This window comes from Wolbachia endosymbiont (group B) of Apotomis betuletana, assembly GCF_947250475.1.
GTDB lineage: Bacteria > Pseudomonadota > Alphaproteobacteria > Rickettsiales > Anaplasmataceae > Wolbachia.
This window is the reverse complement of sequence record NZ_OX366320.1, coordinates 1095312-1325997: the sequence shown is the minus strand read 5'-3', so window position 1 is coordinate 1325997 and position 230686 is coordinate 1095312. Positions and strand designations below refer to the sequence as shown.

The window sequence follows — 230686 nt, the reverse complement described above, 5'->3', positions numbered from 1 at the left end:
TTGATTCCGGCAATAATTCCCTGCCCGGCTGCTTCTTCATATCCAGTGGTACCATTAATTTGACCAGCAAAATATAGTCCTTTAACTTTCTTAGTTTCGAGAGTATGAAATAGCTCTCGTGGATCGATATAATCGTATTCAACTGCATATCCAGGTCTTAATATTTCTGCATTTTCAAGCCCTTTTATACTCGTTATCATTTCATGCTGCACTTCGATGGGCAATGAATTTGAAATTCCATTTGGATATATAGTGTTATCATCAATCCCTTCTGGTTCTAGAAATATTTGGTGATTATTTTTTTCTGCAAATTTTTTAACTTTAGTTTCAATTGATGGGCAGTATCTTGGTGCAATAACGTTATCTAAATATGAAGAAGCTGATCTGTGAAGATTCTCTCGAATTACTTTGTGTGTATGTTCATTAGTATGAGTAATAAAACATGAAACCTGAGGCTGGTTAATTTTCTCTGTAAGATAAGAAAATGGTGTAGGTGGATTGTCACCCACTTGTTCTTGTAATACCGACCAGTTTATAGTGCCACGATCAAGCCTCGGTGGAGTTCCGGTACGTAATCTGCCCAGTTTAAAATCATACTTCTTTAGCGTGTTTGCAAGCTCTATTGCAGGTTTATCCCCCATTCTTCCAGAAGGAGTTGTTTGCTCTCCTATATGAATCACACTACGTAAAAAAGTCCCTGTAGTCAAAACAACTCTGCTTGTCAGTATACGTTCACCTGAGTCTGTTATTACAGCTTTTATATAAGATTCTCCATTGCTATCACTTTCGATAAGAAAATCGTCAACTGACTCTTCTTTTACTGTCAAGTTGTTATAATTTAGAATAATTTCCTGTATTGCTTTTTTGTATAATTTTCGGTCTGCCTGTGCACGTGGGCCCCATACCGCTGCGCCTCTGCTGCCATTTAAAACGACCGAGTGTATGCTTGCTCGGTCGATAGCTCTCCCCATTATTCCATCAAGGGCGTCTACTTCTCTAACTACAACACCCTTTGCAACTCCTCCAATTGCTGGATTACAAGACATCTCTCCTATAGTTGAAATTTTGTGAGTTATAAGTAGTGTGTTTGCACCAAGGCGAGCTGCAGCTGTAGCTGCTTCACACCCGGCATGACCGCCACCTACTACCACTACATCGTACTTATGCATCTTCTTGAGTAATTCCTACTCTATAATATTCCAACTATCAGTGATTGATGTCAAATTTTACAGATTACAACATTGCACACTAACTTAGCTCAAACTGCCGTCTCTCTCGCAGAAAAAACTTTTTCAACTTTGGGAAAGATGATACTTTTATTAACTTCTTCTTCCGGAAAGGTAATACATTCATCTACTTCTTCTTCCTGAGATATTTTGACATATGTAGAATCTGTAATCGAAATTGCACTTACTGCAGATTTAATTGCTGTTTCATCTACACAATGCACTATAGCTACAGTTGCAAAAAGCCCTAAAATCGGTGCTATCAGCCCTATCATTCCACTTATTAATGTAAATCCTATTTTTGGATTAGGAAAAATAGCAGCTATGCTTCCAGCAAGTGTAACTCCAATTGCAGCGCTTGTAGATATCATCAAACTCAAAAAATTTGCTACTTTTCCATGATCCTCCTCAATAGGATCTCTTTTGCAAAACTTATATAGCAAACATCCTACGTGAAAAATCGCAATCAATGCTGGAGCTATACAACCAGCAATTCCACCTATGGCTAAAGGTGATGAAGTGTCAAAACTTAACCACCAAGCTAATACTCCTAGTGCTGACACTATACTATAAGCTAACAAACAAATATACATACAATCCCTCTCACTAATTAATAGGCATCATTTTTACTCTAAATCGCAAACTTCCCCTCCGCCATCTAAATACTAAAGCAACAAGGAATGCTAACGGACGTGCAAAAATATCTAATGTTTATATTTATGTAAAGTGGAAATTTTTAGTGGGGCGAGCGACCAGGATTGAACTGGCGACATTCAGTACCACAAACTGACGCTCTACCAACTGAGCTACGCCCGCCAAGGTATAAAATTTCTAACACACAAGCATAAATAGTCAATTAATTATTTAAGCTACCTACTTTTGCATAGAGTTTTAAGTTTAGCGAATAAACATTTTCATTTATGCTTTTAGCATTATAGTTAATCGTATTGAAATCGTGATATGTTTAAAAGTATTTTCACATTTAGTTTTTTTACAGCTATTTCAAGAATTTTAGGGCTAATAAGAGATGTATTGATTGCTACAGTTATTGGTGCAACTTCTCTTGCAGATATATTCTTTTCCTCGTTTCGCTTTGCTAATTTATTTCGATCGTTTTTTGCAGAGGGAGCATTTACTACCTCATTCATACCATTATACTCTGCAGAGTCATATGATAATAAAAAGGCATTTAATTTCGCAAGTAGTGTAATATCCATTACGTTTATTATTCTAGTAATTTTTTGCCTTATCACACAAACCTTCTTCCCTTACATGATCAAAATCTTCACTCCTGGATTTGACCAAAATAAATTTACCTTTACTGTAACTTTGTCGAAAATTATGATGCCCTACATAATCTTCGTGTCAATCGCATCACTTATTGGTGGAATGTTGCAAGTAAAACAGCATTTTGCTTCAACAGCTATTTCACCAATCATTTTGAACCTCTGTTTAATCATCAGTTTGTTTTTACCTTACATTGAAACACCGGCTCATAACCTTTCTATAGCTGTCCTGATTGGAGGGATTTTGCAGCTACTTTTAATAATATTTAGTGCATACAAATTAAAGGCTTTCTTTTCTTTTAGTTTAGAATTAAGTAACGAAGTAAAATTATTTTTTAAACGTGTGATACCTGCAATTATCAACAATTGTGTAATACAAATAAGTGTATGGATTGACACAATCATGGCGAGTTTTATACCAAATGCAGTTTCTTATATATATTATGCCGATAGACTAAATCAACTACCGCAAGGAGTAATTGGCACTGCAATTGGTACAGTACTTCTTCCTCTGATTTCAAAACGAATAAATGATACTGAGAATATAGTCAAAATACAGAACAAGGCCCTTAATATAGGGTTAATATTAATTATGCCAATAACTGCTGCTTTTATCATTATTCCTGACATAATTTTACTTACGCTTTTTTCTTACGGCCGATTTGATTATTATGCAGTGCAGCAAACTGTTCCTACATTAGTAGCATTTTCTCTTTCTTTACCCGCATTTATTATAAATAAAGTATTGCTACCCACATTCTTTGCTAGGGGAAAGCTAAAAATACCAACTATGTTCTCATTAACGTGCCTTGGAATTAATGTAATACTAAATCTCATATTAATGAACAAATACCAACATATAGGAATTGCTATTGCTACTTCCATTTCCACTTGGATAAATTCTATTTTATTGATTAATTATTTAACAATAAATAAGATGTATAAGATTAGCCAAGCATTATTACTAAATATTGTAAAAATTCTCACTGCAACATTGGTTATGTCAATAGTTCTTTATCTCTCTAATTACTTATCAGCAGGGTTGTTTTTCGATAGAGGGCTAGCTCGTATTGTTTATTTAGTAACTTTAATAGCTTTGAGTGTTATTATTTATTCTAGCACTCTTTACCTAATTTTTAGAGGAAATTTGAATAATTTGAAATATGTATAAATTACACCCTTTGTATTGCTATATGTCATTTCAGCTACTATTCCAATATCCACTCCTTTCATCCCATAACCTATTCCTGTCATCCCAGCACCTATTCCTGTCATCCCAGCACCTATTCCTGTCATCCCAGTGCTTGACACTGGGATCCAGAAATTTTGTTGATTATATAATCTGGAAAACCTTATTTAAGTCACGCTGGATCACAGTGTCACACACACAACTGTATGAGTGTTGTGGTTTGAGAGCAATTTCCACTGGGAACCCAGTGCTCATCAGACCAGCTTCTCATGTAAAAATGCTGTGTTTTAACATAAGAATAGCTACTTTTTTGCTAATTAACTTAATGTCTAATCAAATTTCCTGGATCCCAGACTGGGATGACAAGAAGAGAAGGGATGCTGGAATGAGAGGTCTATTATGAAACTTTCTTTATACGCCATATCATCAATCTTGTTTCTATTAATTCTCATGCACGTTGCTGCAACTTTTAAGGATTGGAGTGGCTACAGAGAATATATCGTAAAAGAGTTAGAGAAGACGTATGATGCTAAAGTACATGTTGGAGGAAAAATTGAAGTTTCGCTCATTACTCCAAAACTTACTATTTACAATGTATATGTACAATATAACAAAAACAAGGAACAAAAATTATCAGATTTAATTAGTGCAAAAAAAATTGAAATAAGGCCATCGTTGTTTTCATTTTCATTGCAACCAAAGTCAATCTCATTTTTGGGCATGAAAAGCAACAAAGAAAATTTACTTAATATTATAAATACGAAAGCCAATGATAATATAGTTGATATATTAATAAAGGACAGCCAAATAAGTTTTAACGCCGATACTATTAACATCAAGGAAGTTGCTATAAAAAAAAATAAGCAGTTTTTTGGTGAAGTACAGATTGGTGACAACAATTACGATTTTTCTGGAAAGGTTAATGTCACAAAAAATAATGTACACATTAGTGTTGATTCAAATTTTGCAAATTTGCTATTTAAAGGTAATAGAAATCAACAGGGTAATTTAATACTGACAATCAATAACAGTTCCGGTTCTGTGAGCAATTTAGCAAAAATCATTAATCTTAGCTTCCTTTCTTATGTGATTCCCAGCGAAAATATTGAGATATCATCCAATATCAATCTCAATGAAAGCGAGTTTACGGCAACTGATTTAAAAATTGAGTCCAAAAGCATGCAAGGCACTGGTATAATACAAAATGATAGAAAAAGTGATCATACTAATATCAATATTAGTTTTAGTAAAGTCGACCTAAAAAACGGCTCACACAAAACAACAGATATGAAGGGTCTTTTAGAATCTTTTAGAGAGGTTGTGCCAAAGAACCTGAGCTTGGATTTTAATATGGAAGCTTCAAATATTCAATATCAAAACAGGATATTGGACAAATTTCATGCTACGCTAAAATTTGCTAATGGCGAAATAAACGTTGATACTCTTCTTCAATTTCCTGGAACCAATAATATATCTCGCTTATCAGGAAGAGTTTCAAACAATGGCAACTTGTCTGAATTTAATGGTGATATATTGATAAAGGGTGAGTCGTTCATCTCACATATTTTACCTTCTATCAAGATGCAAGAAAGAGAGAAAAGTCAATTTACAGCAAGTTCTAAACTATATTTAGCACCTAGAATATTATCTCTTTCAGATATCAGATTGCTAAATAACAAAGAATCTTGGCAAGGATCAATTAAGGTAAATCACACAAAAAAACACAATATGATCGATAGCAAATTTAGCATACATAACATTAATATAGATAAATATGATTATTCATTATTCAGCAAAGTGCAATGGCTGAAAAATCTTAAATATGATGTAAATATAAGAACTAGTGTTAAAGATTCTATATTCAATGGCACAAAAATTGAAGATTTGGATTTTTCATTAAAAATACAAGAGAACAAGCTAGTTGCAGATAAAATAAAGTTATTCGGAGAAGATTTCGACATTACCGGTAGTGTAAAAATATTAGTGGATCAAAAATACACTAAGCCTTTATTAGACGTAAACCTTACAGGTAATAAATTTAATGGAAATATCTTTAAATTACCAAAACTATTAGAGGTAAAAAGAAACTCAAGAAATGAAATAAATCAAATTCAATGGTCAACAAAGCAGCTTAATTTTTTAGATGAGAAAGGAGATTTTGATGCAAACGTGGAAATCAAAACTACAGAATTTAAAATTGGGCAAAACGTCTTAAAAGATTTTAACTTGGATACAGTGATAAGAAACAACACTATCACTATCAAACAGATAAGTTACATACTAGAACATGGACAAATGTTTTTTCAGGGTTATCTAAAAGCAGGCTCAATTCACACAAAATTTTCTATTGCAAATTTGGACACCAAGGAAGTTATAGGAGTTAATAACATAAATGGCAAGATAAGCTTAAGTGGTGAAATCAAAACTCAAGGGACAAGCTTTGATGATTGGGCTAGTAACTTATCAGGAAATGTAAACTTTCAAGCACAGAAAATAGAGTTTACAAATGTGGATTTTAATTCATTCATCACTAAGTTGTTAAGCAGTAAGAATAAACCTGAAATTTCCAAGCTTGCTTACGTTGATATATATAATGGCAGTACGCTTTTTGAAAATATTAATGGAAAAGTAAGTATTAACAGTGGTGTATGTTCAACTAGTTCACAGTTTAGTATCGATCAAGCATCAGGTTCTATCTCTTCTAATTTAATCTTATCTAATTTCTCCTTAATTTCTATATTCAGACTCTTTTTCATACTACCAAATCATAATAGTCCTCTTTATATCGAGGCACACTTAGATGGCCCTATTTGGTGCCCTAAGATGAGTTTTGATGTAGACCAAATTTACAACACCTTAGTTAGCAAGAAAAATAGTTAACTCATTTAGATGTAGGATTTAAGGGACCATCTATCTTTAAGTTAGACCTTAGTAAAAGATGTTCTACTCTCACCAATGATAAGACTGATTGATTGTTTGTACATTCTCAATGCTTGCGTCGCTGCAGCTTGTGCTTGGACTCTCTGTCTCTCCAAGCAATAACTGTGTTATCTCCGTGTAGCCTTCACAAACAGACAAATGCAAAGGAGTAAAACCAGAATTGTCCACTGCATTAACATTTGCTCCGTTTTTAAGCAATAATTTCATTTCCTCTAAGCGGTTTCCGCAAGCAGCATAATGTAAGGGAGTAGCGTCATTATGATCTACTGCATTAACACTCGCTCCGTTTTTAAGCAATAATTTCATTTCCTCTAAGCGGTTTCCGCAAGCAGCATAATGTAAGGGAGTAGCGCCCTTATGATCTGCTGCATTAACATTCGCTTTGCATGTCGATAACAATTCTATATGAGGAAGAGTAAATCGAGAATTACTTACTGAATTTCCTTGTTCTTGATACATAAAATACCCCCAGTTTATTACAGCTTAGTATAAATATCTACACTATATAAATATCAATTCAACTTATCACCACCGGGTAACGGTGGCAAGCCAAAAGCTTCTCTTTTTTCATTGAGCGTCATGAAGCTTGCGTTTTGCACGTATTTCCACATCTTTTGTCTTTTCTCCATTAGAATTTCTATCGCGTCTTTATCATATGACAAACATAAATCTTTACCAAACTTGGGCACTAGCCAAGAATTTAAGTGACAAATAATATTTTCTAGCGTTGGTAAAATCGTCTGTTCCCAAAGGGAAAGACGTGCTTCGATCAAATTGCTATAAGTATTATCACCTGGTATGCCAAGCAACTGCGGCGGAACGCCAAAAGCTAGCGCAATATCACGAGCTGAGCTATGTTTTGACTCAATAAAATCCATATCCCTCGGTGATAAGCTCATTTCCTTCCACTCTAAACCTCCTTCAAGCAATATAGGTCTTCCAGCGTTGACAGGACCTGAGTAATGATCATTTATCTGTCCTTTTAAGCGTTGGTACTGCTCTTGACTTAAGTTTCCACCACTTCCATCCTTTTCTGATTTTACAACTATTGCACCACTTGGTCTTGCTCCATTTTGCAGCATTGCCTGATTCCAAGCACCAGCCTGATTATGCTGATCTATACTATATGCAGCTGCCTCAATTGGTGAAAGTCCATACCAATCATTCAAAGGGTTAAAGGTTTTAAGATGCAGTACTGTTGAACGCCCAGTCAATTTATCAACTTTAAAGTCATAACTGTTGTTATTTACGGTATAACGATAGGCATAAGGAACGTTACTTCTCCCCGGAATAATTTCAACCCTATCAGGGCGCAGAAGATAAAGCTCTGTTGGTTTATTCTGCGCCTCAATCATCAATACATAAGAATTGCCATTAACTAATCGATAAGTCACAATCCCTTCAATAAATTCCGATTTTGATGTCATTGGATTAGGAGAATAAAGTAACTTCAGTAATGGATGCGCTTTTAGTTGTGATTTTCCCTGGTCAGTAAGCTGGCAGAGAGTAAAAGGTACCGAAGATGAAGCACTTGCGATCATATTAATTGCTCGAAAGGCAATAACATTTTTTATGTAACCTTCCTCAGCAAAACTTACATAATCACGCCTACTCCAACTTGGTTCCATCATTAGTTGCAAAGCAGAGTATTCACTGCTTTTCTTTCTTTGAAAAATGTTAAAATTCATATGTGCCTCCTGAAAATTTTGTTAAAAATTTGAAATTGTAGTTGAATTATATCAATTGGTGTTACAAGAATGATGTCATCCCAGTGCTTGACACTGGGATCCAAGAATTTAATTGTAGATAGCGCACTTAACTGGTGAGCATAGCTGTTTTATACCAGAACGAACACCTTTGACTAGATTGTATGAAAAGCTGGATCCCAGTGTCAGCTACTCGGATGACAAACATGGACTACTTCAACTACACCATCGTTAAAGAAACCAGAAAAGCTGTTATCAAAGCTGAAGCTCTCTTTGGTATTCCTCAACTTTTGGATTGTTAATTTTGCTATTGCAGCTACTCATTGCATAAACATTAAGACAAATGTTTGTCACTATTCCAACAAGCATACACATTCCTGTAATCATTGCAGCTACAGTAAAAGCTGTGCCTAAGGTTCCACTTGTAAATATAGCTGCTATTAACGTTGGAACAAATAGACAGAATGAAGGTTTGATTACGTAACTATAAATCTTTTCAATTCTATCGAAATTTTTCCATGGTCCAGCAAGATCTTTCAATGGACCAGTAAGATTTCTTGCCATTTTAACCTGGGTTTCTAAGTTTTGCTTAAAGTAATCACTAAAACTAGTACTTGGAGAATCGTTATCAAGAATTGGAAGAGAAAAAGAAAAACCTACCTTCTTCATCTTCTGGACTTTAAATTCTCCTTTCATGTACTTAAAATTCCTAACATTCAATATGGATCCATCAATATACCTAAGGTTAAATTGCATGTTAGGATTCAATACATGATTTAAAGTGCTTGCCTTCCTATCTATTAAAGCTTCAAATTTTTCTTTATTCTGATCATAATAGTCAAAAAAATCCTCTAACTCTTTTGATAGCTTTTCTAGATCTATTTTTATGCCATATCTTCTCAATTCGGTCAGAAAGGTAAAAAAGTTTTGTAAATAATCCTTGGTATTACTAAAGCTTAAATAGAATGACCTACCATGATCAATTTTTGCCCAGAGTTTTTCTTTTACTTTTTTACCCTTTGCATTTTCATACTCCTCTTCTATTACACCAAAATTTTCTGATTGTGTAATGTCAACTTCTCCAAGCAATATTTGAGCAGCCAGTATTTTCTCAAAACTTTTGCATCTTGGTAATTTTTGCCTTTTTCCTGAAGATCCATTAATGTTGTAAATTTGTCCAAAAACTTTGATCTCAGATAAAGCTTATCCTGGTATTTCTCTTTCTCAATGTGCTCTTTAAATTGATCATTACGATTAGCAAATCTTTCCTTTGGCAAATCGTTATTTGTTACCAATTCAACAATTGGAGCTCTGTCATATAAAAACAGCTTATATAAACCACCAGCAACATATTCCCTGATAAAATCAGCAATATTGAGGTCATCATGACATATATTGCTTTCTACTTGCTGCCATAATTGATCAATAAGATTGTTTATTACAAAATCTGGCAAATAAGGATTTTGCAATTTTGTAGCTTTTCTTGATCCTTTGTAAAAAGATTCTTTGAATTGTGCTAACTTAGACTGTTCTTCCTCTTTTGTAAGCGTATGATTTAGAACAGACTTAATCATGAAAGGTGCCTTATCACCTTCATTGTTACTATACTCATGCTCTGCTTGAAATCCTGAGCTGCAGCCTGCTTCTTTCTCTCCTACTTTCTTGAACTCGCTTATAGGCTGAATTGTTCTATCATGGAAATGTTTTTCCAGAGTTTCTATATTTTCCTTTTTATTTTTCTTAGATTGTTCTTTTACTACTTCTAAATCTTCCTTTTCCTTTTTAATCAAGTCTTTTACGAATTGATCCCATTGTTCTTGATTAAACTGACTCAATTCATTTTGATTTTCTTGTGTTGTACCTAACATAAAATTCCCCTACAAAATTAACCAAAATATTTTAATTTAACATGAATATTAAGTATTTATTAAAAATATTAGCGTATCTAGCAATATATGTCAAATTCTTTATTATTAGGTGATAACTTTCCTTTTTTGTTACAAAAGCCCTATATAGCTTTATACGGAAAGCCTTAAAAGCTTACCAAAAGCCTAAATTTGCTTGAAAAGCAAGTAAGTATTATAAAATTAAATAAAAGAAATTGAATATGACAGAATGGCTAATCTCTAACCAATTTACTGATTATAACCATGCTATAAAATTCATGGAAGCAAAAATTCAACAAATTTACAATAATTTATCTGACGAGCTAGTATGGCTGCTCCAGCACCCTCCACTTTATACTGCAGGAATCGGTGCAACAGATGATGACATTATTGAAAAATTGTTTCCTGTCTATAAAACAGGCAGGGGCGGTAAATATACATATCACGGTCCAGGGCAGCGTATTATATACTTAATGCTAAATCTTAAAAAAAGAAACAAATGTGACATAAAACTATATATCAGAGACCTAAGTAATTGGATCATAAATGTTTTAAAACACTTTAATATACTTGGGGAATTTAAGGAAGATAGAATAGGCATTTGGGTGAACAACAACGGAGTAGAAGAAAAAATAGCAGCTTTTGGCATTCGCTTGAGAAAATGGGTAACTTATCATGGCATAGCACTTAATGTCTCTCCAAACCTTTCCCACTATAAGGGTATTATTCCTTGTGGACTAAAAGATTACGGCGTTACATCAATGGAAAAACTAGGAGTAAAAGTTTCTCTTTGCGAATTAGATGATATATTAAAGCAAGAGTTTCATAAGATATTTTAATGTATTCCTTTATTCTTTATTTTCTATGCCTTTTACTCACTAATCCTGCACACACAATCAATCAAGTTGATATTATTGCTCCTTCTTCGAAAGGAAAAGAATCAGATCTGCCTACTATAAGAGAATACGTAAAAACTTTGGGTTTTAATCCTCACATTTCGGAGAAAATATACAGTAATGACAACCCATTTTATTCTAACTCTGATGAGTTTAGAGCGAATGATTTGGTTAATGCGCTCACTGATGATAGCAAAATAATTTGGTGTATCAGAGGAGGAGAAGGGGCTTCTCGGCTAATTCCCTATCTAGAAAAGTTACCCAATGATAAAAAAGAAAGAATTGCTCAAAACAAAAAAATTCTTATAGGCTATAGTGATATCACTGCTTTACATATTTATCTGCAAGTTAAATATGATTGGCAAACTCTTCACGGCACCATGTTAGAAATGATAGTAAATAACTCTGTTGCTGAAAGCTCTGTTGAAAAATTAAAAGAATTAATTCTTAACCAACGCAACTCTATCAGATTTGACAACTTAAAGATGATAAATAATGGAGTTAGACTAAAAAATGGCAGATTAGAGTCTAAAATCATCGGTGGTAATATGACTTTGGTTGAAAACAGTATAGGAACTGCTTGGCAAATAAATGCAAAAGACAAAATTCTATTTTTAGAAGACATAAGAGTTTATCCATATTCAATTGAGCGCAGTCTAGATCACCTAAAACAAGCTCATATTTTTGATGGAGTAGATGCAGTAATATTCGGTGACTTTGTTAACTGTTATAATGATAATCTTGTCGAAATTGTAAAAGAAAGGTTTGCAAAAAGTGTCAACTTTCCAGTATTTACAATGAAAGGAGTAGGCCATGGACATATAAATGACCCTTTACCTTTCAACACTCACGCTACCATTAGCGTTCAAGACGAGAAGGAGTTTATGGATGTGCAACAGTTATACAAGTAGCTTTATCTAACACTCCTTTCATTCCAGCACCTTCGTTGTCATCCGAGTAGCCCTCTTTCTTGTCATTCGAGTAGCCTCTTTGGTGTCATCCGAGTAGCCCTCTTTCTTGTCATCCCAGTGCTTGACACTGGGATCCATATATAACAAATCATGTAATAAACAAAAGATTGTAGGAGTATATGTCAAAAACAATGTTTGTGATGAAATAGACTGGATTCCAGCGTTACGCGCTGGAATGACATCGTCATAAAGTGAAACAGCGTCACGCGCTCTACTATGAAGGAATGCTAGTAACTCCCTGCTGTCCATTTATTAAGGCAGCAGATGGTTTCTCTGCTCCATCAACTTTAGTACTAGGCTTTGACCGCGCATATGTAGCACAACCAACTACCAGTGCTGCTGCTGTAACTGCAACCACTGCTATAACTATAGGTATCAACTGAGCTGTAATTGTTCCAGTTGTAAAAAGTGCCACTGCTATAGCAGTGCCTAATAATGTATTCACTCCACCAGCAATCATTGCCTTATTACGTGCTTTCACAATCATTGCCTTATTATTATGTTCTTCCACAAAAGAACGTCCTCCTGCGTCTAATAGAGCTTTTACTAAGTCTTGATTCTTAGCATAATCTAAAGGAGTCTTTTTAAATAAATCTACTGCATTAACACGTGCTCCTTTTCCAAGTAAAATCCCTACTATACCTACGCAACCATTCTTAGCATCATTATGTAAAAAAAGAGGTTCGTCTACATCAAAATCTGCTCCTCTTCCGAATAAAGCCTCTTTTATCTTTGTGTGATCATTAAAAGCAGCATAGTGCAAAGCAGTGCAATTAAAAATATCTTTCGCATTAACATCTGCTTCTTTTGAGATTAAAAACTCTACTATCTCTTTGCGACCATACAAAGCAGCATAGTGCAAAGCAGTGCACCAAAAAATATTTTTCGCATTAACACCTGCTCCTTTTGAGATTAAAAACTCTACTACCTCTTTGCGACCATACAAAGCAGCATGGTGCAAAGCAGTGCAATTCAACACATCTTTCGCATTAACATCTGCTTCTTTTGAGATTAAAAACTCTACTATCTCTTTGCGACCACACAAAGCAGCATAGTGCAAAACAGTGCGATTCAACATATCTTTCGCATTAACATCTGCTCCTGCTTCGAGTAAAACCCCTACTGTCTTTGTGTAACCATTCTGAACAGCTATAATTAATAACTTCTGATTTCTGCGTAGGAGAATATCAAATGCATCATTTACATCAAATTCATCTTTCTCCCACTCTTGATATAGACCTTGATCCTGTTTCTTTAGTTCTTCTTGTATTTCCTCAATTATATTATCTTTTATATTATCTTTATTTAAGCCTTCCTTAACCTCAATCGTCCTCAGTACTTTTTTCAGTAATTCATATTCTCCTGTCATGATTTTACCTTCAATATTAAACGATATGTTTAATTATTACATGATTATGATAAAAAGTCAATTAAAACAAGCTAATAACCGGGATTGTGAATAGTAAATTAGATTCAAATAGCCTCTTTGGTGTTATTTCAGTGTTAGACCTTTTCATATCCCTATGAGCAAATTAATGTTATCCTTTTATTGCTAATCTAAAGTTTTTTATGTTCATACACTTGCGTGTTCATAGCGTTTATTCTCTGCTTGAGAGTTCGGTTAAAATTGAGGAGCTGATTGGTCTTTGTTTGCAGAACAAAATGCCGGCAGTTGCAGTTACTGACTCAGGTAACTTATTTGGCTCACTTGAATTTGCAGAATATGCAGCAAGTAGGGGAATACAGCTAATAATAGGATGCAATATTATCGTTCGACACTTAGAACAAAATTTATCAATACTGCTACTTGCAAAAAATGAACAAGGGTACACTAATTTAGTCACCTTGGTGAGTGAGTCTTTTAAAAAGTGCAAGAATAACAGCGATATTCCTTACGTTGATTTTGATGAGCTATTAAATTTAAGTTCAGGCCTAATCGCCTTAACTGGTGGATATGACGGCATATTGGCTCAACTGTTATTGAAGCAAGATAAAGAAACGATAAAAAGACTGCTCTCAGCATTCGATGGTCATTTATATGTTGAATTGCAGCGTCATGGGCTGAATAAAGAGCTAGAGCTTGAAGAAGCTTTAATAGATTTTGCTTATCAGCGCAATATACCACTAGTTGCAACGAATGATGTGTTTTTTCCAAATAAGTCTGACTATGAGGCTTATGACATATTAACGTGCATATCAGAGGGCAGTTATGCCCTGGAGAATAACAGAAAGAAGTTAACTACCGAGCATTACTTCAAATCTGTGGCAGAAATGGAGGAACTGTTCAGCGACATTCCCGAAGCAATTCATAACACTTCAGTGATAGCTAAGCGGTGCTCTTACATGCCAAGAAGCAGGCAGCCTATCTTGCCTAAATTTCCTTGTCGAGAAAATAAAACTGAGAATGAAGAACTGAGGGAGCAGGCAGTTGCAGGATTAGAATTCCGCATTGCAAATGAAACGGACATAGACCTTAAACAATACTACGATCGGCTGAATTACGAACTAAGCGTAATAACTTCGATGAACTACGCTGGCTACTTTTTGATAGTTTCTGATTTCATTCGTTGGAGCAAAGCAAATGGCATTCCAGTTGGACCGGGAAGAGGTTCTGGTGCTGGATCGATTGTTGCTTGGAGCTTACAAATTACAGATCTTGATCCAATAAAGTTTGGTCTGATCTTTGAAAGATTTTTAAATCCTGATCGTGTATCGATGCCTGACTTTGATATCGATTTCTGCCAAGAGAAAAGGGACCTGGTTATTGATTATGTTCAGAAAAAGTACGGTTATGTTGCTCAAATAATCACTTTTGGAAAATTGCAAGCAAGGGCAGTATTGCGTGATGTTGGTAGAGTATTGCAAATGCCTTACTCTCAAGTGGATAAAATATCTAAAATGGTTCCATTTAATCCAGTAAATCCTGTAACTTTATCGCAAGCGATAGAGCTTGATCAAAACCTACAGAAAGAACGAGATAGTGATGAGGTAATTGCAAAGCTTCTTGATATATCACTAAAGCTCGAAGGAATATATCGTCACGTTTCAACTCATGCTGCTGGAATTGTAATATGCGATCAAAAATTAGAAAATTTTGTTCCCGTCTATTATGATCCAAATTCGGCTCTGCCAATCACTCAATACAGCATGAAATATGTAGAGAAAGCTGGGTTAATAAAATTTGATTTTCTTGGACTTGGTACGCTAACACTAATAGATCATGTATGTCGTTTAATTAATCGTGATGAAAAAAAATTTGATATTTCCTCGGTTTCTTTGATTGATCAAAGAACCTATGAAATGCTCTCAAGAGGTGATTCAATCGGAGTGTTTCAGCTTGAAAGTTCGGGAATGAGAGAAGCTTTAATCAAACTAAAGCCAGACTGCATTGAAGATATCATCGCTTTAATTTCTCTTTATCGCCCAGGGCCTATGGATAACATTCCAACTTATGTTGCAAGAAAGCATGGACTTGAAGAGCCAGATTACATTCATCCATTGCTTGAGGAGGTGTTAAAAGAAACATTCGGAGTAATAATCTACCAAGAACAGGTAATGGAAATAGCGCGTATTCTCTCTGGATATAGCTTAGCAGAGGCGGATTTACTCAGACGTGCCATGGGTAAGAAAATTAAGGCAGAGATGGATAAACAACGTGAACTTTTTGTTCAAGGAGCAACAAAAAACGGTGTTGATTACGACAGGGCAAGTTATATTTTTGATCTTGTTGCAAAATTTGCTGGTTATGGATTTAATAAATCCCACGCTGCTGCATATGCGATTATATCTTACCAAACAGCTTACCTTAAGGCTAACTACCCGCTAGAATTTTTTACGGCCTTGATGAATCTCAACATTGATGATAGAGACAAACTGAATTTGTTTTATCATGCTGCAAAATTCAGTGGAGTTGCTGTTCTTTCGCCTGATATCAGCAAATCTAAGGCTGAATTTTCAATAGAGGGTGAGCACATACGCTACGGAATTGCTGCTTTGCGTAATGTTGGTTTTGCTACAGCAGAAGGAATAGTAAATGCACCTTATAAGGACATATGGGAATTTATTCAAAATTCTGGTCATATGATAAATAAGAGGGCGCTAGAAAGCTTAATTAAATCTGGAGCTTTCGATAGTGTGCACAAAAATAGAAAGCAGTTATACGAGTCAATAGACACATTGATTTACTTTGCAAATAAAAATAGGCAGTCAAATCAAGCTGCTTTATTTGGTAATCTTGATATTCTGAAGCCAAAACTTGAGAACGTGGAAGATTTTAATGAAGAGGAAAAATTAGAGCATGAGTTATTTTCATTGGGATTTTACTTAACTAATCATCCACTTGAAAAGTTTAGAACTCTCTTGAAAAAATTAAATATTGGGTTTATCGGAGAGAGTAAGACGATAAAAACTGCTGGTGTAATATTAAATGTGCGTATGAGAACCTCAGAACGTGGAAGATTTGTTATCCTAACACTTTCTGATCCCCACAATGTTTCTGAAATAGCATTCTACAATAATGAAATAATAGAAGAAAAAAGGAATCTATTTTCACCTGGAGCATTTGTGATAATTGATCTTGAAATTTCAGAAAACACAACGAGACTATCAGGAAAGGACATATCTGAATTTACAGAAAAGGTTACTTCTCTAATGAAAGGATTAGTTTTAACTGCTGTATGTGCAGACTCGCAAAAAGTTGCTGAGGAGTTGAATTCAGTGTTGAAAAATGGAGGCAAAACCAAAATAATGCTAAAGTTTCTTCTCAAAAAACATAAAGTCAGCATCTTGTTGCCAGGTACATATTCAATCACCCCCCAAGCTATTTATGAAATATCTCACTTAAGTTGGATTGAAGGCGTAGAAATTAATACAAATAACTTGCTTATATAAAAAAGTTTTATATAATAAAGTGTTTAATTGATATTAAAGGAAGATATAGTGAATCTCTATGAATTTACTTTTATAGCACAACCGAACTTATTGCAGCAAGAAGTAGAAGAAATGGTCCAAGAATTGGCTATTTTGTTGAAAAATATTAAAGCAGATGTTATTTCTCAGGAGGTTAAAGGTCTCATAGAAAGAGAACATAGCACAGTTACAAAACAAGAGCTAGAGGCAAGTACTGAAAGCATTAAAAAAAGTCTGATTGTTTACTCTGATTTTTTGGAAACTCTGACAAAAATTTTATGGGTTGAATTGGAAGAAGATTTTTCAAATTTAAAAGAAATAAAGTCAAGAATCGATAAAGAATTGAAAAATGAACTAAGTGATACGGGAATAAAACAAAATTTTATGGACCTTCCAGGAGCTAACACTAAAAGTGCATTTATCTATAATGTAGTAAATGCTTTTAAGGAAAATATTTCACAACATCTAATAAAGCCCCTTCAAGAGGTTTTAAAAAGTTTTAAAATAGTAGACTCAAATCAATTGAGTAAAACGCTGGAAGTGCTTTTGAAAAATATTGAAGCTTCAGGATTGATAAAATATGAATATTGGGGTCTATTGGATTTTGCATACCCAATAAATAAGATGAAAAGTGGTCATTACTGTATGATGTGTATAAGTTTTACTTCAAGCATTATGGATGAATTTGAGCGTAGAGTAAAACTGAATGAGAATATTATTCGCCACTTGTCTGTACGGGTTAATGAGTTTTTTAAAGGTAAATCTTACATGCTGGATAAACAAATTGAGGAGAAAAGTGCATAATGATGAAAAGACGAAATAGTTTTAATAATTCTTACGTGTCTGTAAATAACAGAACTGGCTTTAGGCGTCCTAAGGTCTGTCCTCTTACTGCATCTAAAGATGAGGACATAGACTATAAGAATATAGATTTATTGTCCAAATTCACCTCTGACTATGGTAGAATATTACCTAGAAGGTTAACAGGTGTGTGCGCAAGAAAACAAAGAAAGTTGCGCTTAGCAATTATAAGAGCACGCTTTTTAGCTCTTGCTCCTTACTGTACTAAAAAAGTTAGGTAATTTATGTTAATAATTTTAAAGGAAAATATAACAACTTTAGGTAAGCTTGGTGAAGTTGTCAAAGTTAAGCCAGGTTATGCACGTAATTTTCTTTTTCCACAAAAAAAGGCGATGAAAGCCACTAAGGAAAATTTAATAAAGTTAGAGGAACAGCGTTTATTATTGGAAGAAGAAAATATCAAAAAATTAAATGCAGCAAAAGTGCTTGCATCATCACTGCATGATAAATTTATTATATTAATAAAGCAAGCTTCAGAGGATGGAAAGATTTTTGGCTCTGTAACCACACGTGAAATTGCAAAAACTTTATTACAAGAAGGATATGATATAAGTCATCATAGTTTATCTTTTGGTGGAATAAGTATCAAAAATTTGGGCGAGTATCAAGTAAATATAGAATTACATAGTAAAGTGATAGTTCCAATTACTATATACGTTGTAAGATCTGAAAAAGATGCACATGAATTGAGGCAAGTAAAGTTGCAAAATCAGAAATCTGAGCAACAAGAGGCAGAGCAAGATGCGAGTAAAGAAGCTACTGATGGTGATGATAGCTGATCAAAGATGATCCCTTGTTATAGTCGTAAAGAAATGTCTTCCATTGCTAAGCTGGTATCATCCCAGTGCTCCCCTCATGTCATCCCAGTGCGTGACACTGGGATCCAGTTTATTTCATCATGGACATTATTTTATGCTTCTAGAATCCGTTGTCCATTGAATAATTTGCAAATACTTTTATATCTGGATTCCAGTGTCATGCACTGGAATGACACCATTATTGAAATAAATCAAAAATGATCCCACGCTATAGCCGCAAAGAAATGTCTTCCATTTGGGAAGAAAAAAATAAGTTTAATATATGGCTCAAAATAGAAAAATTAGCGTGTGAAGCTCAAGCAGAGTTAAGAGTGATTCCAAATAGTGTTGCTCAGAAGCTCTCTGATGTTATTGAATTTGATATTGAACGTATTAACGAAATTGAATCCATTGTAAAACATGATGTTATAGCTTTTTTAACATATGTTGCTGAAGAAGCGGGAGTTGATGTTCGTTATCTTCATTATGGAATGACAAGTTCTGACGTTTTAGATACATGCCTTGCGGTTCAGTTAAAGGAATCATGTGATATTTTGCTCGAAAATTTAAAAAATATACTTGCAGCACTGAAAAAAAAGGCTGAGGACTATAAAAATATTGTTTGTGTTGGGCGCAGTCATGGAATGCATGCAGAATCAACAACTCTTGGATTAAAATTTGCTAGATTTTATGCTGAATTTAAACGCAATTATCAGAGATTAATTAGCGCGAAAACAGAGATCTCGATTTGTAAAATATCAGGTGCAGTAGGTAATTTTTCAAATGTTGATCCGTTTGTTGAAGAGTATGTAGCGAAAGAAATGGGACTTATACCTGAAACCATATCGTCTCAAGTCATTCCTCGTGATAGACACGCAATATTCTTTTCAGTTTTAGGAGTGATTGCAAGTTCAATAGAGAATATTGCCGTTGAAATACGTCACTTGCAAAGAACTGAAGTTGGAGAAATTTCTGAGTATTTTTCCACTGGTCAGAAGGGAAGTTCTGCTATGCCGCATAAGTGTAATCCTATTTTAAGTGAGAATTTGACTGGGCTCTCACGCTTAATACGCAGCTATGTTTTTCCTGCATTAGAAAATGTTGCATTATGGCACGAACGAGATATATCGCACTCGTCTGTGGAAAGATGCATTGCTCCTGATGCTTGTATAGCAATGGATTTTGCTTTAGTACGATTAACAGATTTGATAGATAAATTGGTGATCAATAAGGAAAACATTGAAAAGAACTTAAATTCTTCAAAAGGCTTGGTTTTTTCACAACGAGTATTACTCGAGTTGGTAAATAGTGGTTTGGCGAGGGAAGAGGCATATAAAATTGTTCAGAATAATGCAATGAAAGTAAAGCAAGATAACAGTGATTTTCTGTTCGAATTGAAACAAGATAAATCCTTGCATGGAATTATTGACTCTGAAAAACTTGAGTCTTTGTTTGATTTGAAGTATTATATGAAACATATAGATTACATATATAGCAAGGTTTTTAATTAGGCTGAGTAGCTCAGTGGTAGAGCAGGAGGATCATAATCTCTTGGTCGGGGGTTCAAATCCCTCCTCAGCCACTCAAGCTAAGCTATGGTTTGGCGATAGCAGCGCACTTGACAAAATAACGTGATTCATTGTCAATTAACTGAAGTTTTTTTTCAGTTGTTCATATAGTATATGGAATAATGTATGTGAAGTGATAAAGATACAACATTTGTTGTATCTATTCAGGGGAATGGCTAATGGTATCCGTTCAAGAAAGTGGTAAAGTAGATGAGAAAAGACAACTAAATGAATTTCATCCGAGTAGCTGACACTGGCATCTATATAAAGACAATCTAATGCACTCATTTAAAGTGAAGTTTTCTGGATCCCAGTGTCTAGGCACTGGGATGACAAGAAAAGAGTTGACTTGAATGACACCGAATAGGTACTGGGACAGAGGCTACTTGAATAATATTTTACCATGTCATTCCAGCACTTGATGCTGGAATCCAGAAGTTTTTTGAGCACAAAAGTCATGCTAAGTTTTTGTTGTTAAGAAAGGCTGGATAGCTACTTGCATGACACCATTTGTTACTGTGTTTTTGTCTATCTTATTTTGCTACCCTCCTGAACGAATACACAAAATCTAACTTTTTTCTATACAACCAGCCAGGTCAAGAAAGGTGAATCTATCTCTTGTTGCAAATGTAAGATTGACTACCTTGCAATATTGCTCTTTGTTCCAATTAAGATGCTCCGGTAAGTACGGAATTGATAGATCTTCAAATACTTTCTGCAGGTGTTTTGCAGATAGTAAATTTTGCTTAATTAAACTAGAAATATTACTCCATTCTTTGCAAATAATCTCTTGAATTTTTTGCTGCATCATTTGCTTCTGCTTTAGAATTTTTATAAATTCGGTATTACCAAAGCACTGAGTTATATGTTTTACATCTAAAGTGATCGGTTTGGTAATCGGGTTTCGTATTGACAATATCTCCTCTTGCAAGTTAGCCATGGTAATCGTTGTCACAGCAATTTTTTCCCCATGTAACGAGGAGGAATAATCCTGTGTTACCATCTCAATTGCATGAGCTATCATATGTTCTCCTTGACTTGCAGAGTAACTGCCTTTTGACATCACCATTCCGAGTCCTGAAATCAATAAGGCTTCCATAAGTAATAAAACTACTCTTTTATCTTTTTTAGCAAGTGCCAAGTGTTCTCTGAGCAAAATTTCCTCCAGATTGCGAACAAGTTTAAAGGGGAGTTCATTATATTCTGTGCCAAGTAATAGATGAGATAATAGCCAATCGGCTTGTACTGTTGAACGGCAGATGAAATCTGCAAATCCACTTAATGTGAGGCGTGGTGGTGCGTTGGCAATTATATCGGTATCAATGTATATTGCCTTTGGAAGATGTGCTCCGAACGATTTTTTATATCCATCAACTAATATTGAAGCGTTTGCAGAGCTATATCCATTCATGGAAGCAGCTGTTGGAAAGGATATGTAGTCTTTGCCTTCTAAATAGCTTGCGTACTTACAGATATCATTAACAGTGCCACTGCCAAATGCAACCATTAAGTCACTATCTTTTGCTTTATTTCTAACTAGGTTTACAGCTTGGAGAGAAGCAGCTCTGTTCAGTCTATTTGGTGTCATCCAAGTAGCGTGACACTGCGATCCATCATAGTCACGCGCTGGAATGACAGGTGTGGCTGGAATAATTAAATGAGAAACTTTATTAAGTATGTTTTTGTTTAAAAGTTTTGCTGTATTTTCATCTGCAATCAGAAAAATGTCATTTCCATATTGTCTACATATTTCATAGATATTATCAGCAAGTACTGTTACTTCCCTAATAAGAACTTGTTCTGTGTGCTGTAATATTTGTTTTAAATATCGCATAGAATGTTTACAATACGGTAATGTTAGTATTTCAAGATTAATATGAAGATTGACCCTGTAGAACTAACTAAGAAATTAATTTCTTTTAAAAGTATAACACCAAAAGACGATGGGGCAATAGAGCATATAGCAGCCATTCTCAAGAAAAGTGGTTTTGAATGTGAGATTTTAGAGTTTGGTGATAAAGTTAAAAATCTTTATGCGAAATATATAAATGGAGTACCAAACTTGTGTTTTGCTGGACATGTTGATGTTGTACCACCAGGTGAGTTAAAAGATTGGATATCTGATCCATTTAAGCCAGAAATTAGAGATGGAATGCTATATGGAAGAGGAGCAGCTGATATGAAAAGTGGAATAGCCGCATTTATTGCTGCTATGGTAGATTCAGTTGCAGGTAAGTTTCGATTCAGTGGTTCAATCAGTGCATTGATTACCAGTGCTGAAGAAAGCGCGGAAGAACATGGAACAAAGGAAGTTTTGGAATGGATGAAAAGTAAGCAAAAAAAGATAGATTTTTGTATAGTTGGAGAACCAACGAGTAGTGAGAAATTAGGTGATACCATAAAAATAGGTAGAAGAGGTTCTGCAACATTTAAATTGATTTGCCATGGTAAACAAGGGCACGTTGCCTACCCAGATCTAGCAGATAATCCAATATATAAAATGGTATCGATACTAAGTAAGATAAAAGATACCACTTTTGATACTGGTAATAAATACTTTCAGCCTTCACATTGCGAAATTACTACTATCGACGTTGGAAATAATACTAATAATCTAATACCTAGTTCAATAGCAGCAGGTTTTAATGTTCGATATAACAATACACAAACACCAGACGTTTTATATAAGATGATTGATGCAATATGCACCAATGTGACTAACGATTATAAACTTTCTATGCAGAACAGCAGGGACGTTTTTCTCTCTAATCCTGACAGAAATACTGATATTATGCTTGATGCGATAAATAAAATTACCGGTATTGATGCTGTGCTGAGCACAAGTGGTGGCACATCTGATGCTGCGTTTATTAAGGATATTTGTCCAGTAATTGAATTTGGTATGATCAACAAAACCGCACATCAGGTAAATGAATGCGTATCAATAGACGATATACATAAATTAACAGCTATATATAAGGAGTTTATAAAAAATTATTTTTACCCCACTAATAAAATATTAAACCAGATCAATGTAATTGGTAATACGCCTGATGGTCCATTATTAGCTTGAGGTGCAGTTGCATAGAGAAGAAAACTTACTAGACACATTTTACCAGCCCCTTATTATAATATTAAGGGTATTTTTGACTCAAAACTTGTCTTTGATCTGTGCAAGCTCAATAACAAAAACTCAGTAAAAAGCTTATTGGCGAAAATTATCTGTTCAGCAGAGTGACAAAATAAGATAGACAAAAAGGGTATAAGAACAAATAGTGTCATGCAACACTGGTGTTTTGTACACAAAACGTTGTAAAGCGCTTTTGTCAACCTGGATCCCAGCTCGGATAACAAGAAAAGAAGCACTGGTTTCACATAGATCTGAATAGATATAATTTCTTAAACATTTATAGCTCACATAAAACCCGGTCTGACTGTCATAAAGGCTACTCATTGCAGCAGACAACTTTCGCACTACTTCAAATTCTAATTTTCAACTTAAAGAGGTACATAATGTCAAATAACTTCAATTTCAAAGAATTTTTTCACCATCACGAAGCAAATAGCACTTTAGATGATATACAAAGGTACTGCATACTGTGGCAATCAGTGATATCACAGGCAATGATTGATGCAGCAAGTAACTGTAAAAAAACAGAAAGCTTGGTAGAGAAACGTAAAGCAATTTCCTGGCTATCAGACTTCAGTCAAGATTTTGTTGAAACATGTATACTGGCTGATTGCGATCCGTTATACGTAAAAAACAAAATACAGCCAATTCTAAAAAAGATAAAGCCCTTTTAATGAGGTTTACCCCTCTCACCAAGAAAAATATCATTTAATCTTTTTTCTATAGCTTCATCTATATCTTGGATTAATAGCTGCTTTATCATATTCACTTTCCGTTCTGCCTCTTGAAGATTATTGTTACCGTAACTGTTCTTATTACTATAACCATAACTACTGCCATTTGGTTTATTACTCATTTTTCTTCTTGTTCTGAGTATCTGAACTATCTTCTCCTTGAAAAAAGACTTCCAGCCTGTGCCAGAAAATAATTTGTAGAGAAAATGCGGAGTAAGAAACGCTACTAATATTCTAATAGAAACTCCATAACCCAAATCATCTCTATTTTCATAATACCATTTTAAATATTGATACAAATGGTAAAATGCATTTTTGAAAGAGCTAAACTCTACAGTATACCAAAAACCATTGGTGAGAAACATAAGCATAATGCTCGATGTATAAAGATACAGAGTGAAAAGAAATAGCTTGACAACTATATCTTTCAAGCTGCCCAGTATATAATTAAATAACCTTAATTTATAAAAAAGTGATATCATTTCACGCACACTTTAATAAAGCTGGGGTGGAAGGATTCGAACCTTCGCGTGACGGTATCAAAAACCGCTGCCTTACCACTTGGCTACACCCCAATATTGTTTATATCAATAACATTATTAACCCAATTAGTAAAAGATTTATTCGCTTTTCCTATGGGTATTATCACAACGGCTGGTTGATCATAAGAATGCATTGCCTCGATTTTTTCTACAATCTTATCAGCCTGATCATTCCTACTCTTCATAATTGTCACCACTTCACAATTACTATTAATTTTACCTTCCCATAAATACAGAGAATTTACTTCAGGAAATATATTTACACACACAATTAACTTCTCGTTTAACAATTCTTCAGAAATAGCCTTAGCCTCTTTCAAGTTTGAAAAAGTTATATAGACTAAAACTAAATTGCTCATTAACCGCTACATAAATGCATTTTTACTATACTCTACTTAGATTTATTCATCAAGAGAAAATAGGAGAGACCTCTTCAGTGCTTGACACACAGAAATTGAAGATGTCATTTAGTAGCTCTCCCCTTGTCATCCCAGTAGTTCTCCTCTTGCCATCCCAGTAGTTCTCCTCTTGTCATCCCAGTGCGTGACACTGGGATGGCTTTGTTGCATCGCTCAAGTGAAAAGAACTGGCAGTTACTGACAAAATTCATTATAAAACAGCCATTTAACTGTTGAAGAAAAAATATGCCACAGAAAATGAAAGTCAGTAACCAAAACAAATATAACAAATTCCTTGAAAAAAGGGGAATATTTTTCGTTACATCGATGAAGCTATCGAAAATTGGTATGAAAATAGTCCAAAGATGCAGGGTGGCAACTATATTTATAGTGATAAAGTTGTGATTTTGGTGCATATAATCGTTAATCTTTTTAGAATTGGTTTAAGACAAACGGTAGGGTTTGTAAAAGGGTATTTGCAACAAAAATGAATTTTGTCAGTATAGCCCTTCTCATAATAGTCCAAAAAGAGTAAGATATGGATTGATAGTAGTGGAAGGTAAGGATGCCAGTAGCATATAGTTATGACTTAAGAAAAAAGGTAATGGAAGCATTGGATGAAGGAGAGAGTGGAGAAACTGTTGCCAAGAGATTTAAGATCGGAAAAACAACTTTATATGAGTGGAAGAAAAGACGTGAGAAAACGGGAGATTTTCAATCAAAAAAGCTTGGAAGCGTGGCATAAAATTACCGACTGGAATGCATTTGCCGAATTTGCAAATGAGCAAGGTGGCAAAACTCAGTCAGAGATGCTGGGGCAATATTAGTAGACAAACAATTCATCGAGCACTTAAAAATATAGGATTCACAAGAAAAAAAAGACCTACAGATATAAAGAAAGAAATGAAGAAAAGCGAGCTCAATTTTCAAAGGTTATAGCAACAAAAGAACCTAAAGAATTAGTGTATATAGATGAGTCTGGACACTGAACCTATGGTTATTGCCAGAAAGGACAGCGGTTTTATGCCCTAAAATCTGGGAAGAAAACTCAACGAATTAGCATGGTTGCAGCCTTAAGTGGAAGAAAAATAATTGCTCCGTTAACCTTTGAAGGCCACTGCAATATGGATATCTTTAATAAATGGTTTGAGCAGTTTCTGACACCGATTTTGGAACCTGGACAAACTGTTATCCTTGATAATGCTACTTTTCATAAGTCTAATAAGATTTGCTAAAGGAGTTGGTGCAGAAATTTTATATCTTCCTCCATATTCTCCAGATTTTAACAAAATTGAACATTATTGGTTTGCTATAAAAAACAGAACCAGGAAAAACATTCCTTTATTCAAATCTTTTCGTCATGCTGTCGATTCTTCTTTCTTATGACCTTTTTGGACTATTATGGGAAGGGCTATAGTAATAACCTCTGAAGATTATGCATCTTCTTGATATCATTACATTGTGAAGCTCGGTAAATTCGTTTTTGTAGCTTAAATGAAGATTTCTCAAGCTTGCGCCAAATTCCATTCATACTTAACATTTTGTTGGCTCATAACATATTCACTACTATTCACAACTTTACCTTCCAAATTACAGTGTTTACGTCTGCATATCCCAAATATTACTTTAGGCATTAGCTTCTTAAACAATCCCTCCACATAGAAGCATTTAGTGGGCCACCTTCTTAGTTATAGCTCTTTTCATAATAGTCCAAACGAGGTAAAATAAGGTTTTATAGTAGTGAAGGTAAGGATGCCAGCAGCATATAGTTATAAAAAAAGCAATGGAAGCACTAGAAGAAGGAGAAAGCAGGGAAACGGTGGCAGCAAGATTTAAAATTGGAAGAACTACGTTATGGGAGTGGCAGCAAAGAAGAAAAGAAACAGGAGATTTTCAGTCAAAAAAACTTGGAAATGGAGGTTATAATCACAAAATTACTGACTGGAATAAATTTACTGAATTTGCTAAAAAATATGGTGGTATCGGAAATGGCTAAGCTTTGGAGCAATGTTAGTATCCCAACGATCCATCGAGCTCTTAAAAAAATTGGACTCACACGCAAAAAAAGACATATGGATACAAAGAAAGAAACGAAGAAAAACGCGCTGAATTTTTGAAAATTATAGCAACAAAAGAACCTCAAAACTTAGTTTATATAGATGAGTCTGGCATTGATAACACCGAGTTATGGATATTGCCAGAAGGGACAGAGGTTTTATGCTCTAAAATCTGGTAAAAAAATTCAACGAATCAGTATGATTGCAGCCTTAAACGGCAGAAAAATAGTTGTTCCGTTAACATTTGAAGGCCACTGTAATATGGATATCTTTAATAAATGGTTTGAGCAGTTTCTGACACCGATTTTGAAACCTGGACAAACTGTTATCCTTGATAATGCTACTTTTCATAAGTCTAATAAGATTTGCTAAAGGAGTTGGCGCAGAAATTTTATATCTACCGCCTTATTCTCCCGATTTTAACAAAATTGAGCATTATTGGTTTGCTATAAAAAACAGAGCTAGGAAAAACATCCCTCTATTCACATCTTTTCGTCATGCTGTTGATTCCGCTTTTCTATAAGCTTTTCGGACTATTATGAAAAGAGCTATATTAAGCTATATAACTCAAAATCTTGATAAAATGCAGAAAAGTTTTTTTAATTTCAGCTCCATCCTCGAAGAGTTAGAAAATAACTTTAAGCAAGTTAGTCAGAATTTTTCTGACGCAAAGGAACAAGTTTTAAATTTAGCTGTCAACTCTGAAAATTTGGCAGGCAAGTTTCTTAATTATCACCCGAATATGTGCATAGTATAAAATTAGCTTGATAGACTTCAAGAGCTTTGCCTATGAAGTCAGTGTGCTTCTTGAAATGCAATATACTTTTATTACTTTAATTATGAAAATCCGTTAAGCCTTCTTGCCAATTACTACAATATTTTCACTTGGAAAAAAGTAGTCAGGTATAGCCATGTTCTTTGGTGCAGGACCGCCAATTACTCGGCCTGATGTGTCATAATATGAACCGTGACAAGGGCAGAACCAACCGTTGCCGTCTTTTGTAGCGTGATCAACTGGTACACATCCAAGATGGGTGCATATTCCAATCATAATTAACCATTCATCTTTTCCTTTGTATACTCTTTTTTCATCTGATTCAGGATCTCTCAAATTTTCTGCATTTATGGCTCTTGCAGCCTCAATCTCTTGTTTTGTGCGCTTGCGGATAAATACTGGCTTACCTTGCCATTTTACCTTTTTTCCTTGTCCTTCTTGAATATCAGATAGATTAACCTCAACCGTAGACATCGCTAAAACCTCAGCAGAAGGATTCATAGACTTAACCAATGGCCAAAGACCGCTTGCAGCTCCTATACCTGCCATGGCACACGTAGTTAATGTGATAAAATCTCTTCTACTCTTATTTTTGGCAAAATCTTTAACAAGAGATGTTTTTTTATTCTTCTCATTCGTCAATGATTTTTTATTTTTAGTTAACTTCTTATCCATCAATCTCTACTTGAACATAGACATATATTTTAATTTAAATATTATAGATTAATCAATAGAAATTTGCACTATTTGTTTAACCTTTGCTATACAGTTAAGAAGAAACAGAGTTGTCAATTTCGGAAATACTATTTTCAGTGGAATCGGGATCCTCAATTTTCGCTACTGACACCACCTTTTCTCTACTCTCTGTTTTAAACAGAGTGACTCCTTGAGTGCTACGTCCTGCAATTCTGATATCATTTACTGAAATACGAATTAACTTTCCTTTATCTGTAATAAGCATGATATTATCACCCTGTTCAACTGGAAAGCTAGCAACAACATTACCGTTTCTGTCGGTAGTAAGGATATTTGTAATACCAACACCACCTCTATTTGTTACCCTATACTCGTACGCAGAAGTTCTTTTACCAAAGCCATTTTCAGTAATAGTTAATATGAACTCCTCATTCATTGCAAGTTTTAAGAACAGTTTGTTATCTATTCCTAAATCATTCAAAGTCTTTTCCAATTTAGAATCAATGGAGTTATTAATTGCAGTCCCCAGTCTTTTTGCAAGTGGAACTTTTAAGTAAAGTTCTTTTGTTTCTGTTGCTACACCTATCCCATTTAATATGGTCATAGATATCACGCTGTCATTCTTTGCAAGTTTGATACCTCTTACGCCATCTGAATTGCGACTTTTAAATTGACGCACATCACTTACAACAAATCTGATACTTTTGCCGAATCTTGTTGAAAGAAAAACATGATCAATTTCATTGCATACTTTAACTGATATTAACTTATCTCCTTCATCGAGCTTGATTGCTATTTTTCCATTGCTTGGAATATAGTGAAAATCTGCTAAAGAGTTGCGCCTTATGTTCCCATGAGCAGTAGCAAAAACTATGTTTTGATTTTCGTCATTTTCACTTGGTAATGGCATTATATTAGTTATAGTTTCACCATCGCTAAGCGGGAATATATTAACAAGTGCTCTTCCACGTGCAGTTGGCTCTGCAATAGGTAACTTATAAACTTTTAATCTATAGACTCGGCCAATATTAGAAAAGAATAAAAGGCTAGTGTGGGTATTCCCAACAAATAATTTTGTGGTTACATCCTCTTCTTTTAATCCTTGTCCTAGCTTTCCTTTTCCACCACGACGCTGAGTTCTATAATGAGAAAGCTTCACACGCTTGATATAACCATTCATAGTTACGGTTATCACCATATCCTCTTGTGGAATTAGATCTTCAGCTTCAATGTCCGTATCTGATTCCTCTATTGAAGTTTTTCGCGGCACAGTAAATCTGTTCTTTATTTCTTGTAGATTGTTTTTTATTTCTTTCATCAACTTCTCTCCTGAGCCAAGAAAAGCGATATATTCTTTTATCAGGTTGATCATTGAACTTAGCTCAGCTTCTAATTTGTCTTTTTCAAGGCCTGTTAAACGTTGCAATTTCATGTCAAGAATAGCTTTCGTTTGCAGCTCAGTTAATCTATACACTCCGTCTTTCAAAAAGCTTGTGCTGTCTGAGATTAATCCAATAATTGTGTTTATCTCAGCTGAAGTTTTCCATTCTTTATTTAAAAGTTCTCTACTTGCTTCCGCAGGATCTTTTGCACCACGGATGATTTTTATCACTTCATCTATGCTCAAGACCGCAATGTAGAGCCCTATGTATATATGAGCTTTTTCCCTCGTTTTTCTTAGACGAAACTCTGTTCTCCTGATTAATACTTCTTTTCTAAAATCAATAAAAGCAGCTATAATTTCTTTCAACGACATCAAAGCAGGCCTGTTGTTGTTGAGGACTAAAGTGTTAACACTAAAACTACTTCTTAGTGGAGTTAGTCCCAATATTTGATTAAGTATAAAACTTGCTTCAGCATTTCTTCTGAGGTCAATTACTACCCTAATACCAGACTTATCAGATTCATCCCTAATTTCTGTTATGCCATCAATTCTTTTTTCTTTTACAAGCTCACCTATCTTCTCAATTAATTTTACTTTATTTACCTGGTAAGGTATTTCATCAATCACTATTGCTTGCCTATCTTGTGACAGGTCTTCCATGTGAGTCTTGCCTTGCACAACAATTGATCCACGACCCGTTGCAAATGCTGATCTTATTCCAGACCTTCCAAGAATCGTTCCCCCAGTTGGGAAATCCGGTCCTGGCATCACTTCAAGTAACTCATCCAAAGTAACTTCAGGATTATCTATATATAACATACAAGCATCTATTATTTCTCCAAGGTTGTGAGAAGGAATATTGGTTGCCATACCAACTGCAACACCGCTTGCACCATTTACCAATAGATTCGGAAATTCTGCAGGCAGTACAACAGGCTCTGTTTCATTTCCATCATAGTTTGGCCTAAAATCAACTGTATCTTCGTCAATATCATTTAGTAAAAAATGCGACACTCTGTGGAGCCTTGCTTCTGTATATCGCATTGAAGCTGGCGGATCTCCATCTATCGAACCAAAGTTACCTTGCCCATCAATAAGTGGTAAAAGAAGAGAAAAATCTTGAGCCATCCTGACCAAGGAGTCATAGATAGCCATGTCACCATGTGGGTGATATTTTCCCATTACATCCCCGACTATACGAGCTGCTTTTTTATACGGTTTACCGGCATCGAACCCAGCCCTCGACATTGCGTATAATATGCGCCTATGAACAGGTTTAAATCCATCTCGCACATCAGGTATAGCTCGACTTATGATCACACTCATTGCGTAGGAGAGATAAGAATCCTCTAGCTCTTTCACTATTGAAACTGGTACTATGTTGTCTTGCATTTTCTATACTTTGATTGAAATAATTGTAATATTAATATTCAACTAGGCTAATGGGCAATGACAGACTTGAACTGCCGACCTCCTCGGTGTAAACGAGATGCTCTACCAGCTGAGCTAATTGCCCCTCTAGATATAATTCTATAGTTCAATGTTGTTGTTGTAAACAAAAATAGCGATACAAGCAACTCTTATGGAATCGCTGGGTGCGCACTATGGAGTTGTATAAATTTTAGCCTTGCTGCTACCTTGTATAAAGGTATTCTTTCACTTGCATTTTTTGACATGTTCAACAACTTTGAATAACATGCTGTGGCATTTTTAAAATCTGAGAGCTTATCTAGAATAACAGCTAAATTATAGGTATAAAAAATATTGTTTTGATCTAAAGAAATTGCTGCTTTCATATATTCTTTAGCTTTTACGTAATCCCCTTTTTTCATATAGATCAAACCTAAATTTGCTGATAAAGGGGCGCTATTTCTGAGTGTATCATACAATTTCAACATTTCACTCAATGCTAAATTAGGATCATATTGTGAGATTATCGTCAGAAAATTCTTTAATACATAAGGGTTGCTAGGATATTCTTTTAACAGTCTTGTGTAAATCTCTACAGCTTTTTTAAATTCTTTGTTAGCGTAATAGATATTCCCTAGTCCAATTAAAGCACTTTCATGATAAGGAAATCTTGCGATAATCTGATTGAGGAGAGAAGTAGCTGTTTCACTATCTCCTAACTCAAAGGAATCTTTTGCTTTTTTTAAAATAGAGTATATGTCAAAATTCTTGCCAGAATTCTGCGAAATTTTGATATTAAATTTGTCACTTTTTCTCTCGAGAACATCAAGATCTTTATATTTTTTATCAGCTTTTATATGCTTGACAACACTATCAAAGACCTTCTGTATCTCCAAATTTTCACTAGCATAGGTAACAGAAGACCTCCATAAAATCACAACGCAAATTAACATGCAGACAAACATAGATCCTAGTGTTGTGGCATTGGCTGCAGCGCGTAACCAGTAAATCTTATTTCTTTGAACTATACGCAACACATTACAAATTCATAAATGCTAAATTACTTATCTAATATAATAATAAAGATATTATTAATTGGCAGATACTATTTAGAATGAGTTAAAAGAGCACTTCTACACATTCCATATGGTTGCCAATTACACTCCTCACATGCGTAGTCAAATTTCTCTAAAGACATTTTCTTTCTAATTCTTTTTACTGCTTTACTCCAGGTCAAAATCTCGCCAATTTTTATTCCTAAAATTTCCATATGCCTTCTATCTAGCTCTAAAACTTTAGCTTGTGTGGTACATTTACCTTGTTTAGTCTGGTTTGGGCAAACACTACAAATAGTGTCAAGATTATCAACTACTTCGATTTTAGTATTAGGATCACTAATTACTTTACTTGCTATCTTTTTGTAATTTTCTACAAAGCTCTGAGAATATCCATACCCTTGAAATGCAAGAGTGCACATAAAATGATGAGGACGAAACCTTATCACTTTTTCAAATACTGCAAAGCTGCTACAAGTAGAAAAATTTTTACCAAACCAGGAAGGATGAATGGTAAAACACCCACCATTATTGCTTGTTTCAGACCCACGTAAATAGTAAGCCAACTCATACCACAAATAAAGATTACGACTGTACCCGCCAGACAACTTAAAGAATTACACATAAATGATTTATATTTAGAGTTCAGTAATTCATTTACTCTGCTCATTACTACAACAGCAACTAAACAGCCAATCAAATATCCACCTGTTGGCCCGAGAAAAATGTGATAACCACCAGAAAAATTCGCAAAAACAGGCAATCCTGCTGCACCAAGTGATAGATATGTAAGCACAGAATAGAATGCTGTTCTGCGGTTAAATTTAAGCCCAATAAGCATTACTCCTAAAGTTTGCAATGTGATAGGCACAGGCTGCAATGGTATGCTTATTTGAGCCATCAAGAATAAAAGTAAAACGCAAGACAATATTTCAGCCAGTGTTGATCTGCTGCTAGATTGTGTTATAAACATACTTTCCCAATAAAAATAACTTATTAAATGTCATATATGTGTATGAGAGGTTTTGCAATTTAAATTTTGCTCATATTGTGCTACAATGAATTATTTATGCACTATTAAATTAAAAATGATGAGTAAACAAGATCTATTATCGTTGATGAAAGCAAGACACAGCGGACGTTCATACGATCCTACAAGAGCAATATCTCAGGAAGACATGGATATTTTAATGGAAGCTGTAAGGCTGACTCCCTCATGTTTTGGTGATGAACCCTGGAGATACGTAATATGCAACAAACAGAACAATCAAAGCGCATGGGAAAAGCTGCTAAATTGCCTTGATGAATCTAATCAAAAGTGGGCAAAAGATGCACAAATACTAATTATATCTCTAAGCGCTAAGAATTTCCGTAAATCTGATAAAGGTGAAAATTTTTGGGCTAATCACGATACTGGTGCAGCAAATTATGCACTTATGCTACAGGCTGCAGCTATGAACTTAATGGCTCATCAAATGGGTGGATTTGATAGAGATAAAATAGTAGAAAAATTCAACATATCCGATGATTTTAATGTAATGTCAGTGATAGCGGTTGGTTACGAAGAAGATGGCGCTGAAACAAGTAAGAAGAAAAGAAGACCAATAGAAGAAATATTTTTTTATGATGAGTGGCCAAAAACTAGTTAACTTACTTTGACCACCCCTCTCTCAATACCTTAAAAATAGGATTATCTGGTAAGTATAGCTCTTTTCATAATAGTCCAAACGAGGTAAAATAAGGTTTTATAGTAGTGAAGGTAAGGATGCCAGCAGCATATAGTTATAAAAAAAGCAATGGAAGCACTAGAAGAAGGAGAAAGCAGGGAAACGGTGGCAGCAAGATTTAAAATTGGAAGAACTACGTTATGGGAGTGGCAGCAAAGAAGAAAAGAAACAGGAGATTTTCAGTCAAAAAAACTTGGAAATGGAGGTTATAATCACAAAATTACTGACTGGAATAAATTTACTGAATTTGCTAAAAAATATGGTGGTATCGGAAATGGCTAAGCTTTGGAGCAATGTTAGTATCCCAACGATCCATCGAGCTCTTAAAAAAATTGGACTCACACGCAAAAAAAGACATATGGATACAAAGAAAGAAACGAAGAAAAACGCGCTGAATTTTTGAAAATTATAGCAACAAAAGAACCTCAAAACTTAGTTTATATAGATGAGTCTGGCATTGATAACACCGAGTTATGGATATTGCCAGAAGGGACAGAGGTTTTATGCTCTAAAATCTGGTAAAAAAATTCAACGAATCAGTATGATTGCAGCCTTAAACGGCAGAAAAATAGTTGTTCCGTTAACATTTGAAGGCCACTGTAATATGGATATCTTTAATAAATGGTTTGAGCAGTTTCTGACACCGATTTTGAAACCTGGACAAACTGTTATCCTTGATAATGCTACTTTTCATAAGTCTAATAAGATTTGCTAAAGGAGTTGGCGCAGAAATTTTATATCTACCGCCTTATTCTCCCGATTTTAACAAAATTGAGCATTATTGGTTTGCTATAAAAAACAGAGCTAGGAAAAACATCCCTCTATTCACATCTTTTCGTCATGCTGTTGATTCCGCTTTTCTATAAGCTTTTCGGACTATTATGAAAAGAGCTATAGTATATCCAATCCAGGAATTTTGGTAAAATCTATACCAGTTACTCGATATAATTCTTCATGCAAAGCAAAGTTTGGTTTACTTTTTCTGTGCTTATTTTTCTCTTCACCTAACTTTTTACTCTCATCAGACTTTATCTCAAATGTTTTATAATATTCTTAAATGCTCCTGTCACATTCTGCTACTTTTTCCTGATAAATATTATATAGCTCAAATTCTTGCTTTAATGTAAATAGGTGTTCTTTTCTATAGTTTCCTGCTAATGCTTTTGCAATAACAGATTTATCACTTTTTATTCGTCCATCTCTTAGTTCAGCCAATTTTTCAGGATTATTCTCACCATCTATTATTGCTTTAATAATTTGCATTCCAGTTACACCAGTTGTATCGCTTATAACTTTATGTAGTTGAATATTCATTTGTGTTAGCGCTTTTTGCATACGCAAAGTATGTGTAGAAGCATTTTCAATTAAATTTTTACGTTGCCGAACATAACTACGCAATACACACATTTGATCATCTGGCCTAAATGACCCTTGGAGTAACCCGTAACTGTGTAGTTGTTGAATCCATTTGCACATCTGATTTTCTCCCAGGTACATTTTTAACATGTTTTGCGTTTACCAGTTTTACTTCAAATCCGTGTGATTCAAGTACTTGAAACAAAGGAATCCAGTACACTCCTGTTGACTCCATGGCTACTGTATTAACTTTACATTTTTTCAACCATTTTGCTATGTTGTAGAGATCTTCCGTAAAGCAGCTAAATTTTTGTATACGTTGTTCATCGCTTCCTTCGGGTACACATACATAATGTACAGCCGAGCCAACATCGATTCCTGCTGCATTAGATCTCTAATTTACTTTTGAACTTTGCCATTTTTAATCTCCATTATATAATAATCCATAATTGAGAAGTGCTTAAGCTTGGGACGGTTGAGTTATACATTCTTCTAATCGAGGTAGCCCAAAAGGCTCAATCAGTGGTTCGACCGTTCCTCCAAAGCCACGCTGTCCTACGGACACTTAAGGCACCATTGCACAGTTCGGCTATAACTGCAAAAAGCTCTTCTCTACAAAATTATACATAAAATTTGCCATACACTCAGCTAGGAAGTTTCTTTTTGGTTTGACAGGTTTTATCTGTCCGGCGCTGTCCAGTATGATAGGGGTTTTTAGGTCAATTCGGCGGATGCTATATACCATGCTGCTATAAAACCTAAATAAATCTTTCTGAATTCGACTTTGTTCTACATTATGAATGGCAGAATTGTTAGTATTATAAAGCCTTTCTGGATGTGGTTCATTTAAGATATTATATACAACAATGGCAGGATGGTCCTTAAGTTCTCTTGCAAGATCTTGCCAAAATTTTGCTGCTTGTTTTTGAAAAGCTTGATCTGACCATAAACGTAAATCATCTTTATCGTTATTATTTTGCTTCCATCTAGATCCAGGTAAGCTAAGCATCGTTAACACTACTGGTATTTTTTGTTGATGAAAAGCATCTAAAACATCTTTCAGAACTTTCAGGTCTTTGGAAATCAGGCCCGGATAATTGTCTGCATTGCCTAAGAGGAAGTCACGTTGCGTAGTTTCAAATTTGTCAGGAGCAAGACGAATAAAACCAATTTTGTATTCCTTTGCTGCTTTGATTAAGTCACTATCAACTTTTCTATTGAAAACATTTGCTCCCTTTCTAACTCCAGTTTGCCAAAAGAGCATTTTGCTGTTCTCCGGTATTGACTTAGCACTCACATTACAGAAAACTATAGAATACAAAACAGCTGTAATTAGAAGAAAAATTTTCACTTATATAATTTTGCTATAATGGTAAGTAACCTAACAGACAAGATCCCGTTTGTAAAGATGCATGGTACTGGCAATAGTTTTGTTATCATAGACTCACGTTCAGCAAATAATTTAGACTGGAATTATAGACAAATTGCTGATCAAGGCAGTTGTGATCAAGTGATAATTATAACAATGTCTAATGCTGCAAACTGCTTTATGCATATCTACAATGCTGACGGTAGTCGAGCTGAAATGTGTGGAAACGCAGCACGCTGTGTTGGATATTTGATAATGTTAGAAAAAGGTACTGAATATATCACTATTGAGCTGATAAATAATCGTATCTTAGAATGTTTTAAAGTAGGTGATAAATCAATAAAGGTCAATATGGGTAAACCACTGCTTAAATGGAATGAAATTCCTCTTTCTTGTGAATGCGATCCCCTTTATCTACCTATAGAGCTTGAAATGCTGAAAGAGCCAGTTGCAGTAAATATTGGTAACCCTCATATAGTTTTTTTTGTTGATAACATAAGCGAAATACCATTGCAGAATTTAGGACCAAAGCTAGAAAATCACGAATTATTTCCTCAGAAAACAAATGTTAGTATTGCACAAATAGAAAAATCTGGAGAAATAAACTTAAGAGTTTGGGAAAGAGGAACAGGTATTACTGCTTCATGTGGTAGTGCGGCTTGTGCAGCATTTGTTGCATCTATACTTCGTAAGTGTTTGGCTACTAAACAAACTTCAGTGCATTTACCAGGAGGTCAGTTACTGATTGAGTGGTCAAAAAATATACTGATGACTGGGGATATAGGGTTTTTATGACCTAGGCTAGGCACTGACACTCATTACTTCTAACACCTTTTTACCAATCACAGCAGGGGTTTCTGCAATCGCAATCCCAGCACTGCGCATAACCTCTAACTTTGCACCAGCACTTCCGCCACTAGAGGAGATAATAGCCCCAGCGTGCCCCATACGTCTTCCTGGAGGTGCTGTTTGACCTGCTACAAAACCAACGATTGGCTTTTTAGTTTTTTCTGTTTTCACAAAATGTGATACATCCTCTTCTTCGTTTCCACCTATTTCACCAATAACTACAATACCATGAGTATCGTCATCTTTTAAAAAGAGCTCCATACAGTCAACAAACGTCATACCATGAACAGGATCCCCTCCAATTCCTATACATGTTGACTGACCAAGACCAACAGCGGTTGTTTGTGCTACCGCTTCATAAGTTAAAGTTCCAGAACGAGACATAATTCCTATATGTCCACGTCTGTGAATATGTCCTGGCATAATTCCTATTTTGCATTCTTCGGGTGTAATAACCCCTGGACAGTTTGGGCCAATCAATCGACTGTTTGAACCAGCGAGAGCGTGCTTTACCTTTACCATGTCAAGTATAGGAATGCCCTCTGTGATGCAAACTATTAATTCTATCTCTGCATCTATTGCCTCAAGTATTGCATCAGCTGCAAATTTAGCAGGTACATATATCACAGTAGCATTCACATCAGTTTTTTCTTTAGCTTCTGCTACGGTATTAAAAACTGGTAAATTAAGGTGAGTGCTTCCACCCTTGCTAGGAGTTACACCGCCAACCATTTTGGTTCCATAGCTAATTGCTTGTTCTGAATGAAATGTACCTTGTGCACCAGTAAAGCCCTGGCATATTAATCTTGTATCTTTATTTACTAAAACAGACATACTCTACTTCACCTCTTGTACTATTTTCTGTGCAGCCTCGTCAAGTTCGTCTGCAGCAATAATATTTAGCCCTGACTCTTCTAAAATTCTTTTTCCTTCTTTAAAGTTAGTGCCTGATAATCTAACCACTAAAGGGACCTTAATATCTATTTCTTTTGCAGCTTCAACTATTCCATTTGCAATGATATCACAACGCATTATACCGCCAAATATATTAACCAAAATTCCTTGTACATTACTATCAGATAATATAATTTTAAATGCTTCAGTGACAGTTTCCTTACTTGCTCCACCACCAACATCTAGAAAGTTAGCAGGCTCTGCTCCATAGTACTTTATTATATCCATTGTTGCCATAGCAAGACCTGCACCGTTCACCATGCAACCAATATTGCCATCCATTTTGATGTAACTAAGTCCATGTTTTGAAGCTTCTATCTCTTCTTTAACTTCTTCATCATAATCACGAAGCTGCACGATTTCTGGATGACGATATAAAGCGTTGTCATCAAAATTAATTTTAGCATCAAGTGCAACAAAATCCCCGGAATTTGTTTCAACTAGTGGGTTAATTTCTATTTGGCTTGCATCAGTTGTAATAAACGCATCATATATATTTTTTGCAATATTTGTTATTCTTTCTATTTGTTCTGAATTCAAATTAAAATTATTGGCAAGTTTACTGTTACCAAGATTTGTAAAACCAGTAGCAGGGTCAATATCAAATTTCACAATTTTTGTAGGAGAATTTTTTGCCACTTCTTCAATATCCATTCCACCTTCTGAGGAAAATATAAATACTAACCTACTGAGCTTTGGATCAACTACTAGACTCAAATAGTACTCTTTTTTAATGCTTGAACCTTCCTCAATGTATACTCTTCTTACCTGCTGTCCACTAGGCCCTGTTTGATGAGTAACTAAAGTTATGCCAAGCATGTCCTTTACAAGTTGTTGAGCTTCTTTAGTTGACTTTGCTAGCTTTACGCCACCAGCCTTACCCCTACCACCTGCATGAATCTGAGCTTTAACCACAAACACGTCAGATTTTAGTTGATTTATTTGAGTTTCTACTCCTTCTGCAGATGTAGCAACAAAACCCTTTGGTACCGGGACATTAAACTTGTGTAAAATTTCCTTTGCTTGATATTCATGAATATTCATAAGATAACTAATTATTAACCTTAGTAAAAACTACCAACCATAACGCTGTCTTCTGCATTCTTGCTGATACCTCTTTTTCCTTGCTTCAGCTTTTTTTTTAGCTGTTTTCTCTGATTTCTTTTCGTGATATTTTTTTTTCATTTTGAGCCCTCTTCCTTCCTTTTGAATTATTTTTCTCAACACTGGAAGAGCTCTATCTACATCACCATAATGGACTGATACTTCAATCAAACTCTATACCTCCTTCGGTAATCACTTCAAAATCCATTTATAAATTAGAAAATTAACATTGTCAATTATTTTATAAACTTGAGCGATAGAATATGATATGCAGTGATTTATATGAAAAAAGCTTCATTCTGCTGTCAATCATTTACTTGCTGATAAAAATTGCTCTTAGGTTACAGTGCTCTTGTAATTTTTCTAATCTCGGGGCGGAGAGATTTGAACTCCCGACCCTTTGGTCCCAAACCAAATGCGCTACCAGGCTGCGCTACGCCCCGACTTCTTTACTAAGAGTATCGATAGTTCGGAAAAATGCAAGTTTCATTTATTTCTTTTAGGAAAAATATAATGCAGATTTCTTTATATAGAGTGTCAAGTTGCACTAGCCATATTAAAAAATCTAGCTATACCAATTGGTGAAGGTTAATGCAGCAACTACAGCAGTATCAACTCTCAAAATTCTTTTTCCTAGACTCAGTTTCTGACAAAATTTATTGGCAGAATCAAGTTCGTAAGATGAAAAACCACCTTCGGGGCCAACAATAATAGCAACGTTTTTCTTGCCTTTTAGAACTTTATTAGGAGGTTGTCCTTCACCTGTTTCATCACACAAAACAAAATTTTTATTCTGGGAATCGGATAATTCACAAAAATTAATAGGAAGAAAAATCTGTGGTATACTTGTCCTACCGGATTGTTCCGCAGCTTCAATTGCCTGTAATTTCGCTCTACTTAGGTTAATGTTTTTTACTACTGTACGTTCTGTTGAAATAAATTGAATGCAGGTTACTCCCATTTCAGTTGCTTGTCTTACTATGTTGCTTAAGGCGCCGCTTTTTACCAGAGCACAATACAAATATAGATTTTTTTCATGTTGTTGTTGTTTAGTGCGTTCTTTTATTATAATTTTTGTCGATTTACTTGATATATTCACTACTTCTCCTAACCATTCTCCATCCTTTCCATTAAAAAGATAGATGTTATCATGCTTCTTAAGCCGCATTACATTGTAAATATAGTGACTTTGTCGTGGATGAAGAGCCAAACTTACATTTTGTGATAAAGCTTCTTCAACATAAAGCCTAATTTTTTTCATTCAAAACTTTAGTTATTTGCATTCTGTTTGAGTGACTCTTACGGGATTTGAACCCGTGTTACCACCGTGAAAGGGTGGTGTCCTAACCACTAGACGAAAGAGTCGACTTGAATCTAACTGAGTTATATCGATTATACATATAAAGTCAATTCAATTATTTTGAATCACACAGTTAGAGTGATATATCAGTGATTTTATATCGACAGCCTCCTATTACCCCATGTTCAATGCTTACTGAACCTATCTCAGATTTAGGAGCTTTAGATCCTAAATCTAATTTTTGTTCAACTTTTGTATCTGAATCATAGCCAGAATCGTATCCAGAATCTCTACGCTCAAAATTTTGCCTTATTTCTTTTACGTTAAAGCCAGCCTTGGTCTTGATTTGCTGACTCGCTGGCTTATTAGCACTTTGCTCATTTAGTTTTACTTGCAAATTATTCACTTTATCCTGCACTAATCCATGATAAGTCCCAGAATTATCTTTTATATGTTTTGCTTGTCTTTCTGATCTCTTTTTCGATAAATCTACTTTAGCATAAATAGGCTCTGGTTGCTCTTTATGATTTAAGCTAGTGGGCTTTTTTTGCTCTGAGAAATCATCTACATCTTCATAAATAGGTTCTCCTGATATACTAGAATAACCACTATCTTTCAATGATAAATTTTCAGTAGATCTTTTATGCAAATCATATACTTCAGCATAAATGGATTCTTCCGATACGCTCAACTCTTCTAATGAGTTACTAACCTTAGCGTCATATACCTCATCATAAATGGGCTCTTTTAAAAGTAAAATATCATCATGCTCAAAAATTCTAGGAGGTTTTTTAGGTGAGTTGGCCTTAAATTTTAGCTCTACTTCCTCTTTAAGCTTGTCACAACTTTCCGTTTGTTTCAAAATCTCCAATATTTCTTTTCTTTCTTTTTTTATTAGCTCACCAAGCACTAAACAACATTTTTCTTTACGATCTTTGAGACTGTCCTTATCTCCGTACTGCATAGCTTCTGATGCTATTTTGTATTGAAGGATTACATTTCCTATACTATTATTTATTTCATTAATATTTGCTCCAGCACTAATAAGTAACGTCATTACATTACGATCAAGATTTGTTACTGCATACTCTAAAGCTCGATTTAAAGTTTGATCATTATTCAAGTCAAATGACCCCTTGTTCCTAAAAGGATTAATTCTAGAAAAGAGTTTTTCAAAGCTGTTTACTATATTATGAAGACTTAAAGCTAGCCTCACGCCTCTTATATTGCTATTTCTAGCGGATTTAATTAAAAAACTATCTACTATACCCATGATTGTACCCCTCTATATAAAAGCTCACCATTGTGGTACAATTTTAAACTATAACGATTTATTTTATATTAATAACCGCTTTTCACACCCACTTGACAAGAGGCGGCATCGACATCATAATTGCATCGGGGTTACCATTAGTCATTAAACCAAACCTTGTACCACGATCATAAAGAAGATTGAACTCCACATATCTGCCACGTTTTATCAATTGTTCTTCTCGTTGTTCTTTTGTCCAAGATTTTTGCATATGTTTGTGTATGATGTGTAAGTAAATTTCTAAAAAGGCTTCACCTACTGCTTTTGTGAACTCAAAATCATTTTTCCAGTTGCCAGAAGTTAGATTGTCATAAAAAATTCCACCAATACCACGTGGCTCTTTTCTATGTTGTAAAAAAAAGTAATCATCACATTGCTTTTTAAATTTCGGATAATATTCGATGTTGAACTCATCGCAAGTTGCTTTAATTGATTCGTGAATATACTTGCAATCTCCCTCATCTTTATAAATTGGAGTAAAGTCCATTCCTCCACCAAACCATTGTTTTGAGGTATATATCAGCCTTGTGTTCATATGTGCTGCAGGGATAAGGGGAGATTGCATGTGAGACACTAAAGATATACCGCTTGCCCAAAACTCTCCATTGCTTTCACTTGCACCAGGAATTTCATTAATGTCTGAGTCTGCGAGCTTTCCGTATACTCTTGAAACGTTTACTCCAACTTTTTCAAAAATATTACCAAAGATAATTGTAGATTCACCACTTCCTCCACCTGGTCGGTTCCAATTTCTTTTTTCGATTTTTGGTTCTGTGAATGACTGTAACTCAATTGATAAGAAAGATTCGGTGATCTTGTTTCTCAGTGCGCAGAACCATTCAAATGCTTGTGTCTTTTGTTTTTCCATAATGCCTTCTGTTGGCTTATTAATATTATTGTACTCTATATTTACAGGAATTAATTAGATTGGGATAGTAACTACCCATCAAGGATGTTAATAAATCTATAATAATTCAATCAATATAGTAGAATATTTTTATATGTGCAAGGATGCCAAGCAATAATAATGAGTAAAAGATACATAGATAACAAAAAAGAGAACAGAGTTGACTTCATACTAAGAAATTATGGGATGTCAATTATTGTGATGGCAGTCATTATGTTCTTACCTCCAATAGCAATATCAGTACTCTATTTTTCTAATGTATATAGTCAGCATGTTAATATAGAGATTAATTTATTAATTAGCATTCTAATGACTCTCTTTGTGGCATATAATATAAAACGTTACAAGTATCTACTTAATATCATAGAGTTTCAAAATGCAATATTTGCAAATGCGCTGAATCATAATACAGAGTTTTGTCTCATTTTACATAAAGATGAGGGTATTATTTATGCTGATGCGAGGTTCTACGAAAGGTTTAAAGATCACATAAACGATGATGTTACGCTAGATAAAATTCTTGAAGCAGGAGATGTGTCAGAAAAAGACAGAAAATCACTCTATCATGCGTTAAGAAATAACACTTCTGTAAAAGTATGCATTTCATTAAGCAAGAAGAGTAGAATATCTAACTTTCTTTTGCTCTCTGAACCAATACCGGATAATCCACAAATTGCTATAAATAGTAATAAGACTTTAAATTTATCATTAGCCCCAATAGCAAGACCGAATGGGTATTTTGTACTGAAGGCAACACAGGTAAACAAAGAGCAGGTATATGAAGAGTTGATAGAGAAACACAATATAGCAACTTACGTTGCAAATACAAAAGGAGGTATCTTATCTGTAAATAAAAGATTTTTAGACATGTTTGAACTAAAAAAATTGGAAAAAGGTAGCTCAATCAATGATTTTATATCTCAATCTAAGTATGACGATACAATAACCAAAAATGAAATTATGTTTTTTACTATAAGCGGTGCTCCATTTAAGGCTTATATGAGTACTGCTATATTTTGTGATAAATACAATCATAGCTATATACACGGCTTTATAACACCAACTGAATCAAATATTGTTGATTATCAACTACACCCTTGTTTTACAAATTCGTCAATTGCTATTGCACAATGCGACATAAATGGCAATTTTATAAAGAAAAATATAGCATTAGTAAAACTTGCGGGGTCAAATAATGGTTCTATCTTTGCATTGATATCAGATGGTTATCATATGAAAGTGCGTGAATATTTTTCAAGTAATAGGATAAATAATGCGTCCTTTGATGTGCAGCTCAATTGCGGTAATAACATGAAAATATATTTTAATAAGTTTCTTCATAATAAAGTGATGTTCATACTTTGTTATTTTATTGATAATACTGAACGTAAAAAACTAGAGATAAAACTTGAGCATTATCAAAAGGTGCAAGCTATAGGGCAATTAGCAGGTGGTATTGCACATGATTTCAATAATATATTAACCGGAATAATAGGATTTTGTGATTTGCTTTTACTCCAGCACTCAGCTAGCGATCCATCTTTTGGAGATATAATACAGATACAGCAAAATGCAAAACGTGGGTCAAATTTAGTAAGACAACTGCTTGCTTTTTCAAGAAGACAGACTTTGCAGCCAAAGATTATTAATGTAAATGGTACGATAGCTAATCTTTATGAAATGATCAAAAGATTAATAGGTGAAAATATAAAATTTAATATTTATTATGGTAGCGATTTGGGTGCTGTTAGGGCTGACCAAGGACAATTAGAGCAAGTTATGCTTAACTTAGCAGTTAATGCTGGTGCTGCTATGGAAAAGGGGGGAGAGTTAACTATACGAACCTTTAATCAAAAGGTTGATTCATTAAATTCTACACCTCAGGATATGTTTTCTCCAGATAAGGAAACGATTGAACATGGGAATTATGTTGTGATTGAAGTGATTGATACTGGATGTGGAATGACGAGTGATATAATTGAAAAGGCATTTGATCCATTTTTTTCTACCAAAGATATTACTTCTGGTACAGGTCTTGGCCTCTCTACTGTATATGGCATTATTAAACAAACCGAAGGATACATCTATGTTGCTAGCAAAGTGAATCATGGAACTAAATTTAGCATATTTTTGCCCATAGTTTACATATCGGATGAAAATGATAAAGAGGAAGATAGTAAAGAAATAGAGAAACCGGTAGAGATTAAAGGTAATGGTATAATTTTATTAATTGAAGATGAAGATTCAGTAAGGGAATTTACTGCTAAGGCTCTTACAAGAAAAGGATTTAATGTAATAGAAGCGAGTATAGGCAGCGAGGCACTAGAGATCATTAGAAAAAAAAATCAACACATAGATCTAATAATCACTGATGTAATCATGCCAGAGGTGAGTGGTCCAGAAATAGTTAAAGAAACATTGATACATAGGCCAAACATCAAAGTTATTTTTATTTCTGGGTATACAGAGGATGCTTTTTTAAAGAGCGATGAAATCAATATAGAAGACTTCCATTTTTTACCCAAACCATTTACTCTGAATGAGTTAGGAAATAAGGTTCAAAGTGTGTTACACAAGACAAAAAAAGGCAGTTTACTTTGAGCATGATTGGCAACAAAAAAATTTTTCTAATGCAAAAATTTCTTGCATATATACAATAGAGTTATTTTATACATAAGATAAAAGGCGTGAGCAAGATCATTGCAATAGTAAATCAAAAGGGTGGAGTTGGTAAAACTACAACTAGTATAAATTTATCAACAGCCTTTGCTGCTGTGGGAAAAAGTACTTTACTGGTAGATCTTGACCCTCAAGGAAATGCTAGTACAGGACTTGGGATTTCTTATCGTAGCAGGGAAGAAAAAAATATATATAAAATACTGCTGAGTAGCGAAAGTGAATTGGTGGAATCGGCAATTTTCAATATAAAGGAAATTCCAAATCTATCGCTGATTTCATCAGTGGTTGACTTATCAGCTGCAGAAATTGAGCTATCACAACTTGAGCAGGGAAAATTCGTACTAAAAGATACGCTAGAGAAAGTACGTAATAATTATGAGTACATAATTATCGATTGTCCTCCATCACTTGGTCTGCTTACTATCAATGCTCTGACCGCTGCTGACTCGATTATTGTTCCTCTTCAGTGTGAATTTTTCGCTCTGGAAGGATTGAGCCATTTAGTTAAGACTGTAGAGCTGATAAAAAGAAATAACCTAAACCCTTTCCTGTTAATAGAAGGAATATTGCTCACAATGTATGACAGACGCAACAAACTTAGTGAGCAGATTAAAAATGATATTTGCCAATATTTAAATGATAAAGTATATAAAACTATTATCCCCTTGTATGTGACCATTATTCCACGTAATGTACGGTTATCAGAAGCGCCTTCTCATGGAAAACCTGCTATTGTATATGATCTTAAGTGTCCTGGTGCACAAGCATATATAAGTTTGGCAAAAGAAATTTTAAAGAAACACATGAGCATCTGTAAAGAGAAAAAGCTGATAAGTGAGGGTGCAGCGTGAAGGACAATAGGCGCTTAGGTAGAGGTCTTGCTGGCCTCATAGGCGATAATTATGGTAATAAAGAAGATCGGTTACCTATTTCATTACTACACCCGAGCAAATTTCAGCCGAGAAAATATTTTGATGAGGAGTCATTAAAAGAACTTGCAGGTTCGATAGAGAAAAATGGTATAATACAACCTGTTGTGGTGCGCAAAGATCCAAATAATGAAGGTTATGAAATAGTAGCAGGGGAACGTCGTTGGCGGGCAAGTAAAATTGCAAATCTTGATAGTGTGCCAGTCATCATAAAAGATTTAAATGACAAGGAATGCTTAGAAGTATCGATAATTGAAAACATACAGAGGCAAGATATTAATCCAATAGAAGAAGGTGAGGCGTACAGAAAACTAATAGATGAATTCTCCTATACACACGAAGAATTCGCCTTAACTTTAGGTAAAAGCCGCAGTCACATAACCAATATGATACGAATGCTGTCACTCCCTAATGGAGTAAAAACAATGATCAACGAGAAAAAATTGTCTATGGGTCATGCAAGAGCATTGATTAATGTTGAAAATGCGGAAAGTATTGCAGAAAGAATAGTTTCTCAGGGCCTGAGCGTTAGACAAACTGAAAAATTGATAAAAGACTTACAACAAAATAACGACCGAAAAGAGCATAATTGTACTAAAAATCAAGATATGGCAGCATTAGAAGGAGCTATATCTTCTCAGCTTGGTTTAAAGATCAAAATTAATGACAGTAATTCTAAGGGTAAAGTCATGATACGTTATAACAACTCAAATGAATTGGATTTTATATTGAAAATTTTGAATAGAAGACTTGAATCAGCTATTAATGTCGAAAGTAGCTCATAGAAATTTCTTGACAAACCTTCCCACTTTCCTTGCAATGGAAGTGAAATGGTGGAGTTTGTCAAGTAAGTTATTTCGTTTCTACCTTCAATAAAAATTTGCACGCAATAGCACAGAAGCATACGTTGCTATTCCCTCATTTCTTCCAATAGAACCTAATTTTTCCGCTGTGGTTGCTTTGATATTTACGAATTCACCATTAATTTCTAATATTTTTGATATGAATTCCTTCATTCCTGCTTTGTAAGGCGATATTTTAGGCTCTTCACAAACTATAGTAATATCTAAATTAGACACGCTATATCCTTTTTCCTGTGCTTTTTTAGCAGCAAAGTCAAGAAAATGAGATGAATTGCAATCCTTCCATTTAGAGGAATTAGGAGGAAAATGTTCTCCTATATCGCCACATCCTAGTGCTCCGAGTATTGCATCAACGATTGCATGTATTGCAACATCACCATCGGAATGTGCCTCTATTGCCATATTATGCTCAATTTCCACACCGCAAATTTTTATAAAGCTCTTAGCATCATTTTGAATTTTAACAAATTTATGTATATCATAACCGGTTCCGACACGGAATTTTGGCTCTCCAAAGAGAAGTTTTGCCATATTGATATCCTCTTTTGTAGTTAACTTAAAATTCTTTTTCTCACCTTCAATAATCGCAACATGTTTTTTATGCTCCACCATTAGTGATGAATCATCAGTAAATTCTTTGACTGACTGATGGCACGATAATAATTCTCTGAAATTAAAAATTTGAGGGGTTTGTATGGCTCTAAGTTTTTCTCTTGAAATCGTAGATTCAACGAAATTATTACTCACCAACGATATAGTATCCTCGACTTCTATTGCTGGAACTACTCCTGTATATTGACCATTAATCATAGATTCAATCAAGTTATTTATTAGAATATTTGATACAAAAGGCCTACAAGCATCATGTATAATAACAAAATCTGGATTGATCTTTTGCAAACTCTCCAGTCCAAGTTTAACTGAACTCTGCCTGCTTTTTTCTCCACATACTGGACTCAGCAATTTAGTATCTATAGTTGATGACGTAACTTCTTTATAGAAATCTTTTTGATTTTCATTTACTACCACTCTTATGTAACTTATGTACTGATTAGCTAAGAATTTTCTAATTGTGTGAAATAAAACAGACTTACCTGCCAGTTTTATATACTGTTTAGGGATTTTGGCATTGCATCTACTGCCTACTCCTGCTGCAACTATTAATGCTGCTATCTTGTATTCCTCAAGTCTGTTAGTGTACATGCTTATCATTTTCGTTGTTAATACAAGTTATCTAGCATTTTAAAAAAGTTTGATCCAATTCTCAAAAAAGAATATTCTTTTACTAGGTGTAATATATGTTAGAGGGAAATAATGCACGTTGCTAAGTATAATAAAGAAAATGAGATACATCTTATATTTTTTCATGGAATAGGTGATAATTATAAAAATGCGTCCAGGTATATACAAGATAGATCTACATATCTCCATAGGTCTAATTTCTACACTCATGCACATAAATACCCAATTGCATTTCAAAACTATATAACTTACGCAATAGCTAGTTTCTTATTTTTAGGAATATCCATATTATCACCCGCTCTGATATTATTTACCAACCCAATGACGTCTAGGACAGCGAATTCAGCAATATTAGCAGCTTTGATTTGCACTTTTTTGTCTATATCAATACTCATGATTCCATTTATAAATAAGAATAAAAGCTTATCTCAGTCTTCGATAAAAAAAATCAATGAATTAATGGACAAGGGTGTAAAACCTGAAAACATCATACTTTTCGGCCATTCCTTTGGAGGAGCAGTTGCATCAGAAGTATTAAAATATTTTACAGACAAAAATATTAAACTTGGAGGCGTTATTTTTACTAGCACTTTCAGCTCTTTTCATAATGCAATAAAGCATTTTCCAATTCCTCAAGCAAAAATTTTAAGTGTACTGCCCTCATGCTTATTGAAAAAGATGCTTAAGGTCCTAAATTTAGATTTTGATATAGTAAGCAATATACAAAAGCTACAAAATGATAATATACCAATAGTAGTCATTAATCATGAAAGAGACACCTTAATACCATATCCTGTACAATTGGCAAAGGCAGTAGATGATCTATTGTTAAATAGAAATTCGATTAAGATCGTTAATCTGAGAGGCTTTACAGATAACCCGCATAACGGAGTTTTATCTAGTTGGCAATTGAGTGAAAATTTGGCTGATCTCATGCCTAATAAAATAATGAATAGATAGTACTTACAAAAAACTGTATATTTTTCGGTAAATTAACTATTCTAAACACATGCAAAAACGTCATATAACTATTTGTTGTGTACTGCTTTTCATAATAGGGGCATTATTTTTGATGCGTCCTATGATTGTTCCGTGTCTAATATCTGTTTTTGTTGCACATCTATTTAACCCGCTAGTAACCAAGTTTGAAAAATATAGAATACCACGTTCATGTTCTGTAGTTTTTATAATACTTACCTTATTGATAGCTTTTATATTAGTTATCACATTTGTTTTACCTATTATATATTTTCAAATTACTTTAATATTAAATTTCTTAGTGAATAAGATACCTTCATTAAAGCTTAAAGTGATTCCTTCTGTGCTAGAATTTCTTAATATAAAAACTGAAGATAGTTTATTTGATCACTTGTCTAAAAATCTAGTAGAAAATTACAGTGATTATATATCTTATTTTATAAATGCTCTTAGCATGGGCAGTAATCTTATAATTCAAGTGCTAAATTCAAGCTTTAATTTGATTTACATGGTATCATTAATAGCTATTACGCTTGTGGTATTTTTTTATGTATTACGTGATTGGCCTGCAATTGTAGAAAAGGCTAATAAACTAATTCCCATTCTTTACAGAGAAAAAGCTGCAGGTTATTTTTCCAAAGTAGATTTCATTATATCTAATTACCTAAAGGGACAGTTAAACGTATGTATAGTCATGATGATCTTTTACTCCGTGGGCCTTAGCATAATTGGGCTGAAGCATTCTGTAGCTATTGGAATTTTATCAGGAACATTAACATTTATACCCTATATAGGGCCATTATTATACACTATTATCGGATTTTTGAGCGCCATTACTCAATTTAGTGGATGGTTTGAAAGTACTGCTGTCTTGCTATTATTTAGTGTTGGTCAATTAATAGACTCAAGCATATTAGTGCCTTTATTAATAGGAAAAAAAGTTCATATACATCCAACTATCATTATTTTAGGAGTTGTCATATGCACCTCATATTTTGGGTTTATAGGTATATTATTTTTTATTCCAATAATAGGAATGTTCAGTGTATTAGTAGAATATGCAATCAATAAATATTTTGAAAGTGAGCTTTATAAAAATGGCTAATTAGTTCACGATAAAAAGAAAAAGGACCTCTGATACATTTGAGAGATGGTGCGACCTGAAAGTCTTCGGTCATATTGTTTAAAAGGAGAGGAATTCATTCAGAAAGAAACTGAAAGGATTCTAAAACTTATTAAACCAGATGTTTTGCCGTCTGAGTCTACGCATCAGTGCGAATCGGGCAACCGGTTGGTGCCAAGCGATGCGGACAATGAACCTCCTCTTGAAAAAGAAGATGCTCAATCGTGAGAGGGGCATAAACTGCAAGCATCATGTGGTTGGAGGGCTAGGCTAGTGGTATGGTGAACGTAAGTGAAGCTTTATAAGTACCGATACGATGAAAGAGCTAAAGATGCTGATAAGCTCTGACCAAAAGGTAATGTGGATAAGTTACATTTTTCATTTCTAGATGTACGCAAATAATAACTCCACCGGTATAGAGAAGCCACCTAACCCACTATTGTATGACTGGAGAAACAGGGTAAGCCTGTATTTTCGCCTACATGGCAAGCAAACCGCAAGGAATGCTGATGGAAGTGCAGGTAAAGGAGAATGGAGAAAGCGAATGCCATTTTGTAACGAAATGGATAGAATTTGTAACATTAATTCGCGTGAAAACGAGCAGACTTCCGTTTGGTCCCTCGTGACAAGAAACTTTGTTAACCACTTAAGGGAGGAAAGCAGATGATTACAAGTAAACCTGTAAGTGCATCTACCAAAAGCTTTGAAGCATGGAAGCAGTTGCCATGGAAGAAATGCCAGAAAGTTATTGTGAGGCTACAAAGACGTATTGTTAAGGCTGTCCAAGAAGGAAGATGGGGTAAGGTAAAAACTTTACAACATCTTCTCACACGCTCTTTTAGCGGAAAAGCTTTGGCTGTTAAGAGAGTAACTGAAAACCAAGGAAAAAACACAGCGGGTGTAGATCGTCAACTATGGTCAACTTGCAATGCTAAATTTCAAGGAATAAAGCAGTTAAAGCAAAGAGGATATAAACCTTCTCCGCTAAAACGGATTTATATCAGTAAATCTAATGGCAAAAGAAGACCTCTTGGAATACCAACGATAAAAGATAGAGCCATGCAAGCATTATATCTGTTTGCTCTGGAACCGATAGCTGAAACGATCAGTGATCGTCACTCCTATGGCTTTAGACCTAAAAGATCCTGTGCAGATGCTACAGTAGCTTGTCATTTGTTACTGGCAAGTCGTAATCAACTACAATGGATACTTGAAGGTGATATCAAAGGATGCTTTGACAACATTAATCATGAATGGCTTATGAAGCATATTCCTATGGAGAAAAAAATTCTGCATAGTTGGTTAAAAGCTGGCTTCCTAGAATCAAAAACTCTGTATCCCACAACTGCAGGTACCCCGCAAGGTGGTATAATTTCTCCAATACTAGCCAATTTAGCCTTAAACGGACTTGAAAAGTTATTGGAAAGTCGATTTGGTAAACTCGGCAGTAGAAAAAGAAACAAAATCAGAAGTGGAGTGAATGTAATCAGATACGCAGACGACTTTATTATTTCAGGTTTCACACATGAAGTACTGGAAAAGGAAGTTAAGCCTTTAGTATCATCTTTTCTTCATGAGCGAGGTTTAATTCTGTCAGAAGAGAAGACAAAGATTACATCTATCACAACAGGGTTTGACTTTCTTGGTTGTAATGTACGTAGATATAATAAGAAGTTAATTATTAAACCTTCGAAAGAAAGTATTAAAAGACTTCTGAATAAAGCACGTACATTGATAAAAGCAAATATAGCGAACACTCAGGCTATAGTAATTAAGTCACTCAACTCTCTACTGAGAGGATGGGGAAATTACTATCACCATGTGTGTGCTAAAAAAGCGTTTAGAAAGATCGACAATGAAATTTGGCATAGTTTATGGAAATGGGCAAAGAAAAGACATCCTCGTAAAGGATTACGTTGGATAAAGAATCGTTACTTCAAAGTAATGGGTCAACGCCAATGGGTTTTTGCTGCACCCCTATGCAAGAACAAACCAAAAGAGATACGGTATTTAAGACTGCTTAAGCTGATTGATATACCTATCAGACGACATGTTAAAATCAGAGCGGATGCAAATCCCCTTGACTTAAAATGGAAAAAGTATTTTGATGAGAGAGTGAAACGAACAAGAATGTTAGCAAGCTCTTTCTCAAGAGAAGGTTCTCTACTGTTGGTGTCACCATTAAGAATGATGTTTCCTGAGGAATCATGAAGGACAAGCCGGTTCTAGAAAAGAAGAACTTAGATAAGGGGCTCAAGCGTAGTGTTGGGAAACCTGCATGCTGCGTTTCTAAGGGAGGGGGTAGTAGTAATACTGCTTCCTTACCTGACCAAGTAAATTTTTATGCAAAAATTATTATCAAAAAGTAGTAATGTAAGAGGCTTTACGTGCAACTAAATTTATTTAGCAATAATCAAGTTGATTATTGCTGGCAAAACTATATCACCTTAGACGAAAATAAGCACGTATATAACTCAATAGTTAACGATTTATCTTGGAAATGCCTGATTCTTTTTGGACCTAACAGCTCTGGAAAAACTCACCTTGCTCATATTTGGCAATCAATAAACAATGCAATTTTTATCAATGTGAATAATTTTGTAAGCGAAATGAGGTATAGCGATGCGTTTATTTTAGAGGATGTACAAAACATTAAAGATGAGGAAATGTTGTTACATTGTTATAATTATATGAAAGAAAATGATAAGAGACTGCTAATCACTTCTTCAATTTCACCAAAAAAGCTTAACTTCAAACTAAGAGATTTAAGCTCCCGAATATTGTCAACTACCAGCGTAAAAATTTTGCCTGCAAGCGAGGAATTATTAAGAATTATGCTAATAAAACGATTTTCAGATAAACAGTTAAAAATTGATTTAAAAGTGATTAATTATATTCTAGCAAGAATAGAACGTTCTTTCCACAGCATTAATAAAATTATAGAAAAAATAGATAGTGAATCCATAGGATCAAATGTAACCATTCCTTTTATTAACACTTTATTAAAAAAAAGTCCCAAGTGATTCCTTCTGCTCAAGACATTTGTTATATATATTAAAGATTTATTAATACCCATACAATAATGAAGTTGAAATCACTATCTCTTTATGTTAAAATTATAATAAATGCTATGATGTAATAAGCATAAACAGACATAGCTAAGGGATATTTTATATGATAGTAAAACTTACTTTACAGGATGTTTTTTATAGATTTGATGTTATAATTGAAATATGGTAAAAATAAGATCAAATTTAAAAAAAAGGTTAAAACAAAGGTTTGTAGTACTTACTTTATTGATAAATGTTTTATTTATCTCATATTTTCTTATAAAAAATACAAAAAATACTTTTAATCAAATTATAGTCAAAGAAATAAATATAGGAGCTGATAATGAAAAATAAACAACCACAAAATAAAAAAGAGGATCTTTACATAACGTATTACATAGATACTTTGGTTTCCGAAAAATCCTCTACACAAAATACTTTGGAAAGTTATCGTTCAGATTTACACCAACTTGAAAAATTTTTATTAGAAGGAGGCACTACCTTAGTTGGTGCAAGTAAAGCTAATATTAAAGATTATGTAAACTTTTTACGTACACAAAAGAAATATAAAACTAGCTCTATATCAAGAAAAATATCTGCTATCAAAAATTTCTATAAGTGCCTATTTAATGATGGAATAATAGATTTTAATCCAGCACCGGCTAATGATAATGAATTAAGAAATCCAAAGGTTTCCCGTCCTTTGCCTAAGTATTTAAGTGTTCAAGAAATATTTTTGCTCATGGAAACAGTAAAAAAATCAGCAAGCGGATCGAATAAAGAGATAAGCAGTAAAAGGCTATGTGCAATTTTAGATATTCTTTACTCTTCCGGGATGCGTGTTTCTGAACTAATCAATATGAAGTTATGTGAAGTATCACATTTAGTAAACAGTAATGGTAAGGAAGGCTACATAATAATAAAGGGAAAAAGTGGCAGAGAAAGGCAAATCTTTTTTAATCAACAAGCATTGCAAAGCCTTAAAGATTATTTATCAATTCGTGACAATCTGCTCCCTAACAACAAAAAATCTGATTGGCTATTCCCAGGTGATAAACCTAATAAACCAATTACAAGGCAAAGAGTTGGTCAATTAATAAAGGAATTAGCAAGAAAGTGCGATATTGATGAAAATAAAATCTCTCCACATGTGATTAGGCATTCTCTTGCTACCCATCTACTGAATAGCGGAGCAAATATTGTGCTGATACAAAAAATTCTTGGCCATACTAATCTTTCTACAACACAAATATATACTCATATTGCTAACGAAAAGTTAAAGGACAAATTAGCTGATTCTCATCCTATTACTCAGATGATCAATAATTAAACTTATTGCTTTTAGTTTTGTAGTAAAGTTAAATTCAAATAAGTTTACGTGTGTTTGTGATTGCAAGTTTATTATTTAATTTACTCCTTATATTATGGGAAGTATTCTATACTTTAATTACTCTCCCTGTAATTTTCTTTCCTGAGTGTGTAATAACCATTTTCCTTGTTTGCTCGGTGAGAGTTGTATTATTCATGTTGCGTTTATTATGTGGCATTAAATATGAAGTGAGGGGAATGGAAAACATTCCTAAGCAACCTTTTATAATTGCATCTAAACACCAATCTCCATTTGAAACATTTATTTTTATACTACTTTTTAGAAAAGCAGTTTTTATTTTAAAACGTGAATTGAAATGGATTCCATTCATTGGTTTGCATCTCATGGCATTAAAAATGATTTTTATTAACCGCTCAGATGGTATTAGTTCTGTGCGTCATATCATGAAATTAGCAAAAGTGTGTATAAAAGAAAATAGAGGCATAATAATATTTCCTGAAGGTACAAGAACAACTATAAACCAAAATATAAAATATCAATCGGGTATTGCTGCTTTATATAGCGTATTATCTGTTCCTGTGTTACCGATTGCTTTAAACACTGGTTTGTTTTGGCCAAAAAGCATACTTTCTCTGAGAAAGAATCCCGGAAAGGCGGTAATAGAAATATTACCTCCCATATATCCTGGGTTAAACAAAAATGAATTCTTGCAAAGTTTAGAAAAAATCATTGAAGAAAGAAGTAGTAGATTAATTGCAGAAAAAACTGATATTGCAAATTAACAAAAAAACTTTATAATTAAAAGAAAAGTACAGGTATTAATATATGGCAAATCATAAGAGTGCTAAAAAAATGATGAAGGTAATAGCAAAGCGTACTTTAGTAAATAAGATGCGAAAAAGCAAAACTCGTACTGCTATTAGAAGATTAGTTGATATAATCAAGTCTGGTGATAAAGAGAATGTTGTCTTGGCATTTCGGAATGCTGAATCCAATTTACATAAATGTGTAAATAAAGGTGTCATTCATAGGAATACCGCTGCGCGTAAAATAAGTCGCTTAAATGCAAAAGTAAAAGCATTGATGACCGCTTAATACGGTTAATGTAAAGTTAGCTGTATTAATATATACTCTTCAGTTTGTATATTCTGTATAAAATTAAGTAGCTTAAGTGATGGATAAAAAAGCATTATTGGAACTAAGTAATGGGTCAAAAATTGATCTACCCGTATTAAATGGAACAGTAGGTCCTGGCGTGTTAAATATCAAGGATTTATATAAGAAGACAGGATTATTCACTTACGATCCAGGGTTTGTTTCTACAGCTTCATGCTCTTCTACAATTACATTCATTGATGGAGATGAAGGAGTTCTTAAATATAGGGGACATAATATAGCTGATTTGGCAGAGAATAATAATTTTACTGCTGTGATTTATTTATTGCTCTATGGTGAATTACCCAGTTCAGAGCAACACAAAAAATTTCTTCTCAAAATACAAGAATCATCCAAAGTATCAGAGCAAGTTACAAATGTAATCAAAGCATTTCCAAAAACTGCTCACCCTATGTCGATTTTAGTTGCATGTTTTGCAAATTTGTCAGCGTCTTACCATGAAATGCATGGCAACAATGTCAATGGTGAAGATTTAGATTTTGGAATTTCTGCAATAGCAAAAGTTCCTGCAATTGTTGCAATGATTTATAGACATATCAACAATCAGGAATTCATAAATGCTAATAATAAATTAAGTTATAGTGAGAATTTCTTAAATATGATATTTGGCAGTGCTGTTAATAATACCCTTTTTGTAAAAGCTCTGGATAAAATATTTACTCTTCATGCTGATCATGAACAGAATGCTTCTACAGCAGCTGTCAGATTGGTAGGGTCAGCTGGTTCTAATCTATTTGCAAGCCTGTCTGCAGGAGTTGCTACACTTTGGGGTCCAGCACACGGTGGAGCTAATGAGGCAGTTATAAATATGCTAAAAGAGATAGAGCAAAGTGGAGATGTAGATAGATTCATTGAGAAAGCTAAAGATGATAAAGATCCATTTAAGCTAATGGGATTTGGACATCGTGTTTATAAAAACTATGATCCGCGCGCGCTTATATTAAAGGATGCTTGTCATGAGATTTTAAGCAAACTAGAGCAAAACAATAAATTACTTAAAATTGCAAAAAAACTTGAAGAAATAGCTTTAAAGGATGAGTATTTCATTACACGTAAGTTGTATCCAAATGTTGATTTTTACTCAGGTATAATAATGAATGCTATCGGTATCCCTTCAAGTATGTTTACACCCATTTTTGCACTTGCAAGAACCACTGGTTGGGTTGCCCAGTGGTATGAAATGGTAAACGATAAAGAAACCAAGATTTGTAGGCCAAGGCAGCTATACCTTGGCAAATAAACTTTCATTCACAATTCGTCCTCAAATAGTCTAATTTTCTTTAGCTATAAAATACAGCAAATTGATTTTTTACTAGTTGATGTCTGCTTTTTTGCAGAACATTGGTCAGGCTGTGATATAGAAGGTTGGTTAAATGTTGTTTTGGGCTTATTAAAAGAAGATCGTGCTGAAGAAGGGCCAAAGCCACTATCTTTAGCCGAAGCATCATCCCCACCTTTACCTTCACCATAGTAGTCGGGCCTAAGGAATTTGCTTGAGTTTTTAGCATGTGATTTACCTATAACTGAATTCTTAGGTGAATCACCAAAACCACTATCTGCACTTGTATCTGCACTTGGTCCATCCGTCCCTACTTTTTCTTCAGAAGGGGCAAGAGTTTGTGGTTTCATAGCTGGCACACGCGCAGGATCAATGGACAGTTTATAATCCTCATTGATTACAGAGCTCTCTATGATCTTATCCATCACGCAGTAAGCAATGTCTCGGTTAAAAAAGTCTATTGCATATATTCGTCCGTCACCATATGTTGGCAGACCTCTTTCTGCAATATCATCTTTTACATCACGCAATACTTTTGTACCACCGAACACCTTATTATTAATATGATCAACTTCTTTTTCATTTAAAAACTCTATGTAATTATCATAATCAATAACAGGAGCCAAAATTGAATACTCATCTTCACTTTCTTTATGGGAAGTATGCCACATAGAATCAATTGGTAGGTGCGGTAGTGCCTTACAAATTAAATCAACAATTGCGAACTTCAGAGTTTTATTCATTTCATCCTCGGTATTTGGATTATCATCCTCGGTATTTGGAGTATCAAAACAACGGCATGTCAGAGATACTATATGCTTTACTATGTCTTTAACAAGCTTAGGATTATCAAAAATGCTTTTCTTTAGATATACATAATTTCCTTTCTCTTCTAAAAAATCCTTAGTTTTTTTAGGACCATTTTCATAACCTGTTATCCTCGATGAGAGCAAATCTACAAAAGAACGTTGCAAATTTCTATCAACACACTCCGCACCATATAGATAAGATCCCTTATCAAAGACTTCATCAATTATATTATAATCTACATACTTTTCTATCTCCTTCTCTATATCATTTGGTAGCTCCTCAAAACCTAGTTCCGATTTTTTGTCTTCTTTTTTTTGCTCTTTAATAAGATCTGTTGCAAATCGCGCGATTTCATTGGCTAGTAAAAACTTTAGATTAGAAACCACCTCTTTCCTCATTGGCACCAAAAATTTATTACCTTCAGGCAATTTCTTTTGGTAAGAGTTAAAAGGAAAAAACTCTGTATAAAAACAATCATCACTAATAGTGTCATCAGAATGCCTTTTTTTCCTGTCATCCCAGTCTGGGATGGCTTTGTTGCATCACACTTTATGAGATGGTGATTTATGGTAAATTCATGTGACTATCTCAAATTTAGCCATACCAATATCAGTGAATTTATTAAGCAAATAGCATTTAGTTCTTTTTCTCGATTTATCTCAGATTTATTCCTAAAACTAAATCCGAATATTTGCTTTAATCTTGAGAAAAACCCTTCAATATAAGATCTTTTCCCATAATTTACTTCTTTTTCCATTCTTTCATGCCATCTTCACCGTATAATTTTATTAACCTAATAGCAGCATTCCTGTCAGACATATAATCTATTTTTGAATGTTCTGCTGCATCCTTTTTTGGTAGAACTTTTGTTTTTATATCGTATTTCTTACACAATTTATAAAGTTTTTGCCTATCGTATGCCCTATCTGCATATAGTGCTTTTATGGCATGCTGAAAATCAACTTCTTTTAGCAAATCACAAGTGATCAGAGTAGACACCGTTACTGTATTTTACAGCTATGGCTTTTTTGTTGTTTATATTTAACATTCCGTGCAATTTTCTCGTTTGCTCATAGCCACTCTGTCAGTGCTATTTTCCTTGCTGTGTGTCGTTGTATATACTAATTCCTGTACTGTCTATAACAATTTCGATATCTTCTATATTATTTTCTGCAATCATTTATCTTAATATTAAGTTTTTTTTGATGCTTGTGAATAGCTGCAAATCTCTTCCTATTTGTTGCAAATACCCTTTTATAAACCCGACTGTTTGTCTTAAACCAATTCTAAAGAAACTGACGATTATATGCACTAAAATCACAACTTTATCACTATAAATATAGTTGCCGCCCTGCATTTTTGGACAATTCTCGTACCAATTTTCTATGGCGTCATTGATATAACAAAAAATGCTTCCTCTTTCTTGGAGAAATTTGTTATATTCATGGCAGTTACTGACTCTCATTTTTTGTGGCATATTTTTTCTTCAACAGTTAAATGGCTATTTATAATGAATTTTGTCAGTAACTGCCAGTTCTTTTCACTTGAGCGATGCAACAAAGCCATCCCAGTGTCAATCACTGAAATGACACCCTTCCGGTGGGGATTGCTCTCAGACTACAATGTTCGTACAGTTGTACTGGGATTCAAGTATAAAAATATTTGGAAATTATACAATGGACAATGGATTCTAGGAGTATATGTTAAACATAATGAAATAAGCTGGATTCCAATGTCACGTACTGGAATGACAACATATAGGTATTGGAATAACAAAAGAGGAATATTATGATTTTATATCATTTTCCTCTTTGTCCGTTTTCACGAAAAGTTAGAGCTCTTCTCAAGGAAAAAAAGCTGAGTTGTGATTTGGTATATGAAAATCCATGGGAAAAGCGGAATGAATTCATGGAGATCAATCCAATCGGACAAGTACCAGTATTAATAGATAATAACTTTGTAATAGCGGATAGTAATGCCATTTGTGAATATATAGAAGAGACTTACAATAGCGACGTCAAATTACTTGGTTCATCCACTATTATTAAGTCTAAAATACGCGCTTTAATCAATTGGTTCGATAGCAAATTTTACAATGAAGTTACTAAGTATATTATGAATGAAAAAGTAATTACTAACCGCAGCCCTGACTCTAGATTTCTTCATGCAGCTCAGAATAACCTGCCTTGCCATATGGAATACATCGAACACTTAATTAACAAGAACGTTTGGCTTGCAACCGATAAGTTCACTTTAGCCGATATTACTTTAGCATCACATATTTCTATAATAGACTACGTAAATAGTTTCCCATGGGAAAAAAGTAAGATTTTAAAAGAATGGTACTCCATTGTTAAATCAAGGCCTTGTTTTCGCGAAATATTATTAGAGAGAGTTTTTGGCTTAACTCCCCCTAGACATTACGCTGACCTTGATTTTTAACTTGCGTGAGTTTTAAAGCTACAGTCATTCCTTCGTCAGTAGGAATCAATATGGAGAAATATTTTTTTTCATCTGACAATCTATCGTTAAACTCTCTCATAGCACGCCATGACTTTTCTGATACTTCTTTTGGAGGAGATTCTAAAAATACTGTATCAAATAATAGAGTGTTATCTGCAACGATTAGCCCATCTTGTTTAATGTATGACTCTGCCCAATCTAAATACTTAGGATAACTACTTTTGTCAGCATCGATGAATATCATGTCAAATGGTGCCTTTGCTGATAATTCATTAATTTTTTCCAGTGCATCACCTTCTATTAGAGTAATTTTATCACTTAGATTAAAAGCACTAAAATTTTTTTTTGCTATTCTTGAGTGTTGAGGATTATTTTCTATTGTATATATATGACCATCTTTCGGTAAAGCTTTTACCATACAAATTGACGAATAACCATATAACGTGCCAATTTCAACTATGCTTTTAACTTTATGGATTTTGATAAATAAATTTAATAATTTTCCTTCTTCAGGAGTGATTTGAATACGTTGTTTCTTATCAAGAGTACAATGTTCTTCTATTTTTTTATACTCTTTTGCAAATAAGCTTCTTATGTACAACGATTTTCTGCTAAAGTTATGACGCATTAAGTTTTATAATATAAACTAAGGAGGTTTAATCTATATAAGATTTATAAATATAACAATAGAGTTAAGAATAATAAAATTTTTTTATTTTAAGTTGTTATTTTATAAAGTAAAATTTTAAGTGACAAAGATTATTATATATTTTACTATGGTTAATTAGTATAATAACCAATTGTTATACTAGAATTAAGGGATCGTTTATTTACATCTCTCTTAAAATGTAATTTTTATAATCAATTAGAGGGGGTTATATGTCTTATAACATTGCTAACGAAGTTGAAACGTTAAGCAAGAAATCTAATAATAATGAAGGAGTGAAATTACTGCACAATCCAGCTTATCGCGAGAAGTACAAAGAACGCTTTAACGAAGCTCAGAAAAAAGTTATGGATATGGTCCAATTTTATGATGGAACGATAGTATTAATAGAGAATAAAATTGCTATGTATTATTATGCTTGGCACAGTAAAAAAAGAGAGTTTGAGCGTAAAAAGCAACAAACAGTATCAAAAAATACTGATTCAGCATAGGGTTTTTATATGGTAAGCTAAAGTGTTATTACTTCACTATAGCTTTTCCATATAACTCATCTATTACATTAGTGAAATATTCCAGCTCTCTATATCCTTCATGTTTAATTTTATTATTCTCTACATATGATTTATTATTGTTAAGCTTGACGATAAATACTGGAGTAGCTGTTATACCAAGTTTATTAATTGCAAGTGATTTATCATTTATAATTTTGTCCATCATCTTTTTATCATTAATGCATTGGTTAAATACATCTTGCTTCAAATTGCTTAGTGCAGCAATTTTTTGTAGTATAGTTAAATCACTAAAATTAGAGTAGTTCCACGAGTCTATTGCATTAAACACAGCTTTGTTAAAATTAAAATAGTCTTCTTCTTTTTCATAGCAATAACTTAGCATTGCAGCTTTTAATCCTCTGTAATCTAGAGGAAAATGACGGAATATGTATAACATCTTACCTGTATCTATGTACTTCTCTTTGATTTTAGGAAAAACTTTCTTATGAAAAAGAGAACAGTGATAACAAGTGAGCGAAGCATATTCTATCATTAAAATTGGTGCTTTTGGATCACCTAATAATTTATCATCAGGCAGTAGTGACAGTAGTTCTTTTGATGTTATTTCATCAGTTTTTTGAGTGTTGGGTAAGTTTTGTTCAATAGCTGCATAAGAACTAACACTTATAAAAATAAGTAAGAACAATAATCTAAAAATCATTACAATGGAAACACTTAACTTATTAAAGAATTTATGCATTTATATAAATAATGTCAAGATAACTTTTTCTCGGCAACACTTTCTACTCTGTCTTTAAATGCAGCAATTATTTTACTTTGTGTGTATTTATAAACTGAGTTTAATAAGGTGGAAAACAAATTGGATTTAAATTCAAACTTTATATAGAACTCTACCATAGTTTTACTTTCATCTATAGGAGTGAATTTCCATTCGTTGTATAAATGTTTAAATATTCCATTTGACGACACAGCTTTTATCCAACTTTTATTTGCTCCATTTGGAGAAAGAAAGGTCACTTCTGATGTGTAACTTCCTTTAATGCCATGAAAAGCTGCAAGGAGGTCCACAATCATTTGGCTATCAGTTTTTTCTTTTATATAAACAGCTTTGCACCAAGGAACAAAATCAGGATACTTCTCAACGTCAATTACAACTTGAAATATCTCATGAGATGAACAGAAAAAAACACCTTGTTCTTTATATTGGTGTAACATAAACCTAAATAATGGAAAAGGGATCCATATCTACCGTCAGTCTTAGTAGATTCCTGAGACCTAAAGTTAAGGTGGGCATCACGTACTAATTTCAATGAAATTAACAGAGGCAATTCCCTTGATCAGAAATTATCGCTCGGGAAATTTAACTTAACTCATAACGCATAGCACAGACCCCTAAATTAATTATAGATTATTTATATAGAGTATGTCTATAGATATATTAAAACTAGCGATCATTATTTTGCCTTTGTTAAATTTTGCATTTTAAGTATCATAGCTAATAAATATATCTTATGAATCTTATTAAGTTCTTAACCATTTTTATTGTAATCTCCTCAAGTGCTTACGCGAATTGTATAGGGCACAAAACTTTTGTGCTTGCCATGAAGCAGCAAGTAGACAACACGTCTATGAAAGGGAATAGAAAAAATCTAGAACATGTACAAGAAGAACTTCTGAAAATTATTCAGAATAATGTTGACCTCAAAGGAATATCTCGATTTGTCATAGGGAAATATTGGAATTTATCTACTCAGAAAGAAAAAGAAGAGTTTCTAAAAGAATATGAAGTATATCTCGCGCGCTTGTGCGCTAAAATTTTGTATAAATACATAAATAATAGTGAAATGACCATAATGAGTACAAAAGCAGTTGACGATGAAACTTGTCTGATAGGAACAAGATTTTCTTATGGTGATGAAGAATTTACAAACATTGACTTTAAAGTGACTAAAAATGACAATTCTTTCTTAATAAACGATGTTGTAATGAGTGGGATAAGTATTGCTATTAATCAACGTTCTCAATTTAGTGAAAAAATCGACACGCACGGCATGGCAAGTGTAATAGATGAATTAAAATGTAACAATAATCTATGATATACATGCCTCATTGGCCTAAGCCGCTTGGCAGTAGACCAAAGGATTTTTCTCTTGATCGCATAAAAAGCTCTCTCAATAGATTAGGCAATCCTGAGAAAAAAATACCGCCAATAATTCACATAGCTGGCACTAATGGCAAAGGATCGACACTATCATTTCTAAGATATATAATGCAAGCAGCAGGGTATAAAGTTCATACCTACACTTCTCCACATTTAGTGAATTTTAATGAAAGAATAGTTATTGCAGGCAATGATATCGATGATAGTGAATTACATAACTCACTAGAAGAATGCCGTATAGCAGTCGCAGAACAACCCATCACTCTATTTGAAGCCGCAACGACTGCAGCCTTCTTAGCTTTTTCTCGTCATAAAGCTGATATTACTTTAGTTGAAGTGGGTCTGGGTGGAAGGCTTGATGCAACAAATGTTATAGATAATCCAATTCTAACGATCATCACTTCAATTGCCCTTGACCATACAGAATATCTTGGTCCTACCGTAGAAACCATAGCAGGTGAAAAGGCTGGAATAATGAAACCTAATGTTCCTTGCGTAATAGCACCACAAGAAAAATCTATAATGAACACGCTAGAGCATCATGCAATAAATAAGAAATCTCCTCTGTATAGAGGAGGACTTGAATGGAATTGCGAAAAACAGAATAACAGAATGGTCTTTCAATCGGCTATTCAATCAATAGAATTTTCTTTGCCATCTTTAAAGGGTGAACACCAAATAATCAATGCAGGAAACGCCATTGCAGCATGTAGCATTTTGAGTGGAAAATATGGATTTGATATTGGAGAAGAGGACATTGCTTCAGGTTTACAGAGCACTTATTGGCCTGCGCGGCTAGAGTCTATAAAAGAAGGTAATTTAATTTCTTTATTACCAAAAGATTGGCAATTATTTCTAGATGGTGCACACAACAATGATGGTGCCAGAGTGTTAGCTAGGTGGGTAAAAGACAATTTTGCTGAAGGTGTTTATATGATCTTTGGTGTCACTCGTAACAGAAACGTCGCAGAGTTCTTAGAGCACTTAAAGCCATACATCAAACTACTATGCGCCGTTTGTGTTAAATCTGAACCTAAAGCAACAAGTACAGATTTAATCAGAGAAGGAGCTAATAATATAGGAGTAAATGCCATTGAATGTGAATCAATCGGTGATGCAATATCAAATCACATACTAAAAGCCTCTATTCAAAACGTCAAAACCATACTAATTTGTGGCTCGTTATTTTTAGCCAGAGATTTGAGTATGGAGAATAATCAACCTACTTGATGAGCCGAGACGTTAAAAGCACCATCAGGATTTACAATGCTGCTTGGCTTTTCGGTTGATGCTCCTATAGGTACATTTTGTTCATCACCTATTCCTTCAGTTTTTACAAGATTTACAACTTTTCTCTCGTAGATTTCACTTGCTAAGTGTAGTAATAAACTACAACCTAGTACTGTAGCAAATCCAATGAGTATTTTACTGTCTACGCAACTAGATTGATACTGTAACACCAAACCTGCTATTAATAAAATAGGAGGGAGATAACTCGAACATTGGGAAGTAAAAATGAAATATTTAAATCTTTTACTTTTTAATATTTCTTCCCATCTCTCTTCTTGATCTAAATTTTCACCTTGTTCCCGTTGAGAATTTTGCAAATCTACAATTTCTTTCATTAAAGGTGATATCAAATAAATAGATAAGAAAAAAGTTGTAACAAATGTTATTAGGCTCGCACTAAACAAAATGCCAGGTGTATCAGTAAAATTAGCAGCCTTATATAGCTTACACCCCAAGTAAATATACGACACTAATGACGAGATGAACAGTAGGAAGCTTACTAAACTAAAAACAACATAATACTTTGTATGCTTATCATTCTGACCTTGCTAAATTGATTGTAAATACCTTTTCCATTCCTCAGGAATGATTAATCCCTGATTCTTTCCACTTAGTGGTTTAATATATTGCAAAAGTGCTGCTTTATTTCTGTTAAGGGCCTGTATTTTTTCATCGCTACCTCCTGGTTTATCTGGGTGACACTTTATTGATAACCTTCTATAATTTTTGCTATTATATTAGATATTTCTAAGAAGTTACGACCTTCTACTTCTTGCACTTGAATGCCTATCTCTTTAAATAAACTTTCATTATAATCATATTCTCTTTTTCTTAGCTTATAGCCCATGTCTCCACCTCATAAATTAACTAACTATTAATACTTTATAATATATAAATTTCCAAATCATTTCATTCATGCTTATTGTATGAATTATTTCTTTCACGACTACCATGACAAGTGTATGAAAGTTATCATTTAGTGCATAATAGTGCTTCAATGTTTAGGGTTACAGTTTTCATTGGTCATTTGAGTTACTCAAATCCAATTCATGCCAGTTCTATCTATCCTGTCATTTAAGTAGCCCTTTTTGTGTAATCCCAGTACCCTCTCTTTGATGTCATCCAAGTAGCTTACACTGGCTTTCCGTAATCTCAAAAAACGTTGTGTTTTAGCATAATTTTGTGCTCAATATGCTTGTTTATATTAAAAATTTCTGGATTTCAGCATCAAATGCCGGAATATGGGTATCATTCAATTAGCCCTTTGTTGTCATCCCAGTTCTCCGACACTGGGATCCAGGAACCAGCGTCACGCGCTGGCTCTCTAAAATTACTTTAGCTACAAATATTAAGAAATTTACTAAATAAAAAAAAGACAAAAAAAACCCGTATAGCGAGTTTTAATAATGTAAATTGATAATGTGCTAACGCTTAAAATAAGCGCGATTTGGCTGAATGTAGAAAAAATTTAAAAGACATACAGCCGCTATAATTTTTATGTAATTTGCCAATAAATATTTGAGTTTTTTACTGAATTTTGTTGTTAAATCTGCAGAGATTAAAAACAAGGATAAATACTCTTACTTTCATAGTAAGGGGGATGGCGTAATTTGTCAAGTTAAATAAGCTAATTTATTAACATGTGATAATTAGACAGCTATCGTGGATTAAATGTTCAAATGACTACTAGATTTTAGATTATTACTTTCATCTATTTGCGGCTGACTAATCATAGTACAAACGAAATTGGTTGCCATAAAGGTACAGCCTAGAATAAAAAAAGCAGTAGAAATGAAAGGAATAATAGGAGATTCGAGAGGTAATATATATATTATTCCTCCTATTAAAAATGAAACGCTAGATGCAATATCAAGACAGATCTTCATTAGTTTCTCTTGCCGAGGAACGAGTTGCTTATTAAGGTCACGCTGCCTGAAATGATCAGTTAATGACCATACATTTAAGACAAGAGAAAGTGCACTTAGTATAGTGCTGGCAATAGTAAAATACAAGCTTAAGGCAGAAATATTCAAAGCTAATGCTGCTATGTACCCACTCAAAGAAGCAATAGATAATGCAGTAACTAAGCGTTTTGAATAAGTTCTTATTTTCTTTCTGTAAACAAGCCTCTCTTTGTCGCAACTCATAAACTTAAGTATAGTAAATATGTTATATTATAGCATTAATTAACTCAAAAATCAATATAGAGTGCCCGAGAGAAGACTTGAACTTCCACAACTTAAAAAGTTACTAGCACCTGAAGCTAGCGCGTCTACCAATTCCGCCACCCGGGCTTTTTGTGATTTACTATGTTAAAATTAAATAGTATACTTAAACAATTTTTAGCTCAAAGGTAATGCCAAATCTAGATCAAATATTTTTTGCTCAGAACAATGTTAATATTAATAATGTATATAAAATAGTCAACAACGCTTTGAGCAATAGTGATGGTGGTGAGCTATTTTTAGAGTTTTGCCAATCAGAGTCCCTGGTTTTTGATGATAACATATTGAAACACATGGATTTGAATATCAGAAGGGGATTTGGGTTAAGGTCCTTTTGTGAGGATAGTACGTCTTTTGTTTGCTCTTCTGAAATTAGCGAAAAGGAAATTAGTAACGCTGCTTCTATAGTGAAAAACTCAGTATCTTTAAACAAAACAAATTCAATAAACTTAAATGAGGGAACAAGAGAGCTGTATTCAAAGATTAACCCCATAAATGAAATGGATCTGAACTCAAAGATTAAACTACTCAATGAGGTTAATGAGTATGTAAGGTCCAAGAATAACTACGTGAAGCAAGTAAAAATAACTCTAAGTGGAGAATGGCAAGTTGTACAAATAATAAAGGGTGATCACAGGTTAAGCGATATTAGGCCTTTGGTACGTTTTAATGTATTAGTCATCCTAGAGAAAAATGGCCGAGCTGAGAAAGGCTCTTCAGGGCACGGTGGAAGAGACTCTTATAGTAAGTTTGTTTCTGAGAAGAAGTGGAAAGAAGTTGCAAATCAAGCGTTAGAGCAAGCGCTGGTAAATCTTGAGGCAATTCCAGCTCCGGCTGGAGAGATGACAGTTGTTTTAGGTTCAGGTTGGCCAGGAATATTATTGCATGAAGCTGTAGGTCATGGACTTGAAGGCGATTTTAACCGTAAAGGAATCTCGGCATTTTCAAATTCTATGGGTAAACAAGTGGCAGCCAGTAACATTACTGTAATTGATGATGGAACTCTACCTAATTTGCGTGGTTCTATTAGCATAGACGATGAGGGTACTTTACCTGGCTATAATGTGCTTATAGAAGATGGAATTCTAAAAGGATATATGCAAGATCATATGAACGCTAAACTCATGGGTGTAAGCCCAACTGGTAATGGTAGAAGAGAAAGTTACAAAGAAGTTACCATGCCACGCATGACAAACACCTATATGTTGCCAGGAAAATATACACCAGAAGAAATAATATCCAGTGTAAAGAGAGGCCTATATGCAGTAAATTTTGGTGGTGGACAAGTTGATATAACATCAGGAAAATTTGTTTTCTCATCTTCGGAAGCTTACCTAATAAAAAATGGTAAAATTACACAACCAGTCAAAGGAGCAACGCTAATTGGTGATGGGCCAACAGTGCTAAAAAAAGTATCAATGATTGGTAATGATCTAAAGTTAGATCCTGGTGTTGGTACGTGCTCAAAAGACGGACAAAATGTGCCTGTTGGAGTTGGTCAGCCAACACTCAAGGTCGATGCAATAACTGTTGGTGGAACTGAATATGTAGATAAGGGCTAAGCGAACTCAGCTCATGCTGTACAATTATATTGTAACCATTATTCAAGTAGCTCATATAGATGCAAAAACTACTTAACAAATCTCTCTGCCTTCCTTGCTATAACGTGTATAACAATCTCACAAAAAATAATATCATAGAATTCAATAGGTGATCTTTAAAAAATCCTTAAGGAAAGTAAAATACTGTTTAAATAGGCCGATATAGATGGTTTTACGATATAATAAAATTATTATAAACAAGAACTTATAAACTCTAGCAAATGAATTTGTGAGTTTAGTGGTGTTAGGAATACCTAGCTCTTTTATGCGGATTGATATTCTTAATAACCTGCTCTAGAGATAGATTATATAATTTTGACAAGGTTCTTGGCATGTGATATTTTTCTCGAATATAGGTAATGGTATAAATGACTTTATATCTATATCCAGCTCTAGGGGAAGATCTTCAATGTTTACGTCCATCCCTGATAAAGGATATTCTATGTCCATGTGCAGCTTTGGGGGATAGTTCTACTTTGAAGATTTCTTTCACTTTTACTATTGCGACTCCCGATTGGCTTTGTTGCATCACACTTTATGAGATGGTGATTTATGGTAAATTCATGTGACTATCTCAAATTTAGCCATACCAATATCAGTGAATTTATTAAGCAAATAGCATTTAGTTCTTTTTCTCGATTTATCTCAGATTTATTCCTAAAACTAAATCCGAATATTTGCTTTAATCTTGAGAAAAACCCTTCAATATAAGATCTTTTCCCATAATTTACTTCTTTTTCCATTCTTTCATGCCATCTTCACCGTATAATTTTATTAACCTAATAGCAGCATTCCTGTCAGACATATAATCTATTTTTGAATGTTCTGCTGCATCCTTTTTTGGTAGAACTTTTGTTTTTATATCGTATTTCTTACACAATTTATAAAGTTTTTGCCTATCGTATGCCCTATCTGCATATAGTGCTTTTATGGCATGCTGAAAATCAACTTCTTTTAGCAAATCACAAGTGATCAGAGTAGACACCGTTACTGTATTTTACAGCTATGGCTTTTTTGTTGTTTATATTTAACATTCCGTGCAATTTTCTCGTTTGCTCATAGCCACTCTGTCAGTGCTATTTTCCTTGCTGTGTGTCGTTGTATATACTAATTCCTGTACTGTCTATAACAATTTCGATATCTTCTATATTATTTTCTGCAATCATTTATCTTAATATTAAGTTTTTTTTGATGCTTGTGAATAGCTGCAAATCTCTTCCTATTTGTTGCAAATACCCTTTTATAAACCCGACTGTTTGTCTTAAACCAATTCTAAAGAAACTGACGATTATATGCACTAAAATCACAACTTTATCACTATAAATATAGTTGCCGCCCTGCATTTTTGGACAATTCTCGTACCAATTTTCTATGGCGTCATTGATATAACAAAAAATGCTTCCTCTTTCTTGGAGAAATTTGTTATATTCATGGCAGTTACTGACTCTCATTTTTTGTGGCATATTTTTTCTTCAACAGTTAAATGGCTATTTATAATGAATTTTGTCAGTAACTGCCAGTTCTTTTCACTTGAGCGATGCAACAAAGCCATCCTATGGTCAAGCCATAGGATGGCAGGAGAAGGAAACACTGGGATGAAAGCAAATGAAACCACTGGAACGTTTATTTTTGAAAGTAAGTTGCATAGTAGATGATGTCATTCCAGTACTTGATACTGGAATCCAGGAATTTTGATTCTAAATTAGGTATTGGTATGGCTAAATTTGAAATCATTACATAAATTTGTCGTAAACCATCACTGCTTAAGGTGCTATGCAACAAAGCCATCCCAGTGTCGAAGCACTGGGATGACAGGATAAGGAAACGCTGGAATAAAAATAGAAGATCTAATTCCTTATATCAATTAATTCTCATCCACCTTTTATGTTACATAAACTCATCACTTTTATAGAACATCTCATTAAAATCATTCAAAATTCCAAAATCTTGATTTTTAATAAATAGATGCCCATCTGCAATATAGGACTGAGCAAGAGTAAATGGTTCATCATGATGCTGTGATGCTGGCCTAACAATTTCATTGTACAAAACCATTACTTGCTCATAATTGTATCCACTACCATCATGATATTTACCACGTATAGTGTCATAAAAATTTCTTACATCATCATACGTAACTTGCAGTTCTACCTTATATTTCCCTATTTCAACAGCCTCACCCACTTTGATTTTTAAAGGATGTTGTGATTCTTCTTTCACATTATCTATAACAATTGTTTCCTCTTGCTTCTCTTCGTCTCCTCTTATCGATCTTTTACTTCTTTCTTCACTCGCAGGTTGATCTGCTGGCATTTGGTCTATATCGTTAGATTCTTCTTCTTGCATAGTAATTTTTTTGAGATAGCTAAGCATATCCTTTCCAGCTTTTTCCCAAGTTGCAGCTTCTTTTGAAAGCTCACGATAATAAGAATCATTATCGCCTTTGCTATCTATTACATCTCTTGCTAGTCCTTTCTCTTCTGCCCATAACTCAGCATGTTCAATAAGTGTCCTGCCATCTTTGCCCACAACATCAACGTCAGCTTTGTTTTTTATTAGATATTCTATTGTATCTAACTTTCCATGCCTCACTGCATGAACTAAAGGTGTCCAGCCATCATTATCCTGCACATTAACATTCGCACCTTTTTCAACTAAATGTTCTATTATTTCCTTATTTCCAAGATCAACAGCAAGGTGCAAAGGTGTTAAGCCGTAGCTATCCTGAATATCAATATCCGCATTGTGCTCTATGAGATATTTAACTACTTCCATATTTTTCATGTGCATGGCAAAATGCAGTGGAGATTTACCAGAGCTAATATCACGGGTATCAACATCTATACCACGATCTATTAAGTATTTAGCAATTTCCGTATGTTTTAGCTCAATTGCATAGTGCAGCAGTGTTTGAGCTGACGTGTTTTTGATACCAAGATCTGCGCCATGCTCAACTAAACTCTTAACTATTTCCGCATGCCCTAGCTTAATAGCAGCAAGTAACGGAAAAGTATAATAACTTTTACTATTAGGATCTGCGTTATGATCTAATAGATAGTTCACTATTTCTGTATTACCTGAATAAATAGCACTGTATAATGGCGTTTTGGAATAAGCATCTTGAATATTAGGATTTGCACCACGATCTATTAAGTATTTAGCTATCTCTATATTTCCAGACTCAATAGCATAGTGTAAAGGTGTCTTATAATACACATATTTAGTATTAGTTTTCTGATAATAATTGTCATGAACATTAAGATTTGCTCCATGATCAATAAGATATTTTGCTACTTCCGTATTTCCTGACTGAATGGCATAATGTAGTGGCGTTTGTCCATTATGGTCTCTTGTATCAGTATATGAATTGTGTTTTAGAAGCGTTGCTACTTTGCTTAAATCTCCCAATGAAGCAGCAGAGTGTAAACTCGTCGCACCTGTTACCTTATTTATCTCGTTTGCGTTTTCTACATTATTGTCATCAATATTCACCTTTAAGAAAGGCTGTTTATTATACTTCATAACTTTTGTTGTAACAGCTTTTCCTTGTTCGTCTTCACTCGCTTTTTTAGCAGGTTGCATAGAATCTTCTCTACTGACACTTGATTTAGATTCTATCTTGGTTTTATCACCACTTACATTATGTACTGGGCTATAACCATATAGACCCTTGCCTGCACTTTGTTGGCTTGTTGAACTTTCAACACTGTTAGATTCAACAACATTATATTCCATATGTTGTTCACCACTCAGCTCAGCCTTAACCCATTGTTTAAATTCTTGATCATAACCTTTCAGCTCAGCCAAAAAATCCTCAAATAATTTATTACCTTGAGACCTATTTGCACCAGATTTAGAAAGGCTCTTGAGCAAATTATCAATCATATCTGGGTGTTTATCTTCAAGAAATTTGATCACTTGTTCAGCATCCGAATGATAATGTTCCCCTTTATTACTCCAAATATTATTGCGCAATATTTCATCTGGTTTGAGACCTTTATTCTTTATTGCAATCAAGGCCTCTTTATCTACGTGGTCATTGACATGCCGACCATCTTCTAAACTTGCCATATAGTTAGCAACCCCTTCATGCATAGCCTTAGATAAGACATCACCTGTACCATAATAGGAATTAATGATAGTTAAGGCGTGTCCCAATTCGTGTTTTAAAGTTTTACACGAGTCATCAAATTGGTCTTGTAGATAAAAATAAACATGAATTTCTGAGCCACGCCCTTGAACTGTTAAGCCAGAAGCGCCTTTATAGTTAACGTTCAACTCCTTAAGATAATTTTCGTAGTCACTCTTTGTATTAAATACGAAAACATTAACTTTATTTGGTATGTTGTGCCAAGGCTGAGAATTATTAATGCCAAATGCTGAATCAAAATCTTTTATAGTACTCTCGATGGCATTTTTTACACTACTCAATTTGCTCTGAGTTAATTCCTCATCATCATATTTTATATTTATTTGAAGCTTGTGTTCGCCAAAAGTCATAACTTCACTATCTGGCACAAGATCTGCCACAATTTTATCGCCACTTTTTACATCCATCCACTGCTTAAATTCTTTTTCAACTTCTGAGTTATTCAAAAGATGCTTGAATTTTGATATCGCTTCTACTCTATCGAAGGACATCTCAGTAAGCAATTGCTTTATGAATTGAGGATGTTTTTCTTGTAGGAATGTCACTAAGCAATCTGATATTCTATAGTCGTTAGACATACTTGCTATTTTATATGGTGTATCATGCCCAGATTCATGCATTTTATTGTATGCTTCTTTTGTATAATGCATATCGCGAGTGCTTTCTTTTTTAGCTGCATCATAGCTCCACATGAAAAGCTTCATACCGGTACGTAAAACTTCAGGTACTGTATCCATATTACCGGTAGAGTACTCAAGAAATGCATCGCTCATTTTTTCCATTAAAATTTTAGATTTTGCACAAAGTAAGCCATTTACATCTCCAACAATAAAAGTCTTTGCTATCGTGCCGTCAGCTTCGTGTGCTCTTACTGTTCCACCACCCCATAATTCTCTATGGTCCTTACCACCTGAAAGTTCCTTGATGTGAGCTTTGTAATCATCGTAATTTTTCAGCACATAAAGCTGCAATTTTACTGGACCAGAATGAACGCTTTTTTGTGAATAGAAATTATCAGACCAGGCTCCGTAAGCATCTTTTACAGTTTGTTTTATATACTCAGGGGTATAACTAGCTAATCCCCCATATTTTACTTCTATTGTAAGCTGATCGTTTATTACTATACTTTCTTTATTTGGAAATAATTTTTTAATCAAAGTTTGTGATTTATCATATTCAGAATTTGTTTTAAATTTCATATCCACCTCTTAAAAATTTTCACTATAAATAAGTCTTGAGAAAAATGCGTTAACTGTAGATTCAGCCTTTACCTTGTTTTTGCACAACTGCTGAGATAGTTGATCATCGCTGAAAAGCCGATTCTTAGTATTGAGATATTTAGCATAGCTTCTAGAATTAAATTCAGGGATTGAGTAAAAACCGCTTTCAAGTTCAAGATAAGAGCTGCTATTCAGAACAAAAAATAAATCGCTCTGGTCAAGCAGTATGTCATAACCAGAGCTCGTGCAATGTAAGTATTCATTGCTTTCATACTCTGCTATGTAGTATTTACTTGCATCAAGATCACCATTAAGCTGTAAAATTGCCGCTGAACGTCCATTCCCAATACTATGGCCTTTTATTACTTTAAGTACTTTAATCTCATCATTTTCTATGAGTTCTCTTAACTTTTCATTCTTTTGATTTAATTCTTCCTCTGCCTTTCTTCTGTCTTCTTCTAATTTTGTTTCTTTTTCAACAAGCTCATCTTGTATTTGCAAAAACATATCTTGAATGGTTAAGCCATTTAGAAAGTAATCCAATACACTTGACACAAACGGCTGCAATTCACCATTATCTTCAAAGCTCTTTTCCTGCTTTTTGTCATATTGAGTGGGATTATAGATTGCATACAGAGGATAAAAACCATAATTCACCTCGTCGAATGATAACTCTATCGAAAATCCGCTCTGATCAAGTGGAAGTTTAGTAGCTAAATATCTACCATTATTATCTCTGACATATAGCTCATTTATACCATAGTGACCACTATATTTGTTGTAATAAATATAAAAATTCTCAGGATTAAGATTAAAGTAATCATCTAAATTGTTAGGTTTACCGAGCTTTTCACGTAGAAAACTCTTGCTCTTATCTGTAAGTTTGATGCGTGTAGAGAAGTAACACCGATCTATTCGGTCACCTTTTTCTATTTCAAAGTCTAGGACTATTTTATCGCTAAACATACAGAATTTCCTCACATTTCCAGTATTTATGATTATAAATTGTGTACTATGAAAAAAGCATTAAGGCTTCTCTATGTATCTAAAAACAGCGCTAACTTATGACAAAAACAGTTGACGTATTACTGCCACTTCCAATTGATCAGCTATTTTCATATGCAGTTGAGGAAGATACTGAAGTTTCAATTGGAGATTACGTAGTGGTGCCGTTTGGCAGAAAGCGTTTGATTGGAATAGTTTGGAGAGAAAGTAGCAAAAGCGATCGAGAATTAAAATTTATTGAACAAAAGGTCGATTTACCGAGTATTAGACCAAAACTGATCGAATTTGCAGAGTGGGTTGCGCAGTATAATGTAATACCTATTGGTATACTTGCAAAAGTGATAATGGGAGGAGTGTTAAAGGTAAATCAAATAGATAAGTTAGTTTGCACTAAGCAAAAGCAAGAAATAAGCGAAATAGATTACCAATTAAACCCTGAGCAGCAAGCAGCTCGAGATAAAATAATAAGTAATTTGAGTGAGTATTCAGTGACTTTACTTGACGGTGAAACCGGGTCTGGGAAAACGGAAGTTTATCTCTCTGTAATTTCACAGTTAATTAAGAATCATAGTATTTACGAACATTGTCTATCCTTCTCCTGTAATTCCAGTGTTTCCTTCTCCTGTCATCCCAGTGCCTACTTTTTTTGCAATTCCAATGCTCTCTTCTCTTGTCATCCAGGTGCCCTCTTCTCTTGTCATCCCAGTGCTCCGACACTGGGATCCAGTTTTTCATATAATCTCATCACAAACGTTTATTTTAATTTAAGACCAATACCTAATTTAGAATCAAAATTCCTGGATAAACACTGGAATGACACCTTTGTATTTAAGGCAAAACCCACTGTAACACTTAGCATACTGCCTTTGCCAAGCACTGGAATGACAACAGAAGGAGGTAATGCACAAGTCCTTATCCTTCTGCCAGAAATTGTCCTAACTTCACAATTGGTAAATCGTGTTCGCAGTCAGACATCTGGCAATATAGCTGAGTGGCATTCAGGACTTACTCCCAAAGCTCGCCGAAATAATTGGCTTAGTATTGCAAATGGAAGTGCGCAGATCATTATTGGGGCAAGGTCAGCACTTTTTTTACCTTATAAAAACCTAAAATTGATCATCATTGATGAAGAGCATGACTCATCCTTTAAACAAGAACAGGGAATTATATATAATGCTCGAGATATGGCAATTATCTTAGCCAAGCTCGAAAATATTTCGATTATTTTATCATCCGCCACTCCGCTACTTGAAACAATTTATCATGTTAAAAAAGGGAATTACAATCATGTAAAATTGACTAAACGATTCGGTGGTGCAGAGTTGCCACAAATAAAAGTAGTAAATAATAAGCAATGGATTTCCAATGAACTTTTCGAAGGAATAAAACAAACCATAGAGAAAAAACAGCAAGTTATGCTCTTTCTAAACCGCAGAGGATACGCACAACTTGCAGTTTGTAAAAAGTGTGGATACAAAATTTCCTGCTCAAATTGTGCTGTCTGGCTTACATACCACAAAAAGAAGAACGTCCTTTTGTGTCACCATTGTTCTTATCAATCAAAACTTCCAGAAAAATGCTCCAATTGTCAAAGTGAGCAGTCATTGCTTCTTTATGGTGTGGGAATTGAAAGGTTAGTTGAAGAAATAGTGAAATTAATACCAAATGCAAAAACTGCGATTATCAGCAGCGATCAGAAGTCGCTTGGTAGCGTCATTGACTCAGTGCTTAAGGAAGAGGTGAATATTATAATCGGTACACAAGTGATTGCCAAAGGGCATAATTTCCCTAAGTTAACTTTGGTTGGAGTGATAAATGCAGATTTAGGACTTGAAAATTCTGATCTTAGGGCAGCAGAAAAGACGTATCAATTATTGCATCAAGTTGCGGGTAGATCTGGGAGGTTCAACGAAAAAGGAACGGTAATAGTGCAAACTAATAATCCTGAAAGTTTGATAATAAAAGCATTGCAGCAGCAAAAAAGGGATTTGTTTTATGAAGTTGAACTTGAGTCAAGACGCAAAGCTAAAATGCCACCATTTAGTAGATTAATAGCGCTTATAGTTTGCGGTAAGGATCAATTTGCAACGCAGAAAGCAGCAAGTGAGATAACAAGCTTTTTGCATGATCAATGTTCAGCTACTATTCCTTCTGCGTTGTCATTCCAGTGCGTGACTAGAAAAAAAGAACTCGAAATTTTTGGCCCATCACCAGCAGCAATAAATTTCTTAAATAATAAATATCGGTATAGAGTGCTACTCAAAATACACAATAAACATAGTTTATCTATAAAGAAAAAGCTAAAATATTGGATTAAAAATTACAACTTGAATTCAAATATTGCAGTAACAATAGATGTTGATCCTGTGAGTTTTTTTTGATGTTATTTGAATTTATTTGACATTCACAGAATTAATTATATTAATTTTTTAATCAATGATTTGACTTTTATTAGAGTTTATTATATTATTGATATAACTAGAATAAGGAGATGGTATGAATACTTTACTTGAAATCGTCTGTAGGCCAGGGATAAAGCATAAAGAAAAAATTAGAGAATTGAAGGCATTTCTTAATAAAAATATCGAAATACCTATTGATAAGGAGTTATTTAAATCAGCTTTATCTATAGAGGATACTGTAGATATAAGAAAAAAGATGGTGTATCTTATTTTGCACTACTGTATTGAACACGATAGTGCAATATCTGAGAAAAAAGAGAAATTATCATTTCAAGACGTGATGAAGATTTTAGATGAAGCGGTGAATAGATTTGTTACTCCTCAGTATTTCTACAAATTGATCAATTTTCAAGATCAAGATCAAGAGACGTTATTACACCAAGCTGTTATACGTAATAACACTGACGCAATAAAAGTTCTTTTTCAGAAGAATGCAAATCCTTTGTTAAAGAATAAAGGAAATAAAATTCCATTAGATTTAGCTCAAGAAAATACAAGAAAAGTACTCATTAAATGTATGCAAGACCAAGCTCAATCGAAAAAAGAAAGTGCTAGATGTAATAGTTTGATTGGCATTATACCTGGCGTTTTTCTTGGCATTGGACTCGGTGTTGGTGGTGCTTTAGTCCCTTCAATGACTATTATATTATGCGCACTCGCAGTATCTGCTCTTGTTGCTGGAATAGCAGTTGGACTGTCTATATATTTCCTAAGTCAAGACTATAAACAGGCTAAATTGATAGAAGGAGTTGTTGCTATTGATTCTCAATTGCATTCCGTCAAACCTGAAAAGACTGCAGATAATAAAGCAGTACTAGGATAACTGTGAGTTTTTTAACATTAGATTTCTTGCATAATCAAGTGTGATCCCAGTGTCAGCTACTTGTATAACAAGAAAGAAGGCACTGGTCTCACATGCATCTAAACGGATACATAACCTTTCATTCACAATTCGTCCTCAAATAGTCTAATTTTCTTTAGCTATGAAATAGAGCAAATTGATTTTTTATTAGTTGATGTCTGCTTTTTTGCAGAACATTGGTCAGGCTGTGATATAGAAGGTTGGTTAAATGTTGTTTTGGGCTTATTAAAAGAAGATCGTGCTGAAGAAGGGCCAAAGCCACTATCTTTAGCCGAAGCATCATCCCCACCTTTACCTTCACCATAGTAGTCGGGCCTAAGGAATTTGCTCGAGTTTCCATTATGTGATTTACCTATAACTGAATTCTTAGGTGAATCACCAAAACCACTATCTGCACTTGGTCCATCCGTCCCTACTTTTTCTTCAGAAGGGGCAAGAGTTTGTGGTTTCATAGCTGGCACACGTGCAGGATCAATGGACAGTTTATAATCCTTATTGATTACAGAGCTCTCTATGATCTTATCCATCACACAGTAAGCAATGTCTGGGTTAGCAAAATCTATTCCATACACTCCTTTACTGCCCAATAGCGATTTCTGTGAAGTCCGACCTTCAAAGCTATTTAATATATCCATACCAAACATATTATTAACGTGATTCACTTCTTCTCTTGTTAAATATCCCTCCTCATTATTATAACTTACAATAGGAATTAAAATTGAATCTTCGTCACTGTTCAAGTAAGAGTCACGCAATATACGATCAACTGGTATGTTTGCTTTACGAAGCAAATCAACCACTGCAAATTTCAGCATGTCAGTAACTCCAATCTCGCCTTTTGGAGTATCAAAACAACGACATGTCAAGTATATTTCATGCCTTACTATGTCTTTGACGAACTTAAGATCATCAAAAACGCCTTTCTTTAAATATACATAAGCCTTCTTATTTCCTGGAAAATTATCCTGTGTTAAAAACAAATCCTTAAAATTTTTAGGACTATTTTCATAACTTTCCATCCTTGATGAGAATGATTTTACAAAAGAGTCTTTTAATTCTTGATCATCAAAGCCCTTACAGTATAAATAAGATTTTCTTTCAAAACCCACATCGTATACATTGTCTTCCACATAATCTTCATCAGGATGATCGTCTATAATACGTGCTATTGTAAACCGTATAAGTTCATTAGCTAGCAAATATTTTAGATTATAAACTACCTCTTTTTTAATTGGCACTGAAAACCTATGTCTGCTACTATCTGTAATCCATTTTCCTTGATTAAAGTTAAAAGGAAAAGAGTCTTTATAAAAAAGATCATTGGCAGCTTCTTCGGCAGCAGCTTTGCCACCCTCATCTCCACAAAATTTTCTTACTATACTCTCTCTCATATTGCTCAAGTACTCTCTGCGCTGATCAATATTCATATTTTTATCAAATGAGAGAACAACATGATCTTTTTCTATAGTGAGATTAGTAATAGCAGTATTATCAAAAAGAAGAACACTATTAAACGCTTTTACTAATTCTCGATTTATTTTACTTTTATTAGGCATAACGCCACCCCCCTAAACTAATATAATTATTTACTGCTGCCCTGACCACTAGATTGATTTTTCTTTCTTTCCTCTTCACGTCTAATCATGTCTCTAAAATCATCTATTTTCTTTGGATCTATTTTGCTCAGATCAATCTTTACTCTCCCTGAATCAGGTACTTTTTTATTTGGATCATTATTGCCATGCATATCAACCTCTAAATTAAATTATTATGTAATGAGTATATTAAGAATCAACTACTAGCACAAGCAGTTTTTTAACATAAATTTTATTCACCATTTTTATACTCCTGGATTCCAGTGTCAAGTATACAACTATACGAACATTGTGACAATTTCCGTAGCAAATGGTGTCATGAAAGTAGCTGACACTGGGATCCACTCTTCTTTTTTTCTGGATTCCAGTGTCACGCACTGGAATGACAAGAGAGGAGGTACTGGAATGACAAGAGAGAGCTACTTGTCCGCCATGTCATTCCAGCACTTGATGCTGGAATCTAGAAGAAAAATGGATCCTAAACTGGAATGACAACTTTTTTAAACTAAGTTTTCTGGATCCCAGTGTCAGCTACTTGGATGACAACGGAGGGGCCACTTGCATGACAGCCTTTTAAAATTGGTATGACACCTTTTTGGTACACAACCTTTGGTGCATTATGCACTCAAGACAATGTCATTCCAGTACTTCCTCTCTTGTCATTCAAGTAGCCTCTTTGGTATCAAAGAATAGCCTCTTTGGTGTCATCAAGTAGCTCCTTTAATGTCATTCCAGTGCTTGACACTGGAATCTAGTAAACTTATTTATTATATATGAAAAGTTATTATATTTATATACTTGCAAGTGAACGCAATGGAACCCTATATACAGGTATAACATCAAATTTGACTAAACGAATTTGGGAACACAAAAGCAAAGCCATCTCTGGTTTCACGTCAAAGTACAATGTTTGTAAACTAGTCTATTTTGAAGAATTTCAAGAAATAAACTTAGCAATTAGTAGAGAAAAACTCCTAAAAAGCTGGCAGAGAAAATGGAAAATAAACTTAATTGAAAAAACAAATCAAGAATGGAAAGATTTATATGATGAAATTGTGTCTGGATGACAGTGTCTGAGTACACAACTGTACGAACATTGCAATATGGCGCATCGTTGGCACTGGCTTCCATTCAAGACGGTGTCATTCCAGTCTGGAATCTAGAAGAGAAAATGGATCCTAAACTGAAATAACAACTCTTTTAAACTAAGTTCTCTGGATCCCAGACTGGGATGACATCAAAGGGGCTACTGAAATGACAAGAGAGAGCTACTTAGATGACATTCCGCCATGTCATTCCAGCACTTGATGCTGGAATCCAGATAAAAAACCAGTCTGGAATGAAAAAAAGAGAGAGAACCTTTACACACCTCTCTCTTTGACTGAAGAAGCATGGTTTTCAACTCTTACATCATCAGTTAATCCTCTTGGCAGTTCCACGGCAGCATTAGCAGCTTTTTGCTGACTCTTAGCAGAAGATCCTGCTCTCTTGTGTTTCTTCCCACAAGCATCCCTCTCTTTGTTTCTTTTCACTCTCCTGTGTTCCTTTTGCTGTGGAGCAGGTGGACAGACAGCTAATTTTGGTTTTTCAGTTTTCTCTTCTTTTGCTTCTTTCTTTTCTTTATTCATTTTTTCCAGTTTTTGTACTTCACTATTTTTGTGACTTATAACAGGTTTAGGTAGAGTGTCTACTAATTTTTCTATAGGCTTTGGTAAAATAGCACGTTCTTGCTTGTCTAGAACAATTGGCATTGGAACTTGAGATGAAAAATTAAATAGGGAAATTGGTATGATTTCATTCACTTTTGTTTCTATTTCTTGACGAACTTCTTTTGATTCTGTTTTTTCTGCTTTTTTGTCTCTTTTTTCCTCAGTTACATCTTGCTCTACTACTGCTGCTAAATCAACTGCAAAAATTTCTGCAAACATTGCAATGACTGAGCCCACGAGAAAAGTTTGAAGCTTCAATTTTAAATTTTGCAACGCTTGCAAACGTTCGAGTATTGCTATTTCTTCTTCAGGAGATAACTCACCGCTGAGTAATTTCTCCTGCAATTCTTTTATCTCTTTGTCTAGCCTTTTATCCCAACTTAAATCTAAATCTTTTTTGAAGATCTTTTTAACTAATTCCTTAAGCTTATCACGCAAAAACTTAATTATCGAAAGAAGCAGATTTTTCTCTTTCTTCTCCTTGAGCATTTTGTAGACTTTCGGATCTACATTTACTTCAAAAAGATTAAAGAGGGATTCAAAGAAATTTGCGAATACCCCTTGATTATTATCAGTAAAGTAATCCTCATTATCTTGTATCTGTAGCTCTACTTGAGATAATGTTTCATCAATGCAACTCGCAGCCTGACGCTCAAGCTCTATTCTCTTGAGCTCAGCTTTCCTAGCAAGCTCCTCCATGAATCCTTTTAATTCATTGAGCTTCTGCTCTGCAGAGAGATCTTGCTCTCTGATTCGATTAATGTAGATTGAGCTACCGTCCTCTTCGTTGTTATTGATTAAAAAATTTTTCATTGCTTTTTCTCCATTAATTGAATTACTGTTTCTATAATTGTTTAGAAGGCTTTTTACCATTTTATCTTAAGTCTATAAAATACAATAACTCAATCTTACAATATGAAGTATTTAATAAGTATTAATCTTAAAAAATATCAATAAATTATTGATATTTTTACATTCATACTATATACAGCCTAGCATATATTACGTAATTTTTCAAGAACATATTCACTATAACAGAAGACTTTCTTATTTGCCTCTAAAACACCTGCAAATCATATAATAAAAGAATATTATAATGTTTAATGTAATACTATACAATGTTATAAAATATAGTATAATACTAGCATACCACTGAATTAATGCTGAGATATTCCCTTGCTTGATCAGTTAAAACACGTCCTCTTGGTGTGCGCTTTACAAAACTGACCTTGATTAAATAAGGTTCTACTGTTTCTTCAATATTGCCAACATCTTCAGATAGTGCAATAGATATGGTGTCAATTCCAACAGGTCCTGAGGTGTTAAACAAAAATCTCAGATAATCCATATCTAATTTATTTAGTCCCATTTTATCTATACCCAATTTTGATAGTGCAGAACCGGCAATTTCACAGGTAATTTTTTTATCATCTTTTACTTCAACAAAATCTCTTATTCTTCTGAGTAATCTCAAAGCAATTCTTGGAGTACCACGGGCGCGGCAGGCAATTTCCTGCACAGCATCCTTTTCGATTTCAGCACAAAGAACTCTTGCACCTCTTTTTATAATATCAACCAGTTCCTCAAAAGAATAAAACTCAAGATGCAGGGGAATACCAAAACGATCCCTCAGCGGTGCAGAAAGCAGTCCAAGCCGTGTTGTTGCCCCAATCAGTGTAAATGGTGGTAAATCTATTCTTAAAGTTCTGGTAGATGGGCCCTCACCTACTAGTATATCTAGGCAAAAATCTTCCATAGCAGTATATAAAACTTCCTCAATGCTACGATTTAATCTATGGATCTCATCGATAAATAGAACATCTTTTGCATTTAAAGTAGTGAGCACTGCAGCTAAGTCCCCAGCTTTACTAAGCAATGGACCAGAAGTTGCACGAAAGCTAACCCTTAACTCCTTAGAGACAATTTGTGCTAAAGTTGTTTTACCAAGCCCTGGAGGACCATAGAGCAATACGTGATCCAAAGCTTCAGCTCTCGTCTGTGCAGCATTTATAAACACTTTTAAATTTTGTATTAAGTCTTTTTGCCCGACAAAATCATCAAGTTGCTCAGGCCGGATATTTAAATTACGTACATCTTCAGAGTATTCCTTACTACATGATATTGACTTCATATTGTTTTAAGCGCCATACGAATAATATCTTTAGTGTCCAAGTTTGGTGATTCATCTTCTATTTTTTTTATTGTATCATAAGCTTTTGTTCTTTCATATCCAAGATTGATCAAAGCTGAAAGAGCATCTTCACTAATTGAGTGAAAATGATTGTTATTTATCTCTAATTTACTTACTTTGCCATTCAGCTCAGTAATAATTCGATTTATGAGTTTCAGGCCAAGTCCACTCACCTTAAGTGCTAGTTTATCCTCATTTATAATTGCCAAAAACAGTTGCTCTGGAGTTAATTTGCTCAAAATTGACATTGCGGTTTTATAGCTGACACCGCTCACTTTAACTAATAAACGCAGACACTGCTGTTCTTCTTTACTTATAAAGCCATATAGCTGAGTAACGTTTTCTCTGCTATTTGCATAAGTGTCGATAAGTAATTTTACTCTACTTCCAATTGAACAAGCACTTAAAGTTTTGGCTGAAAGATATACTATGTAGCCAACATCATTCACATTCAGGATTATGTGATCGCTACACACCTCATCAACTATTCCTCTTAGATTTCCTATCATTTCTAGTACTTTATAAAATTCAGTTTAAATGCTCCTGAATCTTAGGTCAAGCAAACGAACATTATAGAAGTAGTTCCAGTTTCAATCATTGCAGACAAGTTTGCAGGAAATCTATTTTAATATGTTATTCCAGATCATTATGTAATTGAACCACAAGTTACTCCGATAGAAATAGAATTGCAGTCTCCTAACTTAGCTAAGTAATAGAAATTTCTATCTTTGGTGAAATAAAGGTAATTGTTTACTGTTTGCGAAAATATTTGCATAATTTAAGTAACATTACTTGATAAGAATTAACTATGGAGCTTAATAAGATTGCAGCATCGATTTTACTTTCTGGATTAATAATTATGATAGTTAGTAATGTAGTTGATATGCTCTACAACCCAGAGGATTATAAAATTGAACACCAAACAATAGTAGCAGCCAGCAATGAGCCTCAACAAAAGATTGAACAAGTGGCACTTGATATTGGAGAGCTCATGCAGAATGCTAGCTTTGAAAAAGGCAAGTCAGCAGCAAAAAAATGTATAGCTTGTCATAGTTTTGAGAAAGGTGGAATGAATAAAGTGGGGCCAAACTTATGGAACGTGGTTGGAAATAAAAAGGCCCATCTTGGCAGCTCATTCAATTACTCAAAAGCACTACTTGAAAAAGGTGGGAAATGGGAGTATGAGGAGTTATTTGCTTTTTTAAAAAATCCAAAAGCCTACATAAAAGGTACACGTATGGCATTTGCAGGCATTTCCAATCCACAAGAGATTGCAGATCTAGTCAGCTATTTGCGTTCGATGAGCGATAGTCCGGTTGCCTTGCCAAAGTAGTATGAATTATTGTAAATTACTCGATGGAAGTAATGGCCATATAGCATATCGAAAGCTACAAGGAAAGAAGGCTTCTATAGTTTTTTTTAGTGGTTTTGCATCCAATATGGATGGAACTAAAGCAACTGCCGTTTACAAATTTTGCCAAGAAAATGATATAGCACTTGTGCTCTTTGATTATTTTGGCCATGGTAATTCAAGCGGTGATTTTGCTGATTATACAATAAGTGATTGGCAAAAAAATTGTGCTAAAGTGATAAGTGAATTAACTAGCAATAAACAAATAATTATAGGTTCAAGTATGGGAGGATGGCTGATGCTACTCACTGCTCTTCAATTTCCAGAAAAAATTGCAGCATTAATCGGCATATCGTCTGCTCCTGATTTTACTGAAGATTTGATATTCAAGCAATTGTCAGGCAAGCAAAAAGAAGAACTAGGTTCTAAAGGTGTAATAGATTTTACTTCGGAGCATTGTGCATACAAAATAACTAAAAATCTGATCGAAGACGGTAGAAAGAACCTTCTTTTAAACAGAGAAGCAATAGATATAAACTGTCCTGTGCGCTTATTGCATAGCATTAATGATAAAGATGTTCCTTATCAAACTTCATTGAATTTAGCTGAAAAAATTAAGTCAACAGACGTTGAAGTACACTTAATAAAATCAGCAGAACACAACATGTCTGATAATCATTCACTGAAAATTTTATTTAAGACCATCAGAGAATTTTTGCCAGGAGAAATATATAATTGAAGTAATTCAGATGTGTTTGTCGTAAGAGCTGCAGTTATAGCTTCAACAGTAGGCACTATTCTTGATCACCTCAACATTTTCTCTTGGCAATTCTTTAATAAATCGAGAAGTGCGCATTGGTTGCCACTGATTATTAATTTCCCTCCTATCTGCACATGAAATGATCAACCTTTCTTTTGCTCTAGTTATGCCAACATATGCAAGTCTTCTCTCTTCTTCTAAAGCTTTACCATTTTTATCTTCAAAAGATCTTTGATGAGGAAATAATCCTTCTTCCCAACCAGGTAAAAACACGCACGGGAATTCAAGCCCTTTAGCCGCATGAAGAGTCATAACATATACAGTGTCATCGCTATTCATATTATCCACTTCCATCACCAAACTAATATGCTCCAAGAAGGTTATAGTGCTGTCAAAATTCTTCAAAGATGAAATGAGCTCTTTAACATTTTCTATTCGCGCTAAACCCGTCACTCCTTCATTCTCAAGCATTTCCATATATCCTGATTGATTTGCTACGATTTTAACAAATTCATGCAGTGGTTTTACGCTTACTATTTCTTCCCAAGCTTTAATTTTATTTAAAAAATCATTTAGTGAGAGTTTAATTCTTTCGGTTACTTGATCACTATTAACCAATATTTTTGCTGCCTGAAAAAAAGAAATTTTGTTATCCTGAGCAGTCGTGTATATTTTCTTTAGAGTTGTAGCTCCTATGCTTCTTTTTGGACGATTTACGATCCTTTCAAAAGCGAGATCATCATTATTATTTGTAACAAGCCTCAAATATGCAATTATATCCCTTACTTCTTGACGTTCGTAGAATTTTACGCCACTTATAATCCTATAGGGAATTGAATATTTTATAAAATACTCTTCGAGCACTCTAGTTTGAAAAGTCGCTCTTACGAGCACTGCAATGTCACTAAATCTGTATTTATTGAGCTTTAATATCTGTTCGCTTATGAACCTTGCTTCAGCTTTCCCGTCCCATAATTTTATTAGATTTACCTTTTCCCCTTCAATGTTTGTTGTCCACAACTTTTTTTCTAAGCGAGTCTTATTGTGATTGATAACATATGATGCAGTTGCAAGTATGTGGGATGTTGACCTGTAGTTACACTCCAGTTTAACGGTTTTTGCATTTTTAAAATCATCGGAAAATTTCAAAATATTTTCAACTTCTGCACCACGCCAACTGTATATCGATTGATCGTCATCTCCTACACAACAAATATTTGAGTGCTCTTTTGCAAGGTATTTTAGCCAAAGATATTGTATTGCATTTGTATCTTGATATTCATCTACCATAATATATTTAAACTTGTTTTGGTAGTAGGACAGAACCTCGGTCTTTTGATTAAAAAGTTGTATGTTATATAACAATAAGTCACCAAAATCAACAGAGTTAAGAAATTTCAACCTTTCCTGATATTGGTGATAGACTTTGAGTGCAGTCACGTATACTTGCCTAAATGATTGAACATCTTCCACTTCAGACGGCAATAAACACTTCTCTTTCCATTGCTGAATAATATTCATAATGGTCTTACATTTTTCTGATAGGTAATCAGGGCTGATTTCATTAATAATATTTTTTATTACCTGTAATTGATCATCCACACCAATGATTGTGAAATTGGAATTTAAGCCAACAATTTCAGCATGATAACGTAAAATTTTTGCTGCAATTGCGTGGAAGGTGCCAAGCCATGGTATATTTGTGCCCGTAAGTTCAAGCACTCTTGATATCATTTCATTTGCTGCTTTGTTCGTGAATGTAACTGCTAAGATCTCATCGGAGTAAGCGTAGCCATTTCGAATTATGTGCGCTATTCTTGAAGTGATCGTTCTTGTTTTTCCCGTTCCAGCTCCTGCCAGTATTAAAACTGGTCCATCTATGTTAGTTACAGCTGATTGTTGTTCTGGATTTAGCAGCGAGAGATAATCGTTCATTGTAGCCCTATAAATTATAGCTGCAGTAAGTTAATCTTACTACTTGCGCTCTGTAAAGTTTTTGTTGCTTGCTTCCAGTTTATTTCAAACATTAGGTGCCTGGATTGACAAATGTTAAAATTTTAGGTAATATTGAAATATATACTAATAATAGTAAATAGATAATAAATATGTTTGCTAATTTAAATGGTCAAGAACAATTACAACAAAGAAAAGTGCGTTTTGCAGACCACAATGAGCTATCAGAAGATAAATCTGAATATGACTGGTATGGCTGGATCGATCACTTGATATCTCTGGAGTTTCACAAGGCTATAGAGGAGTTAGAAAAAGAGATCAGTGAGTTAGAAAAAGAACTCGAAGAATTAGAGGATAAAAATAAAAAGAGGTTAAAAAGTGATACGGAAACAGACCTCAAATTTATCAAATACCTAACTAAGCATTTTAATAATCCTGAAGAGATTATAAAGGAGTTAAAATCGTATGTTGATGAGGATAAATCTAGAGCGTCAAATAGGATGAAAAGTCATATTGTATTGGTCAGATATTTTGCTGAAAAGGTGCAAATAAAAATGACTGAAGAAACCAACGAATTTATAAAAGGCATTAAAATTAAATACGAGAAAAAAACAAGAACTAAAAGATTGCGTAAAAAAAACCCTCAATCTCTTTATGCTACTTCAGATAAAAATACAGCTAAACAATATGACGAAGAGGCTTACGATAATAAGCTAAAAGAATTAAGGAATTTAATTATTCATTCAAAAAATAACTTTAATCATGATATCCATGTAAGTCTGCTTATTAGAGTCAATAATGGTATTGTAGGTGATATTTGGGATAACCCTAGTGAACTAGGAAAATCTAGTCATGAATGGAAGCTGATACATTGTGTAAAAGAATTGCTAAAGATTAACCATGGAAATTTTAAACAAATATTGGGTAGCATTGAAGATCTCATGGAACCATCATTAAAGCAATATAAAGAGCTAAGCCCTCCTATCAACATAACACAAGATCAAAATCTTAAAACAACAGCACTTGCAGAAGTAAGTTTGCAGTCTAAGGAATCTTTTCCAGGCGATACTGAGAATGATTTACAAGGCACCCAACCTACACCAGGAGGCTGTAAACCACTAAAGCGTGAAGGAACAGAAGGATTAGCTGTTCCTTCAGCTGGCACTAAAATAGATATGAATAGTGGCCAATTACAAACAACCTCTCACGAACTGCAAAACCCTTATGATAATGCAGGTATGTATAGCGCTTTAGGTGTTGCTGTTGTCGGTTTTATAGCAATTGGAGTGATGTTATGTGCTACAGGTAATCCAGTTCTTGGAGGAGTCTTTATAGCAGTCCCTGTAATTAGTGCATTAATACTTGGTATTGCAAAAATTTATGAAGAAGTCAGTAAAAAGAAGGAAAAAAAGCCAGAAATAGATACATTGACCGCCTTGAGAGAAGTGCTTACCCCTCAATGGTTAAGTAAGGGTAGAGTTTCAAATATTTAATATGATATTGACTTTACAGCAATAATTACTTTAAGTTAGTAGCTATTGTTGCAGTTAAAGTATCAATGCCTTTTTTCTTTTATTCTTTTGCAATTCTAAGCATCTTATCTGCTGTTTGTGTAATTAGCGTAAGGAATCCTGTGCATGCAGTGTTATTTTTAATTTTCACTTTCGTTAACTCTGCAGTGCTTTTTATTCTCCTTGGAGCTGAATTCATTGCTATGATGGTGCTGATAGTATACATCGGTGCAGTTGCAGTGTTATTCCTCTTTGTAGTTATGATGCTCGATATTGACTACATAAGATTGCATCAGGGTTTTGCAAAGCATTTCACTCTTGGTGCTATATTATGTGTTGTGTTTTTTCTAATCATCAGCTTTGTAATTCGCAGTTCAGAACCGAATATAAGCAATGTTATAAACTATAATAACAATAACGTGAAAGCTATCGGTAATTTGCTCTACACTGACTACATGTACGCTTTTCATCTTTCTGGTATTCTGCTGCTTGTTGCAATTGTTGGTGCAATTGCTCTTACTTTGCAGGAAAAGAAAAAAGGAGTTAGAAAACAGAACGTGTTAAAGCAATTGACACAATCTTCATCTGTAAAATTGATTAAGGCTAAATTTGGAAAAGGAGTGGAATGGAAATAGGATTAAATCACTTTTTGATAATTGCTGCTGTTTTGTTCACTATTGGAGTGTGTGGTATTTTCATCAACCGTAAGAGCATAATCAACATACTGTTATCAATAGAAATATTATTGCTGGCGATTAACATCAATTTAGTTGCTTTTTCTGCCTTTATGAATGATATAGTTGGGCAAATTTTTGTGATGTTTGTGTTGACTGTTGCGGCAGCAGAGTCAGGAGTTGCGCTTGCAATATTGGTTGTATATTATAGAAGCCGTGGCAATATAGATGTTGAACAAGCGAACTTAATGAAAGAATGAAAGTATGATGGATATACTGAAATTGATAGTATTTTTGCCACTCTTTGGTTCGCTATTTGCAGCACTTTTTAAAAAAGATGTTTTTAGTCAGTTAGTTACAACGGCAGGGATTGGAATATCTGCAGTTTTATCTTGGTATGTTTTTCTCACCTTCTCTGAAAATTATCACTTGAGTTTATTTCCTCTATTTTCATTAAGTGTATTAAAAGTAAATTGGGCAATTAGTGTGGATGCTCTCTCATCCTTAATGCTTATTGTCATTACCACCGTTTCACTAGTAGTCCACCTCTATTCTATCGGTTATATGGAGCATGACAAAGGGAAGTCGAGGTTTTTTTCTTACCTATCGCTATTTACGTTTTGCATGATTGTGCTGGTTGTAAGCGATAATTTCGTGCAGCTTTTTTTTGGCTGGGAAGGGGTTGGCCTGTGTTCTTATTTACTCATAGGATTTTGGTTCCAAAAATATTCTGCAAATAATGCAGCAATTAAAGCATTTGTTGTGAATAGGGTAGGAGACTTTGCACTATTGATTGGAATCTTTCTTATTTATTATACATTTCACTCTTTGAATTTTACTGAAGTTTTTGATACAACTGATCTTCTTGGCACACAGAACATTAGAGCATTCTGCTGTGAATTCAAAGTAACTCATATAATATGCATATTACTTTTTATTGGCTGTATGGGTAAATCTGCACAGCTTGGTTTACATGTTTGGTTGCCAGATGCAATGGAAGGGCCAACCCCTGTTTCTGCACTCATTCACGCAGCAACGATGGTAACAGCAGGTATATTTTTAGTAGCAAAATGTTCTCCATTATTTGAGCTATCAAATGTGGCACGAGAATTAATAGTTATTGTTGGGGCACTTACTGCTTTCTTTGCAGCTACGGTTGCGATTACTCAGAACGATATAAAAAAAATAATTGCTTATTCAACCTGCAGTCAACTTGGTTATATGTTCATGGCATGTGGGCTTTCTGCTTACAATGTTGCTATTTTTCATTTAATGACACACGCTTTTTTTAAAGCTCTACTATTTCTTGGTGCTGGCAATGTGATTCATGCAATGCATCATGAGCAAAACATTCAGAAAATGGGAAATTGCTGGAAGAAAATCCCTTGCACTTATACTCTCATGTGGATTGGATCTCTTGCGCTTTCTGGAATATTTCCATTTGCAGGTTTTTACTCAAAGGATTTGATAATTGAACATGCTTATAGCACGGATAGCTTTGCTTTTGTAATAAGCTTAGTTGTTGCATTCTTCACAGCGTTTTACTCTTGGAGGTTATTGCTTCTTGTGTTCCACAGCCAAAAACAAAGTAAAATTAATATACATGAGGCACCAAAGATTATGCTTATACCATTACTGATACTCGCTTTTGGATCAGTATTTTCTGGAATATGGGGAGCAAATATTTTGAACATAACTAGTAATGCGTTTTGGAAATCAAGTTTAGTGATGATTGATGAGCATGGAGTTCATAATTTCTTTATAAAACTACTGCCAACCTTAGCAAGCCTAAGTGGAATAGCACTTGCGTACCTAATTTACCAATATCAAGTAATTAGGCAAATTAAGAGTAAATTTTTACTTAAGTTTTTGCAGAATAAATGGTACTTTGATGAGGTGTATGAGTTTGTTATAATTGCACCGATAAGGTTTATATCTAGGCTTCTATGGAAGTTTGATGTTAAGGCTATTGATTCATTTGGACCAAATGGTGTTGTAAGGTTGGTTAATGAATGTTCAAAAAATTCTATAAAGTTACAAACTGGTTATATATTTGATTATGCATTTATTATGTTTGTTACTTTAATAATCGGTGCTTTATATATTATTGGAATTAAATAGAAGGTGTTGTTACTTAGTATATTCTTGCTTCCACTGATAGGAGCGTTGATTTTATCCTTAATCAGGATTAATCATCAATCTATACACTTAAGATTCCTTGCCCTATTTTTTGCTGTACTTCCATTTTTGCTTAGCATTGTAGCTTGTATAGAATTTGATTATAACGATGCGGACTTTCAGTTTGTCAGCTATCCAGTAAGAGATATTGGAATAGGGGTGGATGGAATATCGTTGCTTTTCCTTCTGCTTACAACTTTCTTGTTTGTTATTTGTATGCTCTATAATTGCAAAATGAGTTATACGACCCTAAAAGCCTATATGGCATTATTTCTACTGCTTGAGAGTTTTGTAGTCGGTTTTTTCGTTTCACTGAATGCTATAAGCTTTTATGTGTTTTTTGAAGCTGTCTTAATACCAATGTTCTTTATTATTGGCATTTGGGGAGGGAAGCAAAGGATATATGCGACGTTTAAGTTATTTCTTTATACATTAACTGGCTCATTATTATTTCTACTGGGGTTAGTATACATCTATAGTGTTTTTGGAACGTTTGGTATACAAAAATTAGCTACATTAGTGCCAAGCCTTGATCTTGAAGTGCAGTCATTGCTGTGGATTGCATTTTTTATTTCTTTTGCAATAAAAGTACCGATGTTTCCATTTCACACTTGGCTTCCTGATGCACATGTGCAATCACCAACTTCTGGGTCTGTGATTTTAGCTGGCTTGCTTATTAAAATGGGGGGATATGGATTTTTAAGGTTTTCTATTCCAATGCTTCCTCAGGCAAGTTTGTATTTTTCAAATTTCGTTGTTGTGCTGAGCATTATTGCGGTGATATATGCTTCTCTAGTTGCGTTTGCTCAAGATGATATAAAGAAGTTAATAGCTTATTCTTCAATAGCACATATGGGGATCGTTACCGCTGGCCTCTTTTCATTTTGTGAGGAAGGAGTACTGGGTAGCATATTTCAAATGATTAGTCATGGCCTTATTTCTGCTGCTTTATTTTTGTGTGTTGGAATGCTATATACTCGAACTGGAACTTTGGAGATTGCAAAGTATTTTGGCATAGTAAACACAATGCCAAAATTTGGTTTTATGTTCATTTTATTTTCAATGGCTTCAATAGGGCTACCTGGAACATCTGGATTCATAGGTGAGTTTTTGGCTATGGTTGGAATGTTTAAGAGCATAGGGTTTTTTACAGGATTTATCGCACTTGGCACTATTTTAAGCGCAGTTTATATGCTGAATTTATGTAAGCAAATAATATGGGGGGTTAGCTATTCTAAATTATTAAATAACCGTTTGGATAGCATAGAATTTTCTGTCTTAATTCTGCTTGCAGTGTTTGTTATTTTGCTTGGATTTTACCCAACCCTTGCACTGAATTATTTGAAGCCATGTATGGCAAATTTGTTAGTCAAATATAATGCGCTATGAATTATATACAGATATTGCCGGAAATGTTCTCTATTATCTCCTCGTTAGTGTTGCTACTGCTTGGAATTATATTTAACCGCCGAACTATCAACTTATTAGCACTTGGCTGCACAGTGGTAACTTTGATTATTTTAATTATTTCGGCAGAAAACAATGAAATTTTTCTCTTTAATTCGTTGTTAAAACTCAATTTATACATCAGGTCAGCCCAAGGGTTAATTCTCAGCACAGGAATTTTAATACTTTTGATGCTGAATTTATCAAAATATGACTATAAATATGAATTTTCAATACTGATTCTTTTTGCGCTATTTGGCATGATAACTTTGGTTTCAGCAAATAGTCTGATTTCTTTTTATTTAGCTTTTGAGTTGATGAGTATATCTTTGTATGTTCTTGCGAGCTTTAATAAAGATTCAGCTTATTCATGTGAAGCAGGAGTGAAATATTTTACACTTAGTGCACTATCTTCCTGCATTATGCTATATGGAATGTCGCTGCTTTATGGATATACAGGACAAGTCAATTTCTCTGAGCTCGGTTCATTCTTGCAAAACCATCAGATAACTTATGGAATAGTTTTTGGGTTAGTTTTTATCCTTATTGGTTTGTGTTTCAAGCTTGCTATTGCTCCTTTTCATATGTGGGCTCCAGATGTCTATCAAGGTGCACCTACAATAGTAACTGCGTTTTTTTCTACGGCCCCAAAAGCTGCACTTGTAACATTTTTAATTCGATTGATGAATGAAGAGTTAGTAAATGTAAAAAGTTATGTTCAGCCTATTTTCTTATACGTTTCAGCATTGTCTGTGCTTATCTCAGCTTTTGGGGCCTTGCGTCAGCAAAACTTAAAAAGGCTGTTTGCTTACAGTTCAATTGGTCACATTGGTTTTATATTTGCTTCACTTTCTATTTTTACACAAGCAGGAACAGATAGTGCCTTAATGTATTTGGTGATATATATCATCACAAGCATAGGGCTATTCTCATATCTCGTACAAATTGACGATGATGATTGTGATATTGCAAATTTATCTGGTATAGGAAAAAAGCAACCAATTTTAGCATTCCATCTTTCTATACTATTACTCTCGATGTCGGGAATACCTCCACTTGCAGGTTTTATCGCTAAATTTTTTATATTCAAAAGTTTAATAAATTCTGGCTTTATCAGCCTGTCTTTGATTCTTGTAACAGCGAGTGTGATATCATGCTACTATTATTTAAATATCATGAAAGTTATGTATTTTGATAAAGCTAGTGGTAATAAGGTTGCTTATTCTAAGGGTCTATTCATTATCACTTCAGTGGCTTCACTGATCAATCTCGTTCTTTTCTTGTACGCAGAAGATCTTTACTCATTGATTAATTCATTGACAAATTAACAATTTAGTGTTTATAATTAGTGATTAATTAATATTTTGTGGTGAAAAATGAGTAAAAGAAAAACTGTTTTGAAATTTTCAATTGCCGCTCTCTTGCTAGGAGGATCGAGCACTGTAACTGTTTTATATTTTCCTTATGTTGCTTTAGCAATTAAATTTGGTATTGTAATCTCTACAGCTCCTCTGGCAATTTTTGCCATTTCTGTAGTTGCTGCATTAGTTTCAGTAATTACATTAGCAGCATTTACTATTTCCGCCATACACAGTAAGGGTAAATCTAATAAGGTTAGTAGCGAACCAAGAAGTAAAAATGAAGAAGAAGGAGAAAGTCTAGTACAAGAAAAAGAGCAAGCTGTGCCTATTCTTACGCCACCGTTGCTTTCGCAAGAGCCTGAAAAGTCGGTTATTCCTATTCCACAACAACCACCAGTTGATGATCCAGTGAAAGAAACAGAAACACCGCAACCTGAAAACGTTATGGTTAAAGGTGCTGATCAGCAAGCTAACCAAACAGAGGAATCGTTGCCATCATATCCAGAAACTAACTCGCCTCTGAATAGCATGAATCAATTTGAATCATTTCCTAGCTTGCCATCGATAATCATGGGTGCGCACAACAATTTGGAAGATGGTAGTAATTCCATTAAAAATTATCAAGAAAATATGTCACTTCCACCGAATCTGCCAGAGCAATCTCTAACTTCACAGCAACTTTCCCTAGCGCTTAGAGCTATATTAGATGATTCGAATTCGCTCTTGAAATTTAAGGCTGCATTTGAGGAATTTCAAAAAACAAGACAGAATAATTTACGTAGATCCAAATCACTTCCAAATCTGAATGTGATATTACCGATGAGTTTAAGTGAGGTGAAATCGAAGTGGAGAGAAACACAAGCTAGTATGACAGATAGTTATATTTCTTGGGGCAGTGACTTTGAGAGCTCAATACAAGAACCAGATAGGCTACAAGCAAGTTTAGGAAGTGACAATCCATCAGTGCAGTCTTTTCAACCAAAGAAGGAGCTTTTATATGATGTAAATAAAAAAATTTTTGATAGCGTTGATTATGAAGTAAATTATACTAGACTTTCTGAGAATGCAGGGGAAGCTCCTAATTACGAACGGGAATTTCCACTTACTGAAACAAATGTTAACAGCGGTCCTGAAGCAATGCCCTATGACGTAAATGAAAATAGGGCTTCATATAGCAGTATGCAATCACCTGTATTATCAAGTTCTGCTAGCCGTGGCAACAGTTTTTCTGGATAAGAGAGTTTTTTGATACAATTAAGAAAATGATCCCTGAAACATTTGAGGGCTTTCATATTCATCATTACAAAGAAGTTCCAAGTACTAATAAAGAAGCATTGGGTTTAATTGAGAAAGGGATATCTAATGAAACTGTCATTATTGCTGATAAACAAACAGAAGGTAGGGGACGCACTGGAAAAAGCTGGATTTCTCCAGAGGGTAATCTCTATGCGAGTTTGATAATTAACCAAGAAACGGATGTCAGCAAATTGACAGAATTGACTTTTGTGACTGCTCTTGCTGTTGGAAATACTTTATTATCGTTAAATTTCTTGAATAATCAAACCCACTGCGGTGTCATTCCAATGCGTGACACTGGAATCCATACTTTTTCTTCTGGATCCCAGTGTCAAAGCACTGGGATGACAAGAGATCAATTCATAAACGATCTCAATCTTCAACATAAATGGCCAAATGACATTCTAATCGATGGCAAGAAAATAAGCGGAATATTGCTTGAAAAAAAATCTAATTCAAATTGGCTCATTATAGGAATTGGAATTAATGTCAATCATGCGCCACTTCCAGGCACAACGTGCATTAGCAATTACGGTGAATCTGTGTCTAACATGGATCTATTAAAGGAATTAATAATAAATTTTAATAAGCTAAGAAAGCAATGGCTATTTGATGGGTTTTATGCTATAAGAGAAATGTGGTTAAAAAAAGCATTCAAAATGAATGAGCAAATCAGTGTAAAGTTAGCTGACAAATTGTATGAAGGAATTTTTGCTGATATAGATAAAAGTGGTAAATTGGTGTTGCAGCAAAAGGATGGAAGCTTAATTTATTTTGATGCAGGTGAGTTATTTATTGGCAATGCATTATGAATACATATGTAATTTTTGCTTACCTTATTAGTTTCATACTGATTGGTGGAAATTTGATTTTTACCGTTTCTTGCTATACTAAAAGTAAAAAAATTCTAGAAAGCCTGAAAGATAATAATGAAGAAGAAACATAAGCGATTACTTATAACTTCAGGAATTTTCTGCTTTTTAAGTTGTGCAGTTTTTTTTATTTTAACAACGCTCAAAGAAAATATCTCATTTTTCTATACAGTAAGTGAAGCCATAGTCTTGCCAAATAATCAAAAGCCAATCCGTGTTGGTGGAATGGTTGTTGAAAAGAGCGTGATACGGAGCGAAAGTGAAGTAGTTTTTCAGATGACAGATTTTAACAAAAGCGTTGTGGTGAAATATCAGGGAATACTTCCACCAATGTTTTCAGAAAAAAGTGGTGTTGTTGTGCAAGGTAAAATGTTTGATAATAGTACTTTTCTTGCAGATACGGTGTTTGCAAAACATGATGAGAACTATAAGCCGAAAGTCCTAAAATAGATTTCCTAATTCAGTTGTATTGAAATGGTATGTGAAAGAAAGCAACAGCCTGCTAGCAAGCTGTTACTTTCCTAACTACTATAATATATCAGAGTGAGTTGGTGCTTCCCATTCTACGTTATTATGGTCAATTATTGCTGCTTTTAATCCTTCAACTTCGCCCCTTAGGTGATCAAGTTCTTCTGCCCATGTTCTGTAGTTTTGATTATTATCAATAAATCCATCCTGCTGAATTAACTTATTCAAATGAGATAAACCATTAGCCAATGCTTTACTCATATCAAGAGACTCTCCTCGAAGTTGTGCTATGTTGTCCATAATTGAGACACGCAAGCCCGAAACAAACTTCTCGTTTAAATCGCAGACTAACTTATCCATAACTTGATTGACGTAATAAATCGATGCAATCTTGTTTTTAACGTCCTCAAAGTTTGTGGGCTTAACTGCAACTTCTATATCGTCTATTTTTTTAAAGTTGAAATCGCTCATTTGGTTTATTGCTTCAAAGTTATTTTCGCTTTCTTGTTTACTGTTGTTACTCATGTTAACTCCTATAAAATTAACTCAGCTATATCTAAATAGCATGCGAAAAGAGTAACAGTCTGATATCAGGCTATTACCTTTTTTATTAAAGCAACCCGTTCTCTTCGCCAGTAGCATGAGGGAATATGGAAGCTTCTGCAATGCCTGGCTGATCATCACGAAATCCCTGAAGATCCTTTTTAAGAGTTTGAAGTTGAGCGTTTATTTTAGTTGTATTTTGCCCTATATTTGTTATAGTTGTTAACAGTGGATTTACTATGCTATCTGTAATTTGACTGTTTAAATTTTTGTTATGATTATCAATACTTTCTATCAAGCCATCATAAACCTTTTTAAGGTATGTTATACCTACGTTTGTTGGCTTCATTTGGTTTAAAGGTATTTTGTCCAGTGGCTTAGTTATATCAAAATCTAACTTCTTAGTATCAGCATTTTTGTCTTTATTATCAATTTGTATTGAATTTATCCTTGGTTTTACAAAATCTAGTTTTTCAAAACTCGGGACCGTAAGTTCCATTAATTTCTCTTGGTCTGAAATCTTTTCATTAAAATATAATTCTACATTGTTTTTACTCATAATAAGTTACCTACTATAAAAAAATTGATTTTCATAAATTGCTACCATACAAGTAGCATTGAATCGTTATTGTTTTCTACTATTGTAAAATCTGGAGCTTCTGCAATGCCTGGCATATCGTCCTTGATTTGCTTGAGCATCTCCTTGATTTCCTCGTTATGTTTACTCTGCTCGTCAAGTTTCCCTTTTAATTCATCAATGATAGCATTGGACTGATCTTTACTGCCAAGATTACCAATCACAGACATGACTTTCTCATGAGGCAGTTTGTGAATAATATCTTTCAGCTCTTCTGCACCTAAGTTATCCAAAAGTTCTTTAAACTGCTCACGAGACATATTATGAGCAAAAGCTTGAAGTTTTTCTGGGTTATTAGCTAAAGACTTAATAACCATCTGAATTTTATTAGAATCAGTTAACTCGCGAGCGACTATTGCAAGTTTCTCGTGGTCTAGCTTATTAATTAAATCATGTAATGTATCTTCTTCTAAAGTTTTTACTAGGGCTGGAAGTTGCTTTTTCAACGCTTCGTGAAAAATAGTGTTTATCATTTTCTCATTTGCATTTTTTATTAGTTCTACAAACTGGTCATGCTTCATTGTCTTGATCATCATCTCGAACTGATCCATTTTAAGGTGAGGGAAAATTTGTCTTACTTGATCTAGGTTAAAGTCTTTTACTAAGTTCTCAACCTGATCCTTATTTAATAAGGGGACTATTATTCCTAACTTTTTTGAATCCAATGTGTGAGTAAGGGCTTGTAATTGATGATTGGTTAAATGATCCACTAAAGCTAGAAATTGTCCATCTGTTAAGTTCTCTGCTAAAACCTGTAGTTGTTTATTTGTTAAGCTCTTTGCTAAAATCTGTAATTTCTCATTATTAAGAATATCGGCAAGAGTCTCTAACTGATTTCCTGTTAAGTTCTTAAAAAAAGTTTTGGCGAACTCACTTGATATTAGTACACTCTTTGGTATCTTAGACGATGTTATATCTTCTATCAACTTTGCTGTATCATGGTGTGGCATACTGTATTGTAATATCTTGTTGTCAGGTGAATCGATTATGTTTCCTTCCTTATCTGAAAAATAATATTTATCGTCACCAAGACCTGATTCCTCCCATGTTAAATATTTGTACTTCAATTCTTCACCTACAAAATTATGATAACCAGTTTTATCTCCTATGCCCCAATTTAATGATAGTTTAACTAATCTATCATTGTCATATGCAAATGAATTACTGTTCTCGGAATAACCAGGTGTACCACGGTGAACATATCGATTTTGTTTTTCTTCTACGCAGTACATTACTCCGTTCTGAAGAAAACTGTTACATAATCTTATAGATAACTCTAGGTTATTGTCTTCTTCACTGAGTGGTGTAAGCTTGACTTTTCTCAGAGATTCAGGATTATCAATTTGAGAACACTGATCATACCTACCCATTCTAGATGAAAACTTTTGTCCAGGTACCATCTTAAAGACATGTTTTTTTCCACTCATAAGTATTATCTAATAAATTTAATTATAGCTATTCTAGCATTTAATGATTAATTTATAATTAAATTAGCATGTATTGGAGTCATAATAACAAATATCACTAGAGAATTAGTATAAAACCCCGATAGAATAAATAGGCTGGCTTTATGGTATGTTGAAACCTATATTGGTGGGGGTAAGCGTACTTTTCGAACTCGCTCTCTCGAATATTATACAAAATGAGTAAAGTGAGTAAATAAAAGAATTTAATTTGTACTTAATGACATCTCAATTCAACCACTATGGATTAAAATCCAAAGATTGAAAGAGAGCGTAGAATGCTAACTTTCAACTTACCAAATTTATCTTCTTTTTTAGAGTGATTTTCAATATGATTTTTTATCATTACAAAGTAGCCTACTAACCATAACTCAGTATCTTTTTCTCAGCTCTGGAAAGTTTTGCTGGAACTTTTTCCTTTTATTAACTGCACTAACTTACTAATGCTGAAGTATGGGGTACAGAAACGTATACATGTTGACGCAACTCTACCTCTGATAATTTCTACTTCCACATACTTCTTGTACAACTTCTTTTGTTTTCTGACCAATATCTCCAACTCATAATGGATATCGATATTTTGTTATCCACACTATGTGATATATATACAGAGTGACTGCTTTTTCTATAATATTCCACATTCTTTCAAATTTTTCACCTTAAGATTATATTCTTGAAAGGATGGTCCAGGGTTTTTCTCCCAAATTTGGGAGAATAAAGAAAAATTGAGATGATTTACAGCAAAAACGAAATTAGAACAAAGCCCTTCTACAAGGAAGCTCAAAAACTTCAACAAAATACCATAATATTCAAAAATCCTTTGTTTTTCTGATGTATCTAATTACTATATAAAAGCTTTAGGTAATATAGGGGGTGTGTATGCTGAGGACACAACATCGAGTAAGTAATCTAAAAAAAGAGATTAATTCAGAAATCATTGATCGGTTGAAAGAGCAGCTGAATAAGCAACAAAACAGTAAATCTTTTCAATTTAAAAATAGAATAAGACGTCAATATAATCCTGATGATACTAACATTGCTAAATTGTTTCTGGCGATACGTGAGCATAGAACGGATAATCCTCAGCTAAATAAGATTAGTGAAATTGAAGGGTTACTTACTCAAGTACAAAATATTAATGATATTGATCTCAATGATGGTGGTAATACACCACTACATGTTGCTGTAAGCAAAAATCATCAAGACATTGTTGAACTTCTTTTGAATGTGTCTGGTATAGACCCAAATATTAAAAATAATCAAGGTAAAACTCCACTAGATATTGCTAAGCAACAAAATAAGGGAGAGATTATTAGGACTCTAGAAGAACATTTAAAAAAATCTTCTGATCAAGTAAAAAGACTTTCTGCACAGGAGAAGGAAGTGCATGAAAAGCTCAGAAAGTTTGTTGAAGATTTTGTTTTTATTTATGAACGCTCTTTATCAGAGTACTATGAGAGACTAGAAAATCAAAGAGGAAAGCAAGGTAAATGGGCTGATTTTGTTAATATGATAATATATATAGGAAAAGGTGGAACAGAACAAGGAGAAGCGGAATCAAAAGTAATTCCTCTTATTGGAATTAACATTCTTCGAGCAACAATATCCAGCATTGGTAGTAGTTATAATAGAGCAGAGCTTAAAAAGCTGATAGATCAATTGTATATATTTAAAAAGGATCCAATCAAAGTCAGGGAAGAGTTAGTAAAATCTGGTATTGAGATTTTTCAAAGTTTTGAGAGCCAATTTATACAAGTAACAGCAGAAGGAAGTTGGCAGAGAGCAATGACAAAATTAGCAGAAGATGCTGTGAGTAGAGTGGTTGATTACTATAGAAAAAATACTGAAAAAGAGCTTTGTGCTTCCTCAATTACTGAGGGTATTATTTTTGGAGAATCAAAAAGATATAAACAAACCTACACTGGTGTTCCTCATATTAAGCTAGGACATACTTTAGAAAGTAAAAACTCGAATTCATGGAATACTGCAGAACTATTTGATAAAGCGGGATTAGTAACAATAAAGAGTGATGGTAGTGCTGATAAATACTATAGGAGAATAGATGGAAAGAGTGATACTAGCAAATATGGCTATCGTCTTCTTTTTAAATGGGAATTGGAAAGTAAAATAAAAAAATTCGCTAGAGAATACATTGAAGAAAATCCTTCTAGGGAGGAGTATAGGTATATTTTAAAGTTAGATGAGGGAAAATGGAAAGATGAATTATTGGATGAGCTTAATAAGCAAGATCCGAAGTTAGTCGAAGAGAGGTTACTAAGCAAATTCAAAGGAGAAATGGAACAGGAAGCTGAAAAAAACTTCAATGAATTAGAGGATTATATAGGTAAGAATTTTAATGAGTTATCAGGTTACATAGAAAGTAATCAAAATGAGATTAAGGGAGTCTTTGATGAATTAATGAGTCAATATCAGGAAGCCAGTAGGCAACGTCACAAGATAGCAGATTCTATTGTAGAAGGAAGGAAAGAAAGTGAAAAAAGTTTCGAGAAAATAGATAAAAAGCTTGATAAGATATATGATGCAGTTGTAGTAAGAGAGCCTATTTGGTTTAATGTGAAAAAGCCAGTAATTTTGTTTGCTGGAAGAAGGGAAGAGTTAATTGACCTGCATAATAAGATACAACGTAGTTCAGAAAAAGTAACAGTAATATCACAAATAACCTCAATTAGCGGTTTAGGAGGAATAGGAAAAACTGAGTTAGCTAGACAATATGTTCAAGAATATAGTAAAGATTGTTATGACAACGTTATATGGATCAATGCTGAAAGTGAGATAGCTCTTGTTGAATCATTTACTCGATTAGCGAAGAATAAACTAAGAATTGATATAAAAGATGAGAATGGAAAAGAAAAGGATATAAAAGCTCTCATAGAAGAGGTTTATGAATTTTTCAGTAATAGTAAAAGCTTGTTTATTTTTGATGATGCCGAGAAAAGTAATTATTTGAATAAGTTTTTACCAATTCATGATTCATTATCGGGTGGTAATGGACCTTATATTTTAATTACTTCTCGTAATCGAGAGTGGGAAAGGGGGATAGAAGTTATTAATCTAAACGAATTAAAGTCAGAAGAAGCGATAGAACTTGTAAAAAAGGGCTTTAGTATAGAAGATGAATCTCAAAATGAAAAGATAAAAGCTTTGGTAGAGAAATTACAACACTTTCCTTTAGCTATACAGCAAGCAATATCATATATTGAAGATCAAAGAGTTACTAGAAAATTTGATATAGATGATTACCTAAAGGAATATGAGAAAAAAGCGAAAGATTTGCTTGATTCTGTATTATTCAGGGGAATTGATAATAACTATGCAAAAACAACTTTCACAACTTGGAAGATTACAACCGATAAGATAGCAAGCAATGAAAAGTATGGAAATTTAGCTTTAAGGATTCTTGATGTTATCTCTTATCTTGCACCTGACAATATTAGTAGAGAATTCTTTTTAGATTTGACAGGAAATAATGAAGAGGAATTAAGGTCAGCTGTTCGTTTACTTATAAAATATTCTATGGTGAGTGGCGAGCAAAAGCAAAGTGTGTTGAGTACCCATAAATTAGTTCAAGAAGTGACAAGAATAGCGTTAGCAGAGGAGGGTAAAAGCAAGGAGGTTATGGACGAGACTTTCGAGCTACTCAGAGCAAGTTTTCCTTATGGTAGTGATAAATTAGAAGACTATTTAAAAAAACGAGAATTATTACCGCACTTAGAGGCATTTTTATCACGTATAGATAGTTGGTTAAAAAAGAACCCTCAAGATAAAGAAAAAATAGAAAAGGATTATCTTGAAAATTTGTTGACATGGATGAGTGATGGGTATTTTAATTTGGGTAATCCCAAAAGAGAAAAGGAGTTGCTAGAAAGGGTTTTGCCTATTTTAGAAAAGCATTACGGAGAAGATCATTTTGAAGTATTTAAAAGACTAGTAAATCTAAGCAACAGTTATCTAGTTTTAGGTGATTACCAAAGAGCAAAAGATTTGCTAGAAAGAGCTTTAAAAATTGAAAAGCAAGATTATGAAGAAGAGCGTTTTCAATTAGTTAGAACACTGGTAAATCTGAGTATCAGCTATCGAGCTTTAGATGATTATCAGACAGCGAAAGAGTTACTAGAAAGGGCCTTTCCCATTTTAGAGAATCATTATCGGGAGGATCGTTCTTCATTAGCTCAAGTACTAATAAACCTGAGTATTGCTTATGGATCTTTAGGTGATTATGAAAGAGCGAAAAAGTCAATAGAAAGAGTATTCTCTATTTTAGGTGACAATTATGAAGAAGAGCACTTTGAGTCAGCTAAAATGTTAGTAAATCTTAGTATTGCTTGTAGAGGTTTTGGTGATTATCAGACAGCAAAAGAGTTACTAGAAAGGGCACTACCTATTTTAGAAAATTATTATGGAGAAGATCATTTTCAGGTAGCTATAGCTAAAACAAATCAAGGTATCACTTATATAGCTTTAGATGATTATGGAAGAGCAGAAGAGTTGCTAGAAAGAGCTTTGCCTATTTTAGAGAATCATTATGGAGAAAATCATGTTGAAGTAGCTAAAATATTAGTAAATTTAAGTACCATCTATAGATACTTTGATGATTATCAAGGAGCAAAAGAGTTGCTAGAGAGAGCTTTACCTATTTTAGAGAAGCACTATGGGGAAGAGCATTTTGAAATAGGTATGATTCTGGAAAGTTTAGGCACTGATTATATAGCCTTAGGTGATAATCAGGAAGCAAAAGAATTGATAGAAAAGGCTTTGCCTATTTTAGAGAAATGTTATGGAGCAGAACATTTTAAAGTAGCTGAAACATTAGTAAACCTGAGCATCCCTTATGGAGCTTTAGGTGATTATCAAAAAGTAAAAGAGTTGCTAGAAAGGGCTTTGCCTATATTTAAAAAGTATTATAGAGAAAATCATGTTGAAGTAGCTATGGTCTTAGAAAATTTAAGTGGTGCTGAGAAAGCTTTAGGTAATCATGAAAGAGCAAAAGAGTTACTAGAAAGGGCATCTGCAATATATCAAAAAGGTAAAGTTGAAGAATGTTTGCCGAGTACGAGTTCAGTAAGGAACAGAAGAGAAGCGAAGATTGGGGAGTGTAAACTGTCTTGGGAAGACGTAGATGAATTCAATACAGAAAAAGATGAGAAAAGAGATTTTAGTAAAATTAAAATAGATAGTAAAAAGTTTATTGACTATATAAAAGATATACCAGAAGAAAAACGTTCTCAGCTAATTGAGCTAGCAGATAAAGTTCAAATTACAGGTAGGTTTCGTGATTTGATTAATAAGCTTACCAGTAATCAGAAGGTCATGAATCATTTAAATAGAGTAAAGAAAATCTCTAGCATAACTATGCATGGAATGATGGCTAAAAATATTTTAGCTGACTTTTTAAACAGAGATTATCAGGGTGTAGCAATTAATGTTGGTTTTATAGCAGGTGGTCAAGGGTTTGCTAAAGTTGCTGAAGTTGCATCTCGTAAAGGATTAAATTTGCTCTCAGAAGAAAAGGTATTACTTGGTAGGTCTTTAAGAGTTGCATCACCTTTTCTTGCTCGAGGTACTTCTGCCTTTATTATTTATGATTTAGTAAATCAGGTAAAAGCATTTAAAAATGGTACAGAAGGAGCATTGGTTGGCGTAGTAGGAGATAGCATTTACCTGGGAGTTGACGCTGCAGAGATTGGGATTGAAGTTGCTGAAGGTTTTGAAGTATTAGAAGGAGTTTCATCTATTACTGGACCTATTGGAGCAGGAATTGGCGCTATAGTATTTGTTGGCACTGATGTTTACATGGCAGTAAAGAGAGTTGATAAAATTGATGAAATTATTCACTTAACTAGAGGAGAAAAATTTATTGAAGGATTGCGTGCATTTATAGGTATGCGACCTGAACAATATGTAGAAAAGTTAATGGAAGAAAAACAACTTTATAACCAATTAGTTAAGCAAGGATTTGAGTATTTAAGGAAGAATCGTGCTATTCAAAGCTATGTATTCCCTACTGATCGATCAGTTGTGGGTTCTTGTCGTAAAGTGCTGCACACAACATCACTTGGGATTAGACATTATTATACTGAAGAGTACACAACTAAATTTGAGATAGATTTAGACAGTACAGTACTGCTTGACAGAAAAAGAAATGATATAAAATGGAGTAAAGAAAGACCGGATGATCCAAGTGGTGGAAAATTATTTTGTTTACCAAAAGGAGATTATCATCCTGCTCCAAGTTATGGCTAATATTTATGTAAAAATGCAATTGGTTTATCTGATAACAAAACAGAAGGATATACTCTAATTAATTTAGGAGAAGGTGAAGATTATGCAAAAGGATTTAAGGATAGCCCAAACATATTTATAGTGAATGATGGATCTAAGAGATACTATGGAGGAAATAAGAATGATATCTTTGTTTTGCAGGGAGATCTGATAGAAGGGTCTTTGTACGGAGAGGATGGAATTGATACCTTAGATCTGACTGAATTTGCTCAAGAAGCTGTAAGTGTGAATGTGTATTTAAATACAAATATTGGCACTATTATGTACAATAGATATGGTTATTCTGGATTTCAAATTAATTCAGTAGAAAGAGTGCTTGGTAGAAAAGCTAAGGCAGATCATATATTTAGTGCATGTGAAACTAAATTCTTGGATGGTAATGGTGGTAAGGAAGATCAACTTGATTATTTGGAAATAAAAGATAATAACTGTGTCTATGATATACAAGTAATAGTTAGAAATTACACTGAAGTAAATAATCTAGCACTCAAAGGTAACTTTAACTATATTGTACCATTTCAAAAAGGTAGTGCATCTGTTAAATTACTTGCTAATTTCGAAAATAACCATAGGTTTATATTCGACTACTTGCTTGCTGATATTCAGAGTATTGATATTAAAGATCACAATAGTATAAAGTTCAATTTTTTTCCAAAAGTTGTAGATGGCAGCTTTAGTATAGCTATCTCATATAACATAATGAACAATATAATCTATCAATTAAAAGACAGTGCTGAAATAAAAGTAGGTAAGGAAAGAAACTTGTATGCAATACAGAATACTAATAAAACTATTGATGAAATTATAGAAAGTTACCCAGCTATAGCGAATAAACTCAATATGACTATCGCTGTGCAATCAGGTGGTGAATCTATACTTGTTGGCCGTGGGAAATTTGAGGCACTTCACAATCACCCAATCCATAACAGTCACTTAATTGGAAATGGTGGTGAGAATATATACGTAATTACTATAGCTTCAGGTGAGAAAAGATATGAACATAGTATTTCTTCTATACCAGAAGTAAACATCTATAATTTTGATGAAGGAAGTTCCATAGATACATTAGATTTACGTAACGTGGTAAAAATAATACAAGATGATTTGAAAATACATATTAATCTGCCAAGAATTTTTCAAGATGGAAATGATTTGCTAGTTAAGTTAGAAACAGAAATGGGACAAAGTTTTTTATTAGAAGTGCTAACAGTAAGATTAAAAGACGGTTTGGATTGGTATGAAAATCTTCATATTATCTCAGATAGTGCGCCTATGAAAATAAGTTCTGAATTAGAATTAAAACCACTACCTTTGATCTTTGACAAAGATAAAGAAATTATTGTGGTAACCGATCAAGATGTGGAGAAAGATGCTGAGCTTATCACGCCTAGAAAAGGAGGAAACAATACGTTTGTTCGTAGTAATGGTCATGATCTAATAATAACTAATGCTTTTGATTCGACTATTACTAAAGATGATTTTTGCAGTATTACACTTAGTAAATTCTATAAAACACCTAAAATGAAAACGTTATCAATAAAATTTACTGATAAAGAGATAGTATTAAAAGATCATGAGAAGGAAATAAGTGCTGCAAGATACTTGGATATTGTAAAAAGAGAGTATAAGGATCAAGTGTACGATGATGTGTTTACAGAAGTCATGTTATCTGATCAACCTCATAGACATAGGCAGCACATTAGAAACCGTAGAAGTGAGTACACAATGAGTAGTGGTACAAGACGACCATCTTCATGGATAAATGATTTATTTGGTTGGGTAAAAAGCTCTATAGGTGGGTTATTAGATTCCAAATCAAGTACTACAACTAAAAGTCCAATCTCACAAGTAGATGCAAAAATGGATGTAAATGGTACGATAATGTTACTTGATTTGCTTGTAAGAAAGTTTACGGGTAAACAATATATACCTGCAGTAGATCAATCTATACCTTTATTAGAAGCAAGAGGTTATGCACTAAATATTACACATAGATTTGAGAAAGTGTTAAATAAAACTGCTATTAAGTCAGGAATATCAGTGACAAATCTAAACTTTGATCCCATGGCAGTGCAATCAGCTATAATTGAAAAAATAATAAATGGAAAAATAACAAATAGAAGATTTTCTGAAATAGCAGAAACCCTATATTCATTTGGAAAAGAAGCATGTCCAGAATTTAAACAAACTGATAAGTTTCTAGATCATTTAAAGAGTAACTTAGAAGAAGTTTTAGCTAAGGAAGAAATTATGATACTACAGCAGAAAGTAGAAAAGCCTTCTAAAGTTTTAGGTCAGAAAGTTTCAAGGAAAGTAGAGTTATCTAAAAAGCCTGATACATTCTTAAATGGAACATCAGTAGTTAAAGGAATAAGCAGAGGGATAAATTGAGGGAACTATGAGGTCTTTTCTGCCTGTAAATGTTTGATATCATCGAAAGAAAGACCTGTAGTTTGCGATACAACGTCAATAGAGATGCCAGCTTTAAGTAGGTTCTTTGCCACCTCAATTTTGCCTTCAACCTTTCCCTCTTCCTTTCCGATTTGAATACCTCTTTCCTCGCCGATTTGAATACCTTCTTGTCTACCTTCTTGTCTACCTTCATGTTTAGCATCATCGAGTTTTTGAGCAAGGACAGCCTGTTCATCACGAATACGCTTGATCTCTTGTTCATAGGCAATAAATTCTTTTTCTGACCAGTTGAACCTATTGAGTTCTTCATATGCTCTTTTAATTATTAGATCACTTCCTATTATTCTCTCTAGCTCTTCTTCACTAGTTTCGTCTGCATATCTAAAGAAGTAGACCCATTTTTCAACTATACTTGAAAGCTGATCTTCTTTGGTTTTTGGAAATTTAGGCAACTCAATAAATATAAAGTAAAAATCTTTTAGATCATGCTCATTAGTATTTTCATCGCGAATAGTGTGCTTTGACTTATACTCAGACTTATCAGGAAATAAAATACAATCTGCTATAGCAATAAAGATAATTTCCTTAAGGTTATGGTACTGATCACCTTTATCAGCTTGTCTTGAATAAGCTTTAGCTGCGTAGTATTGTGCCCGTTTTTCGAAGCCTTTAGTTTTAGCGACCTGCATCTCAATTATGCATTGCACCCCCGTGGAATCCCTACATAATACATCAACAATGCTTTGCTTTTTGGAGGCAATATCAGGGTCTTGAATAGTACTTAAAAACTCTATATCCTGTATTGTATTTTTGCCAGTGAAATCCAGAATATCATTGAGGAAATGAATGAGGATATCTTTATTCTTCTCAGTACCAAAGATACGGCGAAATGCAACATCATTCTTCGGATCGAGAAACTTCGAAAGAGCCATGAGAAAGTAAGATAAAAAGCATTAATAATTATACACAATTCTGAAGAAATATTCAACAATTAAACGTAATGTTAACCTGTATAATATTTATGACAAACATCTCGATAAGGTATCAGATAGCACACAAAGTAAGGAACTGGAGGTTAAAGAGAGGTTATACTCAAAAAGATTTAGCGGGAAAAATCGGTACAACATATCAGGTAATACTGCAATATGAAAAAGGAACACGCAGAATTTCGATTGAAAAGTTGTATGCTATAGCAGAGATATTGTCGATTGGTATTGTAGACCTAATTCCTGTATCAAATGAAAAAATCTGTTTTGAAGATGAGGGAGAGGAAATATTAAATCTAGTAAGAAAATATAAAAAGATTAACGATAAAGAGCTACGTAAAATGTTTTGTTTACTAACCAAATTTGCTCAAGTTAGTGAAAAAAGTAGTAAAAAAGCAGAGAAAATAAAGATTGCAAAAGGTTTGGTAAAAGCAGGAGTTTCTGTTGATATTGTTGCAAAAACAATTGGTCTCTCTGCTGATGAATGCGTTGAAGAAAAAGGAGGTTCTATTTACTGCAAAATAGGAAAGAAGATAAAAGAATGGAGACTAGTGAGAGAGTATACTCAAAAAGATTTAGCAGAGAAAATGAGTACGACCCGTGACGAAATAAGCAACTATGAACAAGGGCGTGTAGCTATTCCACTGGAAAAATTATATGCAACAGCAGAAACATTATCGATTAGCATTACAGATCTGCTCATAGAAGAAGATGAGATAGTAGAAAATGAGCTACCTGATTTAATAAAAGAATACAAAAAAATTGAGAGTCAAGAACTACGTAATGCACTAATAAAATCTCTGTTTGAAAGCATACAAGTTTGCAAAGAGAAAGTGGAGAGAGTAGAAAGGATGAAAATTGCAAATAATTTAGTTAAGGAAGGAATTTCTATCAATATTATTTTAAAAACAGTAGGCATCTCTTTGGACGAAATTCAACGAGTTTAAAATAAAGAAATCAGTATATATTAATATCTTTACTCTTAGATAAAAAAATAAGCAAAAAAGATTGAGAAATTGATTTGACTTCACTCAAAAGCTATGGCTCTATGCCAATGCTGATAAAAAAACAGCAGTAAATATATAAAAACATTTTGTTATTAGTGAAGGGTAATTTTTATGAATAATAATAAGAATAAAGAAGAAATAGAATTCAGAATATTAGAAAGCAAAGGCAAAGCACTACTTGATCGTGAAATAATGGAAACGTTTCTAAGTGCAGTACATGAAAGACCACAAGCTCAAGAAATTGCTAAAAATCTGGTGAATAGCTATACGGGAGTAGGAAGGATTTTAGGTAGAGAAATGGATGACCTGAAAGTTATAGAGGGAGTAACTGATTATGCAGTAGCAATGGCAGCATATATAGGTTTAACAGCAGCCACAATAAGCAGTGCGATCATTTTTGCAACAATAACAGGAGTATTTGCACTTGTTATAGCAATAATGCTAAGTGAGATGAGCAAAAGATATATAGAAAAGGAATTTCAGAAAAAGATGTTTATGGAGCTAGAGGAGTGTAGTTCTACTGTTAATGATATTCAGATAGAACCAATTGTGAGTAGATGCAGACAATGATATACGCCAAATCTTTTTCTGAAGGTTTAAAACCAGATCCAGAGCTTAAAGTATCAGAGTGGGCGAATGAGTATCGAGTTTTAGCAGCAACTGCAGCATCAGAACCTGGTAAATGGAGAACAGAGAGAACGCCATACCTTAAAGAGATCATGGATTCACTATCTCCGTCCTCGCCAGTAGAAAAAGTAGTATTCATGAAAGGAGCTAAGATTGGAGGAACAGAAGCAGGTAACAATTGGATAGGCTATATTATCGATCAAACACCAGGGCCAATGTTAGTTGTACAGCCAACAGTTGAAATGGGAAAACGCTGGTCAAAAGGAAGATTTGCGCCATTAATAGAGAGTACTCCATGTTTAAAAAGTAAAGTAAAAGACCCAAGGTCAAGAGACTCAGGCAATATAGCCCTTCCCATAATAGTCCAAAAAGGTCATAAGAAAGAAGAATCGACAGCATGACGAAAAGATTTGAATAAAGGAATGTTTTTCCTGGTTCTGTTTTTTATAGCAAACCAATAATGTTCAATTTTGTTAAAATCTGGAGAATATGGAGGAAGATATAAAATTTCTGCACCAACTCCTTTAGCAAATCTTATTAGACTTATGAAAAGTAGCATTATCAAGGATAACAGTTTGTCCAGGTTCCAAAATCGGTGTCAGAAACTGCTCAAACCATTTATTAAAGATATCCATATTGCAGTGGCCTTCAAAGGTTAACGGAGCAATTATTTTTCTTCCACTTAAGGCTGCAACCATGCTAATTCGTTGAGTTTTCTTCCCAGATTTTAGGGCATAAAACCGCTGTCCTTTCTGGCAATAACCATAGGTTCAGTGTCCAGACTCATCTATATACACTAATTCTTTAGGTTCTTTTGTTGCTATAACCTTTGAAAATTGAGCTCGCTTTTCTTCATTTCTTTCTTTATATCTGTAGGTCTTTTTTTTCTTGTGAATCCTATATTTTTAAGTGCTCGATGAATTGTTTGTCTACTAATATTGCCCCAGCATCTCTGACTGAGTTTTGCCACCTTGCTCATTTGCAAATTCGGCAAATGCATTCCAGTCGGTAATTTTATGCCACGCTTCCAAGCTTTTTTGATTGAAAATCTCCCGTTTTCTCACGTCTTTTCTTCCACTCATATAAAGTTGTTTTTCCGATCTTAAATCTCTTGGCAACAGTTTCTCCACTCTCTCCTTCATCCAATGCTTCCATTACCTTTTTTCTTAAGTCATAACTATATGCTACTGGCATCCTTACCTTCCACTACTATCAATCCATATCTTACTCTTTTTGGACTATTATGAGAAGGGCTATACTATCAGAAAGAGGGAGACTATGCTACTCCTTTCTATCCACTTTTTTGAGCAATCCACTTCTACATCTAACACACATCTCAGTGATTATAATATCCAATTTTTGATCATGTTTTTCTACAGGTAAATTTTTACAATATTGCTTCTCATAGGCTACACCTATAAATATTTTTCCAAGTGGCCGTAATTTTTTTATCATTTCATCATACCAACCACCGCCAAAACCTAACCTATTAAAATGATCATCAAAAGCAACAATAGGGGTAATGATTGTGTCGGGAATTATATCTTCATCTGCTTTATTCCATTCCTCAAATTTTAATAACTTATTTTTATTAGGAATTGCTACTTTATATCCTAAATCGAGTAAATGATTCATCAAAGGCACAACATTAATTTCTCCGTCTGTTGGAATGTACGCTGCTATTGTTTTACCTTTAACGCAACTTAAGTTTTTGTTAAAGAGATTAATAAGAGAATTTGCTGCATAACTAGAATAACTTTCATCAACATCTTTTCTTATGGTTCTATATTGCTTCCTTAGTTCCTCTTTGTGCTGTTTAGTGTCTTTGAACATGTTCTATCCATTTTGCAGTGAGCTTTTCTTGTAAACTATTTTGCTTCAAGCGCTCACTTAAAAAATCAAAGTCAACAAGCTCCATATCCTGGTCTTGATTACTGCAACTATAAACAAAACTTATTTCTCCTGTTTCCTTATTTATGTGTTGCTGAATACATTGAGCGCAGATTTCTTTCATCATGCACTGCATAGGAGAGTTAACTGATGATATTGCTATGTGTTTTGGTTTCAGATATGGCTTTAAAATTGTTTTTCTAGCTTCATTTACAGCTTTCATCATTTTATCAGAACCAATAGTGATGATTTTATCTATAGTGTTTAAACTAATAGTAATTTTACCTAACTTTCCTTGCTGATATGAGCTTATTGCATTAACTATATTACCATGAAAGGATTTATCCTGATCTCTACTTGTTTCTATCAATCCTTCTTCACATGCCCAAATTACTGCACTTGATGCACGTTCTATCAGTGCTCGTTTAAATACATCACTTAATTTTTTATAGCCAGCGAAATATAAAACCTTATGATTGTTTTCAAGACATGCCTTCCCTATCGAAAATAACACTGCATTTCCAACTCCACCGCCAATGAGCATTATATTCTTCATAAACTTTTTATGGAGTAGAAAACCTCTCTAACTTCAATTAAACTGATAACTAACAGCTGCATTTTTACGCATATTATCCAATAACAGGTTGCTTTGTATCATAATCTTTTGTTGATACATTTCCTGTTTGATTGCTTCTATATCCATTGCATTATTTTTGATATCACATAACATCATCAACTTTGCAGTGCTATTTTCTCTTAATTCTACTATTTCATTCATATTTGTTTTACTAAATAAAATCTGTAAATCAGGATTTAAATTTCGCATTTTTATTTCAAACTCTTTTACGCTTGGCAACTTGAAATCATCTGCTAACTTGTCAAAATTTAAACAACTGACCTTTTGCTCCTTAAAATTAGAGAGTAAACTTTCTGAACCTTCAACTACAACCTGTTTCAGTTTTAAAGTACTTTTCAGCATTGTATGATTAAGCTGTACTTTATCTATGACTTTTATAACAGAGTAACCTTCGCTTAAACTAACCGGACCTGCTACATCACTGATTTCTAATCCTTCCAAAACGTCCTTGAGTTTACCTTTTAGCTGACTTAAATTAACGGTTGCTTTGCTCATCTTTATTGAAGATTCTGGATTATTACTGCTACGCAATTGTTTTATTAAATCTTCAGCCATCTTCTGATCAGGAATTACAAACTCCTGAAATGTAATAAGGTAGTCAGGTTTCTCTTTTTGTTTTCTTACATCGTCCACTTCTTTATCGCTGATATTGACAAGTGGCACAATTCCTACTTCAATAATCTTGTTCCACAGTAGCTGACACTTTACTTGTTTTTTTAGGGTATTGAGATCTATATTATGCTTTTTTACGTATTGATCAACTTCATCAGCCTCAAGTTTTAAACTTTGAGTTAAGAATAACGTGACAGCATTATTTAACTCCTCGTTACTCAATTCTATATTCATCTTCTGTGCTTTGCTGACAATGATAATTTCGTCTATTAACTGTCTTAGAATTTGAGATTTTACCTCTTTTTGATTAATCTTCTGAGTGCCAAGCAATGAATTTATGAAGTTTATACGTCTTTCGATATCTAAATTTGAAATTGGCTCACCATTTACATCTGCAACAATTTCAATCTCAGTTGCAAGTAACCTAAGCGGCAGCATTATTAATATCAAAATTAGTATTTTATGCATATAAAATTATTTAGCTAATAACTAATTCTATAATAAATACTGAATAAACGCTAGCTAACTTTTTAATAATTAAAAAAGAGGGTGAAATTACTTTAATGAATACCTAAACAATAATATACGGAAGGAGAGGGATTCGAACCCTCGATACGACTTTTCAATCGTATAACGGTTTAGCAAACCGCCGCCTTCAGCCGCTCGGCCACCCTTCCAAATTATTACTATAATATCAAGACCTTTACTGCCTGTCTAATGCTTTTAACCGCAACATAAAAAACAACAATATTTTTCTGAGCAGCTCTAATGCAAACTAATTTCTACTTTTTTCAATGATTTTTTTTGCTTTTTCCACATCAGCCCATTCTCCAACTGTTACCGTTTTTCCCTTTTCTAAATCTTTATAATGAGAAAAGAAATGAGCAATTTTATCTAGTAGATTTTTAGGTAAGTCAGAATAGTTCTTTATATTGTCATAATAGCTATCAACACTGGAGATAGGTACAGCTAATATTTTTTCATCCTCTCCTTTTTCATCTTTGGTAAGTAATGCACCTACTGGACGCACCGATATCAAAACTCCAGGCGCTAAAGGAAATTGAGTTAGCACCAAAACATCCGCAGGGTCACCATCACCTGCGCAGGTATTTGGTACAAATCCATAATTGCAAGGATAAGTCATTGAGGTAGACAAAAATCTGTCAACTTGTAATAATCCGAGCTCTTTATTAAATTCATACTTTACGGGTTCAGCATTTGCGCCTATTTCAATTACTACATTTATTTCATCTGGTTTTGTTGTTATTTTGCTTAAATCCATGGATTACCTCGTTATTCAAGAGAAGATATTATATAGCATACACTTTAAAAGTGCTACATTTATCATTCATAAGTAGAGGTTTATGGTTGCATAGGACCATTTGTAAAACCATTAATAGTTGCACTGTTGAACGTTGAATGTGGCGGTTCTTGAGGTGATTTCAGTAGTTGAAATAAAGCATATACTACTACAATAGTCAGTACTGCAGCAATTATTAGATTAGTTTGTGGGCTCATTGAGTTAAACAAATTTTGCTCCATAAAGAAATAATCGGTAGCATATAATCCAACAGACAATACAAACATACCTAAAGCTAATTTACAAAATGTGTTTTTATGATTTTTGTTTTTTTTGTTACTGATAGTAGAGTTTAGTCTGCATTCACTTTGTGGCACTGAGTAATACGTATTCTCAGGGTTTGTTACTAATTGTTCAAATGCATCACTATTTTGGTTTTTTAGTAGTTGCTCTAGAGTACGTTTGATATTTTTAGGATATAGAGAATCTTGACTGTCTTGCTCTCTTGCAGCTGTAAATGTCCCGTTCAATTCACTTATACCTCTATAATTAAGTGTATACTTGGTGAATCCATTTCTATACGGTAACTCAATTTTTCTTAATACGTTTATTAACTGTAAGATGTAACTGTAATACAGTGGTGTGTTGATTACTCTAGCTTTCTCATTAATATATTGATTGAGTGATAAAATATCTCCATTTCCAGTACATGTAGAAAATATACCATAACTAGAAAATAGTAATGCTATGTCTTTATCTATTTTTATACTGTAAATCGAGTAATAATGATTTATTACCTCTTTACATAAGCTAAACTCTTTATCAAATTCATTTGCATAGCTTATTTTGAGTAACTTTTTAACATTATTGAGTACTTGTTTCTCAAAGTCATCATTATTGTTAAATAGAGCTTCACCTTTCGGATTTGCTAGAATATTAAAAAGCTTTAGTTTTTTTTGATCTTCTGTCAATTCTACTTGATCTACAATTTCCCTTAGCAGTTTCTTCGAAGTGTCACAAAGAGTAGGTATTTTTTTACTTTCAACTGCAGCATATATTTTATCAATTACTTCTTGAGTATTGAACTGAGCATTTTCTGCAAGAACTCTATAAGCTTGAACATAAATTAAAAACAATCCTTGTAGACTAAATTTTAAGTTAAAATATTTATCTAATGGCTCTTGTTCTTTTTTATTAATGAATTCGGATAGACCTATATGATTTCTGCAATCCATGCAATGATGTAAGTCAGCATGTTGAAAACTGCCCAAACGAATAAATGCGGCCTCTAGTAAATTGCCCTTACCAACAATTTTTATTAACTCTTCAACTTCTTTAACCATCCCTCTAGTCCACAATATAATAATTATCTTTATAGTATAAAGAATATAGGATAAAACAGCAATAAATTTTATTGTATGTTTACATTCTGCATTAAAAAATTAAACCACCAAGTTAGGAGCATATCCAACCTCCACCTATAACTTGTTCGCCCTTATATGCTACACAGGCTTGACCTGGACTGATGCCAAAGTAATCGTCGTTTAAAATTACACAGGCTTTGTTCTTTTCGTCAGTTGAATATATTGTCGCTAAGCTTCCTGCATGTGATGACCTAAGCTTCACAGTTACTTCCATGCCTTCTTTTGGTTGTTCTAACCAATTTAACTCTTTGACCAATATCTTTTTTTGCATGAGCGCATTGATTGGACCCACTACAACCTCATTATTTTCTGTATTAATTCTTATTACATAAAGAGGCTCACTGTGTGCAATGCAGAGGCCTCTTCTCTGGCCCACTGTAAAATTTACTATGCCGCTGTGCTCACCTAGCACTTTTCCATGAATATCTACTATTTTACCTTTCTGTACAGATTGTGGAACTAATTTAGCTATTGTTTTACTATAGCTTTCGGAAACAAAGCATATATCTTGACTATCCGGCTTTTCAGAGATTTGTAAGCTAAAATATTTTGCTAATTTTCTTATATCACTTTTATAGAACCCACCTAGTGGAAATCGCAAAAGCTTTAACTGCTCCTCAGTTGTAGCAAACAAAAAATAACTTTGATCTTTACTTTTATCAATACTTCTGCACAACTTTACCTCACCATTTTCTTCTAATCTTCTTACGTAATGTCCTGTTACGAGCACATCCGCACCAAGATTTTTTGTGACTTGCAATAGATCACGGAATTTTACTGTTTGGTTACATCTTACACATGGTATGGGGGTTTCCCCACGCATGTAAGTATTCGCAAAATCTTCTATTACTTCCTTTTTAAATGTTTCTTCGTAATTTAAAATATAATGAGGAAAGCCAACATTTTCAGCTACGCGTTTGGCGTCATAAATATCTTGTCCAGCGCAGCATGCACCTTTTCTTGCATTAGCATTGCCATCAGTGCCATATAGCTGAAGAGTCACACCTATCACTTCGTACCCAAGGTTATACAGCAGTGCTGCAGCAACGGAGCTATCAACTCCCCCGGACATTGCAACAATAGCCTTAGTTTGATGCGGAGCTTTATCTTTTAATAAAGGTTCAATTTCAAATTCTTTTAGCATATAATTTATAAACACAAACCTGGTGTCAAGCGCTGGAATCCAGTTTCTATTACACAATTTCATCGAAACAGCGTACTTATTTGTAGTCATGTTCCAGTGTCAAGCGCTGGGATGACACCCCTTCCTGCTGGAAGTTGCCTTTAAATTACTTGGTGCGTGACACTGGGATCTCATTTATATTACATAATTCCATCAAAACAATTCGATAAACTGCATTCAAAAACAATTTAATCTTGCTTGAATAAAACATGGCCAAAATAGTCCATGTTTTCAAGTACTTTTCCGCTACCCAGGGCAACACAACAAAGTGGATCATCTGCAACACGAACTGGTAATTTTGTTGTTTCACTAATAACTTTACTCAAGTTGCGCAATAACCCACCTCCACCAGATAAAATTATTCCTCTATCAACTATATCAGAAGAAAGTTCAGGTGGAGTACTCTCCAGTGCAGTTCTAATAGCAGAAATTATCTGATGTACAGGCTCTATTAGGCTCTCTGCAACTTGATATTCTGATAAAAGCATTTCTTTTGGCATACCACTCACTAAATCCCTGCCTTTAATTATCATTCCCTCTTTGTTGTTTTCAACTGGCAGACTGGCTGAACCGACGTTTTTCTTAATTTTTTCAGCAGTTGTTTCGCCAATCAATAACTTATGATTTTCACGAATGTATGACTTTATTGCCTCATCCATAATATCGCCACCTACTCTGGCAGAACGTGAATAAACAATTCCACCTAAAGAAATAATTGCAACTTCAGTTGTACCACCTCCTATGTCAACAATCATAGAACCTTCAGGTTCGGTAACTGGAAGTCCAGCCCCAATTGCTGCAGCCATTGGTTCTTCAATTAAGAATACTTCATTTGCACCAGCACTTTCTGCTGCATCTTGTATAGCACGCCTTTCAACTGGGGTAGATCCAGATGGAACACATATGATAATATTAGGCTTATTAACAGTGAATCTTGTGTTTGCGCTGCGTATGAAATATTTTAACATTTCTTCCGCGCTTTTAAAATCAGCAATAACTCCGTCTTTCAAGGGCCTTATCGCTTCTATTTCTCCAGGTGTTTTTCCGAGCATCATCTTAGCTTTTTTGCCAAAAGCATAAGGAACGTAACTTCCTTTTTCTTTTACTCTTGCTACAACTGAGGGTTCATCAAGCACTATCCCCTGACTTTTCTGATAAACTAAAGTATTTGCAGTACCAAGATCTATAGCAATATCGCTAGCAAATAAACCTTTGAAAGTAAAAAAATTTCTGATTAAATTCTGAACAAAACTCATACACAACTCAAGAAAACCATTTATTGAGACAAATTATACTTTTCAGATAAGTAACTAGTGTAGCACTCAATATCTAAATCCCTACCTGTTACCTTTTTTAGCTGTTCCAAAAAGCCATAATTTGCACTATATACATTTTTAGAGAACCAATCGATAAGTAAACTGAAATCTCCTTTTACTATAGAATCTAAAAATTCGTAATGATTTTTCTTAATGAAAGAAAAAAACTGCACAGCAGCGATTAACGCTATGACTTTAATAGGAAAGTAGCCTATAACACCACTTATCCAATACTCATCTTGAAAATAAGTGTCTAGCTCATTTTTAGCTTTTACTGAAATCTTGTAATGCTTCATACCTTCCAACCATTTATCGTGTAGATCTTTAACTTCTAACGTACCATTTATTAGATCTTGTTCTAATTTAGTTCTTAGCATAATGTGAGCCAATAAACTAAATTCATCCGCATTCTTCAAAAAAGATGAAAGATTTACTTTATTGAAAATCAAATACAAATTTTCAACACTACTATTAATTTTGCCTTTTGTAGAAAGTTTCTCCTTTATGTGTGGTTGAATGAACTCAATAAATTCTCTGGATGTTCCAATGATCCTTTCCATGAATAACCCTTGAGTTTCATACATAATATGTTTCGTAATTGAGCTCTTTATAGAATTTTGCGCTAAACATTTTTGATGAATTGCATAACCAGTATGCCGTAAAAGTAAAAATAAACCATAACAAAGGTCAGATTCATCATAATCGATAGGATCGTAATAAGAAATGGAAATCTCATTTGGTGTAACACTCATTTGCTGTAAGAATAAGGAACCAAGTTCAATCTGTCTCTGAACCGTAACTTTTTGTATATTAGTAACCTTATCCTTCTTCTGCTTTTGAGTTACTTTCTCTACATTTTCACTAAAAAATTTACCTAGCTTAGGAAATATTTCCTTTATGTTCTTTTCTGTGATATTAGAGTCATAGTCAGCAAGCAATGACTCATAGTTTGAGCGCTTTAATTGCTGCGATTTTATAGAAGCTGCTTCACGAGTAAGCTTAATTAGGTTAGTAAAGCATTCTTTCAGCTTTTCTAAGTTACTAATTTCAGAATTAGTTAGCCTCCATAAGTTTTGGCATTCAATCTTAGCTTTGGACAAAGATTTTACTAAATCAACAGGAATAGCACTGCTGCTTTTGTGTATCCCCTCTATTAACTTTAGCTGCTGAATATTAGCACTCTTTTTATTCCTAAGAGCATTCGCTAATGATTCCTTTATTGCATCATGAGAGATAATTTCATGTCTGATTTCCTCTAGAAGACACATTTGTTCAACTTTGTCCTCTACATTCAATTGGCTTTTGCTTAGTAGTTTTAGTGTGTTTTCGATATTCCTTACCTTATGTAATACTTCCTCTAAAAACTTATAAGATCTCATTTTTATTCATTGCTTTGAAACATCTGCTTAATATCGTAATAGATTAATAATAAAGTTAAAAGTATATTTGCTTAAAGTACAATAAAAAATTGTATTTTTATTCTTTTATTGTACTTTATTGCTAAGAATTGAGCATCTTATCAGAAAATTAATTATAAGATTGTAAAGAAAACATTTAGTATTTTATTTCCCTTGACTCTATTCTAGTATAGAGGGATTATTAGTACTAAAATTAAAATTACGCACTATATTTTAAATTTATGGAGGTTTAGTGATGTGGAGTAGACTGATTATAATGTGTTGTTTTTGTTTACTGCTTACTGGTGTAAGTTCTTGCCCTAAAAAAGGAGTAAATACAACAAATAAAATGAATGCTGTTGTTAAGCAGATAGGTGATAAAAGAGTTTTCTTTGGTTATGATGAATCTAGTATCGGTGAAGTGAGTGCAGATGCATTACTTGACGTGATGGAAGTGTTACAAAATAATCCTGACGCAAAGGTCACTTTAACTGGTCATACTGACAATCGTGGTTCTCACGAGTATAATCTTGCACTAGGAGCTAGACGAGCAGATGCAGCTAAAAAATTTATGGTCAGCTGTACACCTTATCTAGAAAATAGAATAAAAACTGCTTCTAAAGGTGAAACTGAGCCTTTGGTTAATGTAAAAGATGATTCTAGAAATTCCAAATATGAAAAAGAGCATGCTAAAAATCGTAGAGTGGAATTTTCATTTTCTGGAATAAAGAAGTAGTTTCTTGCATTAAAACCTGGATCCCAGTGTCAAGCACTGGGATGACAAAAGAGAGCAATTCCGCTGCTTGTTAGCGGGATCTATATATACCACAAATAAGTCGCTGTATGACGTAGAGACTATCTGGCCATCAAGAAACATAATGAAATTAGAGTTATTATTTCAAAATATAGCTAATAGTTTTGCTTTCCATAACCAAATCGCAGTTGCAGTATCAGGTGGTGTAGATAGTATAGTCTTACTGCATTTAATGACTAACTGGGCAAAAAAAAACAAGCTTTCACTTCCTATAGCATTAACAGTAAATCATGGGTTACGTTCAGAGTCTCAAAAAGAAGCTGATTTTGTTATAAGTTATGCAAAAGAACTTGGAGCAAAGGAATCGTTCATATTAAATTGGGAGAAGCAAAATATTAAAGGTAATATTCAGTTACAGGCACGAAAAGCACGATATAAGTTACTAGCAGAGTGGTGTAAAAACAATAATGTTAAATGTTTGCTCGTTGCTCATCACAAAGATGATCAAGCAGAAACGTTCTTATTAAGATTGGAGCGAGGTAGTGGAGTAGATGGATTATCATCAATGGATTACAAATCTTTCTTAAATGGTATTTATATATTTAGGCCGTTGTTAAATTTTAGTCGTAGTGAAATAGAAAAGTACGCTAATCTTCACCGGTTAAAATGGATCGAAGATAGAAGCAATTATGACTTAAAATACAGACGAACTTTATACCGTAACTTACTGAAAGCAAGTGACAATCAAGAGATTTTAACAGAGCGAATATGCCTCACAGCCCTTCATATGAAAAGAGCTGCAAAAGCGTTGATGCACTACACACGCCTTGCACTTAATGACTGCGTTAATATTCATGATCTTGGTTATATTGAAATTAAACTAGATGAACTTTATAAACTGCCAGAGGAAATAGCTTTAAGGCTTCTTCTTTATTCTATAATGGCAATTGTCAACAAGCACTATAAACCAAGGTGCCGTAGCCTTATCGCAATATTTAATAGAATATTGCAACAAAATAGTGATGTTAATTGCACACTCTATGGATGCAAAATAAGAAAATATGGAGAAAGTATTTTGATAATGAGAGAATCGTCAAATATACAGGAAATTACTGTACACTTACCATTAAATGGTTCTATTGAATGGGATAACAGGTTTAGCTGCACAATATTTGGAGATCAGGAGTGTTCAGTAACTATTGCTCCGCTAAAAAAAACACAAAAAATCCCTGAATTTCTAAAAAATTATGATTATTGCTCTGAAGTTTACTATTCTTTGCCTACAGTACAAAAAGATGGAAAGATGCTTGCTTATCCATGTATGAAACATAATAGTAAGAGCACTAGTGATGATGAGATTAAATATTTTATTTCTAGTATAATAAAGGAAAATTTGCTAAAGTTAACTGATATTTAATTAAGGATTACAATGAGTGGGGCAAGATTTTTTAAATTTGTAATTATTTTTCTAAAGTTTACTACTCTTTTCCAACAGTGAAAAAAATGGAAAGGTGGTTGCTTATCCTGATGTAAATTATAACGGAGAAATACGGTGATGATAAGATTCGATGCATTATTAATAGCACGATAAAACAAAATTTGGTAAGCTTGATTAGTGTTTAATTAGAAATGTAAATGAAAAAATTTTTAGAAGGCTTATTGATCTGGTTAGTGATTATTGTTCTTATTTCAGTTGCTTATATTCAATTTAGCGGAAGTATAGGTAAGAGTAAAACAACCATACCTTTTTCAGAATTTTTAACTAGACTAGAAGATAATGATATAGAAAATATTACAATAAGAAACCAAAGTATCGAAGGGAAGTTTAGGGATGGGTCAGCCTTTAACTCAAGTGGTGTTATATATAGTGACTTAATAAAAAGTTTGCATGATAGGAAAGTGAAGTTCTCCTTTTCAATTGGAGACTCTGCAATAGGTATAATTGGTGGATTACTTATTCAATGGGTTCCGACCCTTATCTTTATCGGTTTATTACTTTTCCTTTTTAAACAAACGCAAGCAGGAGGTAATAGAACTATAAGCTTTGGCAAATCAAAAGCTAGGCTTATGACTACTGGAAAAAAAGTGACATTTGATGATGTTGCTGGGATTGATGAAGCAAAAGAAGAGTTGGTTGAAATTGTTGATTTTCTTAAACAAAGGCAAAAATTTCAAGTGTTAGGTGGGAAGATACCAAAAGGATGCCTTTTAATTGGTTCCCCTGGAACTGGTAAAACTCTACTTGCTCGTGCAATTGCAGGTGAAGCTAATGTACCGTTTTTTAGTATTTCTGGATCTGATTTCGTTGAAATGTTTGTCGGTGTTGGTGCAAGCCGTGTCCGGGATATGTTTGATCAAGGTAAGAAAAATGCTCCTTGTATAATTTTCATAGACGAAATAGATGCAGTAGGTAGGCATCGCGGCATCGGTCTTGGTGGCGGTAACGACGAAAGGGAACAAACATTAAACCAGTTACTGGTTGAGATGGATGGTTTCGAGTCTAATGAAGGTGTGATAATAATTGCTGCAACTAACCGTCCAGACGTCCTAGATCCAGCACTACTTAGACCTGGTCGTTTTGACCGACAGATTACTATTTCTTTACCTGATATAAATGGACGTGAGAGAATATTAAATACGCATATAAAGAAAATATCGATAGCACCAGATGTAAACGTAAAAACAGTTGCGAGGGGAACGCCAGGTTTTTCAGGGGCTGATCTAGCAAATTTAGTGAATGAGTCTGCGCTTATTGCTGCAAGAAGAAATAAGAAAATTGTTACCATGGATGATTTTGAGTATGCACGTGATAAAGTGATGATGGGCATGGAAAGAAGGTCCTTAGTCATTACAGAAGAAGAAAAAAAGCTTACTGCTTACCATGAAGCTGGTCATGCAGTAGTTTCAGTTAATATGCCTGCTTCTGATCCTATACACAAAGCAACAATTATTCCACGTGGTAGAGCACTCGGTTTAGTTATGAGACTACCAGAAACAGATAGAGTGTCCCTCACAAGAGAAAAGATGCTAGCAGATATAACTGTTGCAATGGGTGGACGTGTGGCAGAAGAGCTAATTTTTGGCTATGATAAAGTCACAAGCGGTGCATCTTCAGATATAAAACTAGCATCAGATTTATCACGTTCTATGGTGACAAAATGGGGAATGAGCGACAAAATAGGTCCGATCTATCATAATCGCGAACAAATCACACATGATTCTGAGACAATTTCTGAAGATACGTTAAGACTTATAGATGAGGAAGTAAAGAAAGTCGTATTTTCTTGCTATGAAAAAGCAAAAGACATTTTAACCAAGCGTAGGAAAGACTTGGAGCTCATTGCTGAAAATCTACTGGAGTTTGAAACTTTAACAGGAGATGAAATAAGAGACATATTAAGTGGAAAAAAAATTGTTAGAAATGAAAATGAAGGTAAAGAAGAGATAAGAAGATCCTCTCTCTAATAAGATCTGGCTTTATTTAACCGCTAAAACAAAAATTTTTAATTAATTAGCTTAAGTTATAAGATCATAGTTAAGCCGATGTATTTTATAAATGGACTTTTTTGAACATTCTTCCAATTTTTTTCTAAATAACTCTTTGCCTATTTAAATAAGTATGTTCAGTATTAGAGCTTTCCAGACCGCTACTAGGAGAAAGATTAGGTTCTTGACCTTTAAACATCTCTATTAGCTTTAATACAGGAGCAGTTCCTGCTACAATAGCTCCTATAACAGCAGTAGCACCCATGATGAGAAGAATCGGTTCTGCAGTGGTGATTTTACACAAAGCTCAATACATAAACCAGCAATGACCATACCAACCATTATACCAATGAAAGCACCTACAATTATGGATGAAACTACACCAATTAATTCTCCTATTTTTGAACTAAGTGGTACTTCTCTTTCACGTCTAATACGCCTAATATAGCGTGACCTCATTTGTCCTCTCATTATTACATTTTCATCCCTGTTTCCAAAGAGATTCAATGACGCTTCTCTTTCTCTAATAAAATTTGGCCGCATTTGTTGTTCTCTTGCCCTTCTTCGCTCTCTCATTATTATGTTTTCCTCAAAGAGGTTTAGTGGTACTTCTCTCTCACCTCTAATTCTAACATGATTTAGCTGTGCTTGTTCTACTAATAACCTTATTGTACTTTTTATTTCATTTAGCGGTGCTCTTCCTCCAATATCCTTAATTGCCTTCTCAAATTTTAATAGCGACTTGTTATTTAGTCTGACATTATTCTGAGAATCACAAACAATAACCCAATCTAAAATTGGCTTTTTTTGACCACCATACTCTATATAATCATTAATGTGTTCCTTTAGTTTTTTAATTATCTCTACTGCTCTTGTTTCCATAGCTTCTATGGCGCTATCTTCACTTTCTATGAGTATATTGAAAACAATTCCTAATAACTCCTGTTGTAAATCCTTTCGTTCTTTAATATTCATAATTAGCCTCAACTTTTATATGCTATTTTGCCAAAATAATTTTACCAAATAAGTAATATATATACAATAATTCTCGTTTAAAAATTTTTTTACATTGGCTTATCTCAGTTATGTTTTAGGATGTAAAAGCTTCTTACTTTAATAATTTATTAAAGTAAACCATATATGGATTGCTATTTAGGAGCAGCTGTTGTACTTTAATCAGAAGGTACAGTAATGTAAGAAGGAGGTACTTTATGTCTTTAAAAAATGAAATTTCTGAATTGATAGAGCAACAGCTTGGCATTAAATATCATGACAATTGCTTAGCTTACACTATCCATAATTCGGCTGCAGGTGAAATATCCGATTCTATTGCTCTTTGCATAGTTGGCTGTGGCGATTGTGAGATTAAGTATCAAGGTATTGCTAATTCATTTAACATAACGAAAGAAGAAATTAACCAAAGTAATATAGAAAGCATAAAAAATAAGATAGAAAGTGAAGCTAGAAAAGAAGGTAGTGAATTTTCCGAGTTGATTTCTAAGATGGATCAATCGCTGAAAGAACAAAGTGAAAAGTCTATTATACAGATTTTAAATTCATCTGCTGAAGAGATGTTAAGGAGTTTTTGTGGTAGTTCTATACAGAGAACAGAGGATAAAGAAGTTAGTCTGTCCTCTGCTTCACATGAAGAACCTGCTACAGAAGATTCGGAAACTACTATTAATTCTGATCTTTTATCAATTTAACCAGCTCCTCATATAAATTTTTTCTGTACCCAAGCTATATGTTTGTGAGAGGATAGTAAGCACTACATTTTTCTATTTCCATTATAACAGATTCGTCTATTTTCATGATGATCTTACTATTTGTACTCTGTCTAGGACTAAGCAATAGAAATAGTAGGATAACAGTAGTCAACCAAGATTCCAGCATCACGTACTAGGATGATATAAGTATCATGATTTACGATTAGATTGACATAGGGTAAAGAGTAAATTAAAAATTAAATAGATCTTTTAATGCAGAATAAATGCCTATAGAAATATTGATGCCCGCTCTTTCCCCAACAATGAGTCAAACTGGAGGGAAAATTGTAAAGTGGTGTAAAAAAGAACAAGATAAAGTTGAAATAGGTGATGTAATCGCTGAAATTGAGACTGATAAAGCCATAATGGAGTTTGAATCTGTCGATGAAGGAGTTTTAGCAAAAATTTTAGTGTCGGAAGGAACAAGTGGTGTGCCTGTAAATCAACTGATAGCTCTAATGTTAGAGGAAGGGGAAGATAAAAGCGCACTTGATTTAGCTTCTGCCATCAATACCAAGGTTGAGAAGGAGGTTGAAGCCGATTTTTCAGTATCATCCAACCCTTCGATTTCATCTAGCTCTTCAATGTCATCCCAGTGCGTGACACTGGGATCTAAAAAAGAGGATAGAGCAACAGAAAATAGAATAAAAGTAAGTCCCTTAGCTAAAAAAATAGCTCAAAATGAAGGTGTTGATATAAAGCGATTAAAAGGTACAGGTCCATATGGTCGTATCATCAAAGCTGATGTATTAGAATTTTTAGATCAAACTAAAAGCTATGAGAGATTTGAGGAAAATACAACAGTTGAAGTAAGTAATATGCGCCAAGTGATAGCGCAGCGCCTAGTTGAATCTAAGCAAAATATTCCACACTTTTATTTAACTGTAGACTGCCACGTTGATAAGCTAATATCGCTCAAAAATGAGGTTAATTCAGCAAATGAGAACAATAAAGTAACAATTAATGACTTAATTATAAAAGCTGTGGCTTTCAGCATGAAAAAATTTCCTGACATAAACTCATCGTGGATAGATACTAAGATAGTAAAATATTCAAATATAGATATCTCAATTGCTGTAGCGCTTGAGGATGGACTTATTACTCCTATAGTAAAAAATGCTGATGAAAAAAGTGTTTTATCTATATCAAAAGAAGTGAAAGATTTAGTAAATAGAGCACGATCTGGAAAATTAAGGCCTGAAGAATTTCAAGGAGGAGGGTTTACCATTTCTAATTTAGGCATGTTTGGTATAAAAACTTTCAGTGCTATAATCAATCCACCACAGTCTTGCATTATGGCTGTCGGCGCATCTAAAAAACAACCAGTTGTCATAAGTGAAAAAATAGAGATAGCAGAGGTAATGACAGTTACTCTCTCTGTTGACCACAGAGCAGTTGATGGAGCACTCGGAGCAAAATTTTTAAATGCCTTTAAGTACTATATAGAAAACCCTACGGTGATGCTTCTTGAGCCTTTATTATTATAATAAAATTAATACCTCTTAGTTTATACTTTTGTTAGTTAATAGGTTTAGAGGTAAAATATGACTGATAAAAAGATAGAAAAACGTAGTATATCTTTTGATGCTACAAAATCAAAATTTTCAAACGATAGGTTTCAAATAGATTCCTCATCTAATGAGTCAATAGATACCATTGGTAAAAAATTTAAGTATGAAGTGAAACTTCCAGGTGTTATTCACACTACAACAAGAAAAAATAATGTTGGAAGCGGATTAAATGAGTTAGATCTAAGAAAGAAAAATGAAAACTCTTTCAAGACACCAATAAAGAATATTGAAGAATCAGATAGTAAGAGAAACCAAAGTCATTTGCTGTTTCAGGAGGACTCATTTCCAGAACTACCAGCATGTGCATATAAGCCAGCACTGCTGCCAAAACCATCAAAAGAAAAAATAAAGGAAGCTGTAGATAAAATGCGCAATAATAGAAAAGCTCATAATTCTGCAAGTGTTGAAAATGGTGTTAGTTCAGACAGGTTCAAAGTGCGCCCGTTCTTATGTAGTGATATAGATGGATATGTAGCTCCTGACAAACGTGACCGTAATCTAGAAAGGTGTAGGGTTACACATGATAGCAGTAAGCTTGAAGCACAAATGGAAAGAAAGCATGGGTTTCAATCAGATCCAAGTGTTAAGCATGTAAAGGCTGATACTGTAGTATGTTCTATTACTAAAGGTCATGACAAAAAAGGCGTTAAATCTGATGTCTCATATACACAAGAGCCTACATCAGAAATGTCTAAGGTTAATGTGAGAGAATTAGCAAATAGGTTCCGTGGCTAATCATTATTGGATTTTTCGAATAACAATTGCTTAAGATTTTATAAACTGTGCATATAGTACTCTATAAGAGAAGTGTGACAACTTCTCTCTTTCTTAACCACTTGCTGAAGAACGTTTATCTTCTGTAGCATCTGGTGATGGAGCAACTAATCTACTCAAAATCTCATCTTTTGGTCCCATAGCATAAATAACCCCATCTGACATGACGATCACTGTATTGACTACAGATAGTAGCTGTAGCTTATGAGTGATGATAACAGTGGTAGTATTTTGCTCTCTTGCAACATTGATTGCATTAATCAAGCGCGCCTCTCCATTACTGTCTAAGTTAGCATTCGGTTCATCAAGCACTAAAAGCTTAGTATTACCATAGAAAGCCCTTGCAAGTCCAAGAAGCTGTTTTTGGCCACCAGAGAGTATTACTCCTCCAGGTCCTCCTATTGTTGTATCATACCCATTTGGTAAGCTCAGTATTAATTCATGTATTCCTGCAATTTTTGCTGCTTTGATTATTTCTTCAGGATTTGGATCTGGTCTCATGCGGGCAATATTAGCTTTAACGCTCGTGTTAAATAACTCAATATCTTGAGGTAAGTAACCAACATAATTACCAAAGTTCTCTCGATTCCAAGTATATACATCAGCGCCATCTAGTCTGACTACACCTGATATGGGTTTCCAAACACCAACGGTTAGTTTTGCAATGGTCGACTTACCAGAAGCACTTGCACCAATAACACCAACAACATCCCCTGGTTCTATTACAAATGAGATTCCTTTTACTGTTGGCTTATTGCTCCCATAAGGAGTAAAAAATACCCTATCAAATTCCAACTTCCCTTCAGGCTCTGTTAGAGCCATAGTTTGCTCTCTTTTTGGGGATGTTAGTATAAGTCTTTGTAGCCTCTCATATGACATTCTGGCTTGATTTAAAAATTTCCAAGTATGAACTGCTGCATCAAATGGAGCCAATACTCTACCCATCAAAATCGAGGCAGCAATGATACTACCGGCAGTTTTGTGAGCTGTAATTGCAAGTAATGCGCCTGTTCCAATTACTGAAATTTGGAGAGTCGAGCGTAAAAACTTAGTAATCCCAGTAATCACATTAGAACGATTCTGCGCTGTAACTTGCATTGCACGATTTTGATCATTCCGTTTACACCAATCAGAAACTATAAATTCTGACATGCCCATAGCTTCAACCACCTCTGCGTTTCTTGTTGCAACATCTATAGCATTAATATTGCGTATAGTTTCTTCATTGGTTTCTCGCAATATACGCTTAGTGGCAAGTTCATTCCATACTGCCATTGAAACTAATATAATGATCCCGGCAATAGCTATAAACCCTGTAGAGGTATGTATCATAAAGATCACAACAAGGTAAATTAGCGACCATGGAGTATCGAACAGTGAAAATATACCATTTCCTGTAATGAAATTTTTTATTACTCCAAGATCTCGTATTGCTTCACCACTTGAAGTTGAGCTTTGTACTGATGTTAGCCTAATTGACCTTACTATTAGGTCTGGTGTTGCAGTTTTATCAATCCAGTCGCCAATTTTTGCCATGGCTAAATATCGACAAGTTTCAAGCATTGCAGAACATGCAAACGCAGATAAAGTAATAATCGTCAGCATAACTAATGTTGATACACTCTCGCTCGATATCACTCGATCAAGTACCTGAGAAGTATAGAGTGGCAAAAATAACATCAACGCATTAATCCCTGAACTAAACCAGAAAATGAACCAAAACGCACTCTTGCATTTCTCTAGACAAGTGTATAGTATACTTTGCTTTAATTCTTTTTTTATTGATGGAGTAATTTCCACAATCTTCCTTTTAACTTAACTATATGCACCATATATAACTTTTATTTCAAAAGTATTAACAGCTATTGCCTTACCCTATCGTTAATATAATAAAATGTTAACATATGCGAATAGGAAAACATAAACTTTTTTATAGCAAGACTATCTAATTCCTTCTCTACTATAATCTTATACGATAGCCTTGCCAATTGTTCTATGTTTTCCTTATCTACTACTCAATGACAGTTTACTATAATGCTTACTATCACTCCTCTGAAAGTTGATGCTATCAGAGTCAGTGATTACAATCTGCATCTATTTTCCTCTTTCTATATGATCAGGAAGTATTACATATTCCAATGATCTAGCTGTAATTGCTCTTTTTCTCACACAAGATGGACTTGAATATAACCTTGGTCTATATCTTTCGAATTTAAAACAGTCAACAGTAATCCCCTCCTCAAAGTTAGAAAGTATTAGAGATGGAGATTTACTAACTTCCTTATCACTCACAGAATTATTTGCACTACCATAACTCACATGACGCGCTGCACTATGATTGTTACCACACTCTTCTCTTGAGGTTGAACCGCTTGGATTAAAAGGAGTCGAAAATGTTGAATACCCATTGGTATCACCAAATCGTTTTATCAACCCACAGTTTTCTTCATTCATTTTTGTAATATTCTCTTGATTAGCACCTTCTGATAAGCTTGATGAAGCAATAAGATCTTCTTTTTTCTTACTAAAGATATTGCCTATTTTTAGCTTGGTTGCAACATTCTTGAATTTGTTTTTCGGAGCTTTTGGTTTAATTTCTGGATGCTCATTTATAGTAATTACACATGATGGATTATCTAACTTGTCCATTGTATTTTGTACTCTACTGTTGCGTCTTGAAAACAGACTAAGTTTTGCTGTTAAATCATTCAAAACAGGTGAACTTTTTCTACCTTCTAAAGAATTATTCGAACATGGTACTGCACTACCACCCCTACTCATTTTCTGAGGAGAAATATTGAGTTTGTCTTTACTCTCTAATCTAGTTTCATGCGTAAACTTGTAAAGTTCATTTTCCAATCGTGAAATATCTTCTGCATTCTTTATTAATAGTTCCAATATTGAGTTGTATTCCTCCAAATCATGATCCCCTACTTTTGTCTTAGCTAACTTTCCTGTAACCTCTTCAATTCTGTTCATTTTTTCAGTATAGTTTTCTATCTTACGTTTAACAGGTTCTTTTTGAAGGCCAATCACTAAGTTGTATAAGATAAGTAAAAATGATATCGAAGAAAATGCAATGGAAATCCAGGTAAGAATTTCTTCCTTTTCAGGTTCTGCATTATTATACTTAACGCAAACAGAAATAATCACACTTGATATTGACATGGCCAGATTATAGTAGTCTAGAAGCTTTTTGCTTCTTTCTTGATCTTCCATATTAAGTCTATCATATTTCCTTTTTTTGTTTTCCCTTATTTCATAAAAGAAATCTAAAAATAACCTCAAGATATTTGTGTCGCCATGTTTAAAAGCATAATCTAAAGCTGTTTTTTTTGCATTATCCTTTATATCAAAATTTATCTTCTTATTTACAGTTTTCTCTCCGGTGCTGATTGTTAGGTAGAATAAGGCTTTAATAGCTTTTTCCCTTAAGCGCTCATTTTGTTTACGCTTTTCTAAAACCAACTTTTTCAAAAATTGACCTTGCTTAAAATCCTCATTTATAGTTTTTTCAAAATCATTATCACTCATTACAAGATAGTGTAATGCTGTTCTTCCAGATTTAGATACAACATTTAACATTTTCTTATTATAGGGGTAATGATTATCTGTCATAAAATATTCTATTAACTCAGCATTAAGGCTCATGGCAGCTAAATGTAGAGGTATAAGCCCTTGACTGTTTGTGTTAAAAAGTGGTACTGTGTTCCTAATAATTGACTTAGCAATACTTTCAATAACATACTGAGAGAATCCTATGTCGTCGGCAAGAGCAGCCATGTGTAACGGTGTATTGTCATTTTCATCATATAACACTTTGATGTTAGCAGCCACCTTTTTACCTACAAGTTCTTTTGACACAAATTCAAGACATTCCTTATTGCCGCTCAAAATAGCTGCAAATAACAACTTTTTTTGTGTATCTTGTTCTAAAAAAATACCCTTTGGGCTTTTTTTTACCAAATACTTAACGCATTCTACTCTTCCACTGAGGATAGATAAGTGTAGTAAAGTTTGTCCATCCTTATTTTTCTTACTTAATATTTCTCCCACTCTCTCTTTTTTAAAAAGGTGCTCAAGGCATGATTTATTACCAACACGTGCTGCCATATGAAAGACGGTGTCACCGTTGCTATTCTCACGCAAAACCTCTTGATAAACGTCAAATTTCTTCTCTTCCAACTTTTTTTCTATCATGCTTAAAAACGATAAATCAAGTTGGGCAGCAAAATGTAAAGGGGTGTTTCCTTCATTATTACTCTTATTTACTTGCATGCTTCTGTCTATTAATAGACTCACACATTTTTTTCTTAGTTCTGTTTCTGTATTACTCGATAGAGCTAAGTGTAGGGCCATATTTCCTTTGCGTGTTTCTGTACTTAAATCGTAATCAGGAAATTTATTGAGTAAAAATGTTAGACAATCATACTTCCCGTACATTGCAGCTAAATGTACAAGATCTCTTCCATACTCACCTTTGGATTGAAGTATGCTATTTCCTATATTTTCATAAAATAGCTCTATACAATATGTATTACCATGTATAATAGCAATATGTAAGGGGGTGTTACCTTGTTTATTCTGAACAATTTTTGCACCTGATTTAATAAACAATTCTATTAGCTGTTTATTTCCATGTTTTGCAGCTATATGCAATGGGGTGTTACCATCTACATTTTCTTGATCAATTTTACTGTTTGGTCTACCTAAAAATTCTAGATGCTTTATAAGAAAATTTATGGCATTTTCTTGAGTTTCTGAGTTACCTGCAATCTTATGAAAAGGATTCTCATTATATTTATTTTTTAAAAATTGTACTTGATTATCAATGAAGAATTTTATGCACTCAGCATTTCCAGATTGCACAGCATAGTGTAATGCGTTATTTCCATATTTATCTGTTTTAATTTTCTCCTTATCAAAAATTCCTTTTGCTGTCAATATTTCTTTTAAATATTCTAGGAGGTTAGGACTTCCGCTTCTGGCAGCATAGTGTAACTCAGTTTTATTATTGGTAGTGCAACTAAAATCTGCTTCATTTTCTATGAGAATTTTCAAGCATTCTTTATTACCAGATTTAGCCGCATAGTGTAGTGGTGTTTTGCCATCTCTATCTTTATTCCTTAATGCTTCTTCAATGTCAAAATTAGAATTTTCTATCACAAAACGTAAAATATCTTCTTTACCCAACTCAGCTAAATAATGTAGAAGTGTTTTATCATTACTATCTGCAAAATTCTCCAGTTTTGTAATCAATTCTTTCTTCATACCAAGAATTAGAGATACAGCCATTTTAATATCACAATCCCTATTTTTCTTTTGTTGTCTTTCCCTAATTCTTTCAATAGCCACTGTTAATAGCGAAGAACCATCATTACTTATTATATTCCATCCATCTTGACAAAATTTTTCAGCTAATGAATCACTTATATTTTCTTCTAAAATCCTGCTTTTTATATAATCAAGATTATTAGTACATATATTATAGTTTTCTTCTTGAGTTACTTTGTTAATATAATCATATATGATTATTAGGTCTTGCTTATTGACTTTATCTTCTGAATTGCCTTGTAATGAAGAGAGGTCTATATTACTAATTGCTTTGGCCATACCAACGTTTACCGAAACAAATAAACCCGACCTGAGTGTCTTTGCGCTTGTACTAGATTTAGCTTTGAAAACATTAGTAACTGTGTCAAATTTATTTTTGAACATACTGTACCTCATAAATAATAATGCCGGTAGTGAATAAGGCTTTAGTAGATACCACTGTAATTTTTAAGCCTACAAAAATTCACCAGCGGCCGCATTATATAGTAGATAATTTTTTGTGCTAGTAATATTTTTCTAATTCCCACTTTTGCCTTGGTGCAAAGTCAAGAGAGTCTACATAGTTTCTCTGTAACCTTTCAATTCCTGTCCATCCAACCATCACTGCATTGTCTGTACATAAATTGCTTGGAGGAGAAAGCACGTTCAAATCTATGTATTTTTTCAATCTCTCCTTCAGAAAATTATTTGCTGCAACTCCACCGGTAATTACAAAATCATTGATTTTAATATTTAAAGATGCAGTGATATCAATAGCATTTCTGACTCTATCGAGTAATATGTCGCTAATACACTCTTGAAGCGAAGCACACATATCGCAAACATCTTGCTTGCTCATTGCAAGCTCTTTAACTAAGTTTTTTACTGCTGTTTTAATTCCAGAAAATGAGAAGTCACATCCAGAACGTTTTATCATTGCTCTTGGCAGCTTAAATCTCATACCATCACCTTTTTTAGCTAACTCTTCAATCAATGGACCTCCAGGATAGCTTAGATCCAGCATCTTAGCAATTTTATCAAACGCTTCACCCAGCGAGTCATCAAGTGTTTTTCCAAGTTTAATATACTTACCTACATCCTGTGCAATTAAAAATTGACAATGGCCACCCGATATAAGTAGGACTAGAAATGGAAATTTAACCTCATATAGCAGCCTAATAACTAATGTGTGTGCCTCTAAGTGATTAACTGCAATAAACGGTTTTTGTGCTACATGCGAAATTGCTTTAGCCATCATTGTACCAACTATTAGTCCACCTATGAGTCCTGGTCCTGATGTTGCTGCAATTGCATCTAGATCACAAAAGTTAAGGTTAGATTTTTCTATAGCGCTTTTTACTAGACCACTTAAATGCTTCATATGAGCACGTGACGCTATTTCAGGTATTACCCCACCGCGTTTTTTGTGCTCTTCCTGAGAAAGAATTTCGTGAGCAAGGACTTGCTTATTACTATTTACAATTGCTGCTGCAGTTTCATCACAGCTTGTTTCAACAGCTAATATAGTTTTCATATATATTTGAACTCTTTAATTGTGAGAACTATAACTTGAAATGTTGAAGAAGTGAACTTTGTTCTGTTAAGCTAATTATCATCTCCAAATATAGAACCAATTTTTTTACTCCCAGAGGAAAATTTATTAGTCCAACTGCTTTGTACTTTGTTTATATCTTTAAAGGCAGTTTTATTGCTATACTCCTTTACTTCTTTATCTATTATCTTCATTATTTGTGGATCCAGGCATCTCTTTTTCCATTGGTTAGTAGCAAGAAATACTTTATTTAAATCTTGAGTGCGAATTAGATATTCTTTATCTTTAGGATAAACTTCCTGAGCCCAAGCAAACAGCTCAAAATAGCGTGCGAATAACTCAGACGCACGTGATTTTGGAGTTTGGTAAACTTGTATCTCCTTAAATATAATTTGACCAATAATTTTTTGTACCAGAATATTTGACTGCTTTAAGTTCTGCTCAATATCCTGATAAACTTTATAGAGAAATTCTTGCTCTAAGCTTAAGTTCAGTTCATTTTCAACCATATGTGAAAGTTCATGTACTATGATGTAAGGATTTGACCTTCTTAGCACAATAACATACTTATTTAAACCAGAAGAACGAATTGTCTTACACACTCCCTCTTCCATATCCACTAATCCTTCTTGATATATTTCAAACGAGAGTCTAGTTTGCTTTATTAGTGACAAAGTGAGGTTTAATGTATTTCTAAACTTCTCAAATTGATAGAGATATTTGACATATTGTATTACGTTTTCACTATTTCCTACTTGAGTTGCTTGTTTTATTAAGTTCCTGATTAGCATGCTTCATTATTAAAGGAATTTTCTTTATGCTCAAGAATTATAAAGTGTTTTCAGGAAGTATAGCTAAAAAAGTTTAATTTACTTACATTCCGCTACTTATTATTAGCCAAGAGGTATCACGTCAGTATGACTTAGGAATGTACTAGATATAAAAGTGCAATATCAAATATATTTTACTAAAAATCAATCAACTTTTCACATGTTTGCTCTTCATAAAAGAAGCTCAATGTTATCGTAGTACCAAGTTTTGCTTCACTTTGAATGTTGAAAGTCCCACCCATTAACTCTACTAATTTCTTGCTTAGAGGTAATCCGATACCTGTGCCTTCGTTTCTATATCCCGAATCTGCTTGGCCAAAAACGGACATAACTTTATATATGTCCTGCTGCATTATCCCTATTCCATTATCATGAAACTCAATAGTTAATAAATTTTTTTCTATATTCTCTTTAATAATCATTCTTATTAAACCACCTTGAGGAGTGAACTTGATTGCATTTGATAACAAATTTATTATAACTTGCTTCATTCTTTTGGGATCGGCGATAACTAATAATTGTTTATCAGATATCTCTTTCTTTAAACTAATACCTGTTTCTTTTAGTTTAGGTGATAACATTTTTAAGCACGAATCTATTATCTTATTCAGATTAAACTTCACTTTCTCTACTGTTAAACTACTTGATTCAGCTTTAGAAAAATCGAGCACATCATTAATCAAAGCAAGTAAATGTGTACCAGCATTATATATATCGTCTACGTATTCCTTGTATTTAGAGTGATCTACCGAACCTAAAGTTTCATTTTTGATCAACTTTGCAAATCCAATAATAGCATTAAGAGGTGTACGCAACTCATGTGTAACACTTGCAAAAAATTTTATCTTATTTGCATTTTCTTGCTCTAATGCCTCTTTAACCCTTTGTAATTCAATATTAGTTTTATGCTGCTTGGCTAGCATTTGGGTATTGGAAAAGTGCAAATAAAGCATTATTAGTATTAAGATAACCAGTAATAAGCCCATTAATATTGAAAATAGACTATATACCATAATATAAGAGTCATTATAGCTTTGAATGATCTTCAAAAAAAATGAAGGCTTAATGTCATCTTCATGAAATATAGGGAAAGTAGAAGTTAATGTATTTCCTGTAGCGTAAAATATTTCTTGATTGCTTAGCAATTTATCAATTTCATCATTTGTAAGCAACTGCTCATAGTCATGACCTTGAGTATTAAAATTACTGAAAATTACTCTGGCATTTTGATCATACAGTATTAAGCTAAAATTTCTTACTTTGCTTACTGATTGTAACAATTCAGCACGCAATTTTACCAACTGGTTTATGTAATCAAAACTGTTATATTTAATATGATGTTTTTCTATTAGTAAATAATGATATTTTTTTATTATACTATTTTCCAATAGATCTTTTAAGTTTGCATTTGAATTACGGTAAAAAGAAAGAAAATTATTCTTTAATGAATAACTGCGGTATATTGTGCCCAATAAAACCACAAAAATTAATAAGAATAGCGAGATAATTTTTGTATATCTATTTGTTTTTAGTGTAGTAAAAATTAATTTACTTAATTTATACATATTCTTCTCATTGTGAAATAACGTCTTTTATGGTATTAATAAAAAATTAGCATATCATACTTTTATGACAATTTCTCCTATCTTGCCAGTTTATTCTCCTGTTAACATAAATTTTTCTTATGGCAAAGGTATTTACTTGTATGATATCGATAATAAGCGCTATATAGATTTTCACTCTGGAATAGCTGTTAGCAGTTTAGGTCATGCCAACCCACGATTAACTGATGTCCTAAAATTACAAGGAGAAAAACTATGGCATATATCAAATACCTATAATATATCTACTGCCAACAAATTTGCAGAAAATTTAATAAACAACAGCTTTGCTAATACTGTATTTTTTGCAAATTCTGGATCAGAAGCAGTGGAATGTGGACTTAAAATCGCTAGGGCCTATCAAAATGGAAAAGGTAATAAAAATCGCTATAGAATTCTAACATTTCATGGTGCATTTCATGGAAGGACATTTTTAACTTGTGCAACAAACGATAGACAGAAATTTTCTGAATTACTGAATCCTTATATTGACTGGTGTGATAACATAGAGCCCAATATTGAGAGTGTAAAGAAAGCAATTTCTAATGGCATAGGTGTTATATTAATAGAACCAATACAGGGACAAGGTGGTATTAAAGTAATGAGTGAAGTCTTCATGAAAGAGCTAAGAGAACTATGTAACGAAAACGACATACTGCTATTTTTTGATTGCGTTCAGTGCGGTGCTGGCAGGACAGGAAAGTTATTTGCATATGAACACATAGGAATTAAGCCTGACATATGTGCTCTTGCAAAAGGAATAGGAGGAGGTTTCCCTCTGGGGACTTGTCTTGCAACTGAAAAGGTTGCTAAGTACATGGCGGTCGGTATGCATGGTTCTACTTTTGGTGGTAATCCACTTGCAACTTCAGTAGGTAATGCTGTATTGGATGAATTGCTCAGCCCTGGCTTCTTAGAAAATGTTGAAGTTAGAGGTAAGTACTTAAAAAACAAACTAGAAAATTTAGCAAGCAAGTTTCCAATGATAGAAGAAGTGAGAGGAAAAGGGTTGATGCTAGGAATAAAAGTAAAAATGAATAACCAAAAATTTGCAGAAGAGCTAAGTCACCGTGGTTTACTTACTGTTGGAGTAACATCAGATAACGTTCTAAGAATCTTGCCTCCACTCATTATCACTGAAAAAGAGATTGATGAAGGCATTGAAATCCTCACTCAGTATTTATCTGAAAAGTTCTAGTTAAAAACTAAACCTTCCTGCTCACTAGTTGTTGGCTGTATCAAAATTGCAGATAAAGGGAGAGTAGACCGGTGGAACTTCCCCACGAGCCCCTCGCAAAACTGTGCATGAACCTCTCGACTCACACAGCTTCCATTATTCATCTTTTGACCTAAACCTAATATCCAGTGGTAGAAAGTTTCTGGCCCTTCCTTTCTCATTTTTCCTAGAAGTTGCCTTGCTAGTCTTCCATGAGTTCGAAGTTTCTTGTACTTTCTTCTGACCCACTTTTCTAGGTGCCGCTCTATGTTTCTCAGAGGTTTGTATATCTCTTTCCTGTAAAACCTGCCATAGTACTGATACCATCCTCTGACTATTGGATTTACTATCTTTGATATTTCCTCTAATGTTTTGTGTGTATTTCGTAGTATTTTCCATGACCTTATGGTTGTAGTAATATTTTTCTTGGCTTTGTTGCTAATTGCAGGAAGAAATGAAACAAAATGCTTTCCTATTTTACTTTTTGCTAACCTTGGTCTATATGTGTAGCCCAGAAAATCAAAACTTTGCGTAGGAAATTCACTTTTTCTATTGTCATCCTTGCAGTACACAATTTGTGTCTTTTCAGGATGTAATTTTAGCTTATGCTCAGCCAATCTTTCTTCAATTGCTATCTTCATAAATTCCGCCTGCTTCTGAGTCTTACAGTGCACTATCGCATCATCTACATACCTCTCAAATGGTATTGTTGGGCACTTTTGTCTCATCCACTCATCAAATACATGATGCATAAATATGTTTGAGATTATCGGGCTTATTGAACCTCCCTGTGGAACTCCTTTATCCCTGATTACCTTACTGCCATCTGTTTGCTGAATTGGAGCTTTCATCCATCTTTCAACATACAGTATGACCCATTTGCAGTCTGTGTGCTTCTTGATAGCTTGCAATGCCAACTTGTGGTCTAAATTGTCGAAAAATCCTGATATATCAAGATCTATCACCCAATCGTACCTCCAGCATCTTTTACGCGCTGTGTCTACCGCATCCAATGCAGATCTATTTGGTCTATAACCATATGAATCTTCGTGGAATTTTGGCTCTACTAGCGGCTCAAGATACATAGAAGCTACTGTTTGCCCTATCCTGTCGATTACTGAAGGAACACCTAAAATTCTTTGTCCTCTTCCTGTACCTTTCGGTATTGCAACAGCTTTTACAGCTTCTGGAAAATAACTTCCAGATGACATCCGATTCCATAGTTTGTACAGATTATCTTTTAGATTTTCCTCAAATTTTGTTATCGAAACCTCATCTACACCAGCAGCACCCTTATTTCTCGATACTTGTTTATAAGCTCTCCAAATAAGTTGCTTTGGTATATCAAAAGACTTTGTTTTATTCATTAACTCCTCCCTTGCGGTTGATAAATAACTAAAACTAAATAACTCAGCCCCTTCGCTCCATTCCCATTACAGAAACTTCTTCACTACTACGAGCTGATCCGCCCCTGTTTTTCGCATCGGTACTCTCATCCTTAGAGTTTAGCTCCTTGGATTTCTTCCTTATCATCGAAACGACAGGTTCCCGTAGTTCCGCACAATAGCCTAAAATAGATTCATGCCACCTCTATGCCGGACGCCATCTACCCAGTAAACAAGCTCCTGATAGACTTATCCCAGGTTACTACAGAACCCCTGGTTTTGACGCCTCCTAATTGTCATTTTCGACACTTCATCAGTGGTTCACTTTCGTTCATCTCTCTACTTCACACATGATGCATAGTTGCACCTTTTCCATAACGCTCACCACCTTGGCTCTTTACCAAAGCAGCTTATGGTTGTTTAAAGCCTGCTCTTGTAAACCGGCTCCGAGGGGCCCACCCTCATCTATCATGCAGCTTCAACACTTTCCATGTCTCTACGGCGCACCTGTAGCTACAACTTTATCAGCTACTTCATTTGTACACTTTGCCTTTTCCTGTTCTCTTATCAGTGTAAGCTCATTTATATCACTTAGTGAGTCAAATTTTGTTGCATCTTCAAATATAAAAGATTGCACGGCACTCTTCTCAACACCTAAGAAAGCACCATTACCAAACGATAATGCCACATCTAATAACTTCTGCATTAAACTGTTTTTAACAATGAATTTAAATAGCTCCTCTAACACAACTGGCACTCCAAAAGTAAAAAATGCTCCTCTCACTAAATAGGTTGTTATTTCATATAACAATGCACCACACAAGAGTGCCAGTGGTCCAAATACTATAAAACCGCAAAGTAAAGGCAATGGCATGGTCTGACCTGATGATATTCTACCTATAAGCTCCATTGAAATTATAAACCCAATAAGTAACATAGCTCTACCTAGATATGTCCTTTCTTTAGAGCGTTTGTTAAAGTTTTTCTCACGTAACTTAGAAAAATCATTGTTAACTCTGACTTCAAAAATATTATGGTTGATTTTTAATTTTAGCTCTAAGTCCTCTATTCCATGATGCCACTTATGACACCTTACAATTTCATCAATTATCGTACTAACTTGATTATTGATTTTGTATAATTTGCTTTCTTGATATAAGTTGCCTTGATAATATTTTTCTCTCAAGTCTACACAATTTAAATTCTTTAAATCACATAAAAAATCTTTGATTTCTTGTGCCATTTTATTAGCATCATCTTCGTAGCCTACAGCTTTCAAAATTGTTACCAAGTGTTTATTTTCAATTTGAGCAATTGTTCTATCTAATGCACGTATATATTGCTTGGATTGAAAATATGAGATGATTTTTTCTTTACATCTATCCTCATTGCCTTCGTACAAACTATTTCTTTTGAAACTGCTGTCATGTTCTTTGGCAATTTCTAATGCATGAACCAATACATTTTGCGCCTTCACACTACTTTCACAGTGACAGTTTCTGATTATGTGTACATACGCTCTTGCACTGGTATCTCCAGATTTATCTATATTGTACGCTTTAGCCAAAAAGACTAAATAGTCAAACCCTGCCCAAAGATAATACATTACCTTTGTTATAGCACTCCCCACAGAAAATAAAGCTGAGCGTGTGCAAGATAATTTACCGTTGTTTTTAATTCTGTTCTCATATGAACGAAGGTATGCCTCTGTACTTTTTAAAATCCTATGTAAATCTTGTTCTGTCTTTTTGACATCAAAATCATTTATATCATGAACTTTTTCATACGTTTCTTTTATCAAATCACTAGAAAACTTCTTCAGAGCTGAATCATCAATATTTCCTAATGCATCAATATTTTTACTAATATAGATTTCTATTTTTCTTCCAAGTTCTTCTCCCATTCTATTTTTTAGCAACTTATTGTATTTATTAGTAGCTGGAAACAAAACTTTCTGACAAAATTTCTGTGGTTCGTTTTTAAAATTTGCTAAGATCTTATTCACAAATAGCTCAACTTCTTCACCTGCAGCAGCGAAAAACCATGATTGTCTGCTCTCATTACGCTCTCTATTTCTTCCAAGATTCTGTAGGGCTTCAGATGGATTATTGAACTGACTAACCGAATCTGCAAATATTGATGCAACATGATTATATTCACTATCAAATCCACGACCTTTCGATCCATCTATAACCGTTGTCAACGCATATTTAGCCAATGAATCAAAATCTCTTTTTTCATAATCACAATAAAGAGTTCGATATCCACCTATCTGATTACGTATTATCGCTGAAAAGAGTCTGTTTTCTCCAATACCAAGATCATTTTTCCCAATTCCTGCAAAGATACATTTATTTTGTTTGCAGAAATCAATGAGACTATGTAGTATACCTTCCTCTCTTTCCATGAGGTCATGGAGCTCTTTGCTTAAGCGCCAATTATCAACTATTAAGCTGCATTGCTCATTATCACTTTTACTCAATGCTTCAATTACTGTCTTTATTTGCGGTAAGAGCTCATCTCTAGCAAATTGCTCACTAAAGCCTTTTCTCTCTAGGTAGCTTATAATATTGTTATCATTAGTGGTGCTAACATTCTTTTTAACATCTTCTATCAATTCACTCAAACCTTCTCTTCTTTTTTTATCTAAAGTAATATTATCACACTTCATTAAATATGAGAGAGTAAGATCGATCATTGAATGCATTACTCTATATTTTAGATATTCAGCAGTACTACTGAAATCCACCTTTTCTTTTAATTCAGATATCTGCTCTTCTGTCAGACTAGGATGTTGCTTTTTAACGCAGCTTATAAAGTTCGCTTCGCGTAACTTGAGCCTATAGTCTTGATAAGATATCCCTTCAGGCTGAAATTTATTATACACTTCATAACGTGTACTACCTTCATATACTAAATTATCTCTACCCTGCAACGCAAAGTTAAGATTAACTATACTATTTACATCATCAGCTAAAAGCAGAGCACTTTCTCCAATTGGGCTTTGCACATTCCATCTTATAGAAGTTAATAAATCATCGGTATCAACAAGCTTATTGTAATTAAAAACTTCTTCGCTCTCTTCAACATATTCATGAGCTGGGCTCGATTTTTCTCTAGTAAATAAGCTACGCACGTTAGCAAGAAATCTAGAAAGCAGTTCTTTTGACTCTACACCAGTTGCTTTAGTTAGTACCCACCAAATTGGCAACATTACTATACCAAATATAAACATAGAAATTGTATAATATAAGTTTCCAATCAAAGCAGAATACAGCCAATAATCTGAAGTTAGACCAATTACAGCAGCAACATTACTATTTATAACAGGAAATAATGTAATCATAGGTATTATAGTAACAGCAATATTCACTACAAATGCTAGAGTGAAATTTGTTCTCCTATTGGTTTTTGCAATAACACTTGCTGTTTCGATGGCGTTTGCAATACAACGTCTACTCAATCTTGTCGGGCTGATAACTTTTCCGCATCTATTTAAAATCCTTCTCTTTGGTGTTGCAGTGAGGTAAGTCGTAGGATATTTCTCATCAAGCTTGCACATGTTCTCAAAATCCTGCTGCTTATTAATACTGTCTGCTTCATCAACACTAATCCACAACTTGGTATTTTGGTCTTTTAATTTCTGATCATTTTCTTGCTGTAATAGCAGGTCATGTGTTATTATAATTGTTGTAGGTTCAGTTGCCTGCAGTGCATTTTTAATTTCCTCAGCAGTTTTGGGTGTCCTAATGTTTACAGTAAATGCACTACTCATCATTTTTTTAGCTTGGTTTACTAGATCACTGTTTGGTACTGCAACCAGATGATGAAACCCTGCTTGGGCTAGTACATGGCTCCACATTCCAATATCGTAAGTCTTGCCAAACCCAGTTTCTGCATCGATCAGAACATTACAGTTAGTAGTAGAAGGGTTGCGTAAATGTTCTAATGCCTCTTCAACAACAGGTTTACGACGTGCTACTATTATAGATTCCTTTGTATCATCAAGTTTTATAGATTCACCTTGCAACTTACAGTTGATTTCTTCTAAGCCACTTATAATACTTTGCTTTTCTTGATTGCTGATAGAACTCACACATTATCCACTATAATTATCACAATATTAATTGTATGTTAATTCAGTAAATTGTCAATTCTATAGACAAAAAGCTGATTTCAACTATCATATTAATATGAATATATGCCTCGGAATAATTACTTCTCCCCATGGAATCAAAGGAGCTGTTAAGATAAAAACCTTTACTGAAAAGCCCGAAAATATTTTCCTATATGGTGAACTAATAAGCGGAAGTGAAAATTATAAAATAAGCTTGGTGTCTGTTGTCAGTAATAATTTAGTAATAGCAACAATTAGCGGTGTGAACTCCCGTAATGAAGCAGAACTTTTAAGAAATAAAAAGTTATATATAGAGAGAAATAAGCTACCACAATTAAATGATGAGGATGAATTTTACCAAAATGATCTTGTGAATATGGAAGTAAGATTAGAAAGTAATGAATTATATGGCTATGTGAAGTCTGTACATAATTTTGGCTCAGGGGATATATTAGAAATTTTGGTTATCAGCACAAAAAAAAACATTATGCTATCTTTCACTAAAGAAATATTTCCATACATCAACATGAAGGAAAGATATATAGTAATCAACATGCCAGAATTCATTGGCCAATAAAAATTTTGATATTTGTATAAAGTTATTTATAATCATCAGACTAAATTAAAAGTGTAATTATGGCAGAAAGGGCTAATGATATCAGGCCAGGTCAGGTACTAGAACATAACGGTGGTTTATTTTCGGTTATAAGTATTATGCATACTCAACCTGGTAAGGGTGGTGCATATATACAAGCTGAAATGAAAAATATCCAAACAGGAGCAAAGTACTATGAGAGGTTTCGCTCTGATGCAACAATCAGAAGGGCAATTTTAGATGAAGAGGAATATGTTTATCTCTTTACTGAAGGGAATATCGTAAATCTTATGCATCCAAGTAGTTACGAGCAGATTGTTATAAATTTAGACTTATTAGGGGAAAAGAAGGCTTATTTGCAAGATAATATGAAAATTAAAGTAGTAACTTATCAAGATAAAATAATTTCTGCACATGTGCCTGATCACGTTACACTAACTGTAAAAGGAACAGAGTCTGTTATCAAAGGGCAGACTGTTACTGCTTCTTATAAGCCTGCAATTTTGGAAAACGGAATACGTGTTAACGTGCCTCAATTTATAAAAGAAGGGGATAAAATTGTAGTACATACTCCTGATAATAGCTATTACGAAAGAGTAAAAGAGTAAATGGCCATTTCATCACCACGAATCAATGTGATGCTTGATTCTGTACGCAGTGCCTCCAAGCAGCTTATACGTGATTTTAATGAATTGCAAATTTCAAGCGTTAAGTCAGCAGACTTTATCAATAAAACTTATTCAAAATCCAAGCAACTTATATACGATTGCTTGAAAAACTACAACCAGAACTATGACTTTATTTTTGAAGACGATGTGGGCCAAGATCTAAAAGACGGCAGTTATACTTGGTTTATTATACCTATAGAAGGCAAGGAAAACCTTTTTAGTTGTATGGTTTATTTTGCAGTATCAGTTTGTCTCATTCATAAAAACAGAGTTGTAGCAGCTGTGATTGATGCTCCAGCGCTTAGAGAAACTTTCTGGGCAGAGGAAAAGAAAGGAGCTTTTCTTGAAGATTTCAAATCTCGCCATGTAAAAATGCGGATGAAAGCTCGTGAAGGGGGAATAATAGACATAAGTGGTAATTTGTTAAATAAATTACCACTTGACAATAATAATCTACGCTCCCTTGGCTCAACGGTACTAGGTTTTGCATATCTTGCTGCCGGAAGATACAATGGAATAATTTACTCTGGAATTAATAAATATAAAACTTCACTCGGTAGGCTTTTTCTGCAAGAAAGCGGTGGGAGATTAAGGGAAGATAACGCGCTTGTCATTGCTGGAGATATAAACTAAAGTTCATTCAAAAGAGCAAAAGTCACGTAGTGAAAATAATAAATGGTCTTACCTACCCCTCATTGCAGCAGGGTGGCAAAATAAGATAGACGAGAAAAGACAACTATAGGAACAAATAGGTGTCATTCCAGCACGTGACACTAGAATCCAGATTGTTTAGACTGGATCCTATGGTCAAGCCATAGGATGACAAAAGAGTAAACTTTACCTGTGTGAGCTATAGATCCCAGTGTTAGCTACTTTCATGACAAGAAATAAAGCACTGATTTTGTACATTAACCATGCTTTTAAATAGATACCTTATTCTTGGCAACTTTAAACTCAACAACAGACACAAACAGACAATTTCTCAAAAACTTTTACAAGAGATTTTGTTAAATGCTCTATCATTTCATTTGTATGGTAAGGCGTAGGAGTAATACGGAAGCGCTCAGTCCCCTTGGAAACTGTTGGGTAATTTATATGTTGTACATATATTCCATACTCATCAAATAACAATTTTGATGCTTTTTTGGACAACTCAGGATCGCCAATTATGATTGGAATTATATGAGTTTCTGTTTGCATAAAATTCACTCCTGCGTTTCTCAGTGAGTCTTTTACCTTTTCAACAGACTGCTTTTGCTTCTCTCTTTCAACATTGCTCGATTTTAAATGCTCAACGCTTGCCTTTGCTGCTGCTGCTAAAACGGGTGACATAGCAGTAGTAAAAATAAATCCTGGGGCTGAACTTCTTATTACATCCACCAAGCTCTTTGAAGACGCTATATATCCACCCATCACTCCAAAAGCCTTTGATAATGTACCCTGAATAACAGTTATTCTATCCATCAAACCTTCTCTTTCTGCAATTCCGCCACCGCGCGGTCCATACATGCCAACTGCGTGTACCTCATCCAAATAGGTAATTGCATTATACTGATCTGCTAGATCACATATCGCTTCAAGCGGTGCTACATCACCATCCATTGAGTATACAGATTCAAGTGCTATTATTTTCGGCGTTTTTATATCTATAGACTTTAGCAACTGCTCTAAGTGATCAACATCATTATGCCTAAATATGTGCTTCGGTCTTTTTCCTGATTTTATACCTTCTATCATTGAAGAATGGTTTTTCTCATCTGAAAAAATTACCACGCCCGGAATAACAGACGATAAAGTACTAAGTGTAGTTTGGTTGGCAAGATAGCCACAAGCAAAAGTTAAAGCAGCTTCTTTTTGATGCAAGTCAGCCAAAGACTTCTCGAGCTCAACAACTTCCTTTGTTGTACCTGATATATTTCTTGTTCCTCCAGCACCAACAGATGAATTTTGAATAGCAGCAATGACACTATCGTTTTGTGACATTCCCAGATAATTATTACTGCACCAGACAATAACCTCTCTATTTCTTTCATAATCCATAATATAGGGAAGTTTGCCAGGTAATGACGCAAAATGCGTAAATTCACGATAGCGCCCTTCTTCTTTTATATCTTTGATTTTATTTAAGAATATTTCTTCGTAGTTTACCAAGTTTTTATCTATTAACAATCAATATAATTATAATAAATTATTAAATGATAGACTACTATATTTATTACTTAGACTGACATTCTTCTGTCTGCATAACCTTTTTGACCTGATTATCCTCAACTAAGCTTTTAGGCCTATAGCAGTACGTAATTGTAGCTGCAATAAGACAACAAACTGCAACTGCTATTCCTATTGCTAACATTTCCAAGTAAACTGCAACGGCCACTCCTAATGCAATACCAGCTATTGCAAGTGCAGAAGCAGCTGCGACATACTTTTTTGTGTTTTGTAGATCATTCTTTGAATTGCTTGGTACGGTTGCTGAATAGCCTAAAGATGACATAAATTCCAAAAATCCCTTATTTCCTTGTTTTTTTGCCATATCTAAAGAGCTTTCTTTCAAAGGAGTATTTAATGGTTTCTTAATAATTGGATCATTTTCTAAATACGGGCTTGCACCATTGTCTATTAGCAATTTTGCAGATTTTTTATGCCCTTCATTTATTTTTCGATTATAAGCTATAACATGCAACGCAGTACCAATATACCTACTTTGTGTATTAACATACTTTTTTTTATCTTTTGCTGCACCTATCAAAATGGCAACTACATCAGAATGACCATTATCAGCAGCTAAGTGCAGTGCAGTTTCACCATTATTATCCTGTAAATAAAGATCTGCTTTTTTTTGTAAAAGTAACCTCACTACTTCCAAATTGCCTTGTACAGAAGCATACATCAAAGGAGTAAAGTTATGCCGATCTTTAGCATCAACTGTTGCGCCACGCTCTATTAGCAATTCCGCAACATCTAAATGTCCATCGTACGCTGCTTCATGTAAAGGAGTTACTCTGCTGCCTGTACTACTCACTGAATTAACATTTGCACCGTTATCAAGTAAAAGCTTCACAAAATCTTTATGACCATTTCTAGCAGCTAAATGAAGTGCAGTGTCACCACCTACTTTTGTTTTTGATTTAATCTCAATATTTGCACCACATTCTAGTAAACGCCTGCCAAGCTCAACATCACCTTTTTGTGCTGCAACGTGTAAACGAATAAATCCATCATTATCATAATCTGTGAAACGTTCATTAATATCGTCTAGTAAACTTTCCCTACCAGCTTTTAATTCCTCAGGAATGATAAGTGTTACTTTACCATTTTCATACTCTACTTCACCATTATGAAATTTAAGTGTGAATCTAAGTAAACTGTCTAATTCACATATCTCCTTCTCTGGCTCATCAGAATTGCGTGCCACCATTGATGACTTATAGTTAATGCGTACATAATTCTCATCAGAACAATCGATGTACATGATCTTCTTGTAAGAATCGCTAGAAAGTACCTGATATTTTATTAATATACTATGTATTCGGATAGCAAGGAAAGCCATATACCCCGCTTGATTACAACTTGTGGTTAATTCCTCTATGAGGGAATCATTCGGAACCTCTGCTTTAGCATGTTTAAAAATTTCCGTAAAAACATACTTTGCAAACAGACGTTTATCATCTCCCTCATTATATTTATCATATAACCCTTTAATGAAACTATTATCTATAGTGCGATCATTGATTACAAAAAAATCCGTTCTATATAGGTCTTGATAAGCTGTGTTACCAGACTTTACATCTTCATTATTCTCATTTGCCTTTACTTGACCCAGCAGAGATTGCGTTAGCTGAAATTCTAACGTAGTTACTGCACTAGATTTAGTATCAGAATTATTAACGCCAGATTCCTCTTGACTTTCATTACCTGAATCCTCAGAACGACGGCGCTCTTTTTCCTCTCGTTCTAAAATTTCAAACCCTTCTTCAGTTCCTGAATCCCTAGAATCTGATTTCTTTAAAATTTTGTTTGATTCCTGTGATACAAAATCTGAACCTAACATGTTTTTCCTCACTAATTAGTAGCTAAGCTAAGTGTAGCATTAAATGGCAATTTTGTCAACTTAGCAAGCATCTCTTCGTAGTCTACCAAGTTTTTATCTATTAATAATCAATATAATTATAATAAATTATTAAATGATAGACTACTATTTCTTAACTTGCTTCTACAGCAGCATTACGAACAACCTCCTCAACATCTGGTCCTTTAAGTGGACCTGAAGGTGCCTTATTATAATAATGTACAGCTATAGCAGCAACTATACAGAAAGCTCCAATGCCTGCCGCTACTCCTGCTACCAGCAAACTAGTACCGAGAACAAAATATGCAACTGGTGCAGCAGCTAATGAAAGTACTCCAGTTACTGCAAACATCCATGTAGCCACAGTAGGCCATTTTACGCTATTCTCTTTTGTGTAAATTTTGTTGCTATTACTAGCTTGCTTATTAGCTACTGATTTTGGTTGTATATTTTCGTTAGCAACTTGTTCTACATGCTTGGCGGGTTTATTAGAAGTTTGCTCTTTTCTGTTATTATCAATTGATATTACGGTATTAACACTTTCATTTGCAAAACCTAATGATGATGATTGAGGTAGAACAGTAAAATCTTCTTCATTGTGTGCAGTACCACATTGACTTTCGGGAATAGGCGATGTACCCTCATCTACAGCTGTAGGTATTGTCAAATTTTGATTATCTTTTTCGTCATTTAGATCATCAGACTTTTCCTCAGTGACCATTGAAGGCATTTCTGCTGCAGTTTCAGGTACTTCTGTTTCATAAATAATATCAAACGAAGGAGGATCTGAAGAAATTCTAGCAGAATCGTCACTTTCAAGTTTAGAAAAATCATCATCTTCAGAACTCAGTGATGGTGAATCCGGCTCGCTTTCTTTACGCTCCACTACAGGAATTTCTTGGCTACTTGCAGTAGCAGCTATATTACCACTCACTGATAATGCAGCAACATGCTCGAACTCTTTTTCAAGAAATATTTTAATTTCTGCGAGTTTGCTTTTAGATACTTTATCTTTCTTACCAACTTCCGTCTTATTAGCGTCTTCTAAGGCTTTATTCAAGATTTGCTTTGTGTCTACACTATTGTCCTCTTTCCTTACCTTTTCCACTAAAGACATTACTCCTTCATAATTAAGAGCGAAGATAGCATCAGACAACATTTCCCCTACGGTTTTTATATTTTGATCACTACTATTCATTTTACCCCTCCTATAATTATTATTATCTATAGTTTCTTCTATTGAAACCTTTTTATTATTCATAATATTTTCTTCTTCATCAACAATACTCCTTTGTGGCCGTTGATTATCAATATTTTTGGATTCTGGATCTTTTTTAATATTTAAATGCAAAGGTGTTTTATCATCTAAACCTTCAAGAAATTTTGTGATTTTTGATCCACTAGAAGATTTTTCCCTGTTTTCTTCCCTTACCAAATATAAACTTTTCGTTCCTACCAGATCTAAAGCTGTTTTGCCATCTCTATCTTTAATGTTCCAATCAGCTCCCTTGTTTACAAGTAATTTTACTATTTCAAATTTATCATGGTAAGCAGCCCAATGTAAAGCTGTTCTGCCATGCCTCTCATCTTGAACATCAACATTAGCACCATTTTCAATAAGTAAGCTTATTAGTTTAAAATTATCACGTGCTACAGCATAATGCAAAGGTGCAATTCCAGAATTATCTATACTATTAATATCAACAACTTTACGATTAACAATTACCTCTGCCGCTTTACTTTCAGGAGCTAAGTGTATAGCATAGTGCAAAAGTTTAGATGAAAAAATAATTCTACCTTCAGCCTCAGTATTCTTAAACCTATTTAGTATCACTTCTACGCATTTTTGATTACCAACAAAAGATGCCCTTTCAAGTTTTTTACATATACCATCCAAAAACATAGTATGATTCGGCTTATCCAAATGCTCTAATAAAAACTTAATATAGCATTGTCCACCAACACCAATAAGTAGCCTATCGAGCCCTTCATCTTGCGTAAATAACATACTTTTATGCGTTTCTGCATATCTTTCCACAAGCGTATCATTAGCTGCAATGGCTAGTAGTGAAAGCTCTTTTACTGAATGATTATAATAACCATTTGTTTCATCATAACTATTATTCAACAGCACATTGTGCGTATGATCAGTCAAATTAAGCTGTTGAGAGCAAAAATCCTTCAAATTACCACAATTCAAATCAGTAATAAATCTATCGCTTTCCTCTATATTATTTATAGTTTTATCTAAATCTGCATAATCACCATAATTTTTTGCTTTATTTATAACGTCTATTAATCCATCAAAGGTTAAATTTTTAGGGGTAATGGTAAATTCTTCTTCATTATGCCTTGGTTCTATATTAACCTGATCTTGAGGCCAAAATAACTCTGTTGCTACAACTGTTGTAACTTCTGCAACACCTACCAATACATTCGCAACATTACCTAAAATGCCTGGATCAGTAACTACTTTGTTTGCTACTTCACTACTATCAGATGAACTCTCAGTAATAGACAAGTCTTCAGCAGCAAATGACTTAGGTCCTTCATTCATATTTTTCTCAAGAGTCTCTGTAATTCTATTATCCTCATCTTCGAAATGCCTATTTATTTCATCTAACAAACTTTTGCCATCAGCTTTGTAATTCTCTAATTGTTCAGGAATGGCAAATGTTACTTTGCCGTTTTCATACTCTACCTTACTATCTCGAAACTTAAGGGTGAACTCTAAAATAGCATCAACCCTGCATATTTCCTTATTCGTATCAAGTTCTCTAACAGGCATACTTGGACAATACTGAATATTGAGAGAACCTTGGCTATTATATACAATACTTATCTTTCTATCGTTGGCATGAGGCAAGCTTAGTTTATGCTTAGAGAATATAGGAGAGAGCTGCATTAACAAAGAGCCATCATACCCAGCCTGATTGCAATTAGTAATTAACTCTTCTAATATATTGTCATTTGGAGTTTCTGCCTTAGCATATTTAAACATTTCTGTGAAAACTTGCTTAGCAAACAGGCGGTAATTTGCATTTTCACTCGAAATTAAGTGATTGTGCTGGCAATATGACTCGTGAACATACGCTTTGCTTATTGTTTGCCCATTAATTACAAAATCCATTCTTTCCAAATCAAGTTGTGCTTGCTTGCCAGAATTTGCATTCCTATTATTCTCACCTGCCTTTACTTGACTTAGCAAAGATTGTGTTAGCTGAAATTCCAATTCAATTGCTCTGTTAGTATTTTGTCCTTCCTCAACCTCTGAACAATTGCCTGAATCTCCAGAATGACGATGCTCCTTAATTTCTTCTCGCCCTAAAATTTCAAACTCCTCTTCAGTGCCTGAATCTCCAGAATGGCGACGCTCCCTTTCTTCTGCAGTATCTACTGCTGGCGGCATGAGCCCACCAAGTAAATTCCACCCCATGTTTTACCCCCTAATTATTAGCTAAACTAAGTATAGCATTAAATAGAAATTTTGCCAAGCAAGTTATTGAGCCTTTTAGCAAATAGACTTACGTCTTCCATCTCTTCACCTTCCACTATACAAGCTTGATAGAACAATAAGTAAATCATATCTCCAAGTGTTGGATTTTCACCATTTTCAGCGTGAGATTCCATTATGTTTCTTATCAAAGGATGCTTAATGTTAATTTCAAGTACTTTTGGCGTGCGGTAATTTAGCTGCTTCTGTTCACGTAAAAAACGCTCCATACGGAGATCCATAGTTCCTTCATCAACTGCTAGACACACAGGACTATCGGTTAATTTCTTAGAGATCTTTACACTTTTTACTAAGCTTCCAAGAACCTTGGTGAAGTATTCGAGTATAGAATCCGCGTTTTCTTCGCTTTTGTTTTCATCTGATTTATTTTCTTCATCTTTCTTACCTTCTTCTGAAGAGAATTTTTCTAAATCAACATCTGCACGAGTTACAGACTTAAATTTTTGATCTTTATATTCATGAATTACGCTAGTCCAGAAATCATCAACTGGATCAACAAATAGAAGCACCTCCAATCCCTTACTGACAAATCCTTCAAGTTGTGGACTGTTTTTCACTGAATCGAGACTATTACCTGTGAGATAGTAGATATGTTCCTGTTCAGGCTTCATTCTGCTTATATAATCATCAATGCTAACTAGCTTACCATCACTGGTGCTATGAAATCTGCAAATGGAAAGCAATGCTTCTCTTTCATCAGTTGGCATAGCTTCGCAAAGACCTTCTTTTAACACCGCACCAAAATTGCCCCAGAATTTTGTATATTCCTCTAAATTCTCTTTTGCTTTTTTGCCGAGCTCTGATATTATGCGCTTAGTTAAAGATTTCCTAATCTGCTCAACTACACGATTATTTTGCAGTGTTTCTCTGCTGATATTGAGAGGCAAATCCGGTGAATCAACCACACCTTTTAAAAAACGCAAGTACTGCGGTATAATCTGCACATTATCTTCAGTGATAAACACTTTATTTACATACAATTTTACAGAGCAGCGTCTATCTGGATGAAATAAATCAAAAGGCTTGATAGAAGGAACATAAAGCAAGTTCGTATACTCTATTGCACCTTCATTTTTATTATGAAATATCATCCAAGGCTCACCGCCCACATGTGCAACACCACGGAAGAAGTCGTTGTGCTCTTCTGGAGTAACGTCATTTTTTGGCTTAGTCCAAATTGCAGCTTTGCTATTTAATTTTTCACTTTTTCCTTCTTCATTTACAAACTCAACGGGAAAATTTATGTGGTCAGAGTAAGTAGTAACGATGTTTTCAATACGGAATTTGTCTAAAAATTCGCTTTCTTCAGGACGCATGATGAGCGTAATTTTTGTGCCACGAGAGATTTGACCATCTAATTTGCTGATTGAATACTCTCCATCTCCTTTAGATTTCCACACCCAAGACTCTTCTTCTCCGGCTTTCCTTGATTCTACTATAACTTCTGAAGCAACCATGAAGCTTGAATAAAAACCAACACCAAACTTTCCAATCAGCTCTACAGCTTGGCTCGAATCTTTATTATTCTTAATTGCATCCAAGAATTTTTGCGTACCAGAACTTGCAATCGTGCCAAGATTATCTATTAAATCTTGCCTGTTCATGCCAATTCCATTGTCGGTTATATACAGCTCATTCTTATCTTTACTGGAGCTAATAGTAATCTTCAACTCATCACTTGAATCTAATAAATCAGCATTTAATTGTGATTCATAGCGCAATTTATCACATGCATCTGATGCATTTGATATTAACTCACGCAAGAAAATATCCTTATTAGTATAAAGTGAATGAATTACTATATTTAGTACTTTGCCTACTTCAGCGTCAAATTTTAAACTTTCAGTTTCTTGTATGTTGTGCATTTTGAGCTCCATTATTAGCCTACTACTCTAATAATTTAAGTATTGCACTGCGATCTTTCAAGGTCACACATGCTAAAATTTATGTGGGCCAACTTATGGTTCCAATGCTAAACTGGAATAAGTACAACCATTGTGTCATGCAAATTAAGAAGAAAGTGCTAGAATATAATATCTCTTATTTGCTTCAAAGATTTGTTAGTCTTTGATTCTTTTTTTTTAAAAGTAGTCTCAAGAGAGATTTTAAGCTTTTTCCATTCTTCTTGACCATTTGGCATTAAATCACTCTCAATCTTCTCCAGTACTTTCTGAGGTGATGAATATAATTCCTCGTACAAATCAGTGTTTACTGACTGTAGTATTACTAAAAATGTAAATAAATTCGGATCAAGTAATTCTTCTTTTGCATGGTTCAAAAAACATAGCTTTATTCTCCTTATACAGTATTGTATTGCCTGCAGTGATAATGAGAAGCTTTCTGCATAAAATATAAAGCTATCTATAATTAAGCTCTTTGATTTTTTCGGTAATTCAGAACTTTCAAACAGTTTTCTTATAAACTGCTCTGTTGGCTGTTTTGGCAAATGCAAAGAGAGATCAGTAAAAGATTTTAGGCTAAAATTTGGTCCAAGTATTGTGCTAATTGCTCTTTGCACATTACTCTTATCTTGGCTAACAGAGATAATGAAAACCAGTCCCTCGACATCAAGCATGTACTTTATGGATTCTAAAAAATCGACAATGAATTTAGAGCGACATATATCAAGATCATCGACCATTATATAAATGTTTTTATCTTTCCTGATTTTATTAACCACATCTGCTAGTTGTATCTTAAAGTCTCTAATGTTCTCTTTTCTCCTTTGGAGAAGATTTAATTCACCCAAGACAAAACCAATGTCTTTCTTATCAGCCTCTTTTGCAGCATCGAGAAATACTGAAAGCATAGCAAGTGGAGATTTACTGATCAGCTTTCCTAATGTATTGAGAGAAAATAGTTCTTGGTTTATGTTTTTGAACTGCTGTATAACACTCCTTTTTACTTTGTATGATGCGAATAGATCCTCAAACAAGAAATGCAAAAAAGAAGGCAATGGTTGATCTAGCGCACTAATATCCCATGCGCTGTAATAAGCTGCAATTTCATTTTGCTGCTCTAGATCCTTTACCCATTCTTTCAAAAAAAATGTCTTACCCCACTTATCATATCCTTCTAAGGATACGATTGAAAAAGACTTATCGATTGTCTTGATTATAGAACTAAATTTACTTGCAATTTGCTTATAACCCAAGCAATCACCTTCCCAATTTATTACCTTAGGCAATTGTTTCTCTTCTTTTTTTCTGAAGGTTATTAGCGATGTAAGTTTTTTTAAGCACATACCTTACTTTATATTTAACTCATACTCTTGTCTTGACGTAAGCGCTATCTTCAGAGTCCCTTCATCTAGGTAGTCAATTTCTCCACCTATCGGTATACCACAAGCAAGGCGCGATATTTTTACATTCGAATTCTTTAGCAATTCAATTATATATTGCGCAGTAACTTGGCCTTCTAATGTCGGATTGATTGCAATAATGACCTCTTCAATTTTAAATTCTGTAACTTTTTTGGGAATGTTATCAAGATTCAGTTCTTTTGGACCTATGCCATTTATTGCTGATAGCCTTCCACCCAAAACATGATACATACCTGAATATATATTCCCTTTTTCAAATGCCCATAGATCACCCAATTCTTCTACTACACACATTAACTTGGTGTCACGCTTTGGGTTAGTACAAATAGAACACGGCGATTTAGTATCTAGGTTTCCACAAATTTTGCACTCTATTATAAGATCCGCTAGCTCTCTAATCAAAGATGCAAGCGGTAGCATGACTTTCTCTTTATTTTGGAGCAAATGTATAACTAACCTTCGTGATGATGATGGACCTAAACTTGGCAATTTAGAAAAAGCATGAACTAAATTCTTTATATTAATGTTCATTTAACAAATTCAGGATATAGTTTATAAAATGATAACATCAAACCTTTCGTAAAGAAAGCTTAGTTTGATTGGCTATGAAAAAGATTTCCCACTTTTTTTTAGAACTGTCTTGAAAAAATTAATGTAATCACAATCTACTGTAACCTAACTCTGATTCAGGTATAACTGAAATTATCTCACACATTTGCGTAGTTACTACGGTACTTCTTTTTTGAAAATGACGTAATTTATTTTTCAACATATTTCTTTCTTCCACATAACTGTCCGATTCTTTATTCAAACTAGAATTTTTTTCTTCATACTTGGAAAGTATTGTATCGATCAAATAATTAAAAAATAATATTAGACCTGTAGTGTTGGAGAGCAATTCAAGAGAATAATATAACATATCTTCACTCACTTCTTCATTTATTATGTCATGAGAATTTTTATACATTCTAAAACAAGAGCCGAAGGCTGCTAAGCATACGCAAGTAAGTTTTGTTTTGTTTAGGACGCACTTAATTCGCGCTAGTTTTTTATTATTATCTTCTAATTTTATACGCAACTCACTAATTTTACTACTATAGTGCTTAATAAACAATTCTATTGCCTCTTTGTTATTAGCATAATTATATGCTTTGTAAGATTCCTTATCCATAAATTCAGTATCTATATCTCTTGATTTTAGAAGCTCTTTGATTACTTCATTCTTGCCAAGAAGCACAGCTTCGTGTAGAGGTGTGTACTCACTTTCAACATCTTTCCTTCTGTTAATATGTTCACGAGTTAAGTAGTCGAAAAGAACTGAAACGCATTTTGAATTATTACCTTCAATAGCCAGAGTAATTACATCTTTTTCGTCTTTGTTCTTAGTATTAATAACTTTAGAAAGCGGCTTTTCATTCTCTTGCTTACGTTCAAAATATTTGTGCTTGTAAAACTCATTTGAACAGTATGGTTCCTTAAGAATAGACAAAAGCTTTTTTACAAAATCAGCACGATTTTTTTTTATGGCCAAATGTAAAGGTGTGTCCTGATTTTTCTTATCTTGCAACAATAAGGCATCATACAAACAGCCCTCTTTATATAGAGAATCAATCTCTTGGTCAAAATAGATATCTTCTTCTTCTCCTTCACAGATATTTAATAGCCGTGACCCTATACTTTCTGTAGTACTGTAATCAATTGCAGAGCTACGTTTCACTTTAGATTGATAAAGGTTTATGTTCATACTACCCCTGCCTTTAAACAACCCAGCTATACCTCTAAACAGTTCAGCTATACCTGATTCACTCCGAGTGGCACAAGGTGTTTCATCTGGAATGTTAATCTCAACATTTTCACTAGAAAAAAGTTCTAAAACATGCGAGCTGCTTCTTCTACTGGAAAAAGGCACATCGTTCTTTTTATCTTTAATCTCAGCACTCTTTGCATTCAAAGAATTTAGAGAGTTAGCTAAACAATCAAGATCTGTAGCATTTTTAGACTCAAGGTCTTCTGCTTGAAAATTTGCTGCAGTGTTTATTTCACCTTTCATATTTCTTTATTTTACAGGGATTGCATTTCAGGTAGGGTATCTCATCTTTAAAATTTTTCAACTCTATTTAAATTTTTTTAAAATAGTTTTTGATAAAAATATTTATGACACTAACTTTTTGGTTCTCTTGTTAAACTTTTACAAGACAGAATTATTTTATAGCTAAAAAAATTACTTCCGCGTATTTTGAATCCAATTATAATTACAATTAGAGATATTTATTGAGCTCAAAAATCTATCTCCGTCTGCAGACCTTTTTTATTAAACTCATAAAAAATGTAGCGTATCCTCTTCAGTGTATACTTAATTTCTGTCATATGTGCGCTGCATTTTTTTCTAATCTTTTTTACAGGGGGATTTTATGTCCAGAATTCCAGATATTTGACCTTTACTTTAGCTAATAAAAACCAACTGGTACCTGCGGTTTTTATAGCTACGTTTCTCAAACAAGTTTCAAATGAATAGATTTCTTGCATAACTGGAATTCAAAAGTTGATATCATTCTAGCGCGTGACGCTAGAATCCAGTCCTTTTGTGCAAAAAACGTTGTAAAGTGTTTACCAACTTAGTTGGATCCCAGTGGGCTTTGTTGCATCGCTCAAGTGAAAAGAACTGGCAGTTACTGACAAAATTCATTATAAAACAGCCATTTAACTGTTGAAGAAAAAATATGCCACAGAAAATGAAAGTCAGTAACCAAAACGAATATAACAAATTCCTTGAAAAAAGGGGGAATATTTTTCGTTACATCGATGAAGCTATCGAAAATTGGTATGAAAATAGTCCAAAAATGCAGGGCGGCAACTATATTTATAGTGATAAAGTTGTGATTTTAGTGCATATAATCGTCAGTTTCTTTAGAATTGGTTTAAGACAAACAGTCGGGTTTATAAAAGGATATCTGCAACAAATAGGAAAAAATTTGCAGCTATTCACAAGCATCAAAAAAAACTTAATATTAAGATAAATGATTGCAGGATTGATAAAAGCAACATGGAAAATATTGAAATTATCATAGATAGCACAAATTTACAGTAACACTCCTGGCTACAGTAAGGAAAACAGTGCAGATAGAAAGTACCGAAGCTACGAGCAAGTAAGAAAGTTACATGTTATGTTAAGTGTGAATAGTAAAAAAGCTATAGCTGCAAGATACAGTAATGGCGTCTACTCTGACCACTTGCGATTTGCTTGAAGAAGTTAATTTTCAGCACAAAATAAAAGCATTATATGCAGATAGGGCATACGATAGGCAAAAACTTTATAAATTGTGTAAGAAATACGATATAAAGACAAAAGTTCTACCAAAAAAGGATGCAGCAGAACATTCAAAAATAGATTATATGTCTGACAGAAATGCTGCTATTAGGTTAATAAAATTATATGGACAAGATGGTGTAAAAGAGTGGAAAAAGGAAGTACATTATGGGAAAAGATCTTATATAGAAGGATTTTTCTCAAGGTTGAAGCAAGTATTTGTTTAGGAATAAATCTGAAGTAAATCGTGAAAAAGAATTACTAATTAAGTGCTATTTGCTCAACAAATTCACTGGTATTGGTATGGCTAAATTTGAGATAGTTACATGAATTTACCATAAATCACCATCTCATAAAGTGTGATGCAACAAAGCCATCCCAGTATCAGCTACTCTGATGACAGAAGAAGAGTATTTTAGGTAACAGCTGTTTACTCCAAAGTAATGTTGCAAAAGGTCTAACATATAAATTATAAGACTAATATAGAATATACCTTGCTAAAAAAAAAAAAAAGTATAACCTTTTATAAGGTATGCAGGCAAAAATTCTGTAACTTGGTCAGGTCAGAAATGAAGCAACCATATCAGAATCTTTTTGGGTTGCATACCTATTTGTACTATTTGTTTTATTCTAGGCTATGAACATAGCATTAAAATATCGTCCTAGTAGCTTTAAAGATTTAGTAGGTCAAGATATATTGGTGCGTATACTAGAAAATGCTTTTACTCTCAACAAAATTCCACAATCTATACTGCTTTCTGGTAGCAGTGGAATTGGTAAAACCACCACTGCAAGAATAATAGCTTTATGTTTGAATTGCTCATTGGGGCCAACTTTTGAACCTTGTGGATCATGTACAAGTTGTCTGGCAATAAAAAATTCAAGCCATCCAGATGTAGTTGAAATCGATGCGGCAAGTCACACTAGTGTTGAGGATGTTAGAGCGATCTTGGGAGATATTTGCTATTTACCAATAAGTTCTAAATTTAAAGTTTACATTATAGATGAAGTACACATGTTATCCAGTAATGCATTTAATGCATTACTTAAAACTCTAGAAGAACCACCATCTAGCGTAAAGTTTATTCTAGCAACTACAGAAATAAAAAAGATACCAATAACTGTTATTGCACGTTGTCAAAGGTTTGACTTACATAACATTCCTTCAGCTAAGATAATGGAGCGTTTAAATGATATTGCACAAAAAGAAAATTATTTTATTGAAAAAGAAGCATCGGAATTAATTGCGCACCACTGTAGCAATTCAATGCGTAACGCTTTATTTTTGATGAATCAAGCAGTGCTATATAGCAAAGATGGTACAATATCCACTCAAAGTGTTACAGACATACTTGGTCTAGTAGATAGAAACGTTATATTTGATCTACTGGAAGCAGTATTAGACAGTGATTTACAGAAGGCTTTGTTAGTATTCGACAATGTGGTAAAAACAGCAAATCCGCTCAATATTTTTGAAGATCTACTGCAAACAATCCAGTTAATATGCCGTTTTTTAATTACAAAAGAGATTGATACAGAATATGAGAAGAGCAGAGTAAAAGATTTGAGTGCAAAAAAGTCTTTAATATTTTTTTCGAGATTGTGGAAGGTGCTGCTTAAGGGTATTCAAGATATAAAGGTTTCAACATGCAATGAAATTGCCGCTGAAATGATATTAATTAGCCTTTGTTATCTTTCTGATTTGCCTTCTCCGGAACAGGTGATCAAAAAAATTCTTTCACAGAATGTAGAGCAAGGAAATAGACAGGGCAGACCTGTTGCACCTTCCCCCTCTGTCGTCCAAGTAGCTGACTACTCGGATCCAAAAAAATATGTGGAAAAACCCCACTCTGTCATCCCAGTGCGCGACACTGGGATCCATGTGAAAAATAAACAACAAAATTACGATTTTGATAAGATTTTGCAACTATTAAGGCGAAGTAACCAAATTTATCTTTACAAACAACTGTGTAGTAATCTAAAATTAATAGATTGTAAATTTGGGTATTTAAAATTAAAAGCTGTATCTAACTTGAACAGTAATTTTTGTAATGACTTGAAAAGTTACTTAAATCAAGCTACTAATCAGGAGTGGGTTATTATAGTTGATACGAGTTATATGAATAGGGAAGTGAGTAATTTAAATTATGCACCTGTAGTTAAGGATATATTAAATACGTTTAAAGGTGCAAAGGTAGTTAATATAGAAAATAAGGAGTAGGTTGTGGATTTCAGTCAAATAATGAAGCAAGCGCAAGAAATGCAAAAAAAGCTTGCGGAAGCCCAAGAAAAATATATTGGAAAAGAGTTTCAAGGTATTTCTGGTGGTGGCAAAGTTTCTATATTAGTGGAAGTTATAAAAATAGGTGGCTATAAAGCTAAAAAGGTAAACATAGACTTAGAGCTTATGAGAAATGAAGAAAAAGACATAGTAGAAGATTTAGTGACAGCAGCGTTTAATGATGCCATTAAAAAAGCAGAAGAAGATATGGCAAATGCAACCTCTGATCTTGCAGGTATGATGGGGTTACCACCTGGATTTAAACTTCCTTTTTGAATTTATTTCTATACTACTGAAATTTCTTTTAGTGTAAGTATTTTTTTTCTAATATTTCCAACGCTAGTACTTCTTCATATAATGCACCTATAGCTAGCACAGCCCTACGTCATACCGCCGCGGTATAGATTCCGCTAACAAGTAGCGGAATGACGAGGTCTTTCGATAGTAAATCTTACCTATGTTAGCTATACCAAAAAATCAAGAGTAAAAAAAGTAGAGTAACTCTATTTATTAATTAATAAAATCTTTGTATTTTCCTAAAAGTTAGTTAAGATACAGAAGGTTTTGTGTTATTAAGTTAGCACTTGACTTAACTTTAGTTATTATTTAGACTGCTAAAGTGGAATTTTAATTTTTTTAACGAGGGCAATTATGCATTATAAAAAGTTTTTTTCGGCAGCTGCTTTAGCGACGTTGCTAAGCCTATCAAACTCTGCTTTTTCATCAGACCCTATTGGTCCAATAAGTGATGAAGAAACTAGCTACTATGTTCGTTTACAATACAACGGTGAAATTTTACCTCTTTATACAAAAGTTAATGGTATTACAAATACAACAGGTAAAGAAAAGGATAGTCCCTTAACAAGATCTTTTATAGCTGGTGGTGGTGCATTTGGTTATAAAATGGATGACATTAGAGTTGATGTTGAAGGGCTTTACTCACAATTGACTAAAGATGCAACTGTAGTATCTGATAACAAGGCTGCAGATAGTGTAACAGCGTTTTCAGGATTGGTTAACGTTTATTACGATATAGCGATTGAAGATATGCCTATCACTCCATACGTTGGTGTTGGTGTTGGTGCAGCATATATCAGCAATCCTTCAAAAGCTGATGCAGTTAAAGAGCAAAAAGGATTTGGTTTTGCTTATCAAGCAAAAGCTGGTGTTAGCTATGATGTAACTCCAGAAATCAAACTCTTTGCTGGTGCTCGTTATTTTGGTTCTTATGGTGCTAGTTTTAATAAAGAAACAGTATCAGCTACTAAAGAGATCAACGTCCTTTACAGCGCTGTTGGTGCGGAAGCTGGAGTAGCGTTTAGTTTCTAGTCTATCTTTGTCTTATTATCCCAGTGGGTTTTTCTTGTCATTCAAGTAGCATGACACTGGGATCTAGAAAAAAGAAATGTGAATTCCAGTGTTTGAGCACTGGAATAACACATTATTTATTTAATGTAGTTTTTATCGTTACACGCTGGCAATTTTAATTCTACATTTAGGTAGCTGTTGTTAAGATCTCAACTAGATATAAAGTTATGCTTTTTTAATTAAAGCTTGAATTTTTCACTGAAAATCAATATATTATATGTACAGAGTTTTAATTTAAGTTATTATGTTGACCCCAGTAGCAAATTTATGTGTTAATAGTAGCACTAATCTCATGCAATATATTGCTGAAGTGCGAAAATTTCCTATGCTTTCCCAAGAAGAGGAAGTGCGATTAGCAAAAAATTGGCAAGAATACCAGGATATTTCTTCTGCTCACAGGTTGATTACTAGCCATTTGAATTTGGTAGTAAAAATTGCAATGAAATTTAAGAATTACGGTCTATTGTTGATGGACCTGGTCATGGAAGGAAATATGGGTTTAATGCATGCAGTGAAAAAGTTCAATCCTGACTTGGGATTTCGTTTTTCAACTTATGCAGTATGGTGGATTGAAGCTTCAATGAAAGACTTTATATTAAAATCTTGGTCACTTGTAAAAATAGGTACAACGCAAGCACAAAGGAGATTGTTTTTTAGTTTACGTAAAATAAAAAAAAGAATTTCACAATACACAAACAGAGAAACTTTGAGTAAAGAAGAAATAAAAGCAATATCAAATGAGCTTTCTGTATCTGAAGAAGATGTTGTACAGATGAGCTATCGTCTGGCTTGTAAGGATCAGTCGTTAAATAATTGTATAAAAATAGGTGATGACTCTAAAAAGGAGTTACAAGATATGATTCCGTGTAATTTAGTTAGTCAAGAAGTAGCTTACCAGAATCATGAAGAAAAGGCATTAAAAGAAACAATTTTAAGCAATGCGCTGGCAAGTCTTAATGAAAGATCAAGAGACATTTTCATTAGCAGATATTTATCTGAAAGTACTCAGACTTTGGATGAGCTTAGCAAAAAATATTGTGTTTCAAGAGAAAGAATAAGACAATTGGCTAAGCAAGCAATGAGTAAGGTAAAACAACATGTAAAATCAGAGAGTTTGAAACTTGGTTTACATGCGTAGTCTTTTTGTATTTCTAATACTTTTTTCAATAGGTACTCTTGCATCGGTTAGTAACGTACAACTGAAGGAAAAATATAAAGATTGGCTTGTGTACACTGCATTGGAAGATGGTGAAAAAGTGTGTTATATTGTATCTCATCCTAAGAAAAAAAGTGAACATTATACAGCCGATCGCAAGCCGTATGTAATGGTCAGTTACGTTGATAAAAAAGCAGATGAGGTGAGCGTCACTTCTGGCTTTCAGTATAATAATGAGCCTGTAGTTCTCAATATCGATAAAAAAATTAAATATCAATTGCCAATAATACAGGGAAGTCTTGCGTGGACAGATGATACAAAAATGGACCAAGATTTGATTCTAAAAATGAAGCAGGGATTATCAATGGTAGTTAATGGAAAAGTAAAAACAGCAAATGTTGATGATACTTATTCCTTGCTTGGCTTTCAAAAAGCGTACCAAAAAATGCATGACTTATGCCATACAAAGCAAATTATTGATCACTAAAGTATAAGATAGGCTGTTTTGTCTCTCAGACAAAAATATGGATATCACTTTACATAGAATATGAATATCATTTAAAATATATTTTTGAGAATTAATATGTCAAAAATTGTAGATATAGGAATCAAAGAACAAAGTTCTGTGTGTGAACAAATGCGTTTTAGTGTAAGTCGTGCAAGCCTTTTAAATACGCTATCCAGGGTAAGTGGAGTGGTTGAAAGGCGCAACGCGATAGATGTTTTAGCGTGTATAAATATCAAAGCACAACATGGCAGCATAAAATTGAAGGCTACTGATCTTGACATTTCAATATTTGCCTCACTTACTGCAAATGTATCAGCAGAAGGAGAAGTGAAAATCTCAGCACATACTTTACATGACATAGTGAAAAAATTGCCAACTAATTTGGATGTCAATTTCGAAATGAATAATCAAGGAAAATTATTGATATCCTGTGGAAATGCAAATTTTTCTTTACCGAACGTAGTTTCAAATAACTTCCCTGTTCTTGAAGAAGGTGATCATCAATACGATTTCACTCTACTAAGTGCAGATTTGGTAGACTTGTTGACTAAAACGAAGTTTGCTGTGTCGCTGGATGATACAAGGTATAATTTAAACGGGATATATCTGCATACAGATGAGCAATTTCTGTACTGCGTTGCAACTGATGGCCACCGTTTATCATGTATAAAAAGGCCTAAACCTGAAGATATCAACGGAGAATTTGGGGTGATCATTCCACGTAAAACTATCATGGAACTGTTGAAAGTATTGGGTGATTGTAATGAGATAAATATAAAACTTTCAGATAGAAAAATCAAATTTACATGTGGTGAGTATATTCTAATATCAAAATTGATAGATGGGACTTTTCCAGATTACAAAGCTGTCATTCCAACGTCTCAAGATAAACAAATGATTGTTGAGAGTAGCAAACTTGCTAGTGTTATAGACCGAGTTTCCGTTGTTGTGTCCGATAAAATAAAATCAATTAAATTTTCATTGCAAGAGAATTTATTAACTCTACATTCAAATTCCCAAGAGTGCAGTGATGCGACTGAGTCTATAGAGGTGGATTACGATGGAGCTCTTATGGAAGTAGGATTTAATTCTCGTTATTTGCTTGATGCTTTATCTTGTATAAAAAACAAATGTAAGGTCAGCCTATCAGATGGTAATAGCGCTACAATTATCACTGATGAAGATGATCCAAGTGCACTATACATAGTGATGCCAATGAGGACTTAAGCTAGTAATCTATCTTTACTAAGTATAAGCCGTGAGACGGCGCAGTGACCCCAGCGGCGTTTCTTTTACATTGACTTAATATGTTTAGCATTTCTTGTGGATTAGTTCTATTTTTTCCAAATTCAACTAAAGTACCAACAATAATCCTCACCTGGTTATGTAAAAAGGAAATCGCAGATATTTTGATGTATATGTGACTTCCGTTTTGTACTATATCAATATCATCGATTGTTCTGACCGGATTTGTAGCTTGACAATCTTTTGAGCGAAAGCTTGAAAGATTATGTTTTCCAAGCAGGTGTCTAGCAGCTTCACGCATGATGTTTACGTCAAGTGGGTTAAATACTTGCCACACATAACCGATTTCTAGAGCTGCAGGAGCGTAGCGATTAATTATTCTATATTCATAATATCTTTTTTTTGCTGAAAATCGTGCATGAAATGCATCATCTACAGCTTCTGCACTAAGCACAACTATAGGAATCGCTTTTAAGTGATAGTTTATTCCATTTCTTATTCTGTAAAGCTCAAATTGCCTTTCCATATTGAAATGAGCAACTTGCCCTAAAGCATGAACCCCTGTGTCAGTTCTGCCACCACAATGCAAAGAGACTCTCTCGCCACTGAAATTAAATATAGCGTTTTCTATGGTTTCCTGAATTGAGTTAGCAGAGTGTTGTTGCTTTTGCCAGCCAGAGAAACCACTACCATTGTATTCTATCGTTATTTTGTATCGCACTACAAAGTCTATCTATCTAATTTTAGGTAACTAACGTTCTTCGTTATTAAAAAACCCTTGGCAGATTGGTTGCGTTCAATTACCATGGAGACTATACAAGTTAATAAATGATCCATGGCACATAATCCAGAAGAAAGAAATAATGATAAGCAAAAAGCACTAGATAATGCAATAAGTCAAATTGAAAAAGCATTCGGTAAAGGTGCAATAATGAAGCTAAAGCAAAACCCTGTAGAAAAAATAGACACGATATCTACAGGGTCGATTGCACTTGATTCAGCTCTGGGTGTTGGGGGATTGCCAAAAGGACGTATAATTGAGATATTTGGCCCTGAGAGTTCTGGTAAAACTACCCTTGCTTTGCATGTAATTGCTGAAGCACAGAAAAAAGGAGGTTTATGTGCATTTATCGATGCGGAACACGCACTGGATGTTATATATGCTCGTAAACTTGGAGTGAAAACTGATGATTTGGTAATTTCACAACCAGACACTGGAGAGCAGGCGTTGCATATTGTTGAGTATTTAGTGTGTTCTAGTGCAGTTGATGTAATAGTTATTGATTCTGTTGCAGCACTAACTCCAAGAGCTGAAATTGAAGGGGATATGGGCGATCAGCACATGGGATTGCAAGCAAGGCTTCTAAGCCATGGACTCAGGAAACTAACTTCTGTAGTTTCAAAAGCAAACTGTATATTGATATTTATCAACCAAATTCGTATGAAAATAGGAGTAGTATATGGAAATCCTGAAACTACCACTGGTGGAAATGCGTTAAAATTCTATACTTCTATAAGACTTGATATAAGAAAAGTTGGTGCGATAAAGGATAAAGAGAATATTACGGGTAATGAAACAAGAGTTAAAGTTGTAAAAAATAAAGTTGCTCCTCCATTTAGAGAAGCAAAATTCGATATAATGTACAATGAAGGCATATCAAAATTTGGAGAAATAATAGATATAGGAGCAAAGCTTGGTGTGCTTGAAAAGGCAGGTGCTTATTATTCATATAACAATACGCGTCTTGGCCAAGGAAGAGAAAATGTAAAAAGTTACCTCAAGGCAAACAAAGAAATTGCAAATGAAATAGAAACAAAAATCAGAGATTTATTTAAAAATCACGATAACTCTATTGCAATAGAAGAGGAGCGTGAACAACTTCTAGAAGAATCAGTATTCTAATCTAGATTAGGGTGAAGTTTTAGTATCCATTCAGATGCATGGATAATGTGCAAATGTTGAAATCAGTGCTTCTTTTCTTGTCGCCTAAGTAGCCCTTTTGGTGTCATCCCAGTGCTTGACACTGGGATCTAAGAAAATTCACAGGCAAACTAATTCGGTAAGCTTATGCTAAATTAATGAGCTTAAATGAAAAATTGGATCCCAGTGTCAAGCACTGGGATGACACCATTTGTTACGCAAATTGTCACAATGTTCGTATAGCTGTGTGTTTGCACACTGACTATTTGTTCCTATATTTTTGTCTATCTTATTTTGCTACCCTGCTGAACGGATACAAGTTTTATATTGAATAGGATGTCCTGTTCAATTGCTATATTTCACACTCTCCCAACTGAGTTGATAAAAGCTGCGATATCTCCTTGTAGCATTAGGTGTATATTTTTTGCTATTTTTTCCACTAAGAGGATAACATTATCAAAATTTTCAAATTTTGATAATACATAATCTGCTAAGCTTTTCCGATTTTCAGGCCTACCTACTCCAAATCTCAAACGCCAATAATCGTTACCAATAAAGCTATCTATAGACTTAAGTCCATTGTGTCCAGCAGAACTACCACCTTTTTTTACTTTTATTCTTCCAAATTTCAAGTCAGCATCATCATGTATGACAACAATATTGTCTAGCGGTAATTTGTAAAAATTTTTTATTTTTGCAACAGGAATACCTGAATTATTCATAAATGAATAAGGTTTTATCAGCATGATTTTATTATTATTAATTATGCCAGAGGTTATCAAGTAATCAGCTTTATTAGAAAATGACTGAAAATTCCAATATTTGTGAATTGCGTCAATAACTATGAAGCCAATATTATGGTGAGTTAATTCATATTTACTACCAGGATTACCAAGCCCAGCTATTAAATGCACTACTCCTCTGTTTTTGTTTGAGGCTCTTCAACATCACTATCAGCAGCAGAGATTGTTACAATGGTGAAATTTTCTTCCTCATGAGCTACAAATTTAACACCTTCTGGCAATTTTACATCATTGATATGTATAGACTGACCAATCATTTTGCCAGACAAATCAATTTCTATGACTTGAGGTATTTTCTCAGGAGAGCATTTGACAGTAATAGAACGACACAAAACATTAAGCACTCCACCTAATTTGATTCCTGGTGATTTACTTTCATTGATGAATGATAAAGGTATATCTATTTTAATTTCACTACCTTTATCAACAAACTGAAAATCAACATGTTGCACAGTATCCTTTACTACATGCCATTGAATATCACGAACAAGAGCATATTCTTTTTTCCCTGAAATATCTAGTTCTATTAAATGTGCAGAAAGAGCACCTGATTTATATTGTTTAGTAAATTCCTTTGCAGACAATGTCAAATTTACGTTATCATGCCCTTTACCATATATAACTGCAGGTATACTTCCCTTCTCCCTCAGAACCTGAATCGCTTTCTTTTTTTTTACATCACGTAACTCTGCATTAATTGTTACCATTTCTTGCTGTGCCATCGATTACTCCTATTCAGCTAATCCTTTTTATATAATTTAATAATATAACATAAAAATATTTATTTCAAACTTCATTCTTTCACACTAATTCTTTGTGGAAAAATTTATTTAGATATATACTTAAGATTACGTAGTAAGAGCTATGAGTATTAACGATCAAGTAGTTTTTAAGATTTATAAGCCAACAAAAACTGCAACACAATCTGGCTTAGGTAATACAAAATTCTGGTACCTAAAAATTGAGCCTTGTTCTTACTATATTGAACCTTTGATGGGATGGGTTGGCTCAAAAGATCCCCAAAAACAGATTGTATTAAAGTTTGATTCTCTTGAAAAAGCAATATCTTACGCAAAGAAACACAACACAAAGTACACAATTGAAATGCCAAAAGATGTTAAAAGACTGCCAAAATCTTATGCAAATAATTTCGTATCAAAGTAAGTTTTATCGTAGTGTGTTTATCTAAAAACCTAAACCTAATCGTTACTATGATTTTGCTAACACACTAAGGTCATTTAGATAGTCGAACCTGGCTAGCTAGTATCAAAGAGTTATTTTTTAGGTATTTCTCCGTAAGACTGCAAGTTTTTTTGGATTACTCAAATAACTTCATTCTGCTTGAAGAACTTTTATGTTGCTTTGCACTAAATTAATTTCACGCTTTATTTGTGTTAGCTATTTATTTAGTGATTGGACATATAATTTTACCTTAAATAATCCTACAATGCTGAAGAAAAACATAATTATTGAAATGGCACGAAAGGTCCTCATGATAACCTCTGTATAGCTCTTAATTTTGCTGAACGCGCACGCGGATTTGCATTTATTTCTTCCGCACTTGCTTTAATCACTTTTTTGTTTAAAAGGGAGAATGTCTTGGTAGGTCCTGGTTCACACAAATCTTTAAAAAGGGTTTTAACTATACGATCTTCTAGAGAATGAAAGGTAACTACAATTAATTTGCCGTTTTCACTTAAAATCTCAGATGCAGCTTTAATACCCTTTTCAAGCTCTCCTAGCTCATCATTTACCCATATTCTGATTGCCTGAAATGTCCTAGTTGCAGGGTCAATCTTGCTTTTTCCACGAAACACTACAGAACGTACAATATCCGCAAGTTCAAATGTAGTTTTGATAATTTTCTTCTTCCGCGCATTTACTATCGCTCTTGCGATTTTACGAGAATGACGCTCACCCCCATAATTATATATAGTGTTCGCAATCTCTTCTTCACGTAAAGCGTTAACAAACGTCGAAGCATTCATATGAGAATAGTTATCCATGCTCATGTTAAGTGGGCCATCACGTAGAAATGAGAATCCTCTATCTCCATTATCAAGCTGCATAGATGAAACTCCAACGTCGAAAACTATTCCATTGATACCTTTAATATTATTACTATCTAATAAATTTTTAATATTACTAAATTTCTCAATAAATAGATTTATTCTATCAGGGTATTTAACGTTCAGATCATCATAAAATTTCGTAACTGTTTCATCCCTATCAATTGCATACACTTTGCAATCAGCGGATTCCAATATTGCTTTGCTATATCCTCCAGCCCCAAATGTAGCATCTACATATATGCCACCACTGTGTGGTGCTAATTGAAATAGCATCTCTTTTAACAAAACTGGAGTATGTGTCATATCAAGAGACTTTGTGCACTTAAATTAAAATAACTTTCTCGCCAAAAAATATATGGAAATATATAGGTATAGTATAAGAATATTTAAATATAATCAACGATATAAAAATTTAATAAGATAATATTATTAATATAACATTTACATAATTCACGTTTGAAAAAGTAAGTAATATTACTATAATATCAAACAAATTACGGAAGGTTTCGTGCAACAAATAACAAAAGTAATACTATCAAGTTTAATTTGTAACACTTTGTTGTGGTATGATCACATGCTTTTCAGCCATCTAATAAGCATAATCGGAGATGTGTTTTTTCCATCAGACGACAAATTAGTCAGCATACTTAAAGCTTTTGGAGTGTTTGCAGTGGGTTTCTTAATAAGACCAATTGGTGCTGCTATATTTGGCCACATTGGCGATAAATATGGAAGAAGGATTGCTCTATTTCTCTCTATCATATTGATGACTCTATCAACCGTACTTATTGCATTTGTTCCAGGCTATCAGAACATTGGGGTACTCGCATCAGTACTGGTGGTATGTTTAAGATTATTGCAGGGTATATCTCTTGGAGGAGAGGCAGGAAATGCCCCATTTTTAATAGAGCATGCTCCTAAAAATAAAAGAGGATTCTTTGGCAGTATTGAAGTATTGAGCGCAATTCTTGGCTCAATATTAAGTCTTATAGTGGTGCTTATATGCAAAAAAGTATCCGATTTTGAATCTTGGGGATGGAGATTGCCTTTTATTTTCAGTTTTGTAATAGGATTAATCAGTATATATATGAGATATATACTCGATGAAAGCCCAGAATATAAAAAGCAGGAAAAGCCACATGAATTACCGTTAAAAGAACTATTAAACGGCTATAAAAAACCTTTTTTAATATCAGTTGGAGTTGACATAGTTGAAAATGCATCTCTTTACATATATTTAGTGTTTTTTAATGTACTTGCATCAACAATAAACACTCACTTTAATCACGCAGTAGAAATATTGAATCAGGTTGCACTTGGAGGATTGACTATACTATTTGCAATACTTTCTGATAAGGTAGGGAGAGAAAGAGTCATGAAATTTGCATTTGTAACTTTTATAGTAGTAAGTTATCCAGTTTTTTCAATGATACTAAGTGGTAATAATTTGCTCACCATAATGGCGCACGTTCTTTTTATAATCCCAATAGCTGCTTCTCTTGGTCCTGTTAGCGCGTTTATGTGCGAATTATTCCCAATAAAGGTACGATACAGTGGATTTGGTTTATCAAGAAATATAGCTTCGGGATTTTTTGGTGGTCTTGCACCATTTATATGCACAACTATTATCAAAGTTACAGGACAAGGAACTTTAGCAAGTTTTTACATGATTTTCTGTGCACTAATTGGGTTAGTTGCTATATCACAAGTTAAGAGTTAGGTTTTTTCAAAAACCAAGTGTTTAAAAAATCTAATCATAAGGTGGAAAATGCCAATTTTTAGGTGATAGTGTAAATATTTCAACTCCATCTTTTGTGACTCCAAGCGTATGCTCAAACTGTGCAGAAAGTGAAAGATCACGTGTTGTCACTGTCCAGCCATCTAGCTTGCTGAGCAGAGTTTCATGTTTTCCAGCATTGATCATTGGTTCTACCGTAAAAAACATGCCTTCTTTTAAGATAAGATCCTCACCTTCATCATAAAAATGTACAACATTTGGTGGAGCATGAAAAACCTTTCCTATGCCATGTCCACAATAATTGCGTACGATAGAATATCCAAAATCTTCAATATATTTTTCTATAGCAAATCCTATTTCATTTAACTTATTGCCGGGCTTAACTTGTTTTATCGCTTCCATTAGCGCATTGTAGGCAGCATTACACAAACGCTTTGCTTTTATTGAGGGTTTACCGGTCCAAAACATGCGACTTGTATCACCATACCAGCCATTTAAAATCACTGTAACGTCAATATTTAAAATATCTCCATCTTTAAGAGGTTTATCATCAGGAATACCATGACATACAACAGCATTTTTCGAAGTACAAATTGATTTCGGATATCCCTTATAATTCAGTGGTGCTGGAATTGCACCTGCATTGATTATAAAATCATGACATAGATCATTTAATTCATTAGTTGTTACGCCTACTTTGACGTATGGTGCAATAAAATCAAGGGTTTCAGCTGCAAGCCTGCCAGCTTTACGCATAAAGTCAAAGTCTTCTTGTGAATGTATAGTTATGTTCATATCTTCCATTTCTTATTATAATTCACATCTTGCATAGTAGATAATGTCATTCCACTGCTTGACACATAATTGTACGAATATTGAATGCAAAAGTACAAAAAATAGTGTCATCAGAATGCCTTTTTTTCCTGTCATCCCAGTGTCAGCTACTCTGATGACACCAAAGGGGCACTTGGATAGAGGCTACTTGAATAACACCATCATAAGGTGAAACTAGATTCCAGTGTCAAGCACTGGAATGACAAGGAAAGGGCTACTTGGATGACAAGAAAAAGGACGCTGAGATGAAACCAAAGAGGCTGACACCACCATAAAGTAAATTCCACTAACACTATAGGAGACTAACATGAACTTTTTAAAATTTATCGAACTATGCTTTCAAACGGTAATGCCGGGGTGTGAGTATAACAATTATCATTATATAAAAATCATAGCAGACAGGCTTGAAGCAGCAGGTACTGGCACAGTGAAGCGAATAATATTCAATATGCCCTCCGCGCTCAATGAAGTCTATGTGCGTGAGTGTTGCATGGCCCGCATGGATACTCGGTAATCAGCCAACTGCAAGAATAATAGTTGCAAGCTATTCTCAGCGGCTTAGCGAAAAGCATTCGCTCGACACCAGGTGCGTAATGCAGTCTAGTTGGTATAGAGCGCTATTTCCAGAGGTAGAGCTATGTAAAGACCAGAACACTAAATATAAATTTCAAACAGTGCAGAGAGGATGTAGGATTGCAACATCTGTTGGTGGAACATTAACTGGTGAAGGTGGTGATTTTATCGTTGTGGATGATCCACTGAGTTCCTCTCAAGCTTTGAGTGAAACGTTTAGAAAACGTGCTACAAATTGGTTTGATCAGACTTTAGTAACTAGGCTCAATGACAGGAAAAAAGGAGTTATCGTTGTTGTGATGCACAGACTACATCGGGAGGATTTAACTGGGCATCTTCTCTCCAAACCGATAAATATATGGCATCATGTTTGTTTACCGATGATTTCTGAAAATAAGGAAATTATCTATTCAATCAAAAGATCAATTCTCCCTTCTCCTGTTCCTATTATTCGAGTAACTACAAATGAGTGCAAAAGCTCAACAGGCGCTACATCTTCAAGGATTTTATACTTAAAAAAGGAAGGTCAGCTGCTATATCCCCTAGATGTAGGAGAAATTGAAATGATAAAGGCTGAACTTGGGAGTTACGCTTTTGCTGCTCAATATCAACAAAATCCTCTGCCACTTTCAAGTGGTATAATTAAGCAAGAATGGTTGAAACGCTATAGAAATTTTCCTGACAATCTCTCACATATAACTCAGAGCTGGGACACTGCTGTTTCAACAAAAGATTCTAGCGGCTTTAGTGTCTGCACCACCTGGACAAAGGTGAATAATAAGTTTTATTTACTCGATGTGTACCGTGCAAAGCTTGAGTATCCAAAACTTAAAGAACAAGTTCTATCACTAGCTGCAAGATGGAAGCCACACGCAATTTTAATCGAAGCAAAAACAAGCGGTCAGCAATTGATTCAAGAGCTCAAGGCAATACCTATTATCGGGATAGTGCCACACGGTGGCAAACTTGCTCGATTCCACCAGATTGTTCCGATAATAGAATCTGGCAAGGTTTTTCTGCCACACCAAGCAGTATGGCTCAGCGATTTTGAGTATGAGATTTTAATGTTTCCAGAAACCCGCCACGACGATCAAGTAGATAGCGCTGTGCAATACCTTCAGTGGATGAGAGATAGTAGCTTCAGGGTTGCAGCTATACGAACATTGTGATCCAAGAGGTAATAATTTGCTACCCACAATTTCGATTATAAGCTCATTTAAAATAAATATTTATTTTCTAGTATAATATGTAATAGTTAGATATTTTATTCTAGTTTAAAGGTAAAGTTATGGCAAAAGGATATGAAACACTGAAAAAAGTATTGAATGTAATTAACGATAAGCAAGATTTTAATAAAGATAACATAATTGAGAAAATACAAGAAGAACTAGAGAGGAAGGATCAAGATTTACATAAAGAGTGGATTGATGAGAAATTCGATATAAATCATGAATTTACCTCAGATCATCCTAAATATTTAAAGTTTACGTTATCAAGGATAGCTGCTGAGGCAGGCTATGCAAATGTGTTGGATGCTCTAATATCATCAGGATCAAACATTAGCGATAAGAGTGGAAAAGGTTGGACTCCTGTATTAAATTTAGCAGCTAAACATGGCCATATAGGAACAGTAGAAGCTCTATTAAAGATCGAAGGAATTAAAATTGATGAAAGGAATGAACATGGGTTTACCCCATTACACAATGCTGTTCATAAAGATCACAAAGAGATAGTAGAGGTTTTACTCCAAGCAGGAGCAAATGTTGATGCGCAACATTTGTATGGAACTCCTTTACATTATGCTGTTTCTTATTGTCACAAAGAGACAGTAGATGTTTTACTCGAAAAAGGAGCAAATGTTAATGCAGTAAATACACATGGAATGACCCCTTTAGATTATGCCAAGGGTCAAAACGTAGAAGTTCTATTAAAGGCAGGAGGACGTTCTTTTGTGAAAGCATTTAATAAAGGGATTGCTACCGCTGTAAAAACTGCATTATTAGGCACTGCTATAGCAGCGGTACTTTTTGCAATTGAAACAATTGCAATACCTATAGCTATAGCAGTGGTTGCAGTTATAGCAGTAGCACTAGCAGTTGGTGGTGCTACATATATGATGTTAAAGCCCAGTACTAAAGTTGATGGAGTAGCAGTCTTAATGGATAGGCGTCAAGAAGCTGCTAGCACTAATAGGGTTACCTAGCGCGTATTCGACCTAGCTGCATAAACACTGATCATAGGAAATGACATTACAGGAGAACTGGAATAACGTAGAAGAGAGCGCTGACAACTTTCGTTTAGGCAAGATTATATCTTGAAAAAATTAAGATTTAGTGCTACTAAATATTGTAACTTCTATGCTGAAACCTGACTATGAATATGGAAAAAATACGCAATGCTAAAATAAAATTACCAATATTTCTCGATTATCAATCTACTACTAAAGTAGATCCTCGTGTTTTAGAGGTGATGATACCTTATTTTGGTGAGTTTAGTAATGCACACTCTCGTAGCCATTCATTTGGTTGGACAGCTGAGGAAGCAGTAGAAAAAGCAAGGAAGCACATTGCTGATTTAGTGAATGCAGACAACAAAGAAATCGTCTTTACCTCGGGTGCAACCGAATCAAATAACATGGCTATCAAGGGTGTTGCTCATTTTTATAAGAATAAGGGGAATCATATAATAACTGTCTGCACGGAGCATAAGTGCGTTTTAGATTCTTGTCGACATCTAGAAAATGAAGGCTTTAAAGTTACATATTTGTCCGTTAAGCAAAACGGAATTATAGATTTGTTGAAACTTGAGGAGGCAATCACTGATAAAACAATTCTGATTTCAGTGATGATGGCAAATAATGAAATCGGAGTAATGCAACCTGTCAAAGAAATTGGTGCAATATGTAGAAAGCATAATATATTTTTTCATACAGACGCTGCTCAAAGCTTTGGAAAAGTTCCAATAGACGTAAATGAAATGAACATTGATCTTATGAGCCTTTCTAGCCATAAAATTTATGGACCTATGGGAATAGGTGCATTATATGTCCGTAGAAAAAATCCTCGTGTTAGGTTGACGCCACTAATTAGTGGTGGTGGACAGGAGAGAGGCATGCGCTCTGGAACAGTTCCTACTCCCCTTGCAGTTGGTTTTGGTGAAGCGGCACGTATCGCTAAAGAAGAAATGGAAATAGAAGCAAGCAAATTAGAAGAGTTGAGAGATATTTTGTACAACAAAATAAAAGAGGCATTTCCTGATGTTGTTTTAAATGGTGATTACGAAAATAAGATTCCAGGTAACCTTAACTTAAGTTTTCCTTATGTTGAGGGTGAGTCTCTTATCATGGCAATCAAGGATTTAGCAGTAAGCTCTGGTTCTGCATGCACATCCGCATCTCTTGAACCTTCTTATGTCATAAGATCACTAAACAATGGCCACGATCTTGAGCATTCATCAATTAGATTTGGCCTTGGCCGATTTACAACTAAAGATGAAGTTCTATACGCGGCAGATCTTGTTACTAAAAATGTTGGACGGCTAAGAGAGATGAGCCCACTTTTGGAAATGGTAGAAGAGGGAATAGATTTAAGCACCGTAAAATGGGACTCTCATTGAAAAATAAGACGTTAACCATTAGCAGAGTGATGGTTGTCTAAGCTCTTTCTATGGGTGAAATCGGAAACTTAGCTTTAAGTCCTTTGTAGATGTCACGGAACTAAGTAGCAATCCTATACATATTAAGCTCGCAGCAGTTGTGCTTCCGCCATAGGATAGAAATGGAAGTGGGTCACCTATTATAGGTAATAGGCCTATTGTCATTCCAATGTTTATAAAGAAATGAGCACCAAAAAAGGCGAAAACCCCGATAGATATTAACTTAGAAAAGTAATTTTTTGACCTGTAAGCAATGGAGAATATTATAGCAAGCAATGTGGTATAGAGTAAAATCAAAGCCATGCTGCCTAAGAACCCCCATTCCTCACTAAGTACCGCAAAAGCAAAATCTGTGCGTTTCTCTGGCAAAAATCCAAGTTGAGTTTGACTCCCATTAACAAACCCCTTACCAAACAAACCTCCTGAACCAATAGCTATTTGAGATTGCTGTGCATTATAACCTATTCCAAGTGGATCTACTGATGAATCCAAAAATGATAATATCCTTTGCTTGTGATAAGGGCGCAAAAAAGGCCAAATAGCTGGTATTGCGAAAATGCCAAGCGTTCCAAAAATTATTAAATGAGGTCTTTCCATTATTGCTGTGAATATAATTGATGCTCCTATAAACAATATTATTACAGCTGTTCCTAAATTAGGTTGCTTCAATACAAGGAATACAGGTAAGAAAATAATTATAAGTGGCTTAAATAAACTTTGAAATTTCATCATTTTATACACACTTTGTTTATTAAAATAACGAGCAAGTGCAAGTATTAAGCCCACTTTTACAAATTCTGATGGTTGTAAACTAATTGACCCAATTCTTATCCATCTCGTTGCACCCATTATATGCGAGCCAAAAAAATTTACTGCTAACAGCGCAATTACTGCTGCTATGTAAAAAAAATAAGCGTGCTTCAAATAAAAATCTAGCTCTATAAATGACATAGCTATAGCAAGCAAAAGGAAGAAAGAGAATATGACCAATTGGTAAATTGCAAATGGAGCCCACTTTCCTCCAGCAGAAGAATATTGAACAACAATGCCAACGCAAAACAGAGCTATTACGTTCATGACTAATAATAAGTGAATCTTCTTCAGCTTATCCACAGCGAAAACTTTACAGACTTTTAGATACAATAAAACATAAGAAAATCAAAAAGCAAATTTATTAATTACCAAACGAATTGGACTACTATATATCCCAGTTATTATCGTTAAAATTGCCATAAATAATAGACAAAAGAGCATAAGTAATGGTACCTCATTAAGTGTCATTTCAGTGTTTGATGCTGCGCTATTTTCAAAATACATTTTCTCTACCACCCTCCACATATATATTAGTGCAAGAAAAGAGCCAGCAGCAAAAACTGCAAGGGAAATCCATGCATGAGATTCAAGAATTGCTTGCATCATATAACACTTACTTACAAAGCCATTTGTCAAGGGTACACCGATTAATGCTAAACTAAGTAGAGTAAATGCGAGTGTTGTATAGGGCATTGACTTTTTTAGTCCTGACAAATTTTCTATCTTTGTCATACCAAATTTATAAGAAATACACCCTGCAACCATGAATAAAGACGTTTTTATCATGCTATGATTTACTATGTGAAGAACTGCTGAAAACAAACCTGATTTTGAATTTAAACCCAGCATTAAAAGTATATAGCCAATCTGACTGATACTGGAGTGAGCAAACAGTCTTTTTATATCTTTTTCGATTATTGCAGATATTGATCCAAATACAATAGCGCAAAGTGCGAGGATAATTATCACATTATGCAGTGGTAAGAAAAAATTTTGCTGAAAAACATTGTAAAAGATTCTGATAAAAACATATATCATCACTTTGGTTACTGTACCTGAAAAGAATACGCTAATGAAGCTTGGTGCTTCACTATACGCATTAACTAGCCATTTACTGAGTGGAAACAGTGCCATTTTGATTGAGAGACCAACAAAAATGAATAATGTACCAAGTCTTATGATGTTATTATCGTATAATGGTACTATTCTTTCAGCCATGTCAGACATGTTGAGCGTTCCGGTCATAGAATATAAAAGGCCGATGCCAAACAAGTAAAATGTTGCTCCTACAGTACCACTAATGAGGTATTCAAATGCTGCAACTAAAGCTTTCTTATCCCTTCCCATTGAAACTAAAACATAAGAAGAAAGAGATGAAATTTCTAAAAAGACATAAAGGTTGAATATATCGTTTGTTACTAAAATTCCGAGTAATCCACTCAAGCACAGTAAAAATAGAGAATAAAAACCAATGATTTTGTTTTTGCTAATCTCTTTTTCATTAATATGAAAGCTATAAAGCACACTAATCAGCGCTATAAAATTCACCAAAGTTAGAATCAAGGAGTTCAATATGTCGATTCTCAACTCTATTCCGTATGGAGGAGCCCAATCTCCAAGATAATAAGTTATAATTTCACCATTGTATGTTTTCACTAGCAACATTAATGAAATAAAGAAAGTAGCTGCCGTTGTAAAAAAAGAGATAAACCAGGACACCCTATGTTTCCTGGTAAGAAAGCAGAACATCGATGCAATTATTGGTATAATAACTTGTAGAATTGGTAATTGCATTAAACTGTTGTTAATACATCGTTAAAGTATTAGTATATATAATACTTTTTGTTTTAATACCTTTATGTTATCTAAAATTTATAATGCAGTAACAAACTTATTAAGGAGAAAAGGTAAACTTATAGGAAGGGACGAAAACGGAAATTCTTACTATGAATCAAGTAAAGGAAAAAGATGGGTAATATATGACAATGTTTCTGAGCCTACAACAATTCCTCCAGCATGGCATATATGGCTGCATTATACTGATAATGCAGTACCAGTGAATAATAACAAAAGAAAAATTCCTAATTTAACAGGTACAAAAGATGCATACTACCCAAACCAAAAGGTGAAAAATTACTATGAAAGCTGGAATCCTAATAACTAAAGATGCGAAGGTCAAATATACTTGAAATAACTGCTGGTTCATTTGTATTAATTTTTACTGTTTTTCTTATCTTCTTCGCTATTGATAAATTATCTTACATAAAGAAAAACTATAAGGATTGTTATAAAATACATGGCCTTTTTACTGATGCTAACGGTGTAGGAGTTGGTGATAGTGTCAAGATCTCTGGTGTGGAAGTCGGAAGCATAACTGGTGTATCACTCGACAAAGCTACCTACATAGCACGAATCGACATGTGTATAAGTAGGGATATAAAACTCCCAGTTGATAGCTCAGCCCTAATCACTAGCAGTGGAGTTGTTGGTAGTAAATTTGTTAATATATCACCTGGCGCAGATCCCAAATTAATTTCACACGGTGGTAAGATAGCACACACTCAAGCTGAAGCAAATATGGGCGGAATAATGGATAAAATTATTGGCATGTTTACAAAGTGAGAATAAGAACACATAAGCCAACTTGGCCTATGTACAATTAAGGGATTTTTCTATCAATAGCTTGAAGTTGTTCAGCGTTTGAATTATCAAGATTTCTGCTAGGTTTTACATTCCTAATAATCTCAACAAATGCTTGTACTTTCAGTATAGGAGTGTTTTTTCTTACGTACTTAGGGAAGTGTTAAATAAACTGTGTCAAACCGAGAAGTAAAAATAAAATAGAAACAAAAAATGGAGGTTTGACAATCAGTCAAGCAAACAGAACTACCGGTTTGGTAGACTATAAAGAATTAGAAACAAATATCTTATCGTCTATACGAGAAGGAAGACCATTGACGGAAAGAGATGGTGCATTAACACCGTTTGTAAAAAGGCTACTGGAAGCGATTCTGGAAGGTGAAATAAAAAATCACTTGTCGGCTAAAAGCGAAGAAAATAATCGAAGAAATTGAAGAAATTCAAAGACTTTACGGACAAGTGCAGGTTCATTTGAGTTATTGACACCAAGAGATAGGGAAGGAAGCTTTGAGCCACAAGTAGTCAGAAAAAGGCAAACAACCGAACTTGAAGCAAAGGTTTTAAGTACATATGCCAGTGGCATGGTATATAGAGATATAGAGTCGCATGTAGAAGAGATATAAAATATCTGTAGCGGAGATATCAAGTATTACTGATAAATTATTGCCTGTAATAAATGAGTGGCGTAGTCGTCCACTGCAATCAGTGTATCCAATAGTGTTTATGGTTTTTTAAGGTCAAAGAAGACGGGCATTGCGTAAGTAAATATATGTAGAATATATTAGCAGAATGAAAGGAAAGAAGTTTTAGGCTTTTATATAGCAGAAAGTGAGGGAGCTAACTTTTGGCTAGGGATGTTAAATGACTTAAAAGAGAAAGGAGTAGAAGATATCCTGATTGTATGTGTAGATGGGCTAAAAAGCTTTCCTAAAGCAATAAACAGTGTATTTCCTAAAGCAGAAATACAACTATGTATTGTACATCAGATAAGAAATTCACTGAAATATGCATCGAGCAAAGATGTGAAAATTTTCATGAATGATTTGAAAAAAATATACCGTGCTGCAAGTAGAGAAATTGCCGAAAATTATTTGCTTGAGCTAGAGGAAAAATGGGGAGAAAAATATCCGTTGGTTTTGGCAGAATAATTGGGAAAATTTGTCTAGTTATTTAAAATATTCTGGCCCTGTAAGAAAGTTAATTTATACCACAAATCCTATTGAGGGACTACATAGACAGATCAGAAAATTTACTAAAACTAAGGGCTCATTTACTAGCACAAATGCCTTGTATGAACAGGTATATTGTGCTATAAAAAAGGTAAGAGAAAAATGGGCTATGCCTATACATGATTGGGCTTTAACTATCTCTCAACTTGATATCTTTTTTTCTTGTAGGTTAAAAATTGAGTTGAATTAAAAATGCGGTTTGACACAGTTTATTTAACACTCCCTTTTTGAAAGTTACAGATCGCTAAAAATATTTAAACAACTAATTTTTATAACTTTGTACCAATAAAACTATTCCCACCTTAATTATCAAACAGTAACGTATAGAACTACAAACTTTTGTATATTAAGAAATTGTTTAAATTGTATACCTGGCTACTATGTCCCCTACTTCCAAGATAAAGTACCTTTCACTAAAAAATATTGAATTTAATTTTTGTAATCACTTAAGTCTAGTATTATTTTGTTAATGTATCGTTCATTTGCATCCTTGATGATAAATTTTATACCATTTTTATATCTTATAACTTCATCTACAGAAGGTACCTTACCAGCAATTGAAAGAACCAAACCACTAAGTGTGGCATAATGCTCTTCAGATTCACACAACTCTATTTTTAGATTTTCCTCTATATCCTTTATAAGGGCCCTTGCCGATATTTCAAACTTATTTTGAGATAATTCAGTAATGGTGTGTTCTGAATTTACCTCATTCTCGTTATCAATATTTGGTATCAATTCTTCTATAAGATCATTTATCGAAATTAAACCATCAGTTCCGCCATATTCATCCAGTACAATAGCTAAATATGACTTGGAAGATTTCATTTTAACAAAAAGATTTGTTGCTTTCATTGAGGCTGGGACAAATATTACATTTTTTATAATATTCCTCAGATTAAAATCTTTATTCTTATTGAAAATGATATCTTTTACGTAAAAAAAGCCTATTATGTTGTCAAAGTTATTCATATAAGTTGGTATCTTAGCATGGTAAGTGTTTTTCACCTTCTTTATTACCTCATCCTTGCTCGATTCAATGTCTACTGCACATATCTCCTTACGTGGAGTCATTATATCCATGATACTACAATCACGGAATTTTAATAGACTATTAAGTATGTCAAGACCTGACAGATCACCCATTAATGACTCAGTCGCACATTTTTTTAACACAGAAGTTTTGTTGAAGAGAAAGAGAAAAATTCTGTATGCTATTTTTTCTACTAAAGTTCTTTTCTTATTCAATTTATTCCCTTTAATGGTGAAAATATCTTTAGATAAGGTCTATCAAGAAAACTGTTATTAAATGTTTAATAAGCATGTGAATAATGTCAAATTAATTTGTGAATTATTTTTTGACATAAAATACTAACAATTGATCAACAATTTTTTCAATGACATATACATAATTATATAACAATCCATGATAGTAAAGCTTTTTTCCATAAAAGAAAATTACTAACATTCTAGACATCTTACTTATACACATAAATCATAAAGGAAAATCAATAGTATAGAGAAGTTATTAACATATTTATCCACAAGCTAAGTAATACTAATTTTTACTGAATTTTAAGTTAATAACAATTTATTGATAGAACTACTACTACTGTTATACTTTAGTTTAAATAAAAAGTAGATAAAGTAGATTGAAAAGAAGTAAAGCAAAAATAGCAAGAATCATCAGCCAGAACGAGTCAGATGAAAAAGTTCCTATTTGGTTAATGCGTCAGGCTGGTAGGTCTCTTCCTGAGTATCGGAAGGCAGTGGAAAACATGAATAATTTCATGGAGATATGTTATAGCACAGATTTGGTAACAGAGTTAACGTTACAACCAATAAGAAGGTTCAACATGGATGCAGCGATAATTTTTTCTGATATTTTGATAATAGCTGACATTTTAGGCTGTAATGTAAATTTTATTCGAGGTGTGGGTCCAATAATAAGACCTATAGAAAGTGCTAAAGACTTGAAGAGTCTACAAGGAATTGAATCTAACACATTACCAATCCTAAATGCTATAAAAGAAGTAAGAAGCCAGTTGCCAGAAGAAAAATCGCTTATAGGCTTTGCTGGAGGGCCGTGGACGGTAGGTTCATACATCATAGAGGGCGGTGGTAGTAAAACTTTTTCCAAGGTGCTAAATTTCTGTCCATTGGCACTAGAGGAAATAATAAACAAAATAACGAAAGCGACAATTATTTATCTGATCAAACAGATAGAGTTTGGAGCAGATGTTATTCAGTTATTTGACAGCAATGCTGGTGTATTGAAGGAAAAACTGTTTGAAAGATACATCATCAAGCCAACAAAGGAAATTGTTTCGGCAATAAAGAGTAGATTTCCCAATTTTCCAATAATAGGTTTTCCGCGCTCTGCTGAAAATCTTTATACAGATTACTGCGAACAAACAGGCGTATCTGCAGTAAGTATAGATTATAATGTTCCAATAGAATGGGCGAAAGAAAATCTAAAAATTCCTCTGCAAGGGAACCTTAATCCTAGTCTTTTGGCCTACAATAAGTCAGAAGCAATTGAAGAAGCAAAGCGTATAATAGATTGTTTTAGAGGGTTACCTTTTATATTTAATCTTGGACATGGAGTGCTTCCTGATACTCCGGTTGAAAATATTGCTGCATTAGTGGACCTAGTAAGAAACTACTAAAACTCTTGTATGAAAAGCCTTTATGAGGGTGGTCAGCCAAATCGCTCTTACTTTAAGCGTTAGCACATTATTACAGTGCCAATTTACATTATTAAAACTCGCTATACAGGGATTTATTTGCCTTTTTCAATTTATTAAGCTTTTTAATATCTATATTTAAGAATACAAAAATACCAACCTTTATGTAAAATAATAAAATTTCTAGCTTTTTTGTTGTGTAGAGTTTATCATTTTTATTTAACTTTAGTGAGATTATGTCAGACCTTGCAAAGAGGATGTCTCTGATAAAACCGTCGCCTACAATTGCTGTGACCGATAAGGCAAACAGATTAAAAAGCGAAGGAAAGAAAATTTGCGTTTTAGCTGCGGGAGAGCCGGATTTTGACACTCCAGATCATATAAAAAAGGCAGCTATTCAATCGATAAATGAAGGCAAAACTAAATATACTGCTGTTGATGGAACGCATGAGCTTAAAGAGGCGATAATCAATAAGTTAAAAAGGGATAACAATCTAGAATATACACTGAACCAAATTTGTGTCGGCGCAGGCGCTAAGCAGGTGTTATTCAACTTATTTATGGCAACAATTGACCCTGGAGATGAGGCTATAATACCAGCTCCTTATTGGGTTTCGTATGTTGATATGGTAAATCTTTTTGGCGGACTGCCAGTTGTTGTAGAGTGCAAGCAAAACTTTAAGCTGACACCAGAATTACTGAAGAGCAAGATAACTAAGAAAACTAAATGGTTAATTCTTAATTCACCGAACAATCCAGCAGGAATTGTCTATACATATGATGAATTGAAAAGCATAGCGCAAGTATTGCTTGAATATCCACATGTAAATATTGTTACAGATGATATTTATGAGCACATAGTATACGATGAAAAGTTTTTTACCATTGCTCAGGTTGAGCCAAAGCTTTACGATAGGGTTTTTGTGGTCAATGGAGTATCAAAAGCCTATGCAATGACTGGCTGGAGAATAGGTTATATTGCAGGTAGGAGTGATATAGTAAAAGCTATTTCTACACTGCAGTCTCAAAGTACTTCTAACCCAAATTCAATAGCACAAGCAGCAGCAGTTGAAGCGTTAAACGGTGATCATAGTTTTTTGAAAGAAAGAACAAAAATCTTTAAGGATCGTAGAGATTTTGTAGTAAAAAAGCTAAATTCTGCTTCAGGATTGTCAGTATCTATTCCGCAGGGTGCATTCTATTTGTTTGTCTCATGTGAAGGTTTATTGGGTAAGAATACGAAAAGTGGTAAAGTAATAAATAGTGATCTTGATTTTGCCGAATATTTATTAGAAGATCATTTAGTTGCTGTTGTTCCAGGAATTGCATTTGGTCTGAAAAATTTTATCAGAATTTCTTATGCAACCTCTCAGGAACAATTAGAAATTGGATGTGATAGTATTACTAAAGCATGCGAAATGCTAAGTTAACTTTTTAATATTCCTATATATAATATTTCAGTAAGATAGAGTTGATTTATGGCTTGGGTGTATTTGCTATTAGCTGGTTTGGTTGAAATAATATGGACCACAGCACTGAAATATAGCAATGGCTTTACTCGTGTTATACCTGTAGTAATTATTTTAGTTAGCGGTTCTGTGAGTCTTTACTGGCTATCGTTAGCAATGAAGTCTATTCCTCTTGGAACATCTTATGCAGTTTGGACTGGTATAGGCTCTATAGGTGCAGCGATAATAGGAATAATGTTTTTTAATGACCCAGTAAATTTTGGGCGTTTATTTTCCCTTGCTTTGGTAGTGCTGGGTATCATAGGATTAAAAGTATTTTCCAATTAGGAAAAGTTAAGTACGTCTATTTTACCACCTCAGGACTTTCTACTAAAGTTGCTTTGGATTTTTCAGTTCTCGAAGAGGGCATTCCTATTGATTTAGAAAGTACCTTTCTAATGTTCAATATTTCATTTTTCTCATTTTGTTGAGTTAAGTTAATGTCGTTTATTTTATTCACTAAATCTTTTCCTTCATTTAAAATTTTTAAATCGCTTTCGTTGATATGATGTTCATTTTTAAATTCTGCAACGATTTCTTTCTTCTTTGGATGAGTATTCAGAAATTCTAATATCTGGTGTTTAGCAACAGCTTGAATAAATTTCTTATCGTGAAATATTGAATTGTTATGTAGTTCTTCTAGGCTTTTATCATATTGTTTTGCTTCGTTTACAGTAAGTTTTATTATTTCTTCTGCGCTACTTAAAAGTTCCCTGTATAACTTGTCGTATCTATTGCCTGTGTGTGCGGCAAATGTTTGTTCAATGTATTTTGTTATGTAGTTTTGTAGCGTATTGTCTATTGTACCTATGTTCATTCACTCACCTTGCTTTTATATTATATTTTACACACAAAAAGGTTAATATTTAGTTAACTACAGCGTTTCTGATACTGAATTTCATTAAAAATTATATTATTTAAAGTATAATCGGTATCACGAAATAAAAGCGTAAGTAAAATGAATTTTGTAACAAAACTAAAACTTATAGTAAAAAAAATAAAGCTTAAGATGAACAAGGGTAAAATTATAAAAATCCTTATCATCTGTGGTATAATTTTTTTCATATACCTTATCCATGAACCAGTTATAGATATGCTAAAAGGTCTCTTTTAAGAAAGATACTCGGATTAGAGTAGCTATTTACAAAAGTGTTGCTCCTTGCTGATAAAATACCTATAATTCTGTTTTTTAGGTAATATTAGGATTGCAGAGAAACTTTTTCATATGGTTGCTAGCATCACTATTTTATGCATACCAGTATATATTACGTGTAATTCCAAATATAATCGCGCCTGAATTAATAACGAAATTTAACATAAGTATTACAGATGTTGGTCAATTTGGTGGGCTATATTATATAGGCTATACGCTTGCTCACATACCTGTTGGTCTTGCCCTTGATAGATTTGGGCCAAAGTTTGTTTTGCCTGCATGTATTGTCTTAACGTTTACTGGGACATTACCACTAATATGCTTTGATGAGTGGTATTACTCAATACTTGGTAGAATGATTGTTGGAGTTGGGTCATCTGCTTCAGCAATTGGGCTTTTCAAAGTTGCAAGCATGTATTTTTCACAAGAAAAATCAGCAAGGATGGCTAGCTTATCTATAATAATAGGGTTACTGGGAGCTATTTATGGTGGATTACCTCTAGACTTCTTGCTCAATAAATTTGGTTGGAATTATGTTATATACACTTTCTCAGCGTTTGGTTGCTTGCTCGCCCTACTTTTATTCTTAATAACGCCAAATTCTAACATAGAGGAGAGTAGAAATGACAACATACTTCAAGATTTAAAAACTGTACTTTTCAATAAACATATCATTCTAATCAGCTTTTTTGGGGGCTTGATGGTTGGGCCACTAGAAGGTTTTGCTGATGGTTGGGCAAAAGCGTTCTTATGTGAAGCATATCAAATGACCGGAGATTTGGCATCTTCACTTTCCTCTCTCATGTTCATAGGCATGGGGGCTGGATCATTCTTTCTCGCTTATTTACTGGAGAAGTATCCAGACAAACATTACGAGGTGATTATTGCGTGTTCTTTTGCAATGATCGCTAGCTTTCTTTTGCTTTTTACACAAGTTGGCGGTTTATATATTGCATTACCTACACTTCTTGTTATCGGCTTTGCATCTGGGTATCAGGTAATTACTATTTACAAGGCAATAAGTTATGTAAACAATAACTTGGTAGGCTTGGCCACAGCTGTATCAAACATGATAGTTATGGTTTTTGGCTATTTTTTTCATACTGGAATTGCAAAAATAATAGACTTATGTTGGAATGGAACGGTAATACAAGGAAATCCTTTGTATGGTACTGATTTGCTGGTAAAAGCAATATCAATTATTCCTGTATGTCTGCTTTTGGCTGTTTTTGGATTTATGTGGTTAAGGAAAAGGTCTTATGACAATTGCTTCAGAAAGGATTTGTAACTCTGAAAATAATTTAAAGTCTTTTGATAATGAAGTTTATCTCTCTATAGAGAAGGAACTGCAGCGTCAAAGATCGCAGTTGCAATTGATTGCATCGGAGAATTTTGCAAGTAAAGCAGTGATGGAAGTACAGGGTTCTTTTCTGACTAATAAATATGCAGAAGGTTATCCTGGTAAAAGATATTACTGTGGCTGTGAGTATGTAGATGAAGTTGAAAATCTGGCTATAGAAAGGCTTTGTAAGCTATTTGGTGTTAAATTTGCAAATGTTCAACCTCATTCTGGTTCTCAGGCAAATCAAGCAGTGTTTGCTTCACTGCTTGCTCCGGGTGATACAATACTTGGATTGTCACTGAACTGCGGTGGACATTTAACTCATGGTGCAGCACCAAACCTTTCTGGTAAGTGGTTTAAGTCGATTCAGTATACAGTTAATAGAGACACTTACCTGCTTGATATGGATGAGGTGGAAAGGCTAGCGCTGGAGCATAAACCAAAATTAATTATTGCTGGTGCTTCTGCTTATCCAAGAAAAATAGATTTCGAGCGCTTTCGTGAAATTGCGAATAAAGTTGGTGCATATCTGCTTGCAGATATTGCTCACTATTCAGGGCTTATTGCTGCAGGTTGTTACCCATCACCTGCCAAATATGCGCATATTATAACTTCTACAACTCACAAGACTCTACGTGGTCCTCGTGGTGGAGTGGTAATGACAAATGATGAAGCGTTACATAAAAAAATTCAGTCTGCAGTTTTTCCAGGATTGCAAGGTGGGCCACTTATGCATGTGATAGCTGCAAAAGCTGTTGCATTTAAGGAAGCATTAGCGCCAGAGTTTAAAACTTATAGTAAAAAAGTTGTGGAAAATGCGAAAGTGTTAGCTCAAGCGCTGCAAGGGCATGGGCTGAACATTATAACCGGTGGCACTGACTCTCATATAGTGCTAGTTGATTTAAGATCACGGAAATTGACTGGAAAAGACGTTGTGAATAGCCTTGAAAGAGCTGGCATTACCTGCAATAAAAACTCCGTGCCATTTGACACAGAAAAACCAACCATTACTTCAGGGCTCCGTTTTGGTACCGCTGCTGAGACAACACGCGGACTTGAGAAAAAAGATTTTAAAGAGATAGCTGATCTGATAAATGAAATAATTCAGGGATTAATTGATGGAAATAGCCCTGATGTTGAAAAAGCAGTGAAAAATAAAGTTGAAAGTATTTGTAGTAATTTTCCTATTTATTAATTTATTTAGCATTGGAATTTCCTTCCTTTACTTTGGATTAAACTATTGTATAGTGATTTTATAGCTCTTTAATTTTATGATAAATGTACCTAGCATAGAGAGTTGTGATTTTCACAATAAAAATGTTCTGCTCAGGGTTGACTTCAATGTTCCTATAAAAAATGGAAGAATTTGTGATGCCACTCGTATTTTGAGAGCGCTACCTACCATTCAGTATTTGGCAAATGCGGGTGCAAAAGTTATTGTTATCTCACATTTTGGGCGTCCAAAAGCCAAAGACAGTAACTTATCGCTAAAAAACGTAGTTGAAACTTTATCGCGGCTGCTAAGCAAAGAAGTGAAATTTATTGATGATTGTATTGGTGAGAGAGTACAAAGAGCAATAAATGCGATGGATGGAGGAGATATAATATTACTAGAGAATCTGAGGTTTTATAAAGAAGAAGAGCAGAATGATTCAAATTTTGCTAAACAATTAGCATCTCTAGCAGATATATATATAAATGATGCGTTTTCTTGCTCTCACAGAGCTCACGCTTCTATTTCACGCATTACGGAATTTTTACCTTCTTATGCAGGATTTTGCTTGCAAGATGAGCTAAAGTATCTTGAGCAAGCTATATCGTTTGACGCTAAACCTATTACTGCGATAGTTGGTGGAGCTAAAATATCAACTAAAATAAAAATGCTTATAAAGCTAGCAGAAAAGGTTGATTACCTTATTCTGGGCGGCGCAATTGCTAATAATTTTTTGTTATTTAATAAAGTTAATATAGGCAAGTCTTTTTTTCAAAATGGCGTTGATGATCTTCTGCACGATATTGTTGAGACGGCAAATAAAAACAATTGCAAAATAGTTGTGCCAGAAGACGTTTTGGTTGCAGTAAATTCTGATTATAGCACTGGCGTTTTAAGAAAAACCGAATCCGTTTTGGATGATGATATAATTTTAGATATCGGACCTCAAACTTTAAGCACAATAAGCGGTATAATAGCAAGCAGTAAAACTCTGCTGTGGAACGGACCTATTGGTGTTTTTGAACATTCAGCTTTTGCAAATGGTACAGTAGAGGTGATGAGAGTAGTAAGTGATTTGACACACGAAGGAAAATTAACCAGTGTAATAGGAGGAGGAGATAGTCTATCTGCAATAAATACTGCAGGTCTTGCCGATAAAGATTTTACATATATTTCAACTGGTGGGGGAGCGTTTTTAAGTTGGCTAAGTGGTGATGAGATGCCAGGACTGCGATCAACATTAGATTAAAACTTTTTTAAGTTGTTGCTTATAACCTAGCTTCTTTATGAATATGATTATGTCGAAAATAGCTAAGTTAATCTTGTGCTTAATAATACCAGTAATAGGATTTGTTTTTTACATTAAGGAGCATTATCTCAATGATGCAAATTCACAAATTGGCTTTGAGCCGTTTTTCAAAACAGATTCTTCAGATCCAGACTATATTCCACCACTTCCGGAGCTGACTGATTTTGATAGAGGAGTATTAAGAGTTTGTGGAGATTGGGGAACACACCCTGATGAAGAAGATTTTAGAATTTTGCTCGATTGTCCGCAGCATCAAGAAGTGGTGAAAAGGATATACGATAAGCTCGATCATCAAGTGGCTACACCAAATGCAGGCTTGGGGTTATTTAAAGATGAATTGACTAAGATTTGGTTTACAAATAGCGGAGTTGAGAAAGAAACTATAGGATTTGGACATATTTTTTGTGGTGAACCAGATAGATTGGGACTTGGTGGTATGCATTTTGTAGGTAGATATGTTGAAGCTCAAGAAAATAAGTGGGCGGGTGCAATTTGGGGTAATAAATCTCTGTGCAATAAATTAGATATTAAGCCACCTGTTTACACGTTTGGAATGAAATACTTAGGTAAGGGTGGAGAAGTAAAAGTTAAGTGCCCAAATGGGTATGCACATAACCTTCATGCTGATGATATTTTAGTTTCTGCAACTAAGGCGTTTAAGGAATTGGGAGAAGATGGAATGTGTCTGTATAAAATGGAAGATGCCAATTATCAATCAGTGTTTGTGAGAAAGAATGACGCTATACTTACGTTCTATCCTGACTTAACACCAAAATGTAATGATAAAAGTACTAATTGTAGCTGTAGCAAGCCTTGATTAGCTGAAAAAAAGTAAACATTTTATGCGTATTATGTTAATTTAGTTATATTGTGGGCAATTTGTAAAGCTGCATGAGACTTATAGTAAAAAAATGTTTGTCTGTTTTATTTCTGTTGCTGCTTGTAGCGCCTCTTGTATATGGACAGCAATCTTGCTTAATTGATATCGAGAACGATTTTCAAGATTTGAAAACATCATTAAAAAATCCAATATTTTTAGATCCTGCGTCAAATTCAAATTATGATGATAGGGAAGGCAAAAAAGTGTTGATGGTGGTGGTGCATCATACCGAATCACCAACATTAAAAAGCACAAAATGCGCATTAAATTCTTCAGGTATATCAGTACAGCTTATTGTTGATAGGGATGGTAGCATTACTCTGATGGTTCCACTCGAAAAACGAGCGTGGCATGCTGGTATAAGTTATGCGAAAGTTCAAGTAGATAATGTGATTGAAGAGCTACGAAAACTGAATGATTATTCTATAGGTATAGAGATTGTAAACACAGGGCTTGAGCCTTTTCCAGAAGAGCAAATGAAATCTGTTAAAGATCTGATTTTGTACCTCATGAAGCGCTTTAAGATTAGAAAAGATATGATATTTAGTCACGCTGAAATAGGTACTATAGTATATAACTCAGCCATTGAAGGCTACGCAATGCGTAAACCTGACCCACATAAGTTGTTTGATTGGGAGTTATTGGAGAGAAATGGCATTGGACTGCATATAGGTGATAGAATCAGTTCTCAAGACGCAAGACAAAAAGTAGAAGAGGTTTTATATAAGGTAGGCGATAAGAGTGAAAGTATTTTGAAATTAAAAAAAAGGTTGAACAATTTTTTTTATAAAATACTGCCTTGGAATGATAAAGAAGGTAACGCTGACAATAATGCTGATTACTCAAATGAGTTTGATGAGAATTTTGCGTGGGTTATTAATCAGTTTTCAATGCATCATTTGCCGAAAGAGATTAGAAAAGACTTGCCTCTAAAATTAGAACAGGAAGATATTTTGCCTGAATTTTTAAGCGAATATGGCAATTGTATTTTCAACAGATTCACATCTTTTAATAATAAAATTGAATCAAGTTTACAACCACCATTTTTGAATGAAGAGGATTACAAGCGTTTATTATCTTCTCTTGCAGAATATGAAAATAATATTTCTTCTAGTGCATTTGCTACGCTCATGTACAAGATTAAGCTATATTACGACTCTTATCTAAGGTATAATATAAGATCCTCGCTTTATATTCCATTTAAGCTTAATTCATTTGAGAAGCTAGATGTTTTAAAGAATGAAATATTGTCTTTTAAGTCTATAAGCCCTGAAAAGGCTATAGAAGTCTCGAATTTAATTAATGGGTTTAGGTCAGAAGTTTTATCTGATTTCCAAAACTTTGAGAAGCAGTGGTTTCAAGAATTTAAGGACACTTGGAAACAAAAATTTATACCGAATATGGAAAAGAAAATGTCTTGGACTGCGCTGCATGAAACTGTGTTGGAATATTTAGAAAAGGCGAAGAAAGAAGTCTAATGAGTATTACAATGGCCAGATGTATGGGCAGAGGAAAATATTGGATGAATTACAAGCACTACGTTTTTTTACTTATGCTAACAATTTTTTGTGGTGAAAACTATTTATGGTTCAACCTGAACAAGATAATTCAAAGGTTGCAATTACACGTAGGATATAAAAAAATTTCTAAATGAGACTCATGTGGTATTGGGATGACAGAGTTTAAAAAATAAGTTACTTTTTTATTTTTGGTAGAAAGTAACCCATGGGTATAAAAATTGCACCTTCTATACTTTCAGCAGACTTTGCAAAATTAGGAGAGGAAGTAAAAAGAATTAGCGACTTGGATGTAGATTATATACACATAGACGTTATGGATGGAAATTTTGTTCCAAATATTACAATAGGTCCGAATGTTATCTCTGCAATACGTAAATATAGCAATCTTCCTTTTGATGTACACTTAATGGTTAAATCTCCTGGTGACCATATTGAAAGCTTTATAAATGCTGGTGCTGATATTATCACTATACATGCAGAAGCAGAGATACATCTTGAGAGGCTAGTAAAAAGGATAAAATCATATAAAAACATAAATGATACAAAAAAAACAATACAAGTTGGAGTTTCAATTGTCCCTTCAACTTCTCCAAGCGTGCTTGAGTATATAATACATGAGCTAGATATTGTGCTAATTATGACAGTTAATCCTGGATTTGGAGGACAAGAGTTTATTCATTTGCAGCTGCACAAGATATCTATTATAAAGAAAATGATACAGGACCGTAACCTTAAAACGCAAGTTTCAGTAGATGGTGGAGTTAACTTTTCTAACGCAGCTGATATAATAAAAGCAGGTGCAAATATATTAGTTGCTGGATCAGCAATATTTAAAGCTGAAGACATGAAAAAGGCTATAAACGATCTTAAAAATCTTTCGTTATAACCCTGTAGATAACACAAACCATTTTTGTTATCTTGTCAGTTTTAAAAATTCCTATTATCCCAGTGCTTCGACACTGAGATAATAGAAAGTAAGTTCAACCTCAATAGAAACCTGATGATGAGTCATTATTACCAAATTTTGGTCTGTTTCTATTACTAAAACCAGAACGAGGACGAGTAGGTCTATTACTATGATAATTATCTCCAGGTTTTTTATTAAACGAGTTGTTATAATAATTATCCCTATTATTTAAACCATCTCTCCTTTCTTCATTGTAAAGCTTACCTTCAAAAAATTCACCTGTTTCTTGATCAACACGACGTCTTGATAATTTTGGACATCCACCTTTTTCAAAGTCAATTATCAAAGCTTTGAAGGTATCACCCTGTTTAAGTATATCCTCAATGGACTCTACATGTTGATTAGCTACCTCGCTTATATGCATTTTTCCTTTTCTTCCATTAAGAAGTTCTAGCTCTACAATAGACTTCTCTATCTTTACAACTTTAGCATCAATTATAGAACCTTGTTCTAGCTCTGTTATTGAATCAATCATCATATTCTTTGCAGCTTCAGCTTCAGTACTACTAATGGCAAAAACAGAAACTTTACCGTCATCCCCTATTTCAATTTTTGCATTACTTCTTTCACATACACTGCGTATATTTTTTCCTTTAGCACCAATAGCTGCAGAAATTTTATCTTTATCTATATAAAACGATAACACTCTTGGTACATGATCTTTTATATCCTTACGATGTTCTGAAATTACTGCATTCATTTTTTCTAAGATATGTAATCTTCCGACTTTTGCTTGTTCTAAAGATTTTTCAACAATTTCAAAGCTTATACCAGGAATTTTCATATCCATCTGCAGTGCTGTAATCCCTTCGCTAGTTCCTGCTACTTTGAAGTCCATATCACCAAGATAGTCTTCATCGCCCAGTATATCAGAAAGTATTATATGCTCATTTTTGTCTTTGATGAGACCCATAGCAATTCCTGCAACGGGAGCCTTTATTGGCACACCTGTATCCATTAATGCAATGGAAGTTCCACAAACTGTTGCCATAGAAGAAGAACCATCAGATTCCATAATCTCAGATACTACCCTTATTGTATAAGGAAATTCAGATTTATCAGGTAAAACAGGATGAATTGCTTTCCAAGCAAGTTTACCATGACCAATTTCTCTCCTTCCTGGTGCGCGTATAGCAGAAGCCTCTCCAACAGCAAATGGAGGAAAATTATAATGCAACATAAAATGTTCACGTCTATCCCCTTCAATGTCATCCACAATTTGCTCGTCTTGTGTAGTACCAAGAGCAGTAACAACTAGTGCCTGAGTGGTACCCCTTGTAAATAGCGCAGAACCGTGAGTCTTAGGTAGAATGTCAGCCTCAATTTCTATCTGGCGTATTTCATCATACTTACGTCTGTCTATCCTCACACTTTTCCTTCTAATCATTTCACGCACTAAAGATCTTTCAAAGCTTTTTACTGCATAAGTAATTAACTTTTCGTCTTTTCCAGCCTCTTTAAGAGTATTCAATATATTATTCCTGACTACTTCTAGAGCTTGAACTCGCTCTTGTTTTACTGTTTTTGAATATGCTTCTTCAAAGTCTTTTCGATATTTTTCAAGTTCTTGAGTTATATCTGATATATCAACAGGAGCAAAGCTTTCAGGTTTATTGCCTACTGTATCAGCAAATTCTTTTATAAGCTTAATAACAGGTTGAAGATGTTCATGGCCGAATTTTATTGCACTCAAAACATTTTCTTCAGAGAGCTCTTTGACTTCCGATTCGACCATTAAGATCGAATTTTCATCACCAGACAAAAACAGATCCAAGTTGCTTGCTTTCATCTCTTGAACGGAAGGATTGAGTATATAATTGTTATTTTCATCACAACCGACCATGACTCCAGCTATAGTAAAGTGGAAAGGAACACCAGAAATTGCAAGAGCTGCGACGGTACCTATCAATGCTGGTACTTCAGGAGAATTGACTGTATCGTAAGTTAATAGATTACATACTACACTAATTTCATCATGAAAACCTTCAGGAAATAACGGCCTTATACTTCTGTCTATTACTCTTGAAATTAAAGTTTCTCTATCAGATGGTTTTCCTTCTCTTTTAAAAAAACCACCAGGAATCTTACCCATGGCATAACTTTTTGCAATAAACTGCACATTTAAAGGGAGAAAATCAACACTTTCTTCCTTCTTTTTTCGTACAACAGTGACTAAGATAGAAGTATCTCCATAATTTACAACTACTGAACCATCAGCTTGACGTGCTATTTTCCCAGTTTCTAAAGATAAGGTACGCCCCTCCCAATCTATAGATTTTTTTATAATTTCAAACATACAAAATTCCTCGATTATTTTCTAATGCCTAACTTCTCTATTAACTCTTGATAGGCTTCATTACCAAATTTACGTTTTATATAATTTAAGTGCTTGCGCCTTCTACCTATCAATATAAGTAAACCGCGCTTAGAATTATGGTCATGCTTATGCGTTTTAAAATGCTCAGTTAAATTACTGATTCTCTCGGTTAAAATTGCACACTGTACAAAAGATGAACCTGTATCATCTTCTTTAATTGCATATGTACTAATCAAACTTTTTTTCTTTTGGGATGTTATTGACATCTAAACCTCATTTCAAAATATTAAAAACACGAATAGGCTTCACATAACCATGAGTAAAACTGCAAATTGCAATAGGTACATTACCCACTATCGTACAAAAAATATCATAATTCTTTAAATTACGCAAGTTATTTAATATAATTTCTTGACCTTTTCTGATTTTCTCCGCTTCCTCTAAGGAAATTTCAACTTTGAACATCGATTTTAAAGCCGATTCAATGGGGATGATGAAACTTTTTGTATTACCTCCTGTCACTACATCATCTTCTGCCATCCCACCTCCCTCTGTTATCCCACCCTCCGATGTCATCCCAGTGCTTGACACTGGGATCAAGCCTATTTCATCACGAACATTGTTTTTGACATATGCTCCTAGAATCTTTTGTCCATTACATGATTTGTAAGTATTTGTATCCAGTGTCAAGCACTGGGGAGAGTAAGTTGTTGTGTTTTTTTTAGTAAGTTGCTCAATTGTCACTGATTCATCTTCCTTAAAATCACCTACCATCGTTCTTCTTAATTGTGTAATATGTCCAAAACAATTTAATTCAATTCCAAGATCTCTTGCAATTGATCTTACATATACGCCGCTACCGCAGATCATAGAAAAATCGGCAATATTATTTATGGTGTCCAAAAATATCATCTTTAGTTCATGTATTTTGACTTGTCGAGGTTTTATATTTACCTTTTGCCCACTTCTTGCTAATTTATATGCTCTTGCTCCCTTGATTTTCACTGCTGAAAATTGAGGAGGAGTTTGTGTTATCTCACCAATAAAATCCTTAATCACACAATTTATTTGGTTATATTCAGGTTTTATATTGCTAGTTCTAATAATATCACCATCTAAATCGTCCGTAGTTGTTTGCTTTCCCCATTTGATTGTGAAATTGTATGCCTTTAAGTCACAAGATAAATACGGTATAGTTTTTGTTGCTTCACCAAGAGCGATCGGCAATACACCTGAAGCCAAAGGGTCAAGTGTTCCCAGATGGCCGGCTTTTTTTATTCCAAAAATCCTTTTAATTTGAGTTACAGCTTGTGCAGAACTCATTCCTGTTGGTTTATCAAGATTCAGCCAGCCATTTACCATGTATCAATCTTACATAATTAGTAACAATTTAGAAAGTAGATAAAATATTAAGTTGTTAATACAAATGCTTGACTAGTGTGCATTCTTAATATATAATTAACTTTTTATAAACCTTAATTAGGAGGAAGTGATTATGATTACAAGTATATGGAAATTGAAAAATATAGCACCCATAACGAAAATGAGTATTGAAGGTACAGTTGCAACTGCATCTTTAGCAGCAGCAATAACAACAGTATTGATTGCTACTAAAGTAATTGCTGGACCTACGTCTTTAGCGCTTATTGCTAGCCCTGCTGGAATTGCAGTTCTATTTATTGCCGCTGTATATTTTGCCGCAGCAGCTTATGCTTCATATCAGCAAATGAGTGCAATAGAAAATGCTAAGGGTGAAAAGGGTGAAAGAGGCGAACAAGGACCTCAGGGTGAGAAAGGTGACCAAGGACCTCAAGGTACAGTACTTTCTGACAACGATTTCAAAGAAAAAGTTAAAGCTCTCTTAGAAGATCCTGATGTTACTAAAACACTTGATAACAAATACGCACTTAAGATTTAATACTAGCTAAATAGCACAAGAGGTAGAGATGATTCTGCCTCTTTTTTTCATTTGAGAAGAGTTACGGTAATCTATCCCACACCTCAACTACATCCTCACTGAACTCTATTATCTCTACTTTTTTGAATTTATGGCAGTTATTGATGGATTCAATCTCTAAATTCCCTACAAAAGGAGTGGCATCATTACCTAAAATTTTACCACTGCGGCAGATTATCAGCCTATCGATTAAATCGTGCTTCAATAACTCTGTAATTAACACTCCTCCACCTTCAACTAATAACCTTGTTATACCAATTTCTGAAACAAGTTTTGATGCCATGTCTTTTAGGCAGACTTTTCGATCTGATGTCATTCCAGTGCTTGACACTGGAATCCAGTTTTCACTACGCAATTGCTTGAAGTTTTCTGGATCCCAGTGTCTGGGCACTGGGATGACAGGAGAAGGCATTGGAATGACAGGAGAGTGTGTTGGGATAACATCTGGAATAACAGGAGGTTTGTGATTTGAATTGACTATCAAATAATTAATGTTTTTTATTTTTTTCTCTATTTCTCTGTTTGTAATCACCCAAGTTGTTATTTTGTCTGCAGTCTTTGCAATATTATGCTCTTCCTGCAATTTTGCTTGGCTATCGATAATTAGCCTTATTGGCGACCTTTCTTCGAGTCCTGGTAATCTGCAAGTTAAGAGTGGATCGTCATTGATAAGGGTACTACTGCCAATCATAATTGCATCATATTTTGCTCTGAGCTCATGTACCCAATTTCTCGTATCTTCGCTTGTTATCCATTTGCTATCACCTGTAAACGTTGCGATTTTTCCATCGAGAGTTGTTGCGATTTTGCAAGCTATAAATGGTCTATGGAGTTTCTTAGTGGTAAAAAAGCCAACATTTAGTTTCTCTGCTTCTTTCTGCATAATCCCTTGTTTTACTTCAATTCCTGCATCTGCTAAAGCTTTTATCCCTCTACCTGAAACCCTACTATCTGGATCAATTGTTGCAATCACCACCATTTTTATTCCAGATCTTATGATTTCTGCAGTGCAAGGTTCTGTAACTCCAAAGTGGCAGCATGGTTCAAGAGTGACGTACATAGTTGCACCATGAGTTAAATCTTTAGCATTTTGTAGAGCAATTACTTCTGCATGTGGACGTCCACCGATTCCTGTGTAGCCTTCACCAATTATCATACCATCTTTTACAATGATACATCCAACAGCGGGATTTGGTGCAACACTTCCAAGACTTTTTTCTGCAAGTTTTAATGCGATCGACATGAAATAATCATCGGTCATTAGAAAGAAGTCATTTCGTATGAGGTATCAAAAATTCTTCTGTGCTCGTGTATGGCAAATCTATCTGTCATACCTGAGATATAATCACATATTATTACTGAACGCTGAGATTCACAAGCAAGCTTGTTCCACTCTGTGGGTAATAACCTTGGGTTTTCATAAAAACATTGAAAAAGCTCCTGTACTATACGTTTTGCTTTGTTCATTGTTCTGGTCAGTTTATAACTTCTGTATATTTTTTCCATGTTAAATTTTTTCATCTCTTTTGTGGCATTTGCAATTTCTGGTGAAAATGTGACTAGCATTGTATTTAGACCTCTTACATCTTCTACGCTTTTTATTTTGTAGTCTTTAATATTTCTTTCAGTCTGAAAAACGACATCATTTATCATAATTCCTATAGTTCTACTCAGTGATTCATGTATGAGTTTGCTTTGAGCCAATTCTGAATATTCGCTTTTTACTTCTTTGAACATTTTGCCAATTAAAGGAACATCGAGCAAATCTTCGGTTATTACTAAATTTGCCCTGAGTGCATCATCAAGATCATGAACACTATAAGCAATGTCATCAGCAATCGAAGCAACTTGTGCTTCAAGACTTGAAAATTCTTCAAGCTTTAGATCATATTTTTCATTGTATTCTAATAGTAGCTGATTATTTGTGTGGGATACCGTATTTTGACCGAGTAAAGGACCGTTATGCTTTGCAACGCCTTCAATCACTTCCCAACTTAGATTCATACCATTAAAGTCAGCATGTTTTTGTTCAAGATAAGTTAAAATCCTTATAGCTTGAACGTTATGATCAAACTTATACTTCTCGTTATCAATTTGAACTAGAGCATTCTCACCTGTGTGACCAAATGGAGGATGACCAAGGTCATGTGCAAGCGCTATGCATTCAGTGATGTCCTCATCTAATCTGAGCCTGCGTGCGATGGATCTTGCAATTTGTGCAACTTCAAGGCTATGAGTTAGCCGAGTACGATAGTAATCATGCTCATAATTGATAAAAACTTGTGTTTTGTACCCCAATTTCCTAAACGCATTAGAGTGAATAATGCGGTCCCTATCACGCTGAAAGCAGCTGCGATTTTCATCTTCTGGCTCTTTAAAATTTCTTCCTTTTGTTTTATTTGGAAAGCACGCGTAACTTAATAGAAAATTATTGTTTGACATGTAAAATTTCTACTATAATAGGTTATCAATAATGAACGGTGGTTGTTATGTCAACAGATTACAATATTAGCTTAACTGACAATGCATTAAGGAAAATCCACTCCCTTGTAGAACAGGAAGGAGATGAGAGTTCTATTTTGCGGGTTGCAGTTTCAGGTGGTGGATGCTCTGGCTTCAAGTATAATTTTCTTATGGATCAAATAAATAAGAAGATGTCTTTGGATGACGATTTTGACGATGATGAAGACGACGATTTTGACGATGACGAAGATAGCGAGGATTATAGAAGCCACTCCAGTTTTAGTGAAAAAGGTAAAGATATAGTAATTAATGATGAGAATGGAAACCCTGTATTAATGGTTGATAATTGTTCAGCGAAATTTTTAAATAACTCAACTATAGATTATACTGAAGATCTAAGTGGTTCTGGTTTTCAAATCAAGAATGCTCTCGCTAAGTCTCGATGTGGTTGTGGTAACAGTTTCTCGGTCTAATTCTCCCTCCTGGATCTTTTTATAATATGGGTGGTGGTGTAACACTAGAGCTAGCTTCTGTAAGTAAGAGCTTCAAAAAAAGTCCTGCTATTGTAGAAGATATCAATCTGAGTCTTACAAGAGGGCAAGTAGTTGCATTGATCGGCAGTTCAGGATCAGGAAAAACAACTATATTGCAAATTGCAGGCCTATTGGATAAGCCAACTTTAGGTGTAGTGACAATAGATGGAGTAAATTGTACGCAAGCCAGCAATAAATATAAAACTCATGTAAGAAGAAATTTTCTTAGCTTTGTTTATCAATTTCACTATTTATTACAAGAGTTATCAGTGTTGGAAAACGTTATGCTTCCTCAGCTTATTGCAAGAAGAAGCAAAGCTGAAGCAAAAAAAAAATCGCAAGCAATATTAGAAAAATTTGGTCTGGAAAATAAAGCAAGTAGTATGGTATCTGAAATTTCTGGTGGAGAAAGGCAGAGGGTTGCAATTGCAAGAAGCATTGTAAACTCTCCAAAGCTTTTACTTGCAGATGAGCCAACGGGAAATTTAGACCCAACAAATTCTTTGAATGTATTTTTGCTGTTACATTCATATGTAAAGGAAAATAACAGCTCTATGCTTATAGTAACACACAACTATATCCTTGCAGAAAAAGCAGATCACATTTTTCAGTTAAAAAACCGATCATTAGTAAAGCTGTAAATGGAAGAAACAGTACAATACAAAGCTACCTATAACTTGTACTTATTTAACCAATGGTCATTAACAGAGTGTAATTCGCATGAAATGCTTTCATTATTTTTTATACACGGACTCTTTAACTTACGCTGTTTACTTAGAAAGCATCCTGACAGCATAAACATTGCTAAAACGAGAAATAATAATTGCCTAAACATAACAAGACTTTTTTTATTTATATTAATACGTTCATTTCTCTCATTTGTAAAGTTAGGCATATTCTTTTACCCTTATCTCTTTTTTAACTTTTTTGGAGGAAGTGACTGCACTGTTTAAGCGTAGTTTTATATAATTATCTATAATTTGAGCTACTTCCTCTTCTTTATCCCTTAAAAAGTGGTTAGTGTCGTCTACTATATGGTATTCCATATGGTTATTTTTTACCGAATTTATTAACCTTTGTGCTAATTCTGTTACATCGCTTTCTTCTGAAATTGTATCATTATTACTTTGTATTATAAGTCCAGGAACTGGGCAAGGAGAGAGAAAAGAGAAATCGTACTTAGTTGCTGGAAGAGAAAGGGCAACAAAACTTACTATCTCTGGACGGCGCATTGTCAATTGCATAGCTACCCATGCTCCAAAAGAAAAACCAACTATCCAAATTGGAACATTGTTAGAGTTATGCTCCTGAAGCCAATCAATAGCTACTGCAGCATCAGTTAATTCTCCTATACCCTTATCAAAAGTTCCGGTAGATTTTCCGACACCACGAAAATTAATTGTCAATGCAGAAAAGTTATTATCGATAAAAGATTCATATATAGTATGTATAATCTTACTATCCATACTACCACCATATTGAGGGTGATGATGTAAAATTAGCACAACTGGTGCATTGGTATCTTTGCTTTGATGGTATCTACCTTCTATCTTTTTTGTTGAATTATTTAAAAAGACTTCTACCATGATAACTCCTAATAAAAACCTGTTTTGACAGGTGTTGATAATGTAAATTGTTTATTAATTATGTATTAATTTCCCTGTTTTTGCAATAAATTTTTATCGTGTTAAAGTTAACATACATAATTGGTTGATGGTAAGTGACAAATAAGCCTGTGAGTTTATTCTCTCTGGAAGACAGTAGTTGCGTGTATGCTGATTATAATGCAACTGCTCCAGTGAGTAAAAATGTAAAAAAAAGTATACTTGAGATTTTGTCGAAACAAACACTAAATCCATCATCGCTGCATAAAAGAGGACAAGAAGCGAGGAAGATTCTTAAAGAGGTAAGAGATAACGTACGTGATGCTCTTAGCATTCCAGATGATAAAGAAATAGTTTTTACGTCTGGTGCAACTGAAGCAAACAACCTCGTCATGAGAGGAATGAAAGGCTATCTGCATGTAATTTCAGCTATAGAGCATCCTTCAATTCTTAATTCTGCATGTAATCCACATATAATACCCGTTAATCAAGAGGGTATTATTGACTTTTTAGAGCTAGAGAAAATTCTAAGCGAACTTGAAGGGAATAAAGTAATAATTTCAGTGATGATGGCTAATAACGAAACTGGAGTTATCCAGCCTGTTAAGGAAATAGCTAAAATGGCACATAAATTCGGGGCAATCTGTCACACTGACGCTGCTCAAAGTGTTGGGAAAATCAAAGTAAATATGGAAGATTTAGGAGTGGATTTACTTACTTTATCTGCTCACAAATTTGGTGGTATAGCAGGTAGTGGAGTTTTAATTTTTGACAAAAAGCTTGTAATAGAACCTACTATAATAGGTGGTGGGCAAGAAAAAGGATTGCGTGGTGGTACAGAAAACATTATTGCAATAGTAGGTCTTTCTGCTGCATTGCAAAACATTCCAGATCTTCTATCAAAGATGGATGAAGTAGAGAAGCTGCGTGATCAATTGGAGTATGGGTTATTAAGTCTTGTCAGTGATATCAAGATCTTTGGCAGAAATTCTAAAAGATTGCCAAATACAAGTTTCATTTATATGCCGAGAGTGAAGAATGATCTGCAGCTCATGTGCTTTGACTTAAATAATATTGCAGTCAGCAATGGTTCTGCATGTTCTTCTGGAAAAGTTGGGCCTTCTCATGTTTTGCTTGCAATGGGAGCAACAAAAGAGCAAGCAGAATGTTCAATTAGAATCAGTATAGGTCCGGAGGTTAAACCGCGAGACATAGAAAAAATAGTGGATTGTTGGTATAGTATCTATAAGAAGAATGCTTTAGTAAATGCAAAAACTACTTTCACCATTCCCCTTAAATCATGATAGAGGGAATGGTGAAAGTAATTTCTATTGCCAGAGGTTGTTATAATAGTTAAATGCTGCTGAAAACCGATTTGCTTATAGTTATGGAAGAAATTCTCTAATTGCATACCACACCATTCAATTGTAGTATGTCATTTTATACTTGATAAAAACGCTGTATTGTATTATAATATATCATCAAGAGATAATAAGGAGTTACATATGTCTTATATGAAAAACGAACAGGATATTCGCTCTCAGGGCGTTTATTATAGTGCTGGACTCAGGAGTTACCTAACTAAAGTATACAATTATATGGCTTTAGCTTTAGGTGTTACAGGGCTTGTTGCGTTTTTAACAGTGTTTTCTGGTCTTTTCCAGGTGATCTATTCCAATCCTGTTCTATCGCTTGTGGTAATGCTATCTCCAGTTGCATTGGTGTTTTATATGTCTTTTAGGCTTCAACACCTAAGTGCTCAGTCAACACTTACTGTATTTTTTCTATTCTCAGTTTTAATGGGAATTTCTTTATCTCATATTTTTATAATTTATACTGCAGAAAATATAGCGAGAGCATTTTTCATTACATCGATCATGTTTGGTTCTATGGCTTTATATGGTAATACTACAAAAAAAGATCTTACCAGCATGGGTTCTTTTTTGATTATGGGAATCTGGGGGTTAATCATTGCATCTATAGTTAATCTGTTTCTTGGAAGCAGTCCTCTCTATTTTGCAATATCGTTTGTATCAGTGATAGTGTTTACTTTAATGACCGCATACGATGCTCAGAGAATCAAAGATGTTTATTATAGATATAATGATGGCTCAGAAGTTGCAACTACTAAGCTGGCAATACTTGGTGCAACTAATCTTTACTTTGACTTCATCAATATATTCCTCAATTTACTCAGGTTACTTAACTTGTTCAACAATAAGGATTAGATGATTTCCTTTTTAAGGGGAAACAATAAAAGTTCTATAGTTTTCCTTCTAATATCTTTAGTGGTATTGATGCTGTGTCTTGCATATGCTTCAGTACCGTTGTATAGCATCTTTTGTAAAGCTACTGGATATGGTGGCACAACGAGAAAAGTAACTAATGCAACAATAAATGCAACTGACCAAAAAATCAGGGTTCACCTTAATGCTGATATAATATCAGGTCTGCCTTGGGAATTTAAATCAGAAACTAACTACATCGATACAAATATAGGGCAACAAAGTTTAGTATTTTATTATGCAAAAAATTTATCTGATCAGCCTTCTTTTGGAATGGCAGTGTATAATGTCACACCTTTTAAAGCAGGTAAATATTTCAATAAAGTTGCATGCTTTTGTTTTGAAGAGCAAATGCTGCTACCAAAACAAAAAGCGGCTATGCCCGTATCCTTTTACGTAGACCCTGAAATAATGCGTGACAATAGTACAAAAGATTTAAGTGAAATAACACTATCATATACGTTTTTTAAGCTTAAATAACAAACCTTTTCCTATTGTAATCCGAACAAGGTTGTACGATACATCTATTGAATTGAGCAGGAGCTCTTATTTGCTTTTTGCACACTGACTACTTGTGTTTCAGTGTTCGTTGTTGCTAATTCCCATCCTTCATTATTTGCTTCACAAGCATTCCAACATTGAGCCAACTCCTTATTATTTTTTACAGAATCTGGTATTTCTATGTTGGGATTTTTTTCTAATGTATGCTTAATTAGAATCTCACAGCAATTTTTGCGTTCAATTGACTTATCCTTACAATATAATTCAGCAACACACTCTAAAGCAGTGTTTCCATTGTAGTTTTCATCTGAGCTATCATTCACTCCCGCTTTTATGAGAGCCTTTAATATGTCCGGAGAATGGGTCAAAACACAGGTATGTAAATATCCTTTTTCGTTTTGCACATTAGCTCCTGCTTTTATTAAAACTTGCGCTAGATTTGTTAAAGTGTACGGTTTATAGTTAATGGCGATGGAAAAAAGACTATCTATTGGAAAGCCATCATAATCTTTCAAGTCAAATCTGTGATTAATATCAAATCCTTTTTTTCCCAAGAAGTATATAAATATTTACAATAGTCTCCTTTTTTATCTGATTTTTGCATTTTACATTTTAACCTTTCTTTTATTTTTATTATTGGTATCTAAATCGTCATCTTCATCCACTTCACACAACACATTGAATAAAACACCATAAAGCCAAGTTTCTCTGTTTGTCATAATTTGTGCCTCAAAACTATTAACAATACGCTTATGTAGTGTATAAACTCTAAATAACATTTTGCAAAATATTAATTGCTAGATAACATAATTAAAGTTTTTGTCTTACATTTATCATGGTTAGAGCTATACAAATTAAAAAAACTGGGGGGCCAGAAGTATTAGAATTTGTAGATAAGAGCATAGGTGAGCCAAAAGATGAGGAAGTCTTAATACGTCATACAACTATCGGCTTAAATCGTTATGATTTAGAACACAGAAAAGGTACACGCAAAATTAAAGATCTGCCATCAGTACTTGGAGTAGAGGCAGTAGGAGTTGTTGAAAAGCTTGGTAAAAAAATTAGTGATGGACTTAAGGTTGGAGATAGAGTTGGATATTGCACAGCTCCTCCAGGGGCATATTGTGAAAAGCGCATTGTACACCAGAAATATTTGATAAAAATTCCGAATGATATACCTGATGAAGTTGCTGCTGCAGTATTGTTTAAAGGTATGACAGCTCACTATTTAGTTAATCAATCTTATAAAATCAGGCCTGGTGCTTTTGTACTAGTTCATGGAGCTAATGGTGGTTTGGGGCAAATAATATGCCAATGGGCAAAGGATAAAAAAGGTATAGTGATAGGTTCTATAAGCTCTGACGAAAAAATGAAGATAGCTTTACAAAATGGCTGCACATACGCAATAAACTACAATGATAAAGATTTCGTTTCTAAAATCATGGAGATTACGAAAAATAGAGGAGTAGGTGCAGTGTATGACCCTATAGGTTACGCTACAAGCAAGCTCTCTTTTGAATCTTTGGGTAAGTTTGGCATATATGTTTCCTATGGGCAGATATCAGGTAATGCTCCTATTAATTTCTCTTTACTTAGTTCGCGTTCGTTATTTGCAGCTGGAACTTCGATATATCACTATAAGCATGATAAATTTACATTAGTGCTTACTGCAATGGAAATATTCGAGATGATAAGAAAAAAACTTTTAATCGTACGAATTAATAAAAAATATAAATTTGATGAAATAATAGGGGCTCATCGTGACATGGAAAATAGAAAAATAAGTGGGCTAAATATCATCAAAGTTTCTTAAAATAAATTAGTAACCTAAAATAATTATTCATTAAGTCATATCAACAAGAATTTCATATGGTTAATTCTCTTTTTGGGAAAGTTAAAAGCATACAGCTGAACTGACTGAGATTTTTACCGGACTAGTTTGAAAAACTTGTCATTCTGCTACTCGTTAGTGGCGTGGTAATGCGATGTTTTATCTATAGATATTATGTTCACAGTAGTTTCAAAAGAAGCTGAGTAAATAAGTTATATTTCAAATTAGATTTGGTGTCACATCTAACATTATAAGTATTATCACTTTAATAGTATATGGAGCTGTTATTTTTCTTTTAAATGAATGCTTTTTTCTGTTTTACAATAGTTTTAGAGTTGAGGTTATAGTACTTAGAAAGTTTACATTGCTTTATGAATTGTCTCTGTTGTTCTGATATATCCAGTAATCATAAGTTCTCCTTTAATGGCATTTTGTTCTCATGTTTTATATACCATTACACTCTGGGACCATACATATAAGGCTAAAGTTTGCTGAAAGTCAATTAAAATTACTTAATAAATTGACTATATAAACTAAAAATGCTAGTATTATATTATTAATTTTAAGTAAGGGTACATACTATGAGCTATACAAGAGAACAGTTAAAAGAGGCGAGGCAAGCAAAAAGTAACCTAGAAAAGAAAATTGGATCAAAACTAGAACTAGCAGCAGGCACAATAGTGATACTAACAATAGCACTAGGAATGGGCGCTGTTACTGGGGCTCTTGCAGGTTTAGCTCTAAGTTATGTTAACTTGCCACCTCTCATTGCAGGTGGAATCATTGGTTCTGCAATGTTATTAGTAGGCTTAATCAAGGCTTGTTTTTTCTCAAAAACTACAAATCTCAACGATATACCAGAAGGCATGTCCAAAGAACATGAACAAATTTTGAGAGAATATAGCAACAGCGCTGAATATAAAATTAAAAATTATGCACATACTATCAGTAGTATTGGTGTTTCTTTTGGAGTTGGAGCAGGACTAGTTGCTCTTGGTTTTACATCACCAGCAGCTATAGGTGCTTTAACTTTTGTAGTGAGTATGATTCCTTATATTTCTTTAAGTTTCTTAATTGATAAAGCAATTGAGTGCTTTTTTCCAGAAGGAAATAAACAGCCAGGTAGCTCAGTTGATAGTGATGTGAAAATTGTTGGTGGGTATACGTGCAGGGAAGTATTTTAAGAAACGATAGATAGAAGTTTTTGAAGAGGATTTAGCTCATTTTTTTCATGTTAAGTATAATTGAATTATCCGCTCAAGTCCTAATCCTGCATAGCTAGTTGATTTTTCCATCCAAGAATCATTTTATTAGCTTGCCTCAATGTTTCAATAGAAGGCAAGTCTTCTGTGCTTAGTGGTAGACGAACAGTTTTGTGTTCTATAAGCCCAATGTCATGCAAGAGTGCTTTAGTAGGTATTGGATTGCTGGCAGTAAATAGAGTTTTGCAAGCTTGTTGCCAACTGTCTGCCTGAGGGTTCTCGCCACTCATGCATTGCTTAACATATTCATGTACTACACGTGGCCAAACATTGGCAGCAACAGAAACCAGACCAGCCGCACCCTTAGCAGCCATATCGGGTATCATATTATCATCTCCGCAAAAGACCTCAATATTTGGTGCAACTTTCTTATACTGAGTTAAAGTATCAACGGTGCCACTTGAATCTTTGATAGCCCAAAATTTTTCGTGGCTGGATAAGTTGCGTACAGTTTCAGCGTGAAGACTCACTCCTGCTCTTGATGGAATATTGTAAAGCATGGCTGGCACATGTGCTTTTTCAAGCAGCTTTTCAAACCATAAAGTTTGCCCCATGATTCCAGGCTTTGCATAAATGGGAGTTGTCATTAGATAGCCATGAATAGGCATACCCTTGCAAAAATCAAGCCATTCAAGAGTCTGATATAGATTCACTCCTGGTACACCAATTATAATTTTCGTATTTAATTTTAGCTCACATACAAATTCAACTAATGTGCGCTTTTCAGAATCAGTAAGTGATAAGCTTTCACCTGTGCTACCTAGCAACACTACACCATTTTCAGCTTCAGCTTGCATTGTTAGTAAACGCTGCAAGCTTTGGTAATCTATACTATCTCCACTGCAATTAAAAGGAGTAACACAAGCAGTCCATAAAAATGTAGATTTCAATTGAAGTTATTAAAATGGTATTTCATCATCGATTAGTTCGTCTTTTATATCGTTGTCAAAACTTCCGTGTTTATCTTTTTGTTCTGTTTCATTTTGTTTGTATTCACTTGGCTTGTAATCAGAGTTTGACATACTGTTGCGTGAATCTAAAAGGGTAAGGGCACTATTAAAGTTATATAGCACCACCTCTGTCGTATACCTTTCGCTACCATTTTGGTCAGTCCATTTTCTAGTTCTCAGAGAACCTTCAACGTAAACTTTACTACCTTTGCGCGCAAAATCCTTAACAATTTTTACTAATCCTTCACTAAAAATTACAATATTATGCCATTCTGTCTTTTCAGAGCGCGTACCAGAAAATTTGTCAGTCCAACTTTCAGATGTGGCTATCGAAAAACTTGCCATCTCTTTTCCATTTTGTGTAGTCCTAATTTCAGGATCTTTTCCTAAATTACCAACTAATATGACTTTATTTATAGTACCACTAGACATAATTATGCTTTAAAATAAATCTCTTTATTATCTTATGTGAGAGTATTATTGTCAAATTTAATTAAAAACGCGCTTGGAGGGATTCGAACCCACGACCTTTGCCTCCGGAGGGCAACGCTCTATCCAACTGAGCTACAAGCGCAGATGTATTAGATTATTTAATAGATAAACTATCTAAATCAAATTTTTGTTCTGGATAAAGCGTAAACATAATACCTCCATGTCCAAAATGTACATTTTTAGAATTGCTTATCCGTTCTTTTGTTATCTTTTGGTTTACAGCCCATGAAAAAGTTACATAATTTTCAGTTACTGAGTGCACTTTTAAATCCTTAGTATTTATAAACAACTTTCCATTTACCCATATTTTCCATGTATCGGGGGAAAAGTATAAAATTGAATCTAAACTGACTACTTTACAATTGAAATTTTCTTCCTCTGTAACTCCTGAAGACTGTAAGTTAAACTTTTCCATCTCACTAACTATTCTATTAACCTGCTCTTCATCAAAAAAAATGCTTTTTATGCTACCATATTGCGATAAAGTACTCTCTGCTGCCTCTTTTATTATATCGTCTCGATCTATATAATAATTGTTGATAAAAAAACACTCCTTCGCACGCAAATTTGCTATATCAATGAAGTCATTTATTTCTTGATTTCCAACTTTTAAAATACTTTTTAAGTACTTCTTTTCTATAATCATTCCATCATTAGAATGATGACAGACCATTTCATCATTGCCTTGTCTTTCTATATATACACATAAATTTTCACTATTTAACCCTAATATTTTATGCTCAATAAAATCTTCATTACTAATATGCTGTTGGCAAGAATATTTTTTACAAATCCCTATATTTTCTACAAGATCTTCGCAATTGCAATATGCACTAAAATTAAAAAATAGCAGCGTAAAAATAAAAAACAACTTTATATTCATCTACTTAATATGGTATACCAATCAAAAACTATACTAGCTCTCACTATCTCTATCATATTACCACTTAAAATCTGGTTTATAACTTTAGCATCTATATTTCTCTGCTTATTCAAGGTAAGAGATCTGATCATAACATAACCAGGAAGATTTGGAATAGACTGTAGAAATAAAAAAATATGCTTATCGCTAATTGAGCTTAAACTTAGAACCACTTCACTTCTTATTACTTTTGTATGTTCACTTTTATTGTGGAGTTCAGCTTCTTCAGGTATAGAAATTGATATTTCAGGTTCTAACATGTAGTGTTTTTTATATAGCTTGTTAAGCTCAAAATTTAAATTTGTAATGTATCTGCTACTATGTAAATTTGAAGAAGAAATTCTTTTCCATAAATCTAGGTTTTTATTTAGAACGACTTCTTTCTTTTGAATTTCAATGATCTGTAAATTAATAGAGCGTATTTCCTCAGCTGCAGTTTGATTTTTATTATAAACCTTTTTGTTATAGATAATAAAACACGTTGATAACCCTATTAATACAATAGATAACAATAAGTAATATATGCACTGAATTGTAGCTTTTCTTTTTAGTTGAGAGATAGTCATCAATCTACATTGCCTCTCCTATTTCAACATCAATAGATAGATTTTTCTCTTTAGTAGTAGGTAAGCTAGAAATACTAATATCATGAGTACGGAAATTATCGTTTAAATTTTTCTGTAGTTTCTCGTATTGATAAGAAATGTCTTTACCAGATTGAAAATTAAACCTTAAAGTTGTGGTAATATAACTTTTTGCCTCATTATAATTCCACTCAAATAATTGAAGCTCTACATCTGGTACTTTTAGCTTTTCTACATACTTAACTTGTGTGAGAGGAGAGTACTCTATTTTTGATAAAATATTATTGATATTAATAAAATCGTAAACTTCATCTATCTTTTTTACATTATAGCTTTGGCTAAGTTTTATTAGTTTGTTATTTAAAGCACTCCGCTTTGCAGATAAATTATCAGCAATATTAAAATTCGAATACAAATTCCGCAAACAAAAGGTGTTAATTACAATTAAAGTCAAAAGGAGGTATAGAAAAATCCGAGGAGAGTTTAAATAAAGGTAATTGAATAGATAAAATTCTTTAGTTTCTTTTGTATTAAAAACATCTGTTGGCTTATTCTTAAAGCTATGGAACAAAATTGTAGTATCACAAAAGCTATCTTTTTCGCATATAGCTAATTCTGCTCCCAATAGTTTACCTAGCTCATATGGAGTCAATATGTTCACACTATTCTCTGAAAAATTTATAACTGATAAACTAGATTTAATAGCTTCTGATACTATGATGCAAAGGTCGATAGGGTCATTTTTTTCAAATCCAAACTTAGTTAAAGATTGAATTGTATTTTTCACTTCCTGATATATTTCACCAGCAATGATTCCTGGTAAATTATCATTAGTAAATGGTATTAAACGTGTAAATATCATTTTGTTCTCTTTAAGAACCACTTGTCTATAGCCACCTGTTTTAGTTGCAGCAACTATAATTTTCCAGTTACTAGGATCTTTGTGTAGAATCTTTTTTGCTATACTGACTAGTTCTATAGGAAACATTAATATTCCTTTAAAGTTAGAGCCTATTTCAACAAACACGTCCAACCAATATTCTATTAAATGATTTGCTTTTGATGAAACAAATAGATACCACCAGTTTTGATTAAATTTATTCGGCTTTTCGACCAAGAGAATAGAATTTATATCGTTATTATGAGCAAAATGCTCTACTTTTGTTTTTGCTGATAGATAAGCACTAATCCTATTTACTCTTGGGATAGACTGTAGCAAATAGTTCTGATCAGTGTGATTGAGAACCAGATATAAGGGTGCTTTTTTATCTGATGAGAGACATGAAATTAAGTCAGAAACAACTTTATTATTTTTGTCCTTAGCAAAATATCTTTTATTTAAAGTATCATTTTTAAAATATAGTAACATTGTGCCTTCTTTTCCTATAGAAAGCATAAACTTACTTTTGGGTTTTGACCCAAACATATTAACAAAGTGTATACTCATCTAGAATTAAAAAGGTAATTTATTGAAATTCATTAAACATTAGATGACAATATTACTTATATTATAAGTTTTTGATAAAATTAGTAGTAATATTAACCCTTTTGTATGATGAAGGTTTTTTATATTTGTGCTAGACACAACTTAACCTGACAAACGAGGATTAATTATATCTCAGCTTGATATTTTATTCTCCAACAGACTGAAAATTGAATTGAGCTAAAGACTTGATTTGACGCACGTTGTTGCACATTACCATTTAGTATACTTGAACTGAACATTTTCAGTGAATCCATCTGGCATGACTGAAACTTTTGTATTCATATTTATTTTTAAGTAATTTACTAGCTCATCAACTAATATATCAGGAGCAGAAGCACCTGCAGTAATTCCTATTTTTTCTGCGCCCTGCAACCAATTTTTGTTCATACATTTATAATTATCAATCAAATAGGCTCTTTTTCCTCTGGAAATACACAGGTCTAATAAACGGTTTGAATTTGAACTGTTTTTGCTTCCTACAATTAACACTACGTCTGTAATTTTAGCCAATTTTTTAACAGCGTTCTGCCTATTTTGTGTTGCATAGCATATATCTTTTAAGTCGGGGCCTGTAATGCTTGGAAATCTGAGCTTCAGTGTAGCAATAATTTCTTTGGTATCGTCAATACTTAACGTGGTTTGTGTTACATAAGATAAATTATCTGGATCTTTGATTTGTAAATTGTATACGTCTTGCATAGTTTGCACTAGAGATATAGGATTACTTACTCTTCCTATAATTCCTTTAACTTCTGGATGATTTTCATGTCCAATTAGAATTAATTCTTTACCACTATCCTCATACCTTTTTGCCTCTTTATGTACTTTGCTAACTAATGGACATGTTGCATCAATCACTTGAACACCCTTTCTTTTTGCCTCATCCTCTATACTTTTCGACACTCCATGTGCGCTAAAGATCAATATTCCTCTATTGTCTTTAATGTCTTCTATGCTGCTTACAAAAACCACTCCTTGTTTCTTGAAGTCCTCTACTATATACTTATTATGAACGATTTCGTGTAGTACATAAACTTGGCGTTCATTTTTGTATTTCTCTAAAGTGATTGCTAATATGTCTACAGCTCTTTTAACCCCTGCACAGAAACCGCGTGGTTCAGCTAAGATAATCTCCATTTTTTAAGTAAGTATGTAAACATTGCTAAAAAGCAAGCTCCGCTCACTATGTTTCATATCATGACTGCTTTACTATAATTTCAAATTTATCATTACCAAGATTCTTATTAATATACCAGGAACCGTCATCTTTAATTACAAATTCAGGACCCTTAAGGTCTCTTTTTATTGTCCTTCCATCTTGGCCATCCATAGCAATATGGATATCGAATGTAACGATGTCTAGATTTACCATAGCCTTTTTCCCACTTTGTGAATTTAGGCTAAACTTGCCCAACATGACATCATTAATACTCACTTCTCCTGCATAAGTATCACACTGACCATCTATACAACACTCACTTTTAATATAAAAAAGATCTAACATATTTAAATCTATAAAAAAAAGAACTAAATTTATATACTAAATACAATTCATCATTAATAAGCAACTATAGATTAGTTTGGCTACAGCAATAATGCAACTGGAAGTATAACATAATTAATTGTATAAGAAACTACACTTTAGAGAAATGGTTGTTTGGTTTTTTTATTAATTTTTTTCACCATACTGTCAATCATGTGTTTTATTCCTTGATATACAGAGTGTGTACTTTCATCACTACGCATATAAGCAGAGCAGGAAAATATATTATGCTTTTCGTCTTCTATTGATAGCTTTGTATCGCATGTTATATGTTCGCCGCCGAGCTTCTCTATCAACTGGTCTTTGTCGTTTCCTATAGTTACCTTAATCTTACTTTCTTCTTTACCTATCTTGCTACTTAAAATTAAAACAATAATGGCTGGAGATATACATATAGTTCCTATTGGCTTTTTTGCAACAAAGAACTCTGAGACTAATCTTTCAAACTCAGGCATTACTGTTTTATTTTCAGCTAAGTCAGATAAATTTTTCGCAACTCCATATCCACCAGGTACGACTAGCATGTCAAAATTTTCAGCTTTAGCTTCTCTTAAATCATTTATCTCACCTCTTGCAATTCTTGCTGATTCTACAAGTACATTCCTTTTTTCTTTTACTGCTTCTTTTGTTTTGTGATTCATAACTTGTGTGATATCAACATCAGGAGCAAAGCACGTGACTTCAACTTCCTGCTGATCAAGCACAAGCAAACTTAAAACTGCTTCTCTCACCTCTGTGCCGTCGAGGTGGCCGCATCCTGATAAAACCACAGCGGCTCTTAATTTTTTCTCACCCATAAAATACCTTGATTTCATATAATCTAGGTATTGTAATACAAATTCCATATTTGGAAAGGAGTAATTATTTTATGTCAATTATAATATAATTAATAATTAGTATATATAATTAGGCATATTTATAATTGATGGGAATTGAATATGGTACAAGGTGGTGCAGCAAACTCAGCTATTTCCGAGAAGTTAATTGAAAGTGTAGTGGAATATATTATTGGAAAAGAGGATTTGTTACAAAAATTGGATAGTCTACTAATACTAGATGGCTTTGAAAAGAAAGGTGAAACTTCTGACAAATCAGATATCAGTAAATTTCTGATGAACAAACCAGTTGTTATTGAGGGTGTAATGAGTCTTATGTTCGAGAATTTTGAGAAGAACAAAGTTGAATTAGAAAAATTTATAAAACTAGCAGATAAAACAGAAGGCATGGAGAAAGAGCTTGAAGCTTTAGGTAACCAACTGTTAGCTCAGGGGGTAATAAGTGGAGCAGCAGTGACAACACTAACAGGTGCACTAGCAGGTTTATTAACAGTAGGAGGAGTGACTGGTGCATTAATTGTTGGCGGAGCAGCATTAGTAGGGTTTGTAGCACTAGTTGCTATAGCTGCTATTGGTTATGCTATATATCAGCATAGAGGTGAGATAAAAGAAGGAGCGATGAAAGCAGGAAAAGAAGTGAAAAGTTTTGTGAAAGATGTGATCGATAAATTGCCTACAATTCAAGCAAGAGAGAATAATTTTGAAAAGTTAATAAGCAATTTAATGGAAAAGAATCTTGAAGCTGATGAAGGAAAAAGAACAATGCTTAGTAATGAAATAAAAATAATAAAAATGCTTCAGAATCAAGAGCAACTAGCAGCCATAGGACAGTTAATAGGGGAAGATAAGGCTGGTCTTTTGAACAATCTTATAAGCAAGGGTACTAGTACTCATGAGGAAGATATGCAGAAATTGCTAGATTTGATGAAAGATTTTCAACCTGCAATTATGGCAATTGGTAGTGACATAGAAGATGTAGAAAAAAAGGTTAATGAGAAAGTTCACGAAGTGAACCCACGTACTAAATTAGGTATTCCAGCTACTGAACAAATTAGTGGAGAAGGAATCACAGGACCGAGTTGATACATTTGAGGAGCGTTTTGACGCAAAAATGTATCTGTCTATCTTATTTTGCCACCCTGCTAAGCGGACACAAAAAATTACTTCCGCATATTTTAAATCTCATTATAATTACAAATAGAGATATTTTAAGAGCTCAAAATCTATCTTTAGTCTGCAGACTTTTTAATCAAACTTATTAAAAATGTATTCTTCAGTGTATATCTGTCGTATGTGCACTGCATTTTTTTCTAATCTTTTTTACAGGGGGATTTTATGTCCAGAATTCCAGATATTTGACCTTTACTTTAGCTAATAAAAACCAACTGGTACCTGCGGTTTTTATAGCTACGTTTCTCAAACAAGTTTCAAATGAATAGATTTCTTGCATAACTGGAATTCAAAAGTTGATGTCATTCTAGCGCGTGACGCTAGAATCCAGTCCTTTTGTGCAAAAAACGTTGTAAAGTAACTTAGTTGGATCCCAATGGGCTTTTTAACTGTTGAAGAAAAAATATGCCACAGAAAATGAAAGTCAGTAACCAAAACGAATATAACAAATTCCTTGAAAAAAGGGGGAATATTTTTCGTTACATCGATGAAGCTATCGAAAATTGGTATGAAAATAGTCCAAAAATGCAGGGCGGCAACTATATTTATAGTGATAAAGTTGTGATTTTAGTGCATATAATCGTCAGTTTCTTTAGAATTGGTTTAAGACAAACAGTCGGGTTTATAAAAGGATATCTGCAACAAATAGGAAAAAATTTGCAGCTATTCACAAGCATCAAAAAAAACTTAATATTAAGATAAATGATTGCAGGATTGATAAAAGCAACATGGAAAATATTGAAATTATCATAGATAGCACAAATTTACAGTAACACTCCTGGCTACAGTAAGGAAAACAGTGCAGATAGAAAGTACCGAAGCTACGAGCAAGTAAGAAAGTTACATGTTATGTTAAGTGTGAATAGTAAAAAAGCTATAGCTGCAAGATACAGTAATGGCGTCTACTCTGACCACTTGCGATTTGCTTGAAGAAGTTAATTTTCAGCACAAAATAAAAGCATTATATGCAGATAGGGCATACGATAGGCAAAAACTTTATAAATTGTGTAAGAAATACGATATAAAGACAAAAGTTCTACCAAAAAAGGATGCAGCAGAACATTCAAAAATAGATTATATGTCTGACAGAAATGCTGCTATTAGGTTAATAAAATTATATGGACAAGATGGTGTAAAAGAGTGGAAAAAGGAAGTACATTATGGGAAAAGATCTTATATAGAAGGATTTTTCTCAAGGTTGAAGCAAGTATTTGTTTAGGAATAAATCTGAGATAAATCGAGAAAAAGAACTAAATGCTATTTGCTTAATAAATTCACTGATATTGGTATGGCTAAATTTGAGATAGTTACATGAATTTACCATAAATCACCATCTCATAAAGTGTGATGCAACAAAGCCATCCCAGTGTCAGCTACTCTGATGACACCAAAGGGGCACTTGGATAGAGGCTACTTGAATAAAACCATCATAAGGTGAAACTAGATTCCAGTGTCAAGCACTGACCATCTGCTATGCAATTTACTTTCAAAAATAAACGTTCCAGTGGTTTCATCTTCTTTCATCCCAGTGTTTCCTTCTCTTGTCATCCCAGTCTGGGATCCAGTTTTTCATATAATCTCATCACAAACATTTATTTTAATTTAAAATCAATACCAAATTTAGAATCAAAATTCCTGGATTCCAGTGTTAAGCACTGACCATCCACTATGTAATTTACTTTTTTATATAATAAATAATACTAATTTACTAATATATTAATTGACAAGTGGTGTAGGTTATACTGTTATTAAGATACATAGTTAATATCTTAATAATCAATATGCCAAAATATGTTAATCGCATTGCTCAATCTATTGTATTAAAAGTCTATACTGATAAGGAACATCCTAGAGTTAAAGTGTTTTATAAAACTGAAGATAGAGAAGATGGACAAGTTGAAACAAGACTCTCAAAACAGGAAATTGCGGAGTTTTTAAATCAATTTGCCAATAGAGGGAAGCATAAAACTGCTATCAGTAAAAATGTAGAACAAGGTATAATTAAAGATATAGAAGGTATACATAGAGAAAATGGTAGATATGTATATAAAACACCAGATTTATCAGCTGAAGAACAATACAATAAATTATTTGAAAGTGAGCAAGCCATTCAATTTCATTTGAATGATTTCATGTCAGATAGCATATCTGGAATTGGACAATTAAAAAGTAGATTTGAAGAAATTTTAGATTTTGACCCTGAAGAAGGGTTATGTCACCCATTAAATTACTTTATTACCTTTATAAGATTAGAGAATAGGAAAGATTTTGTTCAATTCCTCGAGTCTGGTAATATTATATCTGAACAAGATTTTATGGACTATATTGATGAAAGAAAAGAACAAACGATTGAGTTATTAATGATGCAGTTTTTATTGCAATTCTTACCTGTTCTCGATGTTCAGAGCATTGAAAGGCGAGAAGGAGATCCATTTTATGATGAGACGATATATGGACAAGCATGTAACGATTTATCTTCAACAGAGGTATGGGTCTATACTAATCAAGAACAAATCAAACGTGCTTTAAATGATGTAGAGATAGGATGCTACTTAGAATTTAGTTTTTCTTGTTATGCTTGTAATGGAGCAGATGATGAAGATGACGAGAATATTGCTCATTCTATGTTGGTATATAAAGCAGAGAATGATAAATACATATTTTTTGATCCTAGTAAAGGAGCGATTGGCTTTTGTCCTGATACAGGAGTTGCTAATTTTACATTAGAGGAAGTTTGTAGGGCAATAGAACTTGCTGTAAACCATTATTCATATAATATGTATGTTGAAAATTCTCCAGATTATTGCGAAATTTTTATTACGCTTAGAAATGCAACACTGATGTTAAAGAAAGCTGAAAAGCTTTATGAAATAACAGAAAGAACAAATTCAAAAATAATTGATATATCAGTTGATAAAGGCATGAATCAATTGTTGTTCACACCTGCAAGTCTGTGAACGTACATATCTTGATCTTTTTGGTTATTTACAAAGTATAGACATCAACTCATCCCATTCTCTTTTACCCATGCCACTTTCTTCTCTCGCAACATTTTCTCCTTTTATTAGCTTGCGAATTATTTCAAGACCAGTTTTTGAAATGCAGGCTGATTTTAGCGAGTATTCAACAAAAGCATTATAGGCCAGCGGAACCCATTTCTTCACTATGTCCAACATAACTTCTGCATAGACTCTAATTTCATATTGGGCGTGCTGATCAGCTCTAAGCCTTAAAAAGTGAAGAAGGTTGTGTAAATCTATTTTCCAATAAAACTGAGTATAGTAATTAAGTGTTAGATTAGTTCGGGCAATTTCCCTTGCAAGGCCCTGCTCAATAAATTTCTCATAATGAGAATATACTAAATTAGAATCATTTATTAGAGAATCTATTATTTCTTTGGAAGTATTTGAATCAAAAGCTTCACCGCTGCCTTGTTTATTATTATCAGATTGTTTTGCAACCTGTTTTGGTTCTGGTATATAAAATTCATTATCAAGTATCGAATACCTTCCAGAATATTCATTCACATTTGCAGTTCTGTGTCTTATCCACTGTCTTGCAATAAAAATTGGAAGTTTCACGTGAAACTTAATTTCACACATTTCAAATGGAGTTGTATGATGATGCCTCATCAAATACTTTATAAGCGCTTCATCTTGATTTATCTGTTTTGTTCCTTTTCCATAAGAAACGCGAGCAGCTTGAACTATGGCGCTATCAGAGCCCATATAATCAATCACTCGAACAAATCCATGATCTAACACCTTATGTTCTTCGTATAGAATTTTATCTATCTCTTTTACTGTAGTTCGCTTAGTTGTCTCATTCATAATATATTCTCAAGATGAAACAGAGATATCAGCTCCACATGAATTGAGTTTTTCGTGCATTGCCTCATATCCTCTCCATAAATGATGTGAGTTATTTATTGTAGTTTCTCCTTTAGCCAACAAAGAAGCAAGCACCAAAGCTGCCGTTGATCTTAAGTCATTAGCATATAGATTAGCTCCAGATAAGCTCTTTATTCCACTTATAGTAGCTTTATTTTTTTCGATGCTGATATTAGCACCTAATTTTCTTAGCTCATTTGCATGTGCAAATCTACTTTCAAAAACGTTCTCTTCAATGATTGATATTCCATCTGCAATGCACATAGCAGACATTAGTTGTGGTTGCATATCACTGGGAAAGTTGGGATATGGATTTGTTGCAACGTGAGCAGATTTAATAGAGCCATTTTTTCTAGAAATAATAATACCATCATCATGTAACTCAACTCTGGCTCCTATAGTCTTCAATTCATTTGCAATACATTCTATATCAGACAAACTTACTCCTTCTAACTTTAGCTCGCCGTCGGTAATGATAGCAGCCAAAGCATAAGTACCGGCCTCTATGCGATCTGGTATTATTTTATGCTCACACCCATTTAATGCTTCAACACCCTCTATTGTGATTTTTGTATTATTAACTTCAATATTGGCACCCATACTCTTCAGAAACTCTATTAAATCAAGAACTTCCGGCTCGATTGCAGCATTGTTTATTATTGTTACTCCCTCTGCAAGTGTTGCTGCCATTATTATATTTTCTGTTGCGCCAACACTTACTTTTTCAAATGTTATTTCTTTGCCTTGCAATTTTCCCTTTGTTGTTGCAGTTATATTACAGCTATCAATTTCAATTTTAGCTCCCATTGCTTCAAGTGCCTTGATATGAATGTCAACAGGACGTTTTCCAATATTACATCCACCAGGAAATACTGTTGAAACTCTACCAAATCTGCTGAGCATTGGACCTAGCATTAAAAAAGATGCTCGCAGTCTGCTTGCAATTTCATGTGATATTAAATGGTTATTGATATTGCTACAGTCAATTTCCAAAGTATGATTTGCTTTATAGTCTTTATTGCATATAAAATTTACTTCTGCACCAAGACTCTTAAGCAGCTCAGACATCAAATGCACGTCAATTAAATCAGGTACGTTATGCAAAGTTATTGAAGAATTACTAAACAAGCTTGCCGCCATTATTGGCAAGACGGCATTCTTTGAACCATTAATCTTGATTTTTCCAATCAAGGGCTTATGGTTACTTCTTACTAATATTTTATGCATTTAATCAAGCGATAGAACTTATCAAGTAAGTATAATAGGTTAGCGGTAAAAGGCAAAATTTTGCTTTTTCTTCTTCTGTCATTCGAGTAGCTGACACTGGGATCCATTTCTTCATCATCATCAAAATGTTATATTTCAACATTACTTTTATGCTGACCAATTTAACTGGATTCCAGTTTCAGCTACTCGAATGACATTTTCGTAGTCGATTCAAAATAGCATAATTAACTACACCTTTCCAAAGATGAGAGACGCGTTGGTACCACCAAAACCAAATGAATTAGAAAGCGCATATTGAATTTTATGCTCTTGAGCTTTAAGTGGTACAAAATTTAAATCACACCCTTCTGAAGGTTTGTGTAGGTTTAAAGTTGGTGGAACAATTCCATTGTTTAATGCAAGGATACTAAATATTGCTTCAACACTTCCTGCGGCACCAAGTAAATGTCCTATAGAAGATTTAGTCGAGGAAACAGGTATTTTATAGGCATAGTCACCGAATAACTGCTTCATTGCTATTACTTCAACTTTATCCCCAAGTGTTGTTGAAGTCCCATGTGCATTGATATACCCAATTTGACTTGGGCTTACTTGTGCACTCCTTAAAGCAAGTTCCATTGCCTTCAGTGCGCCTCTTCCTTCTGGATGTGGTGCTGTGATGTGGTGCGCATCTCCTGTTAACCCATATCCAGTGAGTTCTGCATATATTTTTGCTTCCCTTTTTTTTGCATGTTCATATTCTTCCAGAACTAATATACCTGCCCCTTCGCCCATGACAAATCCATCGCGTTCTTCGTCCCATGGCCTTGAGGCCTCTTCAGGCTTATCATTGAATTTAGTTGATAGCGCCTTCATCGATGCAAAACCTGCAATTCCAACTCTGCATAACGCACTTTCTGCTCCGCCTGCAATCATAATGTCAGCTTCACCGAGTTTTATAGCTCTTGCTGAGTTTATAATCGCATGCGCACCTGTTGCACATGCAGTTACCGCTGAGTCATTTGGACCTATAAATTCGTATTTAATAGAAATATGACCAGATATCAAATTTATTAGACTTGCAGGAACAAAAAATGGGCTAACACGTCTAGGCCCCTTCTCCTGCATGGTAATTACATTTTCCTGAATTGACGGAAGACCACCTATACCAGAACCAATAGCTACACCTATTCGCTCTTTATTAATATTTTTATTTTCCAAAATTAGTGAATCTTCTACTGCCTGAACAGCTGCTGCAATTCCGTAGTGAATAAAACGATCTGTTCTTTTTAGGTCTTTTTCAGAAATATAATCTGGTGGATTAAAATAATGCTCAACGTTATCGGATTGCACAGGCACCTGCCCTGCAACCTGACAAGCAAGATCAGAAGAGTCGAACCTATCTGTATTGATTGCTTTGATGCCAGATTTACCTTCTTTCAGCTTTAACCAGGTGTTATTAACATCTGCTGCTAGTGGAGTAATTAAGCCAACACCGGTAACTACTACTCTTTTGCTCATTCAACATCAATTGTTTGCTTTGTTTACTACATATTCAACTATCTGTTCCATAGTTTCCATTTTTTGCGCATCTTCATCAGGAATCTCTATACCAAATTCTTCTTCAGCTGCCATGATTATTTCAACTGCATCTAAACTATCTGTGCCATGGTCTGAAAGCTTTGAAGAACTACTAAATCCCTCTACATCCTTACTGATGTGCTCTAGTATAATCTTCTTTACTTTTTCTTCTATATCTTCCCTAGTGCTTTTTGCCAATTCGCTCATTTCTTACTAAAAAATAACCTATTCTCTGATGTTATAAGAAATTTTGATGTTTGCAATAGCTTTTATGATTATATAAACTATTAAAAACTTCCTATCTCTTAGCACTCGATAGTTAATAAATTTAAAAATGCTAGACGAAACAACAAAAAATTTGCTTGTTGTAGAAGTGAATAAGCTCTTACCTGAAAATAGCGAGAATAGACTTATATCAGCTATGCGTTATGTGCTTCTTGCTCCTGCAAAACATATACGTTCTTTTTTAGTTATAGCATCTTCGTCGATATTCAACATAAAGGTTGAAAAAGCAATAACAGCAGCAGCAGCAATTGAATTTATTCATGCTTACTCCCTAATTCACGATGATCTGCCATGTATGGATAACAGTGACACCCGTAGAGGCCAGCCAAGCTGCCACAAAAAATTTGGTGAAGCAACAGCAGTACTGGCCGGAGATGCATTACTTACCCTGGCTTTTGAGGTATTATCTTTGTTAAATTGTGAGATCATAAAAGTGCTCTCTCAAGCAATAGGAATGAAGGGAATGGTGGGAGGGCAGATTTTAGATATAGGTGCAGATTTTGACAAAATAAAAGAAATTCATTTGATGAAAACTGCAAAACTATTTGCAGCTTCATGTGAAATAGGGGCTATAATAGGAGGCGCTACAGACAAGGAGCGGGAAGCATTATATAACTATGGAATAAATCTAGGGCTTATTTTTCAAGCCAAGGATGATATCGAAGATTATGAGCAAGATAAAACAAACAATTTAATGTCCGTGCTTGGAAAAAATGAAATGGAAAACTATATAGATAGTCTCTTTAAACAGGCCTCAGATAATTTAAGTATGCTTTCAGGGAATACTAATGACTTATATGATTTATTGAATCAAGTAAAAAAAGATGGTTAGAAAAATTATATTACAAATGTTTATCTCTGTAGTAATGATTCTCACTTTAGCTTCTGCTTTTATAATTACGATTGTTTATATAAACAAAGATAAACCAGAGAAAAGGGAAAAGCTTTACGAAATAAATGCTACACATGGTGGTTTGACACAGATGATAGCAAGTTATTTGGTCAGGCCGATACTTGAATCAGCTCTTGATCGTTATATTGAAAAGCATGGGTTAGCAGAATATTTAGAAGAAATAACACAGCAAAAAGAAGAAGAGATGATAAACTTTTATGAAATTACTGAAGGTAGTGGCAGTAAAGTTTTCTGTGGCCAAGAAGTTCTGCTACAAATGTACAAAGTCTCCAACAACCTAGCAACGCTACTTCCGACTGATGTCAATTTGAAAATAGGTCAGGATTACTTAAAAGAAGTGAGTTTAGGGGTAATAGGTATGAAAGAAGGTGGAGAGCGTGTAGTTACTATTGCCGCTGATGACAACAAAATGAGTTTTAACTCTTATTACATCAAACTGATTGAAGTAAAAGATAAATATCCTGATTCAATAAATAACCTAATGATTTTTAATGACTTAATTAACAAAACTGGAAAACGAGTAAAATGTGGCGATGAGATATCAGTTCAATATAGCATAAAGAGACATAATGGTGAGTATATAATCAAAGATCAAATAGTGCAGTTTAAGGTTGGTGACAAAAAAATACCACTTGCTATAGAACTTGGAGTTGTGGGAATGAGAGCTGGTAATAAAAGAACAGTTCTTTCTCCACCTGATCTTTTAACTGATGTGTTAACAAAAGGCATAGATTGTGATATTGCAATAATTGATTTAAGCTTGAATTCTACTATTGAAAAATAGCTTAAAGAATTACGAAGTAAGAAAAAATAAAACCTCTTGAATGCTCTATATTACTTAAAGTAGGCTTCCTCTAAAGTATAAATTTAGATAAATCAAGCTGCTTTGAAATTGACTCTAGTTTATCTCTTACATATTTGCTATCTATAACAAATTTTTCACTATTTTTTTCAGAAGCGATAAAACTTATTTCATCCAAAAGCTTCTCCATGACAGTATGAAGTCTTCTTGCACCTATATTTTCCACTTCTCTATTAACTGTAAATGCTATTTCAGCTATAGTCTCTATACCATCATCAGTAAACTCAAGTGTTACATTTTCCGTTTTCATTAACGCTATATACTGTTTTAACAAACTAGATTCTGGTTCCTTTAATATTTTTATTAGATCCTCTTGAGTAAGCGCCTTAAGTTCCACTCTAATTGGCAATCTACCCTGTAATTCTGGTAAAAGATCAGATGGCTTAGATAAATGAAAAGCACCAGATGCAATAAATAATATATAGTCTGTTTTTACGGGGCCATACTTAGTTGAAACAGTTGTTCCCTCAAGTAATGGTAACAGATCGCGCTGCACTCCTTCTCTGTTGACTTCACCTTTTATTTCTGTACGTGCTGCAATTTTATCTATTTCATCTAAAAACACTATGCCTTCATTGCTAACAAGATCAATCGCTTCTTTGATTATCTTGTCTTCATCCATTAACCTTTCGCTTTCTTCATTAATCAATATTTCACGTGCTTCTTTCACTTTAACTGTAATAGTTTTTGTTTTTTTGCTCCCATTAAACATCTTGCCCACGATTTCTGTTACGTTCATCACACCAATTTGCCCACCTGGCATGCCAGGTATATCAAAAGTGGGTAACATACCTTTGCTCTCCCTGACGTTAATAGAAACTTCTCCATCTTCAAATTCCTTATTTCTCAGTCTTTCTCTGAAAACTTTTTTGCTTTCCTCGGTTGCATCTTCACCAACCATGGAGTTGACTATTATCTTTTCAGCCAAACCTAAAGCTTTTTTAGTTAAGGCTTTACGTGCTTTTTCCTTAACTAAAACTATTGCTGCGTCAACTAAATCACGTATTATCGAGTCAACATCACGTCCAACATATCCTATTTCAGTAAATTTCGTTGCTTCAACTTTTATAAAAGGTGCACCAGCAAGCTTTGCTAAACGGCGAGCTATTTCAGTTTTACCAACTCCCGTATGGCCTATCATGAGTATATTCTTAGGTATAATCTCTTCACGTAGTGGAAGTGGGACTTTATTTCGACGCCAACGATTTCTGAGTGCAATAGCAACAGCGCGCTTTGCATCATTCTGCCCGATTATAAATCTGTCTAATTCTTTAACTATCTTCTGTGGTGGTAGATCATCTAATAAAGCTTGTGAGCTTTGAATGCTGCTACTTCCTGTACCTTCATTTTCATAGAGGCTATTTTTCTCATTATAGTCATCATTATTATCAAATTGACCTGCTACAGATTGACTAGAAAAATTGGCACACAAAGTTCTTGACATATTACTCCTCTATTTTTTCGATAATTAGATTATGGTTTGTATAAAC

At 34.1% G+C, this 230686-nt stretch carries 191 protein-coding genes, 9 tRNA genes, 2 other RNA genes and 17 pseudogenes (2 of these 219 only partly in view); 104 read left to right on the top strand and 115 right to left on the bottom strand.

Translation table 11 applies throughout. The features are described 5' to 3' along the window. From mnmG to OOK82_RS06180, 3 genes are all read right to left on the bottom strand, one after another. Window positions 1-1169, bottom strand: the 5' portion of a protein-coding gene (gene mnmG / locus OOK82_RS06190; protein WP_264704578.1) for a tRNA uridine-5-carboxymethylaminomethyl(34) synthesis enzyme MnmG. 880 nt of this gene lie to the left of the window's left edge; the window shows 1169 of its 2049 coding nt (coding positions 1-1169); the start codon lies at window positions 1167-1169; its stop codon lies beyond the left edge, outside the window. An 89-nt stretch (window positions 1170-1258) separates the two neighbouring features. Next, window positions 1259-1819 (bottom strand): hypothetical protein, encoded by a 561-nt coding sequence (locus OOK82_RS06185; RefSeq protein WP_264375806.1) that lies wholly within the window; start codon window positions 1817-1819, stop codon window positions 1259-1261. Window positions 1820-1966: 147 nt separating this feature from the next. Next, window positions 1967-2042: transfer RNA gene (locus tag OOK82_RS06180), tRNA-His, on the bottom strand. A 144-nt stretch (window positions 2043-2186) separates the two neighbouring features. On the opposite strand from OOK82_RS06180, the gene murJ reads away from it, so the two are divergent. Further along, window positions 2187-3683: a murein biosynthesis integral membrane protein MurJ gene (gene murJ / locus OOK82_RS06175; RefSeq protein ID WP_026092648.1), complete on the top strand. Its 1497-nt coding sequence runs from the start codon at window positions 2187-2189 to the stop codon at window positions 3681-3683. Here the strand turns inward: murJ and OOK82_RS06170 are convergent. Continuing rightward, a complete protein-coding gene (locus OOK82_RS06170; RefSeq protein ID WP_264375044.1) occupies window positions 3638-3823 on the bottom strand; it encodes a hypothetical protein in 186 nt (61 codons plus the stop codon). The genes murJ and OOK82_RS06170 overlap by 46 nt on opposite strands. A gap of 277 nt (window positions 3824-4100) precedes the next feature. On the opposite strand from OOK82_RS06170, the gene OOK82_RS06165 reads away from it, so the two are divergent. Next, window positions 4101-6581 carry an AsmA-like C-terminal region-containing protein gene (locus tag OOK82_RS06165; protein WP_264704577.1) on the top strand — a complete coding sequence of 827 codons (2481 nt, stop codon included), beginning with the start codon at window positions 4101-4103 and terminating at the stop codon, window positions 6579-6581. 69 nt (window positions 6582-6650) lie between these two features. Here OOK82_RS06165 and OOK82_RS06160 read toward each other — a convergent pair whose 3' ends face one another. The 4 genes from OOK82_RS06160 to OOK82_RS06145 all read right to left on the bottom strand — a co-directional run bounded on the left by OOK82_RS06160 (window position 6651) and on the right by OOK82_RS06145 (window position 10215). After that, window positions 6651-7100 (bottom strand): ankyrin repeat domain-containing protein, encoded by a 450-nt coding sequence (locus tag OOK82_RS06160; RefSeq protein WP_064085664.1) that lies wholly within the window; start codon window positions 7098-7100, stop codon window positions 6651-6653. 53 nt (window positions 7101-7153) lie between these two features. Further along, on the bottom strand, window positions 7154-8329 hold the full coding sequence (locus tag OOK82_RS06155) for a phage portal protein (protein ID WP_264686730.1): 1176 nt from the start codon (window positions 8327-8329) through the stop codon (window positions 7154-7156). 273 nt (window positions 8330-8602) lie between these two features. Beyond that, window positions 8603-9436, bottom strand: coding sequence for a hypothetical protein (locus tag OOK82_RS06150; RefSeq protein WP_264704576.1), 834 nt, complete (start codon window positions 9434-9436; stop codon window positions 8603-8605). Beyond that, window positions 9391-10215 carry a hypothetical protein gene (locus tag OOK82_RS06145; protein WP_264704575.1) on the bottom strand — a complete coding sequence of 275 codons (825 nt, stop codon included), beginning with the start codon at window positions 10213-10215 and terminating at the stop codon, window positions 9391-9393. The genes OOK82_RS06150 and OOK82_RS06145 overlap by 46 nt, the downstream gene beginning before the upstream one ends. A 239-nt stretch (window positions 10216-10454) precedes the next feature. Here OOK82_RS06145 and lipB point away from each other — a divergent pair, with 239 nt between their 5' ends. Then, complete coding sequence (gene lipB, locus OOK82_RS06140; RefSeq protein ID WP_264686732.1) at window positions 10455-11072, top strand: lipoyl(octanoyl) transferase LipB; 618 nt, start codon at window positions 10455-10457, stop codon at window positions 11070-11072. Further along, window positions 11072-12040 (top strand): LD-carboxypeptidase, encoded by a 969-nt coding sequence (locus OOK82_RS06135; protein ID WP_264686733.1) that lies wholly within the window; start codon window positions 11072-11074, stop codon window positions 12038-12040. Before lipB ends, OOK82_RS06135 begins: the two co-directional genes overlap by 1 nt. A 274-nt stretch (window positions 12041-12314) precedes the next feature. Here OOK82_RS06135 and OOK82_RS06130 read toward each other — a convergent pair whose 3' ends face one another. After that, complete coding sequence (locus OOK82_RS06130) at window positions 12315-13469, bottom strand: ankyrin repeat domain-containing protein (protein ID WP_264686735.1); 1155 nt, start codon at window positions 13467-13469, stop codon at window positions 12315-12317. A gap of 200 nt (window positions 13470-13669) precedes the next feature. Between OOK82_RS06130 and dnaE the strand changes: the two genes are divergently transcribed. The 6 genes from dnaE (at window position 13670) to OOK82_RS06100 (ending at window position 20248) form a co-directional block, all read left to right on the top strand. Continuing rightward, entirely contained in the window at window positions 13670-16990 is a 3321-nt protein-coding gene (dnaE, locus tag OOK82_RS06125) for a DNA polymerase III subunit alpha (protein ID WP_264686736.1), read from the top strand. Between the two features lie 48 nt (window positions 16991-17038). After that, window positions 17039-17812: a 30S ribosomal protein S6 gene (rpsF, locus tag OOK82_RS06120; protein ID WP_029237619.1), complete on the top strand. Its 774-nt coding sequence runs from the start codon at window positions 17039-17041 to the stop codon at window positions 17810-17812. After that, window positions 17812-18090, top strand: a complete 279-nt coding sequence (gene rpsR / locus OOK82_RS06115) for a 30S ribosomal protein S18 (protein WP_010402759.1) — start codon at window positions 17812-17814, stop codon at window positions 18088-18090. The genes rpsF and rpsR overlap by 1 nt, the downstream gene beginning before the upstream one ends. A 3-nt stretch (window positions 18091-18093) precedes the next feature. Next, complete coding sequence (gene rplI / locus OOK82_RS06110; RefSeq protein WP_010402757.1) at window positions 18094-18648, top strand: 50S ribosomal protein L9; 555 nt, start codon at window positions 18094-18096, stop codon at window positions 18646-18648. 236 nt (window positions 18649-18884) lie between these two features. Continuing rightward, complete coding sequence (gene purB, locus OOK82_RS06105) at window positions 18885-20177, top strand: adenylosuccinate lyase (protein ID WP_010402755.1); 1293 nt, start codon at window positions 18885-18887, stop codon at window positions 20175-20177. Then, window positions 20177-20248: transfer RNA gene (locus OOK82_RS06100), tRNA-Met, on the top strand. The genes purB and OOK82_RS06100 overlap by 1 nt, the downstream gene beginning before the upstream one ends. A 554-nt stretch (window positions 20249-20802) precedes the next feature. Here the strand turns inward: OOK82_RS06100 and OOK82_RS06095 are convergent. Then, a complete protein-coding gene (locus OOK82_RS06095) occupies window positions 20803-22068 on the bottom strand; it encodes an iron-containing alcohol dehydrogenase (RefSeq protein WP_064085670.1) in 1266 nt (421 codons plus the stop codon). Between the two features lie 42 nt (window positions 22069-22110). On the opposite strand from OOK82_RS06095, the gene dapE reads away from it, so the two are divergent. Both dapE and OOK82_RS06085 read left to right on the top strand, forming a co-directional pair. Next, complete coding sequence (gene dapE / locus OOK82_RS06090) at window positions 22111-23307, top strand: succinyl-diaminopimelate desuccinylase (protein ID WP_264376163.1); 1197 nt, start codon at window positions 22111-22113, stop codon at window positions 23305-23307. A 440-nt stretch (window positions 23308-23747) separates the two neighbouring features. Then, the gene (locus tag OOK82_RS06085) at window positions 23748-24038 is read left to right on the top strand and encodes a hypothetical protein (protein WP_007301973.1); all 291 of its coding nucleotides are present in this window, start codon (window positions 23748-23750) and stop codon (window positions 24036-24038) included. Here the strand turns inward: OOK82_RS06085 and OOK82_RS06080 are convergent. From OOK82_RS06080 to cutA, 3 genes are all read right to left on the bottom strand, one after another. Continuing rightward, on the bottom strand, window positions 24035-24397 hold the full coding sequence (locus OOK82_RS06080) for a hypothetical protein (RefSeq protein ID WP_255563436.1): 363 nt from the start codon (window positions 24395-24397) through the stop codon (window positions 24035-24037). The genes OOK82_RS06085 and OOK82_RS06080 overlap by 4 nt on opposite strands. A gap of 204 nt (window positions 24398-24601) precedes the next feature. Next, window positions 24602-24673 (bottom strand) — tRNA-Gln (locus tag OOK82_RS06075). Next, entirely contained in the window at window positions 24664-24999 is a 336-nt protein-coding gene (gene cutA, locus OOK82_RS06070) for a divalent-cation tolerance protein CutA (RefSeq protein ID WP_010402294.1), read from the bottom strand. The genes OOK82_RS06075 and cutA overlap by 10 nt, the downstream gene beginning before the upstream one ends. Window positions 25000-25284: 285 nt before the next feature. On the opposite strand from cutA, the pseudogene OOK82_RS06065 reads away from it, so the two are divergent. After that, window positions 25285-25523, top strand: a pseudogene (locus OOK82_RS06065) (transposase); the annotation flags it as partial. A gap of 80 nt (window positions 25524-25603) precedes the next feature. Continuing rightward, a pseudogene (locus tag OOK82_RS06060) lies at window positions 25604-26424 on the top strand (IS630 family transposase). Window positions 26425-26449: 25 nt separating this feature from the next. Here the strand turns inward: OOK82_RS06060 and OOK82_RS07715 are convergent. Then, window positions 26450-26569: a reverse transcriptase N-terminal domain-containing protein gene (locus OOK82_RS07715; protein ID WP_395461312.1), complete on the bottom strand. Its 120-nt coding sequence runs from the start codon at window positions 26567-26569 to the stop codon at window positions 26450-26452. Further along, window positions 26544-26672, bottom strand: a complete 129-nt coding sequence (locus OOK82_RS06055) for a hypothetical protein (protein WP_264686740.1) — start codon at window positions 26670-26672, stop codon at window positions 26544-26546. The genes OOK82_RS07715 and OOK82_RS06055 overlap by 26 nt, the downstream gene beginning before the upstream one ends. Before the next feature lie 118 nt (window positions 26673-26790). On the opposite strand from OOK82_RS06055, the pseudogene OOK82_RS06050 reads away from it, so the two are divergent. Beyond that, window positions 26791-27618, top strand: a pseudogene (locus OOK82_RS06050) (IS630 family transposase). 327 nt (window positions 27619-27945) lie between these two features. Here OOK82_RS06050 and petA read toward each other — a convergent pair. The 6 genes from petA to OOK82_RS06020 all read right to left on the bottom strand — a co-directional run bounded on the left by petA (window position 27946) and on the right by OOK82_RS06020 (window position 33388). Beyond that, entirely contained in the window at window positions 27946-28545 is a 600-nt protein-coding gene (gene petA, locus OOK82_RS06045; protein WP_006014178.1) for a ubiquinol-cytochrome c reductase iron-sulfur subunit, read from the bottom strand. 94 nt (window positions 28546-28639) lie between these two features. Then, window positions 28640-31342 carry a DNA topoisomerase (ATP-hydrolyzing) subunit A gene (gyrA, locus tag OOK82_RS06040; RefSeq protein ID WP_264704573.1) on the bottom strand — a complete coding sequence of 901 codons (2703 nt, stop codon included), beginning with the start codon at window positions 31340-31342 and terminating at the stop codon, window positions 28640-28642. 51 nt (window positions 31343-31393) lie between these two features. Continuing rightward, a tRNA-Val gene (locus OOK82_RS06035) sits at window positions 31394-31466 on the bottom strand. Between the two features lie 64 nt (window positions 31467-31530). Then, window positions 31531-32397: a tetratricopeptide repeat protein gene (locus OOK82_RS06030; protein WP_264686742.1), complete on the bottom strand. Its 867-nt coding sequence runs from the start codon at window positions 32395-32397 to the stop codon at window positions 31531-31533. A gap of 68 nt (window positions 32398-32465) precedes the next feature. Further along, window positions 32466-32864: a DUF1284 domain-containing protein gene (locus OOK82_RS06025; RefSeq protein ID WP_029237639.1), complete on the bottom strand. Its 399-nt coding sequence runs from the start codon at window positions 32862-32864 to the stop codon at window positions 32466-32468. Next, the gene (locus OOK82_RS06020; protein WP_264686743.1) at window positions 32861-33388 is read right to left on the bottom strand and encodes a biotin transporter BioY; all 528 of its coding nucleotides are present in this window, start codon (window positions 33386-33388) and stop codon (window positions 32861-32863) included. The genes OOK82_RS06025 and OOK82_RS06020 overlap by 4 nt, the downstream gene beginning before the upstream one ends. Before the next feature lie 85 nt (window positions 33389-33473). Between OOK82_RS06020 and OOK82_RS06015 the strand changes: the two genes are divergently transcribed. Next, complete coding sequence (locus tag OOK82_RS06015; RefSeq protein WP_010403959.1) at window positions 33474-34064, top strand: nitroreductase family protein; 591 nt, start codon at window positions 33474-33476, stop codon at window positions 34062-34064. A 116-nt stretch (window positions 34065-34180) separates the two neighbouring features. After that, window positions 34181-35008 (top strand): annotated as a pseudogene (locus tag OOK82_RS06010) (IS630 family transposase). Between the two features lie 28 nt (window positions 35009-35036). Here OOK82_RS06010 and OOK82_RS06005 read toward each other — a convergent pair. Beyond that, window positions 35037-35917 (bottom strand): annotated as a pseudogene (locus tag OOK82_RS06005) (IS110 family RNA-guided transposase); the annotation flags it as partial. Between the two features lie 170 nt (window positions 35918-36087). Continuing rightward, window positions 36088-36762 (bottom strand): glycoside hydrolase family 5 protein, encoded by a 675-nt coding sequence (locus tag OOK82_RS06000; RefSeq protein WP_264704572.1) that lies wholly within the window; start codon window positions 36760-36762, stop codon window positions 36088-36090. 105 nt (window positions 36763-36867) lie between these two features. Here OOK82_RS06000 and dapF point away from each other — a divergent pair, with 105 nt between their 5' ends. After that, entirely contained in the window at window positions 36868-37662 is a 795-nt protein-coding gene (gene dapF, locus OOK82_RS05995; protein WP_010403976.1) for a diaminopimelate epimerase, read from the top strand. A 6-nt stretch (window positions 37663-37668) separates the two neighbouring features. Here dapF and sucD read toward each other — a convergent pair whose 3' ends face one another. The 8 genes from sucD to hemF all read right to left on the bottom strand — a co-directional run bounded on the left by sucD (window position 37669) and on the right by hemF (window position 43254). Beyond that, window positions 37669-38550, bottom strand: a complete 882-nt coding sequence (gene sucD, locus OOK82_RS05990; protein ID WP_064085491.1) for a succinate--CoA ligase subunit alpha — start codon at window positions 38548-38550, stop codon at window positions 37669-37671. A 3-nt stretch (window positions 38551-38553) separates the two neighbouring features. After that, the gene (gene sucC / locus OOK82_RS05985; RefSeq protein ID WP_264686746.1) at window positions 38554-39714 is read right to left on the bottom strand and encodes an ADP-forming succinate--CoA ligase subunit beta; all 1161 of its coding nucleotides are present in this window, start codon (window positions 39712-39714) and stop codon (window positions 38554-38556) included. Window positions 39715-39744: 30 nt separating this feature from the next. After that, the gene (rpsU, locus tag OOK82_RS05980) at window positions 39745-39945 is read right to left on the bottom strand and encodes a 30S ribosomal protein S21 (protein ID WP_007302350.1); all 201 of its coding nucleotides are present in this window, start codon (window positions 39943-39945) and stop codon (window positions 39745-39747) included. Between the two features lie 198 nt (window positions 39946-40143). Beyond that, window positions 40144-40217: transfer RNA gene (locus OOK82_RS05975), tRNA-Pro, on the bottom strand. A 122-nt stretch (window positions 40218-40339) separates the two neighbouring features. Beyond that, window positions 40340-41035: a 16S rRNA (uracil(1498)-N(3))-methyltransferase gene (locus tag OOK82_RS05970; RefSeq protein ID WP_015588133.1), complete on the bottom strand. Its 696-nt coding sequence runs from the start codon at window positions 41033-41035 to the stop codon at window positions 40340-40342. A 32-nt stretch (window positions 41036-41067) separates the two neighbouring features. Further along, window positions 41068-41139, bottom strand: a tRNA-Glu gene (locus tag OOK82_RS05965). Between the two features lie 68 nt (window positions 41140-41207). Next, window positions 41208-42347: a hypothetical protein gene (locus OOK82_RS05960; protein ID WP_264704571.1), complete on the bottom strand. Its 1140-nt coding sequence runs from the start codon at window positions 42345-42347 to the stop codon at window positions 41208-41210. A gap of 82 nt (window positions 42348-42429) precedes the next feature. Further along, entirely contained in the window at window positions 42430-43254 is an 825-nt protein-coding gene (hemF, locus tag OOK82_RS05955; protein WP_264686747.1) for an oxygen-dependent coproporphyrinogen oxidase, read from the bottom strand. Between the two features lie 159 nt (window positions 43255-43413). Between hemF and OOK82_RS05950 the strand changes: the two genes are divergently transcribed. The 3 genes from OOK82_RS05950 (at window position 43414) to OOK82_RS05940 (ending at window position 47686) form a co-directional block, all read left to right on the top strand. Next, a complete protein-coding gene (locus OOK82_RS05950) occupies window positions 43414-45894 on the top strand; it encodes a response regulator (protein WP_264686748.1) in 2481 nt (826 codons plus the stop codon). 86 nt (window positions 45895-45980) lie between these two features. Next, on the top strand, window positions 45981-46823 hold the full coding sequence (locus OOK82_RS05945) for a ParA family protein (protein WP_010404000.1): 843 nt from the start codon (window positions 45981-45983) through the stop codon (window positions 46821-46823). Then, on the top strand, window positions 46820-47686 hold the full coding sequence (locus tag OOK82_RS05940) for a ParB/RepB/Spo0J family partition protein (RefSeq protein ID WP_264686749.1): 867 nt from the start codon (window positions 46820-46822) through the stop codon (window positions 47684-47686). The genes OOK82_RS05945 and OOK82_RS05940 overlap by 4 nt, the downstream gene beginning before the upstream one ends. Before the next feature lie 84 nt (window positions 47687-47770). Here the strand turns inward: OOK82_RS05940 and ispD are convergent, their stop codons facing one another. Next, window positions 47771-48976: a 2-C-methyl-D-erythritol 4-phosphate cytidylyltransferase gene (ispD, locus tag OOK82_RS05935; RefSeq protein ID WP_264704570.1), complete on the bottom strand. Its 1206-nt coding sequence runs from the start codon at window positions 48974-48976 to the stop codon at window positions 47771-47773. Window positions 48977-49078: 102 nt separating this feature from the next. Here ispD and OOK82_RS05930 point away from each other — a divergent pair, with 102 nt between their 5' ends. From OOK82_RS05930 to OOK82_RS05890, 9 genes are all read left to right on the top strand, one after another. After that, complete coding sequence (locus OOK82_RS05930) at window positions 49079-49966, top strand: alpha/beta hydrolase family protein (RefSeq protein WP_236607922.1); 888 nt, start codon at window positions 49079-49081, stop codon at window positions 49964-49966. 49 nt (window positions 49967-50015) lie between these two features. Then, on the top strand, window positions 50016-51089 hold the full coding sequence (locus tag OOK82_RS05925) for an AI-2E family transporter (RefSeq protein WP_319803561.1): 1074 nt from the start codon (window positions 50016-50018) through the stop codon (window positions 51087-51089). A gap of 681 nt (window positions 51090-51770) precedes the next feature. Continuing rightward, entirely contained in the window at window positions 51771-53318 is a 1548-nt protein-coding gene (ltrA, locus tag OOK82_RS05920) for a group II intron reverse transcriptase/maturase (RefSeq protein WP_264330863.1), read from the top strand. Continuing rightward, the gene (locus tag OOK82_RS05915) at window positions 53315-53476 is read left to right on the top strand and encodes a hypothetical protein (RefSeq protein ID WP_012481963.1); all 162 of its coding nucleotides are present in this window, start codon (window positions 53315-53317) and stop codon (window positions 53474-53476) included. The genes ltrA (OOK82_RS05920) and OOK82_RS05915 overlap by 4 nt, the downstream gene beginning before the upstream one ends. 18 nt (window positions 53477-53494) lie before the next feature. Continuing rightward, entirely contained in the window at window positions 53495-54130 is a 636-nt protein-coding gene (locus OOK82_RS05910; RefSeq protein WP_064085999.1) for a DnaA ATPase domain-containing protein, read from the top strand. 370 nt (window positions 54131-54500) lie between these two features. Beyond that, the gene (locus OOK82_RS05905) at window positions 54501-55487 is read left to right on the top strand and encodes a site-specific tyrosine recombinase (RefSeq protein WP_010404031.1); all 987 of its coding nucleotides are present in this window, start codon (window positions 54501-54503) and stop codon (window positions 55485-55487) included. Between the two features lie 56 nt (window positions 55488-55543). Then, entirely contained in the window at window positions 55544-56269 is a 726-nt protein-coding gene (locus OOK82_RS05900) for a lysophospholipid acyltransferase family protein (protein WP_029237643.1), read from the top strand. Between the two features lie 43 nt (window positions 56270-56312). Next, entirely contained in the window at window positions 56313-56582 is a 270-nt protein-coding gene (gene rpsT, locus OOK82_RS05895; protein WP_007302369.1) for a 30S ribosomal protein S20, read from the top strand. A 79-nt stretch (window positions 56583-56661) separates the two neighbouring features. Then, on the top strand, window positions 56662-57903 hold the full coding sequence (locus OOK82_RS05890) for a citrate synthase (RefSeq protein WP_264686756.1): 1242 nt from the start codon (window positions 56662-56664) through the stop codon (window positions 57901-57903). Window positions 57904-57947: 44 nt separating this feature from the next. Here OOK82_RS05890 and OOK82_RS05885 read toward each other — a convergent pair whose 3' ends face one another. Both OOK82_RS05885 and OOK82_RS07775 read right to left on the bottom strand, forming a co-directional pair. Next, window positions 57948-59180: a hypothetical protein gene (locus OOK82_RS05885; protein ID WP_264704568.1), complete on the bottom strand. Its 1233-nt coding sequence runs from the start codon at window positions 59178-59180 to the stop codon at window positions 57948-57950. A 147-nt stretch (window positions 59181-59327) separates the two neighbouring features. Then, window positions 59328-60229, bottom strand: a pseudogene (locus OOK82_RS07775) (IS5 family transposase). A gap of 311 nt (window positions 60230-60540) precedes the next feature. Here OOK82_RS07775 and OOK82_RS05870 point away from each other — a divergent pair. Then, window positions 60541-61194: a glutathione S-transferase family protein gene (locus OOK82_RS05870; protein ID WP_010403901.1), complete on the top strand. Its 654-nt coding sequence runs from the start codon at window positions 60541-60543 to the stop codon at window positions 61192-61194. Here OOK82_RS05870 and OOK82_RS05865 read toward each other — a convergent pair. Further along, window positions 61166-61843 (bottom strand): O-methyltransferase, encoded by a 678-nt coding sequence (locus OOK82_RS05865; protein ID WP_264686759.1) that lies wholly within the window; start codon window positions 61841-61843, stop codon window positions 61166-61168. The two genes, OOK82_RS05870 and OOK82_RS05865, sit on opposite strands and share 29 nt — an antisense overlap. A gap of 251 nt (window positions 61844-62094) precedes the next feature. Between OOK82_RS05865 and OOK82_RS05860 the strand changes: the two genes are divergently transcribed. After that, window positions 62095-62373 carry a DUF2671 domain-containing protein gene (locus tag OOK82_RS05860; RefSeq protein WP_010403908.1) on the top strand — a complete coding sequence of 93 codons (279 nt, stop codon included), beginning with the start codon at window positions 62095-62097 and terminating at the stop codon, window positions 62371-62373. A gap of 28 nt (window positions 62374-62401) precedes the next feature. Here OOK82_RS05860 and OOK82_RS05855 read toward each other — a convergent pair whose 3' ends face one another. The 3 genes from OOK82_RS05855 to ssrS all read right to left on the bottom strand — a co-directional run bounded on the left by OOK82_RS05855 (window position 62402) and on the right by ssrS (window position 63788). Continuing rightward, a complete protein-coding gene (locus OOK82_RS05855; RefSeq protein WP_179945644.1) occupies window positions 62402-63094 on the bottom strand; it encodes a thioredoxin domain-containing protein in 693 nt (230 codons plus the stop codon). 53 nt (window positions 63095-63147) lie between these two features. After that, window positions 63148-63609: a type II toxin-antitoxin system RatA family toxin gene (locus OOK82_RS05850; protein ID WP_254229976.1), complete on the bottom strand. Its 462-nt coding sequence runs from the start codon at window positions 63607-63609 to the stop codon at window positions 63148-63150. A 17-nt stretch (window positions 63610-63626) separates the two neighbouring features. Beyond that, a non-coding RNA gene (gene ssrS / locus OOK82_RS05845) (6S RNA) lies at window positions 63627-63788 on the bottom strand. 117 nt (window positions 63789-63905) lie between these two features. Here ssrS and OOK82_RS05840 point away from each other — a divergent pair. Together OOK82_RS05840 and OOK82_RS05835 are read left to right on the top strand one after the other, a co-directional pair. Continuing rightward, complete coding sequence (locus tag OOK82_RS05840; RefSeq protein WP_264686761.1) at window positions 63906-64490, top strand: MlaC/ttg2D family ABC transporter substrate-binding protein; 585 nt, start codon at window positions 63906-63908, stop codon at window positions 64488-64490. After that, complete coding sequence (locus tag OOK82_RS05835) at window positions 64487-65785, top strand: bifunctional folylpolyglutamate synthase/dihydrofolate synthase (protein ID WP_064085350.1); 1299 nt, start codon at window positions 64487-64489, stop codon at window positions 65783-65785. The genes OOK82_RS05840 and OOK82_RS05835 overlap by 4 nt, the downstream gene beginning before the upstream one ends. On the opposite strand, the gene OOK82_RS05830 is transcribed toward OOK82_RS05835, so the two are convergent. From OOK82_RS05830 to OOK82_RS05815, 4 genes are all read right to left on the bottom strand, one after another. Continuing rightward, window positions 65773-66300, bottom strand: a complete 528-nt coding sequence (locus tag OOK82_RS05830; RefSeq protein WP_264704567.1) for a hypothetical protein — start codon at window positions 66298-66300, stop codon at window positions 65773-65775. The genes OOK82_RS05835 and OOK82_RS05830 overlap by 13 nt on opposite strands. Before the next feature lie 248 nt (window positions 66301-66548). After that, entirely contained in the window at window positions 66549-66692 is a 144-nt protein-coding gene (locus tag OOK82_RS05825; protein ID WP_264686763.1) for a hypothetical protein, read from the bottom strand. 820 nt (window positions 66693-67512) lie between these two features. Next, window positions 67513-67992 carry a DUF4231 domain-containing protein gene (locus tag OOK82_RS05820; protein WP_264376144.1) on the bottom strand — a complete coding sequence of 160 codons (480 nt, stop codon included), beginning with the start codon at window positions 67990-67992 and terminating at the stop codon, window positions 67513-67515. A 62-nt stretch (window positions 67993-68054) separates the two neighbouring features. Then, window positions 68055-68139, bottom strand: a tRNA-Leu gene (locus OOK82_RS05815). 62 nt (window positions 68140-68201) lie between these two features. Here OOK82_RS05815 and tldD point away from each other — a divergent pair. Next, window positions 68202-69632: a metalloprotease TldD gene (gene tldD, locus OOK82_RS05810; RefSeq protein ID WP_264686764.1), complete on the top strand. Its 1431-nt coding sequence runs from the start codon at window positions 68202-68204 to the stop codon at window positions 69630-69632. A 333-nt stretch (window positions 69633-69965) separates the two neighbouring features. Here tldD and OOK82_RS05805 read toward each other — a convergent pair whose 3' ends face one another. From OOK82_RS05805 to OOK82_RS05785, 4 genes and pseudogenes are all read right to left on the bottom strand, one after another. Next, on the bottom strand, window positions 69966-70121 hold the full coding sequence (locus OOK82_RS05805; protein ID WP_264686765.1) for a hypothetical protein: 156 nt from the start codon (window positions 70119-70121) through the stop codon (window positions 69966-69968). 111 nt (window positions 70122-70232) lie between these two features. After that, window positions 70233-71134 (bottom strand): annotated as a pseudogene (locus tag OOK82_RS07770) (IS5 family transposase). 424 nt (window positions 71135-71558) lie between these two features. After that, window positions 71559-75020, bottom strand: coding sequence for an ankyrin repeat domain-containing protein (locus OOK82_RS05790; protein ID WP_264704565.1), 3462 nt, complete (start codon window positions 75018-75020; stop codon window positions 71559-71561). Between the two features lie 9 nt (window positions 75021-75029). Next, window positions 75030-76007 (bottom strand): hypothetical protein, encoded by a 978-nt coding sequence (locus tag OOK82_RS05785; protein WP_264704564.1) that lies wholly within the window; start codon window positions 76005-76007, stop codon window positions 75030-75032. Between the two features lie 98 nt (window positions 76008-76105). Here OOK82_RS05785 and priA point away from each other — a divergent pair, with 98 nt between their 5' ends. Together priA and OOK82_RS05775 are read left to right on the top strand one after the other, a co-directional pair. Continuing rightward, the gene (gene priA, locus OOK82_RS05780; protein ID WP_264704563.1) at window positions 76106-78427 is read left to right on the top strand and encodes a replication restart helicase PriA; all 2322 of its coding nucleotides are present in this window, start codon (window positions 76106-76108) and stop codon (window positions 78425-78427) included. 115 nt (window positions 78428-78542) lie between these two features. Continuing rightward, window positions 78543-79331, top strand: a complete 789-nt coding sequence (locus tag OOK82_RS05775) for an ankyrin repeat domain-containing protein (RefSeq protein ID WP_264686769.1) — start codon at window positions 78543-78545, stop codon at window positions 79329-79331. Between the two features lie 158 nt (window positions 79332-79489). On the opposite strand, the gene OOK82_RS05770 is transcribed toward OOK82_RS05775, so the two are convergent. From OOK82_RS05770 to OOK82_RS07710, 3 genes and pseudogenes are all read right to left on the bottom strand, one after another. Then, complete coding sequence (locus OOK82_RS05770; protein WP_264704562.1) at window positions 79490-80926, bottom strand: hypothetical protein; 1437 nt, start codon at window positions 80924-80926, stop codon at window positions 79490-79492. Between the two features lie 26 nt (window positions 80927-80952). Next, a complete protein-coding gene (locus tag OOK82_RS05765) occupies window positions 80953-81117 on the bottom strand; it encodes a hypothetical protein (RefSeq protein ID WP_010404042.1) in 165 nt (54 codons plus the stop codon). 162 nt (window positions 81118-81279) lie between these two features. Continuing rightward, window positions 81280-81357 (bottom strand): annotated as a pseudogene (locus tag OOK82_RS07710) (WPE palindromic element domain-containing protein); the annotation flags it as partial. Between the two features lie 381 nt (window positions 81358-81738). Here OOK82_RS07710 and OOK82_RS05760 point away from each other — a divergent pair. Further along, window positions 81739-82032, top strand: coding sequence for a GIY-YIG nuclease family protein (locus tag OOK82_RS05760; protein ID WP_139686762.1), 294 nt, complete (start codon window positions 81739-81741; stop codon window positions 82030-82032). 294 nt (window positions 82033-82326) lie between these two features. On the opposite strand, the gene OOK82_RS05755 is transcribed toward OOK82_RS05760, so the two are convergent. The 3 genes from OOK82_RS05755 to ruvA form a co-directional block, all read right to left on the bottom strand. After that, window positions 82327-83547 (bottom strand): hypothetical protein, encoded by a 1221-nt coding sequence (locus tag OOK82_RS05755; protein WP_264686771.1) that lies wholly within the window; start codon window positions 83545-83547, stop codon window positions 82327-82329. A 268-nt stretch (window positions 83548-83815) separates the two neighbouring features. Next, a complete protein-coding gene (gene ruvB, locus OOK82_RS05750; protein WP_007302374.1) occupies window positions 83816-84805 on the bottom strand; it encodes a Holliday junction branch migration DNA helicase RuvB in 990 nt (329 codons plus the stop codon). Continuing rightward, window positions 84802-85374, bottom strand: a complete 573-nt coding sequence (gene ruvA / locus OOK82_RS05745; protein ID WP_007302375.1) for a Holliday junction branch migration protein RuvA — start codon at window positions 85372-85374, stop codon at window positions 84802-84804. The genes ruvB and ruvA overlap by 4 nt, the downstream gene beginning before the upstream one ends. A gap of 299 nt (window positions 85375-85673) precedes the next feature. Between ruvA and OOK82_RS05740 the strand changes: the two genes are divergently transcribed. Together OOK82_RS05740 and OOK82_RS05735 are read left to right on the top strand one after the other, a co-directional pair. After that, window positions 85674-86198, top strand: coding sequence for a c-type cytochrome (locus OOK82_RS05740; RefSeq protein ID WP_007302376.1), 525 nt, complete (start codon window positions 85674-85676; stop codon window positions 86196-86198). 1 nt (window position 86199) lies between these two features. After that, complete coding sequence (locus tag OOK82_RS05735; protein ID WP_007302377.1) at window positions 86200-86955, top strand: alpha/beta hydrolase; 756 nt, start codon at window positions 86200-86202, stop codon at window positions 86953-86955. 42 nt (window positions 86956-86997) lie between these two features. Here the strand turns inward: OOK82_RS05735 and OOK82_RS05730 are convergent, their stop codons facing one another. After that, window positions 86998-88911 carry an ATP-dependent helicase gene (locus OOK82_RS05730; protein WP_264686772.1) on the bottom strand — a complete coding sequence of 638 codons (1914 nt, stop codon included), beginning with the start codon at window positions 88909-88911 and terminating at the stop codon, window positions 86998-87000. A 170-nt stretch (window positions 88912-89081) separates the two neighbouring features. On the opposite strand from OOK82_RS05730, the gene OOK82_RS05725 reads away from it, so the two are divergent. From OOK82_RS05725 to ccmE, 10 genes are all read left to right on the top strand, one after another. Continuing rightward, the gene (locus OOK82_RS05725) at window positions 89082-90422 is read left to right on the top strand and encodes a hypothetical protein (protein ID WP_264704560.1); all 1341 of its coding nucleotides are present in this window, start codon (window positions 89082-89084) and stop codon (window positions 90420-90422) included. A 65-nt stretch (window positions 90423-90487) separates the two neighbouring features. Continuing rightward, entirely contained in the window at window positions 90488-91075 is a 588-nt protein-coding gene (locus OOK82_RS05720; RefSeq protein WP_264682695.1) for an NADH-quinone oxidoreductase subunit J, read from the top strand. Further along, window positions 91066-91374: an NADH-quinone oxidoreductase subunit NuoK gene (nuoK, locus tag OOK82_RS05715; protein WP_264686775.1), complete on the top strand. Its 309-nt coding sequence runs from the start codon at window positions 91066-91068 to the stop codon at window positions 91372-91374. Before OOK82_RS05720 ends, nuoK begins: the two co-directional genes overlap by 10 nt. A 4-nt stretch (window positions 91375-91378) precedes the next feature. Next, a complete protein-coding gene (gene nuoL, locus OOK82_RS05710) occupies window positions 91379-93235 on the top strand; it encodes an NADH-quinone oxidoreductase subunit L (protein ID WP_264686776.1) in 1857 nt (618 codons plus the stop codon). Window positions 93236-93238: 3 nt separating this feature from the next. Next, window positions 93239-94681 carry a complex I subunit 4 family protein gene (locus OOK82_RS05705; protein ID WP_264686777.1) on the top strand — a complete coding sequence of 481 codons (1443 nt, stop codon included), beginning with the start codon at window positions 93239-93241 and terminating at the stop codon, window positions 94679-94681. After that, window positions 94678-96066: an NADH-quinone oxidoreductase subunit N gene (locus OOK82_RS05700; protein ID WP_264686778.1), complete on the top strand. Its 1389-nt coding sequence runs from the start codon at window positions 94678-94680 to the stop codon at window positions 96064-96066. Before OOK82_RS05705 ends, OOK82_RS05700 begins: the two co-directional genes overlap by 4 nt. A gap of 48 nt (window positions 96067-96114) precedes the next feature. Continuing rightward, on the top strand, window positions 96115-97335 hold the full coding sequence (locus OOK82_RS05695) for a hypothetical protein (RefSeq protein WP_264704559.1): 1221 nt from the start codon (window positions 96115-96117) through the stop codon (window positions 97333-97335). A 26-nt stretch (window positions 97336-97361) separates the two neighbouring features. After that, complete coding sequence (locus tag OOK82_RS05690) at window positions 97362-98207, top strand: biotin--[acetyl-CoA-carboxylase] ligase (RefSeq protein WP_264704558.1); 846 nt, start codon at window positions 97362-97364, stop codon at window positions 98205-98207. Then, window positions 98204-98341: a CcmD-like small membrane protein gene (locus tag OOK82_RS07765; RefSeq protein WP_007302385.1), complete on the top strand. Its 138-nt coding sequence runs from the start codon at window positions 98204-98206 to the stop codon at window positions 98339-98341. Before OOK82_RS05690 ends, OOK82_RS07765 begins: the two co-directional genes overlap by 4 nt. After that, window positions 98325-98717, top strand: a complete 393-nt coding sequence (ccmE, locus tag OOK82_RS05685) for a cytochrome c maturation protein CcmE (protein ID WP_010404099.1) — start codon at window positions 98325-98327, stop codon at window positions 98715-98717. The genes OOK82_RS07765 and ccmE overlap by 17 nt, the downstream gene beginning before the upstream one ends. 78 nt (window positions 98718-98795) lie before the next feature. Here the strand turns inward: ccmE and OOK82_RS05680 are convergent, their stop codons facing one another. The 4 genes and pseudogenes from OOK82_RS05680 to tnpA all read right to left on the bottom strand — a co-directional run bounded on the left by OOK82_RS05680 (window position 98796) and on the right by tnpA (window position 102017). Beyond that, window positions 98796-99260: a hypothetical protein gene (locus OOK82_RS05680; RefSeq protein ID WP_264686781.1), complete on the bottom strand. Its 465-nt coding sequence runs from the start codon at window positions 99258-99260 to the stop codon at window positions 98796-98798. 85 nt (window positions 99261-99345) lie between these two features. Beyond that, entirely contained in the window at window positions 99346-99837 is a 492-nt protein-coding gene (locus OOK82_RS05675; protein ID WP_264686782.1) for a hypothetical protein, read from the bottom strand. 41 nt (window positions 99838-99878) lie between these two features. Beyond that, a complete protein-coding gene (locus OOK82_RS05670; protein ID WP_264686783.1) occupies window positions 99879-101342 on the bottom strand; it encodes an MgtE intracellular N domain protein in 1464 nt (487 codons plus the stop codon). A 283-nt stretch (window positions 101343-101625) separates the two neighbouring features. Continuing rightward, window positions 101626-102017, bottom strand: a pseudogene (tnpA, locus tag OOK82_RS05665) (IS200/IS605 family transposase). Between the two features lie 240 nt (window positions 102018-102257). Here tnpA and OOK82_RS05660 point away from each other — a divergent pair. Next, the gene (locus OOK82_RS05660) at window positions 102258-107639 is read left to right on the top strand and encodes a tetratricopeptide repeat protein (protein ID WP_264704557.1); all 5382 of its coding nucleotides are present in this window, start codon (window positions 102258-102260) and stop codon (window positions 107637-107639) included. Window positions 107640-107759: 120 nt separating this feature from the next. Next, window positions 107760-110069 carry a latrotoxin-related protein gene (locus tag OOK82_RS05655; protein ID WP_264704556.1) on the top strand — a complete coding sequence of 770 codons (2310 nt, stop codon included), beginning with the start codon at window positions 107760-107762 and terminating at the stop codon, window positions 110067-110069. A gap of 5 nt (window positions 110070-110074) precedes the next feature. Here the strand turns inward: OOK82_RS05655 and OOK82_RS05650 are convergent, their stop codons facing one another. Next, window positions 110075-111022: an Rpn family recombination-promoting nuclease/putative transposase gene (locus tag OOK82_RS05650; protein WP_264704554.1), complete on the bottom strand. Its 948-nt coding sequence runs from the start codon at window positions 111020-111022 to the stop codon at window positions 110075-110077. 89 nt (window positions 111023-111111) lie between these two features. Here OOK82_RS05650 and wmk point away from each other — a divergent pair, with 89 nt between their 5' ends. The 3 genes and pseudogenes from wmk to OOK82_RS05635 form a co-directional block, all read left to right on the top strand. Further along, window positions 111112-112023, top strand: a complete 912-nt coding sequence (gene wmk, locus OOK82_RS05645; RefSeq protein WP_264704552.1) for a WO male-killing family protein Wmk — start codon at window positions 111112-111114, stop codon at window positions 112021-112023. 396 nt (window positions 112024-112419) lie between these two features. Next, window positions 112420-112653 (top strand): annotated as a pseudogene (locus tag OOK82_RS07630) (ankyrin repeat domain-containing protein); the annotation flags it as partial. Further along, window positions 112650-113054: pseudogene (locus OOK82_RS05635) on the top strand (phage terminase large subunit family protein); the annotation flags it as partial. The pseudogenes OOK82_RS07630 and OOK82_RS05635, both read left to right, overlap by 4 nt. 29 nt (window positions 113055-113083) lie before the next feature. Here the strand turns inward: OOK82_RS05635 and OOK82_RS05630 are convergent. From OOK82_RS05630 to OOK82_RS05585, 10 genes and pseudogenes are all read right to left on the bottom strand, one after another. After that, window positions 113084-113904 (bottom strand): annotated as a pseudogene (locus tag OOK82_RS05630) (IS630 family transposase). A gap of 87 nt (window positions 113905-113991) precedes the next feature. Next, entirely contained in the window at window positions 113992-114543 is a 552-nt protein-coding gene (locus OOK82_RS05625; RefSeq protein WP_264686788.1) for a 5-formyltetrahydrofolate cyclo-ligase, read from the bottom strand. Next, complete coding sequence (locus OOK82_RS05620) at window positions 114527-115156, bottom strand: ferredoxin reductase domain-containing protein (RefSeq protein ID WP_139686783.1); 630 nt, start codon at window positions 115154-115156, stop codon at window positions 114527-114529. Before OOK82_RS05620 ends, OOK82_RS05625 begins: the two co-directional genes overlap by 17 nt. Before the next feature lie 33 nt (window positions 115157-115189). After that, window positions 115190-116317, bottom strand: a complete 1128-nt coding sequence (locus OOK82_RS05615) for a SurA N-terminal domain-containing protein (protein WP_010403414.1) — start codon at window positions 116315-116317, stop codon at window positions 115190-115192. 118 nt (window positions 116318-116435) lie between these two features. Further along, window positions 116436-116526, bottom strand: a tRNA-Ser gene (locus tag OOK82_RS05610). A 98-nt stretch (window positions 116527-116624) separates the two neighbouring features. Further along, the gene (ppa, locus tag OOK82_RS05605) at window positions 116625-117131 is read right to left on the bottom strand and encodes an inorganic diphosphatase (RefSeq protein ID WP_064085837.1); all 507 of its coding nucleotides are present in this window, start codon (window positions 117129-117131) and stop codon (window positions 116625-116627) included. Window positions 117132-117211: 80 nt separating this feature from the next. Beyond that, entirely contained in the window at window positions 117212-118492 is a 1281-nt protein-coding gene (locus OOK82_RS05600; RefSeq protein WP_264704551.1) for a WD1261 family protein, read from the bottom strand. Between the two features lie 112 nt (window positions 118493-118604). After that, a complete protein-coding gene (mnmA, locus tag OOK82_RS05595) occupies window positions 118605-119717 on the bottom strand; it encodes a tRNA 2-thiouridine(34) synthase MnmA (protein WP_264704661.1) in 1113 nt (370 codons plus the stop codon). Window positions 119718-119944: 227 nt separating this feature from the next. Further along, the gene (locus OOK82_RS05590) at window positions 119945-121012 is read right to left on the bottom strand and encodes a rod shape-determining protein (RefSeq protein ID WP_064085834.1); all 1068 of its coding nucleotides are present in this window, start codon (window positions 121010-121012) and stop codon (window positions 119945-119947) included. 20 nt (window positions 121013-121032) lie between these two features. Beyond that, window positions 121033-122451 (bottom strand): gluzincin family metallopeptidase, encoded by a 1419-nt coding sequence (locus OOK82_RS05585; protein WP_010403317.1) that lies wholly within the window; start codon window positions 122449-122451, stop codon window positions 121033-121035. A 274-nt stretch (window positions 122452-122725) separates the two neighbouring features. Between OOK82_RS05585 and OOK82_RS05580 the strand changes: the two genes are divergently transcribed. From OOK82_RS05580 to ftsH, 3 genes are all read left to right on the top strand, one after another. Beyond that, a complete protein-coding gene (locus OOK82_RS05580) occupies window positions 122726-123205 on the top strand; it encodes an OmpA family protein (RefSeq protein WP_017532347.1) in 480 nt (159 codons plus the stop codon). A gap of 142 nt (window positions 123206-123347) precedes the next feature. Further along, a complete protein-coding gene (gene tilS / locus OOK82_RS05575) occupies window positions 123348-124640 on the top strand; it encodes a tRNA lysidine(34) synthetase TilS (protein ID WP_264704550.1) in 1293 nt (430 codons plus the stop codon). Between the two features lie 218 nt (window positions 124641-124858). Continuing rightward, on the top strand, window positions 124859-126688 hold the full coding sequence (ftsH, locus tag OOK82_RS05565; RefSeq protein WP_010406977.1) for an ATP-dependent zinc metalloprotease FtsH: 1830 nt from the start codon (window positions 124859-124861) through the stop codon (window positions 126686-126688). 124 nt (window positions 126689-126812) lie between these two features. Here the strand turns inward: ftsH and OOK82_RS05560 are convergent. Beyond that, window positions 126813-127684: pseudogene (locus OOK82_RS05560) on the bottom strand (hypothetical protein). A 236-nt stretch (window positions 127685-127920) separates the two neighbouring features. Here OOK82_RS05560 and OOK82_RS05555 point away from each other — a divergent pair. From OOK82_RS05555 to OOK82_RS05545, 3 genes are all read left to right on the top strand, one after another. Further along, a complete protein-coding gene (locus OOK82_RS05555) occupies window positions 127921-128415 on the top strand; it encodes a WBM0748 family T4SS-associated protein (RefSeq protein ID WP_010403296.1) in 495 nt (164 codons plus the stop codon). A 284-nt stretch (window positions 128416-128699) separates the two neighbouring features. Continuing rightward, a complete protein-coding gene (locus OOK82_RS05550) occupies window positions 128700-129962 on the top strand; it encodes a pyruvate dehydrogenase complex dihydrolipoamide acetyltransferase (RefSeq protein ID WP_264686795.1) in 1263 nt (420 codons plus the stop codon). A 57-nt stretch (window positions 129963-130019) separates the two neighbouring features. Next, window positions 130020-130781, top strand: coding sequence for a hypothetical protein (locus OOK82_RS05545; RefSeq protein WP_019236771.1), 762 nt, complete (start codon window positions 130020-130022; stop codon window positions 130779-130781). 93 nt (window positions 130782-130874) lie between these two features. Here OOK82_RS05545 and OOK82_RS05540 read toward each other — a convergent pair whose 3' ends face one another. The 5 genes from OOK82_RS05540 to OOK82_RS05520 form a co-directional block, all read right to left on the bottom strand. Then, window positions 130875-132620, bottom strand: coding sequence for a type I secretion system permease/ATPase (locus tag OOK82_RS05540; protein ID WP_264704548.1), 1746 nt, complete (start codon window positions 132618-132620; stop codon window positions 130875-130877). Window positions 132621-132914: 294 nt separating this feature from the next. Then, window positions 132915-136538: an ankyrin repeat domain-containing protein gene (locus OOK82_RS05535; RefSeq protein WP_264704547.1), complete on the bottom strand. Its 3624-nt coding sequence runs from the start codon at window positions 136536-136538 to the stop codon at window positions 132915-132917. A 118-nt stretch (window positions 136539-136656) separates the two neighbouring features. After that, entirely contained in the window at window positions 136657-137667 is a 1011-nt protein-coding gene (tsaD, locus tag OOK82_RS05530) for a tRNA (adenosine(37)-N6)-threonylcarbamoyltransferase complex transferase subunit TsaD (protein ID WP_264686798.1), read from the bottom strand. A 71-nt stretch (window positions 137668-137738) separates the two neighbouring features. Then, window positions 137739-138476, bottom strand: a complete 738-nt coding sequence (locus OOK82_RS05525) for a WD_0702 family putative metalloprotease (RefSeq protein ID WP_010403278.1) — start codon at window positions 138474-138476, stop codon at window positions 137739-137741. 176 nt (window positions 138477-138652) lie between these two features. Beyond that, window positions 138653-140080 (bottom strand): sensor histidine kinase, encoded by a 1428-nt coding sequence (locus OOK82_RS05520; RefSeq protein ID WP_010403276.1) that lies wholly within the window; start codon window positions 140078-140080, stop codon window positions 138653-138655. 64 nt (window positions 140081-140144) lie between these two features. On the opposite strand from OOK82_RS05520, the gene OOK82_RS05515 reads away from it, so the two are divergent. Then, on the top strand, window positions 140145-141314 hold the full coding sequence (locus tag OOK82_RS05515; protein ID WP_264686799.1) for an aspartate aminotransferase family protein: 1170 nt from the start codon (window positions 140145-140147) through the stop codon (window positions 141312-141314). Here OOK82_RS05515 and ltrA (OOK82_RS05510) read toward each other — a convergent pair. Next, window positions 141311-142699 (bottom strand): group II intron reverse transcriptase/maturase, encoded by a 1389-nt coding sequence (ltrA, locus tag OOK82_RS05510; protein ID WP_264686800.1) that lies wholly within the window; start codon window positions 142697-142699, stop codon window positions 141311-141313. The two genes, OOK82_RS05515 and ltrA (OOK82_RS05510), sit on opposite strands and share 4 nt — an antisense overlap. 514 nt (window positions 142700-143213) lie before the next feature. Next, window positions 143214-146813, bottom strand: coding sequence for a DEAD/DEAH box helicase (locus OOK82_RS05505; protein ID WP_264704546.1), 3600 nt, complete (start codon window positions 146811-146813; stop codon window positions 143214-143216). A 97-nt stretch (window positions 146814-146910) separates the two neighbouring features. Between OOK82_RS05505 and rimM the strand changes: the two genes are divergently transcribed. Genes rimM through OOK82_RS05490 form a run of 3 tightly spaced genes read left to right on the top strand, consistent with a single transcriptional unit; the run spans window position 146911 to window position 148730 of the window. Further along, window positions 146911-147411, top strand: coding sequence for a ribosome maturation factor RimM (rimM, locus tag OOK82_RS05500; protein ID WP_007302194.1), 501 nt, complete (start codon window positions 146911-146913; stop codon window positions 147409-147411). Window positions 147412-147470: 59 nt separating this feature from the next. Beyond that, entirely contained in the window at window positions 147471-148037 is a 567-nt protein-coding gene (gene efp / locus OOK82_RS05495; RefSeq protein ID WP_010403241.1) for an elongation factor P, read from the top strand. Continuing rightward, window positions 148038-148730 (top strand): inositol monophosphatase family protein, encoded by a 693-nt coding sequence (locus OOK82_RS05490; RefSeq protein WP_264686803.1) that lies wholly within the window; start codon window positions 148038-148040, stop codon window positions 148728-148730. It abuts the gene before it with no gap. Between the two features lie 321 nt (window positions 148731-149051). On the opposite strand, the gene hemA is transcribed toward OOK82_RS05490, so the two are convergent. From hemA to OOK82_RS05455, 7 genes are all read right to left on the bottom strand, one after another. Continuing rightward, window positions 149052-150248, bottom strand: a complete 1197-nt coding sequence (gene hemA / locus OOK82_RS05485; protein ID WP_264687269.1) for a 5-aminolevulinate synthase — start codon at window positions 150246-150248, stop codon at window positions 149052-149054. A 64-nt stretch (window positions 150249-150312) separates the two neighbouring features. Then, entirely contained in the window at window positions 150313-152148 is a 1836-nt protein-coding gene (locus OOK82_RS05480; protein WP_264686804.1) for an ankyrin repeat domain-containing protein, read from the bottom strand. 151 nt (window positions 152149-152299) lie between these two features. Next, complete coding sequence (locus OOK82_RS05475; RefSeq protein WP_264704544.1) at window positions 152300-155602, bottom strand: ankyrin repeat domain-containing protein; 3303 nt, start codon at window positions 155600-155602, stop codon at window positions 152300-152302. A gap of 38 nt (window positions 155603-155640) precedes the next feature. After that, window positions 155641-157545: a molecular chaperone HtpG gene (gene htpG, locus OOK82_RS05470; protein ID WP_010403187.1), complete on the bottom strand. Its 1905-nt coding sequence runs from the start codon at window positions 157543-157545 to the stop codon at window positions 155641-155643. 158 nt (window positions 157546-157703) lie between these two features. Continuing rightward, a complete protein-coding gene (locus tag OOK82_RS05465) occupies window positions 157704-158924 on the bottom strand; it encodes a KAP family P-loop NTPase fold protein (protein ID WP_264704543.1) in 1221 nt (406 codons plus the stop codon). 3 nt (window positions 158925-158927) lie between these two features. After that, complete coding sequence (gene recR / locus OOK82_RS05460) at window positions 158928-159527, bottom strand: recombination mediator RecR (RefSeq protein WP_425384539.1); 600 nt, start codon at window positions 159525-159527, stop codon at window positions 158928-158930. 133 nt (window positions 159528-159660) lie between these two features. After that, the gene (locus OOK82_RS05455) at window positions 159661-161052 is read right to left on the bottom strand and encodes an ankyrin repeat domain-containing protein (protein ID WP_264686806.1); all 1392 of its coding nucleotides are present in this window, start codon (window positions 161050-161052) and stop codon (window positions 159661-159663) included. A gap of 670 nt (window positions 161053-161722) precedes the next feature. Here OOK82_RS05455 and OOK82_RS07760 point away from each other — a divergent pair. The 8 genes and pseudogenes from OOK82_RS07760 to dnaN all read left to right on the top strand — a co-directional run bounded on the left by OOK82_RS07760 (window position 161723) and on the right by dnaN (window position 168849). Continuing rightward, a pseudogene (locus tag OOK82_RS07760) lies at window positions 161723-162639 on the top strand (IS5 family transposase). A gap of 192 nt (window positions 162640-162831) precedes the next feature. After that, window positions 162832-162930, top strand: an RNA gene (gene ffs, locus OOK82_RS05440) — signal recognition particle sRNA small type. 16 nt (window positions 162931-162946) lie between these two features. Further along, window positions 162947-164530 (top strand): DNA polymerase III subunit gamma/tau, encoded by a 1584-nt coding sequence (gene dnaX / locus OOK82_RS05435; protein ID WP_264686807.1) that lies wholly within the window; start codon window positions 162947-162949, stop codon window positions 164528-164530. 21 nt (window positions 164531-164551) lie between these two features. Further along, window positions 164552-164866 carry a YbaB/EbfC family nucleoid-associated protein gene (locus tag OOK82_RS05430; RefSeq protein WP_007302329.1) on the top strand — a complete coding sequence of 105 codons (315 nt, stop codon included), beginning with the start codon at window positions 164552-164554 and terminating at the stop codon, window positions 164864-164866. A 375-nt stretch (window positions 164867-165241) separates the two neighbouring features. After that, entirely contained in the window at window positions 165242-165919 is a 678-nt protein-coding gene (locus tag OOK82_RS05425; protein ID WP_264686808.1) for a P44/Msp2 family outer membrane protein, read from the top strand. Between the two features lie 283 nt (window positions 165920-166202). After that, window positions 166203-167096: an RNA polymerase factor sigma-32 gene (locus OOK82_RS05420; protein WP_264704542.1), complete on the top strand. Its 894-nt coding sequence runs from the start codon at window positions 166203-166205 to the stop codon at window positions 167094-167096. Then, window positions 167089-167601, top strand: a complete 513-nt coding sequence (locus tag OOK82_RS05415; RefSeq protein WP_064085618.1) for an invasion associated locus B family protein — start codon at window positions 167089-167091, stop codon at window positions 167599-167601. Before OOK82_RS05420 ends, OOK82_RS05415 begins: the two co-directional genes overlap by 8 nt. A 96-nt stretch (window positions 167602-167697) precedes the next feature. Then, complete coding sequence (dnaN, locus tag OOK82_RS05410; RefSeq protein WP_010407054.1) at window positions 167698-168849, top strand: DNA polymerase III subunit beta; 1152 nt, start codon at window positions 167698-167700, stop codon at window positions 168847-168849. A gap of 1 nt (window position 168850) precedes the next feature. Here dnaN and truA read toward each other — a convergent pair whose 3' ends face one another. Continuing rightward, on the bottom strand, window positions 168851-169588 hold the full coding sequence (truA, locus tag OOK82_RS05405) for a tRNA pseudouridine(38-40) synthase TruA (RefSeq protein ID WP_019236842.1): 738 nt from the start codon (window positions 169586-169588) through the stop codon (window positions 168851-168853). Between the two features lie 114 nt (window positions 169589-169702). Here truA and recA point away from each other — a divergent pair, with 114 nt between their 5' ends. Continuing rightward, entirely contained in the window at window positions 169703-170770 is a 1068-nt protein-coding gene (recA, locus tag OOK82_RS05400; protein ID WP_264686810.1) for a recombinase RecA, read from the top strand. A gap of 377 nt (window positions 170771-171147) precedes the next feature. On the opposite strand, the gene pth is transcribed toward recA, so the two are convergent. After that, window positions 171148-171702, bottom strand: coding sequence for an aminoacyl-tRNA hydrolase (pth, locus tag OOK82_RS05395; protein ID WP_264686811.1), 555 nt, complete (start codon window positions 171700-171702; stop codon window positions 171148-171150). Further along, entirely contained in the window at window positions 171702-172313 is a 612-nt protein-coding gene (locus OOK82_RS05390; RefSeq protein ID WP_264686812.1) for a 50S ribosomal protein L25/general stress protein Ctc, read from the bottom strand. Before OOK82_RS05390 ends, pth begins: the two co-directional genes overlap by 1 nt. Before the next feature lie 142 nt (window positions 172314-172455). Between OOK82_RS05390 and OOK82_RS05385 the strand changes: the two genes are divergently transcribed. Continuing rightward, complete coding sequence (locus OOK82_RS05385; RefSeq protein ID WP_064085624.1) at window positions 172456-172755, top strand: ETC complex I subunit; 300 nt, start codon at window positions 172456-172458, stop codon at window positions 172753-172755. A 326-nt stretch (window positions 172756-173081) separates the two neighbouring features. On the opposite strand, the gene rsmH is transcribed toward OOK82_RS05385, so the two are convergent. Further along, a complete protein-coding gene (rsmH, locus tag OOK82_RS05380) occupies window positions 173082-173966 on the bottom strand; it encodes a 16S rRNA (cytosine(1402)-N(4))-methyltransferase RsmH (protein WP_264704541.1) in 885 nt (294 codons plus the stop codon). Between the two features lie 205 nt (window positions 173967-174171). Between rsmH and OOK82_RS05375 the strand changes: the two genes are divergently transcribed. Further along, a complete protein-coding gene (locus OOK82_RS05375) occupies window positions 174172-175383 on the top strand; it encodes an MFS transporter (RefSeq protein ID WP_264686814.1) in 1212 nt (403 codons plus the stop codon). A 30-nt stretch (window positions 175384-175413) separates the two neighbouring features. Here the strand turns inward: OOK82_RS05375 and map are convergent, their stop codons facing one another. Then, window positions 175414-176196, bottom strand: a complete 783-nt coding sequence (map, locus tag OOK82_RS05370; protein ID WP_010403864.1) for a type I methionyl aminopeptidase — start codon at window positions 176194-176196, stop codon at window positions 175414-175416. A gap of 346 nt (window positions 176197-176542) precedes the next feature. Here map and terL point away from each other — a divergent pair. From terL to OOK82_RS05355, 3 genes and pseudogenes are all read left to right on the top strand, one after another. Beyond that, window positions 176543-177977: pseudogene (terL, locus tag OOK82_RS05365) on the top strand (phage terminase large subunit). Between the two features lie 119 nt (window positions 177978-178096). Further along, window positions 178097-179011 (top strand): ankyrin repeat domain-containing protein, encoded by a 915-nt coding sequence (locus OOK82_RS05360; RefSeq protein ID WP_264704540.1) that lies wholly within the window; start codon window positions 178097-178099, stop codon window positions 179009-179011. A 170-nt stretch (window positions 179012-179181) separates the two neighbouring features. Then, on the top strand, window positions 179182-180423 hold the full coding sequence (locus OOK82_RS05355) for an IscS subfamily cysteine desulfurase (protein WP_264376078.1): 1242 nt from the start codon (window positions 179182-179184) through the stop codon (window positions 180421-180423). Between the two features lie 48 nt (window positions 180424-180471). On the opposite strand, the gene rodA is transcribed toward OOK82_RS05355, so the two are convergent. Together rodA and OOK82_RS05345 are read right to left on the bottom strand one after the other, a co-directional pair. Beyond that, window positions 180472-181575, bottom strand: coding sequence for a rod shape-determining protein RodA (gene rodA, locus OOK82_RS05350; protein ID WP_319803560.1), 1104 nt, complete (start codon window positions 181573-181575; stop codon window positions 180472-180474). Between the two features lie 45 nt (window positions 181576-181620). Then, on the bottom strand, window positions 181621-183069 hold the full coding sequence (locus tag OOK82_RS05345) for a proton-conducting transporter transmembrane domain-containing protein (RefSeq protein ID WP_264686815.1): 1449 nt from the start codon (window positions 183067-183069) through the stop codon (window positions 181621-181623). Between the two features lie 64 nt (window positions 183070-183133). On the opposite strand from OOK82_RS05345, the gene OOK82_RS05340 reads away from it, so the two are divergent. The 3 genes and pseudogenes from OOK82_RS05340 to OOK82_RS05330 all read left to right on the top strand — a co-directional run bounded on the left by OOK82_RS05340 (window position 183134) and on the right by OOK82_RS05330 (window position 185334). Continuing rightward, a complete protein-coding gene (locus tag OOK82_RS05340) occupies window positions 183134-183439 on the top strand; it encodes an NADH-ubiquinone oxidoreductase subunit NDUFA12 family protein (RefSeq protein ID WP_264686816.1) in 306 nt (101 codons plus the stop codon). A 2-nt stretch (window positions 183440-183441) separates the two neighbouring features. Continuing rightward, window positions 183442-183897, top strand: coding sequence for an outer membrane lipid asymmetry maintenance protein MlaD (mlaD, locus tag OOK82_RS05335; protein ID WP_010404199.1), 456 nt, complete (start codon window positions 183442-183444; stop codon window positions 183895-183897). A gap of 245 nt (window positions 183898-184142) precedes the next feature. After that, window positions 184143-185334 (top strand): annotated as a pseudogene (locus OOK82_RS05330) (IS256 family transposase). A 239-nt stretch (window positions 185335-185573) separates the two neighbouring features. On the opposite strand, the gene OOK82_RS05325 reads toward OOK82_RS05330, so the two are convergent. Next, window positions 185574-186392, bottom strand: a complete 819-nt coding sequence (locus tag OOK82_RS05325; protein ID WP_010403535.1) for a transporter associated domain-containing protein — start codon at window positions 186390-186392, stop codon at window positions 185574-185576. Between the two features lie 404 nt (window positions 186393-186796). Here OOK82_RS05325 and hemE point away from each other — a divergent pair, with 404 nt between their 5' ends. From hemE to OOK82_RS05310, 3 genes are all read left to right on the top strand, one after another. After that, entirely contained in the window at window positions 186797-187813 is a 1017-nt protein-coding gene (hemE, locus tag OOK82_RS05320; RefSeq protein ID WP_264375167.1) for a uroporphyrinogen decarboxylase, read from the top strand. 254 nt (window positions 187814-188067) lie between these two features. Further along, on the top strand, window positions 188068-189261 hold the full coding sequence (locus OOK82_RS05315; protein ID WP_264686819.1) for a pyridoxal phosphate-dependent aminotransferase: 1194 nt from the start codon (window positions 188068-188070) through the stop codon (window positions 189259-189261). Between the two features lie 48 nt (window positions 189262-189309). Beyond that, window positions 189310-189627: a DMT family transporter gene (locus OOK82_RS05310; RefSeq protein ID WP_010403511.1), complete on the top strand. Its 318-nt coding sequence runs from the start codon at window positions 189310-189312 to the stop codon at window positions 189625-189627. A gap of 16 nt (window positions 189628-189643) precedes the next feature. On the opposite strand, the gene OOK82_RS05305 is transcribed toward OOK82_RS05310, so the two are convergent. Beyond that, window positions 189644-190156: a hypothetical protein gene (locus OOK82_RS05305; RefSeq protein ID WP_264686820.1), complete on the bottom strand. Its 513-nt coding sequence runs from the start codon at window positions 190154-190156 to the stop codon at window positions 189644-189646. 388 nt (window positions 190157-190544) lie between these two features. On the opposite strand from OOK82_RS05305, the gene OOK82_RS05300 reads away from it, so the two are divergent. From OOK82_RS05300 to rpe, 6 genes are all read left to right on the top strand, one after another. Then, window positions 190545-191780 (top strand): MFS transporter, encoded by a 1236-nt coding sequence (locus OOK82_RS05300; RefSeq protein ID WP_264686821.1) that lies wholly within the window; start codon window positions 190545-190547, stop codon window positions 191778-191780. After that, the gene (gene glyA, locus OOK82_RS05295; protein ID WP_264686822.1) at window positions 191752-193029 is read left to right on the top strand and encodes a serine hydroxymethyltransferase; all 1278 of its coding nucleotides are present in this window, start codon (window positions 191752-191754) and stop codon (window positions 193027-193029) included. Before OOK82_RS05300 ends, glyA begins: the two co-directional genes overlap by 29 nt. 79 nt (window positions 193030-193108) lie before the next feature. After that, complete coding sequence (locus OOK82_RS05290) at window positions 193109-194296, top strand: phosphoglycerate kinase (RefSeq protein ID WP_264687270.1); 1188 nt, start codon at window positions 193109-193111, stop codon at window positions 194294-194296. Between the two features lie 49 nt (window positions 194297-194345). Beyond that, on the top strand, window positions 194346-195173 hold the full coding sequence (locus OOK82_RS05285; RefSeq protein WP_264377212.1) for an EndoU domain-containing protein: 828 nt from the start codon (window positions 194346-194348) through the stop codon (window positions 195171-195173). Between the two features lie 74 nt (window positions 195174-195247). Beyond that, the gene (locus tag OOK82_RS05280) at window positions 195248-196714 is read left to right on the top strand and encodes an N-acetylmuramoyl-L-alanine amidase (RefSeq protein ID WP_264704538.1); all 1467 of its coding nucleotides are present in this window, start codon (window positions 195248-195250) and stop codon (window positions 196712-196714) included. A gap of 247 nt (window positions 196715-196961) precedes the next feature. Next, the gene (rpe, locus tag OOK82_RS05275; protein ID WP_264686824.1) at window positions 196962-197642 is read left to right on the top strand and encodes a ribulose-phosphate 3-epimerase; all 681 of its coding nucleotides are present in this window, start codon (window positions 196962-196964) and stop codon (window positions 197640-197642) included. Between the two features lie 100 nt (window positions 197643-197742). Here rpe and pnp read toward each other — a convergent pair whose 3' ends face one another. The 3 genes from pnp to truB are packed head-to-tail and all read right to left on the bottom strand — an operon-like array spanning window position 197743 to window position 201402. Further along, window positions 197743-200019, bottom strand: a complete 2277-nt coding sequence (gene pnp / locus OOK82_RS05270) for a polyribonucleotide nucleotidyltransferase (protein WP_264704537.1) — start codon at window positions 200017-200019, stop codon at window positions 197743-197745. A gap of 14 nt (window positions 200020-200033) precedes the next feature. Next, a complete protein-coding gene (rpsO, locus tag OOK82_RS05265; protein ID WP_015588069.1) occupies window positions 200034-200306 on the bottom strand; it encodes a 30S ribosomal protein S15 in 273 nt (90 codons plus the stop codon). Between the two features lie 7 nt (window positions 200307-200313). Continuing rightward, entirely contained in the window at window positions 200314-201402 is a 1089-nt protein-coding gene (truB, locus tag OOK82_RS05260; RefSeq protein ID WP_264686826.1) for a tRNA pseudouridine(55) synthase TruB, read from the bottom strand. A 133-nt stretch (window positions 201403-201535) separates the two neighbouring features. On the opposite strand from truB, the gene OOK82_RS05255 reads away from it, so the two are divergent. After that, window positions 201536-201958, top strand: coding sequence for a collagen-like triple helix repeat-containing protein (locus tag OOK82_RS05255; RefSeq protein WP_264686827.1), 423 nt, complete (start codon window positions 201536-201538; stop codon window positions 201956-201958). 61 nt (window positions 201959-202019) lie between these two features. Here the strand turns inward: OOK82_RS05255 and ribD are convergent, their stop codons facing one another. Both ribD and OOK82_RS05245 read right to left on the bottom strand, forming a co-directional pair. Next, window positions 202020-203258 carry a bifunctional diaminohydroxyphosphoribosylaminopyrimidine deaminase/5-amino-6-(5-phosphoribosylamino)uracil reductase RibD gene (gene ribD / locus OOK82_RS05250; protein WP_264686828.1) on the bottom strand — a complete coding sequence of 413 codons (1239 nt, stop codon included), beginning with the start codon at window positions 203256-203258 and terminating at the stop codon, window positions 202020-202022. Further along, window positions 203258-204439, bottom strand: a complete 1182-nt coding sequence (locus tag OOK82_RS05245; RefSeq protein WP_010407034.1) for a deoxyguanosinetriphosphate triphosphohydrolase — start codon at window positions 204437-204439, stop codon at window positions 203258-203260. Before OOK82_RS05245 ends, ribD begins: the two co-directional genes overlap by 1 nt. Before the next feature lie 47 nt (window positions 204440-204486). Here OOK82_RS05245 and OOK82_RS05240 point away from each other — a divergent pair, with 47 nt between their 5' ends. After that, entirely contained in the window at window positions 204487-204933 is a 447-nt protein-coding gene (locus OOK82_RS05240; RefSeq protein WP_007302232.1) for a HesB/IscA family protein, read from the top strand. Window positions 204934-204959: 26 nt separating this feature from the next. Beyond that, entirely contained in the window at window positions 204960-205634 is a 675-nt protein-coding gene (locus OOK82_RS05235; RefSeq protein ID WP_010407030.1) for an ABC transporter ATP-binding protein, read from the top strand. A gap of 246 nt (window positions 205635-205880) precedes the next feature. Here the strand turns inward: OOK82_RS05235 and OOK82_RS05230 are convergent, their stop codons facing one another. Beyond that, window positions 205881-206579 (bottom strand): alpha/beta hydrolase, encoded by a 699-nt coding sequence (locus OOK82_RS05230; RefSeq protein WP_010407025.1) that lies wholly within the window; start codon window positions 206577-206579, stop codon window positions 205881-205883. A gap of 134 nt (window positions 206580-206713) precedes the next feature. Here OOK82_RS05230 and OOK82_RS05225 point away from each other — a divergent pair, with 134 nt between their 5' ends. The 3 genes from OOK82_RS05225 to OOK82_RS05215 all read left to right on the top strand — a co-directional run bounded on the left by OOK82_RS05225 (window position 206714) and on the right by OOK82_RS05215 (window position 209362). Next, window positions 206714-207901, top strand: a complete 1188-nt coding sequence (locus tag OOK82_RS05225) for a cysteine desulfurase family protein (RefSeq protein ID WP_250120184.1) — start codon at window positions 206714-206716, stop codon at window positions 207899-207901. Between the two features lie 201 nt (window positions 207902-208102). Next, entirely contained in the window at window positions 208103-208825 is a 723-nt protein-coding gene (locus OOK82_RS05220) for a Bax inhibitor-1/YccA family protein (protein WP_007302228.1), read from the top strand. After that, window positions 208826-209362, top strand: coding sequence for a cytochrome c oxidase assembly protein (locus OOK82_RS05215; protein WP_010407017.1), 537 nt, complete (start codon window positions 208826-208828; stop codon window positions 209360-209362). A 44-nt stretch (window positions 209363-209406) separates the two neighbouring features. On the opposite strand, the gene OOK82_RS05210 is transcribed toward OOK82_RS05215, so the two are convergent. Continuing rightward, on the bottom strand, window positions 209407-209937 hold the full coding sequence (locus tag OOK82_RS05210) for an ankyrin repeat domain-containing protein (protein WP_264704536.1): 531 nt from the start codon (window positions 209935-209937) through the stop codon (window positions 209407-209409). A 281-nt stretch (window positions 209938-210218) separates the two neighbouring features. Here OOK82_RS05210 and OOK82_RS05205 point away from each other — a divergent pair, with 281 nt between their 5' ends. Then, window positions 210219-211196, top strand: a complete 978-nt coding sequence (locus OOK82_RS05205; RefSeq protein ID WP_264686832.1) for a quinone oxidoreductase family protein — start codon at window positions 210219-210221, stop codon at window positions 211194-211196. Between the two features lie 599 nt (window positions 211197-211795). Next, complete coding sequence (locus OOK82_RS05200; RefSeq protein WP_264686833.1) at window positions 211796-212398, top strand: hypothetical protein; 603 nt, start codon at window positions 211796-211798, stop codon at window positions 212396-212398. Window positions 212399-212478: 80 nt separating this feature from the next. Here OOK82_RS05200 and dapA read toward each other — a convergent pair whose 3' ends face one another. From dapA to elbB, 9 genes are all read right to left on the bottom strand, one after another. After that, window positions 212479-213366: a 4-hydroxy-tetrahydrodipicolinate synthase gene (gene dapA, locus OOK82_RS05195; RefSeq protein ID WP_264376660.1), complete on the bottom strand. Its 888-nt coding sequence runs from the start codon at window positions 213364-213366 to the stop codon at window positions 212479-212481. Window positions 213367-213375: 9 nt separating this feature from the next. Further along, window positions 213376-213858: a single-stranded DNA-binding protein gene (gene ssb / locus OOK82_RS05190; protein ID WP_006014313.1), complete on the bottom strand. Its 483-nt coding sequence runs from the start codon at window positions 213856-213858 to the stop codon at window positions 213376-213378. Window positions 213859-213926: 68 nt separating this feature from the next. Further along, a tRNA-Arg gene (locus OOK82_RS05185) sits at window positions 213927-214000 on the bottom strand. A gap of 12 nt (window positions 214001-214012) precedes the next feature. After that, entirely contained in the window at window positions 214013-214801 is a 789-nt protein-coding gene (locus tag OOK82_RS05180) for a hypothetical protein (RefSeq protein ID WP_010407002.1), read from the bottom strand. Beyond that, window positions 214798-215406, bottom strand: coding sequence for a hypothetical protein (locus OOK82_RS05175; protein ID WP_010406999.1), 609 nt, complete (start codon window positions 215404-215406; stop codon window positions 214798-214800). Before OOK82_RS05175 ends, OOK82_RS05180 begins: the two co-directional genes overlap by 4 nt. Window positions 215407-215410: 4 nt before the next feature. Beyond that, window positions 215411-216850 carry a hypothetical protein gene (locus tag OOK82_RS05170; protein WP_010406997.1) on the bottom strand — a complete coding sequence of 480 codons (1440 nt, stop codon included), beginning with the start codon at window positions 216848-216850 and terminating at the stop codon, window positions 215411-215413. A 270-nt stretch (window positions 216851-217120) separates the two neighbouring features. After that, entirely contained in the window at window positions 217121-218047 is a 927-nt protein-coding gene (gene ispH, locus OOK82_RS05165) for a 4-hydroxy-3-methylbut-2-enyl diphosphate reductase (RefSeq protein WP_213863831.1), read from the bottom strand. Window positions 218048-218105: 58 nt separating this feature from the next. Next, complete coding sequence (locus OOK82_RS05160) at window positions 218106-218414, bottom strand: hypothetical protein (RefSeq protein ID WP_010406993.1); 309 nt, start codon at window positions 218412-218414, stop codon at window positions 218106-218108. A 137-nt stretch (window positions 218415-218551) separates the two neighbouring features. Beyond that, a complete protein-coding gene (elbB, locus tag OOK82_RS05155; protein WP_264686836.1) occupies window positions 218552-219250 on the bottom strand; it encodes an isoprenoid biosynthesis glyoxalase ElbB in 699 nt (232 codons plus the stop codon). A gap of 141 nt (window positions 219251-219391) precedes the next feature. Here elbB and OOK82_RS05150 point away from each other — a divergent pair, with 141 nt between their 5' ends. The 3 genes and pseudogenes from OOK82_RS05150 to OOK82_RS05135 all read left to right on the top strand — a co-directional run bounded on the left by OOK82_RS05150 (window position 219392) and on the right by OOK82_RS05135 (window position 223416). Then, complete coding sequence (locus OOK82_RS05150; protein ID WP_264704535.1) at window positions 219392-220372, top strand: glycine zipper family protein; 981 nt, start codon at window positions 219392-219394, stop codon at window positions 220370-220372. A 492-nt stretch (window positions 220373-220864) separates the two neighbouring features. After that, a pseudogene (locus OOK82_RS07755) lies at window positions 220865-221774 on the top strand (transposase). A 466-nt stretch (window positions 221775-222240) separates the two neighbouring features. Further along, window positions 222241-223416 carry a hypothetical protein gene (locus tag OOK82_RS05135; protein ID WP_264704534.1) on the top strand — a complete coding sequence of 392 codons (1176 nt, stop codon included), beginning with the start codon at window positions 222241-222243 and terminating at the stop codon, window positions 223414-223416. A 24-nt stretch (window positions 223417-223440) separates the two neighbouring features. Here OOK82_RS05135 and thyX read toward each other — a convergent pair whose 3' ends face one another. From thyX to acpP, 5 genes are all read right to left on the bottom strand, one after another. Further along, window positions 223441-224289, bottom strand: a complete 849-nt coding sequence (gene thyX / locus OOK82_RS05130) for an FAD-dependent thymidylate synthase (RefSeq protein ID WP_264686840.1) — start codon at window positions 224287-224289, stop codon at window positions 223441-223443. A gap of 9 nt (window positions 224290-224298) precedes the next feature. Continuing rightward, on the bottom strand, window positions 224299-225576 hold the full coding sequence (gene murA / locus OOK82_RS05125; protein ID WP_264704533.1) for a UDP-N-acetylglucosamine 1-carboxyvinyltransferase: 1278 nt from the start codon (window positions 225574-225576) through the stop codon (window positions 224299-224301). A gap of 4 nt (window positions 225577-225580) precedes the next feature. Then, window positions 225581-225718, bottom strand: a complete 138-nt coding sequence (locus OOK82_RS05120; RefSeq protein WP_158307661.1) for a hypothetical protein — start codon at window positions 225716-225718, stop codon at window positions 225581-225583. An 86-nt stretch (window positions 225719-225804) separates the two neighbouring features. Next, window positions 225805-227076: a beta-ketoacyl-ACP synthase II gene (gene fabF / locus OOK82_RS05115; RefSeq protein WP_264686842.1), complete on the bottom strand. Its 1272-nt coding sequence runs from the start codon at window positions 227074-227076 to the stop codon at window positions 225805-225807. A gap of 6 nt (window positions 227077-227082) precedes the next feature. After that, a complete protein-coding gene (acpP, locus tag OOK82_RS05110) occupies window positions 227083-227343 on the bottom strand; it encodes an acyl carrier protein (protein WP_064085853.1) in 261 nt (86 codons plus the stop codon). 127 nt (window positions 227344-227470) lie between these two features. On the opposite strand from acpP, the gene OOK82_RS05105 reads away from it, so the two are divergent. Together OOK82_RS05105 and OOK82_RS05100 are read left to right on the top strand one after the other, a co-directional pair. Further along, window positions 227471-228253 (top strand): polyprenyl synthetase family protein, encoded by a 783-nt coding sequence (locus OOK82_RS05105; protein ID WP_264686843.1) that lies wholly within the window; start codon window positions 227471-227473, stop codon window positions 228251-228253. Further along, complete coding sequence (locus tag OOK82_RS05100) at window positions 228246-229118, top strand: FKBP-type peptidyl-prolyl cis-trans isomerase (RefSeq protein WP_264686844.1); 873 nt, start codon at window positions 228246-228248, stop codon at window positions 229116-229118. Before OOK82_RS05105 ends, OOK82_RS05100 begins: the two co-directional genes overlap by 8 nt. A gap of 70 nt (window positions 229119-229188) precedes the next feature. On the opposite strand, the gene hslU is transcribed toward OOK82_RS05100, so the two are convergent. Together hslU and hslV are read right to left on the bottom strand one after the other, a co-directional pair. After that, window positions 229189-230640, bottom strand: a complete 1452-nt coding sequence (gene hslU, locus OOK82_RS05095) for an ATP-dependent protease ATPase subunit HslU (protein ID WP_264704532.1) — start codon at window positions 230638-230640, stop codon at window positions 229189-229191. Window position 230641: 1 nt separating this feature from the next. Then, a protein-coding gene (hslV, locus tag OOK82_RS05090) for an ATP-dependent protease subunit HslV (RefSeq protein WP_010406442.1) crosses the window boundary here: on the bottom strand, window positions 230642-230686 show its end. The gene runs 510 nt beyond the window's last position; the window shows 45 of its 555 coding nt (coding positions 511-555); its start codon lies off the right edge, out of view — the gene reads right to left on this strand; its stop codon occupies window positions 230642-230644.

Bases quoted from the DNA above. Each gene is read 5' to 3' on its own strand.
- OOK82_RS05160 (WP_010406993.1), bottom strand. From the start codon at position 218,414: ATGTTAGATCTTTTTTATATTAAAAGTGAGTGTTGTATAGATGGTCAG.
- ftsH (WP_010406977.1), top strand. From the start codon at position 124,859: ATGAAAAAATTTTTAGAAGGCTTATTGATCTGGTTAGTGATTATTGTT.
- OOK82_RS05550 (WP_264686795.1), top strand. From the start codon at position 128,700: ATGCCTATAGAAATATTGATGCCCGCTCTTTCCCCAACAATGAGTCAA.
- ppa (WP_064085837.1), bottom strand. From the start codon at position 117,131: ATGGATTTAAGCAAAATAACAACAAAACCAGATGAAATAAATGTAGTA.
- ltrA (WP_264686800.1), bottom strand. From the start codon at position 142,699: ATGAATAAAACAAAGTCTTTTGATATACCAAAGCAACTTATTTGGAGA.
- OOK82_RS05105 (WP_264686843.1), top strand. From the start codon at position 227,471: ATGCTAGACGAAACAACAAAAAATTTGCTTGTTGTAGAAGTGAATAAG.
- OOK82_RS06135 (WP_264686733.1), top strand. From the start codon at position 11,072: ATGTATTCCTTTATTCTTTATTTTCTATGCCTTTTACTCACTAATCCT.
- htpG (WP_010403187.1), bottom strand. From the start codon at position 157,545: ATGCACAACATACAAGAAACTGAAAGTTTAAAATTTGACGCTGAAGTA.
- petA (WP_006014178.1), bottom strand. From the start codon at position 28,545: ATGGATAAGAAGTTAACTAAAAATAAAAAATCATTGACGAATGAGAAG.
- OOK82_RS05680 (WP_264686781.1), bottom strand. From the start codon at position 99,260: ATGAGTAACAACAGTAAACAAGAAAGCGAAAATAACTTTGAAGCAATA.
- dapE (WP_264376163.1), top strand. From the start codon at position 22,111: ATGAAGATTGACCCTGTAGAACTAACTAAGAAATTAATTTCTTTTAAA.
- OOK82_RS06145 (WP_264704575.1), bottom strand. From the start codon at position 10,215: ATGTTAGGTACAACACAAGAAAATCAAAATGAATTGAGTCAGTTTAAT.
- dnaX (WP_264686807.1), top strand. From the start codon at position 162,947: ATGAACATAGCATTAAAATATCGTCCTAGTAGCTTTAAAGATTTAGTA.
- OOK82_RS05905 (WP_010404031.1), top strand. From the start codon at position 54,501: ATGAAAAATAAACAACCACAAAATAAAAAAGAGGATCTTTACATAACG.
- rpsO (WP_015588069.1), bottom strand. From the start codon at position 200,306: ATGTCAATAACATCCCAAAAGAAAAAAAGTTTGATTAGTACATATGCA.
- OOK82_RS05765 (WP_010404042.1), bottom strand. From the start codon at position 81,117: ATGCATGGCAATAATGATCCAAATAAAAAAGTACCTGATTCAGGGAGA.
- OOK82_RS05180 (WP_010407002.1), bottom strand. From the start codon at position 214,801: ATGAATATAAAGTTGTTTTTTATTTTTACGCTGCTATTTTTTAATTTT.
- ssb (WP_006014313.1), bottom strand. From the start codon at position 213,858: ATGTCTAGTGGTACTATAAATAAAGTCATATTAGTTGGTAATTTAGGA.
- OOK82_RS05600 (WP_264704551.1), bottom strand. From the start codon at position 118,492: ATGGTTAAAGAAGTTGAAGAGTTAATAAAAATTGTTGGTAAGGGCAAT.
- OOK82_RS05175 (WP_010406999.1), bottom strand. From the start codon at position 215,406: ATGACTATCTCTCAACTAAAAAGAAAAGCTACAATTCAGTGCATATAT.
- OOK82_RS05285 (WP_264377212.1), top strand. From the start codon at position 194,346: ATGTCGAAAATAGCTAAGTTAATCTTGTGCTTAATAATACCAGTAATA.
- recA (WP_264686810.1), top strand. From the start codon at position 169,703: ATGGCACATAATCCAGAAGAAAGAAATAATGATAAGCAAAAAGCACTA.
- OOK82_RS05135 (WP_264704534.1), top strand. From the start codon at position 222,241: ATGCCAAAATATGTTAATCGCATTGCTCAATCTATTGTATTAAAAGTC.
- dnaN (WP_010407054.1), top strand. From the start codon at position 167,698: ATGTCAAAAATTGTAGATATAGGAATCAAAGAACAAAGTTCTGTGTGT.
- OOK82_RS06020 (WP_264686743.1), bottom strand. From the start codon at position 33,388: ATGTTTATAACACAATCTAGCAGCAGATCAACACTGGCTGAAATATTG.
- OOK82_RS05950 (WP_264686748.1), top strand. From the start codon at position 43,414: ATGAGTAAAAGATACATAGATAACAAAAAAGAGAACAGAGTTGACTTC.
- OOK82_RS05255 (WP_264686827.1), top strand. From the start codon at position 201,536: ATGATTACAAGTATATGGAAATTGAAAAATATAGCACCCATAACGAAA.
- truB (WP_264686826.1), bottom strand. From the start codon at position 201,402: ATGGTAAATGGCTGGCTGAATCTTGATAAACCAACAGGAATGAGTTCT.
- ispD (WP_264704570.1), bottom strand. From the start codon at position 48,976: ATGATAAGCATGTACACTAACAGACTTGAGGAATACAAGATAGCAGCA.
- OOK82_RS05960 (WP_264704571.1), bottom strand. From the start codon at position 42,347: ATGGGTATAGTAGATAGTTTTTTAATTAAATCCGCTAGAAATAGCAAT.
- tsaD (WP_264686798.1), bottom strand. From the start codon at position 137,667: ATGAAAACTATATTAGCTGTTGAAACAAGCTGTGATGAAACTGCAGCA.
- OOK82_RS05870 (WP_010403901.1), top strand. From the start codon at position 60,541: ATGATTTTATATCATTTTCCTCTTTGTCCGTTTTCACGAAAAGTTAGA.
- mnmA (WP_264704661.1), bottom strand. From the start codon at position 119,717: ATGCTAAAAGAATTTGAAATTGAACCTTTATTAAAAGATAAAGCTCCG.
- OOK82_RS05725 (WP_264704560.1), top strand. From the start codon at position 89,082: ATGTTTGCTAATTTAAATGGTCAAGAACAATTACAACAAAGAAAAGTG.
- OOK82_RS05690 (WP_264704558.1), top strand. From the start codon at position 97,362: ATGATCCCTGAAACATTTGAGGGCTTTCATATTCATCATTACAAAGAA.
- OOK82_RS06160 (WP_064085664.1), bottom strand. From the start codon at position 7,100: ATGTATCAAGAACAAGGAAATTCAGTAAGTAATTCTCGATTTACTCTT.
- OOK82_RS05590 (WP_064085834.1), bottom strand. From the start codon at position 121,012: ATGAGTTTTGTTCAGAATTTAATCAGAAATTTTTTTACTTTCAAAGGT.
- rpsT (WP_007302369.1), top strand. From the start codon at position 56,313: ATGGCAAATCATAAGAGTGCTAAAAAAATGATGAAGGTAATAGCAAAG.
- thyX (WP_264686840.1), bottom strand. From the start codon at position 224,289: ATGAATGAGACAACTAAGCGAACTACAGTAAAAGAGATAGATAAAATT.
- efp (WP_010403241.1), top strand. From the start codon at position 147,471: ATGGCAGAAAGGGCTAATGATATCAGGCCAGGTCAGGTACTAGAACAT.
- OOK82_RS06015 (WP_010403959.1), top strand. From the start codon at position 33,474: ATGAATTATTTATGCACTATTAAATTAAAAATGATGAGTAAACAAGAT.
- OOK82_RS05865 (WP_264686759.1), bottom strand. From the start codon at position 61,843: ATGCGTCATAACTTTAGCAGAAAATCGTTGTACATAAGAAGCTTATTT.
- OOK82_RS06155 (WP_264686730.1), bottom strand. From the start codon at position 8,329: ATGAATTTTAACATTTTTCAAAGAAAGAAAAGCAGTGAATACTCTGCT.
- rpe (WP_264686824.1), top strand. From the start codon at position 196,962: ATGGGTATAAAAATTGCACCTTCTATACTTTCAGCAGACTTTGCAAAA.
- OOK82_RS05860 (WP_010403908.1), top strand. From the start codon at position 62,095: ATGTCTTATAACATTGCTAACGAAGTTGAAACGTTAAGCAAGAAATCT.
- OOK82_RS05545 (WP_019236771.1), top strand. From the start codon at position 130,020: ATGACTGATAAAAAGATAGAAAAACGTAGTATATCTTTTGATGCTACA.
- OOK82_RS05480 (WP_264686804.1), bottom strand. From the start codon at position 152,148: ATGTTAGGTTCAGATTTTGTATCACAGGAATCAAACAAAATTTTAAAG.
- OOK82_RS05525 (WP_010403278.1), bottom strand. From the start codon at position 138,476: ATGCTAATCAGGAACTTAATAAAACAAGCAACTCAAGTAGGAAATAGT.
- OOK82_RS05215 (WP_010407017.1), top strand. From the start codon at position 208,826: ATGATTTCCTTTTTAAGGGGAAACAATAAAAGTTCTATAGTTTTCCTT.
- OOK82_RS05345 (WP_264686815.1), bottom strand. From the start codon at position 183,069: ATGCAATTACCAATTCTACAAGTTATTATACCAATAATTGCATCGATG.
- dapF (WP_010403976.1), top strand. From the start codon at position 36,868: ATGGTAAGTAACCTAACAGACAAGATCCCGTTTGTAAAGATGCATGGT.
- OOK82_RS05200 (WP_264686833.1), top strand. From the start codon at position 211,796: ATGAGCTATACAAGAGAACAGTTAAAAGAGGCGAGGCAAGCAAAAAGT.
- OOK82_RS05700 (WP_264686778.1), top strand. From the start codon at position 94,678: ATGAATTATATACAGATATTGCCGGAAATGTTCTCTATTATCTCCTCG.
- OOK82_RS05425 (WP_264686808.1), top strand. From the start codon at position 165,242: ATGCATTATAAAAAGTTTTTTTCGGCAGCTGCTTTAGCGACGTTGCTA.
- OOK82_RS05695 (WP_264704559.1), top strand. From the start codon at position 96,115: ATGAGTAAAAGAAAAACTGTTTTGAAATTTTCAATTGCCGCTCTCTTG.
- OOK82_RS05555 (WP_010403296.1), top strand. From the start codon at position 127,921: ATGTCTTTAAAAAATGAAATTTCTGAATTGATAGAGCAACAGCTTGGC.
- OOK82_RS05220 (WP_007302228.1), top strand. From the start codon at position 208,103: ATGTCTTATATGAAAAACGAACAGGATATTCGCTCTCAGGGCGTTTAT.
- OOK82_RS05720 (WP_264682695.1), top strand. From the start codon at position 90,488: ATGCCTTTTTTCTTTTATTCTTTTGCAATTCTAAGCATCTTATCTGCT.
- OOK82_RS05360 (WP_264704540.1), top strand. From the start codon at position 178,097: ATGGCAAAAGGATATGAAACACTGAAAAAAGTATTGAATGTAATTAAC.
- OOK82_RS05580 (WP_017532347.1), top strand. From the start codon at position 122,726: ATGTGGAGTAGACTGATTATAATGTGTTGTTTTTGTTTACTGCTTACT.
- OOK82_RS05740 (WP_007302376.1), top strand. From the start codon at position 85,674: ATGGAGCTTAATAAGATTGCAGCATCGATTTTACTTTCTGGATTAATA.
- OOK82_RS07765 (WP_007302385.1), top strand. From the start codon at position 98,204: ATGAATACATATGTAATTTTTGCTTACCTTATTAGTTTCATACTGATT.
- OOK82_RS05675 (WP_264686782.1), bottom strand. From the start codon at position 99,837: ATGAGTAAAAACAATGTAGAATTATATTTTAATGAAAAGATTTCAGAC.
- map (WP_010403864.1), bottom strand. From the start codon at position 176,196: ATGAACATAACTATACATTCACAAGAAGACTTTGACTTTATGCGTAAA.
- nuoK (WP_264686775.1), top strand. From the start codon at position 91,066: ATGGAAATAGGATTAAATCACTTTTTGATAATTGCTGCTGTTTTGTTC.
- OOK82_RS05650 (WP_264704554.1), bottom strand. From the start codon at position 111,022: ATGGCTCTTTCGAAGTTTCTCGATCCGAAGAATGATGTTGCATTTCGC.
- OOK82_RS05820 (WP_264376144.1), bottom strand. From the start codon at position 67,992: ATGAGTTGCGACAAAGAGAGGCTTGTTTACAGAAAGAAAATAAGAACT.
- OOK82_RS05205 (WP_264686832.1), top strand. From the start codon at position 210,219: ATGGTTAGAGCTATACAAATTAAAAAAACTGGGGGGCCAGAAGTATTA.
- priA (WP_264704563.1), top strand. From the start codon at position 76,106: ATGACAAAAACAGTTGACGTATTACTGCCACTTCCAATTGATCAGCTA.
- OOK82_RS05660 (WP_264704557.1), top strand. From the start codon at position 102,258: ATGCTGAGGACACAACATCGAGTAAGTAATCTAAAAAAAGAGATTAAT.
- OOK82_RS05775 (WP_264686769.1), top strand. From the start codon at position 78,543: ATGAATACTTTACTTGAAATCGTCTGTAGGCCAGGGATAAAGCATAAA.
- OOK82_RS05835 (WP_064085350.1), top strand. From the start codon at position 64,487: ATGATATACATGCCTCATTGGCCTAAGCCGCTTGGCAGTAGACCAAAG.
- purB (WP_010402755.1), top strand. From the start codon at position 18,885: ATGATCCCACGCTATAGCCGCAAAGAAATGTCTTCCATTTGGGAAGAA.
- OOK82_RS05100 (WP_264686844.1), top strand. From the start codon at position 228,246: ATGGTTAGAAAAATTATATTACAAATGTTTATCTCTGTAGTAATGATT.
- OOK82_RS05310 (WP_010403511.1), top strand. From the start codon at position 189,310: ATGGCTTGGGTGTATTTGCTATTAGCTGGTTTGGTTGAAATAATATGG.
- OOK82_RS05915 (WP_012481963.1), top strand. From the start codon at position 53,315: ATGAAGGACAAGCCGGTTCTAGAAAAGAAGAACTTAGATAAGGGGCTC.
- OOK82_RS05925 (WP_319803561.1), top strand. From the start codon at position 50,016: ATGCAAAAACGTCATATAACTATTTGTTGTGTACTGCTTTTCATAATA.
- OOK82_RS05670 (WP_264686783.1), bottom strand. From the start codon at position 101,342: ATGAGTGGAAAAAAACATGTCTTTAAGATGGTACCTGGACAAAAGTTT.
- ltrA (WP_264330863.1), top strand. From the start codon at position 51,771: ATGATTACAAGTAAACCTGTAAGTGCATCTACCAAAAGCTTTGAAGCA.
- OOK82_RS05280 (WP_264704538.1), top strand. From the start codon at position 195,248: ATGAGACTTATAGTAAAAAAATGTTTGTCTGTTTTATTTCTGTTGCTG.
- OOK82_RS05430 (WP_007302329.1), top strand. From the start codon at position 164,552: ATGAAGCAAGCGCAAGAAATGCAAAAAAAGCTTGCGGAAGCCCAAGAA.
- OOK82_RS05840 (WP_264686761.1), top strand. From the start codon at position 63,906: ATGAATCTTATTAAGTTCTTAACCATTTTTATTGTAATCTCCTCAAGT.
- OOK82_RS05420 (WP_264704542.1), top strand. From the start codon at position 166,203: ATGTTGACCCCAGTAGCAAATTTATGTGTTAATAGTAGCACTAATCTC.
- OOK82_RS05355 (WP_264376078.1), top strand. From the start codon at position 179,182: ATGAATATGGAAAAAATACGCAATGCTAAAATAAAATTACCAATATTT.
- OOK82_RS07715 (WP_395461312.1), bottom strand. From the start codon at position 26,569: ATGAATGGAATTTGGCGCAAGCTTGAGAAATCTTCATTTAAGCTACAA.
- fabF (WP_264686842.1), bottom strand. From the start codon at position 227,076: ATGAGCAAAAGAGTAGTAGTTACCGGTGTTGGCTTAATTACTCCACTA.
- OOK82_RS05760 (WP_139686762.1), top strand. From the start codon at position 81,739: ATGAAAAGTTATTATATTTATATACTTGCAAGTGAACGCAATGGAACC.
- OOK82_RS05735 (WP_007302377.1), top strand. From the start codon at position 86,200: ATGAATTATTGTAAATTACTCGATGGAAGTAATGGCCATATAGCATAT.
- OOK82_RS06085 (WP_007301973.1), top strand. From the start codon at position 23,748: ATGTCAAATAACTTCAATTTCAAAGAATTTTTTCACCATCACGAAGCA.
- tldD (WP_264686764.1), top strand. From the start codon at position 68,202: ATGCCAAATCTAGATCAAATATTTTTTGCTCAGAACAATGTTAATATT.
- ribD (WP_264686828.1), bottom strand. From the start codon at position 203,258: ATGACCGATGATTATTTCATGTCGATCGCATTAAAACTTGCAGAAAAA.
- ispH (WP_213863831.1), bottom strand. From the start codon at position 218,047: ATGGAGATTATCTTAGCTGAACCACGCGGTTTCTGTGCAGGGGTTAAA.
- ccmE (WP_010404099.1), top strand. From the start codon at position 98,325: ATGAAGAAGAAACATAAGCGATTACTTATAACTTCAGGAATTTTCTGC.
- OOK82_RS05615 (WP_010403414.1), bottom strand. From the start codon at position 116,317: ATGCATAAAATACTAATTTTGATATTAATAATGCTGCCGCTTAGGTTA.
- rsmH (WP_264704541.1), bottom strand. From the start codon at position 173,966: ATGACACATACTCCAGTTTTGTTAAAAGAGATGCTATTTCAATTAGCA.
- OOK82_RS05305 (WP_264686820.1), bottom strand. From the start codon at position 190,156: ATGAACATAGGTACAATAGACAATACGCTACAAAACTACATAACAAAA.
- acpP (WP_064085853.1), bottom strand. From the start codon at position 227,343: ATGAGCGAATTGGCAAAAAGCACTAGGGAAGATATAGAAGAAAAAGTA.
- OOK82_RS05755 (WP_264686771.1), bottom strand. From the start codon at position 83,547: ATGGTAAAAAGCCTTCTAAACAATTATAGAAACAGTAATTCAATTAAT.
- nuoL (WP_264686776.1), top strand. From the start codon at position 91,379: ATGATGGATATACTGAAATTGATAGTATTTTTGCCACTCTTTGGTTCG.
- OOK82_RS05455 (WP_264686806.1), bottom strand. From the start codon at position 161,052: ATGAAAGGTGAAATAAACACTGCAGCAAATTTTCAAGCAGAAGACCTT.
- OOK82_RS05585 (WP_010403317.1), bottom strand. From the start codon at position 122,451: ATGAGATCTTATAAGTTTTTAGAGGAAGTATTACATAAGGTAAGGAAT.
- hemF (WP_264686747.1), bottom strand. From the start codon at position 43,254: ATGGAAAAACAAAAGACACAAGCATTTGAATGGTTCTGCGCACTGAGA.
- OOK82_RS05930 (WP_236607922.1), top strand. From the start codon at position 49,079: ATGCACGTTGCTAAGTATAATAAAGAAAATGAGATACATCTTATATTT.
- OOK82_RS05465 (WP_264704543.1), bottom strand. From the start codon at position 158,924: ATGTGCTTAAAAAAACTTACATCGCTAATAACCTTCAGAAAAAAAGAA.
- dnaE (WP_264686736.1), top strand. From the start codon at position 13,670: ATGTTCATACACTTGCGTGTTCATAGCGTTTATTCTCTGCTTGAGAGT.
- OOK82_RS05490 (WP_264686803.1), top strand. From the start codon at position 148,038: ATGGCCATTTCATCACCACGAATCAATGTGATGCTTGATTCTGTACGC.
- pnp (WP_264704537.1), bottom strand. From the start codon at position 200,019: ATGTTTGAAATTATAAAAAAATCTATAGATTGGGAGGGGCGTACCTTA.
- OOK82_RS05535 (WP_264704547.1), bottom strand. From the start codon at position 136,538: ATGTTCAAAAATAAATTTGACACAGTTACTAATGTTTTCAAAGCTAAA.
- OOK82_RS05340 (WP_264686816.1), top strand. From the start codon at position 183,134: ATGTTATCTAAAATTTATAATGCAGTAACAAACTTATTAAGGAGAAAA.
- sucC (WP_264686746.1), bottom strand. From the start codon at position 39,714: ATGAATATTCATGAATATCAAGCAAAGGAAATTTTACACAAGTTTAAT.
- ruvA (WP_007302375.1), bottom strand. From the start codon at position 85,374: ATGATAGGAAATCTAAGAGGAATAGTTGATGAGGTGTGTAGCGATCAC.
- elbB (WP_264686836.1), bottom strand. From the start codon at position 219,250: ATGGGTGAGAAAAAATTAAGAGCCGCTGTGGTTTTATCAGGATGCGGC.
- OOK82_RS05785 (WP_264704564.1), bottom strand. From the start codon at position 76,007: ATGTTTAGCGATAAAATAGTCCTAGACTTTGAAATAGAAAAAGGTGAC.
- OOK82_RS05415 (WP_064085618.1), top strand. From the start codon at position 167,089: ATGCGTAGTCTTTTTGTATTTCTAATACTTTTTTCAATAGGTACTCTT.
- OOK82_RS05385 (WP_064085624.1), top strand. From the start codon at position 172,456: ATGAGTATTAACGATCAAGTAGTTTTTAAGATTTATAAGCCAACAAAA.
- OOK82_RS05475 (WP_264704544.1), bottom strand. From the start codon at position 155,602: ATGGGGTGGAATTTACTTGGTGGGCTCATGCCGCCAGCAGTAGATACT.
- OOK82_RS05625 (WP_264686788.1), bottom strand. From the start codon at position 114,543: ATGTTCAAAGACACTAAACAGCACAAAGAGGAACTAAGGAAGCAATAT.
- lipB (WP_264686732.1), top strand. From the start codon at position 10,455: ATGACAGAATGGCTAATCTCTAACCAATTTACTGATTATAACCATGCT.
- OOK82_RS05825 (WP_264686763.1), bottom strand. From the start codon at position 66,692: ATGGGCTATAAGCTAAGAAAAAGAGAATATGATTATAATGAAAGTTTA.
- ruvB (WP_007302374.1), bottom strand. From the start codon at position 84,805: ATGAAGTCAATATCATGTAGTAAGGAATACTCTGAAGATGTACGTAAT.
- OOK82_RS06000 (WP_264704572.1), bottom strand. From the start codon at position 36,762: ATGCTCTTTTGGCAAACTGGAGTTAGAAAGGGAGCAAATGTTTTCAAT.
- OOK82_RS05240 (WP_007302232.1), top strand. From the start codon at position 204,487: ATGTCAACAGATTACAATATTAGCTTAACTGACAATGCATTAAGGAAA.
- OOK82_RS05970 (WP_015588133.1), bottom strand. From the start codon at position 41,035: ATGAAAAAAATTAGGCTTTATGTTGAAGAAGCTTTATCACAAAATGTA.
- tilS (WP_264704550.1), top strand. From the start codon at position 123,348: ATGAAATTAGAGTTATTATTTCAAAATATAGCTAATAGTTTTGCTTTC.
- OOK82_RS06055 (WP_264686740.1), bottom strand. From the start codon at position 26,672: ATGCCTAAAGTAATATTTGGGATATGCAGACGTAAACACTGTAATTTG.
- rpsR (WP_010402759.1), top strand. From the start codon at position 17,812: ATGATGAAAAGACGAAATAGTTTTAATAATTCTTACGTGTCTGTAAAT.
- cutA (WP_010402294.1), bottom strand. From the start codon at position 24,999: ATGAGCAATTTAGTTTTAGTCTATATAACTTTTTCAAACTTGAAAGAG.
- OOK82_RS05520 (WP_010403276.1), bottom strand. From the start codon at position 140,080: ATGTATAAATTAAGTAAATTAATTTTTACTACACTAAAAACAAATAGA.
- rplI (WP_010402757.1), top strand. From the start codon at position 18,094: ATGTTAATAATTTTAAAGGAAAATATAACAACTTTAGGTAAGCTTGGT.
- OOK82_RS05890 (WP_264686756.1), top strand. From the start codon at position 56,662: ATGGATAAAAAAGCATTATTGGAACTAAGTAATGGGTCAAAAATTGAT.
- murJ (WP_026092648.1), top strand. From the start codon at position 2,187: ATGTTTAAAAGTATTTTCACATTTAGTTTTTTTACAGCTATTTCAAGA.
- OOK82_RS05170 (WP_010406997.1), bottom strand. From the start codon at position 216,850: ATGTTTGGGTCAAAACCCAAAAGTAAGTTTATGCTTTCTATAGGAAAA.
- OOK82_RS05120 (WP_158307661.1), bottom strand. From the start codon at position 225,718: ATGTTGAAATATAACATTTTGATGATGATGAAGAAATGGATCCCAGTG.
- hslU (WP_264704532.1), bottom strand. From the start codon at position 230,640: ATGTCAAGAACTTTGTGTGCCAATTTTTCTAGTCAATCTGTAGCAGGT.
- OOK82_RS05235 (WP_010407030.1), top strand. From the start codon at position 204,960: ATGGGTGGTGGTGTAACACTAGAGCTAGCTTCTGTAAGTAAGAGCTTC.
- glyA (WP_264686822.1), top strand. From the start codon at position 191,752: ATGACAATTGCTTCAGAAAGGATTTGTAACTCTGAAAATAATTTAAAG.
- OOK82_RS05770 (WP_264704562.1), bottom strand. From the start codon at position 80,926: ATGCCTAATAAAAGTAAAATAAATCGAGAATTAGTAAAAGCGTTTAAT.
- rimM (WP_007302194.1), top strand. From the start codon at position 146,911: ATGAATATATGCCTCGGAATAATTACTTCTCCCCATGGAATCAAAGGA.
- OOK82_RS05245 (WP_010407034.1), bottom strand. From the start codon at position 204,439: ATGTCAAACAATAATTTTCTATTAAGTTACGCGTGCTTTCCAAATAAA.
- OOK82_RS05390 (WP_264686812.1), bottom strand. From the start codon at position 172,313: ATGGCACAGCAAGAAATGGTAACAATTAATGCAGAGTTACGTGATGTA.
- OOK82_RS06165 (WP_264704577.1), top strand. From the start codon at position 4,101: ATGAAACTTTCTTTATACGCCATATCATCAATCTTGTTTCTATTAATT.
- OOK82_RS06130 (WP_264686735.1), bottom strand. From the start codon at position 13,469: ATGACAGGAGAATATGAATTACTGAAAAAAGTACTGAGGACGATTGAG.
- OOK82_RS05855 (WP_179945644.1), bottom strand. From the start codon at position 63,094: ATGATTTTTAGATTATTGTTCTTACTTATTTTTATAAGTGTTAGTTCT.
- OOK82_RS05230 (WP_010407025.1), bottom strand. From the start codon at position 206,579: ATGGTAGAAGTCTTTTTAAATAATTCAACAAAAAAGATAGAAGGTAGA.
- OOK82_RS05150 (WP_264704535.1), top strand. From the start codon at position 219,392: ATGGTACAAGGTGGTGCAGCAAACTCAGCTATTTCCGAGAAGTTAATT.
- OOK82_RS05790 (WP_264704565.1), bottom strand. From the start codon at position 75,020: ATGAAATTTAAAACAAATTCTGAATATGATAAATCACAAACTTTGATT.
- OOK82_RS05620 (WP_139686783.1), bottom strand. From the start codon at position 115,156: ATGAAGAATATAATGCTCATTGGCGGTGGAGTTGGAAATGCAGTGTTA.
- murA (WP_264704533.1), bottom strand. From the start codon at position 225,576: ATGCATAAAATATTAGTAAGAAGTAACCATAAGCCCTTGATTGGAAAA.
- wmk (WP_264704552.1), top strand. From the start codon at position 111,112: ATGACAAACATCTCGATAAGGTATCAGATAGCACACAAAGTAAGGAAC.
- OOK82_RS05730 (WP_264686772.1), bottom strand. From the start codon at position 88,911: ATGAACGATTATCTCTCGCTGCTAAATCCAGAACAACAATCAGCTGTA.
- OOK82_RS06185 (WP_264375806.1), bottom strand. From the start codon at position 1,819: ATGTATATTTGTTTGTTAGCTTATAGTATAGTGTCAGCACTAGGAGTA.
- OOK82_RS05515 (WP_264686799.1), top strand. From the start codon at position 140,145: ATGACAATTTCTCCTATCTTGCCAGTTTATTCTCCTGTTAACATAAAT.
- OOK82_RS05805 (WP_264686765.1), bottom strand. From the start codon at position 70,121: ATGGACATAGAATATCCTTTATCAGGGATGGACGTAAACATTGAAGAT.
- OOK82_RS05850 (WP_254229976.1), bottom strand. From the start codon at position 63,609: ATGTTACACCAATATAAAGAACAAGGTGTTTTTTTCTGTTCATCTCAT.
- gyrA (WP_264704573.1), bottom strand. From the start codon at position 31,342: ATGCAAGACAACATAGTACCAGTTTCAATAGTGAAAGAGCTAGAGGAT.
- OOK82_RS06095 (WP_064085670.1), bottom strand. From the start codon at position 22,068: ATGCGATATTTAAAACAAATATTACAGCACACAGAACAAGTTCTTATT.
- sucD (WP_064085491.1), bottom strand. From the start codon at position 38,550: ATGTCTGTTTTAGTAAATAAAGATACAAGATTAATATGCCAGGGCTTT.
- mlaD (WP_010404199.1), top strand. From the start codon at position 183,442: ATGCGAAGGTCAAATATACTTGAAATAACTGCTGGTTCATTTGTATTA.
- OOK82_RS05315 (WP_264686819.1), top strand. From the start codon at position 188,068: ATGTCAGACCTTGCAAAGAGGATGTCTCTGATAAAACCGTCGCCTACA.